This window comes from Acidovorax sp. LjRoot118, from assembly GCF_964253575.1.
Taxonomy (GTDB): domain Bacteria; phylum Pseudomonadota; class Gammaproteobacteria; order Burkholderiales; family Burkholderiaceae_C; genus Acidovorax.
Genome location: NZ_CAXURB020000001.1, coordinates 1,155,428 through 1,381,190, shown reverse-complemented (window position 1 = coordinate 1,381,190; position 225,763 = coordinate 1,155,428). Strand labels below are relative to the sequence as shown.

206 protein-coding genes, 4 tRNA genes, 2 other RNA genes and 1 riboswitch (2 of these 213 cut by a window edge) are annotated in these 225,763 nt (G+C 66.5%); of the genes, 98 read left to right on the top strand and 114 right to left on the bottom strand.

What is annotated here, in order from left to right:
* Positions 1-460: the 3' portion of a DUF2127 domain-containing protein gene (locus ACSQ9E_RS06475; RefSeq protein WP_436217220.1), read on the top strand. 44 nt of this gene lie to the left of the window's left edge; 460 of the gene's 504 nt are visible here — the last part of the coding sequence; the start codon falls outside the window, past its left edge; the stop codon is at positions 458-460.
* A gap of 96 nt (positions 461-556) precedes the next feature.
* On the opposite strand, the gene ssrA is transcribed toward ACSQ9E_RS06475, so the two are convergent.
* From ssrA to ompA, 4 genes are all read right to left on the bottom strand, one after another.
* Positions 557-943, bottom strand: a transfer-messenger RNA (tmRNA) gene (gene ssrA, locus ACSQ9E_RS06470).
* A gap of 12 nt (positions 944-955) precedes the next feature.
* Positions 956-1,621, bottom strand: coding sequence for a phosphoglycolate phosphatase (gph, locus tag ACSQ9E_RS06465; protein ID WP_436220191.1), 666 nt, complete (start codon positions 1,619-1,621; stop codon positions 956-958).
* A 46-nt stretch (positions 1,622-1,667) separates the two neighbouring features.
* Entirely contained in the window at positions 1,668-2,393 is a 726-nt protein-coding gene (gene ubiG / locus ACSQ9E_RS06460; RefSeq protein WP_436217219.1) for a bifunctional 2-polyprenyl-6-hydroxyphenol methylase/3-demethylubiquinol 3-O-methyltransferase UbiG, read from the bottom strand.
* 204 nt (positions 2,394-2,597) lie between these two features.
* Positions 2,598-3,242, bottom strand: a complete 645-nt coding sequence (ompA, locus tag ACSQ9E_RS06455; RefSeq protein WP_427999986.1) for an outer membrane protein OmpA — start codon at positions 3,240-3,242, stop codon at positions 2,598-2,600.
* A gap of 222 nt (positions 3,243-3,464) precedes the next feature.
* Between ompA and gyrA the strand changes: the two genes are divergently transcribed.
* The 16 genes from gyrA to mnhG all read left to right on the top strand — a co-directional run bounded on the left by gyrA (position 3,465) and on the right by mnhG (position 22,279).
* Positions 3,465-6,137: a DNA gyrase subunit A gene (gyrA, locus tag ACSQ9E_RS06450; protein WP_057269518.1), complete on the top strand. Its 2,673-nt coding sequence runs from the start codon at positions 3,465-3,467 to the stop codon at positions 6,135-6,137.
* Between the two features lie 145 nt (positions 6,138-6,282).
* Positions 6,283-7,392 carry a 3-phosphoserine/phosphohydroxythreonine transaminase gene (gene serC / locus ACSQ9E_RS06445; protein WP_057205913.1) on the top strand — a complete coding sequence of 370 codons (1,110 nt, stop codon included), beginning with the start codon at positions 6,283-6,285 and terminating at the stop codon, positions 7,390-7,392.
* A gap of 52 nt (positions 7,393-7,444) precedes the next feature.
* Positions 7,445-8,542 (top strand): prephenate dehydratase, encoded by a 1,098-nt coding sequence (gene pheA, locus ACSQ9E_RS06440; RefSeq protein WP_057205911.1) that lies wholly within the window; start codon positions 7,445-7,447, stop codon positions 8,540-8,542.
* A 99-nt stretch (positions 8,543-8,641) separates the two neighbouring features.
* Positions 8,642-9,526, top strand: a complete 885-nt coding sequence (locus ACSQ9E_RS06435) for a prephenate dehydrogenase (protein ID WP_179681178.1) — start codon at positions 8,642-8,644, stop codon at positions 9,524-9,526.
* Complete coding sequence (locus ACSQ9E_RS06430; RefSeq protein WP_436217218.1) at positions 9,526-11,577, top strand: bifunctional 3-phosphoshikimate 1-carboxyvinyltransferase/cytidylate kinase; 2,052 nt, start codon at positions 9,526-9,528, stop codon at positions 11,575-11,577. Before ACSQ9E_RS06435 ends, ACSQ9E_RS06430 begins: the two co-directional genes overlap by 1 nt.
* A 195-nt stretch (positions 11,578-11,772) precedes the next feature.
* The gene (gene rpsA, locus ACSQ9E_RS06425; protein WP_057205905.1) at positions 11,773-13,458 is read left to right on the top strand and encodes a 30S ribosomal protein S1; all 1,686 of its coding nucleotides are present in this window, start codon (positions 11,773-11,775) and stop codon (positions 13,456-13,458) included.
* A gap of 73 nt (positions 13,459-13,531) precedes the next feature.
* Entirely contained in the window at positions 13,532-13,882 is a 351-nt protein-coding gene (locus ACSQ9E_RS06420; protein ID WP_057206225.1) for an integration host factor subunit beta, read from the top strand.
* 112 nt (positions 13,883-13,994) lie between these two features.
* A complete protein-coding gene (locus tag ACSQ9E_RS06415; RefSeq protein WP_179681181.1) occupies positions 13,995-14,306 on the top strand; it encodes a LapA family protein in 312 nt (103 codons plus the stop codon).
* Positions 14,296-15,450: a lipopolysaccharide assembly protein LapB gene (lapB, locus tag ACSQ9E_RS06410; RefSeq protein ID WP_436217217.1), complete on the top strand. Its 1,155-nt coding sequence runs from the start codon at positions 14,296-14,298 to the stop codon at positions 15,448-15,450. Before ACSQ9E_RS06415 ends, lapB begins: the two co-directional genes overlap by 11 nt.
* Before the next feature lie 77 nt (positions 15,451-15,527).
* A complete protein-coding gene (locus tag ACSQ9E_RS06405; RefSeq protein WP_057269521.1) occupies positions 15,528-15,935 on the top strand; it encodes a ComEA family DNA-binding protein in 408 nt (135 codons plus the stop codon).
* Positions 15,936-16,071: 136 nt separating this feature from the next.
* Entirely contained in the window at positions 16,072-19,053 is a 2,982-nt protein-coding gene (locus ACSQ9E_RS06400; RefSeq protein ID WP_436217216.1) for a monovalent cation/H+ antiporter subunit A, read from the top strand.
* Positions 19,053-19,418: a Na+/H+ antiporter subunit C gene (locus ACSQ9E_RS06395; RefSeq protein WP_057205897.1), complete on the top strand. Its 366-nt coding sequence runs from the start codon at positions 19,053-19,055 to the stop codon at positions 19,416-19,418. The genes ACSQ9E_RS06400 and ACSQ9E_RS06395 overlap by 1 nt, the downstream gene beginning before the upstream one ends.
* A complete protein-coding gene (locus tag ACSQ9E_RS06390) occupies positions 19,415-21,136 on the top strand; it encodes a monovalent cation/H+ antiporter subunit D (RefSeq protein ID WP_436217215.1) in 1,722 nt (573 codons plus the stop codon). The genes ACSQ9E_RS06395 and ACSQ9E_RS06390 overlap by 4 nt, the downstream gene beginning before the upstream one ends.
* Positions 21,136-21,630, top strand: a complete 495-nt coding sequence (locus ACSQ9E_RS06385) for a Na+/H+ antiporter subunit E (RefSeq protein ID WP_057269525.1) — start codon at positions 21,136-21,138, stop codon at positions 21,628-21,630. The genes ACSQ9E_RS06390 and ACSQ9E_RS06385 overlap by 1 nt, the downstream gene beginning before the upstream one ends.
* Entirely contained in the window at positions 21,627-21,905 is a 279-nt protein-coding gene (locus ACSQ9E_RS06380; protein WP_057205891.1) for a K+/H+ antiporter subunit F, read from the top strand. Before ACSQ9E_RS06385 ends, ACSQ9E_RS06380 begins: the two co-directional genes overlap by 4 nt.
* Positions 21,902-22,279 (top strand): monovalent cation/H(+) antiporter subunit G, encoded by a 378-nt coding sequence (gene mnhG, locus ACSQ9E_RS06375; RefSeq protein WP_057205889.1) that lies wholly within the window; start codon positions 21,902-21,904, stop codon positions 22,277-22,279. Before ACSQ9E_RS06380 ends, mnhG begins: the two co-directional genes overlap by 4 nt.
* A 10-nt stretch (positions 22,280-22,289) precedes the next feature.
* Here mnhG and ACSQ9E_RS06370 read toward each other — a convergent pair whose 3' ends face one another.
* From ACSQ9E_RS06370 to ACSQ9E_RS06360, 3 genes are read right to left on the bottom strand one after another with little or no spacing between them, the layout of a single operon-like run.
* The gene (locus ACSQ9E_RS06370; RefSeq protein ID WP_436217214.1) at positions 22,290-25,934 is read right to left on the bottom strand and encodes a hydantoinase B/oxoprolinase family protein; all 3,645 of its coding nucleotides are present in this window, start codon (positions 25,932-25,934) and stop codon (positions 22,290-22,292) included.
* Positions 25,935-25,936: 2 nt separating this feature from the next.
* Complete coding sequence (locus ACSQ9E_RS06365) at positions 25,937-26,941, bottom strand: TRAP transporter substrate-binding protein (protein WP_436217213.1); 1,005 nt, start codon at positions 26,939-26,941, stop codon at positions 25,937-25,939.
* 51 nt (positions 26,942-26,992) lie between these two features.
* Positions 26,993-27,523 (bottom strand): winged helix DNA-binding protein, encoded by a 531-nt coding sequence (locus ACSQ9E_RS06360; protein WP_057205885.1) that lies wholly within the window; start codon positions 27,521-27,523, stop codon positions 26,993-26,995.
* Positions 27,524-27,695: 172 nt separating this feature from the next.
* Between ACSQ9E_RS06360 and ACSQ9E_RS06355 the strand changes: the two genes are divergently transcribed.
* The 5 genes from ACSQ9E_RS06355 (at position 27,696) to ACSQ9E_RS06335 (ending at position 31,915) form a co-directional block, all read left to right on the top strand.
* Positions 27,696-28,673: a TRAP transporter substrate-binding protein gene (locus ACSQ9E_RS06355; protein ID WP_436217212.1), complete on the top strand. Its 978-nt coding sequence runs from the start codon at positions 27,696-27,698 to the stop codon at positions 28,671-28,673.
* A 13-nt stretch (positions 28,674-28,686) separates the two neighbouring features.
* The gene (locus ACSQ9E_RS06350) at positions 28,687-29,196 is read left to right on the top strand and encodes a TRAP transporter small permease (RefSeq protein ID WP_436217211.1); all 510 of its coding nucleotides are present in this window, start codon (positions 28,687-28,689) and stop codon (positions 29,194-29,196) included.
* Positions 29,197-29,214: 18 nt separating this feature from the next.
* Positions 29,215-30,522: a TRAP transporter large permease gene (locus tag ACSQ9E_RS06345; protein ID WP_436217210.1), complete on the top strand. Its 1,308-nt coding sequence runs from the start codon at positions 29,215-29,217 to the stop codon at positions 30,520-30,522.
* Positions 30,523-30,571: 49 nt separating this feature from the next.
* Entirely contained in the window at positions 30,572-30,958 is a 387-nt protein-coding gene (crcB, locus tag ACSQ9E_RS06340) for a fluoride efflux transporter CrcB (RefSeq protein WP_057205875.1), read from the top strand.
* A gap of 93 nt (positions 30,959-31,051) precedes the next feature.
* Complete coding sequence (locus ACSQ9E_RS06335; protein ID WP_436217209.1) at positions 31,052-31,915, top strand: TIGR00730 family Rossman fold protein; 864 nt, start codon at positions 31,052-31,054, stop codon at positions 31,913-31,915.
* 31 nt (positions 31,916-31,946) lie between these two features.
* On the opposite strand, the gene ACSQ9E_RS06330 is transcribed toward ACSQ9E_RS06335, so the two are convergent.
* The 9 genes from ACSQ9E_RS06330 to ACSQ9E_RS06290 all read right to left on the bottom strand — a co-directional run bounded on the left by ACSQ9E_RS06330 (position 31,947) and on the right by ACSQ9E_RS06290 (position 42,981).
* Positions 31,947-33,029, bottom strand: a complete 1,083-nt coding sequence (locus tag ACSQ9E_RS06330; protein WP_436217208.1) for a FecR family protein — start codon at positions 33,027-33,029, stop codon at positions 31,947-31,949.
* A gap of 140 nt (positions 33,030-33,169) precedes the next feature.
* Positions 33,170-34,510 carry a surface lipoprotein assembly modifier gene (locus tag ACSQ9E_RS06325; RefSeq protein ID WP_436217207.1) on the bottom strand — a complete coding sequence of 447 codons (1,341 nt, stop codon included), beginning with the start codon at positions 34,508-34,510 and terminating at the stop codon, positions 33,170-33,172.
* Positions 34,511-34,684: 174 nt separating this feature from the next.
* The gene (locus ACSQ9E_RS06320) at positions 34,685-35,860 is read right to left on the bottom strand and encodes an MFS transporter (protein ID WP_436217206.1); all 1,176 of its coding nucleotides are present in this window, start codon (positions 35,858-35,860) and stop codon (positions 34,685-34,687) included.
* The gene (gene rmuC / locus ACSQ9E_RS06315; protein WP_436217205.1) at positions 35,857-37,641 is read right to left on the bottom strand and encodes a DNA recombination protein RmuC; all 1,785 of its coding nucleotides are present in this window, start codon (positions 37,639-37,641) and stop codon (positions 35,857-35,859) included. Before rmuC ends, ACSQ9E_RS06320 begins: the two co-directional genes overlap by 4 nt.
* Before the next feature lie 76 nt (positions 37,642-37,717).
* Positions 37,718-38,704: a 2-hydroxyacid dehydrogenase gene (locus tag ACSQ9E_RS06310; protein WP_436217204.1), complete on the bottom strand. Its 987-nt coding sequence runs from the start codon at positions 38,702-38,704 to the stop codon at positions 37,718-37,720.
* A gap of 18 nt (positions 38,705-38,722) precedes the next feature.
* The gene (locus tag ACSQ9E_RS06305) at positions 38,723-40,132 is read right to left on the bottom strand and encodes a sodium:proton antiporter (protein ID WP_436217203.1); all 1,410 of its coding nucleotides are present in this window, start codon (positions 40,130-40,132) and stop codon (positions 38,723-38,725) included.
* A 52-nt stretch (positions 40,133-40,184) separates the two neighbouring features.
* Complete coding sequence (gene pncB, locus ACSQ9E_RS06300; protein ID WP_057205858.1) at positions 40,185-41,405, bottom strand: nicotinate phosphoribosyltransferase; 1,221 nt, start codon at positions 41,403-41,405, stop codon at positions 40,185-40,187.
* Positions 41,406-41,542: 137 nt separating this feature from the next.
* Positions 41,543-42,010 carry an acyl-CoA thioesterase gene (locus ACSQ9E_RS06295; RefSeq protein WP_436217202.1) on the bottom strand — a complete coding sequence of 156 codons (468 nt, stop codon included), beginning with the start codon at positions 42,008-42,010 and terminating at the stop codon, positions 41,543-41,545.
* 2 nt (positions 42,011-42,012) lie between these two features.
* Positions 42,013-42,981, bottom strand: a complete 969-nt coding sequence (locus ACSQ9E_RS06290; protein ID WP_436217201.1) for a histone deacetylase family protein — start codon at positions 42,979-42,981, stop codon at positions 42,013-42,015.
* A 200-nt stretch (positions 42,982-43,181) separates the two neighbouring features.
* Between ACSQ9E_RS06290 and ACSQ9E_RS06285 the strand changes: the two genes are divergently transcribed.
* The 3 genes from ACSQ9E_RS06285 to ACSQ9E_RS06275 all read left to right on the top strand — a co-directional run bounded on the left by ACSQ9E_RS06285 (position 43,182) and on the right by ACSQ9E_RS06275 (position 46,113).
* On the top strand, positions 43,182-43,730 hold the full coding sequence (locus ACSQ9E_RS06285; RefSeq protein ID WP_057205851.1) for a phasin family protein: 549 nt from the start codon (positions 43,182-43,184) through the stop codon (positions 43,728-43,730).
* 347 nt (positions 43,731-44,077) lie between these two features.
* Positions 44,078-45,130 (top strand): extracellular solute-binding protein, encoded by a 1,053-nt coding sequence (locus ACSQ9E_RS06280; protein WP_057205850.1) that lies wholly within the window; start codon positions 44,078-44,080, stop codon positions 45,128-45,130.
* 224 nt (positions 45,131-45,354) lie between these two features.
* Complete coding sequence (locus ACSQ9E_RS06275; RefSeq protein ID WP_007857914.1) at positions 45,355-46,113, top strand: 3-hydroxyacyl-CoA dehydrogenase; 759 nt, start codon at positions 45,355-45,357, stop codon at positions 46,111-46,113.
* Positions 46,114-46,189: 76 nt separating this feature from the next.
* Here ACSQ9E_RS06275 and ACSQ9E_RS06270 read toward each other — a convergent pair whose 3' ends face one another.
* Positions 46,190-46,783, bottom strand: a complete 594-nt coding sequence (locus ACSQ9E_RS06270) for an N-acetyltransferase family protein (protein WP_436177395.1) — start codon at positions 46,781-46,783, stop codon at positions 46,190-46,192.
* A 74-nt stretch (positions 46,784-46,857) separates the two neighbouring features.
* Here ACSQ9E_RS06270 and ACSQ9E_RS06265 point away from each other — a divergent pair, with 74 nt between their 5' ends.
* On the top strand, positions 46,858-47,772 hold the full coding sequence (locus tag ACSQ9E_RS06265; RefSeq protein ID WP_436217200.1) for a LysR family transcriptional regulator: 915 nt from the start codon (positions 46,858-46,860) through the stop codon (positions 47,770-47,772).
* A gap of 7 nt (positions 47,773-47,779) precedes the next feature.
* Here the strand turns inward: ACSQ9E_RS06265 and ACSQ9E_RS06260 are convergent, their stop codons facing one another.
* Both ACSQ9E_RS06260 and ACSQ9E_RS06255 read right to left on the bottom strand, forming a co-directional pair.
* Positions 47,780-48,418, bottom strand: coding sequence for a hypothetical protein (locus ACSQ9E_RS06260; RefSeq protein WP_436217199.1), 639 nt, complete (start codon positions 48,416-48,418; stop codon positions 47,780-47,782).
* A gap of 81 nt (positions 48,419-48,499) precedes the next feature.
* Positions 48,500-48,817, bottom strand: a complete 318-nt coding sequence (locus ACSQ9E_RS06255) for an ArsR/SmtB family transcription factor (RefSeq protein WP_436217198.1) — start codon at positions 48,815-48,817, stop codon at positions 48,500-48,502.
* A 329-nt stretch (positions 48,818-49,146) separates the two neighbouring features.
* Between ACSQ9E_RS06255 and ACSQ9E_RS06250 the strand changes: the two genes are divergently transcribed.
* Both ACSQ9E_RS06250 and ACSQ9E_RS06245 read left to right on the top strand, forming a co-directional pair.
* Complete coding sequence (locus ACSQ9E_RS06250; RefSeq protein ID WP_436217197.1) at positions 49,147-50,118, top strand: zinc-dependent alcohol dehydrogenase family protein; 972 nt, start codon at positions 49,147-49,149, stop codon at positions 50,116-50,118.
* A gap of 88 nt (positions 50,119-50,206) precedes the next feature.
* Entirely contained in the window at positions 50,207-50,551 is a 345-nt protein-coding gene (locus ACSQ9E_RS06245) for a nuclear transport factor 2 family protein (RefSeq protein WP_057205835.1), read from the top strand.
* 112 nt (positions 50,552-50,663) lie between these two features.
* Here ACSQ9E_RS06245 and ACSQ9E_RS06240 read toward each other — a convergent pair whose 3' ends face one another.
* On the bottom strand, positions 50,664-51,023 hold the full coding sequence (locus ACSQ9E_RS06240; protein ID WP_436217196.1) for a hypothetical protein: 360 nt from the start codon (positions 51,021-51,023) through the stop codon (positions 50,664-50,666).
* Positions 50,974-51,693 (bottom strand): SOS response-associated peptidase, encoded by a 720-nt coding sequence (locus tag ACSQ9E_RS06235; RefSeq protein WP_436217195.1) that lies wholly within the window; start codon positions 51,691-51,693, stop codon positions 50,974-50,976. Before ACSQ9E_RS06235 ends, ACSQ9E_RS06240 begins: the two co-directional genes overlap by 50 nt.
* A gap of 99 nt (positions 51,694-51,792) precedes the next feature.
* On the opposite strand from ACSQ9E_RS06235, the gene ACSQ9E_RS06230 reads away from it, so the two are divergent.
* Complete coding sequence (locus ACSQ9E_RS06230) at positions 51,793-52,017, top strand: hypothetical protein (RefSeq protein ID WP_436217194.1); 225 nt, start codon at positions 51,793-51,795, stop codon at positions 52,015-52,017.
* Positions 51,995-52,252 (top strand): hypothetical protein, encoded by a 258-nt coding sequence (locus ACSQ9E_RS06225; RefSeq protein ID WP_436217193.1) that lies wholly within the window; start codon positions 51,995-51,997, stop codon positions 52,250-52,252. The genes ACSQ9E_RS06230 and ACSQ9E_RS06225 overlap by 23 nt, the downstream gene beginning before the upstream one ends.
* Before the next feature lie 2 nt (positions 52,253-52,254).
* Here the strand turns inward: ACSQ9E_RS06225 and ACSQ9E_RS06220 are convergent, their stop codons facing one another.
* On the bottom strand, positions 52,255-53,241 hold the full coding sequence (locus ACSQ9E_RS06220; protein WP_436217192.1) for a hypothetical protein: 987 nt from the start codon (positions 53,239-53,241) through the stop codon (positions 52,255-52,257).
* Between the two features lie 90 nt (positions 53,242-53,331).
* On the opposite strand from ACSQ9E_RS06220, the gene ACSQ9E_RS06215 reads away from it, so the two are divergent.
* Positions 53,332-53,625, top strand: a complete 294-nt coding sequence (locus ACSQ9E_RS06215; protein ID WP_436217191.1) for an H-NS histone family protein — start codon at positions 53,332-53,334, stop codon at positions 53,623-53,625.
* Between the two features lie 49 nt (positions 53,626-53,674).
* Here the strand turns inward: ACSQ9E_RS06215 and ACSQ9E_RS06210 are convergent, their stop codons facing one another.
* The 8 genes from ACSQ9E_RS06210 to ACSQ9E_RS06175 form a co-directional block, all read right to left on the bottom strand.
* The gene (locus ACSQ9E_RS06210) at positions 53,675-54,193 is read right to left on the bottom strand and encodes a hypothetical protein (protein ID WP_436217190.1); all 519 of its coding nucleotides are present in this window, start codon (positions 54,191-54,193) and stop codon (positions 53,675-53,677) included.
* 800 nt (positions 54,194-54,993) lie between these two features.
* Positions 54,994-55,584: a hypothetical protein gene (locus ACSQ9E_RS06205; RefSeq protein WP_436217189.1), complete on the bottom strand. Its 591-nt coding sequence runs from the start codon at positions 55,582-55,584 to the stop codon at positions 54,994-54,996.
* Between the two features lie 41 nt (positions 55,585-55,625).
* Positions 55,626-56,102 carry a hypothetical protein gene (locus ACSQ9E_RS06200; protein ID WP_436217188.1) on the bottom strand — a complete coding sequence of 159 codons (477 nt, stop codon included), beginning with the start codon at positions 56,100-56,102 and terminating at the stop codon, positions 55,626-55,628.
* A gap of 328 nt (positions 56,103-56,430) precedes the next feature.
* Positions 56,431-56,871 (bottom strand): hypothetical protein, encoded by a 441-nt coding sequence (locus ACSQ9E_RS06195; protein WP_436217187.1) that lies wholly within the window; start codon positions 56,869-56,871, stop codon positions 56,431-56,433.
* The gene (locus tag ACSQ9E_RS06190; RefSeq protein ID WP_436217186.1) at positions 56,868-57,542 is read right to left on the bottom strand and encodes a hypothetical protein; all 675 of its coding nucleotides are present in this window, start codon (positions 57,540-57,542) and stop codon (positions 56,868-56,870) included. Before ACSQ9E_RS06190 ends, ACSQ9E_RS06195 begins: the two co-directional genes overlap by 4 nt.
* A 217-nt stretch (positions 57,543-57,759) precedes the next feature.
* The gene (locus ACSQ9E_RS06185) at positions 57,760-57,822 is read right to left on the bottom strand and encodes a hypothetical protein (protein WP_436220190.1); all 63 of its coding nucleotides are present in this window, start codon (positions 57,820-57,822) and stop codon (positions 57,760-57,762) included.
* Between the two features lie 51 nt (positions 57,823-57,873).
* Positions 57,874-58,668: a hypothetical protein gene (locus ACSQ9E_RS06180; protein WP_436217185.1), complete on the bottom strand. Its 795-nt coding sequence runs from the start codon at positions 58,666-58,668 to the stop codon at positions 57,874-57,876.
* Positions 58,669-58,785: 117 nt separating this feature from the next.
* Entirely contained in the window at positions 58,786-59,415 is a 630-nt protein-coding gene (locus tag ACSQ9E_RS06175; RefSeq protein WP_436217184.1) for a site-specific integrase, read from the bottom strand.
* Between the two features lie 64 nt (positions 59,416-59,479).
* On the opposite strand from ACSQ9E_RS06175, the gene ACSQ9E_RS06170 reads away from it, so the two are divergent.
* Positions 59,480-60,037, top strand: a complete 558-nt coding sequence (locus ACSQ9E_RS06170; protein ID WP_436217183.1) for a hypothetical protein — start codon at positions 59,480-59,482, stop codon at positions 60,035-60,037.
* Between the two features lie 214 nt (positions 60,038-60,251).
* Here ACSQ9E_RS06170 and ACSQ9E_RS06165 read toward each other — a convergent pair.
* Both ACSQ9E_RS06165 and ACSQ9E_RS06160 read right to left on the bottom strand, forming a co-directional pair.
* Positions 60,252-60,327, bottom strand: a tRNA-Asn gene (locus ACSQ9E_RS06165).
* Between the two features lie 105 nt (positions 60,328-60,432).
* Positions 60,433-60,508: transfer RNA gene (locus ACSQ9E_RS06160), tRNA-Asn, on the bottom strand.
* Positions 60,509-60,713: 205 nt separating this feature from the next.
* Here ACSQ9E_RS06160 and def point away from each other — a divergent pair.
* A complete protein-coding gene (gene def / locus ACSQ9E_RS06155) occupies positions 60,714-61,253 on the top strand; it encodes a peptide deformylase (RefSeq protein WP_436179147.1) in 540 nt (179 codons plus the stop codon).
* Between the two features lie 125 nt (positions 61,254-61,378).
* Here def and ACSQ9E_RS06150 read toward each other — a convergent pair whose 3' ends face one another.
* The gene (locus ACSQ9E_RS06150; protein ID WP_436217182.1) at positions 61,379-61,921 is read right to left on the bottom strand and encodes an N-acetyltransferase family protein; all 543 of its coding nucleotides are present in this window, start codon (positions 61,919-61,921) and stop codon (positions 61,379-61,381) included.
* Positions 61,922-62,007: 86 nt separating this feature from the next.
* Between ACSQ9E_RS06150 and ACSQ9E_RS06145 the strand changes: the two genes are divergently transcribed.
* Both ACSQ9E_RS06145 and ACSQ9E_RS06140 read left to right on the top strand, forming a co-directional pair.
* The gene (locus ACSQ9E_RS06145) at positions 62,008-62,589 is read left to right on the top strand and encodes a helix-turn-helix domain-containing protein (RefSeq protein ID WP_057269546.1); all 582 of its coding nucleotides are present in this window, start codon (positions 62,008-62,010) and stop codon (positions 62,587-62,589) included.
* Positions 62,590-62,705: 116 nt separating this feature from the next.
* Positions 62,706-62,942, top strand: coding sequence for a hypothetical protein (locus ACSQ9E_RS06140; RefSeq protein WP_057205816.1), 237 nt, complete (start codon positions 62,706-62,708; stop codon positions 62,940-62,942).
* A gap of 144 nt (positions 62,943-63,086) precedes the next feature.
* On the opposite strand, the gene ACSQ9E_RS06135 is transcribed toward ACSQ9E_RS06140, so the two are convergent.
* Positions 63,087-63,683 (bottom strand): molybdopterin-dependent oxidoreductase, encoded by a 597-nt coding sequence (locus ACSQ9E_RS06135; protein WP_436217181.1) that lies wholly within the window; start codon positions 63,681-63,683, stop codon positions 63,087-63,089.
* A 166-nt stretch (positions 63,684-63,849) separates the two neighbouring features.
* On the opposite strand from ACSQ9E_RS06135, the gene ACSQ9E_RS06130 reads away from it, so the two are divergent.
* Positions 63,850-64,518 (top strand): lysozyme inhibitor LprI family protein, encoded by a 669-nt coding sequence (locus ACSQ9E_RS06130; RefSeq protein ID WP_436217180.1) that lies wholly within the window; start codon positions 63,850-63,852, stop codon positions 64,516-64,518.
* A gap of 187 nt (positions 64,519-64,705) precedes the next feature.
* Here the strand turns inward: ACSQ9E_RS06130 and ACSQ9E_RS06125 are convergent, their stop codons facing one another.
* Entirely contained in the window at positions 64,706-65,134 is a 429-nt protein-coding gene (locus ACSQ9E_RS06125; protein ID WP_436217179.1) for a hypothetical protein, read from the bottom strand.
* A 185-nt stretch (positions 65,135-65,319) separates the two neighbouring features.
* Between ACSQ9E_RS06125 and aat the strand changes: the two genes are divergently transcribed.
* The 3 genes from aat to ACSQ9E_RS06110 all read left to right on the top strand — a co-directional run bounded on the left by aat (position 65,320) and on the right by ACSQ9E_RS06110 (position 67,801).
* Positions 65,320-66,078 carry a leucyl/phenylalanyl-tRNA--protein transferase gene (gene aat / locus ACSQ9E_RS06120; protein ID WP_436217178.1) on the top strand — a complete coding sequence of 253 codons (759 nt, stop codon included), beginning with the start codon at positions 65,320-65,322 and terminating at the stop codon, positions 66,076-66,078.
* Positions 66,075-66,863 carry an arginyltransferase gene (locus ACSQ9E_RS06115; protein WP_436179153.1) on the top strand — a complete coding sequence of 263 codons (789 nt, stop codon included), beginning with the start codon at positions 66,075-66,077 and terminating at the stop codon, positions 66,861-66,863. Before aat ends, ACSQ9E_RS06115 begins: the two co-directional genes overlap by 4 nt.
* Positions 66,864-66,955: 92 nt before the next feature.
* Positions 66,956-67,801: an IclR family transcriptional regulator gene (locus ACSQ9E_RS06110; protein WP_057205806.1), complete on the top strand. Its 846-nt coding sequence runs from the start codon at positions 66,956-66,958 to the stop codon at positions 67,799-67,801.
* Between the two features lie 221 nt (positions 67,802-68,022).
* Here the strand turns inward: ACSQ9E_RS06110 and ACSQ9E_RS06105 are convergent, their stop codons facing one another.
* The 6 genes from ACSQ9E_RS06105 to ACSQ9E_RS06080 all read right to left on the bottom strand — a co-directional run bounded on the left by ACSQ9E_RS06105 (position 68,023) and on the right by ACSQ9E_RS06080 (position 75,715).
* Positions 68,023-69,102, bottom strand: a complete 1,080-nt coding sequence (locus ACSQ9E_RS06105) for a serine hydrolase (protein ID WP_057205804.1) — start codon at positions 69,100-69,102, stop codon at positions 68,023-68,025.
* 115 nt (positions 69,103-69,217) lie between these two features.
* Positions 69,218-70,756: a 2-isopropylmalate synthase gene (locus tag ACSQ9E_RS06100; RefSeq protein WP_057205802.1), complete on the bottom strand. Its 1,539-nt coding sequence runs from the start codon at positions 70,754-70,756 to the stop codon at positions 69,218-69,220.
* A gap of 216 nt (positions 70,757-70,972) precedes the next feature.
* Positions 70,973-71,806 carry a CDP-diacylglycerol--serine O-phosphatidyltransferase gene (gene pssA, locus ACSQ9E_RS06095; RefSeq protein WP_436217177.1) on the bottom strand — a complete coding sequence of 278 codons (834 nt, stop codon included), beginning with the start codon at positions 71,804-71,806 and terminating at the stop codon, positions 70,973-70,975.
* Positions 71,807-72,082: 276 nt separating this feature from the next.
* A complete protein-coding gene (ilvC, locus tag ACSQ9E_RS06090) occupies positions 72,083-73,099 on the bottom strand; it encodes a ketol-acid reductoisomerase (RefSeq protein ID WP_057205799.1) in 1,017 nt (338 codons plus the stop codon).
* Positions 73,100-73,259: 160 nt separating this feature from the next.
* Positions 73,260-73,751 carry an acetolactate synthase small subunit gene (gene ilvN, locus ACSQ9E_RS06085; RefSeq protein ID WP_007857867.1) on the bottom strand — a complete coding sequence of 164 codons (492 nt, stop codon included), beginning with the start codon at positions 73,749-73,751 and terminating at the stop codon, positions 73,260-73,262.
* Between the two features lie 167 nt (positions 73,752-73,918).
* The gene (locus tag ACSQ9E_RS06080) at positions 73,919-75,715 is read right to left on the bottom strand and encodes an acetolactate synthase 3 catalytic subunit (protein WP_057206217.1); all 1,797 of its coding nucleotides are present in this window, start codon (positions 75,713-75,715) and stop codon (positions 73,919-73,921) included.
* 313 nt (positions 75,716-76,028) lie between these two features.
* On the opposite strand from ACSQ9E_RS06080, the gene ACSQ9E_RS06075 reads away from it, so the two are divergent.
* The 6 genes from ACSQ9E_RS06075 to ACSQ9E_RS06050 all read left to right on the top strand — a co-directional run bounded on the left by ACSQ9E_RS06075 (position 76,029) and on the right by ACSQ9E_RS06050 (position 79,617).
* The gene (locus ACSQ9E_RS06075; RefSeq protein WP_057205797.1) at positions 76,029-76,598 is read left to right on the top strand and encodes an RNA polymerase sigma factor; all 570 of its coding nucleotides are present in this window, start codon (positions 76,029-76,031) and stop codon (positions 76,596-76,598) included.
* The gene (locus tag ACSQ9E_RS06070) at positions 76,595-77,050 is read left to right on the top strand and encodes a DUF3619 family protein (protein ID WP_436217176.1); all 456 of its coding nucleotides are present in this window, start codon (positions 76,595-76,597) and stop codon (positions 77,048-77,050) included. The genes ACSQ9E_RS06075 and ACSQ9E_RS06070 overlap by 4 nt, the downstream gene beginning before the upstream one ends.
* 20 nt (positions 77,051-77,070) lie before the next feature.
* A complete protein-coding gene (locus tag ACSQ9E_RS06065) occupies positions 77,071-77,970 on the top strand; it encodes a DUF3106 domain-containing protein (RefSeq protein ID WP_436217175.1) in 900 nt (299 codons plus the stop codon).
* Positions 77,971-78,002: 32 nt separating this feature from the next.
* Positions 78,003-78,548 carry an RDD family protein gene (locus ACSQ9E_RS06060; protein WP_436217174.1) on the top strand — a complete coding sequence of 182 codons (546 nt, stop codon included), beginning with the start codon at positions 78,003-78,005 and terminating at the stop codon, positions 78,546-78,548.
* A 78-nt stretch (positions 78,549-78,626) separates the two neighbouring features.
* Positions 78,627-79,031 (top strand): diacylglycerol kinase, encoded by a 405-nt coding sequence (locus ACSQ9E_RS06055; protein WP_427999939.1) that lies wholly within the window; start codon positions 78,627-78,629, stop codon positions 79,029-79,031.
* The gene (locus tag ACSQ9E_RS06050) at positions 79,024-79,617 is read left to right on the top strand and encodes a TIGR00730 family Rossman fold protein (RefSeq protein WP_436217173.1); all 594 of its coding nucleotides are present in this window, start codon (positions 79,024-79,026) and stop codon (positions 79,615-79,617) included. Before ACSQ9E_RS06055 ends, ACSQ9E_RS06050 begins: the two co-directional genes overlap by 8 nt.
* Positions 79,618-79,683: 66 nt before the next feature.
* Here ACSQ9E_RS06050 and ACSQ9E_RS06045 read toward each other — a convergent pair whose 3' ends face one another.
* Together ACSQ9E_RS06045 and ACSQ9E_RS06040 are read right to left on the bottom strand one after the other, a co-directional pair.
* The gene (locus ACSQ9E_RS06045; RefSeq protein ID WP_015013651.1) at positions 79,684-80,022 is read right to left on the bottom strand and encodes a P-II family nitrogen regulator; all 339 of its coding nucleotides are present in this window, start codon (positions 80,020-80,022) and stop codon (positions 79,684-79,686) included.
* Between the two features lie 71 nt (positions 80,023-80,093).
* Positions 80,094-81,758: an NAD+ synthase gene (locus ACSQ9E_RS06040; protein WP_436217172.1), complete on the bottom strand. Its 1,665-nt coding sequence runs from the start codon at positions 81,756-81,758 to the stop codon at positions 80,094-80,096.
* Between the two features lie 107 nt (positions 81,759-81,865).
* Between ACSQ9E_RS06040 and ACSQ9E_RS06035 the strand changes: the two genes are divergently transcribed.
* Positions 81,866-83,089 (top strand): GNAT family N-acetyltransferase, encoded by a 1,224-nt coding sequence (locus tag ACSQ9E_RS06035; RefSeq protein WP_436220189.1) that lies wholly within the window; start codon positions 81,866-81,868, stop codon positions 83,087-83,089.
* Between the two features lie 15 nt (positions 83,090-83,104).
* On the opposite strand, the gene ACSQ9E_RS06030 is transcribed toward ACSQ9E_RS06035, so the two are convergent.
* The gene (locus ACSQ9E_RS06030; protein ID WP_436217171.1) at positions 83,105-83,416 is read right to left on the bottom strand and encodes a hypothetical protein; all 312 of its coding nucleotides are present in this window, start codon (positions 83,414-83,416) and stop codon (positions 83,105-83,107) included.
* 73 nt (positions 83,417-83,489) lie between these two features.
* Positions 83,490-84,413, bottom strand: a complete 924-nt coding sequence (locus ACSQ9E_RS06025; protein WP_436217170.1) for a LysR family transcriptional regulator — start codon at positions 84,411-84,413, stop codon at positions 83,490-83,492.
* A gap of 118 nt (positions 84,414-84,531) precedes the next feature.
* On the opposite strand from ACSQ9E_RS06025, the gene ACSQ9E_RS06020 reads away from it, so the two are divergent.
* Positions 84,532-85,419, top strand: a complete 888-nt coding sequence (locus ACSQ9E_RS06020) for an aldo/keto reductase family oxidoreductase (protein WP_436217169.1) — start codon at positions 84,532-84,534, stop codon at positions 85,417-85,419.
* A gap of 183 nt (positions 85,420-85,602) precedes the next feature.
* On the opposite strand, the gene ACSQ9E_RS06015 is transcribed toward ACSQ9E_RS06020, so the two are convergent.
* The 3 genes from ACSQ9E_RS06015 to ACSQ9E_RS06005 all read right to left on the bottom strand — a co-directional run bounded on the left by ACSQ9E_RS06015 (position 85,603) and on the right by ACSQ9E_RS06005 (position 89,868).
* On the bottom strand, positions 85,603-87,351 hold the full coding sequence (locus ACSQ9E_RS06015; RefSeq protein WP_436217168.1) for a methyl-accepting chemotaxis protein: 1,749 nt from the start codon (positions 87,349-87,351) through the stop codon (positions 85,603-85,605).
* A gap of 135 nt (positions 87,352-87,486) precedes the next feature.
* Positions 87,487-89,268, bottom strand: a complete 1,782-nt coding sequence (locus tag ACSQ9E_RS06010) for a methyl-accepting chemotaxis protein (protein WP_436217167.1) — start codon at positions 89,266-89,268, stop codon at positions 87,487-87,489.
* Positions 89,269-89,346: 78 nt separating this feature from the next.
* Positions 89,347-89,868, bottom strand: coding sequence for a chemotaxis protein CheW (locus ACSQ9E_RS06005; RefSeq protein ID WP_436217166.1), 522 nt, complete (start codon positions 89,866-89,868; stop codon positions 89,347-89,349).
* Between the two features lie 298 nt (positions 89,869-90,166).
* Here ACSQ9E_RS06005 and ACSQ9E_RS06000 point away from each other — a divergent pair, with 298 nt between their 5' ends.
* Positions 90,167-90,979 carry an alpha/beta fold hydrolase gene (locus tag ACSQ9E_RS06000; RefSeq protein WP_436217165.1) on the top strand — a complete coding sequence of 271 codons (813 nt, stop codon included), beginning with the start codon at positions 90,167-90,169 and terminating at the stop codon, positions 90,977-90,979.
* Between the two features lie 87 nt (positions 90,980-91,066).
* Here ACSQ9E_RS06000 and ACSQ9E_RS05995 read toward each other — a convergent pair whose 3' ends face one another.
* Positions 91,067-92,890, bottom strand: coding sequence for a methyl-accepting chemotaxis protein (locus ACSQ9E_RS05995; RefSeq protein ID WP_436217164.1), 1,824 nt, complete (start codon positions 92,888-92,890; stop codon positions 91,067-91,069).
* 185 nt (positions 92,891-93,075) lie between these two features.
* Complete coding sequence (ppa, locus tag ACSQ9E_RS05990; RefSeq protein ID WP_305743847.1) at positions 93,076-93,618, bottom strand: inorganic diphosphatase; 543 nt, start codon at positions 93,616-93,618, stop codon at positions 93,076-93,078.
* Positions 93,619-93,904: 286 nt separating this feature from the next.
* On the opposite strand from ppa, the gene ACSQ9E_RS05985 reads away from it, so the two are divergent.
* Positions 93,905-95,980 carry a sodium-translocating pyrophosphatase gene (locus tag ACSQ9E_RS05985; RefSeq protein WP_179681242.1) on the top strand — a complete coding sequence of 692 codons (2,076 nt, stop codon included), beginning with the start codon at positions 93,905-93,907 and terminating at the stop codon, positions 95,978-95,980.
* Positions 95,981-96,038: 58 nt separating this feature from the next.
* Complete coding sequence (locus ACSQ9E_RS05980) at positions 96,039-96,446, top strand: VOC family protein (protein WP_436217163.1); 408 nt, start codon at positions 96,039-96,041, stop codon at positions 96,444-96,446.
* 7 nt (positions 96,447-96,453) lie between these two features.
* Here ACSQ9E_RS05980 and ACSQ9E_RS05975 read toward each other — a convergent pair whose 3' ends face one another.
* The gene (locus ACSQ9E_RS05975) at positions 96,454-97,065 is read right to left on the bottom strand and encodes a TetR/AcrR family transcriptional regulator (RefSeq protein ID WP_436217162.1); all 612 of its coding nucleotides are present in this window, start codon (positions 97,063-97,065) and stop codon (positions 96,454-96,456) included.
* 106 nt (positions 97,066-97,171) lie between these two features.
* Between ACSQ9E_RS05975 and ACSQ9E_RS05970 the strand changes: the two genes are divergently transcribed.
* From ACSQ9E_RS05970 to ACSQ9E_RS05945, 6 genes are all read left to right on the top strand, one after another.
* Positions 97,172-97,993 (top strand): metal-dependent hydrolase, encoded by an 822-nt coding sequence (locus tag ACSQ9E_RS05970; RefSeq protein WP_436217161.1) that lies wholly within the window; start codon positions 97,172-97,174, stop codon positions 97,991-97,993.
* A gap of 20 nt (positions 97,994-98,013) precedes the next feature.
* Positions 98,014-99,465, top strand: coding sequence for a TolC family protein (locus ACSQ9E_RS05965; protein WP_057205765.1), 1,452 nt, complete (start codon positions 98,014-98,016; stop codon positions 99,463-99,465).
* 2 nt (positions 99,466-99,467) lie between these two features.
* Complete coding sequence (locus ACSQ9E_RS05960) at positions 99,468-100,487, top strand: HlyD family secretion protein (protein ID WP_436217160.1); 1,020 nt, start codon at positions 99,468-99,470, stop codon at positions 100,485-100,487.
* A gap of 34 nt (positions 100,488-100,521) precedes the next feature.
* Positions 100,522-101,697 (top strand): ABC transporter permease, encoded by a 1,176-nt coding sequence (locus ACSQ9E_RS05955; RefSeq protein WP_436217159.1) that lies wholly within the window; start codon positions 100,522-100,524, stop codon positions 101,695-101,697.
* Positions 101,697-102,863 carry an ABC transporter permease gene (locus ACSQ9E_RS05950; protein WP_436217158.1) on the top strand — a complete coding sequence of 389 codons (1,167 nt, stop codon included), beginning with the start codon at positions 101,697-101,699 and terminating at the stop codon, positions 102,861-102,863. The genes ACSQ9E_RS05955 and ACSQ9E_RS05950 overlap by 1 nt, the downstream gene beginning before the upstream one ends.
* Before the next feature lie 65 nt (positions 102,864-102,928).
* Complete coding sequence (locus tag ACSQ9E_RS05945; protein WP_436217157.1) at positions 102,929-105,235, top strand: DUF1631 family protein; 2,307 nt, start codon at positions 102,929-102,931, stop codon at positions 105,233-105,235.
* On the opposite strand, the gene ACSQ9E_RS05940 is transcribed toward ACSQ9E_RS05945, so the two are convergent.
* Positions 105,230-106,105, bottom strand: a complete 876-nt coding sequence (locus tag ACSQ9E_RS05940) for a bile acid:sodium symporter family protein (protein WP_436217156.1) — start codon at positions 106,103-106,105, stop codon at positions 105,230-105,232. The two genes, ACSQ9E_RS05945 and ACSQ9E_RS05940, sit on opposite strands and share 6 nt — an antisense overlap.
* A 115-nt stretch (positions 106,106-106,220) precedes the next feature.
* The gene (locus tag ACSQ9E_RS05935) at positions 106,221-106,748 is read right to left on the bottom strand and encodes a DUF962 domain-containing protein (RefSeq protein WP_057205755.1); all 528 of its coding nucleotides are present in this window, start codon (positions 106,746-106,748) and stop codon (positions 106,221-106,223) included.
* 100 nt (positions 106,749-106,848) lie between these two features.
* On the opposite strand from ACSQ9E_RS05935, the gene ACSQ9E_RS05930 reads away from it, so the two are divergent.
* The 8 genes from ACSQ9E_RS05930 (at position 106,849) to ACSQ9E_RS05895 (ending at position 114,140) form a co-directional block, all read left to right on the top strand.
* On the top strand, positions 106,849-107,553 hold the full coding sequence (locus ACSQ9E_RS05930; RefSeq protein WP_057205752.1) for a Crp/Fnr family transcriptional regulator: 705 nt from the start codon (positions 106,849-106,851) through the stop codon (positions 107,551-107,553).
* A 92-nt stretch (positions 107,554-107,645) separates the two neighbouring features.
* Positions 107,646-109,079, top strand: a complete 1,434-nt coding sequence (locus ACSQ9E_RS05925; protein WP_436217155.1) for an aldehyde dehydrogenase family protein — start codon at positions 107,646-107,648, stop codon at positions 109,077-109,079.
* Between the two features lie 51 nt (positions 109,080-109,130).
* Positions 109,131-109,718, top strand: a complete 588-nt coding sequence (locus tag ACSQ9E_RS05920) for a DUF2889 domain-containing protein (RefSeq protein WP_436217154.1) — start codon at positions 109,131-109,133, stop codon at positions 109,716-109,718.
* 61 nt (positions 109,719-109,779) lie between these two features.
* The gene (locus ACSQ9E_RS05915) at positions 109,780-110,541 is read left to right on the top strand and encodes an SDR family oxidoreductase (RefSeq protein ID WP_436217153.1); all 762 of its coding nucleotides are present in this window, start codon (positions 109,780-109,782) and stop codon (positions 110,539-110,541) included.
* Positions 110,542-110,604: 63 nt separating this feature from the next.
* Positions 110,605-111,741: a GTP 3',8-cyclase MoaA gene (gene moaA / locus ACSQ9E_RS05910; protein ID WP_057269672.1), complete on the top strand. Its 1,137-nt coding sequence runs from the start codon at positions 110,605-110,607 to the stop codon at positions 111,739-111,741.
* A 55-nt stretch (positions 111,742-111,796) separates the two neighbouring features.
* On the top strand, positions 111,797-112,438 hold the full coding sequence (mobA, locus tag ACSQ9E_RS05905; RefSeq protein WP_057269571.1) for a molybdenum cofactor guanylyltransferase MobA: 642 nt from the start codon (positions 111,797-111,799) through the stop codon (positions 112,436-112,438).
* Positions 112,435-113,724 carry a molybdopterin molybdotransferase MoeA gene (moeA, locus tag ACSQ9E_RS05900; RefSeq protein WP_436217152.1) on the top strand — a complete coding sequence of 430 codons (1,290 nt, stop codon included), beginning with the start codon at positions 112,435-112,437 and terminating at the stop codon, positions 113,722-113,724. Before mobA ends, moeA begins: the two co-directional genes overlap by 4 nt.
* Before the next feature lie 89 nt (positions 113,725-113,813).
* Positions 113,814-114,140, top strand: coding sequence for a thioredoxin family protein (locus ACSQ9E_RS05895; protein ID WP_057269573.1), 327 nt, complete (start codon positions 113,814-113,816; stop codon positions 114,138-114,140).
* Positions 114,141-114,146: 6 nt separating this feature from the next.
* On the opposite strand, the gene ubiG (ACSQ9E_RS05890) is transcribed toward ACSQ9E_RS05895, so the two are convergent.
* Positions 114,147-114,854 (bottom strand): bifunctional 2-polyprenyl-6-hydroxyphenol methylase/3-demethylubiquinol 3-O-methyltransferase UbiG, encoded by a 708-nt coding sequence (ubiG, locus tag ACSQ9E_RS05890; RefSeq protein ID WP_057269574.1) that lies wholly within the window; start codon positions 114,852-114,854, stop codon positions 114,147-114,149.
* Between the two features lie 47 nt (positions 114,855-114,901).
* A complete protein-coding gene (locus ACSQ9E_RS05885; protein ID WP_057269575.1) occupies positions 114,902-115,282 on the bottom strand; it encodes a thiol-disulfide oxidoreductase DCC family protein in 381 nt (126 codons plus the stop codon).
* A gap of 94 nt (positions 115,283-115,376) precedes the next feature.
* Between ACSQ9E_RS05885 and ACSQ9E_RS05880 the strand changes: the two genes are divergently transcribed.
* A complete protein-coding gene (locus ACSQ9E_RS05880) occupies positions 115,377-115,721 on the top strand; it encodes a metalloregulator ArsR/SmtB family transcription factor (RefSeq protein ID WP_436217151.1) in 345 nt (114 codons plus the stop codon).
* Positions 115,722-115,725: 4 nt separating this feature from the next.
* Here ACSQ9E_RS05880 and ACSQ9E_RS05875 read toward each other — a convergent pair whose 3' ends face one another.
* From ACSQ9E_RS05875 to ACSQ9E_RS05855, 5 genes are all read right to left on the bottom strand, one after another.
* Positions 115,726-116,496 (bottom strand): SDR family oxidoreductase, encoded by a 771-nt coding sequence (locus tag ACSQ9E_RS05875; protein ID WP_057205730.1) that lies wholly within the window; start codon positions 116,494-116,496, stop codon positions 115,726-115,728.
* A 44-nt stretch (positions 116,497-116,540) separates the two neighbouring features.
* On the bottom strand, positions 116,541-117,656 hold the full coding sequence (locus ACSQ9E_RS05870) for an SMP-30/gluconolactonase/LRE family protein (protein ID WP_436217150.1): 1,116 nt from the start codon (positions 117,654-117,656) through the stop codon (positions 116,541-116,543).
* 67 nt (positions 117,657-117,723) lie between these two features.
* Positions 117,724-119,331, bottom strand: a complete 1,608-nt coding sequence (gene garD, locus ACSQ9E_RS05865; protein WP_436217149.1) for a galactarate dehydratase — start codon at positions 119,329-119,331, stop codon at positions 117,724-117,726.
* A gap of 43 nt (positions 119,332-119,374) precedes the next feature.
* Positions 119,375-120,526 carry an L-talarate/galactarate dehydratase gene (locus ACSQ9E_RS05860; RefSeq protein WP_436217148.1) on the bottom strand — a complete coding sequence of 384 codons (1,152 nt, stop codon included), beginning with the start codon at positions 120,524-120,526 and terminating at the stop codon, positions 119,375-119,377.
* 65 nt (positions 120,527-120,591) lie between these two features.
* Complete coding sequence (locus ACSQ9E_RS05855) at positions 120,592-121,551, bottom strand: Bug family tripartite tricarboxylate transporter substrate binding protein (protein ID WP_436217147.1); 960 nt, start codon at positions 121,549-121,551, stop codon at positions 120,592-120,594.
* A gap of 421 nt (positions 121,552-121,972) precedes the next feature.
* Between ACSQ9E_RS05855 and ACSQ9E_RS05850 the strand changes: the two genes are divergently transcribed.
* Positions 121,973-122,986, top strand: a complete 1,014-nt coding sequence (locus tag ACSQ9E_RS05850; protein WP_057269582.1) for a LacI family DNA-binding transcriptional regulator — start codon at positions 121,973-121,975, stop codon at positions 122,984-122,986.
* Here ACSQ9E_RS05850 and ACSQ9E_RS05845 read toward each other — a convergent pair.
* Positions 122,983-124,233: an MFS transporter gene (locus tag ACSQ9E_RS05845; RefSeq protein WP_235516245.1), complete on the bottom strand. Its 1,251-nt coding sequence runs from the start codon at positions 124,231-124,233 to the stop codon at positions 122,983-122,985. The two genes, ACSQ9E_RS05850 and ACSQ9E_RS05845, sit on opposite strands and share 4 nt — an antisense overlap.
* Before the next feature lie 197 nt (positions 124,234-124,430).
* Positions 124,431-124,913 carry a VOC family protein gene (locus tag ACSQ9E_RS05840; RefSeq protein WP_200961171.1) on the bottom strand — a complete coding sequence of 161 codons (483 nt, stop codon included), beginning with the start codon at positions 124,911-124,913 and terminating at the stop codon, positions 124,431-124,433.
* A gap of 243 nt (positions 124,914-125,156) precedes the next feature.
* Here ACSQ9E_RS05840 and ACSQ9E_RS05835 point away from each other — a divergent pair, with 243 nt between their 5' ends.
* From ACSQ9E_RS05835 to ACSQ9E_RS05825, 3 genes are read left to right on the top strand one after another with little or no spacing between them, the layout of a single operon-like run.
* Positions 125,157-125,660 carry a YbhB/YbcL family Raf kinase inhibitor-like protein gene (locus ACSQ9E_RS05835; protein ID WP_436217146.1) on the top strand — a complete coding sequence of 168 codons (504 nt, stop codon included), beginning with the start codon at positions 125,157-125,159 and terminating at the stop codon, positions 125,658-125,660.
* Between the two features lie 11 nt (positions 125,661-125,671).
* Entirely contained in the window at positions 125,672-126,562 is an 891-nt protein-coding gene (locus ACSQ9E_RS05830; protein WP_436217145.1) for a helix-turn-helix transcriptional regulator, read from the top strand.
* Positions 126,563-126,596: 34 nt separating this feature from the next.
* Positions 126,597-127,238: a glutathione S-transferase family protein gene (locus ACSQ9E_RS05825; protein WP_436217144.1), complete on the top strand. Its 642-nt coding sequence runs from the start codon at positions 126,597-126,599 to the stop codon at positions 127,236-127,238.
* A gap of 29 nt (positions 127,239-127,267) precedes the next feature.
* Here the strand turns inward: ACSQ9E_RS05825 and ACSQ9E_RS05820 are convergent, their stop codons facing one another.
* Positions 127,268-128,029 carry an enoyl-CoA hydratase/isomerase family protein gene (locus ACSQ9E_RS05820; protein WP_436217143.1) on the bottom strand — a complete coding sequence of 254 codons (762 nt, stop codon included), beginning with the start codon at positions 128,027-128,029 and terminating at the stop codon, positions 127,268-127,270.
* Between the two features lie 166 nt (positions 128,030-128,195).
* Positions 128,196-129,815 carry an AMP-binding protein gene (locus ACSQ9E_RS05815; protein ID WP_436217142.1) on the bottom strand — a complete coding sequence of 540 codons (1,620 nt, stop codon included), beginning with the start codon at positions 129,813-129,815 and terminating at the stop codon, positions 128,196-128,198.
* Positions 129,816-129,970: 155 nt separating this feature from the next.
* Between ACSQ9E_RS05815 and ACSQ9E_RS05810 the strand changes: the two genes are divergently transcribed.
* On the top strand, positions 129,971-131,383 hold the full coding sequence (locus ACSQ9E_RS05810) for a sigma-54 interaction domain-containing protein (protein WP_436179176.1): 1,413 nt from the start codon (positions 129,971-129,973) through the stop codon (positions 131,381-131,383).
* Positions 131,384-131,395: 12 nt separating this feature from the next.
* Here ACSQ9E_RS05810 and ACSQ9E_RS05805 read toward each other — a convergent pair whose 3' ends face one another.
* The 4 genes from ACSQ9E_RS05805 to ACSQ9E_RS05790 all read right to left on the bottom strand — a co-directional run bounded on the left by ACSQ9E_RS05805 (position 131,396) and on the right by ACSQ9E_RS05790 (position 137,459).
* Positions 131,396-134,545, bottom strand: coding sequence for an efflux RND transporter permease subunit (locus ACSQ9E_RS05805; protein ID WP_436217141.1), 3,150 nt, complete (start codon positions 134,543-134,545; stop codon positions 131,396-131,398).
* Between the two features lie 43 nt (positions 134,546-134,588).
* Positions 134,589-136,004 carry an efflux RND transporter periplasmic adaptor subunit gene (locus ACSQ9E_RS05800; protein ID WP_436217140.1) on the bottom strand — a complete coding sequence of 472 codons (1,416 nt, stop codon included), beginning with the start codon at positions 136,002-136,004 and terminating at the stop codon, positions 134,589-134,591.
* 143 nt (positions 136,005-136,147) lie between these two features.
* Positions 136,148-136,597 carry a ribonuclease HI gene (rnhA, locus tag ACSQ9E_RS05795; protein ID WP_427999908.1) on the bottom strand — a complete coding sequence of 150 codons (450 nt, stop codon included), beginning with the start codon at positions 136,595-136,597 and terminating at the stop codon, positions 136,148-136,150.
* Positions 136,598-136,631: 34 nt separating this feature from the next.
* Positions 136,632-137,459 (bottom strand): class I SAM-dependent methyltransferase, encoded by an 828-nt coding sequence (locus tag ACSQ9E_RS05790; protein WP_436217139.1) that lies wholly within the window; start codon positions 137,457-137,459, stop codon positions 136,632-136,634.
* On the opposite strand from ACSQ9E_RS05790, the gene gloB reads away from it, so the two are divergent.
* Together gloB and ACSQ9E_RS05780 are read left to right on the top strand one after the other, a co-directional pair.
* The gene (gene gloB / locus ACSQ9E_RS05785) at positions 137,458-138,234 is read left to right on the top strand and encodes a hydroxyacylglutathione hydrolase (RefSeq protein WP_057205694.1); all 777 of its coding nucleotides are present in this window, start codon (positions 137,458-137,460) and stop codon (positions 138,232-138,234) included. The genes ACSQ9E_RS05790 and gloB overlap by 2 nt on opposite strands.
* Complete coding sequence (locus ACSQ9E_RS05780; protein WP_057205692.1) at positions 138,231-139,802, top strand: transglycosylase SLT domain-containing protein; 1,572 nt, start codon at positions 138,231-138,233, stop codon at positions 139,800-139,802. Before gloB ends, ACSQ9E_RS05780 begins: the two co-directional genes overlap by 4 nt.
* Before the next feature lie 158 nt (positions 139,803-139,960).
* Here the strand turns inward: ACSQ9E_RS05780 and ACSQ9E_RS05775 are convergent, their stop codons facing one another.
* The 6 genes from ACSQ9E_RS05775 to dnaX form a co-directional block, all read right to left on the bottom strand.
* Positions 139,961-140,113, bottom strand: coding sequence for a DUF3096 domain-containing protein (locus tag ACSQ9E_RS05775; protein ID WP_082604393.1), 153 nt, complete (start codon positions 140,111-140,113; stop codon positions 139,961-139,963).
* A 229-nt stretch (positions 140,114-140,342) separates the two neighbouring features.
* Positions 140,343-141,395 carry an ABC transporter substrate-binding protein gene (locus ACSQ9E_RS05770; RefSeq protein WP_427999907.1) on the bottom strand — a complete coding sequence of 351 codons (1,053 nt, stop codon included), beginning with the start codon at positions 141,393-141,395 and terminating at the stop codon, positions 140,343-140,345.
* A 187-nt stretch (positions 141,396-141,582) separates the two neighbouring features.
* Positions 141,583-142,008 (bottom strand): MAPEG family protein, encoded by a 426-nt coding sequence (locus ACSQ9E_RS05765; protein WP_057205690.1) that lies wholly within the window; start codon positions 142,006-142,008, stop codon positions 141,583-141,585.
* A 103-nt stretch (positions 142,009-142,111) separates the two neighbouring features.
* On the bottom strand, positions 142,112-142,708 hold the full coding sequence (recR, locus tag ACSQ9E_RS05760; RefSeq protein WP_427999906.1) for a recombination mediator RecR: 597 nt from the start codon (positions 142,706-142,708) through the stop codon (positions 142,112-142,114).
* Positions 142,709-142,934: 226 nt separating this feature from the next.
* Positions 142,935-143,267, bottom strand: coding sequence for a YbaB/EbfC family nucleoid-associated protein (locus tag ACSQ9E_RS05755; protein WP_007847962.1), 333 nt, complete (start codon positions 143,265-143,267; stop codon positions 142,935-142,937).
* A gap of 87 nt (positions 143,268-143,354) precedes the next feature.
* Positions 143,355-145,403: a DNA polymerase III subunit gamma/tau gene (dnaX, locus tag ACSQ9E_RS05750; RefSeq protein ID WP_436217138.1), complete on the bottom strand. Its 2,049-nt coding sequence runs from the start codon at positions 145,401-145,403 to the stop codon at positions 143,355-143,357.
* 388 nt (positions 145,404-145,791) lie between these two features.
* Between dnaX and ffs the strand changes: the two genes are divergently transcribed.
* An RNA gene (ffs, locus tag ACSQ9E_RS05745) (signal recognition particle sRNA small type) lies at positions 145,792-145,888 on the top strand.
* Between the two features lie 245 nt (positions 145,889-146,133).
* The gene (locus tag ACSQ9E_RS05740; protein WP_436217137.1) at positions 146,134-146,883 is read left to right on the top strand and encodes a hypothetical protein; all 750 of its coding nucleotides are present in this window, start codon (positions 146,134-146,136) and stop codon (positions 146,881-146,883) included.
* A 51-nt stretch (positions 146,884-146,934) separates the two neighbouring features.
* Here the strand turns inward: ACSQ9E_RS05740 and ACSQ9E_RS05735 are convergent, their stop codons facing one another.
* The 3 genes from ACSQ9E_RS05735 to ACSQ9E_RS05725 are packed head-to-tail and all read right to left on the bottom strand — an operon-like array spanning position 146,935 to position 154,431.
* A complete protein-coding gene (locus ACSQ9E_RS05735) occupies positions 146,935-148,299 on the bottom strand; it encodes a TIGR03862 family flavoprotein (protein ID WP_436217136.1) in 1,365 nt (454 codons plus the stop codon).
* 40 nt (positions 148,300-148,339) lie between these two features.
* Positions 148,340-151,888, bottom strand: a complete 3,549-nt coding sequence (locus ACSQ9E_RS05730; RefSeq protein ID WP_436217135.1) for a UvrD-helicase domain-containing protein — start codon at positions 151,886-151,888, stop codon at positions 148,340-148,342.
* Entirely contained in the window at positions 151,885-154,431 is a 2,547-nt protein-coding gene (locus ACSQ9E_RS05725; protein ID WP_436217134.1) for a PD-(D/E)XK nuclease family protein, read from the bottom strand. The genes ACSQ9E_RS05730 and ACSQ9E_RS05725 overlap by 4 nt, the downstream gene beginning before the upstream one ends.
* Before the next feature lie 109 nt (positions 154,432-154,540).
* On the opposite strand from ACSQ9E_RS05725, the gene trxA reads away from it, so the two are divergent.
* Positions 154,541-154,873, top strand: coding sequence for a thioredoxin TrxA (gene trxA / locus ACSQ9E_RS05720; protein WP_057205675.1), 333 nt, complete (start codon positions 154,541-154,543; stop codon positions 154,871-154,873).
* A gap of 261 nt (positions 154,874-155,134) precedes the next feature.
* Positions 155,135-156,397 (top strand): transcription termination factor Rho, encoded by a 1,263-nt coding sequence (gene rho, locus ACSQ9E_RS05715; protein ID WP_007847642.1) that lies wholly within the window; start codon positions 155,135-155,137, stop codon positions 156,395-156,397.
* A 181-nt stretch (positions 156,398-156,578) separates the two neighbouring features.
* On the opposite strand, the gene ACSQ9E_RS05710 is transcribed toward rho, so the two are convergent.
* Positions 156,579-157,967, bottom strand: a complete 1,389-nt coding sequence (locus ACSQ9E_RS05710) for a CoA transferase (RefSeq protein WP_436217133.1) — start codon at positions 157,965-157,967, stop codon at positions 156,579-156,581.
* A 97-nt stretch (positions 157,968-158,064) separates the two neighbouring features.
* On the opposite strand from ACSQ9E_RS05710, the gene ACSQ9E_RS05705 reads away from it, so the two are divergent.
* The 4 genes from ACSQ9E_RS05705 to ACSQ9E_RS05690 all read left to right on the top strand — a co-directional run bounded on the left by ACSQ9E_RS05705 (position 158,065) and on the right by ACSQ9E_RS05690 (position 162,899).
* On the top strand, positions 158,065-159,243 hold the full coding sequence (locus ACSQ9E_RS05705; protein WP_436217132.1) for a citrate/2-methylcitrate synthase: 1,179 nt from the start codon (positions 158,065-158,067) through the stop codon (positions 159,241-159,243).
* Positions 159,244-159,367: 124 nt separating this feature from the next.
* Entirely contained in the window at positions 159,368-159,652 is a 285-nt protein-coding gene (locus ACSQ9E_RS05700) for a type B 50S ribosomal protein L31 (protein ID WP_057206201.1), read from the top strand.
* 173 nt (positions 159,653-159,825) lie between these two features.
* Positions 159,826-161,535 (top strand): hypothetical protein, encoded by a 1,710-nt coding sequence (locus tag ACSQ9E_RS05695; RefSeq protein WP_057205669.1) that lies wholly within the window; start codon positions 159,826-159,828, stop codon positions 161,533-161,535.
* The gene (locus ACSQ9E_RS05690; RefSeq protein WP_057205667.1) at positions 161,535-162,899 is read left to right on the top strand and encodes an MATE family efflux transporter; all 1,365 of its coding nucleotides are present in this window, start codon (positions 161,535-161,537) and stop codon (positions 162,897-162,899) included. The genes ACSQ9E_RS05695 and ACSQ9E_RS05690 overlap by 1 nt, the downstream gene beginning before the upstream one ends.
* Here ACSQ9E_RS05690 and phoR read toward each other — a convergent pair.
* From phoR to pstS, 7 genes are all read right to left on the bottom strand, one after another.
* Positions 162,856-164,208, bottom strand: a complete 1,353-nt coding sequence (gene phoR / locus ACSQ9E_RS05685) for a phosphate regulon sensor histidine kinase PhoR (protein WP_057269602.1) — start codon at positions 164,206-164,208, stop codon at positions 162,856-162,858. The two genes, ACSQ9E_RS05690 and phoR, sit on opposite strands and share 44 nt — an antisense overlap.
* A gap of 58 nt (positions 164,209-164,266) precedes the next feature.
* On the bottom strand, positions 164,267-164,983 hold the full coding sequence (gene phoB / locus ACSQ9E_RS05680) for a phosphate regulon transcriptional regulator PhoB (RefSeq protein WP_057205663.1): 717 nt from the start codon (positions 164,981-164,983) through the stop codon (positions 164,267-164,269).
* A gap of 15 nt (positions 164,984-164,998) precedes the next feature.
* On the bottom strand, positions 164,999-165,700 hold the full coding sequence (phoU, locus tag ACSQ9E_RS05675; protein ID WP_057205661.1) for a phosphate signaling complex protein PhoU: 702 nt from the start codon (positions 165,698-165,700) through the stop codon (positions 164,999-165,001).
* 10 nt (positions 165,701-165,710) lie between these two features.
* Positions 165,711-166,496 carry a phosphate ABC transporter ATP-binding protein PstB gene (gene pstB, locus ACSQ9E_RS05670; RefSeq protein WP_057205659.1) on the bottom strand — a complete coding sequence of 262 codons (786 nt, stop codon included), beginning with the start codon at positions 166,494-166,496 and terminating at the stop codon, positions 165,711-165,713.
* 26 nt (positions 166,497-166,522) lie between these two features.
* The gene (gene pstA / locus ACSQ9E_RS05665; RefSeq protein WP_436217131.1) at positions 166,523-167,422 is read right to left on the bottom strand and encodes a phosphate ABC transporter permease PstA; all 900 of its coding nucleotides are present in this window, start codon (positions 167,420-167,422) and stop codon (positions 166,523-166,525) included.
* Positions 167,419-168,435, bottom strand: coding sequence for a phosphate ABC transporter permease subunit PstC (gene pstC, locus ACSQ9E_RS05660; protein WP_082604392.1), 1,017 nt, complete (start codon positions 168,433-168,435; stop codon positions 167,419-167,421). The genes pstA and pstC overlap by 4 nt, the downstream gene beginning before the upstream one ends.
* Positions 168,436-168,510: 75 nt before the next feature.
* Positions 168,511-169,551, bottom strand: coding sequence for a phosphate ABC transporter substrate-binding protein PstS (gene pstS, locus ACSQ9E_RS05655; RefSeq protein WP_057205655.1), 1,041 nt, complete (start codon positions 169,549-169,551; stop codon positions 168,511-168,513).
* A 193-nt stretch (positions 169,552-169,744) separates the two neighbouring features.
* Here pstS and ACSQ9E_RS05650 point away from each other — a divergent pair, with 193 nt between their 5' ends.
* The 4 genes from ACSQ9E_RS05650 to ACSQ9E_RS05635 all read left to right on the top strand — a co-directional run bounded on the left by ACSQ9E_RS05650 (position 169,745) and on the right by ACSQ9E_RS05635 (position 173,621).
* A complete protein-coding gene (locus tag ACSQ9E_RS05650; RefSeq protein ID WP_436217130.1) occupies positions 169,745-170,236 on the top strand; it encodes a fasciclin domain-containing protein in 492 nt (163 codons plus the stop codon).
* Between the two features lie 17 nt (positions 170,237-170,253).
* Positions 170,254-171,444, top strand: a complete 1,191-nt coding sequence (locus ACSQ9E_RS05645; protein ID WP_436217129.1) for an ABC transporter substrate-binding protein — start codon at positions 170,254-170,256, stop codon at positions 171,442-171,444.
* Positions 171,445-171,514: 70 nt separating this feature from the next.
* On the top strand, positions 171,515-172,996 hold the full coding sequence (locus ACSQ9E_RS05640) for a Ppx/GppA phosphatase family protein (RefSeq protein ID WP_057205650.1): 1,482 nt from the start codon (positions 171,515-171,517) through the stop codon (positions 172,994-172,996).
* Between the two features lie 52 nt (positions 172,997-173,048).
* The gene (locus ACSQ9E_RS05635; protein WP_436217128.1) at positions 173,049-173,621 is read left to right on the top strand and encodes a hypothetical protein; all 573 of its coding nucleotides are present in this window, start codon (positions 173,049-173,051) and stop codon (positions 173,619-173,621) included.
* 54 nt (positions 173,622-173,675) lie between these two features.
* On the opposite strand, the gene ACSQ9E_RS05630 is transcribed toward ACSQ9E_RS05635, so the two are convergent.
* The 5 genes from ACSQ9E_RS05630 to ACSQ9E_RS05610 all read right to left on the bottom strand — a co-directional run bounded on the left by ACSQ9E_RS05630 (position 173,676) and on the right by ACSQ9E_RS05610 (position 179,201).
* A complete protein-coding gene (locus tag ACSQ9E_RS05630; RefSeq protein WP_057205647.1) occupies positions 173,676-174,140 on the bottom strand; it encodes a SixA phosphatase family protein in 465 nt (154 codons plus the stop codon).
* Positions 174,140-176,203 (bottom strand): polyphosphate kinase 1, encoded by a 2,064-nt coding sequence (gene ppk1, locus ACSQ9E_RS05625; protein ID WP_436180169.1) that lies wholly within the window; start codon positions 176,201-176,203, stop codon positions 174,140-174,142. Before ppk1 ends, ACSQ9E_RS05630 begins: the two co-directional genes overlap by 1 nt.
* A 186-nt stretch (positions 176,204-176,389) precedes the next feature.
* Positions 176,390-177,481, bottom strand: a complete 1,092-nt coding sequence (locus tag ACSQ9E_RS05620; protein WP_436217127.1) for a glycosyltransferase family 4 protein — start codon at positions 177,479-177,481, stop codon at positions 176,390-176,392.
* Positions 177,478-178,356 (bottom strand): UDP-2,3-diacylglucosamine diphosphatase, encoded by an 879-nt coding sequence (locus tag ACSQ9E_RS05615; RefSeq protein ID WP_057205641.1) that lies wholly within the window; start codon positions 178,354-178,356, stop codon positions 177,478-177,480. Before ACSQ9E_RS05615 ends, ACSQ9E_RS05620 begins: the two co-directional genes overlap by 4 nt.
* A complete protein-coding gene (locus ACSQ9E_RS05610; RefSeq protein WP_057205639.1) occupies positions 178,356-179,201 on the bottom strand; it encodes a GNAT family N-acetyltransferase in 846 nt (281 codons plus the stop codon). The genes ACSQ9E_RS05615 and ACSQ9E_RS05610 overlap by 1 nt, the downstream gene beginning before the upstream one ends.
* Before the next feature lie 283 nt (positions 179,202-179,484).
* On the opposite strand from ACSQ9E_RS05610, the gene ACSQ9E_RS05605 reads away from it, so the two are divergent.
* Positions 179,485-181,713 carry an EAL domain-containing protein gene (locus tag ACSQ9E_RS05605; RefSeq protein WP_057205637.1) on the top strand — a complete coding sequence of 743 codons (2,229 nt, stop codon included), beginning with the start codon at positions 179,485-179,487 and terminating at the stop codon, positions 181,711-181,713.
* Between the two features lie 74 nt (positions 181,714-181,787).
* Here ACSQ9E_RS05605 and ACSQ9E_RS05600 read toward each other — a convergent pair whose 3' ends face one another.
* The 4 genes from ACSQ9E_RS05600 to carA form a co-directional block, all read right to left on the bottom strand.
* Complete coding sequence (locus ACSQ9E_RS05600; RefSeq protein WP_436217126.1) at positions 181,788-182,753, bottom strand: helix-turn-helix domain-containing protein; 966 nt, start codon at positions 182,751-182,753, stop codon at positions 181,788-181,790.
* Positions 182,754-182,884: 131 nt separating this feature from the next.
* Positions 182,885-186,133 carry a carbamoyl-phosphate synthase large subunit gene (gene carB / locus ACSQ9E_RS05595; protein ID WP_427999892.1) on the bottom strand — a complete coding sequence of 1,083 codons (3,249 nt, stop codon included), beginning with the start codon at positions 186,131-186,133 and terminating at the stop codon, positions 182,885-182,887.
* A 10-nt stretch (positions 186,134-186,143) separates the two neighbouring features.
* The gene (locus tag ACSQ9E_RS05590; protein ID WP_436217125.1) at positions 186,144-186,560 is read right to left on the bottom strand and encodes a hypothetical protein; all 417 of its coding nucleotides are present in this window, start codon (positions 186,558-186,560) and stop codon (positions 186,144-186,146) included.
* 21 nt (positions 186,561-186,581) lie between these two features.
* A complete protein-coding gene (gene carA / locus ACSQ9E_RS05585; protein WP_436217124.1) occupies positions 186,582-187,754 on the bottom strand; it encodes a glutamine-hydrolyzing carbamoyl-phosphate synthase small subunit in 1,173 nt (390 codons plus the stop codon).
* Between the two features lie 445 nt (positions 187,755-188,199).
* Between carA and ACSQ9E_RS05580 the strand changes: the two genes are divergently transcribed.
* Complete coding sequence (locus ACSQ9E_RS05580; RefSeq protein WP_427999890.1) at positions 188,200-189,006, top strand: hypothetical protein; 807 nt, start codon at positions 188,200-188,202, stop codon at positions 189,004-189,006.
* A gap of 30 nt (positions 189,007-189,036) precedes the next feature.
* Here the strand turns inward: ACSQ9E_RS05580 and ACSQ9E_RS05575 are convergent, their stop codons facing one another.
* From ACSQ9E_RS05575 to rpsB, 16 genes are all read right to left on the bottom strand, one after another.
* The gene (locus ACSQ9E_RS05575; RefSeq protein ID WP_436217123.1) at positions 189,037-189,828 is read right to left on the bottom strand and encodes a TrmH family RNA methyltransferase; all 792 of its coding nucleotides are present in this window, start codon (positions 189,826-189,828) and stop codon (positions 189,037-189,039) included.
* 22 nt (positions 189,829-189,850) lie between these two features.
* On the bottom strand, positions 189,851-190,525 hold the full coding sequence (rnhB, locus tag ACSQ9E_RS05570; protein WP_427999888.1) for a ribonuclease HII: 675 nt from the start codon (positions 190,523-190,525) through the stop codon (positions 189,851-189,853).
* On the bottom strand, positions 190,485-191,654 hold the full coding sequence (gene lpxB, locus ACSQ9E_RS05565) for a lipid-A-disaccharide synthase (protein WP_427999887.1): 1,170 nt from the start codon (positions 191,652-191,654) through the stop codon (positions 190,485-190,487). The genes rnhB and lpxB overlap by 41 nt, the downstream gene beginning before the upstream one ends.
* A gap of 26 nt (positions 191,655-191,680) precedes the next feature.
* Positions 191,681-192,478, bottom strand: a complete 798-nt coding sequence (gene lpxA / locus ACSQ9E_RS05560) for an acyl-ACP--UDP-N-acetylglucosamine O-acyltransferase (RefSeq protein WP_427999886.1) — start codon at positions 192,476-192,478, stop codon at positions 191,681-191,683.
* Between the two features lie 14 nt (positions 192,479-192,492).
* The gene (fabZ, locus tag ACSQ9E_RS05555) at positions 192,493-192,933 is read right to left on the bottom strand and encodes a 3-hydroxyacyl-ACP dehydratase FabZ (protein WP_057205621.1); all 441 of its coding nucleotides are present in this window, start codon (positions 192,931-192,933) and stop codon (positions 192,493-192,495) included.
* Positions 192,934-192,949: 16 nt separating this feature from the next.
* Positions 192,950-193,930 (bottom strand): UDP-3-O-(3-hydroxymyristoyl)glucosamine N-acyltransferase, encoded by a 981-nt coding sequence (lpxD, locus tag ACSQ9E_RS05550; RefSeq protein WP_427999885.1) that lies wholly within the window; start codon positions 193,928-193,930, stop codon positions 192,950-192,952.
* Positions 193,931-193,960: 30 nt separating this feature from the next.
* Positions 193,961-194,485 carry an OmpH family outer membrane protein gene (locus ACSQ9E_RS05545; RefSeq protein WP_179681313.1) on the bottom strand — a complete coding sequence of 175 codons (525 nt, stop codon included), beginning with the start codon at positions 194,483-194,485 and terminating at the stop codon, positions 193,961-193,963.
* Positions 194,485-196,782, bottom strand: coding sequence for an outer membrane protein assembly factor BamA (gene bamA, locus ACSQ9E_RS05540; protein WP_057205615.1), 2,298 nt, complete (start codon positions 196,780-196,782; stop codon positions 194,485-194,487). The genes ACSQ9E_RS05545 and bamA overlap by 1 nt, the downstream gene beginning before the upstream one ends.
* A 45-nt stretch (positions 196,783-196,827) precedes the next feature.
* A complete protein-coding gene (rseP, locus tag ACSQ9E_RS05535; protein WP_057205613.1) occupies positions 196,828-198,189 on the bottom strand; it encodes an RIP metalloprotease RseP in 1,362 nt (453 codons plus the stop codon).
* A 54-nt stretch (positions 198,190-198,243) separates the two neighbouring features.
* A complete protein-coding gene (gene ispC, locus ACSQ9E_RS05530; RefSeq protein WP_057205611.1) occupies positions 198,244-199,422 on the bottom strand; it encodes a 1-deoxy-D-xylulose-5-phosphate reductoisomerase in 1,179 nt (392 codons plus the stop codon).
* On the bottom strand, positions 199,419-200,276 hold the full coding sequence (locus ACSQ9E_RS05525; protein ID WP_057205610.1) for a phosphatidate cytidylyltransferase: 858 nt from the start codon (positions 200,274-200,276) through the stop codon (positions 199,419-199,421). The genes ispC and ACSQ9E_RS05525 overlap by 4 nt, the downstream gene beginning before the upstream one ends.
* Before the next feature lie 9 nt (positions 200,277-200,285).
* Complete coding sequence (gene uppS, locus ACSQ9E_RS05520) at positions 200,286-201,020, bottom strand: polyprenyl diphosphate synthase (RefSeq protein WP_057205608.1); 735 nt, start codon at positions 201,018-201,020, stop codon at positions 200,286-200,288.
* A gap of 21 nt (positions 201,021-201,041) precedes the next feature.
* Positions 201,042-201,602 (bottom strand): ribosome recycling factor, encoded by a 561-nt coding sequence (gene frr / locus ACSQ9E_RS05515; protein WP_057205606.1) that lies wholly within the window; start codon positions 201,600-201,602, stop codon positions 201,042-201,044.
* A 60-nt stretch (positions 201,603-201,662) separates the two neighbouring features.
* Positions 201,663-202,385, bottom strand: a complete 723-nt coding sequence (gene pyrH / locus ACSQ9E_RS05510; RefSeq protein WP_007852283.1) for a UMP kinase — start codon at positions 202,383-202,385, stop codon at positions 201,663-201,665.
* Between the two features lie 56 nt (positions 202,386-202,441).
* Positions 202,442-203,371 carry a translation elongation factor Ts gene (gene tsf / locus ACSQ9E_RS05505; protein ID WP_057205604.1) on the bottom strand — a complete coding sequence of 310 codons (930 nt, stop codon included), beginning with the start codon at positions 203,369-203,371 and terminating at the stop codon, positions 202,442-202,444.
* 106 nt (positions 203,372-203,477) lie between these two features.
* Positions 203,478-204,230: a 30S ribosomal protein S2 gene (gene rpsB / locus ACSQ9E_RS05500; RefSeq protein ID WP_057205602.1), complete on the bottom strand. Its 753-nt coding sequence runs from the start codon at positions 204,228-204,230 to the stop codon at positions 203,478-203,480.
* Positions 204,231-204,398: 168 nt separating this feature from the next.
* Between rpsB and ACSQ9E_RS05495 the strand changes: the two genes are divergently transcribed.
* From ACSQ9E_RS05495 to ACSQ9E_RS05485, 3 genes are read left to right on the top strand one after another with little or no spacing between them, the layout of a single operon-like run.
* Entirely contained in the window at positions 204,399-205,733 is a 1,335-nt protein-coding gene (locus ACSQ9E_RS05495) for an amidase (RefSeq protein ID WP_436217122.1), read from the top strand.
* 49 nt (positions 205,734-205,782) lie between these two features.
* Complete coding sequence (locus ACSQ9E_RS05490) at positions 205,783-207,015, top strand: FAD-dependent oxidoreductase (RefSeq protein ID WP_057205597.1); 1,233 nt, start codon at positions 205,783-205,785, stop codon at positions 207,013-207,015.
* Positions 207,016-207,068: 53 nt separating this feature from the next.
* Positions 207,069-208,589 carry an NAD(P)H-hydrate dehydratase gene (locus ACSQ9E_RS05485; RefSeq protein WP_436217121.1) on the top strand — a complete coding sequence of 507 codons (1,521 nt, stop codon included), beginning with the start codon at positions 207,069-207,071 and terminating at the stop codon, positions 208,587-208,589.
* A gap of 6 nt (positions 208,590-208,595) precedes the next feature.
* Here the strand turns inward: ACSQ9E_RS05485 and ACSQ9E_RS05480 are convergent, their stop codons facing one another.
* Positions 208,596-209,315: a helix-turn-helix domain-containing protein gene (locus ACSQ9E_RS05480; protein WP_235514783.1), complete on the bottom strand. Its 720-nt coding sequence runs from the start codon at positions 209,313-209,315 to the stop codon at positions 208,596-208,598.
* A 41-nt stretch (positions 209,316-209,356) separates the two neighbouring features.
* Between ACSQ9E_RS05480 and ACSQ9E_RS05475 the strand changes: the two genes are divergently transcribed.
* A complete protein-coding gene (locus ACSQ9E_RS05475; protein ID WP_436217120.1) occupies positions 209,357-210,421 on the top strand; it encodes an alpha/beta fold hydrolase in 1,065 nt (354 codons plus the stop codon).
* Here ACSQ9E_RS05475 and ACSQ9E_RS05470 read toward each other — a convergent pair.
* Positions 210,390-211,334, bottom strand: a complete 945-nt coding sequence (locus ACSQ9E_RS05470; RefSeq protein ID WP_436217119.1) for a LysR substrate-binding domain-containing protein — start codon at positions 211,332-211,334, stop codon at positions 210,390-210,392. The genes ACSQ9E_RS05475 and ACSQ9E_RS05470 overlap by 32 nt on opposite strands.
* Positions 211,335-211,457: 123 nt before the next feature.
* Between ACSQ9E_RS05470 and pobA the strand changes: the two genes are divergently transcribed.
* Positions 211,458-212,645 (top strand): 4-hydroxybenzoate 3-monooxygenase, encoded by a 1,188-nt coding sequence (gene pobA / locus ACSQ9E_RS05465; protein ID WP_436217118.1) that lies wholly within the window; start codon positions 211,458-211,460, stop codon positions 212,643-212,645.
* Positions 212,646-212,755: 110 nt separating this feature from the next.
* Here pobA and rnr read toward each other — a convergent pair whose 3' ends face one another.
* Positions 212,756-215,104, bottom strand: a complete 2,349-nt coding sequence (rnr, locus tag ACSQ9E_RS05460; protein WP_057205586.1) for a ribonuclease R — start codon at positions 215,102-215,104, stop codon at positions 212,756-212,758.
* A 19-nt stretch (positions 215,105-215,123) separates the two neighbouring features.
* Between rnr and ACSQ9E_RS05455 the strand changes: the two genes are divergently transcribed.
* Together ACSQ9E_RS05455 and ACSQ9E_RS05450 are read left to right on the top strand one after the other, a co-directional pair.
* Positions 215,124-215,208 (top strand) — tRNA-Leu (locus ACSQ9E_RS05455).
* A 311-nt stretch (positions 215,209-215,519) separates the two neighbouring features.
* Positions 215,520-215,604, top strand: a tRNA-Leu gene (locus tag ACSQ9E_RS05450).
* A 209-nt stretch (positions 215,605-215,813) separates the two neighbouring features.
* Here ACSQ9E_RS05450 and ACSQ9E_RS05445 read toward each other — a convergent pair.
* The gene (locus tag ACSQ9E_RS05445) at positions 215,814-218,597 is read right to left on the bottom strand and encodes a DUF349 domain-containing protein (RefSeq protein WP_436217117.1); all 2,784 of its coding nucleotides are present in this window, start codon (positions 218,595-218,597) and stop codon (positions 215,814-215,816) included.
* A 1,055-nt stretch (positions 218,598-219,652) separates the two neighbouring features.
* Here ACSQ9E_RS05445 and ACSQ9E_RS05440 point away from each other — a divergent pair.
* The 5 genes from ACSQ9E_RS05440 to ACSQ9E_RS05420 form a co-directional block, all read left to right on the top strand.
* A complete protein-coding gene (locus tag ACSQ9E_RS05440; RefSeq protein WP_057205583.1) occupies positions 219,653-220,507 on the top strand; it encodes a lytic transglycosylase domain-containing protein in 855 nt (284 codons plus the stop codon).
* Positions 220,508-220,548: 41 nt separating this feature from the next.
* Positions 220,549-220,700, top strand: a riboswitch (ZMP/ZTP riboswitch).
* 31 nt (positions 220,701-220,731) lie between these two features.
* Positions 220,732-221,976, top strand: a complete 1,245-nt coding sequence (gene glyA / locus ACSQ9E_RS05435; protein WP_436217116.1) for a serine hydroxymethyltransferase — start codon at positions 220,732-220,734, stop codon at positions 221,974-221,976.
* Positions 221,977-221,988: 12 nt separating this feature from the next.
* Positions 221,989-222,438, top strand: coding sequence for a transcriptional regulator NrdR (nrdR, locus tag ACSQ9E_RS05430; protein WP_007856647.1), 450 nt, complete (start codon positions 221,989-221,991; stop codon positions 222,436-222,438).
* Between the two features lie 55 nt (positions 222,439-222,493).
* Positions 222,494-223,381 (top strand): DMT family transporter, encoded by an 888-nt coding sequence (locus ACSQ9E_RS05425; protein ID WP_436217115.1) that lies wholly within the window; start codon positions 222,494-222,496, stop codon positions 223,379-223,381.
* A 69-nt stretch (positions 223,382-223,450) separates the two neighbouring features.
* A protein-coding gene (locus ACSQ9E_RS05420; RefSeq protein WP_436217114.1) for a hypothetical protein crosses the window boundary here: on the top strand, positions 223,451-225,763 show its 5' portion. 15 nt of this gene lie beyond the right edge of the window; the window shows 2,313 of its 2,328 coding nt (coding positions 1-2,313); its start codon is at positions 223,451-223,453; its stop codon lies off the right edge, out of view.

The window sequence follows — 225,763 nt, the reverse complement described above, 5'->3', positions numbered from 1 at the left end:
TGGCGCCCCGCCCCATCGCCAGGCATTGCGCGCCATCGCCGCATTCGAGGCGCTCAAGGGCTTTGCAGCGCTGGCGGCCAGCCTGGGATTCGTGGGCCTGCTGCACCACGACCTGCACCACGTCGTGGCCTCGCTCATCGGCCATATTGGCCTCAAGCCCGGTGACCGCTACCCTGCCATGGTCCTCACCGATATCGACCAACTGCTCAGCGCCGACCTCCGCCCCTTGTTGCTGGCCGCGACGGCCTATGTGCTGGTGCGCTTTACCGAAGCCTATGGCCTGTGGAAGGACCGGTGGTGGGGCGAGTGGCTGGGCGCGCTCTCGGGCGCGCTGTACATCCCGTTTGAGCTGTGGCACTTCGCGCACCACCCGAGCGTGGCTTCGGCCGCCGTGGCGCTGACCAACATGTCGGTCGTGGGATTCCTGGGGCAGCAGCTGTGGCGGCGCCGGCAGGGGTGATCGTGCACCAATCCGCGCCAAATGGCACGAACTTGCAGGCAATGCCCAAGAAAAAAGGCGCTCATCCGATCAGGATGAGCGCCTTTGGTCGATAGGTGGTGGAGCTGGCGGGAATTGAACCCGCGTCCGCAAGCCTTCACCGGGCAGATCTACATGTTTAGCGGTCTGATTTGAGTCTCGCCACCTGTGTCGCGCAGTCGCACGCTACACAGGCCGCCAGTACCCTTAAGTCTCGCCCCAATCCAAGGTACCCGGATCGGAGCCAGCCCATGTAATTATCCTTGCAGCCGGGAGGCTCTGATTGCTCAGAACCCCCTTGCCCAGCCCATCGGCCAACTGTTGCAAGGCTCACTGGCAATTAAGCAGCGAGTGCGAAACGTTCGTCGTTTGCAGTTAGTTTGTTAAATCGAGATTTACGAGCGTGAATCAAGCTCGACATGCACCACACCGGCTCCGAACCCACGTCGAAACCAGGACAGCCCCAGACTTCCTATTTTAGGCCTGTCCCAGCAGTTGCAAGAGCTCGGAGGGAGATTTAATTTCAGCGTGCGCGCCCCAGGCATGCGGCGCCTGCGCGGAGCCCAGGTAGCCGTAGGTAGCTGCGACCGTACCCATACCGGCGGCCAAGCCCGCCACGATGTCGCGCTCGTCGTCGCCCACGTAGATGCATTGGCTGGCATCGATTTTCAAGCGGGCGGCCGCCTCCAGCAGCGGGGCCGGGTGCGGCTTGGCGTGCGGCGTGGTATCGCCGCTGACCACCGCGCCCGCGCTGGCAAACAGCGGCATGGCGCGCGTGAGCGGGTCGGTGAAGCGCATGGCCTTGTTGGTGACCACACCCCAGGCCAGGCCCCGGGCCTGCAGCGCCTGGACCAATGCCGGCACGCCGTCGAACACCTCGGTGAGCACCGTCATGCGCGATTCGTAGTTGGCAAAGAACTCCTCGCGCAGGGCCGCAAACTCCGCATCCTCGGGCTTGAGCCCGAAGGCCTCGCCCAGCATGCCGCGCGCACCGGCACCGGCCATGGGGCGGTAGCGCGCCAAAGGCAAGGATTCCAGGCCCCGGTCGGTGCGCATCTTGTCCGCGGCAGCAGCCAGGTCGGGGGCGCTGTCGATCAGGGTACCGTCCAGATCGAACAGCACGGCGCGGATGTTGTGGAAGATGGGGGTCACAGGGGGAGTCGTCACAGGCAAGGGTTGTCAGGTCGAATCAAGCGGGACGCTGTGTTGCGAACATGTAGTTCACACTGGTGTCGGCACTGAGCCAGTAACGCTTGGTGATCGGGTTGTACTCCAGCCCACGGGTCTGCTGCACGTCCAGGCCGGCAGCACGGCAATGCGATGCCAGTTCGCTCGGGCGGATCATCTTGGCGTACTCGTGCGTGCCGCGTGGCAGCATGTTGAGCACGTACTCGGCCCCGACGATAGCCAGCATGAAGGCCTTGGCATTGCGGTGGATGGTGGAGAAGAACACCCAGCCGCCGGGCTTGACGAGTTCGGAACAGGCCTTGACGACGGATGCCGGGTCGGGTACATGCTCCAGCATCTCCATGCAGGTCACCACGTCGAAGCTGGCGGGCTGCTCCGCAGCGAGCGCCTCCACGCTGATTTCGCGGTACTGCACCCCTTTGGTGCCGGCCTCGAGCGCATGCAACTGGGCCACGCGCAGGGCCTTGCTGGCCAGGTCGATGCCCGTAACGTCGGCCCCTTTGCGGGCCATGGAGTCGGCCAGGATGCCACCGCCGCAGCCCACATCGAGCACGCGCTTGCCACCCAGCCCGCACAGGGAGTGTATCCAGTCCAGGCGCAAGGGGTTGATCTGGTGCAGCGGGCGGAACTCGCTCTCCGGGTCCCACCAGCGGTGGGCCAGGGCGGAAAACTTGGCCAGTTCGGCCGGGTCGGCGTTGAGGGGAATGGTGGTCGTTTCTTCGCTCATGGTGTGCATTGTCAACGATGATGGCTGCCGCAATGACTTCGCGCCAAAGGCCGGGCTCCAGAGAGTTTTCGGACCGCGTCTATATATATGTGCAACGTGCCATGGATTCACCCCAGGGCACTTTGTACCAGTACAAAATTCGAAAAGGTCCAGACGAAAAAAAGCCCCGTTGCCGGGGCTTTCTTGTGCGGAGCAATCGAAAGATTACTGAGCGCGGGTGCCAACCACTTCGATTTCCACGCGGCGGTTCTTGGCGCGGCCTTCAGCGGTCTTGTTGTCAGCCACTGGTTGCTTTTCGCCCTTGCCTTCGGTGTAGACGCGGTTCTTTTCGATGCCCTTGGACACCAGGTAAGCCTTGACGGCTTCGGAACGGCGGACCGACAGCTTCTGGTTGTAAGCATCGGAGCCCACGGAGTCGGTGTGACCCACGGCGATAATGACTTCCAGGTTGATGCCCTTGACCTTGGAGACCAGGTCGTCCAGCTTGGCCTTGCCTTCTGCCTTCAGCACCGACTTGTCGAAGTCGAAGAATGCGTCGGCAGCGTAGGTCACCTTGCTTGCCATGACGGTAGGAGGCGTCGTGGCTGGAGGAGGTGTGACTGCTGGAGGAGGCGTCACGCCAGGCGTAGGAGCAACAGCAGCGGGAGCTGGAGCGACGATAGCGCCATCGCAACCTGGAGCAGCGGTGGCTGGCGTCCAGTTGGCATTGCGCCAGCAGTATTCGTTGGTGCCGTTCTTCCAGACCAGTTGGCCAGAAGCATCTCTCCAGTTGTCAACGGTTTGGGCGCCAGCGGCGGTTGCGAGCGCTGCAGAGGCAAACAACATCGCCACTTTGTTCAGTTTCTTCATGGTTCTCCTCTTGGGGAAAAAGCCGCAGCCTCGCTGCGAATCAGGACGCTTGAGGTGACCATCACCCAAAGCGTTCAAACGATTGTGCCATACGTAACTAGGCAAAAGCGCCCGCACCGCATTGGGGCCCGTAGGACAAAACCGTAATTGCGACGATATGTTGCGGGAGCGCGACACGCTTTCCCCTCTAAAATGATTCTCCTTCGCCGCCACCGCCGTCCTATGACCCAGTTTGCCAAAGAAACCCTGCCCATCAGCCTCGAAGAGGAGATGCGGCGCAGTTACCTCGACTACGCGATGAGCGTGATCGTGGGCCGGGCCCTGCCCGATGCGCGCGATGGACTGAAGCCCGTACACCGGCGCGTGCTGTATGCCATGCACGAGATGGGCAACAACTACAACAGCAAGTACCGCAAGAGTGCCCAGGCGGTCGGCGAAACGATGGGTAAGTACCACCCGCACGGTGACTCGGCCATCTACGACACCATCGTGCGCATGGCCCAGCCCTTCAGCCTGCGCCACCCGTTGATCGATGGCCAGGGCAATTTCGGTTCGGTCGATGGCGACAACGCCGCAGCCATGCGGTACACCGAAATTCGCCTGGACAAGATCGCCCACGAAATGCTGGCCGACATCGACAAGGAGACCGTCGATTTTGGCCCGAACTACGACGGCAGCCTGACAGAGCCGATCGTGCTGCCCAGCAAGCTGCCCAACCTGCTGGTCAATGGTTCGTCGGGCATCGCGGTGGGCATGGCCACCAACATCCCGCCGCACAACCTGAACGAAGTGGTCGACGGCTGCCTGCACATGTTGCGCAACCCCGATGCCACGGTCGATGATCTGATGGAGATCATCCCGGCACCCGACTTCCCCACGGCCGGCATCATCTACGGCATCAACGGCGTGAAGGATGGCTACCGCACCGGCCGCGGCAAGGTGGTGATGCGCGCCAAGTGCCACTTCGAGGACATCGACCGTGGCCAGCGCCAGGCGATCATCGTCGACGAGCTGCCCTACCAGGTCAACAAGAAGACGCTGCAGGAGCGCATGGCCGAGCTGGTGCACGAGAAGAAGATCGAGGGCATCAGCCACATCCAGGACGAGTCCGACAAGTCGGGCATGCGCCTGGTGATCGAACTCAAGCGTGGCGAAGTGCCCGAGGTGGTGCTCAACAACCTGTACAAGCAGACGCAGCTGCAGGACACCTTCGGCATGAACATGGTGGCGCTGATCGACGGCCAGCCCCGCCTGTGCAACCTGCGCGACCTGATCAGCGTCTTTTTGCAGCACCGCCGCGAGGTGGTCACCCGCCGCACGGTGTTCGAGCTGCGCAAGGCGCGCGACCGCGGCCACGTGCTCGAAGGCCTGGCCGTGGCGCTGGCCAACATCGACGACTTCATCGCCATCATCCGCAACGCCCCCACCCCGCCGGTGGCCAAGGCCGAGCTGATGGCCCGCCCCTGGGACAGCAAGCTGGTGCGCGAGATGCTCACCCGCACGCGTGCCGACGGCGGCGTGATCAGTGCCGACGACTACCGCCCCGACTCGCTGGAGAAGGAATTCGGCATGGGCCAGGACGGCCTGTACCGCCTGTCGGAAACGCAGGCCCAGGAAATCCTGCAGATGCGCCTGCAGCGCCTCACCGGCCTGGAGCAGGACAAGATCGTTGCCGAATACAAGGAAGTCATGTCGGTCATCGAAGACCTGCTGGACATCCTGGCCAAGCCCGAGCGCGTCTCGACCATCATTGGCGAAGAGCTCACCTCGATCAAGACGGAGTTCGGCCAGAACAAGCTGGGCGCACGCCGCAGCATCGTCGAGTACAGCGCGCAGGATCTCTCCACCGAGGACCTGATCACCCCCACCGACATGGTGGTGACGCTCAGCCACACGGGCTACATCAAGAGCCAGCCGCTGTCCGAGTACCGCTCGCAAAAGCGCGGCGGGCGCGGCAAGCAGGCCACGGCGACGAAGGAAGACGACTGGATCGACCAGCTCTTCATCGCCAACACGCACGACTACATCCTGTGCTTCTCCAACCGCGGCCGGCTGTACTGGCTCAAGGTTTGGGAAGTGCCTGCGGGCTCGCGCGGCTCGCGCGGCCGCCCCATCGTGAACATGTTCCCGCTGCAAGAGGGCGAAAAAATCAACGTGGTGCTGGCGCTCACGGGTGACATGCGCACCTTCCCGGCCGACCGCTACGTGTTCATGTCGACCAGCATGGGCACCGTGAAGAAGACGGCGCTCGACGAATTCAGCAACCCGCGCAAGGGCGGCATCATTGCCGTCAACCTCGATGACGGCGACTACCTGATCGGCGCCGCACTCACCGATGGCCAGCACGACGTGATGCTGTTCAGCGACGGCGGCAAGGCCGTGCGCTTCGACGAGAACGACGTGCGCCCGCTGGGCCGCCAGGCCCGCGGCGTGCGCGGCATGACGCTGGAAGACGGCCAGAGCGTGATCGCCATGCTCGTGGCCGAGGACGAAACGCAAAGCGTGCTCACCGCCACCGAGAACGGCTACGGCAAGCGCACCAGCATCGTCGAGTACACGCGCCATGGCCGAGGCACCAAGGGGATGATCGCCATCCAGCAGAGCGAGCGCAACGGCAAGGTCGTGGCCGCCACCCTGGTGCATGCCGACGACGAGATCATGCTGATCACCGACAAGGGCGTGCTGGTGCGCACTCGTGTCTCCGAGATCCGGGAACTGGGCCGGGCCACGCAGGGCGTGACTCTGATCGCCATGGACGAAGGCTCCCAGCTCAGCGGCCTGCAGCGCATCGTGGAGAACGACGCCAACGTGATCGATCCCGAGGGTTCGGATGAGGGTGGCGCTGGCACCGAAGGCGATGCGGCGCCAGGCGCCGACGGCACTCCCGAGTCCTGACGACGAACCGCTTGCAGGCTGCGGCACACCGGGGCGCCGGGTGCCGCAGGCCCTACCCATCGGGCAGCAGGCAACAGCAGTGCGGGCCACAGCGGGCAGCAAGCCGCCAGGCCCATCGAACGACAGTCTTATTTTTCGTTTTCAGATGAACCGCCCCTACAACTTCTCCGCCGGCCCCGCCGCCATCCCCGCCGAAGTGCTGCAGCAAGCCGCCTCCGAAATGCTGGACTGGCATGGCAGCGGCATGGGCGTGATGGAGATGAGCCACCGCGGCAAGGAGTTTCTGTCCATCTACCAGCAGGCCGAGGCCGACCTGCGCACGCTGCTGGCCGTGCCGGCGAACTTCAAGATCCTGTTCATGCAGGGCGGCGGCCTGGCCGAGAACGCCATCGTGCCGCTGAACCTCTCGCGCGCCGCCGCAGTGGACTTCGTGGTCACCGGCAGCTGGAGCCAAAAGTCGCAGAAGGAGGCGCGCAAGTACGCCTCCGAGGTCAACATCGCCGCCAGCAGCCAGGACAGCGACTTCACGACCCTGCCCGACCCGGCCACCTGGAACCTGAGCCGCGGCGCCAGCTACCTGCACATCTGCAGCAACGAGACCATCAACGGCATCGAGTTCCACGAGCTGCCCGACCTCAAGGCCCTGGGCTCGGATGCCCCTCTGGTCATCGACTTCTCGTCGCACGTGGCTTCGCGCGGCGTCGACTGGTCGCGCGTGGGCCTGGCCTTCGGCGGCGCGCAGAAGAACCTGGGCCCTGCCGGCCTGACCCTGGTGGTGGTACGCGAAGACCTGCTGGGACACGCCTTGCCCGCCTGCCCGAGCGCCTTCGACTACAAGACCGTGGCGGACAACGAGTCCATGTACAACACCCCGCCCACCTGGGGCATCTACGTGGCGGGCCTGACCTTCCAGTGGCTGCTGCGCCAACGCGAGGGCGAGCTGACCGGCGTGGCCGCGATGGAGCAGCGCAACATCGCCAAGGCCGAGTTGCTCTACAACGCCATCGACGCCTCGCAGCTTTATGTGAACAAGGTGGCCGCCAACTGCCGCTCGCGCATGAACATCCCGTTCTTCCTGCGTGACGAGTCGCGCAACGATGCCTTCCTGGCCGGCGCGCGCGAGCGCGGCCTGCTGCAACTCAAGGGCCACAAGTCCGTGGGCGGCATGCGCGCCAGCGTCTACAACGCCATGCCATTGGCCGGTGTACAGGCGTTGGTGGACTACATGCGAGAATTTGAACAAAAGCGCGCCTGAGCCCCTGCCCCTCCCTCTCATCCGGACGCCAGCCCGAAAAGTTGCCTCTTACATGACCCAACCGCAAGCCTCCCCTGATCTCGCCAGCCTGCGCGTGCAGATCGACTCCATCGACCAGCAATTGCTCACGCTGCTCAACCAGAGGGCCCTGGTGGCCGAACAGGTCGGCGAGGTCAAGAAGCGCGAGGGCACGCCGTTCTTTCGCCCCGACCGCGTGGCCCAGGTCATCGACAAGATCCAGACCGCCAACCCGGGGCCGCTCAAGGGTCCGCACGTGGCCGCCATCTGGCGCGAGATCATGTCGGCCTGCCTGGCGCTCGAATCGCCCCAGCGCGTGGCCGTGCTCGGCCCCGAGGGCACCTTCTGCGAGCAGGCGGCCATCGAGTTCTTCGGTGGTGCGGCCGACCTGATGTACTGCGCCAACTTCGACGAGGTGTTCCACGCCACGGCCGCAGGCAGCGCCCAGTACGGCGTGGTGGGCGTGGAGAACTCCACCGAAGGCGTGGTCACGCGCTCGCTCGACCTGTTCCTGCACACCCCCACCCATGTGGTGGGCGAGGTCAGCCTGCTGGTGCGCCACAACCTGCTGCGCACCAGCAATTCGCTGGACGGCATCGAGGCGGTGCTGGCCCACCCCCAGGCCCTGGCCCAGTGCCAGGCCTGGCTGTCCAAGCACCTGCCGCATGCCGAGCGCCGCCCGGTGTCGAGCAATGCCGAAGGCGCCCGGCTGGCCACGACCAACCCTGCCTGGGCAGCGTTGTCGAGCGAACGCGCTGCCACCCAGTTCGGCCTGCACATCGTCTCGCATGCCATCCAGGACGATGCCTACAACCGCACGCGTTTTGCCATCATCTGCCTGCCGCACACGCTGCAGACCCCGCCGCCCTCGGGCAAGGACTGCACCAGCCTGGTGGTCTCGGTGCCCAACCGGCCGGGCGCCGTGCACGACCTGCTGGTGCCGCTCAAGACCCACGGCGTGTCCATGACGCGCTTCGAATCGCGCCCCGCGCGCACCGGCCAGTGGGAGTATTACTTCTACATCGACCTGGACGGCCACCCCGCCCAGCCCCACCTGGCGCGCGCGCTCGAAGAGCTGCGCAGCCTGTGCGCCTTCTACAAGGTGCTGGGCACCTACCCGGTCGCGCCATGACGCCAGCGCGCACCGCCCGATGCCTGGCCACCGCCCCCCTGGGGACGGCTGCGCTCTCGCGGGGAACAGCCCCGCACCGATACATGCCGGAATCGCACCATGTTTGAACAATTGGGACTCATCGGCTGCGGCCTCATGGGCGGCTCCTTCGCCCTGGCGATGAAAAAGGCCGGCCTGGTCAAGCGCGTGGTCGGCTACAGCAAGTCGCCCTCCACCACCGACCGTGCGCGCCAGATGGGCGTGATCGACGTGGAGGCCCCCTCGGCCCTGCTGGCCGTGGCCGGCGCCGACATCGTGCTGGTGGCCGTGCCCGTCTCCGCCACCGAAGCCACGCTCAAGGCCATCAAGCACCTGGTCACACCCAACATGCTGATCATGGACGTGGGCTCCACCAAGGCCGACGTGGTGCAGGCCGCACGCCGCGCGCTGCGCGACCAGGTGGGCTCGTTCGTGCCCGCCCACCCCATCACGGGCCGCGAGGTCGCGGGCGTGGAGCATGCCGATGCCGAGCTGTACACCGGCCGCCAGGTCATCCTGACCCCCACCGAGAAAACGCTGACCACCCAGCTCAGCCAGGCCGAGACCGTGTGGACTGCGCTGGGTTGCCGCGTGAGCAGCATGTCGCCCGAATCGCACGACGCAGCCTTTGCCGCCGTGAGCCACCTGCCCCACCTGCTGGCCTTTGCCATGATGAACAGCATCACGGGCCAGAACGATGGTGACGACTTCCTGTCGCTGGCCGGCCCCGGTTTTCGCGATTTCACGCGCATTGCCGCCAGCGACCCCAAGGTCTGGCGCGACATCCTGCTGGCCAACCGCGAGGAATTGCTGGCCCAGTCGCGGCTGTTCCAGCAGACCCTGCAGAACATCGAGCAGGCCATGCAGAAGGGCGACGCACAGGCTCTGGAAGACATGATCACCCTGGCCAGCGAGACCCGCGCGCACTGGCGCATGGGCGCGCAGCGCACGAGCAAGGGGCGCTGATGTTCAGCACGCCCTATCTCGACCTGCCGGCCCTGGACGCGGCAGGCGGCGAAGTCCACCTGCCCGGCTCCAAGAGCATCTCCAACCGCGTGCTGCTGCTGGCCGCATTGAGCGCAGGCACCACCACCGTGCACGACCTGCTGGCCTCGGACGACACGCGCGTCATGCTCGATGCCCTGCGCCAGATCGGTTGCACGGTGGACGAGGACGGCAGCAGCACCGTGCGCATCACCGGCCTGGGCGGCGCCACACCCCGCTCACCGGCCAAGCTGTTCATGGGCAATGCCGGCACGGCCATGCGCCCGCTCACCGCCGCGCTGTCGCTGCTGGGCGGCGAGTTCGAGCTGTCGGGCGTGCCGCGCATGCACGAGCGCCCCATCGGCGACCTGGTCGATGCGCTGCGCCAGCTCGGTTGCCGCATCGACTACCTGGGCAATGATGGCTACCCGCCGCTGCGCATTGCGCACGGCCAGGGTGTGCCAGCCCTGGCGCTGGCCGCGCCCATCCGCGTGCGCGGCGACGTGTCCAGCCAGTTCCTCACGGCCCTGCTGATGGCGTTGCCCCTGGCGGCACGCGACCAGGACATCGTGATCGACGTGGTGGGAGAGCTGATCTCCAAGCCCTACATCGCCATCACGCTGCAGCTGCTTGCCCGCTTCGGCATCGAGGTCACGCACCAGGACTGGCAGCGCTTCACCATTGCGGCCGGTAGCCAGTACCGCTCGCCCGGCGACATCCATGTGGAGGCCGACGCCTCCTCGGCCAGCTACTTCATCGCATTGGGCGCCATTGCCGCCGGGCACGAAGGCCTGCCCGAAGGCATCCGCATCCATGGCGTGGGACTCGACTCCATCCAGGGTGACATCCGCTTCGTGGAGGCCGCGCGCGCCATGGGTGCGCAGGTCACTGGCGGTGCCAACTGGCTGCACATCCGCCGGGGCGCGCCCGGCGAGGGCTGGCCCCTGAAGGCCATTGACCTCGATTGCAACCACATTCCCGACGCGGCCATGACATTGGCGGTGATGGCGCTATACGCCGAGGGCACCACCACGCTGACCAACATCGCCAGCTGGCGCGTGAAGGAAACCGACCGCATCGCCGCCATGGCCACCGAGCTGCGCAAGCTCGGCGCCACGGTGGAAGAAGGCGCCGATTTCATCCGCGTGACCCCGCCCGCGCAGCTGGCCGACTGGCAGGCCGCCAGCATCCACACCTACGACGACCACCGCGTGGCCATGTGCTTCTCGCTCGCGGCGTTCAATCCGGCCAGGTTGCCGGTGCGCATCGAAGACCCCAGGTGCGTGGCCAAGACCTTCCCGGACTATTTCGAGGCACTGTTCTCGGTGGCGCATGCGGCCACCGAGCGCACCCCGGTGATCTGCATCGACGGCCCCACCGCCTCGGGCAAGGGCACCGTGGCGGCGGCCGTGGCCCAGCGCCTGGGCTACCGCTTCCTAGACTCGGGCGCCATGTACCGCATCACGGCGCTGGCGGCCATCCGCCAGGGCCTGGCCATCGACGCGGCACACGAAACCCGCATTGCCGACATGGCCAAGACCCTGCCCGTGCACTTCGAGGGTGGGCGCGTGTTGCTCGGCCAGGACGACGTCACCGACGATATCCGCACCGAAGAGGCGGGCATGAACGCCTCGCGCGTATCGTCCCTGCCCGCCGTGCGCGAGGCCCTGGTGGACCTGCAGCACAGCTTTCAGCGCCTGCCGGGCTTGGTGGCGGACGGCCGCGACATGGGCACGGTGATCTTCCCCGAAGCCCCGCTCAAGGTGTATTTGACGGCCAGCGCCGCGTGCCGCGCGGAGCGCCGGTATAAGCAGTTGATTTCAAAGGGATTTTCAGCTAACATAGCCGACCTTCGTGCAGACCTAGAGGCGCGCGATGCGCGGGACAGTTCCCGCAGCGTCGCCCCCTTGAAGCCCGCGCAAGACGCCCTGGTGCTGGACAACTCCGAATTGACGATTGATGAAGCCGTCGATCAGGTGCTTGTCTGGTGGCAGGAGCGGCAGCCTTTCGCAGCCCCGGCCGCGCAGGGCTGACTGGCAGGGCCGCAAGGCGCTGCAAGCCAGGGCGCAAGCCCTGCACGGCCCCAATGGCACCGCTCGCTCACCAGCGCACGGGCCCTGTGGATCAACCACCACCTAACCGCGGCTTTGCCGCAAAAAACCACCGCAAGCAGCTATAAAAACGGAAGCAATGGTGCTCCCGGAATCCTGTTTGTGGCAAGGAAACACATGTCAGAATCTTTTGCCGCCCTTTTTGAAGAATCCCTGCAGCGTACCGAAATGCGCCCAGGCGAAGTGATCACCGCCGAAGTCGTGCGCGTGGAACACAACTTCGTCGTGGTCAACGCCGGCCTCAAGTCCGAAGCCTACGTACCGCTGGAAGAATTCAAGAACGACAAGGGCGAAGTCGAAGTCCAAGTGGGTGACTTCGTGTCGGTGGCCATTGGCTCCATCGAAAACGGCTACGGCGACACCATCCTGTCGCGCGACACCGCCAAGCGCCTGGCTTCGTGGATGAGCCTGGAAAAGGCCCTGGAATCCGGCGAATTCGTCACCGGCACCACCAGCGGCAAGGTCAAGGGCGGCCTGACCGTTCTGGTCAACGGCATCCGCGCGTTCCTGCCCGGTTCGCTGATCGATACGCGTCCTATCAAGGACCTGACGCCTTACGAGAACAAGACCCTGGAATTCAAGGTCATCAAGCTCGACCGCAAGCGCAACAACGTGGTGCTGAGCCGCCGCGCCGTGGTGGAAGCCTCCATGGGCGAAGAGCGCGCCAAGCTGATGGAAACCTTGAAGGAAGGCTCCATCGTTCAAGGTGTGGTCAAGAACATCACCGAATACGGTGCGTTCGTGGACCTGGGCGGCATCGACGGCCTGCTGCACATCACCGACATGGCATGGCGCCGCGTGCGTCACCCATCGGAAGTGGTGACGGCGGGTCAGGAAATCACCGCCAAGATCCTCAAGTTCGACACCGAAAAGAACCGTGTCTCGCTGGGTCTGAAGCAAATGGGCGACGACCCATGGATGGGCGTGAACCGCCGCTACCCCCAGAGCACGCGCCTGTTCGGCAAGATCACGAACATTGCCGACTACGGCGCGTTCGTCGAACTCGAGCCAGGCATCGAAGGCCTGGTGCACGTCTCCGAAATGGACTGGACCAACAAGAACATCGCTCCCGCCAAGCTGGTTTCGCTGGGCGACGAAGTCGAAGTCATGGTTCTGGAAATCGACGAAGACAAGCGCCGCATCAGCCTGGGCATGAAGCAGTGCAAGGCCAACCCATGGCAAGAATTCGCACAGGACACGAAGCGCGGTGACCGCGTCAAGGGTCCGATCAAGTCGATCACCGACTTCGGCGTGTTCGTGGGTCTGGCTGCCGGCATCGACGGCCTGGTTCACCTGTCCGACCTCTCGTGGAACGAACCCGGCGAAGCCGCCGTTCGCAACTACAAGAAGGGCCAGGAAGTGGAAGCCATCGTGCTGGCCGTGGACGTGGACCGCGAACGCATCTCGCTGGGCATCAAGCAGCTCGACGGCGACCCGTTCACTACGTTCGTGACCGTGAACGACAAGGGCCAGACGGTGACCGGCAAGGTCAAGACCGTGGACGCCCGTGGCGCTGAAATCGACCTCGGCGAAGACATCGTGGGCTACCTGCGCGCTTCGGAAATCTCCCGCGACCGCGTGGAAGATGCCCGCAACGTGCTCAAGGAAGGCGACGAAGTCACTGCTGTGGTGGTCAATGTGGATCGCAAGACCCGCAACATCCAGCTGTCGATCAAGCAAAAGGACATGGCCGACGAGCAAGGCGCCATGGCCAACCTGAGCCAGCAATCGAGCCGCGAAAGCGCCGGTACGACCAGCCTGGGCGCCCTGCTGCGCGCCAAGCTGGACAACTCCGACAAGTGATAATCTGACCCCTTGAAGGTCAGTCAGCGGGCGCCTAGTGCGCCCGCTGCTCATTCACCCCTACATTGACGCCATGACCCGCTCTGACCTTGTTGAAGAACTGGCCGCCCGTTTTGGCCAGCTCACCCACCGCGATGCCGAATACGCCGTCAAGACCATTCTTGACGCCGTGGGCGACGCGCTGGTGCGCGGCCATCGCATCGAGATCCGGGGTTTCGGCAGCTTCTCGGTGAACCACCGTCCACCGCGCATGGGCCGCAACCCACGCAGCGGCGAAGCCGTGGCGATTCCGGAAAAGCGCGTGCCCCACTTCAAGCCGGGCAAGGCCCTGCGCGAAGCCGTGGACAAGCGCACGGCGGAAATGGAAGACGACGGTGCGCCCGCCCCGGCAGCCGCGGCCAAGGCCACGGGCACCTCGGGTTGACACGCCGGGCGAACGGATCGCCCACAGGGACGCGCATTCCCCACACGGGTGCGCACCACCCCAGGGACGGCTTCACCGCCGCCGTAGAATCTCCCCACCACCGGGGAGCCCCATGAAATACCTCCTGTGGCTGCTCAAGGCAGCCATTTTTTTTACCCTCTTCGCTTTCGCGCTGAACAACCAGCAGGACGCCACCGTGCACTTCTTCTTCGGCACGCAGTGGCGCGCGCCGCTGGTGCTGGTAGTGCTCACGGCCTTCTCTGCCGGCCTCATCGTGGGCGTGCTGGGCATGGTGCCGCGCTGGTGGAAGCACCGCAGCGTGGCGCGCCAGGCCCTCAAGCAGGCCCCACCCGCCACACCCGCAAAGGCCGCCGTCCCCGCCGAAGCCGCACCTGCCGAGATGCCACCCATCCATGGAATTTGACCTCAGCTGGATTTTGCTGGGCCTGCCGCTGGCCTTCGTGCTCGGCTGGCTGGCATCGCGCTTCGACCTGCGCCAACTGCGCGCCGAGAACCGGCGTGCACCCAAGGCCTACTTCAAGGGCCTGAACTTCCTGCTCAACGAGCAGCAGGACCAGGCCATCGATGCCTTCATCGAGGCCGTGCAGAACGACCCCGACACCTCCGAGCTGCACTTTGCCCTCGGGAACCTGTTTCGCCGCCGCGGCGAGTACGACCGGGCCGTGCGCGTGCACGAGCACCTGCTCTCGCGCGGCGACCTCAGCCGCGCCGACCGTGAGCGCGCCCAGCATGCGCTGGCGCTCGACTTCCTCAAGGCCGGCCTGCTCGACCGGGCCGAAGACGCACTGAACCGCCTGGAGGGCACGCCCTTCGAGGCCCAAGCGCGCCTGGCGCTGCTGGCCATCTACGAGCGCTCGCGCGACTGGCCCCATGCCACCACCATCGCGCGCAAGATGCACGATGCCGACCAGGGCGACTTCAGCACCCGCCAGGCGCATTACCTGTGCGAGCAGGCGGCCACCCTCAGCGGCCAGGCCGACCATGCCGGCGCCCTGGCCCTGCTGGAGCAGGCCGTGGCCGCCGCCCCCGGCGCCGCGCGCGCCCGCATCGACATGGCGCGCCTGCAGCACCTGATGGGCCAGCCTGCGGCCGCGCTGGCCACCCTGAAGGCGCTGGGCGAACACAACCCTGCCGCCCTGCCCCTGGCCGCACCGCTGATGGTCGAGGCCGCAGCCAGCACCGGGCGCAGCACGGAAGCCCAGGCAATGCTGCAGGAGCACTACGACAGCGCGCCATCGCTCGACGTGCTGGAAAGTCTGGTCGCCATCGACACGGCGCAGGGCGCAGGCGAAGGCGCCCGCCAGCGCTATGTGGACCACCTGGACAAGGAAAAATCCCTGGTGGCCGCCGCCAAGTGGCTGGCCGGCGAGAAGCTGGAGCACGAGTCCTTCCACCCGCAGGTCCAGCGCGCGCTGGACCACGCCGTCAAGCCGCTCACGCGCTACCGCTGCGCGGCCTGCGGCTTCGAGGCGCGCCAGCACTTCTGGCAATGCCCGGGCTGCCAGACCTGGGACAGCTACCCGGCTCGGCGCGTGGAAGAACTATAGCGGTGGCACAAGCGACTTGATCCCCGGGCGCCGACCGATATGATGATCGGCACCACAATACCGAGGGAGTCGTATCCATGTTCAAGAAATTCCTGCTCATCATCGCCCTGCTGTTTGCGGGCACCGCATTTGCCGCCGTGGACGTGAACAAGGCCAGCGCGGCCGAACTGGACGGCATCAAGGGCATCGGCCCGGCAATGTCCGAGAAGATCATCAACGAGCGCAAGGCCAGCGAGTTCAAGGACTGGAACGACTTCATCGGCCGCGTCGGCGGCGTGGGCGAGAAGACGGCGGCCAAGTTCTCGGCCGACGGCCTGACCGTCAACGGCAAGCGCTTCAGCGCCGCCGCACAGGCCAAGGCCGACAAGAAGAAGGAAGATGCCAAGGCCAAGGAAAAATCCTCCGCCAAGGACAAGAAGGAGCCCAAGGCCAAGAAGGACAAGGCCGCCGAGCCCGCAGCCCCTGCAGCCAGTACAGCCAAGTAACAGGCAGCGCCCACTTGGCACCCAGTTACAGGCCCGCTTCGGCGGGCTTTTTCATGGGCGTCGCCAGCCCCCGAAGGCGCCGCCTCTCCAGACTTCACAAAGGGACTTTCGAGGCACGCCCTAAAATCATTCGGGCATGCTCCTGATCACCCTCATCCTTCTCCCCTTCATCGGCAGTCTTCTGGCGGCCATCCTGCCCGCCAACGCCCGCAACACCGAGTCCACCCTGGCCGGGCTCATCGCCCTGTTCTGCACGGTGCAGGCGGCGCTGTACTTTCCGCAGATCGCGGGCGGCGAGGTGCTGCGCCAGGAGATCACCTGGCTGCCCGCGCTGGGCCTGAACCTGGTGATACGGCTCGACGGCTTTGCCTGGATGTTCTGCATGCTGGTGCTCGGGGTGGGGTCGCTGGTGGTGCTGTATGCGCGCTACTACATGTCGGCGGCCGACCCGGTGCCGCGCTTCTTCTCGTTCTTCCTGGCCTTCATGGGCGCCATGGTGGGCGTGGTGCTTTCGGGCAACATCATCCAGATCGCGCTGTTCTGGGAGCTGACCAGCCTGTTCTCCTTTTTGCTGATCGGCTACTGGCACCACCGCAAGGATGCGCGGCGCGGCGCGCGCATGGCGCTCACCGTCACCGGTACGGGCGGGCTGTGCATGCTGGCCGGCATGCTGGTGCTGGGCCACATCGTGGGCAGCTACGACTTGGACCACGTGCTGGCCGCAGGCGCACTGATCAAGGCGCACCCGCTGTACCTCACGGCGCTGGTGCTGATCCTGCTGGGCGCCTTCACCAAGAGCGCCCAGTTCCCCTTCCACTTCTGGTTGCCGAACGCCATGGCGGCGCCCACGCCGGTATCGGCCTACCTGCACTCCGCCACCATGGTCAAGGCCGGCGTGTTCCTGCTGGCACGGCTGTGGCCGGCCCTGGCAGGCACGGAGCAGTGGTTCTGGCTGGTCGGCGGTGCGGGCTTGTGCACGCTGCTGGTGGGCGGCTATGCGGCCATGTTCCAGAACGACCTCAAGGGGCTGTTGGCCTATTCCACCATCTCGCACCTGGGGCTCATCACGCTGCTCTTGGGCCTGAACAGCCCGCTGGCCGCCGTGGCGGCGGTGTTCCACATCATGAACCACGCGACCTTCAAGGCCTCGCTGTTCATGGCGGCCGGCATCGTCGACCATGAAAGCGGCACGCGCGACATCCGCCGCCTGTCGGGCCTGGTGCGCATGATGCCCATCACCGGCACGCTGGCCATGGTAGCCAGTGCCGCCATGGCGGGCGTGCCACTGCTCAACGGCTTTCTGTCCAAGGAGATGTTCTTCGCCGAGACGGTGTTCGTGAACACCGTTCCCTGGCTCGAAGTTCTGCTGCCCGTGGCAGCCACCGTGGCCGGCATCTTCAGCGTGGCGTACTCGCTGCGCTTCACGGTCGACGTGTTCTGCGGCCCCCCCGCTACCGACCTGCCCCGCACCCCGCACGAGCCCCCGCACTGGATGCGCGTGCCGGTCGAGTTGCTGGTACTGGCCTGCCTGGTGGTTGGCACCCTGCCTGCCTGGTCCATGGGCGCCGTGCTGCAGGCCGCTGCACGCCCCGTGGTGGGGGGCGAGCTGCCCACCTACAGCCTGGCGGTCTGGCATGGCTTCAACACCCCGTTCGTGATGAGCCTGGTGGCGCTGGCGGGCGGCATTGCGCTGTACCTGCTGCTGCGCTGGCTGCGTGCGCGCGGCGCGCTCGACGCACCACCGCTGATGCGCCACATCAGCGGTCAGCAGTTGTTTGACGGCACCCTGGCGCGGCTTTCGCTGGCCGGGCGCAACGGCCGGCGCCTGCTGGGCACCGGGCGCCTGCAGTGGCAGATGCTGTGGCTGGTGGCAGCGGCCCTGGTGGCCGGCACACTGCCGCTGTGGGTGCGTGGCCTGCCCATCGGTGCGCGCGAGCAACTTCCCCTGTCGCCCGCGTTCGCCGTGCTCTGGTTCCTGGGCTCCATGTGCGCGGTGGCCGCTGCCTGGCAAGCCAAGTACCACCGGTTGGCTGCGCTCACACTGCTGGGCGGCGCGGGCCTGTGCACCTGCCTGACCTTCCTGTGGTTCTCGGCACCGGACCTGGCGCTCACGCAGATCGTGGTGGAGGTGGTGACCACCATCCTCATCCTGCTGGGCCTGCGCTGGCTGCCCCGGCGCGACGAGAGCCTGCGCGTGCCCACGCTGGCGCAGGAGCGCCGCACCCAGCTGCGCCGCTACCGCGACATGACCCTGGCCCTGCTCGCCGGCGGCGGCATGGCGCTGCTGTCGTTTGCCATGATGAGCCGGCCCTTCCCCGAGAGCACCTCCACCTTCTTCCTGGAGCGTGCGCTCACCGATGGCGGCGGCACCAACGTGGTCAACGTGATGCTGGTGGACTTCCGCGGCTTCGACACCTTCGGCGAGATCGTGGTGCTGGGCATCGTGGCCCTCACGGTGTATGCGCTGCTGCGGCGCTTTCGCCCGGCGCGCGAGGTGATGGACCTGCCGCCCCAGCAGCGCGCCGTACCCGCCGACGTGGCCACCGACCTGGCCAACCCGCGCCAGACCATGGACACCGCCGTGGGCTACCTCATGGTGCCCGCCGTGCTGGTGCGCCTGCTGCTGCCATTTGCGACCCTGGTGGCCGTGTACCTCTTCATGCGCGGGCACAACGAGCCCGGCGGCGGCTTCGTGGCCGGGCTGGTCTTCTCGGTAGCGCTGGTGTTGCAGTACATGGTGTCCGGCACCTCGTGGGTCGAAGCCCACCTGCCGCTGTACCCGCGCCGCTGGATCGGCACCGGCCTGCTGATCGCCCTGGCCACAGGCCTGGGCGCGCTGTTCTGGGGCTACCCCTTCCTCACCAGCCACACGGCGCACCTGCACCTGCCGGTGGTGGGCGAGGTGCACGTGGCCAGCGCCTTGTTCTTTGACATCGGCGTGTTCACGCTGGTGGTGGGCTCCACCTTGCTGATCCTCACGGCCATTGCCCACCAGTCGGTGCGCAGCCACCGCTACAACGCCCGCGCTGCCGAGGAAGCGCTGGAGGAGCAGGCCGCCGCCATGGCCGCCGCATCGGTCGCCACCGCCCCCCACAACAACGTCCAAGGAGCCCACTGATGGAACTGATTCTGGCGCTGGCCATCGGCATACTCACCGGCTCGGGCGTGTGGCTGCTGCTGCGCCCGCGCACCTTCCAGGTCATCATGGGGCTGGCGCTGCTGTCGTACGCCGTGAACCTGTTCATCTTTAGCATGGGCCGCCTGGGCCTGGCGATCAACAAGGAGCCGGTCCTGCGGGCCGGCCTGCCGCAGGACCTGGCCCACTACGCCGACCCCATGCCCCAGGCGCTCACGCTCACGGCCATCGTCATCGGCTTTGCCATGACGGCGCTGTTCCTGGTGGTGCTGCTGGCCTCGCGCGGCATGTCGGGCACCGACCATGTGGACGGCACGCGCGCCAAAGACGCGCAGGAGATGCCATGACGGGCGAGCTGACCGCACATGTCACGGCGCTGCTGATGCCGCACCTGATCCTGGCGCCGATCGCGCTACCGCTGCTCACGGCCGGCCTCATGCTGCTGCTGCGCGAAGAGCGCCAGCGCACCAAGGTGGCCATGAACGTGGGCTCCACCTTCCTCGGCCTGGTCATCGCCGTGCTGCTGCTGGTGCAGGCCAAGCAGCCTGGCGTGCAGACCAGCCTGGGGGTGTACCTGCCCGGCAACTGGCCGGCGCCCTTCGGCATCGTGCTGGCGCTCGACCGCCTCTCGGCCATGATGCTGGTGCTGGCCAGCACGGTGGCGCTGGCCACCGTGCTGTTCTCGGTGGCCCGCTGGCACAAGGCGGGGGTGCACTTCCACCCGCTGTTCCAGTTCCAGCTCATGGGGCTGGCGGGTGCCTTCCTCACGGCCGACCTGTTCAACCTGTTCGTGTTCTTCGAGATCATGCTGGCGGCCTCCTACGGGTTGCTGCTGCATGGTTCGGGCCGGCCCCGCGTGTCGGCGGGCCTGCACTACATCGCCATCAACCTCGCGGCCTCGTCGCTGTTCCTGATCGGCGTGTCCATGCTCTACGGCATCACCGGCACGCTGAACATGGCCGACCTGGCGCGCGGCATCGCGGGCATCGACCCGTCCGACCGGGGGTTGCTGCATGCGGCGGCCGGCATCCTGGCCGTGGCCTTCCTCATCAAGGCTGCGGTGTGGCCGCTCAACTTCTGGCTGGTGCCGGCCTACAGCGCGGCAACCGCGCCCGTGGGTGCGCTGTTCGCGCTCATGACCAAGGTGGGCGTGTACAGCATCCTCAGGCTGTGGACGCTGATGTTCAGCAGCGATGCCGGCGACTCGGCCCAGTTCGGCAGCCAGTGGCTCATCGGCGCGGGCCTGGTGACCATGGCCTTTGGCGCCGTCGGCATGCTGGGCTCGCAGCGCCTGGGGCACCTTGCGGGCCACGCGGCCATCCTCTCGTCGGGCACGCTGCTGGCGGCGCTGGGCTTCGGGCAGACCCTGCTCACGGCCGGTCTGCTGTACTACCTGCTGGGCTCCACGCTGGCCGTGAGCGCGCTCTTTTTGCTGACCGATTTGATCGACCGCTGGCGCAACGACGGCTCCAACCTCGCCCCCTACGAGCAGACCGATGACGCCCCCTTCCTCACCCCCGACCTGGTGCCCGCCCAGGGGCTGAACCTGGACGACAAGGAGGAGGTGCTGATCGGACGGGTCATCCCCGCCGCCGTGGCCTTCCTGGGCCTGGCCTTCATGGCCTGCACGCTGGTGATCGCCGGGTTGCCGCCGCTGCCCGGCTTCGTGGGCAAGTTCGCGATGATCCACGCCCTGCTCAACCCGCTGGGCCTGGGACCATCGGGCGGCTTCGTGCTCGGGTCTGCGGGCTGGGCGCTGCTGGCACTGATGGTGGGCACGGGCCTGCTGGCGCTGATTGCACTCACCCGTGCCGGCATACGGCATTTCTGGGCATCGCACGGGCGCGCGTCGCCCAAGCTGCTGGTGCTCGAAGGCCTGCCCATTGCCCTGTTGCTCACGGGTTGCGCGCTGCTGACCTGGCAGGCCGGCGCCGTGATGCGCTACACCCAGGCCACGGCCGATGCCCTGCACGCGCCCAGCACCTATGTGCAGGCCGTGATGTCCGCCAGGCCCATCCCCAACCCGCCCGGCACGGCACCGGGCGCCAACGGAAGGCCGCAGTGATGATCAAGCGCATCCTCCCCGCCCCCCTGCTGTCGCTGGCGCTGCTCGCCTTGTGGCTGCTGCTCAACCGCTCGGTCAGCGCCGGCCACATCGTGCTGGGTGGCGTGCTGGCGCTCGCCATACCGCTGCTCACGGCCGGCCTGCGCCCCCTGCCCGTGCGCATCCGCGCGCCAGGAGCGGCGCTGCGCCTGGCGCTGACCGTCATGGCCGACACTGTGCAATCGAACATCGCCGTCTCCCGGCTGCTGCTGTCGCCCGGCCGCAGGCGCCACCCCTCGGGCTTCGTGCAGATTCCCCTGGAGTTGCGCGATGCCAATGCCCTTGCGGTGCTGGCCGTCATCGTCAGCATCGCCCCGGGTACGGCCTGGGCCGAACTCTCGGTGGACCGCAGCATGCTGATGCTGCACGTGCTGGAGGTGGACGATGAAGCGGCGTTCATTGCCCAGATCAAGCGGCGCTACGAGCACCCCCTCATGGAGATATTCGAATCATGACCCCCATCCTCGACTGGGCGCTCCCCGCCGCCCTCTTCATGCTGGTGCTGGCCATGGGTTGCGCGCTGGCCCGCCTGCTCAAGGGCCCCTCGGCGCAGGACCGGGTGCTGGCGCTGGACTGCATGTACCTCAACGGCATGCTGCTCATGCTGGTGCTGGGCCTCTTGTATGGCAGCAAAAACTACTTCGAGGCGGCACTGCTGCTGGCACTGTTCAGCTTCGTCGGGTCCATGGCCATGGCCAAGTTCCTGCTGCGCGGCGAGGTGATCGAATGACGAATACCGCCGCCCTGCTGCCCCTGTGGCTGGAGATCGTGATCGCCGCGCTGGTGCTGTTGGGCGCGGGCATGGCCCTGCTCGGCGCCACCGGCCTGCTGCGCCTGCCGACCTTCTTCGAGCGCCTGCATGCGCCGTCCATCGCCGCCACCATGGGTTGCTGGTGCATCATGCATGCCACCGTGATCTACTTCTCCGTCGCAGATGGCAGCCTGGCGCTGCATGCGCTGCTGATCGCGGGCTTCGTGGCCGTCACCGTGCCGGTGACCTCGATCTTCCTGATGCGTGCAGCCCTGTTCCGGGCCCGCCAGGCCGGGCAGGACGTGCCGCCCAGCCTGAGCAGCGTCACGCCTGCCGGCCGCAAGGACCTGTAGGCCCCGGCGGTCAGCCCGGGGTTCCGAAGCCTCCACCCCCGGGGGTGTGGATTTCGAACACATCGCCGGGCTGCATCTGCGCTTGGCCAATGTGGTCCAGAGCTTCCACCTTGCCATTGGCCCGCACCACCTTGTTGACGCCCACGGCCCCCGGCGAGCCGCCGGCCATGCCGAAAGCACCGTGGTGGCGGCCATTGGAGAGGATGCTGGCCGTCATGGGCTCCAGGAAGCGCACGCGGCGCACACCGCCGTCACCGCCCGCCCAGCGCCCCGCGCCGCCCGAGCCCTTGCGGATCTCGTAGCCTTCCAGGCGCACGGGGAAGCGGAACTCCAGCACCTCGGGGTCGGTCAGGCGCGAGTTGGTCATGTGGCACTGCACCACGCTCGTGCCGGCAAAGCCGTCCACCAGCGTGCCTGAGGCATCCCATACGCCGCCGGCACCGCTGCCGCCCGAGATGGTCTCGTAGTACTGGTAGCGCTCGCTGCCGAAGGTGAAGTTGTTCATGGTGCACTGCCCCGCCGCCATCAGGCCCAGCGCGCCATAAAGGGCGTTGGTGATGCAGGTGGAGGTCTCCACGTTGCCTGCGACCACCGACGCCGGCGGATTGGGGTTGAGCATGGAGCCCTGCGGGATGATGACCTTGAGCGGCTTCAGACACCCTGCGTTGAGCGGAATGTCGTCCTGCACCAGGGTGCGGAACACGTAGAGCACGGCCGCCATGCACACCGCCGTGGGCGCATTGAAGTTGTGCGTCTGCTGCGCGCTGGTGCCCGTGAAGTCGATCTCGGCGCTGCGGTTCTTGGCATCCACACGCACGGCAACGGTGATTTGCGAGCCATTGTCCAGCGGCAAGGTGAACTGGCCATCCTTCAGGCGCGTGATCACGCGGCGCACCGATTCCTCGGCGTTGTCCTGCACATGGAGCATGTAGGCCTGCACGACATCGAGGCCGAACTCGCTCACCATGCGGCGCAGCTCCTGCTGGCCCTTTTCGTTGGCGGCGATCTGCGCGCGCAGGTCGGCCATGTTCTGCTGGGGGTTGCGCGAAGGGTACTCGCCGCTCTCGAGCAGCGCGATCATCTCGGCCTCGCGCAGCACGCCGCGCTCGACCAGCTTCACATTGTTGATCTGCACGCCCTCTTCCTCAATGCGCGTGGAGAACGGAGGCATGGAGCCCGGCGTGATGCCACCCACGTCCGCATGGTGGCCGCGGCTGCCCACGTAGAAGGTGGGCTCGGCTTCTTCACCGATATAGACCGGCGTGATCACCGTGATGTCGGGCAGGTGCGTGCCGCCGTGGTACGGGTCGTTGAGCACGTACACGTCACCCGGCTGCATGCGGCCGGCGTTGTCGCGGATCACGGTCTTGATGCTCTCACCCATGGAGCCGAGGTGCACCGGCATGTGCGGGGCATTGGCGATCAGGTTGCCCGCCCTGTCGAACAGTGCGCAGCTGAAATCCAGGCGCTCCTTGATGTTGACCGAGTAGGCCGTGTTCTGCAACTGCAGGCCCATCTGCTCGGCGATGTTCATGAACAGGTTGTTGAACACTTCGAGCAGCACCGGGTCCACCGTGGTGCCTACGGCGTGCTGCACGGCACGCGCCACGCGGCGCTCCAGCAGCAGGTGGTCCAGGTCGGTGAGCTGCGCCTCCCAGCCGGGCTCGACGATGGTGGTGGCGTTCTTCTCGGCAATGATGGCCGGGCCGGGGATCACGTCGCCGGGGCGCAGGTCCTCGCGCACCACCAGGGCGGCGTCGTGCCAGGCGGCCACGCCGTCGGTGCCGCCGGTGTACATGCGCACCGTGCTGCGGCGCGGCACCTCGCGCGCGGGCTGCAGGGCATACCGCGGCTCCTCGGGCGCATCGCCGGGCACCACGGCCTCGACCGACACGGCCTCCACCACCAGGCCCTTGCCTTGCATCAGGAAAGCAAAACGCTGGCGGTACGCAGCCTCGAAGCTGGCTGTGATGGCCTCGATGCCGCCAAATGGAACAATCAAAGCAGAGTCGCTGCCCTCATAGCGCACATGCACGCGCCGATGCACCGTGGCAGTGCCGTCGCCGGCCTGCTGCTCCAGTTCGGAGCGCGCGGCCGTGGCCAGGCGCTCCAGCGTGGACTCGATGCCCGCCAGGGCCTCGGGTGCCAGCTTGCACTCCACTGCCTGCTCGCGTATCACGTTCTGGTCCGCCAGACCCATGCCGTAGGCGCTGAGCACGCCCGCCAACGGGTGTACGAACACACGCGTCATGCCCAGCGCATCGGCCACCAGGCAGGCGTGCTGCCCACCCGCCCCGCCAAAGCACTGCAGGGTGTAGCGCGTCACATCGTAGCCGCGCGCCACCGAGATTTTCTTGATCGCATTGGCCATCTGCTGCACGGCGATCTGGATGAAGCCGTGGGCCACATCTTCTGCGGCACGGCCCGTCTGGCCAGACAGGTCGGCGAACTTCTGCACGACCGCGTCGCCATCGAGCGCCTCATTGGCCCCATGGCCGAACACGCGCGGAAAGTGCGCGGGCTGGATCTTGCCGACCATCACGTTGGCATCGGTCACGGCCAGCGGGCCACCACGGCGGTAACTGGCCGGGCCGGGGTTGGCACCGGCACTCTCAGGGCCCACGCGAAAGCGTGCGCCATCGAAGCCGAGGATGGAGCCGCCGCCCGCCGCCACGGTGTGGATGCTCATCATGGGCGCACGCATGCGCACGCCGGCCACCTGGGTCTCGAACTCGCGCTCGAACTCCCCCGCATAGTGGCTCACGTCGGTGGACGTGCCGCCCATGTCGAAGCCGATCACGCGCTGGTGCCCGGCCAGGCCGGCCGTGCGTGCCATGCCCACGATGCCGCCAGCCGGGCCCGAGAGGATGGCGTCCTTGCCCTGGAAGGCATGCGCGTCGGTCAGCCCGCCCGAAGACTGCATGAAGAACAGCGGCACGCCCGGCATCTCGCTGGCCACCTGCTCCACATAGCGGCGCAGGATGGGCGAGAGGTAGGCATCGACCACCGTGGTGTCGCCGCGGCTCACCAGCTTCATCATGGGGCTGGTGGCGTGCGATGCGCTCACCTGCGTGAAGCCGGCTTCGCGCGCCAGGCGGGCGGCGGCTTCTTCGTGTGCGGTGTAGCGGTAGCCGTGCATGAACACCACGGCCGCACTGCGCAGGCCGGCGTCATAGGCGGCCCACAGGCGCTCCTTCAGGTGCGCCTCGTCCAGCGCCTCGATCACCTCGCCATGCGCGCCCATGCGCTCCTGCGCCTCGATCACGCGGGTGTACAAGAGCTCGGGCAGCACGATGTGGCGGTCGAACAGGCGCGGGCGGTTCTGGTAGGCGATGCGCAGCGCATCGCGAAAGCCCTTGGTCGTGATCAGGAGCGTGGGCTCGCCCTTGCGCTCGAGCAGCGCATTGGTGGCCACCGTGGTGCCCATCTTCACGCACTCCACCACCTCGGGCGTCACCGGCTCGCCCGCCTTCAGGCCCAGCAGGTGGCGGATGCCGGCCACGGCCGCGTCCTTGTACTGCTCGGGGTTCTCGGACAGCAGCTTGTGCGTGACCAGACTGCCGTCGGGCCGCTTGCCGACCACATCGGTGAAAGTGCCCCCGCGGTCGATCCAGAACTGCCAGCGTGCGGGGTGGGTGGAGGCGGAAGATGCCATCGTCATGAAGCCTGTGTGTAGAAAGGAATGAACAACCGGGTGGCGTCGTTACCGACGGTGCGCACCCATTCGCGTGAAAAACGTTCGCCCAGGCGGCCGATCTCGCGGCCCAGGTCCAGCGACAGGCGCTCGACGGCCATGCCATGGGACTTGAGGTCGCCCACGGCATTGCGCAGCGCCGCCTCGCTCATGGTCCAGCCCCGGTCCTCGGCCACCTTGGCCGAGTCCAGCAGCCCCTTGCGCGCCGCGGGAGACAGCGCATCCATGGCCTTCTTGCTGGCGAAAACCATGTTCTTTGGAATCCAGGCATTGAGCTCGTAGTAGAACTTGGCGTGCGTCCACACCTGGCTTTCGGCCCCGGTGGCCGACGACGTGATCATGGCTTCGATCTGGCCCGAGGCCAGGGCCTTGGGAATGTCGGCCGTGGCCACATCCACCGGTGTGGCGCCGAGCAGCTCGGCAATGCGCACCGTCGTGGCGTTGTAGGTGCGCATCTTCAGGCCCTGAAAGTCTGATTTGGTGCGCACCGGCTTGACCGAGAACAGGCCCTGCGGCGGCCAGGCCACGGCATACAGCGGCACCAGCCCCTTGGCGGCCAGAGCCGTCTCAATCAGCGGCGCCTGGTACTGCCACAGGCGCCGCGCATCCTTGTAGGTAGACAGCACGAAGGGCACCGAGTCGGCCCCGGCCAGGGGCACGTCCTTGACGATGCCAGCCATCAGCACTTCGCCTGCCTCGGCCTTGCCCGACTGCACCGCCCCGAAGATCTCGGGCAGCTTGACCAGGCTGTTGTTGGAATGCACGGCGATGGCCAGTTCCCCGCCCGAGGCCTTGCCCACGTCCTGTGCGAAAAGTTCCGCATTCTGGGTGTAGAAGGTTTCCGGCTTGTAGCCGGTGGCCAGCTTCCATTGCACCGCGGCGCGCGCACCCACGCCCACCAGACCCAGACAACCGCCCAATACGGTGGCACCTGCGCCACCCAGCCAATCACGTCGCTGCACAGACATACATGCTCCCTTGAAGTGGATGAACATGCACCACCACAGCGCACACGGCCATCACAGGGATGCCGCCGAACGTGCTGCCTGGTCGTACATGCCCGAGAGCACACGCAGCAAACGGGCCAGCTCGCCGATGTCGCGGTTCAGGGCATCGTCGGCATGCAGCGCATCTATCAGGCAGCGCTCGCGGATCTCGCGGTAGCGCTGTACGTAAGCCCGGCCCACATCGGTGGCCGCATAGGTCACCTCCTTGCCGTTCTTCTGCGAGGCCACCACGCCCAGGTTCTGCAGCTTTTTCAAAGCGTAGTTCACCAGGTGTGTGTCTTCCACGTTCATGATGAAGCAGATGTCGGCCAGGCGCTTGTCACGCGCCCGGTGCGTCACATGGTGCAGCACCACCACATCCAGCGGTGTCAGGTCCTTGAGGCCCGCTGCCGACATGCAGTGCACCACCCAGCGGTGGAACGCGTTGCCCGCGACGATGAGCCCGAACTCGAACTCGCTCATTTCCGCGCTCTGCGCAGACACCAGGTGCGCTGACGAGACGATGGGGCCGGAATCGCCCTTGGCCCGGGCCGCAGGTTTCATGGAAAGCGCCTTTGCAGAAGTCGAAACTGGCACGGGATGTGCATGCACTCATTGTAGGCAAGTCACCAATGATTTGTTGGCAATTTGTCAACGTTCAGGCAAACACCTATGCCGTAACGATTTGCTTCCTATACAGTGGCATACCCCCGTTTTCTACCTTGCGGAGCTATCAATGAAGCGTCGAATCCTTCCCCTCACCGCGCTGGCCCTGGCCTGTTCCCTGTTCGTGCCTGCGGCTTTCGCACAGACCAAGTGGGACCTAGCTGCCGCCTACCCGGCCACCAACTTCCACACAGAGAACATGATGCAGTTGGCCAGCGATGTGGACAAGGCCACAGGCGGCAAGCTCAAGATCACCGTGCATGCCAACGCAGCGCTGTTCAAGGCCCCTGAAATCAAGCGCGCCGTGCAAGGCGGCCAGGCACAGATGGGCGAGATTCTGCTGGCCAACTTCCAGAACGAATGGCAACTCTTCGGTGTCGATGGTCTGCCCTTCCTGGCCGACAGCTACGACGAATCCAAGAAGCTCTACGCCGCGCAAAAACCCTTCCTTGAAAAGAAACTGGGCGAGCAGGGCATGACGCTGCTGTACGCCGTGGCATGGCCACCCCAGGGCATCTACACGAAAAAGCCCCTGGCCAGCGCTGCCGACCTGAAGGCCATCAAGTGGCGCGCCTACAGCCCGGCCACCGCGCGCATCGCCGAACTGGTGGGTGCACAGCCAGTCACCGTGCAGGCCGCAGAGTTCTCGCAGGCACTGGCAACCGGTGTGGTCGAATCGACCATGACCTCCGGTGCCACCGGCGTGGACAGCAAGCTCTACGAACACCTCAAGTACTACTACGACACCCAGGCCTGGTTGCCCAAGAACGCCGTGCTGGTGAACAAGAAGGCCTTCGACGCGCTGGACAAGCCTACCCAGGATGCCCTGCGCAAGGCTGGGGCCGATGCCGAGACGCGCGGCTGGGCCGCCAGCGCCAAGGTCAACACGGACACCCTGGCCAAACTCAAGGCCAGCGGCATGGAAGTGCTGCCCCCGGCTGCGCAGCTCAAGTCCGACATGTCCAAGGTGGGCGACACCATGCTCAAGGAGTGGCTGGAAAAGGCCGGGCCTGACGGCAAGGCCCTGATCGACGCGTACCGCAAGTAAGCACGACGCCAACATGCGCCGACTGCTTGATTTCGTGTACGACAGCGGCGCCGCCCTGGCGGCGCTTTTCATGGTTGGATTGCTTGGAATGGTGCTGCTGTCCATCGTCAGCCGCCAGCTGCATTTCCACGTTCCCGGGGCCGATGCCTATGCCGGCTACCTCATGGCCGCTTCGGGCTTTCTGGCACTGGCTCACACGCTCAAGCGGGGCGAGCACATCCGCGTGACCTTGCTGCTCAACGCGCTCAAGGGCAAGGCAAAGAAGGCCTTCGAGATCTGGGCGCTGGCCATCGCCTGCCTGCTGGCGCTGCTGTTTGCCGCGTACAGCTGCAAGCTGGCCTGGCAGTCCCACGAGTTCCACGACATATCCACCAGCAACGATGCCACTCCACTGTGGATCCCCCAGATTGCCATGGCCCTGGGCACCGTGATCCTGGCCATCGCCTTCATCGACGAGCTGGTGCTCGAGATCCTGGACAGGCGCAGCCAGGCATCGCCTGGCGAAGCCCTGCGAAATGAATGACACAAAGCCGCCTCCATCATGAGTGATATCGCCATTACCGGCCTGTTGGTTCTTTCGCTGTTCCTGATCCTGGGCAGCGGGGTCTGGATCGGACTCACGCTGTCCGGCGTGGCCTGGATCGGCATGCAACTGTTCGCCGCACGCCCTGCGGGCGACGCGATGGCCGTGACCATCTGGGGGTCGGCATCGAGCTGGACACTGACTGCCCTGCCCCTTTTCATCTGGATGGGCGAAATCCTGTTCCGTACCCGGCTGTCGCAAGACATGTTCAAGGGCCTTGCGCCCTGGGTCCAGTCGCTGCCGGGCCGTCTGCTGCACACCAACGTGGTGGGCTGCACCATCTTTGCGGCAGTATCCGGCTCCAGCGCCGCCACCTGCGCCACCATCGGCAAGATGACGCTGCCCGAGCTCACGCGACGGGGCTACCCGGAGAAGATGGTCGTAGGCACGCTGGCGGGCGCCAGTACCCTGGGGTTGCTGATCCCGCCATCGATCATCATGATCGTCTACGGCGTATCGGCCGAGGTCTCGATCTCGCAGCTGTTCATCGCGGGGGTATTCCCGGGCATTCTGCTGGCGGCCCTGTTCTCGGGCTACATCATGGTGTGGGCGCTGCGCAATCCCGACCAGGTGCCCGCTGCGGACAAAAAGATGACCTTCATGGAGAAGCTCTCGGAGTCGCGCAGCCTGATTCCGGTGGTGCTGCTGATCGCAGCGGTGCTGGGGTCCATCTACACCGGCTTTGCCACCGCCACCGAAGCCGCCGCCGTGGGCGTGGTCGGCTCGCTGGTGCTCTCTGCGGTACAGGGCTCCATGGGTTGGAGCACCTTCAGGGATTCGCTCATGGGGGCCACGCGGCTGTACTGCATGATCGCGCTGATCCTCGCGGGTGCTGCCTTCCTGACGCTGTCCATGGGCTACATCGGGCTGCCCCGGCACCTGGCCGAATGGATTGCATCCCTGGGCCTGAACAAGGCCCAACTGATCGCGGCGCTGGCCGTGTTCTTCATCATCCTGGGCTGCTTCCTGGACGGCATCTCGATGGTGGTGCTGACCATGGGCGTGCTCATGCCCACGGTACAGGCGGCCGGCATTGACCCCATCTGGTTCGGCATCTTCGTCGTGCTGGTGGTGGAGATGGCTCAGATCACGCCGCCGGTGGGCTTCAACCTGTTCGTGCTGCAGGGCATGACCAATCGCCAGTTACCCTGGATCGCCAAGACGGCCATGCCGATGTTCCTGCTCATGTGCGGAGCCGTGGCGCTGATCTACATCTTCCCGGGCATCGTCACCTGGTTGCCGCAGCAGATGGCAACGACGCGCTGAACGACGCGCAGCGGCACAGGCGTGCCGCTGCCGCTGGTACATTGGCGCCATGCTGCCCATTCTTGCCATCTGTATCGGTGCCAGCCTGGGCGCGCTGGCCCGCTGGCGCCTGGGCCTGTGGCTCACCACAGGCACCTCCCTTCTGCCCTGGGGCACGCTGGCGGCCAACCTGGTGGGCGGCTACCTCATCGGCGTGGCCGTGGCGGTGCTCCAGGCCCTGCCGCAGCTTGATCCGGCCTGGCGCCTGGCCCTGGTCACGGGCTTCCTGGGCGGGCTCACCACGTTCTCCAGCTTTTCGGCCGAGGTGGTGGCCATGCTGATGCAGCAGCGCTATCTGCTGGCACTGGGCACCACAGGCCTGCATGTCGCGGGCTCCCTGGCACTCACGGTGCTGGGCATCCAGAGCGCCACCTGGTTTCTGGCCCAGCGCGCCTGATCCGCCAGGTCTGCCTTGCAGGCGGGTCGGATTTCCTCACAAAAGAGCGACCCTGCACCGGAAACTGCCATGGAACCTCGGCACAATGGCCCCATGGACGCCAATACCCAACTCAACGAGAGCCGCCTGGCCGATGCCTGGGCCGAACTGCAGACCCATGCCTCCCAAGGCAATCCGCTGCATGCCGATGCCTACCGCCTGGCGTTTGCCGACCCCGAATTTTTGTTCCGCCGCGAGACGCGCGGCATCCGCTTCCAGCTGGAGATGCTCAAGCCCGACCTGGGCCAGGCCGCACAGGGCATCGAGAGCACCGTGGTGGTCTATGGCAGCGCCCGCTTCGTTGCCCCCGACGAGGCGGCCGAACAGCTGACCGCAGCCGAGGCCAGCGGCGACGAGGCCCTCATTGCCAAGGCCCGGCAGGCCGTGCGCAATGCGCGCTACTACGACCTGGCGCGCCAGTTCGCCCGCCTGGTGGCCGAACACAGCGAACGCAATGCGCCGGCCGACCGTATCTATGTCTGCACCGGCGGCGGCCCCGGCATCATGGAAGCCGCCAACCGCGGTGCCCACGACGTGGGTGCGCTCAACGTCGGACTGAACATCGCCCTGCCCCACGAGCAGAGCGGCAACCGCTTCATCTCGCCCTCGCTGTGCTACAAGTTCCACTACTTCGCACTGCGCAAGATGCATTTCATGATGCGTGCCAAGGCGCTGGTGGCCTTCCCTGGCGGCTTCGGCACGCTGGACGAGTTGTTCGAGGTGCTGACCCTGGTGCAGACCGGCAAGGCCAAGCCCGTGCCCATCGTGCTCTTCGGCACCGACTACTGGAAGCGCCTGGTCAACTTTGACGTGCTGGTGGAAGAAGGCACGATCTCGGAGCAGGACCTGAAGCTCTTCCACTACACCGATGATCCCCAGGAAGCCTGGGACCTGATCAAGGCGTTCTACAAGATCTGACCTCCCCCTCTCACCACCGAAACGGTATCCATCAGCGTATCGGTGTCGGGGCGGGTGGAGCCGGAGGCAGCAGGATCACGCCAGGCGGCAGCACGAAGATGGGGACGGTGGTCGTCGGCGGTGGCGTCACCGGCCTGGGGGGCGTGGTCGTCGGCGGCGTGGTGGTTCCAGGCGTCGTGCCCCCCCCCGTGGCGGGCGGCGGCGTGGGGACCTGCGTGGTAGGCGGCGGCGGTGGCGGCACCACCCCGGGAGGTGGTATCGGAACCGGCACAGGCGTGGGAGCAGGAACCGGCACGGGCACCGGTGCAGGGGGCGGCACTGGAACGGGGGCCGGTGGTGGTGCAGGAGTTGGTGGGGGTGGTGGCGGTAGTGGCACCACCGGATCGACCGGAGGTGGCACAACCGGAGGCGCTGGTGGTGGCGGAGGCACTGGCGGCGGCGGAATCACGAACACGCTGGTGCGGTGGCCATCGCCACCCAACTGATCGCCCGCCATCTGCGGCAGGGGCAGCGCGGGCAAGGGCAGCAGTGCGCGCGTGTTCGTGTACACCGGCAGCTTCTGGCTGGACAGCACCAGCACCGCCTCGCCGGCCTTCACGCCGACACAGCCAGCCTCGGTACAGACCTCGATTTCGTCCTGTTCGCCAGCCACCGTGAGCTGGCCCTGCGCATTGAAGCCCACCAGGAAGGCCGAGCCCCGGATGCCCACCACGGCCGTGGGCGTGATGACCTTGTAACTACCCGGGTTGCGCTTGCCGATCAGGCCCGTGATCGCTCGCATGCCGCCGCGCAGCAAGGTCACCGCAAAGCCGTCCTGCGCCACGTCGCCACTGTCGGAATACCGGGTCACGGTGAACTGCGAATCCGGGTACAGCGCCACCAGGCCGCCGTCGCTGAAGCGGATCTGGGCCCGCCCCGCACTGCCGGTGAGGAGCACATCGCCAGCGTCCACTTCGGCGCCCTTGGCCACGCCGCTGGTGGCATCGCCCCGGCGCAGGCTGACCTCGCCGGTGGCAAACTGCACCAGGCCGGCCGCAGCCAGGCCCGATGCCGGCCAGGCGGCCACCATGGCCATGAGCAGGGCGATACGGGACAGGCGAGGTTCGGTTTTCATGAAGCACCTCCTTTTTCTTTCTGCTTTACCCGACCCATGAAACTGGCGAGCCATAGGCCAGTGCCGCCGTGCAAGGGCCGCCCCGCCGCAGGGGCGGCGTCCCCCTGGGGGGAAGGCGCGAAGCGACTCAGGGGGGCCATCTAGAACTCGCGCCGAACGGTGACGGACCAGATGCGCCGCCGGTACTCCGACACGGGCAGCGTGGAATCGTTGTGCGTGCCGGTCCACTGCGGCGTGATGCGCCAGGCCGTGGTGGGAACCCATGACACCCCCAGCGAGGCATTCACCTGCCGGTCACGCCGCACCACAGCGAAGAACGGGTCGGCCGCGCCATAGCGGCGCCGCTCCCAGTCGAGGTTGGCGAACAGCGCCCAGTTGCGGGCCAGCGCCAGTTGCCCGCCCGCACGCACGCCCACCAGCCGGTGGCCCAGGTAGTCCACACCGGCCGCGTCGGGCTCCTCGCGCCCGCCGTGCACGCCCGCATAGGCCACGCTGCCTTCGCGGAACACGTGGGCATACGTGGTACCCAGCACCGTACGCTGCACGTCGCGCAGCGGCTGCGTGGGGTAGTGCAGGCGCGCCGACTGCACAAAACTGCCCCACTGCCGAAAGCCATCGAGCCGGTAGATCCACTCGCCCAGCACCCCGCCGATGCTGCGCAGCCGCGTGCCATCCAGCGCATAGTAGGCGCCCTGCCCCTGCACGATCAATTCGTGGCGTTCCGAGCGCCAGGACACACCTGCGCTGGCATCGAACTGGTCGGAATCGAATGCGCCAGCCCCGCCCTCGTTGCGGCGTGGCGTACCCGCCGCCGCGCCGACCAGGGACCAGCGCGCGTCCATCACGTAGCGCCCGCGCACCGCCACCAGCGCCGCCAGGAAATCGGTCGACCGCGCCAGGGCCGAAGGCGCCAGCGTCCATGCCGGCGTGCCCGGCACCGGAGACGGGAGCAGCATCGATGCCGGCCCGGCGTTCACGTTCGAATCGTGGCCCAGCGCCAGCTCGGCATAGCCCTTGAGGCTGGAGCCGCCATCGCTTGCGGCCCGGTCGTAAGAGACCAGGAACTGGTCGATGCTGAGTGCGGCATCCACCGGGATGCCCTGTGCCCGGGCCAGGTCGGACAGGGCCAGCACACCGCGCTGGTCCCCCACGGCATACAGGGCGCGGGCCAGTGCCACCTGCGCGGCCATGTTGTCCGGCTGTGCGGCCACCACGCGCTCCCAGGCCATCACGGCGCGGCTGTACTGGCCTGCGGCATGGGCGGCGCTGCCCATCGCGGCATCGAAGGCGGGGTCGCCCGCGCGGGCCGCCTCCTGCGCATCGAGCAGGTCAAAGGCCTCGCGCGTAGACCCACGTTGCACCAGGGCTGACGCCTGGTCGATCAGCGCGTCGGCCTGCGCCGCCACCACGGGCGCCAGCCACAGCAGGGATGAGAGGGCCAGCGGCCCCGCGCCACAGCGGGCGAGACGAAAAACACCCATGGGAAGTCTCCTCATGCGGGTTGGGCGTCTTGCCCCGAGAGAGCCGCAAGGCCACCAGGCCGGCACCCCAAAGTTGGGCCGGCCATGCAGCTTTTTGCAAACCATGTGAGCAGACGCTACCGAAATCTACTCCGATTTCAGCCGCAAATGCGTTTTTTTACAAAAGCGCCGCCATCAGTGCACCGCCTGCGGCTTGCCCATGTTCCAGGCCAGGCGCGCACCGGCCCCCACAGCGGCGCCCACCACCCAGAACACCCCGCCCACGCCGATCACGGCACCGGCGGTGCCAAACAGCATGGGCATGAGCACGCTCGATGCGTTGATGGCCATGAGGCGCAGGCCCAGCGCCTCGCCATGGCGGTGGGAGGGCGTGATCTGGTGCAGCAGGCTCATCACCATGGGCTGCACCGAACCCAGCGCAAAACCCAGCAGCACCGAGCACACGCCCATGGTGAGCGCGGTGGGCATCACCGGGTACACCGCAAACAGCGCCGCCGTGGCGACCATGGCCACGGCCACCACCACGCGCTCGCGCAGGTGCTCGGCCACCAGGGGCATCAGCACGCGGATGGCGGCGGCTGCAATCGCGAACGCCCCCAGGATGGAGCCGATGACCGATGCCGACAGGCCGCGCTCATGCCCGATCAGCGGCACCACGAAGGTGTGCACGTCCCAGCACGAGGAGAGGATCCAGTTGACGATGAGCAGGCGCCGGAACGGCACCTCGTTCATCAGGTCCCAGGCGCGCTGGGGCGGGCCACCGGCCGCGGCGATCACCGGCGGCAGCTCCACCGTGTCGCGCACCCAGAACCAGGTGGCCAGCGGCAGCAGCGCCATGAGGGCGAATGCGGCGCGGTAGCCCTGGGTGTCGCCAGCGATGACGCCTGCATGGTCGATCATGAGCCCGGCGCAGAACGGCCCGATGAAGTTGGACACTGCCGGCCCGATGGCCAGCCAGCTGAACACCTGCTTGAGCGCCGTGGCATCGTGCGCGGCGCGCCCCACATGGCGCTGCAGCGCAATGGTGGCCGCGCCCGTGGCGCCCCCGGTGGCCAGTGCCGCCAGGCACAGCACGGGGAACACCGGGAACACCAGCGCGGCTGCAGCGCCCGCAGTGGCCACGGCTACAGCATAGCCCACCGGGCGCTTGAGGCCATGGCGGTCGGCATAGCGGCCGGCCGGCAGCGCCAGGAACACCTGGGTGAGCGCGAACAAGGCCAGCAGCACCCCCACGGCGGCGGCGCTGTATCCTTCGCGCAGGGCCAGCAAGGGGGCGGCCAGGCGCATGCCCGCCATGCAGGCGTGCACGCAGATCTGGCCGGCGATCAAGCGGGCCAGCGCCGCGTTCACAGCAGGTCGTCCTGCGCGTCAGCCGCAGACATCGGGGGCCGCAGCTTGGGCACGGCGCCTGCCACGTCGGGTGCAGGCAGGTCCTGCACGTCGCGCAGGCGCTTCTGGATGGCGCGGGTGCGCACACCCACTTCTTCAAAGCGCTTGGCGGCCGAGTCGATGGACTTCTTGGTCGCCTCCACCACGTCGCCGAACTTGGCGAACTCGGTCTTGACCATGCCCAGCAGGCTCCAGACCTCGGACGAGCGCTTTTCGATGGCCAGCGTCTTGAAGCCCATCTGCAGGCTGTTGAGCATGGCCGCCAGGTTGGCCGGGCCGGTGATCATCACACGGCAGTCGTTCTGCAGCGCTTCCACCAGGCCGGGGCGGCGGATGACCTCGGCGAACAGGCCCTCGGTAGGCAGGTAGAGCACGGCGAAGTCGGTGGTGTGCGGGGGCGAGACGTACTTGGCGAAGATCTTCTTCGCCTCAAGCTTGATCGAGGCCTCGAAGGCGTTGCCGGTCGAGGCAATGAGCCCCTTGTCGGCCGCGTCCTGCGCATCCATCAGGCGCTGGTACTGCTCCACCGGGTACTTGGAGTCGATGGGCAGCCACACCGGGTGCTCGTCGCTCTTGCCCGGCAGGCGGATGGCGAACTCCACCAGGTCGTCGCTGCCCGGCACGGTCTTCACGTTGCGCGCGAACTGGTCGGGCGTGAGCACGTTCTCGATGATGGCGCCGAGCTGCATTTCGCCCCAGGTGCCGCGCGACTTCACGTTGGTCATCACGCGCTTGAGGTCGCCCACACTGCCGGCCAGGGTCTGCATCTCGCCCAGGCCCTTGTGCACCTGCTCCAGGCGGTCGCTCACCAGCTTGAAGGATTCGCCCAGGCGCTGCTCCAGCGTGGCGTGCAGTTTTTCGTCCACCGTGCGGCGCATCTCTTCGAGCTTGGTGGAGTTGTCGGCCTGGATGGCAGCCAGGCGCTCGTTGAGCGCATTGCGCAACTGCTCGGCATTGGTCTGGCTGCCCTGCAGCATGCCCGTGAGCTGCTGCGAGACGGCGTCCTGCAGCACCGAGAACTGGTGGCGGATCTGGTTGCCGTTGGCTTCAAGCTGGTCCTTGAGCGCGCCGGACATGGTGCCCAGTTGGCTCTGGATGTCGCCCTTGAGCGAGTCGAGCGTGGTGCGCGTGGCCAGGGTCAGCGCCTCGAAGCGCTCCTGGATGCGCTTTTCGAACAGCACCCCGCTCTCGGCCATGGCTTCGCGCGACTTGACGCTCTCGGCCGCCAGCCCGGCCGTGGTGGTGGTGAGCTCGGTGCGAAAACCGGTGAGCGTGTCCGACAGCTCCTTGCGCGCCACGGCCGAATCGGCCTGACCCTGCGCCAGGTTCGCCAGCAAGGCCTTGCTGCTTTCTTCCAGCCGGCCAGCCACGGACTGCTGCAGCCCGTCGAAGCGCTTGGCCAGTTGCCCCTCGAACACGCCGAACGCGGCCAGCAGCTCGGCGCGGCCATTGCGCGACTCGGTCACGGCCTGGGCCAGGCGCTCGTCCACAGCGTGGCGCACGGTCTCCAGCGTGGCCTGGGTGGTCTGGGTGAAGCCACGCATCTGCTGGGCCAGGGCTTCCATGGCCCCGTCGTTGCGGGCCACGGCCAGTTGCGTGGCCTGGGCCGTCTGCTCCAGCGCCTGCAGGCGGGCGGCCAGCTCGGGCGGCAGATCGATGCGCGGGCGGCGCAGCAGCACGAGCACCAGCAGCAACAGGACAAGGGCCAGCGCGGCCAGCAGGATGAGGGTGTCGGTAGTCAAAAAAGAAGCCTGGCTAGGAGATTGCGCACCGATGCGGTGCGCGGTGGCAGGCGGCTATTGTGTATGCAAAAACGGATCAGCGTGCGCGTAGCACAGGGGTGTTGACAGGGGTCAGCGGTGCCCCGGCTTCGAAGAAGGCGATCAGGTTGTCCGCCGCCAGATTGGCCATGGCACGGCGCGTGGGCACGGTGGCGCTGGCGATGTGCGGGGTGAGCACCACATTGGGCACGGTGAGCAGGTCCGGGTGCACGCCGGGCTCGCCCTCGAAGACGTCGAGCCCCGCTGCTGCGATGCGCTGCTCGCGCAGGGCCACGGCCAGGGCCGCGTCGTCGACGATGCCGCCGCGCGCAATGTTGATCAGCGTGGCCGTGGGCTTCATCAGCGCCAGCTCTGCCGCACCGATGGTGTGGTGCGATGCCGGCGTGTAGGGCACCACCAGCACCACGTGGTCGGCCGTGCGCAGCAACTCTTCCTTGTCCACGTAGCGGGCCCTGCATTCGGCCTCCAGCTCGTCCGACAGGCGCGATCGGTTGTGGTAGACCACGTTCATGCCAAAGCCGTGCGCGCCGCGGCGCGCGATGCCCTGGCCGATGCGGCCCATGCCGATGATGCCGAGCGTGCTGCCGTGGATGTCCGAGCCCGAGAACATGTCGTAGCTCCACTTGGTCCACTGCCCGGCGCGCAGGTAGTGCTCGCTCTCGGTCATGCGGCGTGCGGTGGCCATCAAGAGCGCAAAGCCGAAGTCCGCCGTGGTCTCTGTCAGCACATCGGGCGTGTTGGTGCCCTGCACGCCCGCAGCCGACATGGCCTCCACGTCGAAGTTGTTGTAGCCCACGGCCATGTTGGCCACGACGCGCAGGCGCGGCGCGGCGGCCAGCAGCCCCGCGTCGATGCGCTGGCTGCCGGTGGTGAAGGCGCCGTCCTTGTCGGCCAGGCGCTCGGCCAGCTCGGCCGGGGTCCAGATCACGTCCTCGGGGTTGTCCTGCACCTCGAAGTGCTGGCGCAGGCGCTCGACGATGTCAGGAAAGATCGCGCGGGCGACCAGGATGCGGGGCTTGCTCATGAAAGTTCGATCTCCAGATCAGCGGAACCAGATGAAGGTCATCAGAATGAACAGCGGCACCAGGATGCTGCCCGACCACAGCATGTAGCCGAAGAAGCTGGGCATCTTCACGCCCCGGTCTTCGGCAATCGCCTTGACCATCATGTTGGGCGCGTTGCCGATGTAGGTGTTGGCGCCCATGAACACCGCGCCCGCCGAGATGGCGGCCAGCGTGGGTGCCAGGGTGGTCATGAGCACGGCCGGGTCGCCCCCGGCGGTGTTGAAGAACACCAGGTAGGTGGGCGCGTTGTCCAAAAAGGAGCTGAGCGCCCCCGCAGCCCAGAAGTACATGGCCGGGTCGGGCGAGCCGTCGGGCCGCGTGACGGCCGAGACGATGGCGCCGAACGGGCCGTTGACGCCCGCCTTGAGCATGGCGATCACCGGGATGATGGTCAGGAAGATGCCCGCAAACAGCTTGGCCACCTCCTGCATCGGGCCCCAGCCGAACTGGTTGTCCTCGTGCACCTTGGCGGGGGTCAGCCTGAACGACACCAGCGCCACGATGACCAGGCCGACATCACGCACCAGCCCTGGCAATCCGACCTCGGCGCCGGCAACCGTCCAGGCCACGGGCGACTTCCAGAAGCCGCTCGCCAGCACCAGGGCCACCACCACGCCGAGCAGCACGAAGTTGAGCTTGCCGTCGAAACCGATGGCCCGGCTGTCGGGCGTGGGGTCGGCCGGCAGCAACTCCTCGCGCCGGTGGTAGTACCAGGAATCGAGGGCGTAGAAGATGGCCAGCAGTGCGCCCACCAGGAACAGGGTCTCCGGGAAGATATGGCTGACCGTCCAGAAGAAATCCACGCCCTTGAGGAAGCCCAGGAACAGCGGCGGGTCCCCCAGCGGCGTAAGCGAGCCGCCCGCGTTGGAAACGATGAAGATGAAGAACACCACCACATGCGCCACATGCTTGCGGTTGTCGTTGGCGCGGATCAGCGGGCGGATCAGCAGCATCGACGCACCCGTGGTGCCCATGAAGCTGGCCAGCACCGCGCCGATGGCCAGGATGGCGGTGTTCAGCCCCGGGCTGCCGTGCAGGTTGCCGCGGATGTAGATGCCGCCGGACACCGTGTACAGCGCCGTCAGCAGGATCACGAACGGGATGTACTCGGCCACCAGCGCATGCACCAGGCTGATGCCTGCGGCCGGGGCACCGAACATCACGGCAAACGGCGCCAGAAAGGCCAGCCCCCACGCGGCCGCCACCTTGCCAAAGTGGTGGTGCCAGAAACTGGGCGCCAGCAAGGGCATGAGGGCGATGGACAGCAGCAGGCCGGCAAACGGAACACCCCACAGCACGGACAAGGCGCTGCCATCGATGTCGGCCGCCATGGCCATGCCCGGCAGCGCGGCAAGGCCCGCAAGGGCCAGCCAGCGTGAAATCTTCATACGCATAACTCCATCAACTCAAAAATCGGGGTGCGCCGCTGGCGCAGAGCGGTCAGGCGCTGGCGGGAATGTCGAACACCTGGCGCAGATAGGCCAGGTACTTCTCGTCATCGCACATGCCCTTGCCGGGCGTGTCGGAGAGCTTGGCCACGGGCTGGCCGTTGCACTGCGTCATCTTGATCACCACCTGCAGCGGCTCGTGCTCGGGCGGGCTGCCCAGGTCGTTGGTCAGGTTGGTGCCGATGCCGAAGGCCAGCTGGCAGCGGCCACGGAACTGCTGGTACAGCTCGATGGTGCGCGGCACGGTGAGCGCATCGCTGAAGATCAGCGTCTTGGTCAGCGGATCCACGCGGTTCTTGCGGTAGTGGTCCAGCAGGCGCTCGCCCCAGGCAAACGGGTCGCCGCTGTCGTGGCGCGCGCCATCGAACAGCTTGCAGAAATACAGGTCGAAGTCGCGCAGGAAGGCGCTCATGCCATACACGTCGGACAGGGCGATGCCCAGGTCGCCCCGGTACTCCTTGGCCCACACCTCGAAGCCGAAGACCTGGCTGTCGCGCAGGCGCGGGCCCAGCGCCTGGCAGGCCTGCAGGTACTCATGCGCCATGGTGCCCAGCGGCGTCACGCCCAATTTCATCGCATACAGCACATTGCTGGTGCCGGCGAACTGGCCGGGCCCCACGGGCGCACCGGGCCGGCGGTCGCCCGTGCCCAGACGCGCACACAGCACGCGCAGCACTTCCTCGTGCCAGGCGCGGCTGAAACGCCGGCGCGTGCCGTAATCGGCGATCTTGAGCTCCGACAGGCCATCGGCCTGCAGCTGGGCGATCTTGGTGTCCAGGCGGCGGCGGCCTTCGGGGAAATTGGGCACCTTCTGCGTGTTGCGAAAGTAGACCTCGTTGACGATGGCCAGCACCGGGATCTCGAACAGGATGGTGTGCAGCCAGGGCCCGCGGATGGTGATCTCGATCTCGCCGTTGTGCTGCGGCGTGATGGTGATGTACTTCTCGTTCAGGCGGAACAGCCCGAGAAAGTCCACGAAGTCGCTCTTGATGAAGCGCATGGAGCGCAGGTAGGCCAGCTCGGCGTCCTGGAAATGCAGGCTGCACAGCGAGCGGATCTCGTCGCGGATCTCGTTGGCATACGGCGCCAACTGCACGCCGGGGTTGCGGCACTTGAAGCGGTACTCGACCTGCGCCCCGGGGAATTGGTGCAGCACCACCTGCATCATCGTGAACTTGTACAGGTCGGTGTCGAGCAGGCTGGTGATGATCATTGTCGAAGCGGGCCGTGGCAGATGGCCCAAGGAGCGCCGCCAGTCAGGGGCAGCAAAGCCACAAAGTGTAGGCCATCGGGCGCCTTGCTGCAGGGCATGGCCGCCCGGGGTTTGCGCCTATGGACGGACGGCCTGGATCATCCAGCCACCTGCAGTGCCTGCAACACCTGGCGCAGCGCTTCGGGCACCGGCACCGGGCGGCGCGTTGTGCGGTCCACGTATACGTGGATGAAGTGCCCTGCCGCAGCGCAGAGCGGCTCGCCTTCGGCGAACAGCCCCACCTCGTAGCGCACGCTGGAGCCCCCCAGCCGTGCCACGCGGATGCCCGCCTCCACCGTCTGCGGGAAGGCCAGCGGCGCGAAGTAGTTGCACTGCGTCTCGATCACCAAGCCAATGGTGGTGCCGGCGTGGATGTCGAGCACGCCCTGCTCGATCAGGTGCGCGTTCACCGCCGTGTCGAACCAGCTGTAGTACACGACGTTGTTCACATGGCCGTAGACATCGTTGTCGGCCCAGCGGGTGCTGATGGAGCGGAAGGCGCGGTAGGCGCTGCGCGGCTGCGGTGCGGGCCGCGGGGGGGCGGCGCAAGAAGCGGTATCGGTCATGGTCAAACAGAGGGTTGCAAGAAATTCTGCCAGCGTTGCTGGTACTGGTGGGCCACGCGCCAGGTGGTGAGCTGGGCCTGCACGGTGTCGGCAATGTCCGTGCCGTAGCCCCCCGCCATGGCAAAGGCCACGGGCACGCGGCGCTGCCAGGCCCAGTCGAACACGCGCCGGTCACGCGCCTCCAGCCCGTCGTGGCTGATGTGCAGGCGCCCCAGGCGGTCGCCCACATGCGGGTCGGCCCCGGCCAGGTAGAGCACCAGGCCGGGCGCAAAGCGCTGGTCCAGCGTGTCGAGCGCCTGCTCCAGCGCAGCCAGGTAGTCGTCGTCGCCACAGCCGTCGGGCAGCTCCACGTCCAGGTCGCCCGCTTCCTTGCGGAACGGGAAGTTGCGCGCGCCGTGCAGCGAGAGGGTGAACACCGAGTCGTCGCCCTGGAAGATGCGCGCCGTGCCATTGCCCTGGTGCACATCGAGGTCGATCACGGCCACGCGCAGCGGCAGCGGGTTGGCGCCCATGGCCGAGGCGGCGCGCGCATGCTCGTCCTGCATCAGCCGCGCAGCCACGGCCATGTCGTTGAAGACGCAAAAGCCGCTGCCCTTGTCGGCATAGGCGTGGTGCGTGCCGCCGGCCAGGTTGCCCGCGATGCCCCCGCCCACGCCACCAGCCATGGCCACGCGGCAGGCGGCGATGGTGGCGCCCACCGAGCGGCGCGCGCGCTCGGCCATGGCCGCGCTCCAGGGAAAGCCGATCTCCCGCTGGGCGGGCGCCGGCAAGGTGCCGTTGGCAATGGCGTCGATATAGCCCGGCGCGTGGGCCAGGGCCAGCTCGCTGTCGGTCGCAGGCGGCGCCACCTGCAGCGCCACGCCGGGCAGGTGCGCAGCCACGGCGTCGCGCAACAGGCGGTACTTGGCCATGGGAAAACGGTGCCCCTCGGGCAGCGGCAGCACAAATTGGTCTGCGTAATAGGCATGCATGACGCCATTGTGGCAACGGCGGCGGTGTTGGGGTGTCACCTCTAAATTGCTGCATCGCAACAAAAAGCACTTGCAATCATCCACCAAGTCCCTAAAATTCAACCCATGCTGCACTGCAACATGACTCACCAGGTCAACGACAGCGCAGATTGTCTGTAAACCACCTCGGCCCCCCGGGCCTTATTTTTAGGAGATATGACATGTCGCTGACCGCTGAACAAATTCTGGCATCCCACAAGGCCAACATCGAAACCCTGTTTGGTCTGACCACCAAGGCTTTCGAAGGCGTCGAAAAGCTGGTTGAACTGAACGTGACCGCTTCGCGCGCTGCCCTGTCGGAAGCCTCCACCCACACCCAGGCTTTCCTGGGCGTGAAGGACGCACAAGAACTGCTGGCCCTGCAAGCCGGCCTGTTCCAGCCCCTGGCTGAAAAGACCGCTGCCTACAGCCGTCACCTGTACGATATCTCTTCGGGCACCGCAGCCGAATTCGGCAAGGCTATCGAATCGCAAGCTGCTGACGCTCAAAAGAGCTTCACCAACCTGGTCGACAGCGCTGCCAAGAACGCCCCTGCCGGTTCCGAAACCGCCGTGGCCGTGATGAAGAGCGCCGTCTCTGCTGCCAACAACGCGTTTGAATCGGTGCAAAAGGCCGTCAAGCAAGCGTCGGACGTGGCCGAAGCCAACTTCAACGCCGTGGCCAGCACCGCTGCCAACGCCGCGAAGACCGCTGCTCCCCGCAAGCGCTAAGCCATCCATCGCGTCTGGAGTGCAGACTCTAGGCGCAACGCAGGGATTACCCTGATAATTCAACCCATGGCCCGGAACACAGTTCGGGGCCCCCAGTTGTCTCCTTGGATCCTCTCGAAACCCCCGTTTCCTGGATCCAATTCAAAGCCCGGTTACCCCCGGGCTTTTTTTTGCCTGGGTTGCTCCTCATTTGATAGCATTCAGGCGGCCTGCGATTTCGCTTGCCATGGATGGATCCACGCCCGTGGGGCACGGTATCAAATCCATCCCTCCCCCTTGGTTTTATTAAGAATAATTCGCGTTTGTTTTATCATCGCACCGTCGTTACACCTCGAAAGATGCATTCCATGTCGAAGACCGTGAAAGCCCTGCTGACCGCCTGCGCACTGGCCGCAGCCGCTGGCGCCGTATCTGCCCAGGAGCAGGTGGTGAACCTGTACTCGGCGCGCCACTACTCCACGGACGAAGCGCTGTACACCGGCTTCACCAAGGCCACGGGCATCAAGATCAACCGCGTGGACGCGGACGACGCCGGCATCCTGGCGCGCCTGAAGGCCGAGGGCACCGCCTCCCCCGCCGACGTGATCCTGCTGGTGGATGCTGCGCGCCTGTACAAGGGCGAGGTCGATGGCCTGTTCCAGCCCATCCAGTCCAAGGTGCTGAGCGACGCCATTCCCGCCAATCTGCGCAGCATGCCTGCGGCCGATGGCGGCATTGCCTGGTTCGGCCTGTCCACCCGCGCCCGCGTGATCGTCTACAACAAGGTCAAGGTGCAAAAGGAAGACGTGGACACCTACGAGGAACTGGGCGACCCCAAGAACAAGGGCAAGCTGTGCATCCGCTCGGGCTCGCACCCTTACAACCTGAGCCTGTTCGGCGCCGTGACCGAGCACATGGGCGAGCAAAAGGCCGAGGCCTGGCTCAAGGGCATGGTGGGCAACCTGGCCCGCGCCCCCAAGGGTGGCGACACCGACCAGATCAAGGCCGTGGCATCGGGCGAATGCGATATCGCCGTCACCAACAGCTACTACCTGGCGCGCATGATGCGCTCGGGCAAGCCCGAAGACGTCGCCGTGGTCAACAAGGTGGGCGTGGTGTTCCCCAACCAGCAATCGTGGGGCACGCACCTGAACATCGCCGGCGGCGCCGTGGCCAAGAACGCCAAGAACCGCGACAACGCCATCAAGTTCCTCGAGTACCTGGCCAGCGCCGAAGCGCAGAACTACTTTGCCAATGGCAACAACGAGTGGCCTGCCGCCAAGGGCCTTCACATCGACAACCCGGCGCTCAAGGCCATGACCGGCAATGCCCCGTTCAAGAGCGAGACCATCCCGATCAGCGCCGTGGGCGCCAACGTGACCAAGGTGCAGCAGATGCTGGACCGCGTAGGCTTCCAGTAAGAGCGGCTAAAAAACTCTTCTGGCGTCGTTGCCGCGTCTTGTCGTACTACTCGTACTGCCTGCGACGCAGCGCCTAGCCAGAACCGCTTCGCTGAGTTTTGTTATCCGCTCCGAGCCGATCATGCCGGCTCACAGCACTCTCAGAAAAGCCCGGTAGCACCCGGGCTTTTTTTGCGTTCATAATTGACGTTTACGTTAACGTCAATCTCAGGAGACAGTACATCATGGACATCAAGGGCAAGGTATTCATCGTGACCGGCGGCGCATCGGGCCTGGGCGAAGGCACGGCGCGCATGCTGGCCGCCCAGGGCGGCACCGTGGTCATTGCCGACATGCAGGCCGACAAGGGCGAGGCCGTGGCCAAGGACATCGGCGGCGCCTTCGTGAAGTGCGACGTGAGCAACGAGGCCGACGGCCAGGCCGTGGTGGCCAAGGCCGTGTCGCTGGGCAAGCTGGCCGGCCTGGTGAACTGCGCCGGCATCGCCCCCGCGGAAAAGACCGTGGGCAAGAACGGCGCGCACGCGCTGGCCGTGTTCAGCAAGACCATCACGGTGAATCTGATCGGCAGCTTCAACATGATCCGCCTGGCCGCCGAAGCCATGAGCAAGAACGAGCCCGAAGCCACCGGCGAGCGCGGCGTGCTGATCTCCACCGCCAGCGTGGCAGCCTACGACGGCCAGATCGGCCAGGCCGCCTACGCTGCATCCAAGGGCGGCGTGGTCGGCATGACCCTGCCCATCGCCCGCGACCTGGCGCGCAACGGCATCCGCAACATGACCATCGCCCCCGGCATCTTCGGCACGCCCATGCTGTTCGGCATGCCCCAGGAAGTGCAAGACGCGCTGGCCGCCGGGGTGCCCTTCCCCAGCCGCTTGGGCACGCCGCAGGACTATGCCAAGCTGGTCAAGCACATCCTGGAAAACGACATGCTCAATGGCGAAGTGATCCGCCTGGACGGCGCGATCCGCCTGGCGCCGAAGTAAGCTCTTTGAAGGAACCGACAACGCCCTGGCCTGCGCCAGGGCGTTGTCGTTTACGGAGCCTGCCCAGGCGCCAGCGTCACGCACCGGCCGCAGCCACGCTTGCGGGCAGTGCGCCGTCACCCACACCCAGGGGCCGCTGCATCAGCACCGTATCGAGCCACTGCCCGTGCTTGAAGCCCACCGACCGCAGGGCCCCGATGCGCGTGAAGCCCATGCGCGCATGCAGCGCGATGGAACCCGCATTGCCATCGCCCTGCCCTATGGTGGCCATCATTTGGCGCCAGGGCCCTGCCTCGCAGCGCGCGATGATCGCGGCCAGCAGCGCCGCACCAAGGCCCTGCCCCGCCATGCCCTGCGCCACATAGACCGAGTCCTCCACCGTGTGGCGGTAGGCCGAGCGCGGGCGGTACAGCGTGGCATAGGCATAGCCGGCCACCGCGCCATCTACCTCGGCCACCAGGTAGGGCAGGCCCGCCGCGCGCACAGCGGCAAGGCGGCTGCGCAGCTCGTCCACACCGGGCGGCACCTCCTCGAACGAGGCCAGGCCATGGAGCACATGGTGGGCATAGATCGCCTGGATGGCGGGCAGATCGGCATTAACGGCATCGCGCACATGCGGCGCCGTGACAGAGGAGGAAAGGGGCGAATTAAGCGCAGAAGAAGAATGCATGGCGCCAGTGTGGCGCGCCACAGCCCATAAAAGAAGCTTTTACAGCTTATGCAAAGTATGAGAAATTCTTTGGCATGGAACGCATCAACCTCGACCAGCTGCACGGCTTTGCCACCGCCATCGAACTGGGCAGCTTTTCGGCCGCCGCCCAGCGGCTGGACCTGACCCAACCCGCCGTGAGCCTGCAAGTGCGCCAGCTAGAAAAACGCCTGGGCACCCCGCTGGTGGAGCGCGTGGGCCGCGTGCTGCGCCCCACGGCCGCCGGCGCGGAGCTGCTGGTACACGTGGCCCGCATCGATGCCGCCGTGGCCGACGCTCTGGCCGCCGTGGCCCACCACGCCAGCGGCACCACAGGCCGCGTGCGCCTGGGCACGGGCGCCACGGCCTGCATCTTCTTGCTGCCGCCGGTGCTGGGCGCGCTGCGCCAGCGCTTTGCGGGCCTGGAGATCACCGTGCGCACCGGCAACACCGCCGACATCGTGCAGGCCGTGGAAGACAACACGCTGGACATGGGCCTGGTCACCCAGCCCGCCAGCGGCCGCATGCTCGATGTGACGCCCGTGCTGCAGGACGCATTCGTTGCCATCGCGCCCAAAGGCACCGCCCTGCCCAAGAAGGTGACCGCCGCCGACCTGGCCCGCCACCCCGTGCTGCTGTTCGAGCCCGGCGGCCAGACCCGCCGCATCGCCGACGCCTGGTTCGCCCAGGCAGGCGTGGCCCTGCAGCCCGCCATGTCGCTGGGCAGCGTGGAAGCGATCAAAGAGCTGGTGGCCGCCGGCCTGGGCTGCGCCGTGCTGCCCGGCATGGCCGTGCAGGGCGCGCATGGCAGTGCCGTGGAAGTGCGCCCGCTGTCACCGCCCCTGGCCCGCACCCTGGCCGTGGTGGTGCGCAAGGACAAGCGGTTGCACCGGGGGTTGCGCGAGACGGTGGCGGCGTTGAAGGCCCTCCAACCCGCACGCGGCAAGGTCCGCCAGGGCGACGCCGGATAGGTCTTCGTCAAGGAAAGCCGCGCAGGCTCCTGTCCTTCTTGGCCTGCTCCAGCCGGCGCTGGCGCCCCTCTTTGTCCACGGCGTCCATCTCCTCGTCCAGCAGCACCTGCCAGTCGTAGCCGACCCGCGTCTCCTTCGCCATCGTCAAGCCGATCTGCACCGTGTACAAGCCATTGGGGTTCTGCCGGTCCGGTGAGTAGATCTGGATGGTCAGCTGGTACTGGCCGCAGCGCATGTCCAGCACCACCCCGCCAAAGCCATCCCGCTCACGCACGCACTGCTCGCGGTAGAGCGTGGGCAACAGGTCTCTGTACTTTTCGGCCAGGGTGAAGGCGGCGGTGCGCTCCGGCAGGCTCTTGCTCGCGTAGATGTTGCCGATGGTGTAGGACTTGGGGGTGGTGAGCAGCTCGAGCTTCTCGAACTCGGGCGGGATCTCGGGCTTGTCGACAATGATGACGGCCCGCCCCTGGCTCCAGTAGCCCATGGTGGTCGGCGTCGTTGCGAGGCGGGTGCCCAGGCGGTGGCCGAACAGGTCGCCATCGGTCACAGCGGCAGATGCGGCTGTGCAGACGCTGCCCCCCAAGGCGATGCAGCAGCCCGCCTGCCATGCGGCCCGCCTCCAAGCTGCAAGTCCTTGATGGATCATGGATGTTCTCCTGTGCATCACCGACCGGACCAAATCGTAGCGGTTGCAGCGCCCAGCGGCCACCCACGGCCCCCCCCAAGCTCACAATTCGGCCTTCAACCGGGCAACCACCGCCTTGATCGCGTTCTCGTTGCGTTTGTAGTAGGACCACTTGCCGCTGCGCTTGACGGTGACCAGACCGATGCGCGCAAGGTCTGCCAGGTACTTGGATGTGGTGGAAAAAGCCAGGCCCTGGCCCGCCTGGATGGACGACACGCACACCCCATCCCGCACAGGATCACCCTCGTCCTGGGGCGGAAAGCTGGTGCGCGGCGACTTGAGCTTGCGCAGGATCTCCATGCGCTGCTCGTTGGCCAGGACATCCAGAATCTGTATGAGGGGTAGCTGTTCTTCGTTCATCACTCGGCTGCGGGTTCATGGCTGCTTCGCATGCCATGTGCTGCCATGCCGAAGATGGAAACGACTCTAGCAGCTTGGTGAGGCCAGTGCAGTGCCGAGGGTTCTGAATCCGCCCGCCCTACCAGAGAAGGCACCCACCACGCCCCCGCGCACACGTAGGCCCTCAATGCAACGTGGGCAATTTCGACGCAACGTCATTTCGCAAAACATCGATATGACAATAGGGCCTGTGCGCTGCCGATGAAGCCGTTCAGGCGCTCACCAGCGTGCAGCAGATGGCCGTCACACGCCACCTGCCCCAGCCCAACCCCTTACCGAAGGACAGTGAAATGAAAGCAATCGTTCTGACAAAATTTGGCGGCCCCGACAGCTTCGAGCTGCAGGATGTGCCGGTTCCCGAAGTGGGCATCGGCGAGCTGCTGGTGCGCGTGATGGCCACCGCCATCAACCCGCTCGACTACCAGATTCGCCGAGGCGACTATCCCGACCATGTGCCCCTGCCCGCCATCATCGGCCACGACGTATCGGGAGTGGTCGAAAAGGTGGGCCCCGGGGTGACGGGCTTTGCAGTGGGTGACGAGGTGTTCTACACACCCAAGATCTTTGGCCCCAAAGGGGGCTCGTATGCCCAGTACAACGTGGTTCCCGAAACGCTGGTGACCCACAAGCCGGCGAACCTGTCGCACGAGGAAGCTGCCTCGACCACCCTCGTCGGCGGCACCGCCTGGGAGGCACTGGTCACACGCGCCAAGCTGCACCCAGCCGAGTCTGTGCTGATCCACGGTGGAGCGGGCGGCGTCGGCTCCATCGCTATCCAGCTGGCCAAGGCGATGGGGGCCACCGTGTACACGACCAGCAGGAGCCATGACCTGGAGTTCGTTCGCCAACTGGGCGCAGACCACGCCATCGACTTCACCAGCAAGAACTACACCGAAGAGATCGCCGCCCTGACTGGACGCCAGGGGGTGAACGTGGTGCTCGACACCATCGGCGGGCTGACCCTGAGCCAGTCGCCCCACGTGCTCGCCGACGGCGGCCGGGTCGTGACCCTGGTGGACCTGGCCACGCCCCAGAACCTTGTCGCCGCATGGGGCGTGAACGCCGAGTACCACTTTGTCTTCACCCGCCAGAACCGGGGCAAGCTGCAGGCACTGAAGACGCTGCTGGAAAGCGGGCGCATCCGCCCGGTCATTGGCGCCAGGTTCTCGCTGGCGCAAATCCCGCAAGCCCACACCGCCCTGGAGCGAGGCGAGGTCGATGGCCAACCCATCCGCGGAAAAGTAGTGATTTCGGTTGCCTGATCCAGGCAGGTATGCCCTGGCAGGCCCACCCTGCCAGGGCTCAACCCAATCGACCAACCCATCTATCTGCATACAAGGAAACCGCTTCATGTCGACCACCGCACAAGTTCTTGACAGCCACGAAGCCGCTCTGGGCGAGCAGAACGCCGCCAAGGTATCAACCCACTACGCACCGGACGCCGTGGTCATCGCCAACGGCAACACCTACCATGGCCCCGAAGCAATTGCATCGATGTATGCCAAGTTGATCCATGCACTGCCCGACGCAGCCTGGCGCACCAACGTGGCTGTGGTCCACGAAGACCTGGCCTATGTGGAATGGGCGTGCGAGTCTGCCGTGTCGAAGGTGGAGTTCGGAACGGACACGTTCATCGTGGCCGATGGCTTGATCACGCGGCAGACGGCGAGCTTTTCGGTCATCGACAACAACTGACCGGATTGCGGTCTGTCTGTCGCAAAGCCCGGCAGCACCTGCTCGAAAACTCTTTGGTTCGCCCGACGACCTGACGATCAGACACGACGCATCGGGACGACGGAGCGGCAGATCACGCCAAAAGGCCAGACAACACGCGGGCCGGTACTTGGCTGTCCCATTGCGGAGTCGGGGACACCTCATCTATTCCAATGTCAAACACACCGTCATCGAACCTCACTCCGCAGGCCTCCATGGCTGCTTTATGTGCCGCGTGAAAGGCATCGAAGCGTTTGCCGTCCACATCCGCAAAGTTGTGGTCATCGGGGCAGCCCAGGTCGTCCCAGCACTCCATTTCAAAGCGCGTGTCCATGGCCTGCTCAAGGGTCACGCCCATTCTCTCCAGCGTGGCCATGGCGGCTGCCTTCGCTCGCTCCAGGGTCTCAGGCGAACAGTTGAGGTGTGGTGCGTAGATCGAGATCGTGTATGTCATGGTAGGGCTCTCCTTTGAGGTGTTCGACCGGTGGTGGTGTGAGCAGTCGCTGTGCTTGCTGGACCGTTCCGAACAGCCATGCGCCAACGTCCCGGGCCTCGATGGAAATGACACTGCGCTTGTCCTGGTGCGCCCGTGGTCGTCGGGTCGTCGGGTCCAACTTTGGCTTGTGCATGCGCGACATCACCGGGTGGTCATCCGCGTTCACCGTGAGCATGGAATAGCTCTCGAAGGGCTGCCCCGTTGCTCGATCAATCCACGTGTTCCATAGGCCCGCCAGCGCCCACGGTCGACCATCAACCCGATGGAATCGCCACCACACATTCGCGCCGGTCTCCCAGCATGGCTCATCGAAGCTCACCGCAGGGATCAGGCACCTCTGACCGCGCAGCCACGGATGGCGATAGCTCGGCTTGGACACCAACTCCTCCGACCTGGCGTTGCTGGTTGGAAAGTCCACCCGGTGGGTCGCGGAGAAGGCGGGGATGAGCCCCCATTGGCCAATGACCAGCTCAACGGGCCTGGCGCTACCCCCAGGTGATCGCCTCACGAACGGGCCCACGTATTGGGGGTGTAAAACCTCCTCCCACCAGCGATACGGGTTGCGGTTGCCTATGTGCCAATCACGCTCAATATCGCGTTCGTGGGGTGGGATGTACCGGGTGCACATGGCGTAACACTGTACATATTTACAGTGTTTTCAGCTACAGTCATCCCCATGCGGGTCAAGGTCATGTTGGTACGGGAAGAAGGTCAGTTGCATGTGCCTGTGAGGCGCAGGGGATACGGCGACCTATGGCTCAAGCACGAGAAGTCGGTGGGCGAGGACAAGACCTATGAGGTGCTGGAGGCCCTGGGGTCAGGGTTCCCCAGGCTGTACGAGCCCCGAGTGACCTACATCACGGCCAACATGATCCGCTTCATCGGCTACGAGCGCGTAGACAAGGTTTGGTACATGCAGGAGTGGCACTGTGAAATCGACCGATCCAAATAGGCTGCTGTGGGTCGGCGGTGCTGACGAGAACATCCCACGGGGCCACCCTACCCTGCTCCGTGTGCCCGCCAAAAATGGCGTGGTGGTGGATGACCGCGTGCTGCAGTTGCCATTCGATCACTACGAGGTGCTGCGCCACGGGGAGTGGTGCACTGTGATGGTCATCGCAACCGGGGAGGTGGTGTATCAGGGTGAGGGGCGCGCCGAGGTGGTGGTGTCTCGGGCGCCGTTCTAATGCTACTTGTCGTTTTTACCCACCACCTTACCGCCGATCCATGGTGGCTTACGCAAATGAACCTTAAAATTATTGAAATGATACTGCCTGGATATTCTTGATGTGTATATAGAAGTTATCTTCAAAGCAGCTATATAGTAGCGCCACAAGTCCGCAATCAAAGGCGATTCAATCTCTTGATGGCGCCACTTCATCATGCGACTCTCAGATGGAAAGACCCTGAGGGCGGCTCTAACATCGGACCAGTCGTTCTGGGCAGGCGTAATTTTCAGCAATACACGAAGATCGTGCGTCAAAGGATAATCAACCCCTTCCTGGGATAGATACACCTTCATAGCTTTCTCACATGCCTGGACAAGCTCCCAAACCACCAATGAAGTGGACTCATGATTGAGTGAGCACATATCAGAGGCCGCCTTGCTCAAATGGCGTAAAATTGACCCGGCCATTGCCCTTTGGGCTCCCTCTGGAAATTCAGCGGTTATCAAATCATTAGAAATAGAGCGCACCATAGAGGCCACATCCGATACGTCTTTGCGCAGTTTATCTAATTGATGAGTCTTGAGCACTTCAGTTGAAGGCCCATTTATTATCCACAGCAACACATTCTCCCCGGGCAGAATATCTTTGGCAAAGGTTAGCCATAGAGTATCATCACCCTGGGGTTCAACAAGCGTGAGTGGTATTTGAAGCAGATACATCGCTTCGAAATGCTTTACAGCACCAAAAACTTCGCGCTTGGGGTGGACTTGCGCCTCTCCATATCTAGCAATAAACCACTTTTGAACAGTGATAAAGATAGCTGCAAACCAGGGCTGCACCATATAATTTTCTTTGGTGCCTTCGCTTACCTCAATAACTAGGTCTTCCGCGATGTGCTGGGCCACCTTCATAGGTCTTTCGCTGACGGCCAGCCCGGCTCTTGCTGAAATTTCATCCAGCTCTGGAAGAATTTTGCGAAGAAACTTATCTAAGGATTCTTGTGGCATCATGTCCTCGTGCGTGGTGTGCAAAACAAGCTATCTCACTGCAGCAATCACCTTAAAGTGATCAACCTATTTTCAACTCTAGGATCGCAGATGTCCAACTACAAAGCACTCATCGCCCGCAAAGCCGAACTTGACCGACTCATTGAGGAGACCCGCAAGGCCGAAGTCTCCGGAGCTGTCGCCGAAGCACGCGCACTCATAGCTGAGTTCGGACTGACTTCCGAGGATGTGTTCGGCGGCGCCAAATCCAGGAAGGCGTCTGCTGCCAAGGGCACGAAGGTTGAGGCGAAATACCGCGATCCCGCCACGGGTGCAACTTGGACGGGTCGGGGCCGTGCACCTGTGTGGATTGCTGACAAAGACCGCTCTGCATTTGCCATCTGACTTGGGAATGCAGCACTCCTCCAACGGGTCACATCGGCGAGACGCTTAATCAGCCCAACGAAGTCAGCGCGGCCGCGAGAAATGCTTGGAGAAGAAATGCCAGGAATGCCCCGCCCTGACATCTAACCCACACCATCTGTTTGATCACCGATCGAGCCGCATTCCGGTGGCTGATGCCATGTTCGGTCAGATTGCGTACGACGCTCCTTCTCATGCTGGTAGGCACCACTTCAAGAACTTCATGCACCACCCTTCGTAGGTCCGGCGTTAAATCAAGCTGCAGGCCAAGTTGGGAGGCTTTCCCCCTGAGATCTGCGTGTGTGCTCTCAAAATGCTGACTGCGCTTAACGGCCTCTTCCATAGCCGCCGTTTCGGTAATCACCCCAGCACGAGCCACAAGCGCATGCATCTTCGCCCACAGTCCGCAGAAGCTGGAGAGAACCAACAGAAGGCCACAGCCTAGGAATCCGCGCGTGCTGAGCAAGGGGATCAGCTTGTCGCTATTGGCTATGAGAAAGGTCGCGGTTGCGGTGGTGCCGACAAGAAGCCACGTGGAGAACGTCTCCATCGGCTCGCAAGCCTTCACAAACCCCTGTAGATCGACGAAATTATTTCGTTTTCTGCAGCTCTTCGAATTGCCGCACTTTGCTGCAAAAGCTCATCAGCCGCATCGCCACTCATCATGCCCACTCCTGAAGCTGTGTGAGCGAACTATAGGCCGATGGGCCTAACGAGAGTTCACCTAATTGCGGCTTGGAGGTGTCACAGGACATAGCCACCATCGATGCACCCGACATCAATCCGGGCGCCATCTATCGTCTTGATGTGCACCGCCCAGTCAACATCGCATCAAGGCCCGCAATGAGCCCCACATGGCGACCATCAATGCTTACGATCATCAAGCCATAGCCGACAGTTCGCAGACCCGAGCAGTCCGCTGAGCCTCGCCCCGCAACAACTTCGCAGAAGAACCCGCCGAACCACACCGACCCGCGATGCCAGCAGCCATCAACAGCTGATGTGCGCCTCATCGCAGCGTCCTATGACCAGCATGATCCGCCGCCCCAAAGCAAAAAGGCCACCCCGCGAAGGGTAGCCTTTTACTGCCATTGAATGGCTCCTCGACCTGGGCTCGAACCAGGGACCTACGGATTAACAGTCCAGGTCACTCGCCGGGGTGCTCCTTCGTAAGTTGAAGATTCGTAAACGGTTTTCGTAAGCCCTCGCGGCCGCCATTCCTGAGCCGATCCTATGCCGACCCTGGCCGCTATGCGTGGCGCTCTCCGGTCAGAAAACCCGATCTGGATCAATGAGTTAGGCGCATCCCGGCCGAGCGTTTCCCGATTATGGCGTTGTGAAACTGCCCTTTTACTCCTCACCGTGTTGCGAACTCCAGTGTGCTTTCAAATACGCTGTACGTTGCTGTAGGGACTGAATGACGTTCCGTACGCTTATTTGGTAGCGATATGCGGTCCCTTCATCTGGATCTAGATCGCTGTTTTTCGCTGCTTCATTCCTCAATCGATGAAGTTCATCTATGAAAACTCTCGTATCTGGCGGCACAAACTCCTTAAGTGCTTCAAGGCAATTTCGAAGATTCGCTGGCTTCTTTGTTTCAATACCAAGTTCATCTAACATTTTAGCTATTGCGTCTTCCAAATCCGACCATGCATCCAGGATCATAGCCAGGGGGCGCTCATCGGCTGGCGGGACAAACTTCTTACCCAAATAAGATTCAAGGCTATTTGCATGAGCATCACCTGGTAAAATAGCATTTACTTTAGCGGCAATTTTCTTCGTGTCCTCAGCGAAAACTGCCTCAATGCCAGCGCCTTTCAGGGATTTAACCTTTTCAAGCAAAACCACGACTTGCTTTCGAAACATGAATGCAATGGCGAAGGCAGCTACAGGCCACGCAAGAGATTTAACCATGCTTGCATAAAATTCAAGATCATTCACAATTACACCTTACGTAATGCTGATGCGTTTTAAACCAATCACTATTCGTCGATTTTGAACCCCAATTGCTGAGCAAATCGATAGTACATCCCAATCGTAACCATATCTACAGCCAAATACGACTTCGCTGGCTCACCATCAACAGTTTTGCTTAAAGATTCTTCTGTCGTAATTTTCGGCAAAGGAGTTTTAGATGAATCAACGATATACTTCACATATTTCTTCATCTCCTCTGTCAAATCTTTTCCCCCGCCTTCATGAGCGAGGAGATTACGCATTTTATTGAGTTTATCCACACCTACCCAAATCCAATCCTCAACGTTTCCACTTGGCGTGATAGCTCGTGCTACAGCCAATCGCTGACTGAATGTCAAGCGCGACCCATCTAAAGCTTGAGCATTAGCCAAATTCTTCTTCAAATATGCGCGCACCAGCTCCTCAAAAATTAGATGTGCCTTCAATATTGAATACGTGGGATCTCCAATTTTCGGAGTTATCAAATCCAGATATCCATTCATGTGCGCACGATTAGGCGATACCATTTGACACTCCGCTCCTTTTGTATTTCGTCAGCTCCGCTTGGAAGCCCAGGAAGTCTGCATGAATTGCCGAAATAATGCCATACTTATGTCGTTGACGTTTGAGACATCCACAAGAATATCCCAGAGGCCACTTCTCACATCACGCCGCGATCCTCAACTTCACCGGCGCCCTCAGCATCACCGACGCACTGTTCGCGGCCTCCTGCAGAGTCTTCTTGCTTAGGTGGGTGTACCGCTAGGTCACAGACGGATCGGAGTGCCCCAATAGGTCCTGCACCACAAGCAGGAATCGACCGCTGTTCTGCTAGTTTCTGTCGGTCTTTTGGAGTGCGTGTTCAACTGCCGTGACATCCTTTTGCGTTTCGGCGCGTAGCGCAATACTTGAAGAAACTTGCGTAATTAAATTTCTGTATTGCTGCCGTTTTTCAGCCTGAGTGAAATTTCCGCGCTCAATCAGATCCAATGCCTGATCAACAATATCATTCCCAATTGGCTTCTGCTTGAACAGTGCAATTATTGTTGGCGCATGCATCACCAGAATTCCTATTGCCAACCACCCCCATAGCGGAGCGTCCGAAATATTAATTGCCTCCATGTTTCTCAAGCTTGGTTGGAAAACCCTTGCCAAAAATGAAAGCACCCCCCCAAATACCACACCGAGCCCCGTCCGCGCAGGATACTTTGCAAAAACAACATCGAGCGCACGTTCAATCACTCGCGTCAACCAATCAGCTTTATCAGTCATGACCGAGCTCCCTCGACGTTACCTTCTATAGTTAACTGAGACTGACTTGAATAATCTGATAGCAGCGTCTTCCTGGGTCCGCCGCCATCGTCGGTAAAATCCATATTATCTGCATTCACCAGCATGAACTTTATTATCTCCCGGGCTTCAGACCGCTGCGTCCCAAAATATCCCATTCGAACACGAAACTCAATCACCGCCTCCCGCACCATTATCAATACTAAAAAGACTATGCATACTAAGGCTATGGGCAAAATTTGCAAGTCCGGATACAAAATATGGCATACAGCACTTAATCCCGCAGTAACGGACAGCGCAAGTTTCGGAAATGAGTTGAGCTTACGAAGGTAAGCCAGATAGGTTAAAGATATGGCAGCATTATTCTTCTTCAGCACACCGGACGGCAATCTGCGCTTAAGAAGCTCTATCCTCAAAATCATTACATACTTAGAGCGATCTAAGAGCGCGCCGATTGCGCCGATGACTGCCCCTAGAATAACCCCAAGAGCTATTCTGGAGTCCTGGCTTACCTGCGTTATCAACGTAGCAAATGATAAAAATACAGACAAAGTCGCTACAACAGCCACCAGTCGTGGCTTGCTCAAAGCCACTTTTATGTATTCATATAGCTTTGCGGTAAACTTGTCGTTTTCGCCCCCCTCTTCAGACATAAGCTCTCCTTATAAAATACGAAGATAAGTTTGCATGTACTTTTAGCATAGGTGTAGATTTGTTACAACGGGAATTTGGCAGTCAGAGGAAATCGGAATCCCCCAGGCTGCCTCTTCCACTACGCCGCGATGTTCAACTTCACCGATGCCCTCAGCATCACCGCACTGTTGGCGGCCTCCTGCAGCGCCCGAGAGTCCAGATGAGCGTATCGCTGGGTCACCGAGGATTGGAGTGCCCGAGGATCTGCTGCACCTCGTACAAGGACCTACCGCTGTTCACCAAGAACGACGCGAACTGATGGCGCAGGTCATGGATGCGCAGGTACTGCACTCACTGGGCGGCCGAGACCTCTTTTGGAGGCTGGCGGTACACCACGGTGATATGCGGGACGATGCGCACGCCGGGTTGCTTCGCTAGAAAGCCATGTAGAAAACTGGTGAGACTCTTTTCGCTGAGTGCCATAACCGATGGCTCAGATGCCAGCGCTTGGCCCTGCTTCTCGGCTCTTTTGGACGCGTCCTGCATCATGCGGATGATCACCCCTTTGTCGTCCGTGAGGAGCCCGCCATTGAGAACTCGGTGACGAAGGTTTGTGATGCCGGGTGCCACCAAAAGCGTCGGCCGATTCACGTGAATTTCGAGGCCCTTGTCTGTCGCTCGAAGCTCGTACTTATCAGGCCGCAGGTCGAAGCCGAACGAGTATTCCGCTGTGTATGTCACAGCCACAGTGCTAGCCGACTTGAGGCCGAGGATGGATGCCTCCACGATCTGGGTGCTGCCTTCTTCACGTGTGATCGATGCGGCTATCAGCTTGGCCTGTTCCGTCAGCGCTTGCTTGCCCACCGTGAGAAAGGTGGTGTACTTCGTGAACCCCAAGAGCTCATTGGTCTTGGTAGTAATCTCACCCTGCAACTGACCAATCTTGGACCGTGCTTCGTCTACTTGCGACTTGGCATACCAGTTGGCGCCAACGAGAGCGACGGTCGCGCCTGCAGCAAAAATCAGAGCAGTGCGCGTGAGTGATCGAATGAACGGCATGTTGTTTGAATGGTCAGCTTGATAGGTGTCCCCGCTCATGTCGAGCAGTGGCAGTGCCGAGCCAAGTCCCTCCCTGGTTGCGATCAAGTCTAGCCTGCAATGCTCAGTTTGGGCATTGATTTATGTCCCACCTCTCGTCCATGGGTTGCTTTGAATTTGGGCCTCCAGCACGTCCACAAAGAACGCACCAGAGGCCCCCAATCGCTAAGCCGCGAGCTTCAACTTCACCGGCGCCTTCATCCTCAGCGACGCACTGTTCGCGGCCTCCTGCAGCGCCCTAGAGTCAAGGTGTGCATACCGCTGGGTCACCGAGGGATCGGAGTGCCCGAGGATCTGCTGCACCTCGTACAGGGACCGCCCGCTGTTCACCAGGAACGACGCGAACTGATGGCGCAGGTCATGGATGCGCAGGTCCGGCAATCCGGCTTTGTTCCTGAGCCTGGTCCACACCTTCATGATCGTTGTGTAGGGCTTCCCACTCTGCTGGTTGATGAACAGGTTGGCGAACTTCCCTTCGGTACACAGCTGATCCAGCACCTCCAGCGCGGAGTCATTCAGGGGCACAGACCGCATCCGCTTGGACTTGGAATGCTCCGCTGAAATCCGCCACACCCGCTGTCCCCGATCGATCTGCCCCCACTTGGCCTGCAGGGCTTCGTTGAGGCGCGCCCCGGTGCTCAGCAGGAACAACGCGATGTGGCACACCATCCTGTTGTCATCGGTCCGCAGAACACCCAACAGGCGCTGCAGCTCGTCCTCGTTCAGGTGGCGCTCGATCTTGTTGTTCTCATTGAACAGTGGCACACCAGCCTGCATCTGGCGCGATGTCTCCATGAAATGAATTGCCAGTGTGCTTCGGCCTTTGTCCACTGCGTGATCTGATTTAAAGTCGCAAGCCATGAAAACGAGACATACCCTGCTGGCCTGCATTGCGGTGCTGCTTTCCGCTGGTAGCGCCACTGCTGCCGATCCCTTCACCGTGTTTGGCCTGCCGCTGGGCAGCAAGGTGGCGCAGTTACCTATCTGCCCGTTCAATACCGACTTGGCCAAGACGAATTGCTGGGTGGGCAAGCCTTTCGTGACCAGGGAGGGGGGACGGATGGGCATGGTGCACCTGGCCAAGAAGGACAAGCTACCGAGCTGGGCCGAGCATTCCAGTTTCAACTTCACCGTGACGAAGGGCTTGGTGCTGGAAGACATCACGGTGGAGACCCGCGACGCCTCCCGGTTGAACGAGATCGTCCAGTCCATTGGCGCCCGGTTCGGCGCTCCTCAAAAGACCTCCATGAAACCGGGACAAGGCGTAGCCACTTGGTCCGCGCCAGAGGTTCGGATCAGGATGCAGTGCGATACCAAGTGCTGGGTTAGCTTTCTTACCCCGGATGCCCAAGCCAAGAGCGACAAGGAGATCGAGGCCAGCAAGGCAGCGAATGCAGCACGGCCTGTGTCGCCTTAGAGGCGACCAGCAACGACAGCAGCCCGGGCGCCCAGAGCGGCAACATGCCGGCATGCGCAAGGACGGATCAGAGCCAATCCCATCCGTCAAATTCAGCACCGACATCGATGCCTGCAGCCGTCCACCCAAGATGGCAGCATCGAGGTGCGCGATGATGTGCGACCCCAAAGCAAAAAGGCCACCCCGCAAAGGGTAGCCTTTTACTGCCAATGAATGGCTCCTCGACCTGGGCTCGAACCAGGGACCTACGGATTAACAGTCCGGCGCTCTACCAACTGAGCTATCGAGGAATGATTGGTACTGACACTTGCACTATCTACTGACCAGCCAGCCTGCTCATCGGCTGACTAAGTGAAAGGCCCCGCGTACACATGCAGGGCCTGGCACTGAATTTTTGGCTCCTCGACCTGGGCTCGAACCAGGGACCTACGGATTAACAGTCCGGCGCTCTACCAACTGAGCTATCGAGGAACATCAAGACTTAGATTATATACACAAAACTTGGGCGTTTTCCACTCGGCGCGATGATCTTGGCCATCGGGCTGTGTTCCGCGCGGAACATGCACGGGTGGCAAGGGGCTCGCGGGCCCTGTCGCTGCGGGGTTGGCGGCCTTGCGGCATGATGTGGCCGGCCTCGATGACAGCAAGCATTCATCCACTCATTGCTTCCAGCCCCATGACCATACACACCATCCTGAAGATGGGCGACCCGCGCCTGCTGCGCGTGGCCCAGCCCGTGACCGCGTTCGATACGGACGAGCTGCACCTCTTGGTGCGCGACATGCTGGAGACCATGCAGTCCGTGAACGGCGCGGGACTGGCGGCGCCGCAGATCGGGGTGGATCTGCAGTTGGTGATCTTCGGCTCGAACGACCGCAACCCGCGCTACCCGAGCCGCCCCATCGTGCCGCCCACGGTGCTGATCAACCCGGTGATCACGCCGCTGGGCGATGAGGAAGAAGAGGACTGGGAGGGCTGCCTGTCGGTGCCGGGCCTGCGGGGCAAGGTGCCGCGCTGGTCGCGCATTCGCTATACGGGGTTCGATCTGTATGGCGACCCGATTGATCGCACGGTGGATGGCTTCCATGCCCGGGTGGTGCAGCACGAGTGCGACCACCTGATCGGCAAGCTGTACCCGATGCGGGTGCGGGACTTTACGCAGTTTGGGTACACGGAAATACTCTTCCCCGAAATCAGCGCCCAAGAAGACGACTGATACGGCTTTTCATTCGACCGGCTAACGTCGTTGGGGAGCCTTGCCGTGCTACAGCACTGTCTGCGGCTCCCCGCCTAGTTATCCGGCCGACTGCAAAACCGTATGGGTCGTCGGACAGAGGCCAGTCAAACGGCCTTCTTTACTGCTCCGTCGGGATCCGTGCGTGCATCGAGCTTAAGCTGCAAAAAGGCCAGGTCCAGCCACTTGCCGAACTTGGTGCCCACTTCGGGCAACAGGCCCACCTGGGTGAAGCCCAGGCGCTCGTGCAACTGGATTGATGCGGTGTTGCCGGCCTCGATGCCGGCGACCATGACGTGCTTGCCGATGGCGCGGGCGCGTTCGATGAGGGCCTGCATCAGCCGCTTGCCCAGGCCCGCGCCGCGGGCGTTCTGGTGCACGTACACCGAATGTTCGACGGTGTGGCGGTAGCCGTCGAAGGCGCGCCAGTCGCCGAACGAGGCGTAGCCGGCCACGGCGCCCTGATCATCGATGGCGACGAGCACGGGGTAGCCCAGGCGCTGGCGGTCGGCCAGCCAGGCGGTGCGGTTGGCGGCGTCCACCAGGGTTTCGTTCCAGATGGCGGTGGTGTTGGCCACGGCGTCGTTGTAGATGGCGAGGATGCCTTCGATGTCGCCCGCATGGGCATCGCGTATCTGTAGGGTGGTCATGGCTGTCAGGGATTGCAAGGTTCTCCATCCACTATGATGGACGAATAACGTATTTTGGTGGATTATTGTCCACCATGATGAAACACATGTCCACCAAAGTAGATAGCGTAGTCGATAGCCTGAGCCAGCGCATTGGCGCGCGCGTGCGCATTGAGCGCGAGGGCCGGGGCTGGTCGCTGACCGACTTGGCGGCGCACTCGGGTGTGTCTCGGGCCATGGTGCACAAGCTGGAGCGGGGCGAATCGAGCCCCACGGCGACCTTGCTGGCGCGGTTGTCGGGAGCGTTCGGGCTGAGCATGTCGCAGCTGATCGCCCGCGCCGAGGCCAAGGAGGGCCGGCTGCTGCGCCGGGCCGACCAGCCGGTGTGGACTGACCCGCAGACCCGCTATGTGCGCACGCATGTGTCGCCCCCTTCCGACCTGCCGCTGGACCTGGTGCAGGTGGTGCTGCCTGCGGGCGCGCGGGTGCCCATGCCTGCAGCGGCCTATACGGCGAAGCGGCAGCTGATCTGGGTGCTGGCCGGTTCGCTGGTTTTCATGGAGGGCGACACCCGGCATGCGATGGACGCGGGCGACTGCCTGGAACTGGGGCCGCCTGCGGACTGCGTGTTCAGCAACGAGACCGCCGCGGACTGTACCTATGCGGTGGTGCTGCTGCGCAGCAACTGAACCACCTACGGCCAAAGCGTTGGCAGGACGGCGAGCACCGGCGCAGCCGACAGGGTCCTACAAGCCGCCATGCGTGGCGCGCCTAGCATCAAGGCTTAAATCCCCAGGAGCACGCCATGCCCAGCAACACCCCCAAGCCCGGCTACAACCAGTATGGTTTGAAAGATGAAAGCGGCACGCCCGGCCCGGCGTACGCCAACCGGCCCGGCGGAGAGCAGCCTGGGGTGGGGCCGGTGGATGCGGTAGACCCATCGGGCCATCGACTGGGCGCCATTGAAGAGCATCCGAACCCCAAACCGGCATCGCGGCAGGGCACCGGCGTGACAGGCGAGACCGACGACAAGACGCGCTAAGAAACGGCTGACAAAACTCTTCTGGCGTCGTTGCTGCGTCTTGCCGGACGACTCCCAATGCTTGCCTGCGCCAGTTGCAGCTGAGAAGGGATGCGATGACACCTATAGAGGACTTTGTCGAGGCCTCGGCATCAAAGTCCAGGCTCAGGCTTTCACGTCGATGTGGTACAGGCCCCAGGGGCACAGTGCAAAGCGCTCCTTCACGGGCTTGTCCTTGAAGGGGGCCACATTGTCGGCGTCGTACACGGCCCACTGCGGCCCCAGGCCGCCGAGCGCCATGGGCTGGCCGTCGATGCGGGTGGCGACGATCATGCGGTACTGCGCTGCGTCGGCCAGGCTGATGGCAACGTTGTAGCCATCCACCGCGCGCAGGCCCAGTTGCACGTTGCTGCCGCGTGGCACGCCAGCGGCCTCGAGCACCGTGACCAGCAACGGGCCTTCGAGAGTGTGGGGCTTGCCGTCGTATTCGAGCGTGGGTTTGATGGTCACCGCGGGCAGGCGCTGCAACGCGGCCGCGTCGAACGCGAAGGCCTTGCTGAACTGTATGCTGTGCTTGCCCATCATCTGGTCGATGACGGGGTCGAGCGCGCCGCGGTTGGTCTTGCCGACGGCGCCGCTCACCGTCAGCAGAACGGGTTGCGCATTGCCGGCTTTGTTGCCGGGGGCTGCGATGGCATTGGCAGCCGGCAGCATCACCCCTGCCAGGCCGACGCTGGCGACAAAATCACGCTTGTTGATCATGATGGTTTTCTCCGAATGGTTGGTTGTTGGTATGGATCGCTGGTGCGGGGCCGTAGCGTGCGTTTGGCATGCGCTGGTGTCAAGCGGCAATTGGCCTGGCGGGGTCGTATGATTTCTGCCAGCCGCACGATTCGCGCGCAAACTCTCACCGAGCAGGAACCCCGCCATGCCGACCACCCTTGTCCAGCCCTTGTTGCGCCTTGCCCTGGCGACACTGTTCGCAGCCCTGGCGCCGTTGGCCAGCGCTGCCAGTTTCGATTGCGCCAAGGCCCGCTCGGCCATGGAAAAGCTGATCTGCTCGGATGCCCCGCTCTCTGCGCTGGACGAGCAACTCAACACCGCGTTCAAGGAGGCCATCACGCGCTCCAAAGCACGGCCGCAGCTGGTGCAGTGGCAGCGCGAATGGCTCCAATCCTATGAGGTCACGCAGTGCAAAAACGCCCGCTGCCTGGGCCAGGAGTTCGCAGGCCGCATTGCCCTGCTACAGAGCGTTGCGCCCGCCACCGCAGCAAGCGCCAAGTGGAATGGCGCATACACCCGCTACCTCCAGGGCAAGCCCGACAAGGACAGCGCCAGCCTGGCCATCGTCGGCCTGCAGGACGGCAAGGCCTACCTGGCGGGCGATGCCGTCTGGTATGGCCCCAACGCCGCCAACGGGCAGGTGAACGTGGGCGAGATACGGGGCGTGGGCACCCTGCGCAACGGGCTGCTGGCGTACGACGGTGATGGCTGCACGGCGACGCTGGCGCTGCAGCGCGGTGGACTGGCCGTAAAGGAAGATGACGGCTGCGGCGGCATGCACGTGACCTTTGTGGGCGAGTACCGGCGCAAGTAGCGCCCGCGCCGGCCAGGCGGTCTAAGGACCCTCCGCATAAACCTCGCGGATCGGTGGTAGTGCGGATCGGGATGGGCCGCAAGGCGTCTTCTTGCAGTCAATAGCAGGGCTATTGGCAAGAGAAGCAACGCAGCGGACCGCCCGAGTCCGCGCTGCCAACGGCCGCAGGGATTTGTGCAGAGGGTCCCTATAGGCTTATTTCCACGTGGTCGATCTTCCACCCGTCCTCGTTAACCAGGCGCACCTTTTGGCTCTCTGGCGATGTGGAAGTGCTGCCGCACACGTCCGTCTGCCGGTAGGTGAGCTCGGCCACTTTGCCAGACACGCTCTGCCCAGCCAGCTCGATCTTCTTGCACCGCGCGAGTGTCTGGGACATGTCCAGATAGACGCGTGCTACATCGTCGCGCGTCTTTCCCATCATCTTCATCATCGCGGGAATCTTCTGCTCTACATCGGCGCGCTTCCTGGCGGAATAGAAATGGGCTTCTTCCTCCAGGGTGGCAATGCCGCTGGCCGACTTCTGGTAGTAGCGCTCATAGAAAACGTCGGGTGCCTCCTGCTTCTGGCAGCCTGCAAGCACGATGAGCAGCAATGCCAATCCATATCCACGGCGCATGGGATCCCCTCTCCTGTCTTGTGATCGCGGCATTGTGCAGGCCGCTGGCACCGGATGGCACATGCCACGGCGATGCAGCAGGAAATTTGTCGCCTGCAGCCGACATAGCGCACACGGCCCGCGCCACGATGGAACCGGATGTTGCCGCACAATCCAACAAACCACCCTTCGCAACCCCTGCCCCAATGCCCGCCCAACTCCCCTGGCTGGAACCCCATGACCCCTTCCCTCACCCGGCCAGTGCCTGGGGCCCCCGCGATCCGGCGCCGGGCCTGCTGGCCGCCGGTGGAGCGCTGGACGTGGAGCACCTGCGGGCGGCCTATGGGCAGGGCACCTTCCCCTGGTTCAGCGAGGGCCAGCCCATTCTGTGGTGGGCGCCCGACCCGCGCATGGTGCTGCCGGTGGCCGAGTTCCGGCTGCACCGCTCGCTGCGCAAGACATTGCAGAAGTTTGCTGCCGCCAGCAGCCACTGCGAGGTGCGCGTGGACACGGCCTTTGGCCAGGTGATACGCGCCTGCTCGTCCACCCCGCGCGAGGGGCAGGCGGGCACCTGGATCGTGCCGGACATGGTGCGCGCCTACGAGGCGCTGCACGCAGCGGGCTCGGCCCACAGCGTGGAGACCTGGGTCGATGGCAAGTTGGTGGGCGGGCTGTACTGCGTGGCGCTGGGGCGCGCGGTGTTTGGCGAGTCGATGTTTGCGCATGCGACCGATGCCTCGAAGATCTCGCTGGCGGCGCTGGTGGCACTTTGCCGTGTGCAGGGCGTGGCGCTGATCGACTGCCAGCAGAACACGCGCCACCTGGCGTCGCTGGGGGCGCGCGAGATCCCGCGCAACCAGTTCCTGCGCAAGATCGCCGTGGCGCAAGACCTGCCGGGCGGCGCGTGGACTTTCGAGCCCGTATACTGGAATCAACTGCTGGCCCACCCCACGCCCATGGCATGACGCAACTCAACGACCTGCCGCTGCAGACCCTGCAGTTCTATGCGACAGCGCCCTACCCGTGCAGCTACCTGCCGGACAGGCAGGCGCGGTCGCAGGTCGCCACGCCCAGCCACCTGATCCAGAGCGATGTGTACTCGGGCCTGGTGGCCACTGGCTTTCGGCGCAGCGGCATGTTCACCTACCGCCCCTATTGCGATGGCTGCCAGGCCTGCACTCCGCTGCGCGTGCGCGCCAGCGAGTTTCGCCCCGACCGCAGCCAGCGCCGCTCGGCGGTGCAGCACGGTGCGCTGCAGGCGCGCGTACTGCGCCTGTGCTTCGTGCCCGAGCACTACCAGCTGTACCTGCGCTACCAGAACGGCCGGCACGCGGGTGGCGGCATGGACCAGGACAGCATCGACCAGTACACCCAGTTTTTGCTGCAAAGCCGGGTCAACTCGCGGCTGGTGGAGTTCCGCGAGGTGGATGCCGCCACCGGCGAGCCCGGCGCGCTGAAGATGGTGTCCATCCTAGACGTGCTCAACGACGGCCTGTCGGCCGTATACACCTTCTACGAGCCCGAGGCGCGCGCCAGCTACGGCACCTACAACGTGGTCTGGCAGATCGAGCAGGCGCGTGCCATGGGCCTGCCCTATGTGTACCTGGGCTACTGGATCGCCGCGAGCCCGAAGATGAACTACAAGGCGCGCTTTCTGCCGCACGAGATCCGCCAGGACAATGTGTGGCAGCGCGTGGACCGCAGCAGTCACGCAGGTGGCACCCCGGGCGGGGCCGCCCAGGGCACCTGATGGTGCCATTGCATTTCACAAGGTAAGATGCAGCGATCAGAGGATGTTGTGGATATCCCTTACTCCACACCGTTCCCGCATTCCTGCAGCCCATGAAAAAAATCGACCCTGGTATCCCGATCAAACCCAGCGTCCAGGTACTGGAGCGCATGTTCACGCTGATCGACGTGCTCGCATCGCGTGAGGACGCCATCTCGCTCAAGGAAATCAGCGAGAAGACGGGTCTGCATCCCTCCACCACGCACCGCATCCTGAACGACCTGACCATCGGCCGCTTTGTGGACCGGCCCGAGTCGGGCAGCTACCGGCTGGGCATGCGCCTGCTGGAGCTCGGTAACCTGGTGAAGGCGCGCCTGAGCGTGCGCGATGCGGCGCTGGCCCCCATGCGCAACCTGCACAAGCTGATCCAGCAGCCGGTGAACCTGAGCATGCGCCAGGGCGACGAGATCGTGTATGTGGAGCGCGCCTACAGCGAGCGCTCGGGCATGCAGGTGGTGCGCGCCATCGGCGGCCGTGCGCCGCTGCACCTGACCTCCACCGGCAAGCTCTTCCTGGCGCTGGACGACCCGCAGCGCGTGCGCGCCTATGCCACCCGCACCGGGCTGGCCGGCCACACCCGCAACAGCATCACCCAGTTGCCCGTGCTGGAGCGCGAGCTGGCCAAGGCGCGCCAGTACGGCATTGCCCGCGACAACGAGGAGCTGGAACTGGGCGTGCGCTGCATGGCCGCCGGCGTGTACGACGACCAGGCCAAGCTGGTGGCCGGCCTGTCCATCTCGGCCCCGGCCGACCGGCTGGACGAGGGCTGGATGGCCAAGCTGCAGGCCACGGCGCAGGAGATCTCGCTGGCGCTGGGTTACGTGCAGGCCAAGGCGCCTACGCCCGCCCTGTCCTCATCGCTGCACGGCAGCGACATGGCGCACACGCCCGCCGACTGAAAGGTGCGGCCGGCAAGGCCGACCATCAGGTACAAAAAACAAAACCCCGGGGCTCGCGCCACCGGGGTTTTGTTTTTGTCTACTACCTACACGCCCACAGGGTTGGCAAAAGCCTTCCTGCGGATTTGCATTCGACCGGATAACCAGGCGGGGAGCCGCAGACAGTGCTGTAGCACGGCAAGGCTCCCCAACGACGTTAGCCGGTTGAAGGCAAAGCCGTATCAGCCGTTGGTGTTGCCGTGGACGACAGTCTTCACGGGGCTGATGGCGGCGGGCATGGATTCGACCCAGTGGCGCACGCGCTCGGCGTCACCCAGGCGGCTGAACTTGCCGGCCGAGTCCAGGAACACCATGATGACCTTGCGGCCAGCGAACTGGGCCTGCATCACCAGGCAGCGCCCGGCTTCGGAGATGTAGCCTGTCTTTTGCAGGCCGATGTCCCAGGTGGGGTTCTTCACCAGGCCGTTGGTGTTGTTGAATTGCAGGGTGCGCGCGCCCAGGGCCAGCTCGTAGCCGGGCGAGGTGGACAGCTCGCGCATCACCGGGTCGCCGTGGGCCACGTTGACCAGCGTGGCCAGGTCGCGGGCGCTGCTCTGGTTGCGGCTGGACAGGCCCGTGGGCTCGACGTACTTGGTGTCGGTCATGCCCAGCAGGCGCGCCTTCGCGTTCATCTGCGCCACGAACACGTCCAGCCCACCGGGGAAGGTGCGGCCCAGGGCGTGGGCGGCGCGGTTCTCGCTGGACATCAGGGCCAGGTGCAGCATTTCGCCACGGGTCATGGTGGAACCGACGGTCAGGCGCGAGCGGCTGCCTTTTTCGGTGTCCACGTCGTCCTGGGTGATGGTCAACTGCTCATCCATGGGCAGCTTGGCCTGGGAGATGATCAGGCCGGTCATGAGCTTGGTGAGCGATGCGATCGGCAGAACGGCGTGGTCGTTCTTGCTGAGCAGCACTTCATGGGTGTCCTGGTCGATCACCAGGGCCACGCTGGACTTGAGGTCCAGGGGGTCATTGACTTCGTGCAGGCCGGCCAGTTGGCCAAACGATGGCTTGGCGGGGATGAAGGCCACGCGGGTGGCGGCCCTGGAGGTCTTGGCCGAGACGCGCACCGGCTTGGCGGCAACGGCGGCCTTGCGCGGGCCGGCGGACTTCTTGGCGGTGGCGGATGCCACCTGCTTCTTGGCGGGCGCCTTCTTGCGCTCGTTGGCATGTGCCATGGGCGACGCAAGCGCCGCACTCACAACAACAAAGCCCAGAAGCTGGAAAAAACGGTTCATTGCGGTGCTGCGGCCATGGTGCATCAAAGTGCTCCAAAGGGTAAGAAGTGTGGGCCAGTGTACAGAATCAAAAAAAGTCGCGCAAGATCAAGACCTTGCGCGACTTTCCAAGAAAGTGAATGAATTATAAATTCAACACTTATCCCTGTGCAGCCACCCGGTCAGCTTTACTTTGTAATTTGTTCAACGCGCTGAGGTAGGCCTTGGCTGACGCGACCACGATATCGGGGTCAGCGCCCACTCCGTTGACCACGCGGCCGCTGTTCTGCAGGCGCACGGTGACCTCGCCCTGGCTCTCGGTGGAGCCGCTGATGGCGTTGACGGAATACAACACCATCTCGGCACCGCTCTTGACGTGGGACTCGATGGCCTTCAAGGATGCATCCACCGGGCCATTGCCTTCGGACTCGCCGCGCACTTCGTGGCCGTCCACCGTGAAGACAATGCGCGCACGGGGGTGCTCGCCGGTTTCGCTCTGCTGGAACAGCGAGACAAAGCCGTACTGCTCCTTCTCGGCGGTCACGCTCTCGTCGCTGACCAGGGCCAGGATGTCCTCGTCGAAGATCTCGCTCTTGCGGTCGGCCAGCTCCTTGAAGCGGGTGAAGGCGCTGTTGACCTCGGTCTCGCTCTCCAGGCTCACGCCCAGCTCCTGCAGGCGCTGCTTGAAGGCGTTGCGGCCGCTGAGCTTGCCCAGCACGATCTTGTTGGCGCTCCAGCCCACGTCTTCGGCGCGCATGATCTCGTAGGTATCGCGCGCCTTGAGCACGCCGTCCTGGTGGATGCCACTGGCGTGGGCGAAGGCGTTGGCGCCGACCACAGCCTTGTTGGGCTGCACCACGAAGCCGGTGGTCTGGCTGACCATGCGGCTGGCGGCCACGATGTGCTTGGCGTCGATGTTCAGGTCCAGGTCGAAGTAGTCGCGGCGCGTCTTGATGGCCATGACGACTTCTTCGAGCGAGCAGTTGCCGGCGCGCTCACCCAGGCCGTTGATGGTGCACTCGACCTGGCGGGCGCCGCCGATCTTCACGCCGGCCAGGGAGTTGGCCACGGCCATCCCCAGGTCGTTGTGGCAGTGCACGGACCAGATGGCCTTGTCGCTGTTGGGAATGCGCTCGCGCAGCGTCTTGATGAAGTTGCCGTACAGCTCGGGGATGGCGTAGCCCACGGTGTCGGGCACGTTGATGGTGGTGGCACCCTCGGCGATCACCGCTTCGAGCACGCGGCACAGGAAGTCCGGGTCGCTGCGGTAGCCGTCTTCAGGGCTGAACTCGATGTCGGCCACCAGGTTGCGGGCAAAGCGCACCGACTGGCGCGCCTGCTCGAGCACCTGCTCGGGCGTCATGCGCAGCTTCTTTTCCATGTGCAGCGCCGAGGTGGCGATGAAGGTGTGGATGCGAGCGCTGTTGGCACCCTTGAGCGCTTCGGCCGCGCGCGAGATGTCGCGGTCGTTGGCGCGCGAGAGCGAGCAGATGGTCGAGTCCTTGATGGCGTGGGCAATGGCCTGCACGGCCTCGAAGTCGCCGTTGGAGCTGGCCGCAAAACCCGCTTCGATCACGTCCACCTTCAGGCGCTCGAGCTGGCGTGCGATGCGCAGCTTTTCGTCCTTGGTCATGGAGGCGCCGGGCGATTGCTCGCCGTCGCGCAAGGTGGTGTCGAAAATGATGAGTTTGTCGGCCATGGGGTTCTCCTGGTATTGATGGTGGGGTGGTCCGCAACGCTGAATTCTGGCGCCCAAAGCAAAAGGCCCGTTGCGGGTGCATACGGGCCTTTGTGGAAAACGTGTGCGCGTGCGCCTACCGTCTCCGCCCGTGGGGAGCTAGCAGTAGGATTGCAATGGCCAACGTGTTCATGCCGTGCAATGTAGCACAAGTGCAGCCAATGCGGCGCGCTGCCGTCATTTGTGCAGGCCGCGCTCGTCGGGTTCGTCGGTGGAGGTGCTGATCACGCTGCTGTGCTGCCCCTTGGCCTTGCGCCAGGCGTACACGCCGTAGCCGCTCAGGCCATACAGCACGAACACGCTGAACAGCATGATGGGCGGCGAGATGTTGATGACGGCGATGCCCAGCGCGATCAGCACGATCACGACGAAGGGCACGCTCTTTTTCATCTGGATGTCCTTGAAGCTGTAGAACGGCACGTTGGTCACCATGGTGAGGCCGGCGTACAGCGTGAAGGCGAACATGATCCAGGTGACCTGGTTCCAGGTGAGCCAGGTGTCCATGCCGCGTTGCACCCCGAGCTCGGTCATGAGCCAGATGAAGCCAGCCACCAGCGCAGCGGCTGCAGGCGACGGCAGGCCCTGGAAGTAGCGCTTGTCCACCACGCCCGTGTTCACGTTGAAGCGTGCCAGGCGCAGCGCGGCGCAGGCGCAGTAGACGAAGGCCGCGATCCAGCCCCAGCGGCCCAGACCCTTGAGCGACCATTCGTAGGCGATGAGCGCGGGTGCGGCGCCAAAGGACACCATGTCCGACAGCGAATCCATCTGCTCACCGAAGGCGCTTTGCGTGTTGGTCATGCGGGCCACGCGCCCATCCAGGCTATCGAGCACCATGGCGCAGAACACGCCCACGGCCGCCAGGTCGAAGCGCCCGTTCATGGCCATCACGACGGAATAGAAGCCCCCGAACAACGCCGCCAGCGTGAACAGGTTGGGCAGGATGTAGATGCCCTTGCGCCGCTTGCGCACCATCACACCAGAACCGTCGGCGGAATCCTTGCCGTCATGCATCGAAAAAATCTCCATCGCCAGACCGGCCGGCGTGAACAGCTACCCAATTTATAGTATTCGGCACCTGCGCCGCACGGCGCATGGCACCCCCTCCGAGAGAACCGAAGGCGCAGTGTAGCTGCACCGGCAGGCACCCGGGCCATGTACCTGTTAACAATTGATTACGCAAGGCCATGCGGCCCGCCGCAGGCAACATGCCCAGCCCCACCCGGCAACGAAAAAGGCCACCGAAGTGGCCTTTGGGATCGTGTACGCAGGGCGCAGTGGATCGCGAGATCAGTTGCGGGTCTGGTCGACCAGCTTGTTCTTGGCAATCCAGGGCATCATGGCGCGCAGCTTGCCGCCCACCACTTCGATGCTGTGATCGGCGGTGTTGCGGCGGCGGGCGGTCATGCTCGGGTAGTTCAGGCGGCCTTCCTGGATGAACATCTTGGCGTACTCGCCGCTCTGGATCCGCTTCAAGGCATTGCGCATGGCAAGGCGCGACTGCTCGTTGATGACTTCAGGGCCGGTCACGTACTCGCCGTACTCGGCGTTGTTCGAGATCGAGTAGTTCATGTTGGCAATGCCGCCTTCGTAGATCAGGTCCACGATGAGCTTGAGCTCGTGCAGGCATTCGAAGTAGGCCATTTCAGGGGCGTAGCCGGCTTCGACCAGGGTTTCGTAACCCATCTTGATCAACTCGACGGCACCGCCGCACAGCACGGCCTGTTCGCCGAACAGGTCGGTCTCGGTTTCTTCCTTGAAGTTGGTCTCGATGATGCCGGCCTTGCCGCCACCATTGGCCATGGCGTACGACAAGGCCAGGTCACGGGCCTTGCCGGACTTGTCCTGGTGCACGGCCACCAGGTGGGGCACGCCGCCGCCCTGGGTGTAGGTGTTGCGCACGGTGTGGCCAGGGGCCTTGGGGGCGACCATCCACACATCGAGGTCGGCGCGGGGCACGACCTGGTTGTAGTGCACGTTGAAGCCGTGGGCAAACGCCAGCGAAGCGCCTTGCTTGATGTTGGGGGCCACATTGTTGGTGTAGACCTCGCCGATCTGCTCGTCGGGCAGCAGGATCATGACCACGTCGGCGGCCTTGACCGCGTCGTTGACTTCCATCACGTTCAGGCCGGCCTTGCCGACCTTGTCCCACGAGGCGCCGCCCTTGCGCAGGCCGACCACGACCTTCACGCCGCTGTCGTTCAGGTTCTGTGCGTGGGCGTGGCCCTGCGAGCCGTAGCCGATGATGGCAACGGTCTTGCCCTTGATCAGGCTCAGGTCACAGTCTTTGTCGTAGAAAACTTTCATGGGTCGCTCCGGTTGAAATACGTTGTTTGGGTTGAAAAATAAACAGTCGATTGTCTTACATCGGATTTGGATTCGACCGGATGGCTAGGCGGGGAGCCGCAGACAGTGCTTTGGCACGGCAAGGCTGCCCAACGACGCTAGCCGGTCGAAGGCAAATCCGTTACACGCGCAGGATTCGCTCGCCGCGGCCGATGCCGCTGGCGCCGGTTCGCACGGTTTCCAGGATGGCGGTGCGGTCGATGGCCTGCAGGAAGGCGTCGTTCTTGGACTGGTCACCGGTGAGCTCGATGGTGTAGCTCTTTTCGGTCACGTCGATGATGCGGCCGCGGAAGATATCGGCCATGCGCTTCATCTCTTCGCGCTCCTTGCCCACGGCGCGCACCTTCACCATCATGAGCTCGCGCTCGGTGTAGGCACCCTCGGTGAGGTCGACCACCTTGACCACTTCGATGAGGCGGTTCAGGTGCTTGGTGATCTGTTCGATCACGTCGTCGGAGCCCGTGGTCTGGATCGTCATGCGCGAGAGCGATGGATCCTCGGTGGGCGCCACGGTGAGCGATTCGATGTTGTAGCCACGGGCAGAGAACAGGCCCACGACGCGCGACAGCGCACCGGGTTCGTTCTCCAGCAAAACGGCAATGATGTGTTTCATGGTGAAGACATTCCTCTTTTCGCTGCCCTCCCCTGCGCACGGTAATGCGCAGGCTCGGCAGGCAATAGATTCGTCGAAGTGAAGCTATCGGACTGATAGCAGGAGATTGGCCTGCGGCAACAACATGGCCGTTGCTGCAGGCCGCAGCGGGAGCCGAAGGCCTGTGTTTACAGGTCTTCGGAGCCCAGCAGCATTTCGGTGATGCCCTTGCCGGCCTGCACCATCGGGAACACGTTCTCGGTGGGGTCGGTACGGAAGTCCATGAACACCGTGCGGTCCTTGAGCTTGCGTGCTTCGCGCAGCGCAGGCTCGACGTCCTTGGGGTGCTCGATCAGCATGCCGACGTGGCCATAGGCCTCGGCCAGCTTCACGAAGTTGGGCAGCGCGTCCATGTAGCTGTGGCTGTAGCGGCCGGAGTATTCGATTTCCTGCCACTGGCGCACCATGCCCAGGTAGCGGTTGTTCAACGAGCAGATCTTGATCGGCGTGTTGTACTGCAGGCAGGTCGACAGCTCCTGGATGTTCATCTGCACCGAGCCTTCGCCGGTGATGCAGAACACCTCGGCTTGCGGCTTGGCCAGCTTGATGCCCATGGCGTAGGGAATGCCCACGCCCATGGTGCCCAGGCCGCCGGAATTGATCCAGCGGCGCGGCTCGTCGAAGCGGTAGTACTGGGCTGCCCACATCTGGTGCTGGCCCACGTCGGACGTGATGTAGGTGTCCACGTCCTTGGTCATGTTCCACAGCGTTTCCACCACGTACTGGGGCTTGATGACGTCGGGACTGCCCATGCTGTACTTCAGGCAGTCGCGCTTGCGCCAGCCTTCGATGGTGTCCCACCAGGCGGCCAGGGCACCGGCGTCGGGGCGGGTGCTGCTCTCGCGGACCATGGAGATCAGCTCGGTGAGCACGTCCTTCACGTCGCCGACGATCGGGATGTCGACCTTCACGCGCTTGGAGATGCTCGACGGGTCGATGTCGACGTGGATGATCTTGCGGTCGTTCTGCGCGAAGTGCTTGGGGTTGCCGATCACGCGGTCGTCGAAGCGCGCGCCCACGGCCAGCAGCACGTCGCAGTTCTGCATCGCGTTGTTGGCTTCGATGGTGCCGTGCATGCCCAGCATGCCCAGGAACTTGCGGTCCGACGCGGGGTAGGCTCCGAGGCCCATCAGCGTGTTGGTGACCGGGTAGCCCAGCATGTCCACCAGCGTGCGCAGCTCGTTGGTGGCATTGCCCAGCAGCACGCCGCCGCCGGTGTAGATATAGGGGCGCTTGGCGGCCAGCAGCAGCTGCAGCGCCTTGCGGATCTGGCCGCTGTGGCCCTTGCGCACGGGGTTGTACGAGCGCATTTCCACGCTCTGCGGGTAGCCGGTGTAGGCCGCCTTCTTGAAGGACACGTCCTTCGGGATATCGACCACCACAGGGCCCGGGCGGCCGGTGCGGGCGATGTGGAAGGCCTTCTTGAGCGTGATGGCCAGGTCGCGCGGGTCCTTGACCAGGAAGTTGTGCTTGACGATGGGGCGCGTGATGCCGACGGTGTCGCATTCCTGGAAGGCGTCGAGCCCGATGGCGGGCGTGGGCACCTGGCCGGAGATGATCACCATGGGGATCGAATCCATGTACGCCGTGGCGATGCCGGTGACGGCATTGGTCAGGCCGGGGCCCGAGGTGACGAGGGCGACGCCGACTTCACCCGTGGCGCGGGCATAGCCGTCGGCGGCGTGCACAGCCGCCTGCTCGTGGCGCACCAGCACGTGCTGGATGGTGTCCTGCTTGTACAGCGCGTCGTAGATGTACAGAACCGCGCCGCCGGGGTAGCCCCAGATGAACTGGACGTTCTCTGCCTGGAGCGACTTGATGAGGATCTCGGCACCCATGAGGTCCTGAGAGCCGGAAGCGGAGGGGGTGTTGTTGCCCTGCGAAGCAGCGGCTGCCGAAGTGAGCTCGGCCTTGGAGATTTCCATGATCAACCTTTGTGAATTTCTCTGACGAAAAACCTTGGGTGCCCCTTGCATGGACTCTTGTGGAGCCAGCTTGGAACTTGAGGCCAAGGACATGGGCGGGATGATTGCCGCGCCGGACCGTGACCCGTTTGCCTTTTGAATTGCAGCCGCGATTATCGCACTGCAACACGTGCAAATGCATGCTGCGTCTAAAAAAACACCAGAGGATGCGATAATCGGCGGCTGGGCTCCTCTCAGGAGGGGCTCTGCACCTGTTGTTGGGGCGCCGCACTGGCGCATACCCTGCAGCATCCCATTCCCGGGCTGACCCGTCTTGGCAACCGAACAAGAACTCTCCGATTTCCTCAAAAGCGTAGAAAAGCGTGCCTTCAAGCGCTCGGTCTACCACGTCCGCAATGAGGAAGCGGCCCTGGACATCGTGCAGGACAGCATGCTCAAGCTGGCCGAACACTATGGGGACAAGCCGGCGGCCGAGCTGCCCATGCTCTTTCAGCGCATCCTCTCCAACTGCACCCTGGACTGGTTTCGGCGCCAGAAGACACGCAATGCACTGTTTTCGAGCATGAGCGACTTCGAAGGGCCCGGCGAAGATGGCATGGATTTTGATCTGCTGGAGGCGTACTCCGGCCCCGACGACGGAGACAAGGCCGAAAGTGCCGAAGACCTGACCCGAAGGGCCCAGACCTTCCACCAGATAGAGGCCGAGATAGAAGAATTGCCAGCACGTCAACGGGAAGCCTTCCTCATGCGTTACTGGGAAGAAATGGATGTATCAGAAACGGCAGCCGCCATGGGTTGTTCGGAAGGCAGTGTGAAAACGCACTGTTTTCGTGCCATACAAACCCTGAGCAAGGCACTGAAAGCCAAAGGAATAGAACTGTGAACACCACCCCGACACTCTCCCAGGAAGCTGCAGCAGAACGTTTTGCCCGCCGCGTATCGGCGCGGCTGACGGATGGCTCGCAGGATCTGCCCTATGACATCTCGGAGCGCCTGCGCGCATCGCGCATGCAGGCACTGGCCCGGCGCAAGGTGCTGGCCCCCGTGCGCGCACCCGCCAGGGCAGCCGCTCCGGTGGTGCTGGCCGGCGGCGCCTCGGCCGCCCTCGGCGGCGGTGGCAGCGAGGGCAACAGCTGGTGGAACGCCCTGGTGTCCGCCGTGCCGCTGATCGCATTGGTGGTGGGCCTGTTCTTCATCAGCACGGTGCAGGACGAGTTTGGCGCCAACGAGATCGCCGAGGTGGATGCCGCCCTGCTGACCGACGAGCTGCCTCCAGAAGCCTACTCCGACCCGGGATTTGTCCAGTTCCTCAAGACGGCAGCGCAGAATCACTGATTTGGCCCACTGCCCGATGCATGCATAAAGGACTTCCCGACACCCCCCCACCACTGCCAGCCATCGTGCTGGCTTTGGCGCTTCTGGGCGCGCTGACCGCCTTCGCCGTGACGGTCGTGCAGCAGGTGGGCATGGCACCCGCTACCTTGCTGCCCTCGGCCGCCACACGCCCCACCCCTGCAGCGGCGACGGCCCTGCGCCCCGCAGGCGGAGCCACCGCCCTGCCCTCCGAAGGCCTGGCCGAAGTGTCTGCAGGCCCGGGCTGGGAAACACTGAACACCCGGCAAAAGCTTGCGCTCTACCCCTTGGCCGAACGCTGGTCGCTGATCAGCGAGGTGCAAAAGCGCCGCTGGCTGGCGTTGGCGGTAAATTTCCCCGAGCTGCCCGAAGAGGAGCAGGCCAAGCTGCACAGCCGCATGACCGAATGGGCCAGCCTGAGCGCGCAGCAGCGCAGCCAGGCCCGCCTGAACTACGCCAGCACCAACCGCCTGGCCGGGGACAACAAGCTCGCCCAGTGGGAGGCCTACCAGGCCCTGACCGCCGAGGAGCGCGACCTGCTGGCCGCCACGGCCCCACCCAAGCCCCGGGGCGCAGCGACCGCGCTGCACCCGGTATCCCCACGCAAACTGGTGCAGGTGCCCGCCGCCACGCAGGCCAACCCCCTGCGCCCCAATGCGCCCAAGATCCCGCCGGTGACCGACCATGGCCCGCGCCTGGCCATGCCGGTCCCCGCCGCAATGCCCGCTTCGGAGGCCTCGGCCTCTGGCCCCGCCAGCCCCGTGGTGGTGGAAACAGCCCCCGTGGTCGTGCCCACCGCCGTGCCGGCCGCGCTGCCACCTCTGGCGCCCGCGGGCTCCGACCCGGCAGCGCCCGCAGCACCGCCCAGCGCCGACAATTCCGGCCTGTACCCCAACAACTGACGGCGTCAGCCGTGCCGATCGCGCAGCCCGGAATGCCCGCCTCCCCCACCCCCAGCACGCCGCAGGCAGACATCGCCCCCCAGGCCACGGCACCCGCCACCACCCCCAGCCTCATGCGCCGCATGGCCTGCTGGCTGTACGAGGGCATGCTGATGTTCGGCGTGGTCTTCATCGCCGGCTACCTGTTCGGCACCTTGAGCCAGACCCGCAATGCCATGGACAACCGCCATGCGCTGCAGGCCTTTCTGTTCGTGGTGTTCGGCATCTACTTCACCTGGTTCTGGGCCAAGGGCCAGACCCTGGCCATGAAGACCTGGAACATCCGCGTGGTGGACCGTGCCGGCCGCCCCATCAGCCAGCCGCGCGCCCTGCTGCGCTACGTGCTCAGCTGGCTGTGGTTCTTGCCGCCGCTGGCTGCCGTGTCTCCCTTCGCGCTCTCGGGCGGCGAAACCACGGTCCTGGTCATCGGCTGGGTGGCCGTCTGGGCCATTCTGGCGCGCTTCCATCCACAGCAGCAGTTCTGGCACGATGCACTGGCCGGCACCCGGCTGGTGCATTTCGAGCACAGCAAGAAGTAAGCACCTCGGTGCGGGCTTCTTTGAGCAGGTTCTTAAGCCCACCGTCATAACACTGCGCGAGAATCCCGGTTTTTCCTTATGTCCACACCCCAGCCCACCGCCCCCGCCAATCCCCAGAAAGCCCGCACGGGCCTGAACCGCATCTGGCATGCGGCCGGTTACTCGTTCGAAGGCCTGCGCGCCGGCTGGGGTGAAAAGGCCTTTCGCCAAGAGGCCGTCGCCGCCATCGTGCTGTTGCCGGCTTCGCTGTGGCTGGGGCGCAGCTGGGTGGAAGTGGCCCTCTTGGCCGGCTCGGTGGTGATCGTGATGATCGTCGAGCTGCTCAACACCGGCATCGAGACCGCCATCGACCGCATCGGGCCAGAATGGCACGACCTGTCCAAGCGCGCCAAGGACATGGGCAGTGCCGCCGTGCTGCTGGCGCTGCTGCTGTGCGCGGGCATCTGGGCAGGGGCCATTTTTCAAAGGATCGCGCATGGCTGAACCGGCTTTTTCCATCTGCGTGTACTGCGGTTCGCGCCCCGGCGAGAACGAAGCCTATGCCGAAGCGGCCACGGCCGTGGGCACATGGATCGGCGCGCATGGCGGGCAACTGGTCTATGGCGGCGGGCGCAGCGGCCTCATGGGCACGGTGGCGGAGGCCACGCGCCAGGCCGGTGGCCGCGTGGTGGGCGTCATTCCCCAGGCGCTGGTGGACAAGGAACTGGCCAACCGCCAGTGCGACGAATTGCACATCGTGCAGACCATGCACGAGCGCAAGGCCATGATGGCCGAGCGCAGCGATGCCTTCATCGCCATGCCCGGCGGCATCGGCACCTTCGAGGAGCTGTTCGAGGTCTGGACCTGGCGCCAGCTCGGCTACCACGACAAGCCCTTGGGCCTGCTCAACGTGGCCGGCTACTACGACGGCCTGCTGGCCTTTTTGAACCACAGCGTGGCCAGCGGCTTCATGGGCGAATGGCAGATGGGGCTGCTGCACGCCGCCAGCGACACCCCCACCCTGCTGCAGACCTTGGTGGAACAGGCCGGCAACAACGCTCGCCAGATTCCGCTGCGATCAGTGATCTAAGCCATGCGGCCGCGCATTGCGCGTGGCCAGCCGATTTGCGGGCGGTGCACGGCCCGCAAATCGGCATCACACCGCAGCGTCGTCCAGGTCGCCGGTGCGGATGCGTACCGTGCGCTCCACAGCGGTCACAAAGATTTTGCCGTCACCGATCTTGCCGGTGCGCGCGACGTTGACGATGGCGTCCACGCAGCGGTCCACGTCCTCGCTCTTGACGACGACCTCGACCTTCACCTTGGGCAGAAAGTCCACCACGTACTCGGCACCGCGGTACAGCTCGGTGTGGCCCTTCTGGCGGCCGAAGCCCTTGACCTCGGTGACGGTCAGGCCCGTCACGCCGCATTCGGCCAGGGCTTCTCGGACTTCTTCGAGCTTGAAAGGCTTGATGACGGCGGTGATCATTTTCATGGCGGGTCTCCTGGAGATGAAAAAAAGGGAACGGGCTGCTCGTGGCCTGGGCTCAGGCCATCAGAACTGCATCAAGCGCGAAAGCTGTTGGTGATAGGGTAACGCCAATCCTTGCCGAAGCTGCGGCGCGTGACGCGAATCCCTACGGGCGCCTGCTGGCGCTTGTATTCGTTGATCTTGATGAGCCGGGTCACGCGCTCCACGTCGGCGCGCGCAAAGCCGGCGGCGATGATGGACTCGATGGGCTCGTCGTTCTCCATGTAGCGCGAGACGATGGCGTCCAGCACGTCGTAGGGCGGCAGGCTGTCCTGGTCCTTCTGGTCCGGGCGCAGCTCGGCGCTCGGCGGGCGGGTGATGATGCGCTCGGGGATGGGGCTGGCGCCCGTGCCATATGGGTCGTGGGCATTGCGCCAGCGGCACAGCGCGAACACGGTGGTCTTGGCCACGTCCTTGATGACGGCAAAACCGCCGGCCATGTCGCCGTAGAGCGTGCAGTAGCCAGTGGACATTTCGCTCTTGTTGCCCGTGGTCAGCACGATGGAGCCGAATTTGTTGGACAGCGCCATGAGCAGCGTGCCGCGGATGCGCGCCTGCAGGTTCTCCTCGGTCGTATCTTCGGCCAGGCCCGCGAAGTCGCTGGCCAGCGCGGCCTTGAAGGCCTCGAACTGGGGTTGGATGGAAATCTCGTCATAGCGCACGCCCATGCGGGCCGCCATGTCGCGCGCATCGATCCAGCTGATGTCGGCCGTGTAGGGCGAGGGCATCATCACCGCACGCACCTTGTCTGCGCCCAGCGCATCCACGGCGATCGCCAGCACCAGGGCCGAGTCGATGCCGCCCGACAGGCCCAGCAGCACGCTGGGGAAGCGGTTCTTGCCCACATAGTCGCGCACGCCCATCACCAGCGCGTCCCACAGGTCGGCCTCTGCACTGCGCAGCGGGGCGATGTCGCCTTGGAATGCCGGCGGCGTGGTGCCGTTGCCAGCCTCCACCTGCACGGTGAACAGCGCTTCCGCGAAGCCCGGCGCACGCGCAACCACAGCGCCATCGGCACCCAGGGCGAAGGACCGGCCCTCGAACACCACCTCGTCCTGCCCGCCTACCAAATGGGCGTAGACCAGGGGCAGCCCCGTCTCGCGCACGCGCTCGCGCATGGTGTCCTCGCGCTCGGCGCTCTTGCCCAGGTGGAAGGGCGAGGCATTGATCACCGCCAGCAGCTGCGCACCGGCAGCAGCCGCGTCACGCGCGGGCGCGGCGAACCAGGCGTCCTCACAGACCAGCAGGCCCACACGCACGCCAGCCACCTCGAACACGCAGGGCGCCTGGCCTGCAACGAAGTAGCGCCGCTCGTCGAACACCTGGTAGTTGGGCAGCTCGCGCTTGGCATAGGTCTGCTCCACCACGCCATCGCGCAGCACGCTGGCGGCGTTGAAACAGGCACTGAAAGCCGGGGCATCGGCACGCACGGCTTGCGGATGCCCGAGCACGATGGCCAGGCCTTTCAACCCCGCAGTCTCACGGGCCACGGTTTTCACGGCATCATCGCAGGCGGCGATGAAGGCCGGGCGCAGGAACAGGTCCTCCGCCGCGTAGCCGCAGATCGCCAATTCGGGCGTGAGCAGCAACTGCGCACCCTGGGCATGGGCGTCCCGCGCTGCGGCAATGATCTTTAGTGCATTGCCGGGCATGTCGCCCACCACAAAATTGAGCTGCGCTGTGCAAATGGAGAGCGTCATGGAACTGGAGAAGGCCCTTGGGGCCAGGTTGAAGACAACCGCCAATGCAGGCCCGCAACCCGCCGCAGACCGCCATCTGGCAGTGCAATGCAGGCCGCTGGGCACACATGGCTGAGCAATTGCACATTATCGCCCGCGTGCTGGCCTCCCCGCAGGAGGTGGACGCCAATGCCTGGAACGGCCTGCTGGCTTTGCAGAGCCACCCCACGCCCTTTTTGCGCCACGAATACCTCACGGCGCTGCACGATAGCGGCAGCGCCACGCCCCAACGCGGCTGGACGCCGCGCTTCATGACGCTGTGGGGCGGCGAGGACACACTGCTGGCCGCCTGCCCGCTGTACCTCAAAAGCCACTCGTACGGCGAATACGTCTTCGACTGGGCCTGGGCCAGCGCCTACGAACAGCACGGCGTGCCCTACTACCCCAAGGCCACCATCGCCGTGCCCTTCACCCCCGTGCCCGGCACCCGCCTGATGGCGCGCGACGAAGAGAGCCGCGCCCTGCTCGTGCAGGCCGTCTGCCAGTGGTGCGAGAGCCAGGGCGTGTCGTCGGTGCATGTGCTGTTCGCCAGCAGTGACGACATCAAGACCAGCGCCGACGAAGGCCTGATGCTGCGCCACACGGTCCAGTTCCATTGGAAGAATGAATCGCCGACGGCAACCGCGTCACCCGCATCCCTGGATGGCAACAACCCGCCACCGACCCGCTACGCCAGCTTCGACGACTTTCTCGCCAGCCTGGCCCAGGACAAGCGCAAGAAGATCCGCCAAGAGCGCAGACGGGTGGCCGAGGCGGGCGTCACATTCCGCTGGTCACGCGGCGCCGACATCAGCCCCGCGGACTGGGACTTCTTCTACCGCTGCTACGAGCGCACTTACCTGGAGCACGGCAACCCGCCCTACCTCACGCGCGACTTCTTCGCCCGCATGGCGCAGACCATGCCCGAGGCCTGGCTGCTGTTCATCGCGGAGAAGGATGGCCACCCGATCGCCAGCAGCCTGATCGCGCTGGGTGACTACGGCACGGAGGGGCTCGTGGCCTATGGCCGCTACTGGGGTGCGCTCGAGCGTGTGGACTGCCTGCACTTCGAGGCCTGCTATTACCAGCCGCTGCAGTGGTGCATTGAACACGGCGCCCAGCGCTTCGAGGGCGGCGCCCAGGGCGAGCACAAGATGGCCCGCGCCCTGCTGCCCGTGCAGGCCAGCAGTGCCCACTGGATTGCGCACCCGGCCTTTGCCGAAGCGGTGGAGCGCTTTCTTGAACGTGAAGGCCAGGGGGTGGAAGGCTATCTGGAGGAACTGCAGGGGCGCAGTCCGTTCAGGCAGGGGTGAGGTATCTGGCGGATATCAATTGGCGTCGCTGCCCGGGTCAGCATGGTGCGCACCATCGGCATGCCCGTCCGGTTCGGCGGCATCGTGCGCTCCCACACCTGCGACCGAGCCCACCGCCAAAGACCCGAAAAACCAGCCCAGCAATCCGAGCCCCGTACTGAGACCAAACATCACAGCACCTGAAGCAGTGAGCGACCAGTCATGGACATGCGGGCCGCAGACCATGGCCCCGCCTATCGCGCCAAGCGCCAAACCGCCCCACAGTCCGCGCTCGCGGTAGCGTCGCAGCAAATCAGAGCCGGCGCGCGGGTTGAGCTGGGCTTGCATGGTTGTCCTTGTCACAGCGTTGAGAGGGTTTATCCACGATCCGCGTTGACCAGTCAACATATCGCCAGCCCACTCACGGGTTGGCGACCGCGCCATCTGCGCCCTGCCCCCGCACAAAATCCACAAACGCCCGCAGCGGCGCCGGCAGGTACCGCCGCCCGGAATAGTAGAGAAACGGCCCTGAAAAAGGCCGCGCCCAGTCTTCGAGCACCGGCACCAGCGCCCCGCTGTCGATGTGCGGCTGCAGCCAGCCTTCGAACATGTGGATGATGCCGCAGCCCGCGAGCGCGGCCTCCACCGCCAAGTCCACACCGCCCGAGATGCGCACGATCAAGGGGCCGGAGGGATCCACGACGACCACTTCGCCACCGCGCTCGAACTCCCAGGCGGGCATGGTGCCGCTGGCAAAGCGGCCGCGCAGGCAGGCGTGCTGCATGAGCTCGCGCGGGTGTTCGGGCCGGCCGCGTGCGGCAAGGTAGGCGGGCGAGACGGCGGTGGCCATGCGCTGCCAGCGAGGGCCGATGGGGAGGGCGATCATGTCCTGCTCCAGCCGCTCGTCGTAGCGGATGCCGGCGTCGCAGCCCTCGGCGAGGATGTCGACAAAGCCCTCTTCCACCACCACGTCCAGACGGATGTCGGGGTAGGCTGCGAGGAACGGTGGCACGATGGCCGGCAGCACCAGGCGTGCGGCGCTGGCGGGCACGTTCAGGCGCAGGGTGCCGGCGGGCCGGTCGCGAAAGCCATTGACCACATCGAGCGCGGCAGCCACCTCGCCGAGCGCCGGGCCCAGGCGTTCGAGCAGGCGCGCCCCGGCCTCGGTGGGCGTCACGCTGCGCGTGGTGCGGTGCAGCAGGCGCACACCCAGCCGTGCTTCGATCCGGCGCACGGCCTCGCTCAGGCTCGATGCGCCGACACCGCCCAGGCGCGCCGCCTCGCGGAAACCGCCGCCGCGTGCCACGGCGACAAAGGCGGCCAGATCACCCAACTGCTCGGCCATGGACAGGATCCCTTGATGGATTGTTCGCTGTGCCGCACAACCTGTGCGCACTCAACCGGCTTATCGTACACAGGCTGCGTGCCTACAGTCGATGCATCTCCATTGAAAGGACTCTCCCATGACAGCAATCGACAAGGCCGGCAGCTTCCGGCTCGGCCACCGCGACGTGAAGCGCCTGGGCTACGGCGCCATGCAACTGGCCGGCCCCGGCGTGTTCGGCCCGCCCAAGGACCGCGTCGCCGCCGTAGCCGTGCTGCGCGCTGCCGTGGAAAGCGGCGTGGACCACATCGACACCAGCGACTTCTACGGCCCGCACGTGACCAACCAGATCATCAAGGAGGCGCTGCACCCCTACCGGGACGGCCTGACCATCGTGACCAAGGTGGGTGCGCGGCGCGGCGACGATGCCTCGTGGCTGCCCGCGTTCTCGGCCGCAGAGCTTACGCAGGCGGTGCACGACAACCTGCGCAACCTGGGCCTCGACGTGCTGGACGTGGTGAACCTGCGTGCCATGTTCAGCGTGCACGGCCCGGCCGAGGGTTCGCTGGAGGAACCATTGACTGCGCTGGCCGAGCTGCAGCGCCAGGGCTTGATACGCCACATTGGCCTGAGCAACGTGACGGCGTGCCAGGTGCAGGACGGGCGCAGGATCACCCCGATTGCCTGCGTGCAGAACATGTACAACCTGGCCCATCGCGAAGACGAGGCCCTGCTCACACAACTGGCCGCCGCAGGCACGGCCTATGTGCCCTTCTTCCCGCTAGGCGGTTTCACGCCGCTGCAGTCGGGCGTGCTGTCAGACGTGGCCGCTGACCTCGGCGCCACGCCCATGCAGGTGGCGCTGGCCTGGCTGCTGCAGCGCTCACCCAATATTCTGCTGATTCCGGGTACCTCGTCCGTCGCCCACCTGGAGCAGAACCTGGCGGCGGCGCAACTGCAATTGCCTCCCGAGGCAGTGGCACGGCTGAACACCCTGGAACAGCCGGACACCACACCAGTGCACTGAATCAGCCGTTGATTCTTGAGCACGATGGGGCTTGAGCCCCATCAAATGCACCACAACGATTCAACCAGCCACCCAAAAAGCACCAAACAAGGGCATCTCACAACCATTTTGCTATCGCGCGCCAAAAACGCATCACTTTGGTGCAATCGCCGCTCCTGCCAAGCGCAGAACCTGCACGCCGTCTCAGAAGCTTTCCCACTCATCATCGGACGCCGCCTTGGCGGTCGCCCCCGCTGCAGGTGCAGTCGGTTTGGCAGTGGTTTTTGCCACGCTGGGTGCCGGTGCCGCAAGCTTGCGCGGCGCCACGCTGGCGACCGGTTTGCGAGCGGCAGGTGGCGACACCGGGGGAGAAGGGCGCGGGCGAGGCGCGGTGGCGGCCTGGGCCGCTGGCACACCTGCCGACAGCTTGAACACCTCTACCGCGCCCACCAGAGCCTGGGCCTGGTGGCTCAGGCTACCGGCGGCGGCGGCCATTTCTTCGACCAGGGCGGCGTTCTGCTGCGTGACCTGGTCCATCTGCGTGACGGCATCGCCGACCTGGGAGACACCCTGGCTCTGCTCGGTGCTGGCAGCGCTGATCTCGCCCATGATGTCGGTCACACGGCGGATCGAGGCCACCACCTCGGTCATGGTGGCGCCCGCCTTGTCGACCAGCGCGGTGCCCTGCTCGACCCGCTCCACGCTCGCATGGATCAGGCTCTTGATCTCCTTGGCCGCGTCTGCGCTGCGCCCGGCCAGGCTGCGCACCTCGCTGGCCACCACGGCAAAGCCCCGGCCCTGCTCGCCCGCACGGGCGGCTTCCACGGCCGCATTGAGCGCCAGGATGTTGGTCTGGAAGGCAATGCCGTCGATCACGCCGATGATGTCGGAAATCTTCTTGCTGCTGTCGTTGATGCCTTTCATGGTCGCCACCACTTCCGACACCACGTCGCCACCCTGCACGGCCACGGTGGAGGCGCTCATGGCCAACTGGTTGGCCTGGCGCGCGTTGTCGGCGTTCTGCCGCACGGTGGAGCTCAGTTCCTCCATGGAGGCGGCCGTTTGCTGCAGAGCACTGGCCTGCTCCTCGGTGCGGATGGACAGATCGTGGTTGCCCGAGGCGATTTCGGCGCTGGCCGAGGCCACGCCCTGCGCATTGCCACGCACCCCCGATACCACCTGGGCCAGGTTGTCACGCATGGCGGTCAGGCCGGTGAGCAGGCGCGCGATCTCATCACGCCCCTGTACCGGGATGGCCACCGTGAGATCGCCGCGGGACACGGCATCGGTGATGTCCACCGCATTGCCCAGCGAACGCGAGATCTGGCGGATCATCGAGCCGCCCACCAGCACCGCCAGCAGCACGCCCAGCACCACGGCGCCCACGGCCAGGGCGCGGATGGTCTGGTAGCTGGCTGCGGCACGGTCGTACTCCATCTTGGCCTGGTCGAGCTGCACCTGCATGAGCAGGCCCAGCACCTCCTGCAGCGGGTCCATCGCCGGGTACAGGTCCTTGGCGGCAAAGGTGGTGAGGGCGGGTATGTCGCCCGCACGGAACAGACCCGCCAGGGCCTCGGTGGCGGCATCCGCCTTGGCCTGCAAGGGCTTGAAGCGGTCCACCAGGATCTTTTCCTCGGGCGCCAGCTTCGTCGCCAGGTAGGCGCTCCAGTTGGTGTCGATGGCCTTGCGCGCATCGGCCACCGACTGCAGGCCCTGCGCGGCGGTCATGCCGCCGTCGCGCACCTTGTGCGCTGCATCGACCACGTTGACCGCGTACATGTCGGCCACGATCTTGATCTGCTTGAGGGGCACCACCCGGTCGTCATACACCGATTTGAGCCCGGCGTTGGACTGCCCCATGCCCAGCAGACCGGCACCGCCGACCAGCAGCACAAGGCAGCACAACACAGCCAGAAGCCCCGCCAGGCGGGTGGAAATCTTGAACCGATTCATGGCCAGTCTCCTGAAGTAACGATCTGTAAACACAGAATCGCAAGATCCAGGCCAGCACACACCTCGTTCAAGGCCTCTTTGCCCTCCCGGCGTGTCACCGCATGAGGGGTGCCTTACACCAACAGCAACGGGGAATCAGAAGCTCTCCCACTCATCATCCCCACCCCCGGCCGCCTTGGCCGGCGCCTTGGGTGCCGCTGCCGCCGCAGGGCTTGCCGCCGCGGTGGCCTTGGGCGCCGCCAGCCGGCTGGCCGCCGGGGCCTTGGCCGCTGGCCTGGAGGTTACGGCCGCGCGCGCTGCCGGTGCCGCCATGGCCACCGGCTTGCGCACCGCTGGGGCTGCTGCAGGGGCCGCGCTGCGCTGGCTGCCTGCGCCGTCGCCCGCCAGCCTGAACACCGCCACCGCGTTCACCAGCTCGCCCGCCTGGCTGTTCAGGCTGCTCGCCGCTGCGGCCATCTCCTCCACCAGCGCTGCGTTCTGCTGGGTGGCCTGGTCCATCTGGGTGACTGCTTCTCCCACTTGGCCCACCCCTGCGCTTTGCTCGCTGCTGGCGGCGCTGATCTCGCCCATGATGTCCGTCACGCGCCGGATGGCTGCCACCACTTCGGTCATGGTGGCCCCGGCCTTGTCCACCAGTTGCGTGCCTTGCTCCACGCGTTCGACGCTGGCGGTGATCAGGCTCTTGATTTCCTTGGCCGCTTCGGCGCTGCGCCCGGCCAGGCTGCGCACTTCGCTGGCCACCACGGCAAAGCCCCGGCCTTGTTCGCCCGCCCGGGCGGCTTCCACCGCTGCATTCAGGGCCAGGATGTTGGTCTGGAAGGCGATGCCGTCGATGACGCTGATGATGTCGGCGATCTTGCTGCTGCTGGCGTTGATGCCTTTCATGGTCTCTACCACTTCGGCCACCACGTCGCCGCCTTGCACGGCCACGGTGGAGGCGCTCAGCGCCAGCTGGTTGGCCTGGCGTGCGTTGTCTGCGTTCTGGCGCACGGTGGAGCCAAGCTCTTCCATCGAGGCGGCCGTCTCTTCCAGTGCCGAGGCCTGCTGCTCGGTGCGCGCCGACAGGTCGTTGTTGCCCGAGGCAATCTGGGCGCTGGCCGAGGCCACGCTTTCGGCGTTGCCGCGCACCGTGGTCACGGTATTCGCCAGGCTTTGCTGCATGCGCTGCAGGGCACTGAGCAGGTGGCCGGTTTCATCGCGGGATTGCACGACGATGTCGCCACTGAGATCGCCGGCGGCGACGCGGTCGGCGGCCTGCACCGCCTGGGCCAGGGGGCGGGTGATGGAGCGGATGAGCCACACCGCCGCCAAGACTGCCAGCAGGATCGCGAACGCGGCTGCAGCCCACATCACGAAACGCGCATTGAGGTAGATCGAAGCGGCGCTGGCGCTAGCGGCCCTGGCACCAGCGCCGTTCAATGCCGCGAGTTTCTTCAGGGTATCAATCGACTCCATGTACCACTTGCGCGATTCGCCCTGCAAAAACGCAAAAGCCTGCTCGCTCTCGTTCTTGCGCGACAGCTCCAGCAGCTTCACGGCAGACTCGCCATAACCCTTGCGCGCCTGGACATAGGTTTCATACAGCTTGCGTTCCGCATCGCTGGCGATCAAGCCTTCGTAGGTGGCCTCTGTCGCCTTGATCTCGGCGCGCATACCCTCCATCGCTTTTTCCACCTGAGCCTTGGCCGAAGGGTCCTGGGTGGTCAGATGCCGGAATTCATTGAGCCGCGCTTCTGCCAGCTGGGCGTCGAGGCGATTCACCAACTCGACACTGGGCAGCCAATTTTCGGTGATGTCCGACGTACTGCCATAAATCGCGGTCAGTTGCGACAGCGCTGTGGCGATGACTGCGAGCAACAGCAGTACAAGGGCGCCAAAGGTGCCCGCCATGCGAGTCGATATCTTGAGATTGTTCATGGTGTCGTTTCCAGAAAATACCTGACTGGTCCACAGCGCACCAGTCCACTGCCGACTTCTGCGCCGCCTGCCTTTGTATCAGGTCGCCGCAGCCTTCACCAGCCCGATGTCGGCACTGCACAGCAGCGCCTCGATGTCCATCAGGATCAGCATGCGCTCACCCACGCTGGCAATGCCGGTGACAAAGGCCGGGTCCAGGTTGCCCTGGGGCTCGAACTGCGGCACGGGTTTGATGAGTTCCGGGGTCAGGGTGACCACGTCGGCCACGGCATCCACCACGGCACCGACCAGCAAGGACCCCAGGTCCAGGATGATGACCACCGTGAAATCGGTGTAGCTCGCCTCGGGGCAGTGCAGCTTCATGCGCAGGTCCAGGATGGGCACGATGCGCCCGCGCAGGTCGATCACCCCCTTGATGAAATCCGGCGAATGGGCCAGGCGGGTGGGCTGCTCGTACGAGCGGATCTCCTGCACCCGAAGGATGTCGATGCCGTACTCCTCCGCACCGAGGCGAAAGCTGAGGTACTCCCGCGCACGGCCGGGAGGCGGGGCATTGCGGGAAGAGATTTCAGGCGAGGCTTCAGCAAGGGGTTGGTTCATGGCGGGTGTTTTCGGGATGGAAAAGCATGCACCCGGTTGAGGGATTGCAAGCACTCCCAAAAGCATAGCAGCAAAAAGTTACATTTCATAACAAAAACACGGCCAGATGCCGACTGCTGCAAGGCCAGTCCCCGCCTCATTGGAGAGCTACCTCCACTCCCGGCGAGGGTTCCGGCTCAAAAAAATGTTACCGTTACCCGGGCTGTCGAATGGCACGCCGCTGCACAGCTGGCGCCCCTGCCGCCGCACCGCCCCTGACGCCGCCGGGCAGTTGCCTCGTGCCCCATGGAATGACCTGATGACGCTGTTCACCAAAAAAGAGAAGAACCCCCACCACATGCCTGCCCCCGGCCTGCCCTTGCTGGCGCTGGAGCTGCGCGCGCCCTGGGAATTCGGGGCGGTGCTGCCTGCCTGGCCGGTACTGCAGCGCGCCCCCCGGGGCGATGGGCATACCGTGATCGTCTTCCCCGGGCTCACAGCCGGTGACGCCACCACGGCACCGTTGCGCCGCTACCTGGAGTCACGCAGCTACGACACCATGGGCTGGGGCCAGGGGCTGAACCTGGGCCCGCGCGAAGGCGTGCTGGACAACGCCAAGCAGCAGTTGCAGCAGGCTGCGCAGCGCAGTGGCGGCAAGGTGAGCCTGGTGGGCTGGAGCCTGGGCGGCATCTATGCCCGCGAGCTGGCCAAGGAACTGCCCGACCTGGTGCGCTGCGTGGTGACGCTGGGCACGCCCTTTGCCGGGCCCCACACCTCCACCAATGCCTGGCGCATCTACCAGTTCGCCAGCGGCCGCAGCATCGAGCGCGAGACCGAGAACTACAACCTGCCCGAGGCCCCGCCCGTGCCCACCACCAGCATCTACTCGCGCAGCGATGGCGTGGTGGCCTGGCGCGGCAGCCTGCAGGCCCCCTCCCCGCACAACCCGCACACCGAGAACATCGAGGTGGTGGCCAGCCATTTCGGCATTGGCCTGAACCCGAGCGCCTGGTGGGTGGTGGCCGACCGGCTGGCCCAGCCGCAGGGGCCGGGAGCCGCGTGGCAGGCCTTCAAACGCCCTGCCCTGCCGGGGCTGCAGCTGGTGTTTCCGGATCCACACCGACCACGCTGAATGCGGTCAGCACCAGTTCAGGAGTGACAAACCCGCCGACTGCGGGTTGAAAGAGCAGGCGGCCCAGGGACAGCCTGCGGCCTTCAATCAGAAGCTCTCCCACTCATCATCCCCACCCCCGGCTGCCTTGGCCGGCGCCTTGGGTGCCGCTACCGCCGCAGGGCTTGCCGCCGCGGTGGCCTTGGCCGCCGCCAGCCGGCTGGCCGCAGGTGCCTTGGTCGCTGGCCTGGACGTGACTGCCGCGCGCACAGCCGGCGCTGGCATGCCCACTGGCTTGCGCACCGCTGGCGCAGGGGCAGGTGCCGGTGCGCGGTAGCTGCCCGCGCCGCTGCCGTCACCCGCCAGCCTGAACACCGCCACCGCGTTCACCAGCTCGCCCGCCTGGCTGTTCAGGCTGCTCGCTGCTGCGGCCATCTCTTCCACCAGCGCTGCGTTCTGCTGGGTGGCCTGGTCCATCTGCGTGACCGCTTCTCCCACCTGGCCTACCCCTGCGCTTTGTTCGCTGCTGGCCGCGCTGATCTCGCCCATGATGTCGGTCACCCGCCGGATGGCTGCGACCACTTCGGTCATGGTGGTCCCGGCCTTGTCCACCAGCAGCGTGCCTTGCTCCACGCGCTCCACGCTGGCGGTGATCAGGCCCTTGATTTCCTTGGCCGCTTCGGCGCTGCGCCCGGCCAGGCTGCGCACTTCGCTGGCCACCACGGCAAAGCCCCGGCCTTGCTCTCCGGCCCGGGCGGCTTCCACCGCTGCATTCAGGGCCAGGATGTTGGTCTGGAAGGCGATGCCGTCGATGACGCTGATGATGTCGGCGATCTTGCTGCTGCTGGCGTTGATGCCTTTCATGGTCTCGACCACTTCGGCCACCACGTCGCCACCCTGTACGGCCACGGTGGAGGCACTCAGTGCCAGCTGGTTGGCCTGGCGTGCGTTGTCTGCGTTCTGGCGCACGGTGGAACCGAGCTCTTCCATCGAGGCAGCCGTCTCTTCCAGTGCCGAGGCCTGCTGCTCGGTGCGCGCCGACAGGTCGTTGTTGCCCGAGGCGATCTGCGCGCTCGCCGAGGCCACGCTTTCGGCGTTGCCGCGCACACCGGTGACCACGCGGGCCAGGTTGGCGCGCATGTCCTCCAGCGCCGACAGCAACTGGCCCATTTCATCCTTGCCATGGGCCGGCATGGCCGCCGTGAGATCGCCTTCGGCAATGGCGCGCGCAGCGCTCACGGCCTGGCCCGCAGGGCGCGTGACCGAGCGCGTGATGGACACGCCCAGCACGACCGCAAGCGCCACGCAGGCGGCCAGCGTGCCCAGCACCCAGATCCGGGCTGCCTGGAAGACCGACTGCACCTCCTCCTGCTCCTTGTCGGCCATGGCGGAGTTGATCTTCTGCAATTGGCCCAGGGTTTCGGCGGCGGCCACGAAGGCGGTTTCGGATTCACCGGCAAACAGCCCGGACAGGGCCTCGGAGCTCAGTTCCATGGTTTCACTGGAGCTGAAGTCCACCCCCTTGGCGACCTCCACCAGGTTGGCCTGGAGCTTGTAGTAGGCGACCTTGCGCGTGCGAAAGGTCTGGAAGGCCTCGCGCTCCTCACCGGCAGTGACCAGCGGTTCGTACTGCGCCTCCACACGCTCCAGGTCTTTGGCACGCGCGTTCATCTGCTCGGCAAAGGCCTGGACTTCGGCGGTGCTGCGCGCCGTGATCATGCCGGCCTCGGAGCGCCGCATGCGGTTCATCAACACCCTGAGCTCGCCCGTGTAGCCCACGCTGGGCAGCAGGTTGCTGGCGATCTCCTGCGCGTTGTGGTGGATGCGTGACAGCTGGAACAGCGAGACCGCCCCCAGCAGGGCCGTGAGCAGCACCAGGGCAAAGAACCCGATCCCCAGCTTGAGCCCGATACGCACGTCGGAAATCTTCATATCACCCCTTGGCCACGGCCATTCGTGCCAGGGCGGGCGCAGGATTGCGCACCGACACCCTGGCTTTGCGCAGTCTAGCAACGGCCGGGGCACTGCACAGTGCGGGGTTTCCATGAAAAAAGCATGCAGCCCGCGAGGGCATGCATGCTTTTGGGTCAGCGGGCCGCCGGCAAGGCAGCCGGTGCTCAGGCCTGGCTGTTCTTGGCCTTGAAGCTGGCGATGCCGTCCATGATTTCCTTCTTGGCGGCGTCCAGGCCTTCCCAGCCCAGCACCTTGACCCACTTGCCGGCTTCCAGGTCCTTGTAGTGCTCGAAGAAGTGGCTGATGGCCTTCAGGCGCATCGGGTTCACGTCTTCCACCTTCTGCCAGTGGGTGTAGATGGGCAGCACCTTGTCGGTGGGCACGGCCAGCACCTTGCCGTCCACGCCGGCTTCGTCTTCCATCATCAGGATGCCGATGGGGCGGCAGGGCACAACCACGCCTGGGAACAGCGGGTAGGGGGTGATCACCAGCACGTCCACCGGGTCGCCGTCGCCCGACAGCGTCTGCGGCACGTAGCCGTAGTTGGTGGGGTAGTGCATGGCCGTGGTCATGAAGCGGTCCACGAAGATCGCGCCCGATTCCTTGTCCACTTCGTACTTGATCGGGTCGGCGTTCATCGGGATCTCGATGACGACGTTGAAGGAGTCGGGGGCGTTCTTGCCAGGAGGTACGTGGTTCAGGGACATGTCTGTGGAGTGTGGTTTGAAACGATAACCCGCGAGCCCGGTCAGGACCAAGAGGGACCAAGAGCGTCGGGATTAACCCTGATTTTAGGCGCATGCCCCTTTCTGCCCGCTTGCAAACCGGCGTTTGCCTGTAAATTGGGTCCGTTGGCCAATCGACTCCTTGAGAACCTGCTCCCGATTTTGAGCAGATTCTTCCCACAGGAGCACGAGGAAGCAACGCAGCGGAAGCACCACCGACCTGCGTTGTGTTTCCTTCCGTGCAACTGAAAAAACCAAGGAGAAATGCATGGCTGACAACTCAGCGCTGACGTCCCCTCTGATACTGGCAGTGGTTTGCGGATTGATTGCGGTGGCCTACGGCATCTGGGCCCGGGGCTGGATTCTTGCCAAGGATGCGGGCAACGCGCGCATGCAGGAGATTGCCGCCGCCATACAGGCAGGCGCAGCGGCCTACCTGGCACGCCAGTACAAGACCATCGCCATCGTCGGCGTGGTGCTGGCCATTCTCATCGGCGCCTTTCTGGACCTGACCTCCGCGCTCGGCTTCGTGCTGGGGGCCTTTCTCTCGGGCGCCTGCGGTTTCATCGGCATGAACGTTTCGGTGCGCGCCAACGTGCGCACCGCGCAGGCGGCCACGCAAGGCATCGGCCCCGCGCTGGACGTCGCGTTTCGCGGCGGCGCCATCACCGGCATGCTGGTGGTAGGCCTGGGCCTCTTGGGCGTCACGGGCTTTTACTGGGCGCTGTCGCGGGGCATCACCTCGGGGCCCATGCTGGCCGAGGCGCTCAACCCGCTGATCGGCTTTGCCTTCGGCTCCTCGCTGATCTCGATCTTTGCGCGCCTGGGCGGCGGCATTTTCACCAAGGGTGCCGACGTGGGAGCCGACCTGGTGGGCAAGGTGGAGGCCGGCATCCCCGAGGACGACCCGCGCAACCCCGCCGTGATCGCCGACAACGTGGGCGACAACGTGGGTGACTGCGCCGGCATGGCGGCCGACCTGTTCGAGACCTACGCCGTGACGCTGATCGCCACCATGGTGCTCGGCGCGCTGATGGTCGTGGCCGCCCCGGTCAACGCTGCGGTGTACCCGCTGGCGCTGGGCGCCGTGTCCATCGTGGCATCGATCATCGGCTGCTTCTTCGTGAAGGCATCGCCGGGCATGAAGAACGTGATGCCCGCCCTGTACAAGGGCCTGGCGATCGCGGGCATTCTGTCGCTGATCGCGTTCTACTTCGTCACCATGTGGATCATGCCGGACAACGCCATCCGCGCCAGCGGCAGCCAGATGCGCCTGTTCGGCGCCTGCGCCACGGGGCTGGTGCTCACGGCCGCGCTGGTCTGGATCACCGAGTTCTACACCGGCACGCAGTACTCGCCCGTGCAGCACATCGCACAGGCCTCCACCACCGGCCACGGCACCAACATCATCGCCGGCCTGGGGGTCTCGATGCGCTCCACCGCCTGGCCGGTGCTCTTCGTCTGCCTGGCCATCCTGGCGTCCTACCAGCTCGCCGGGCTCTACGGCATTGCCGTGGCGGCCACGTCCATGCTCAGCATGGCGGGCATCGTGGTGGCCCTGGACGCCTACGGCCCTATCACCGACAACGCCGGCGGCATTGCCGAGATGGCCGAGCTGCCCAGCAGCGTGCGCGACGTCACCGACCCGCTGGACGCCGTGGGCAACACCACCAAGGCCGTGACCAAGGGCTATGCCATCGGTTCGGCGGGCCTGGCTGCGCTGGTGCTGTTTGCCGACTACACACACAAGCTGGAAAGCTACGGCAAGGCCATCAGTTTCGACCTGTCGGACCCGCTGGTCATCGTTGGCCTGTTCATCGGCGGGCTGATCCCCTACCTGTTCGGCGCCATGGCCATGGAGGCCGTGGGCCGCGCGGCCGGCGCGGTGGTGGTGGAGGTGCGCCGCCAATTCAGCACCATCCCCGGCATCATGGACGGCACCGGCAAGCCCGAGTACGGCAAGGCCGTGGACATGCTGACCACCGCCGCCATCAAGGAGATGGTGATTCCCAGCCTGCTGCCGGTAGTGGTGCCCATCGTGGTGGGCCTGCTCCTGGGGCCCAAGGCGCTCGGCGGCCTGCTCATGGGCACCATCGTCACCGGGCTGTTCGTCGCCATCTCCATGTGCACGGGCGGCGGCGCCTGGGACAATGCCAAGAAGTACATCGAGGACGGCCACCACGGCGGCAAGGGCAGCGAGGCGCACAAGGCCGCCGTGACCGGCGACACCGTGGGCGACCCCTACAAGGACACGGCCGGCCCGGCCATCAACCCGCTGATCAAGATCATCAACATCGTGGCGCTGCTGATCGTGCCGCTGGTGGTGCGATTCCACGGGAGCTGATACGCTGCGGCATCCGCCATGCAGCCACGGCCCGCTTCGGCGGGCCTTTTCTTTTTCCATGCCATCCCACCGCACTGCCATGCCCATCACCGTGCAATCGCTGGACCATGTGGTCCTGACCGTCGCCAGCATCCCGGCCACCATCGCCTTCTACGAACGCGTGCTGGGCATGGTGGCGCGCGAGTTCAAGCCGGGGCGCTACGCACTGCATTTCGGCCAACAGAAGATCAACCTGCACGAGGTGGGTACCGTGGTGGACCCGAACGTGCGCCATGCCACGGCAGGCTCGGGCGACCTGTGCTTTCTCACGCACACGCCGCTCGACGAAGTCCTTGTGCATCTGGCCGCCGAGGGCGTGGCCGTGGTGCAGGGGCCCGTGGGCGCCACGGGCGCACAGCACCGCCTGCGCTCGGTCTATATCTACGATCCGGACGAGAACCTGGTCGAGATCGCCAACGAGGTCTGAGAAGCGCTCAGAACTCCGCCGAGATCGCCGCGCGCAGCAGCATCGCGGCCGGCTCCACCAGTTCCTGCAGGTCGTTGGCGCGCCCCTGCTCGATGGACTGCAGCACCATCTCGTTGATGCCGCCCACCACGGCCATGGCCATCATGGGCTGGAGCGGGGCCTTGCGCAGGCGCTCGCCCGGGCGGTTGTTCACCACGTCGAGCATCAGGTCGGCCAGTTGCTGGTTGGCGCGGCGGCGCGCTGCCAGCCCCGGCGCGCCCAGGCCCAGCATCTCCACGAAGAGCGTGCGCAGCAGCACCGGGTTGCGCTCGAGCACACCGAAGTAGGCACCCATGGCCTGCTCCACCTGGGCCTGCCAGTCGCTGTGCGGATCAATGGCATTGCGCAGCACCGTAATGGCGTTGCCGCTGGCGACCTCGTACAGCGCGATCAGGCACTCGGCCTTGTCGGCGAAGTTCTCGTAGAAGGTGCGGCGCGAGACGCTGGCCTCGCGCACGATGTCGGCGATGGTGGTGTCGGCATAGCCGCGCACGGCCACGGCGTGCGCCATGCCCTCCAGCAGGCGGGAGCGGTGCACGGTGGATGTGGATGGGCTGGCGGCGGTCGTGGCTTCGGTCATGGCGCGGTGAGACTCCGAGAAGGTACTTGACAGTACCACACTCACCACGCATGATATACAACTGGTACCAAACAGTACCAAAACCTTTCATCCCTTGGAGCCCGCCATGACCGAACTTGTCGTCCGCCGCCTGCTCATCGACCTGGAGGCCCCTTTTGCGCGGCACTGGTGCGGTGGTGACGCCTTTCGCACGGCGCTCTTCAATGCGCTGTCCATGAGCTTCCCCGTGGGCGAGCAGTTCTTCATCGACGCGGTGCGCAATGGCCACAAGGCCCTGCCCGCCGACCGGCAGGCGCTGTACGCCGACGAGGTGCGCGGCTTCATCGGGCAGGAGGCCACGCACCGGCGCATCCACGCGCTGTTCAACGGCCACCTCGACATGCAGGGCCTGGTCAACACCTGGGGCCCGCGCGCGGCCGAGCGCATGAAGCTCTTCGAGGGCGCCGACCCGCGCCACCCGCTGGCCGTGACCGCCGCCAACGAGCACTTCACCGCCTTGCTGGCCGAGTGGCTGCTGGGCCACCCAGAGGTCCTCGCGGGCGCCGACCCGCGCCTTGCCACGATGTGGCAATGGCACTGCGCCGAAGAGGCCGAGCACAAGAGCACGGCTTTCGACATCTACCAGGCGCTGGACGGCGACCATGCCTGGCGCATCACCTGGTTCCGGCGCATCACCCTGGTGTTCCTGGGCGACGTGCTGCGCCAGACCGTGGGCAACCTGCGCCGCGATGGCACGCTGTGGCGCTGGCGCACCTGGGCCAGCGCGGCGCGCACCCTGTTCGGCCAAGGAGGCCTGGTGCGCGAGACCTGGCGTCCCTGGCGCGACTACCTGCGGCGCGATTTCCACCCCAGCCAGCAGGGCAGCGACCTCTCCGAGCGCTGGCTGGCAGACCACCGCGAGGCCTACATCCCCGTGGGCGCACGCTGAGCACGAACACCCCTTAGACCATGACCCAGAGCCCCTCTCACCGGCCGCATGCGGCGGCCGGCCAGCCCCTCCCTTTCCTGCGTATTTCCACACTGCGGGCCGCCGCCCTGCTGGCCGCACTCGCCATGCAGCTGCCGGCCCAGGCCGAACCCATGGCCTTCCAGGCCGCACTGGAGCAGCTCACGGCACGCTCCGACCAGCTCGCCGCATCGCGCAACGCGGTGGAAAGCGCCCAACTGCGCCGCCAGGCCCTGGCACGGCTGGGCGGCCCGGTGGTCTCGCTCAGCGGCGCCGCGTACGCCTACAACGCCAACCTGGACCTGGACCTCAACCCCGTGAACCAGGCCCTGCCCGGCGTGCTGCAGCAGCTGCCGCCGCAACTGGCGGGCTCGCTGGCCCAGTTGCCGCACCTGCCGGCCAGCTACACCTTGAACCGCCACAAGACGGACACCAGCACCTCGGTCTCGGGCATCTGGCCGATCTACATGGGCGGTGCCGGCGATGCCGCGCGCGGGCTGGTGGAGGCGCAGGCCGCCGAGGTACAGGCCGATGCCGACAAGACCGGCCACGAGGTCGCCACCGTGCTGGTGCAGCGCTATTTCGGGGCCCAGCTCGCCGAGCATGCCGCCCGGCTGCGCGAATCGGCCCTGGCCACCATAGAGCAGCACGACGCCGCCGCGCAGAAGATGCTGGACGCCGGCGTGATCGCCCGCGTGGAGCGCCTGCAGGCCCGTGCCGCGCTGGAGGAGGCGCGCCGCAACGCGCGCAAGGCCCGCGACGATGCCGATCTGGCCGCCACCGCCCTGACCCGCACGGTGAAGGCCAGCGAGCGCGTGACCCCCACCAGCCCGCTCTTCGTGCTCGGCCAGCCGGTGGAGCCCCTGCCCCACTTCGTCGATGCCGCGCTACAGCGCCACCCGGGCCTGGCCAAGGTGGCCGCCAAGAAGGGCCAGGCCGAGCAACTGCATGCGGCGCAGGAGGCTTTGCGCAAGCCGCAGGTCTTCGCCTTCGGCCAGCGTCAGCTCAAGAGCGGCAGGGATGCCGACTGGGTGGCCGGCATCGGCGTGCGCTTCACGCTGTGGGACTCCATCGACCGCGATGCGCTGGCCGCGTCGTCCTCGCGCCAGATCGAGCAGGCAGAGCGCAGCGGCGCCCAGGCGCAGAACGACATTGCCCTGCTGGTGGAAAAGCGCTGGCAGGCGCTGGAGCAGGCGCGGCGCGCCTATTTCGGCATGCAGCCAGGACTGGAGGTGGCCGACGAGGTGCTGCGCCTGCGCACCTCGGGCCTGCGGGCAGGCACCAGCACCACGCTGGACCTGATCGACGCCCAGGTCAACCAGGCCAAGGCGCAGACCGAACGGGCCCAGGCCGCCCACGACTACGTGAAGGCCCTGGCCGAGCTGCTCGAAAGCTCCGGCCTCTCCGATGAATTTGGCAAATACATGGCACGTGCCGATGTGAAGGTGGAATGAACATGAGCGACAGCAACAAGAACAACGGCAAGGGCAGCAGGAAAGCTGCGGTGCTGGGCGCCGTGGCCCTGGTGGCCGTGGGCGGCTTCGTCGGTTTCGGGCTGTGGAAGGCCTCGCAGCCGGCACCCGAGGTGTTCCAGGGGCAGATGGAGGCCCGCGAGGCCGACATCGCGCCCAAGGTCACGGCGCGCATCGCGCAGATCCTGGTCAAGGAAGGCGACCAGATCGCCGTGGGCGCCCCGCTGATCCGCATGGACAGCCCTGAGGTGCAGGCCAAGCTGGCGCAAGCCACCGCCGCGCAGGAAGCGGCCCAGGCCGTGGCCGACAAGGCCGCGCACGGCGCCCGCCCGCAGGAGGTGGAGATGGCCCGCCTGGCCTGGCAGCGCGCCGTGACGGCGGCCGACCTGGCCGAATCGTCCTACCGCCGCGTGGACGGCCTGGCCCGCGAAGGCCTGGTGGCCGCACAGAAGCGCGACGAGGCCGAGGCCAACCACAAGGCCGCGCGCGACCAGGCCCTGGCCGCCAAGGCCCAGTACGAGCTGGCCCGTGCCGGCGCCCGGCCCGAGGACCGATCCGCCGCCAGCGCCCAGGCGCGCCAGGTGGCCGGCGTGGTCGCCGAGGTCAAGGCCGCCCAGGCAGAGACCGAGCTCAAGAGCCCCGTGGCAGGCGAAGTGGCCAAGGTGCTGGCCCGCACGGGCGAGCTGTCGCCCCAGGGCGTGGCCGTGGTCACGGTGGTGGACCTGGCCGACCAGTGGGTGGTGCTGAACGTGCGGGAAGACCGCCTGCAGCGCTTTGCCATCGGCCAGGAGTTCGAGGCCACGCTGCCCGCCCTGGGTCGTGCAGGCAGCGCCGGCAAGCCCGTGCGCTTCAAGGTCTACCACACAGCCGCCCTGCCCGACTTCGCCACCTGGCGCGCCACGCGCGCCGGCCAGGGATTCGACGTGCGCACCTTCGAAGTGCGCGCCCGCCCGGCCTCTCCCATCGAAGGCGCCCGCCCCGGCATGACGGTGCTGGTGCAATGAGCTGGCGCGCAACGCCCTGCCCCTTGACCACGCCATGAATCCCCTGGTCCACAGCTTTCGCCGCGAGGCGCGGCGCCTGCTTGCCAGCCCCTGGGACCTGGCCATGGTCACCTGGGTGCCGCTGCTGGCCGTGCTGCTCATGGGCTGGATCTTCTCGGCCGGCCTGCCACGCCACTTGCCCGTGGGCGTGCTGGACGACGACCACTCGGCCCTGTCGCGCCAGGTGGTGCGCATGCTCGACGCCACGCCCGGCCTGCAGGTGGTGCAGCACTACGCCAACTCGGCCGAGGCCGAGCGCGCGCTGCGCAGCGTGGAGGTGTATGCCGTGGTCACCCTCCCGCGCGACTTCGCGCGCACCGTGAAGGAGGGCCGCACGGCCCAGGTCACGCTGCTGCACAACGCGCAGCTGGGCACGCATTCGGGCGTGCTGCAACGCGACGTGCGCGCCGTGGTGGGCACGCTGTCGGCCGGCATCGAGATGGCGGCGCGCAACAAGCGCGGCGAACCGGCGCAAGCCGTGCGCGTGAACATGGAGCCCATCCACACGCAATTGCTGGCGCTGTTCAACGTGTCCACCAACTACGAGCAGTTTCTGGGCGCGGCGCTGATCCCGGCGCTGCTGCACATCCTGGCCATGACGGCCGGCGCCTGGGCCGTGGGCCGCGAGTTGCGCGACCGCACGCTGGGCGAATGGCTGGGTGCGGGCGGTGGGGTGCTGCGCACGGGTGCGGCCCTGGTGGGCAAGCTCGCCCTGCCCTGGGCCTCGCTGACGCTGGTGGCGCTGCTGGCGCTGACGGGCATCACCTGGGGGCGCGGCTGGCACCCGCCGGGCAACCTGGCCTGGGTGGCAGCGGGGCTGGCACTGCTGATGGCCGTGTCGCTGGCCGCTGGTGCGGCGCTGGCAGGCATCACGCGCTCGCTGCGCACGGCCCTCTCGGGCGCGGGCTTCTTCGCGGCACCGGCGTTTGCTTTCAGCGGCGTGGCCTTTCCGCTGGCGGGCATGCCGGCCAGCGCACGCGCGTGGGCCGAGGCCATGCCCTACACCCACTACATCCGCCTGCAAATCGAGCAGTTGCAGATGGGCGCACCGCTGCGCACCAGTGTTTCCACCGTGGCGGCGCTGATGGTGGCCACTGCCGTGCTGCTGCTGGCGTGCACGCTGGCCCTGCAACTGGCACGCAAGAACCCAGAGAGCTGGGGAGCACGGTGATGGACAAACGGTACGAAACCTCTGCCGAATCCTCGACCCTCTGGAGCGCCTGGCTGCAGGCCCTGGCCACCATCAGCCGCGACAAGGGCGTGCTGCTGCTGCTCGTGGCCGCGCCCGTGCTCTATGGCTTCTTCTACCCCTGGTTCTATGCCGACGAGGTGCTCACCCGTGTGCCCGTGGCCGTGGTGGACATGGACCGCAGCAGCCTGTCGCGCCAGATCACGCGCTTTGCCGAGGCCGACCCGCGCATCGAGGTGCGTCTGGTGACCGCCAGCGAGCGCGAGGCGCAGGAAGCGCTGTGGCGCGGCGAGGTGGAAGGCTATGCGCTGATCCCCGCCAACCTCAAGCGCAGCGTGGTGCGCGGCGAGGAGGCCCTGGTTCGCGTCGAAGGCAACGGCGCCTATGCGCTGCTCAACAAGGCCGTGCAGTACGGCTTTGCCGAGGCCGTGGGCACCGTGTCCGCCGGCATCGAGATGCGCAAGCTGCAGGCCGCGGGCCAGAGCGCGCAGCAGGCCGCCGCCAGCCGCAACCCGGTGCAGTTGCAGATGGTGGCGCTGTTCAACCCGACCGAGGGCTATGGCAGCTTCGTCGTGCCCGCCGTGGCCCTGCTGATCCTGCAGCAGACGCTGCTCATGGGCGCGGCCATGCTCACCGGCACCTGGGTGGAGGCCGGCCGGCACCGCGCCCGCGCCCGCACCTGGCTGGGCCGGCTGCTGGCGCTGTGCACGCTGGGCTGGGTCAGCGGCCTGTTCTACTTCGGCTGGATCTTTGTGCTGCACGACTACCCGCGCGGCGGCAACCCGCTGGGGGCGCTGGCGCTGCTGGCCTGCTATGTGCCCGCCATCGCGGCCCTGGGCGCGCTGATCGGCCTGTGGGTGGGCAACCGCGAGCGCGCACTGCAGGTACTGCTGTTCACCACCCTGCCGATCGCCTTCGTGGCCGGCTTCTCGTGGCCCGTGGAGGCCCTGCCCGAGCCGCTGCAGTGGCTGCGCTGGCTGCTGCCCAGCACCTCGGGCGTGCAGGCCTCGCTGCGCCTGAACCAGCTGGGCGCGCCCCTCGCGGCGGCCTTGCCCCAGCTGTGTGCGCTGGTGGCGCTATCTGCAGGGTGCACGGTGGCGCTGCTGGCTTGGACAAGGCCCCGGCCAGTACCCGGCCCTTCTGCCTGAGGAACTTCATCACCCGGGCTGCAACCCCGCGTACCATCACAGGCATTCCGGTACTCCCAGAGAAGATGGCCTTGAAACACTCCGCACCGCCTGACCATGCTCCCCGCGATGGCAACGCCTCGCACTACCAGCGCATCGTCGATGGCGTGCTGGCGGATTCCAGGCACCTGATGGAGCGCGTCGCCGAGGCCACGCGCATGTCCCTGCAACTGCGCCAGGACCAGGCCCGCACGCCGGGCGAGCACCAGGGCATGCTCGAAGCGCAGCAGCAGTTGATGCGGCTCACCTCCGTGATGGGCGAGCGCTATCCTGGCGCGCTGCGCAAGGCACTCGAACAGCAGACCGCTGCGCCGGGGGAGGAAAAACCCTCGCGCTCACTGTTCACCATCCATTTCGACCAGCTCGAACTGATGGACGAGTCGCAGATCACCGAAAGCGTCGAGCGCGCCCGCGCCAGGCAGGTGCTGACTTCTGCCGTGGAGGGGCCGCTGGCCGACCTCGACGCCCTGGTGTGCGCAGCCCAGGGCCTGCCCAGGGTGCAGCCCGAGCACAACCCCCTGCGCCCGGAAGTCTTCCTGCAGGCACTGCAGGCCGTGGTGTCGCAGATGCAGGCCACCGCGCAGGTGCGCAACGACTGGATGGCGCACATGGCCAAGGCCCTGGGCACGGAGCTCAAGGGCCTCTACCTCGCACAGATCGATCTGCTCAAGCAAGGCGGTGTGCGGCCCGTGGGCTACGCCATGCGCCAGGCCGACGGCGAGTATGTGTACGTCGCGCCGGGCAACGGCGCAGCAGCCCCCGGGTTCGGTGACGAAACAGACATGTCCGTACCCGCAGGCTCCGGCGACCCGCTGCTGACGCTCGACCGGCTGCGCCGCCTGCTGCTCGGCGAGTTCAGCGAGCAACCCGCGCCGCAGCAGTCCCCGGCGGCCGCGCCGGACGATGAACCCTTCGCCGAACGTTTTGCACGCGAGTTCGACAGCCCGGTACAGCTTCCGCAGATCGACCCGCCCGCCACGGATTTCGCCATGACCGTGCCCGCCGCCTTCGAGGCGCTGCAGGAGATGAACCAGGTCGGCCAGATGATGGAGCGCCTGGGCAGCCAGCGCGCCCAGCCGGGCGACGGAGCAGGGCAGAGGCGCGCCGCGGGGCTTGGAGACGCCCTGGGCATGGAGGTGGTCGCGCTGATGGTGGACAACATCGCGCGCGACAGCCGGCTGCTGTGGCCTGTGCAGCAGTTCGTGCGCGCCCTGGAACCCGCCCTGATGCAGCTGGCGGTGGCCGACCCCCGATTCTTCAGCAACAAGGAGCACCCCGCGCGCCGCCTGCTGCAGGACATCACCGACCACAGCATGGCCTTCAACGGGGCCGAGGCACCCGGCTTCAAGCGATTCATGCGCTCCCTCATGGACATTGCCGGCCCGCTGGCCTCGGCCACCATCGAAGGGGCAGATGACTTCGAGCAGGTCCGCCAGCAGTTGCACGCGCAATGGGCAGACGGCGAGCAGGTGCGCGAACAGGAGCGCCTGCGCGCCATCGAGGCGCTGGAGCACGCGGAGCAGCGCCACCTACTGGCGGCCAGGTTGTCCGGCGAGATCCGCTTGCTGCCGCAGATCGACAGCATCCCCGGCGAGATTGCCCACTTCCTGCTCGGCCCCTGGGCCCAGGTCATGGCCCAGGCGCGCCTGACCGACAGGACCGGCAGCGCCGACCCGGGCCGCTACCAGGAGCTGGTGGGCGCCCTGGTCTGGAGCGCGCAGCCCGAACTGACCCGCACGAACACCGGTGAGCTCGCGCGCCTGATCCCCCAACTGCTGCCTCGCCTGCGCGAGGGCCTCGCATTGATCGACTACCCTGCTGACAGGACCGAAGCCGTCTTCGCGCAGTTGATGCAATTGCACCAGCAGGCCTTCCAGGGCGGGCCCAAGCCTGCCGCTTCGCCCGCCGAAACGGAGCCTTCGGAACAAGCAACCCCGACCATGGACGAGGAGCCGTGGCTTGCGCCATCGGAAGCCCAGGATTCCGGCTTCATGGGCGACTTGCAGCCGTCCCAGCCCGGGGCCCTGGAGCCCCCGCCCGCACCCACGCCGGTGGATGGGCCCACCCGGCCTGCGCTGGCCGTCGGCAGTTGGGTGAACCTGCTGGTGGCAGGCCAGTGGGAGCGCACCCAGCTGTCCTGGGTCGGCTCGCAGGGCACCTTCTTCCTCTTCACCAACGCCTCCGGGCGCACCCAATCGATGACGCTGCGGCTGCTCGACCGGTGCATCCAGCAAGGCAGCCTGCAGGTGCTCAGCCAGCAGCCCGTGGTGGATGTCGCCCTGGACGCCGTGGCGCAGGCCGCCATGCGCAACAGCGTGGAAAGCAGGTTATGAGCCCGGGGTGTTCTGCCCCGGCCTGCGCAGCACCAGCATGCCGAACAGCGGCGCCATGATGTACATGCTGACCGAGTAGATGGCGGCTGGCAGCGCGAGCTGGAAGTTGTTGAGCACCGACAGCGCGATGAAGATCGCCAGCGTGGAGTTGTGGATGCCGATCTCGAAGCCGATGGCCGTGGCCATGGACTTGTCCATGCCCAGAGCGCGCGGCAGGAAGTAGCCCGCGCAGAGGCTCAGGGCATTGAACAGCAGCACGGCCGGGCCGATGTCGGCAAACGAGGACGACAGCGCCGCCCATTCCTTGGCAATGGCAATCAGCGCGAACGACGCGAGCACCACGGCGCTGAAGAGCTTCATCGGCTTTTCCATGCGCGCGCTGAAGGCCGGGGCGCGCCGGTGCACCCACATGCCCACGACCACAGGGATGAGCACGATCACGATCACCTCCAGCACCTTGCCGAACTGCAGCGGCACCACCTGGCCCGTTTTGGCGAAGGTGGCGATGGCCCAGTTGGTGATGAGCGGCAGGCTCACGATGGACAGCACCGTGTTGATGGCCGTGAGCGAGATGTTCATCGCCACGTTGCCGCCGAACAGGTGGCTGAACAGATTGGCCGACACGCCGCCCGGCGATGCCGCCAGCAGCATCAGCCCCACGGCATACAGCGGCGGCACGCCCAGCAGCACGATGAGGCCGTAGCAGGCCGCCGGCAGCACCAGCACCTGCAGCACCAGGGCCAGCAGCACAGCGCGCGGGTACTGCAGCAGGCGCTTGAAGTCCGCCACGGTGAGCGACAGGCCCAGGCCGAACATGACGAGGCCCAGCGCAATGAACAGCAGCGTGGGCAGGATGGAAATGAAACTCATGGTGCGCTCACGCGGCCAGGGGCTGGCCGCGCTCCTGTGGCAAAGCCCACGGCACCGCCAAGCGGTGCCGTGGGCAAAAGTCGATGAACGAGGAGAGAGGGGGAGATGCGCCGGTTCAGGCCGCTGCAGTCGGGCCCGTGCGCAGGCGCACCGGGCCGCTGCGCTGCTCGATGGCGTGCTGCACTTCCTTGCGCAGGCCCATCAGAAAGCCCAACTCGGCCACCACGAAGAGCGGCCCCACGATCAGGCCTGCCAGGTCGTCCACGAAGGCGGGCTTGCGGCCCTCGTAGTAGTGGCCCACGAACTGGATCACCCAGCCCACGGCGAACAGGCCCAGGCCCGTGGCCAGCCACAGCGTGGTGCCTTGCAGCGCCAGCCATTGGCCGCCGGCCAGCATGGCGGCCTGCAGCGCGGCCATCACCAGGCCAAAGCGCGTATCGAGCCGGAAGTAGAAGACACTGGCCGCGATGGCTGCCACCAGCGCCGGCCCCACAGGCACACCACCCAGCAGCCAGACGGGGCGCGAGAGCAGGATCACCACGGCGAACATGATCATCGGCACCCCCACGAAATGGGTGTGGATGTTGCGCGGGTCGCGGTGGTAGTCGGCGTACTGGGCCAGGTGGTCGATCAGGGTTTTCATGGGTGTCTCCTGGTTGTTGTTGTAAGCAGCATCCATACTCGTGCGGCGCCCGCCCCCCGTCTGTCGGGGAGCCGACACAAACCCAGCCTTACCCGACTGCATGACCGACCCCGCCGCCTACCTTCCCGTGCTCCAGTCCGGCCGCTGGTTTGCCCACCTGCCGCCCGACTTCGCCCAGCCCCTGCTGGCCATGGCCCACCTGCGCCAGCTGGCGCCGGGCGAGGTGCTCTTTCTGCGCGGCGATGCGCCCTGCGGGCTGTATGCCGTGGTGCGCGGCGCGATCAGCATTTCGGGCACGGGCGGGCGGGCCGACGAAGCGCGCGCCGCCATGCTCACGCGGCTGGAGCCCCCGCACTGGTTCGGCGAGATCTCGGTGTTCGACAATTCGGCCCGCACGCACGATGCCCACGCGGCCGAAGCCAGCACCCTGCTGCAGATACCGCACGACCCTCTGCAGGCCTGGCTCACCGCCCACCCTCAGCACTGGCATGCGCTGGCCCTCTTGCTCACCGACAAGCTGCGCACCGCCTTCGTGGCCATCGAAGAACTGGCCCTGCTGCCTGCCGGCCAGCGCCTGGCGCGCCGCCTGGTGATGATGGCCGAGGGCTACGGCCAGTGGACGGCCGAGGGCCAGTCGCGCCGGGTGATCGGCATATCCCAGGAGCAGCTGTCGCTGATGCTGGCCATTTCGCGCCAGACCACCAATCAGATCCTCAAGGACCTGGAGGGCCGCGCCCTGGTGCGCGTGCACCGCGGCGAGGTGGAGATCCTGGACCTGGCGGCCCTGCGCGCCACTTGCTACTGAATCAATAGCGCCCAGCACACACGGGTTATCACCCAAGTGCATTTGGGAGCAAAATACTAAGAACACTTTGCATTTCCGGGCAAAATGGCGGCATGCAACTGAACTACATCGCCAACGCCTCTGTTCCGTCCTCGTCGGGCCGCACGCTTGCCGTGATCGACCCGTCCGACGGCCAGCCCTTCGACGAGATCCAGCGCAGCAACGCCGATGACATCGACGCGGCGGTGCATGCGGCGCGCCAGTGCTACAACGCAGTGTGGCAGCGCATGGCACCGGCCGACCGGGGCCGCCTGCTGCAGCGCCTGTCGGCCAAGGTGCTCGAGCATGCCGACGAGCTCACGGCGCTGGAGCAGCGCGACTGCGGCAAGCCCACCAAGCAGGCCCGCGCCGACACGCTGGCGCTGGCGCGCTACTTCGAGTTCTATGCCGGTGCCTGCGACAAGCTGCATGGCGAGACCCTGCCCTACCTGGACGGCTACAGCGTGCTCACCTGGCGCGAGCCGCATGGGGTGACGGGCCATGTGATCCCCTGGAACTACCCGATGCAGATCTTTGGCCGCAGCGTGGGCGGTGCCCTGGCGGCCGGCAACGTCTGCGTGGTCAAGCCGGCCGAGGACGCCTGCCTGTCGCTGATCCGCGTGGCGCAGCTCGCGGCCGAGGTGGGCTTCCCCTCGGGGGCCCTGAACATCGTCACCGGCTACGGCCATGAGGTGGGCGACGCGCTGGCGCGCCACCCCGGCATCGACCACATCAGCTTCACCGGCAGCCCCAAGATCGGCACACTGATCCAGCAGGTGGCGGCCGAGCGCCACTGCCCGGTGACGCTGGAGCTCGGCGGCAAGAGCCCGCAGATCATCTTTGCCGATGCCGACCTGGACGCCGCCGTGCCCGTGGTGATCAACGCCATCGTGCAGAACGCGGGCCAGACCTGCAGCGCCGGCTCGCGCGTGCTGATCGACTCGCTGATCTACGAGCCCCTGCTCGAACGCCTGGGCAAGGCCTTTGAAGGCCTGCGCGTGGGCCCTGCGGCCATGGACCTCGACGTAGGCCCGCTGATCCGCCAGACCCAGCAGCAGCGCGTGTGGGACTTTTTGTCCGACGCGCAGGTGGCCGGCATCCCCATGGTGGCCCAGGGCGTGGTGGTGGACGAATCGCCCGAAGGCGGCTTCTACCAAGCCCCCACCCTGCTGCGCGACGTGCCGGTGCAGCACCGCCTGGCGCAGGAGGAAGTGTTCGGCCCGGTGCTCTCGGCCATGGCCTTCCAGGACGAGGACCATGCGGTGGAACTGGCCAATGCCACGCAGTTCGGCCTGGTGGCCGGCATCTGGACACGCGACGGCTCGCGCCAGTTCCGCATGGCCAAGCGTGTGCACAGCGGCCAGGTGTTCATCAACAACTACGGCGCCGGCGGCGGCGTGGAGCTGCCCTTCGGCGGCGTGAAGTCCAGCGGCTATGGCCGCGAAAAGGGCTTCGAGGCGCTGTACGGCTTCACCACCCTCAAGACCGTGGCGATCAAGCACGGTTGATTGCGGCGCTCGCCGACCTGGCGGGCACCGATTTGCGCAAGACCTCTTTCCATGCCCCTGAGTCCCCCCGCCCCCCGCACCGCCCGCCATGTCCGGCGCGTGACCTACCAGGGCTATGAACGCGATGACGGCCTGTGGGACATCGAAGGCGAGCTGCACGATAGCAAGGCCTACGATGCCCCCGTGCACCGTGGCGAGGGCGTGCGCCGCGCGGGCGAGCCCATCCACCACATGCTACTGCGCGTCACGGTGGACCGCCAGCTCGTGGTGCAGGCCATCGACGTGGCGATGGATGCCCACCCGCTCAAGGACTGCCCGCTGGCCCAGGCCGCGCTGCAGCAGATGGTGGGCTGCAGCATGACCCGCGGCTGGCGCCAGGCCATCCAGAAGCACCTGGGTGGCGTGGCCAGCTGCACCCACCTGCGCGAGCTGCTGTTCAACCTGGCCACCGCCGCCTTCCAGTCCGTCACCGCCGTGTTCGCACCGCCTGCCAATGGCGACCCGCCGCGCCACCTGAACCAGTGCACGGGCTGGGCCTGCGACGGCAACGGCGTGAAGGAGCACTTTCCGCAGTTCTACGGCCGCGTGCCCGCTGCAATCAGCAAACCCGACACGGCGGCACCGCCCGCCGAACGCTGACCACAGCAGTTCCACACCTTTTTTTTTACCGCCCCATTTTCCAAAGACAGGGAGACACTCCATGCGTGCACAGAACAAGTCCGTCATCGTCACCGGCGCCGGCAACGGCATTGGCGAGGGCATCGCCAAGCGCCTGGCGGCCGAGGGCGCCAAGCTCATCGTCAACGACATCAACGAAGCCGGCGGCCAGCGCGTGGTGGCCGAGATCACCGCGGCCGGCGGCACGGCCGCCTTCTTCAAGGCCGACGTGACCAATTCGGCCCAGGTCAAGGCCCTGGTGGATGAAGCCGTGCGCCTGTATGGCCAGCTCGACGTGATGGTCAACAACGCCGGCTGGACGCACCGCAACCGCCCCATGCTGGATGTGAGCGAGGACGAGTTCGACAAGGTCTATGCCATCAACATGAAGAGCATCTACCTCTCGGCCATCCACGCCGTGCCGGTGCTGCGCAAGGTGGGCGGCGGCAGCATCATCAACATTGCCTCCACGGCCGGCCTGCGCCCACGCCCAGGCCTGACCTGGTACAACGGATCCAAGGGCGCCGTGATCATCACCAGCAAGTCCATGGCGGCCGAGCTCGGCCCCGACAACATCCGCGTGAACTGCATCAACCCCGTGTTCAACCCCGACACCGGCCTGGCCGCCGAGTTCGCGGGCGGCCCGGTGGACGATGCGCGCCGCGCCAAGTTCCTGGCCACCATCCCGCTGGGGCGCTTTTCCACCGCGCTCGACGTGGCCAACGCCGCGCTCTACCTTGCCAGTGATGAAGCGTCCTTCATCAATGGCGTGTGCATCGAGGTAGACGGCGGCCGCTGCGTCTAAGCCCCCACAAGGGCAAGTTGGGAGGCCGCATCCCCAATGCAGCAACTGCGGCAAAATGCCCCCATGGCCGAACGTGTGATCCCCCTGGTGGACCAGCGCAGCGCCGCCCTCCGGGCGGTGGTGCCGCTGCATGCACAAGCTCCAACGGGGCATCTGGTGGACACACGCGGGCGTCCCTTGCGCGACCTGCGCATCAGCGTGACGGACCGCTGCAACTTCCGCTGCAGCTACTGCATGCCCAAGGAGGTGTTCGACAAGGACTACCCCTACCTGCCCCACAGCGCGTTGCTCAGCTTCGAGGAGATCACGCGCCTGGCCCGGCTGTTCCTGGCCCACGGCGTGCGCAAGATACGCCTCACGGGGGGCGAGCCCCTGCTGCGCAAGAACCTCGAAGCCCTGGTGGCGCAACTGGCCGCGCTGCGCACGGTGGATGGCACGCCCCCCGACCTCACGCTCACCACCAACGGGTCGCTGCTGGTGCGCAAGGCCCGAGCGCTCAAGGACGCGGGCCTGAACCGCGTGACCGTGAGCCTCGACGGCCTGGACGACACGGTGTTCCGGCGCATGAACGACGTGGACTTTCCGGTGGCCGACGTGCTCGCAGGCATCGAGGCGGCCCATGCGGCGGGCCTGTCGCACATCAAGGTCAACATGGTCGTCAAGCGCGGCACCAACGACCACGAGATCCTGCCCATGGCGCGGCACTTTCGCGGCACGGGCACCACGCTGCGCTTCATCGAGTACATGGATGTGGGGGCCACCAACGGCTGGCGCATGGACGAAGTGCTGCCTTCGGCCGAACTCATCGAGCGCCTGCGCGCCCACCTGCCGCTGGTGCCGCTCGATCCCGCCAGCCCCGGCGAGACCGCCGAGCGCTGGGGCTATGCCGATGCCAGCGGCCGGCACGACCCAGCGCTGGGCGAGATCGGCGTCATCAGCAGCGTGACCCAGGCCTTTTGCCACGACTGCAACCGCGCACGCCTGTCCACCGAAGGCCAGCTGTACCTGTGCCTGTTCGCCACCCAGGGCCATGACCTGCGCAGCTTGCTGCGCGGCGGCGCGAGCGACGAGGCCATCGCCTCGGCCATCGCCCCCATCTGGCAAAACCGCAGCGACCGCTACTCGGAGCTGCGCAGCAGCCTGCCTGCGGATGCCACGCCCGGGCCGCGCCGGGTGGAGATGAGCTATATCGGCGGGTGATGCAGGCGCTGCTGCCCTTTCTTTTTCTTCAACGCACACCGGGCCACCCCTCTCCATGATCGACATCCAGGACATCACCGGCCTCGTGCTGGCCGGGGGCCGCGGCTCCCGCATGGGCGGGGTCGACAAGGGCCTGCAGGGCTTTCGCGGCATGCCGCTGGCGCTGCACACGCTGATGCGGCTGCAGATGCAGACCGGCGCCACCATGGTCAACGCCAACCGCAACCTGGCAGCCTACGAATCATTCGGCGCGCCGGTGTGGCCCGACGTGCTGGCTGACTATGCCGGCCCACTGGCCGGCTTCATGACCGGGCTGGAGCGCTGCGAAACCCCGTGGATGCTGACCGTGCCCTGCGACACCCCCCTGTTCCCGCTGGACCTGGCGGCGCGCCTGGCCGCAGCGGCCGACGAAGCGGGTGCCGACATCGCCATGGCCGCCGCCCCCGAGGACGATGGCAGCGGCCAGCTGGCCGTGCGCCCCCAGCCCGTGTTCTGCCTGCTGCGCGTGGACCTGCTCGAAAGCCTGGTGGCCTTCACCCAGGCCGGCGGCCGCAAGATCGATGCGTGGACCGGCCAGCATGCCTGCGCCATCGTGCCTTTCAACGCGCCGGGCGACGACCCGCAGGCCTTCTTCAACGCCAACACCCTGGCCGAGCTGCACGCGCTGGAGGCCGGCACACCATCCGACCGCCCATGAAGACCCTTGCCCAGATTGCCGCCGAACTGCAGGGCTACGATCCCAAGGCCCTGAGCGTTGCCGATGCCAATGCCTTCCTCGCGCGCCTGGTGCAGCCGGTGCAGGGCACCGAAACCATTGGCATCTTCGATGCGCTGGGGCGCGTGCTGGCCAGCGACGTCGTCTCGCCTGTGAGCGTGCCGCCGCACGACAACTCGGCCATGGATGGCTATGCGCTGGCCGGCACCCAACTCGTGCCGGGCCAGCCGCTCACGCTGCGCCCCGTGGGCACGGCCCTGGCCGGCAAGGCCTGGGCAGGCACGGTGGCCACGGGCGAGTGCGTGAAGATCATGACCGGGGCCATCATGCCGCCGGGCCTCGATACGGTGGTGCCGCAGGAGTTCACCACCACCGGCGCGGACGGCTCCATAACCATCGCCGCCGATGTGCTGCGCCTGGGCGACAACCGCCGCTTCAAAGGTGAGGACCTGATGCAGGGCAGCGTGGCATTGGCGCAGGGCGAGCTGCTCACGCCGGCCGCACTGGGCCTGGTGGCCAGCCTGGGCCTGCCCACCGTCACGGTGCACCGCCGCCTGCGCGTAGCCTACTTTTCCACCGGCGACGAGATCCTGAGCCTGGGCGAGCCCCCGCGCGAAGGGGCGGTGTACGACAGCAACCGCTACACCGTGTTCGGCCTGCTCACGCGCCTGGGCGTGGAGGTGATCGACCTCGGTGTGGTGCGCGACGAGCCCGCCCTGCTGGAGGCGGCCTTTCGCCAGGCGGCGCAGCAGGCCGATGCCATCGTCACCAGCGGCGGCGTGAGCGTGGGCGAGGCCGACCACACGCGCACCATGATGAAACAACTGGGCGACGTGGCCTTCTGGCGCATCGCCATGCGCCCCGGCCGCCCCATGGCCGTGGGGCTTTTGGCCAGTGGTACGCCAGACGGCCGCAGCGCCGTGCTGTTCGGCCTGCCCGGCAACCCGGTGGCGGTGATGGTCACCTTCCTGGCCTTCGTGCGCCCGGCCCTGCTGCGCATGATGGGCAGCACCCATGCGCCCGCCCCCCTCATGCGCGCCACCAGCACCGAGGCCCTGCGCAAGAAACCCGGCCGCACCGAGTACCAGCGCGGCACCGTGAGCACGGCCCCCGATGGCAGCCTGCAGGTCTGCACCACCGGCAACCAGGGCTCGGGCGTGCTCAGCTCCATGGTGCAGGCCAACGGCCTCATCGTGCTGCACCACGGCCAGGGCGACGTGGCCGTGGGCGAACCCGTGGACGTCATGGTCTTTGACGGCGTGATCTGACACGCAGGTGCGGCATGGACTTCCCAACGCCTGCGGCAACGCGGACTACGCTGCACTGAACACCCCCCTCTCATGGAAACGAGATCGCCATGCCTTACGCAGCCCAACACCTTGCACAGCCCCCTTCGCGCGATGAAGTGGACCAATTGGCCGGCGCCACCGTCGTCGAGTTCGGCACGCCCTGGTGCGGCCACTGCCAGCGCGCCCAGCCCCTGATCGAAGGGGCCTTGAAGGACCGTGCCGATGTGGCCCACGTCAAGGTCGAGGACGGCCCCGGCCAGCGCCTGGGCCGCACCTTCGGCGTGAAGCTCTGGCCCACCCTGGTCTTCCTCAAGGACGGCAAGGAAGTGGACCGCCTGGTGCGTCCGCAGCAGGCCGCCGATGTGCAACAGGCGCTGCAGGCCGTTGCAGGTTGACTCCCTTCAACCCTGCTTCTTCGTTGCCAGCAGGTAGCCCACGCGCAGCGCGCGGTGCAGCCTGAACGCCCGGGTGAAGGGGTTGTAGCCCAGCCCCCGCGAGTCCTTGAGCGTGAGGCCCGCCGCCTTCGCATCGGCCACCAGCTCGTGCGGGCGGATGAACTTGCGCCAGTCGTGCGTGCCCACGGGCAACAGCCGCAGCACGCGCTCCGCACCGAACACCGCGATCAGCCACGCAAAGGGCGTGCGGTTGATCGTGGAGAAGAACACCCAGCCACCGGGCTTGACCAGCCGCGCACAGGCCTCGATCACCAGGCGCGGGTCGGGCACGTGCTCCAGCATCTCCATGCAGGTCACCACGTCGTAGCTGCCGGGCTGCTCTGCCGCCAGTTCCTCGGCCGACACGGCGCGGTAGGCCACACTCGCCCCGGTCTTGCGGGCATGCAGCGTGGCCACCTTGAGCGGCTTGTCCGCCAGGTCGATGCCCAGCACATCGGCACCGCGCCGGGCCATGGACTCGGCCAGGATGCCACCGCCGCAGCCCACATCGAGCACACGCTTGCCCTGGAGTGATGACACCGCATCGTCGATCCACTGCAAACGCAGTGGGTTGATCTCGTGCAGCGGGCGGAATTCCGACTCGGGATCCCACCAGCGGTCGGCCAGTTGCTGGAATTTGGCGAGTTCAGCGGCGTCGAAATTGGTGTGGACCATGGTGTTGCTCCTTTGAAAATGGGGAAGATCGATCGGCTCAGCGCCTGTTACCAGTGGCCCTTGGCTCGGTTCCAGCGGTAGAGCCGGCGCGCAAAGGCGTTGTAGAAGAGGTCGGTGATACGGCGCAGGCCCCACCAGCGCAGCGGCGCGGCCAACCAGCCCCAGCGCGGCAAACGCCGCAGGGCGGCGGCCAGGGCATCGGCACCCACCTGCATGCGCCCCTGCCCGTCGGCCAGGTGCAGGCGCTCGCGCACGGCTTCGAGGTCCAGGCCCAGCGCATCGAGCACCTCGGGGTGCTGGTGCACGTCCACCAATTGCACACCCCCATCGGCGGCCAGCCGCTCCCGCATGGCACAGATGCCGGCATCGCACACGGGGCAGGCGCTGTTGTAGTACACGGTGGCAGTGGGGTTCGGGGTGTTGCTCATGGCCGTTTCCTTTGCAGCCATCATAGCAATATTTAGTTAAATACCTAAATATTTAATTAAATAAGTCACGACACGGCTTCGCTAGAATGTGCGCATGGAAAAGATCTTCGAAGCACTTGCGTCCACCCCCCGGCGCAAGATCCTGGCCTACCTGTCCGAGACCGAGTTGTCTGCGGGCGAGATCGCTGCGCGCTTCGAGATGAGCAAGCCCTCGCTCTCGCAGCACCTCAAGGTGCTGGAAAACGCCGGCCTCGTCACCTCGGAAAAGCGCGGCCAGTTCGTCTTCTACAGCCTGCAGCGCGACAACCTGGCACACACCCTCACGGGCTTCATGCAGAGCGTATGCCCCGTGTCCAAGGGGCTCAAGAAGGAAAGCCGCGCCCTGGCCCAGAGCAAGGCCAAGGCAGCGGGCGCCAAGCCCAAGCCGGCGGCCGAATGAGGCCTCAACCGCGCCCTGCGAAAGGCATGTTCGATGCCATCACGGTCATGTTGAGCACGTTGGCGGAGAGCGGCAGGCCGGCCATGTAGCTCACAGCCTCGGCCACGTGCTTGACGTCCATCATGGGCTCGGTGGCCATGGTGCCGTTGGCCTGGCGCACGCCCTCGCCCTTGGTCATGCGGGCCGACAGGTCGGTCAGCGCATTGCCGATGTCGATCTGGCAGCCCACGATGTTGAAGGGACGCCCGTCGAGTGCCAGGCACTTGGTGAGGCCCAGCACGGCGTGCTTGCTGGCCGTGTAGGGGCTGCTGAAGGGCCGTGGCGTGTGGGCCGATATCGAGCCGTTGTTGATGATGCGCCCGCCCTGGGGCGACTGGCGGCGCATGAGGCCGAAGGCCGCCCGCGCGCACAGGAACACGCCGGTGATGTTGGTGTCCACCACATCCAGCCACTTCTCCACGGGCAGCTCGTCCATGGGCACGGCGGGCGCGCCGATGCCGGCATTGTTGAACAGCACATCGAGCCGGCCGCCCTCCTTCTCGACCGCCTGGAACAGCGCATCGACGCTGGCGGGGTCGCGCACGTCGGACGTGACGGCCAGGGCCTTGCCGCCCAGAGCATGTACTTCCGAAACAAGCGAATCGAGCAACTCGGCACGGCGACCGGTGGCCACGACGAAGAAACCGTCGTGCGCGAGCGCCTTGGCAACGGCACGGCCGATGCCGCTGCCGGCGCCGGTGACGAGAGCGACTTTCTGGGCGGGAAGAGAGGACACGCAAATACTCCTGGTGAGATAGAAACGATGGCGAGAGTACGACCTTACACCGCGCCGTGCGACTCCACGTACAAGGCGTACAGCGAATGGCTGCTGGTCATGTACAGCCGGTTGCGCTTGGGCCCGCCAAAGGCCAGGTTGGCGCAGCGCTCGGGCAGGCGGATGAAGCCGATGGGCTTGCCCTCGGGGTTGAAGACCTTCACACCGTCCATCTCGTCGGAGCGGGCCGTGGGCAGGTGCGCCTTCATGCCGCCGCCGATGTCGGTAGGCTCGGCCGCCAGCGCGCCGGTGTGGCCCCAGCCGCACCACAGGTTGCCGTCGCGGTCCACCTTGAAGCCGTCGAAGGCACCAGGGCCGGCGGCATCGATCAGCTTGGTCTTGTTGGAGACGCTGGCGCCATCGGCCGACACGTCGTAGGCCCAGATGCTGCGGTTGGGCGTGCCCTTCCACTCCACCACGTAGAGCTTCTTCTCGTCGGGCGAGAACGCCAGGCCGTTGGGGTTCACCAGGTCGGTGATCACGGCCGTGAGCTTGCCGTCGGGCGCTATGCGGTAGACGTTGGTCGTGGCCTGCTCGGGCGTGGCGCGCGAGCCCTCCCATTCGCCGCCGATGCCGAAGGTGGGGTCGGTGAACCAGACGCTGTCGTCCGACTTGACGACGATGTCGTTGGGCGCATTCAGGCGCTTGCCCTCGAAGCGGTCGGCCAGCACGGTGGTGCGGCCATCCTTCTCGGTGCGTGTCACCCGGCGCGTCACCGAATGCTCGCAGCTGATGAGCCGGCCCTGGCGGTCGCACACATTGCCGTTGGCGTAGTTGACGTTGGTCTTGTGCACCGAGAACTGCCCGGTCTTCTCGTCGTACTTCATCAGCCGGTTGTTCGGGATGTCGCTGAGCAGCAGGTAGCCGCCCTCGGGGAAGTAGGCCGGCCCCTCGGCCCAGCGCATGCCCGTGCCCAGCTGCTCCACCGTGCTGCTGTAGATGCGGTACTTGGCAAAGCTCGGGTCCAGGATGAACACCGAGGGGTCGGGGTAGCGCTGGTTGGGTTTGAAGTCGAAGGCCTGCGCGCCGGCCAGGCCGCTCAGGGCGGCTACACCAGTGCCGGCCGCCGTTTTCAGAAATTTGCGGCGAGCGGGCAGCATGCCTTGTGGATGGGTCGTCATCTCTCTTGTCTCCTGTTGTGGTTTTGAATGAAAGAAAGCGGAACGCGGCCGATCCTCGGCCGCGGAATCAGGTGACCGGTGCGGGGTTGAAGAGCACCAGCGCGTTGTGCAGCTTCCACTGCTCGGCCCAGGTCTTCTTGCGGCCGCTGGCCACGTCGAGCATGAGCTGGAACATCTCCCAGCCCACGTCGGCAATCGTCTTCTCGCCGGTCGCAATGGTTCCGGCGTTGATGTCCATCAGGTCGTGCCAGCGGCGTGCCAGGTCGTCGCGCGTGGCCACCTTGATGACGGGCACCTGGGCCAGGCCGTAAGGCGTGCCACGGCCGGTGGTGAACACGTGCAGGTTCATGCCCGCAGCGAGCTGCAAGGTGCCGCAGATGAAGTCGCTGGCCGGCGTGGCGGCGTAGATCAGGCCGCGCTGCCGGAGCTTTTCGCCCGGCGCGATAACGCCCGAGATCGGCGAGCTACCCGACTTGACGATGGAGCCCATGGCCTTTTCCACGATGTTGGACAGGCCGCCCTTCTTGTTGCCTGGCGTGGTGTTGGCGCTGCGGTCCACGCGCCCGCGCTGCAGGTAGGCGTCGTACCAGGCCATCTCGCGGATCATGGCCTCGGCCACTTCGGGAGTGGAGGCACGGGAGGTGAGCTGGTCGATGCCGTCGCGCACCTCAGTCGTTTCCGAGAACATCACCGTGGCGCCCGCGCGAACCAGCAGGTCGGTGCAGTAGCCCACGGCCGGGTTGGCCGTGACGCCCGAGAACGCGTCGCTGCCGCCGCACTGCACGCCCACCACGAGTTCGCTGGCGGGCACGGTCTCGCGGCGGCGCGCGTTCAGGCGCTCCAGGTGCAGCTCGGCCTGGCGCAGGATGGAGTCGACCATGGACATGAAGCCCACGTGCGCATCGTCCTGCAGGCACACCACGTCAAGTGGTGTTTCGGCGCTCGTACCCGTATCGGCCACGTTGCGCTCGTCCACCAGGGGAATGCTGCCGGGCGGCAGCAGGCGCTCGGGCTGCAGCTTCTCGCAGCCCAGGCTGACCACCATCACCTCGCCGCCGAAGTTGGGGTTGAGCGAGATGTTGCGCAGCGTGCGAATGGGGATGATGGCGTCGGGCGCGTCGATGGCCACGCCGCAGCCGTAGCTGTGCTCCAGCGCTACCACGTCGTCCACGTTCGGAAAGCGCGGCAGCAGTTCGGCCTTGATGCGCTGCACGGCGAAGTCGGTCACACCGGCCACGCACTGCACGGTCTGTGTGATGGCCAGGATGTTGCGCGTGCCCACCGAGCCATCGGCATTGCGGTAGCCCTCGAAGGTGTAACCTTCCAGGGGTGGCTGCGGATCGGGCTTGACCGTGGCGATGGGCAGGCCTTCGAGCTCGCGCGCCTCGGGCATGCGCAGCAGGCGCTCGTGTACCCAGGTGCCCGCGGGGATGGGTTTCAGGGCATAGCCGATGGGCACGTTGTAGCGGCGCACCTCGCCGCCTTCGGCAATGTCCACCAGCGCCACCTTGTGCGCCTGCGGCACCTTGTCCACCAGGGTCAGGCCCGAGGGGAACACCGTGCCCGCGGGCAACCCCCCGTCGTTGGCGACGATGGCGACGTTGTCGCGCTCGTCCATCTTGATGTGCAGGGGCGGCCGCGCCGGGGTCGTGGAGGATGCGGTGCTATCGGTCATGGGGTTTTCTCGGTGCTGTTTTTCTCAATCTACCGCAGGCGCATCAGGGGCGCTGTCCGACTTCTGCCGTCTCGCGCGTCCAGGTACGCGCCTGCTCGCTCAGGCTCAGGCCCAGGCCGGGGCGCGTGGGCACAAGCATGCGGCCGTCCTTGATCTCCAGGCGTTCATTGAACAGCGGCTCCAGCCAGTCGAAATGCTCTACCCAGGGCTCGGTGGCGTACACAGCGGCCAGGTGCACGTGCAGTTCCATCGCGAAATGCGGGCCCAGGCTCAGGCCCGCGTGCTCGGCCTGCGATGCGATCTTGAGGAAGGGCGTGATGCCGCCCACGCGCGGCGCGTCGGGCATCAGGTAGTCGGCCGCGCGGTGGCGGATCAGCTCGCCATGCTCGGCGGCACTGGTCAGCATCTCACCGGTGGCAATCGGCGTGTCGAAGGTGGCGGCCAGTGCGGCGTGGCCTTCGAAGTCGTAGGCGTCGAGCGGCTCCTCGATCCATACCAGGTTGAATTCTTCGAAGATGCGGCACATGCGCTGGGCCGTGGGGCGGTCCCACTGCTGGTTGACGTCCACCATCAGCGGTACCTGCTCGCCCAGGTGCTTGCGCACGGTCTCCACGCGCGTGATGTCCAGCGCCCGGTCGGGCTGGCCGACCTTGAGCTTGATGCCGCCGATGCCGCGCTCGATGGAGGCGCCTGCGTTCACCACCAGTTGGTCGATGGGTGTGTGCAGAAAGCCGCCGGAGGTGTTGTAGCACTGCACCGAGTCGCGCTGCGAGCCCAGGAGCTTGGACAGCGACAACCCCGCACGGCGGGCCTTGAGGTCGTACAGCGCCACATCGAAGGCACCGATGGCCTGGGTGGACATGCCGCTGCGCCCCACCGAGGCACCGGCCCAGCACAGCTTGGTCCACAGGCGCGAGATGTCGCTCGGATCCTCGCCGATCAGTGCGGGCGCGATTTCCTTGGCGTGTGCAAACTGCCCCGGCCCGCCCGCGCGCTTGGAATAGCTCATCCCCAGGCCCTTGTGGCCGTCCCGGGTTTCGATCTCGGCAAACAGCATCGCGATCTCGGTCATCGGCTTCTGGCGGCCGGTCAGCACCTTGGCGTCGCTGATCGGGTTGGCCAGCGGCAGGTAGCACGAGGAAACACGGACCCAGGCGATGGAGTCGCCAGCGGCGGAGGGGGTGGAGGCAGTCATGGGCAGGAACTGGGGGATAACAGGAAAACAGGAGCCCCAAGGCTGCGCCTTGGGGCTGTGGCGCATCAGTCGATGGAGATCTTTCCGGTCTCGATCACCGTCTTCCAGCGCGCGTATTCCTTCTTCTGGAAGTCAGCGAACTGGGCCGGCGTGTTGACCACCATCTCAAAGCCGATGCCGACGAACTGGTCCTTCACCTTCGGGTCGTTCAGCGCCTCGGCAAACGCGGCATGGGCCTTTTCGCGCACGGCGGGCGGCAGGCCCTTGGGCGCGACGATGGCCTGCCAGGAGGTGACCTCGACGTTCTTCACGCCGGCTTCGGTCAGGGTGGGCACATCGGGCAGCACGGGCGAGCGCGCGGCGCTGGTAACGGCCAGGGCGCGCATCTTGCCGCCCTTGATGTACTGCACCACCGAGTTGACGTTCTGGAACGAGGCATCCACTTGCCCGCCCATGATGTCGGTGTGCGCCGGGGCGCCACCCTTGTAGGGCACATGGATGGCGGTGGTACCCGTCTGCTGCCAGAACAGCTCGGCCGTCAGGTGGTCGCTGGAGCCGTTGCCCGCCGAGGCAAAGGTCAGCTTGCCGGGGTTGGCCTTGAGGCTGGCGATCACGTCGGCCACCGTCTTGAACGGCGAATTGGTGGGCACGACGAGCACGTTGGGCGACTGCACGGCCACGGTGATCAGGTCGAAATCCTTGAGCGCGTCGTATTGCATGCCCTTGAGCAGGTGTGGCGTGATGACCAGCGGACCGAGCGACGTGACCAGGAAGGTGTAGCCATCAGCCGGAGCACGCTTGACGAAGGTGGCGCCGATGGTGCCCGTAGCCCCGGCCTTGTTCTCCACCAGGAAGGACTGCTTGAACTTGTTGGTGAGCAGCGGGCCCACGGCGCGTGCCACCTGGTCGGTGGAGCCACCGGGCGGGAACGGCACGACCAGCGTCACCGACTTGTCGGGCCAGGTCTGCGCGTGTGATGCCAGGGCCGCCAGGCCGATGCACAGGGCGGTGAGTGTCTTCTTCATGCGTTGTCTCCTTCTTTATGAAAATGGTCCCGATGGCCTGCCCGCGCAGTTGCTGCGGCCTTGGGTGGAACGGTCTGACGGCGCAGTCCAAAATGACAACGTTGTCATTTCACTGCCAGAGCAGCATGGTTAGCGATTTTTGTATGTTGGTTTGTCGCACCCACCAGCTGCTGATTACCGCAGTCCGGCGCAAATGATATCGTTGTCATTTTGAGCCGTCAACCAGATTCAGACCAGGGTTTGCCCGAAGAAGACAGGCCTGCCAGGGCCACAAACCACTGCCCGCACGCCCCATCGGCTCGGCCAGCGAGAGCCCCTACCCGTCGTCATCGCACTACGCGCCACCTTGCCAGTGCCGGGCATCCCCGGATTTTTGGTAGGGTATGGCCCCACTCACCGCTCCCTTGTCATCGCCCGCCCCATGAACATCCCCTCCCCTCACAAGCCCGTCACCCTGCACGACGTGGCCAAGGTCGCGGGCGTGTCGCTCATCACTGCGTCGCGCGCGCTGGGCAACCCGGGCGTGGTGTCGGACAAGACCATCGCCAAGGTGCGCGAAGCCGTGGAGGCCACGGGCTACATCCCCAACCTGCTGGCGGGGGGACTCAAGTCCAAGCGCAGCCGCATGGTGGCGGCCATCGTGCCGGCGCTGTCGGTATCGCAGTTCTTGCCCACCGTGCAGACCCTCACCTCGGCGCTGGCTGCGGGCGGCTACCAGGTCATCGTGGGGCAGACCAACTACGACGCCGAGCGCGAAGAGGCCGTGCTCAACACCATGATCAGCCGCCAGCCCGACGGCATCGTGATGACCGGCCTGGTGCAGTCGCAAAAGGCACGCGACCGGCTCAGGCGATCCGGCATACCCGTGGTGGAAACCTGGGACCTGAGCGACCGGCCGGTGGACATGGTGATCGGTTTTTCGCACCTCAAGGTGGGTGGTGCCGTGGCCGGCTACTTCCTCTCGCGCGGATGGCACAAGGTGGGCATCGCCACCGGCAGCGACCACCGCGCCATGCTGCGGCGCGAAGGCTTTCTGGCCACCCTGGGACGTGACGACGTACCCACCGCCGTGGTGCCCGCCCCCAGCAGCCTGGCCCTGGGCCGCCGCGCGCTGGCAGAGTTGCTGGACAAGGAACCGGGCCTGCAAGCCGTGTGCTGCAGCTCAGACACCCTGGCCCACGGCGTGCTGGTGGAGGCCCAGGCACGCGGCCTGCGCGTGCCCGAGGATCTGGCCGTGGTGGGCTTCGGCAACGCCGAGTTCGGCGCGCACATGCTGCCGTCGATCAGCACCGTGCATGTGGATGGCCCCGAGATCGGCCGCCTGGCCGCGCAGCTCATCATGGCCCGCTGCAATGGCGAGGCGGTGGCGCAGCCCATCGTGGACCTGGGGTTTCGGCTGATCGAGCGGCGCTCCACGTCGGTGGACGCGGCTTAGCCGCCCGCGCTGCGCCCCAGGCGCACGCCAGCCAGCAAGGCCAGCGCCACGCAGGTGGCTCCCGCCCCCACAAGAAAGGCCGTGCCGATGCCGAACCAGTGCGTCGCCATGCCCACCACCGGCCCCGTCACGCCCAGCGCAATGTCGGCAAAGGCGATGAAGTTGCCCACCGCACGGCCGCGCTGCTCAGGCGGCACCGAGCGCGTGGCCAGCACGCCCATGGCCGGGAACACGAGCGAGAAGCCCAGGCCGGTGAGCGTGGCGCCCAGCACGGCCATGGCAGGGCTGACCGCCTGCCAGATCAACACCTGGCCCACGGCCTCGAAGGCCAGCGAACACACGGCGACAGCCGTGGCACCCAGGCGGTCCGGCAGACCCGAGCCCACCAGGCGCACGAGGATGTAGGCCGCGCTGAAACCCAGCAGCGCCGTGCCCGCATGGGCCCAGCCGTGGGCCGCGTAGTTGAGGGTGAGGAACGCAGCCATGGCTGCATACGGCACGGTGGCCAGCGCCAGCACCAGGCCCGGCCGCCAGATGAGGCCCAGCACGCGGTGGAACGGCACGCGCTGCTGCCCGCCCGAGGCGGGCACGGCCGGCAGCCGCAGCGCAATGGCCCAGGCCAGCAGCGGTGTGATCAGCGCGAGCACGCCCACGCCGGCAAAGCCGAAGGATGGCTGCACCGCCAGCCCCAGCGGTGCGCCCAGGCCGAGCGCGGCATAGATGGCAATGCCCACCCAGGACATGACGGAGCCCGTGCGCGCCGACCCCACGCGCGCAATGCCCCAGCTCATGAGGCCGGTGAGGAACAGGCTTTCACCGAGGCCCGCCACCAGCCGGCCGAGGATCAGCACGGCCAGGCTGGTTGCAGCGCCCAAAGGCAGCACACTGGCCAGCACATACGCCAGCCCCGAGCAGGCCGTGAGCGGCAGGCCCAGCAACACGGCAAAACGCGGCCCGCGCTGGTCGCAAAGCGTGCCCGCCTGGTGGCGCGTGAGCAAGGTGGCCAGCGACTGCAGGCCGATGGCCCAGCCCACGGTGGCCGCGCCAAAGCCCAAGTGGTCGCGCACCTCCAGCGCCAGGGCGCCGAGCGGAATGCTGATGGACAGAAAACCGAGGAAGACCGCCAGCACCACCGGTGCCAGCGCCGCGAACAAGGCAGGCGCAGGTGCAGAAACGGACCCGAGCGGGCGAACTACGGAAGAAGCGGAGGGGGATGGAGAAGAAGAATGCGAAATGCGTGACGTCATGGAGAGCGCGCCTTTAAAACGCCGAGACACGCCCTTACTGGGCTCCTCTCGACAAAGGACGCGTTGGATGACGGTAACGCTTACGACAGGCTGGCTGGCAGCTGCGGGGCGGATTATGGCGTGGTGTTTCGCTGCCCGTCAACCGCACCGGAGAAAAATATTTCCCGATGCTCCGGCGGACCTGCACGCGGCCAGGCTCAGCCGCGAACGGCCTTTTCTATCGCTGCGACATCGATCTTTCTCATGGGCATCATGGCCTGGAAGGCACGCTTGGCCACCTCCCCACCCTGGGCCATGGCATCGGTCAGCACACGCGGGGTGATCTGCCAGTTGATGCCCCAGCGGTCCTTGCACCAGCCGCACTGGCTCTCCTGCCCGCCGTTGCCGACGATGGCGTTCCACAGGCGGTCGGTCTCGGCCTGGTCGTCGGTGGCGATCTGGAACGAGAAGGCCTCGCTGTGCTTGAACTGCGGGCCGCCGTTCAGGCCGATGCAGGGGATGCCGGCGACGGTGAATTCCACCGTCAGCACATTGCCCTTCTTGCCGCCGCCCGGGAAATCCGATGGTGCCTGGTGCACAGCGGTCACCTTGCTGTCCGGGAAGGTCTGGGCGTAGAAGTTGGCAGCGGCCTCGGCTTCGCTGTCGTACCAGATGCAGACGGTGTTCTTGGGCATGGGCATGCGGTGTCTCCTGAGATGGATGGGTGTAAGCAGGAACACGAAGCAAAGCAGCCCCTGCGCGGATCGAACGCCGGCCAGTGTGTCGCGTTCGGTGCCAACCCGCAAGGCAGTGCCTGTAGGACGCCACCGCGACACTGCGCGTCTTTGCATTTGATCGGATTGGCACAGAATGCGATTGGCGCCGCACCCTTTGAAAGTACCCCGGAACCTAGACTTTGCGCACACCAACCACCGGGAATCGACATGCCTTTCAACACCGCCACCCCATTCACCGTGCACAGCCCCGACATGGCCGACGGCCGCGTGGCCCGCGCGCAATTCGCCAGCGCCATGGGCGGCCCGGGCGACAACCTGTCGCCGCAGATCGAGTGGCAGGGCGCGCCGGCCAGCGCGCAGAGCTTCATCGTCACCCTGTACGACCCCGACGCACCCACCGGCTCGGGCTGGTGGCACTGGGCCGTGGCCAACCTGCCGGCCAGCACCCGCGCCTTGCCGCGCGGCGCCGGGGTGGCAGGCACCGGTGCCCTGCCACCAGGCGCCGTGGAGATCAACACCGACATGGGCGTGCCCGGCTATGTGGGCCCCCTGCCCCCGCCCGGCGGAACGCACCGCTACGTGGTCACCGTGACCGCGCTCGATGTGCCCCGGCTGGACCTGCCGCCCACGGCCACGCCAGCACTGCTGGCCTTCATGGCCGGCGCCCACACGGTGGGCAAGGCCAGCTTCACCGCCATGGGATCACGCTGAGCGCGGTATCGATGAACCACAGCCCCATGCGCCCACGCCACGCCCCACCCGACGGCGCCGCCCCGGCCCGCAGCATCCACGCACTGCCCGGCGTGGGCATGGCGGCCCATGTGCTGCAGGGGCGCGGGCTGGAGATACTGCGCATGCGCATGGACCAGCCTGCGCTGATCCTGGTCGACCAGGGCACCAAGACCGTGCGCGCCGAGCGCGGCGCCACGGCACGCGCCATGCCAGGGCAGGCCATCGTGATCGACGGCCAGCAGACGGTGGACTTCACCAACGCCGTGCCCCGCGGTGTGGACCACTACGAGGCCCGCTGGCTGCTGTTCGACACCGCCCTGCTCGAAGACCCCTACTACCTGGCCCGTGCTGCGCAGGCCGAGTGCTCCGGCAGCGCGAGCGCATCGGTGCGCCGGGTGCCCCAGGTGGCACCAACGCTGGCCAGCGCGTTCGAGCGCGCCGCGCAATCCCTGGCGCCCGACCAAGCCCTGCCCGCCTCCGTCGCGCGCCAGCGCGTGCTGGAGGTGCTGCACTGGCTGCTGGAGCAGCACGGCATCGCCCTGCACGCCCCACCAGCGAACCCCGGTGTATCGGTCAGGGTGCGCGCGCTGATCGCGGGCCGGCTCGACGCCGACTGGACCGCCGGCCGCATCGCCAGCGAACTGGCCGTGTCCGAAGCCACGCTGCGCCGCCTGGTGGCCGAAGGCGCATCGCTCACCCAATTGCTCGTGGACGTGCGCATGGCCACCGCGCTCACGCTGCTGCAGGCCACGGCGCAACCGGTATCGTCCATCGCGCTGTCGGTGGGTTATGAATCACCCTCGCGCTTTGCCGTGCGGTTTCGCCAGCGCTTCGGCTTTGCCCCCACGGCCGTGCGCGGCCATGAGCGCGGGGCCCACTGATCCCTTTTCCAAACCACCAACCAACCACTACCCCATGCTCAAAATCCACCACCTCGGCCACTCCCAATCCGAACGCATCGTCTGGCTCTGCGAAGAACTGGGCCTGCCCTACGAACTGGTGCACTACACGCGCGACGCCGTCACGCGCCTCTCGCCGCCCGAACTCAAGGCCTTGCACCCGCTGGGCGCCGCGCCGGTCATCGAAGACGGCGACCTGCTGCTGGCAGAGTCGGCCGCCATCGTCGAATACATCATCGCCAGGCACGGCGGCGGCCGCCTCAAGCTCTCGCCGGAGCATGCCGACTACGCGGCGTTCCTGTACTGGTTCCACTTCTCCAACGGCAACCTGATGCCCGTGCTGGGCCGCATGATGGTGGTCAACCGCGCCCAGTTGCCGGCAGACCACCCGGTGCAGCAGAACGCACAGGTGCGCCTGGACCGGGTGCTGGCGCTGGTGGAAGCACGCCTGAGCGAAGTGCCCTATTTCGCAGGCCAGGAGTTCACGGCTGCGGATGTGATGGGCGTGTTCTCGCTCACCACCATGAGGCTGTTCCAGCCACTGGACCTAACGCCGTACCCGAACATCCGCGCCTACCTGCAGCGCATCGGGGCGCGGCCGGCGTACCAACGCGCGATGGCCAAGGGGGATCCGGATCTGGTGCCGTTGCTGGGCTGACAGCGCGGTTCAACGGCGCTTGCGCAACGTCACAACCGCCCCTTCGCAAACACGTCGATCCGCTGTGCCGTATCCGGATCCGCAAAGCAGGCATTCGCCGCCTTGCTCTCCGCCACCAGCGCCTCTTCGATCCGCGGCCCCAGGCCCGATGTCAGCACGCGCTTGAGCCGTGCAGTGGCACCGGCCGAGCGGGTGGCCACTTCGGCGGCCAGGGCCATGGCGGCGGACAGCATCTGGTCGGCCGGTACCACGCGGTTGACGAGGCCCAGTGCCTTGAGGTCTGCAGCGCTCTGGCGCTCGCCCAGCACGATGAGTTCCATGGTGCGCTGGTGGCCCAGGATCTGGGGCAGAAGGTGCGTAACGCCGCCGGTGACGAAGTGGCCCAGCGCCATTTCGGGGAAGAAGCAGACCAGCGTGTCGGCCGCCACGACCAGGTCGCAGTTGAGCACCCATTCGAAGCCGCCGCCCACGGCATAACCATGCACGGCGCCGATGACGAGCTTGGTGCCGAACATGATGTCGCGCGTGATCTGCTGGATGCGCTCGCAGTGCTCGGCGATGGCGGCGGGGGTTTCGGACTGTTCGGCGAATTCCTTGAGGTCGTCGCCCGCGCAGAAGGCGCGGCCGGCACCGGTGAAAACGATGCACTGCGTGGCGGGCTCGTTCTGAGCGGCCTGCAGTGCGGCGTGCAGGTCCACCAGCAGGGTGCCGCTGATGGCGTTCAGGCGCTCGGGGCGCTGCAGGGTGACGACACTGACGGCGCCTTCGATGGTGTGGGTGGCAAAGCTCATGGTTGGTCTCTCTTTCTCTCTTCGGTGGTGGCGACTCACAAAGCTCTTCTGGCGTTGTTGCTGCGTCTTGCCGTACTAGTCGTACTAGTCGTACTGTCTGCGACGCAGCGCCTAGCCAGAACCGCTTCGCTGAGCTTTGTGAGCCGCTTGGGGAACGTTGATGGGGTCAAGGATGAGGTAAGCGTACGGAGTCTGCTTCGCGGTCCCACGTCCCCGGCGCAATGCCTTCGGCCTGCAGGCGGAATTTCTCGACCTTGTCGGTGGGGGTCTTGGGCAGGGCGGGCAGCAGGCGCAGGTAGCGCGGCACCATGAAGCGGGCCATGTGCTGGCTGCAATGCGCGTCCAGGGCAGCGGGGGCCAGGCTGACACCAGGGCGCAGCACCACGCAGGCCATGACCTCCTCTTCGGTCATGTCGCTGGGCACGCCGAACACGGCGCATTCGAGCACGTCGGGGTGGGTCTCGATCCCCATCTCGACCTCGGCGGCGGAGATGTTTTCACCGCGGCGGCGCACGATGTCCTTGGTGCGGCCGACGAAGTACATGTATCCCTCTTCGTCCTGGCGCAGCAGGTCGCCGGTGTGGAACCACAGGTTCTTGAAGGCGGCGAGCGTGGCCTCGGGCATGCCGTAGTAGCCCTGCATGAGCAGGCCCGGCTGCTCGGGGCGCAGGAGCAGTTCGCCGGGCTGGCCGGGCGGCACGGCAAAGCCCTGCGGGTCCACCAGCCGGGTGGTGAAGGCACCGGCGGCCACCTTGCCGCACGAGCCCATGCGCCGTGGTGCGTGCAGCGGCTGGTACATGACGCCGCCGGCCTCGGTGGAGCCGTACAGCTCCACCAGGCGGCAGCCGAAGCGCTCTTCGAACTGCGGGGCGAACGCGGGCAGGGGCACGCCCCAGCCCAGGCGGGCGCGATGCTCGCGGTCGCGCTGGGTGGGGGGTTGCTTCCACAGCATGGTGACCGTGGCGCCCATGAAGTCGAACACGGTGGCCTGCAGGGCGCGCACCTCGTCCCAGTAGCGCGATACGCTGAAACGCTCGCCGATGGCGGCCACGCCGCGCAGCAGCAGTGCGGGCACGATGGTCATGACGGTGGCATCCAGGTGGAACATCGGGTAGGGGCAATACAGCACGTCGTCGGCGCGCAGCTCGAGCCCCTCTATGAACAGCTGCGCCTGCGCGAGCACGAAGCGATGCCCAATCATGGCCGCCTTGGATCGGCCCGTGGTGCCCGAGGTGTAGAGCAGCAGGCACAGTGCATCGAAAGCGACTTCGGGGCGCGGCAGGGTGTGCTCTGTGGGCTCCACGCTGCGCAGCAGGCTGTAGGGTAGGCAGCCTGCGGCACCGGCACCATCGGTGGTCCCCACCACGAAGACCTGGGTGGCCGTGGCCAGCTGGCCCTGCACCTCGGCCCACTGGGCATGCAGCGTGGCGTGCACCACCGCCATGCGGCTTTCCACCAGGTTGACCGCATCGGCCAGCACCGGGCCGCGAAACGAGGTGTTGACCGGCGCGGCCACCGAGCCCAGCTTGGTCAGGGCGAACCAGAGCACGGCCATCTCGATGCAGTTGGGCAGCATGAGGCTGACATGGTGGCCCGCGCGTACGCCCTGGGCATGCAGGCCGGCTGCCAGGCGATCGCTCTCCTCGTCGATCTGGCGGTAGGTCCATTCACCCGACGCCATGCGGATGAAGGGCTGGTGTGGCACCTCAGCAGCCGCGCGGCGCAGCTCGGCGCCAAGCGATGGGGCGAAGGGATCGTGGGTAGCGGAGGAAGGGGCGTTGACCATGGCTGTTGCAGGATAGAAAGGCCCTGCTCACAGGGCAAGCTCCGTGCCACACGCTGCAGCCTGGGTTTGCCTGCAAGCGCCTCGCATCGACGTGGCGGCGAGCGATATGATTTGCAACGACCGTTCAATAGTTGAACGTTTCATATTGCAACGCCATGCCCACCAAGCGACCGCCTGCCCCCGTCCCTGCCGCCACCAGCCCCGACGACCTGCTGGAACGCCAGGGCCAACTCATCGAAGAGCTGCAGACCCTGGTGAACCATGTGCCCTATGGGCTGATGGTGCTGGAACCCGGCGGCGTGGTGCGCCACCTCAATGCCGAGGCGGCGCGCCAACTGCGGCTGCCGCGCCACCTGGCACAGGGGCGCACGCTGGGCTCGCTGCTGGACTTCGACACCATGGTGGAGCAGGTGTTCCTGACGGGTGAGGGCTACACCGACCGCGAGCGCGTGATCTCCACCCCCCGCTTTCAGCTGCATGTGCTGGACACGGCGGTGCCCGTGAAGGCGGCGGACGGGCGCGTGCTGTCGGTGGTCAACACCTTTCGCGAGATCAGTGGCGTGCACCGCCTGGCGGACCGGATGGCGGGCAGCCAGGCGCGCCATACTTTCGACAGCATGATCGGGCAGAGCCCGGCGCTGCGGGCCACCATCGCCGCGGCGCGCAAGGCGGCGGCCGGCCAGGCCAACGTGCTGCTGTGCGGCGAGAGCGGCACGGGCAAGGAGGTGCTGGCCCAGGCGATTCACAACGCGAGTGCGCGGCGCGAGGGCCCCTTCATCGCGGTGAACTGCGCGGCACTGCCGCGCGACCTGATCGAAAGCGAGCTGTTCGGCCATGCGCCGGGTGCCTTCACCGGGGCGCAGCGCGAGGGGCGGCCGGGCAAGTTCGAGGCGGCCAGTGGCGGCACGATTTTTCTGGACGAGGTGTCGGAGTTGCCGCTCGACGTGCAGGCCAAGCTCTTGCGTGTGCTGCAAGAGCGCGAGGTGGTGCGCCTGGGCAGCACGCGCGCCGTGCGCGTGGATGCGCGCGTGGTCACGGCCAGCAACCGCGACCTGCATGCCATGGTGGCGCGCAAGGAGTTTCGCGAAGACCTGTACTACCGCTGCCATGTGATTGCGCTGACCCTGCCCCCGCTGCGCGAGCGCCCGGCCGACGTGGCGCTGCTGGCCACACATTTCCTGGCGCGCTACGGCGCGGCGCTGGGCAAGCCCGTGCATGCGCTGCCACCCGCCGTGCTGGCCGCGCTGCTGCAGCACCCCTGGCCGGGCAATGTGCGCGAGCTGGAGAACGCGATGGAGCGGCTGGTGAACCTGAGCGAGGGCGGCACGCTCGATGCCAGCGTGCTGGGCCTGGTGCCGGCGCCACCGGTCGCGCAGACCCCTGCGGATCCAGGCCCCAACACCGAGGTGCGCAGCCTGCGCGCGGCGGAGCGCGAGACCATCGTGCACGCGCTCAAGGCCCACCGCTTCAACGTGACCCGTGCGGCCCAGGCCCTGGGCATTGCCAAGCCCACGCTGTATGCCAAGCTGCGCTTGCACGGCATCCCACTGGAGCGGCCGCTGTCGTAGTCAGCGCCCGGTCTACTTCGCCACGTAATCGTGCGGGGTGTGCAGCGGCTCAACAGGCTCTTCGGCCGCCACGGCCGTGTTGGCGCCGGGCACCGCCTTGCGGGCGAACAGGGTGTACATGGTGGGCACGACGAAGATGGTGAGCAGCGTGCCCAGCGACATGCCGCCCACGATCACCCAGCCGATCTGCGAGCGCGTTTCGGCACCGGCGCCCGAGGCCAGGGCCAGGGGGATGGCGCCGAGCACCATGGCGCCCGTGGTCATGAGGATGGGGCGCAGGCGCTGGGCCGAGGCCTTGACGAGCGCATCCACCATCTCCAGGCCCTGCTCGCGCAGCTGGTTGGTGAACTCCACGATCAAAATCCCGTGCTTGGTGATCAGCCCCACCAGCGTGATCAGCCCGATCTGCGAGTACACGTTGAGCGAGCCCCCGCTCCACTTGAGCGCCAGCAACGCGCCGATCATGGACAGCGGCACCGAGACCATGATCACCAACGGGTCGATGAAGCTCTCGAACTGCGCGGCCAGCACCAGGAAGATGAACACCAGCGCCAGCAGGAAGACGATGCCCAGGGCCCCCTGCGAGCTGCGGAACTCGCGCGAAGTGCCGTTGAGGTCGGTGGTGTAGCCGGGCTTGAGCACCTTGGCGGCCGTGCTGTCCATGAAGGTCAGGGCCTCGCCCAGCGAATACTCGGGCGACAGGTTGGCGGTGATGGTGGCCGAGCGGCGCTGGCCGAAGTGGTTGAGCTCGCGCGGGCTCACACTCTCCTTGACGTTGACCAGGCTGGAGAGCGGGATCATCGCGTCGTTGCGGCCGCGCACGTAGATGCTGTCGATGTTCTCGGGCGTGGTGCGGCCGCTGGCCTGGGTCTGCACGATCACGTCGTACTGCTCGGAGTCGCGCTTGTAGCGCGTGACGGTGCGCCCGCCCAGCATGGTTTCGATGGCCTTGGCCACCACGTCCACGCTCACGCCCAGGTCGGCGGCGCGGTCGCGGTTGACGGCGATGCGCAGCTCGGGCTTGTTCAGGCGCAGGTCCACATCGGGGGAGACGATGCCGGGGTTCTTGGCGATCTCGGCCATCATGGCATTGGCCACGGCGTTGAGGTTCTCGTAGCTGTCCGAGGTCTGGATCACGTAGGTGAGCGGGCGCGCGCGAAACGGCTGGCCCAGCGAAGGCGGCGTGATCAAAAAGGCGTTGACGCCTGGCAGGCCGACCACCTTGGGCTGCAGCTCGCGCACCATGTTGAGCGTGCTGCGCGAGCGGTTCTCCCAGTCCACCGTGCGGTAGATCACGCTGCCCTGCGCCACCGTGGGGTTGCCGATGTTGGCGAAGATGCGGTCGAACTCGGGGTAGTCACGGCCCACCTTTTCGAGCTCCAGCGCATAGCGGTTGGTGTAGTCGAGCGTGGCGCCATCGGGCGCGGTGACGTTGACCAGGATGGTGCCGCGGTCTTCCAGCGGCGAGAGCTCCTGGCGCATGCCGGGGTAGACCAGCACCAGCGCGGCGCCGCTGACCGCCATGGCCAGGATCACCAGCCAGCGTGCCTGGAACAGCAGGCCGCGCACGCCACCCTTCAGGCCACCCCAGCGCGCGGTGACGATCCAGCGCAGCAGGCGGCCATAGGCGTCCGAGAGGGCCGTGAGCCAGCGCTCCATGGAGCGGTCGAACCAGTTGGGCGTGGGGTTGTGCTTGAGCAGCAGCGAGCACATCATGGGCGACAGCGTGAGCGCCACGAAGCCCGAGACCACCACGGCACCGGCCAGCGCCAGCGCGAACTCGACAAACAGCCGGCCCGTGCGGCCAGGCGTGAAGGCCAGCGGCGCATACACGGCCACCAGGGTCAGCGTCATGGCGACGATGGCAAAGCCGATTTCGCGCGCGCCCTTGATGGCGGCCGAGAACGGATCGAGCCCCTCCTCGATGTGCCGGTAGATGTTCTCCAGCATCACGATGGCATCGTCCACCACCAGGCCGATGGCCAGCACCAGCGCCAGCAAGGTGAGGGTGTTGATCGAAAAGCCGGCCAGCGACATCAACGCAAAGCTGCCGACCAGGCTCACCGGGATGGTGACGATGGGGATGATGGAAGCGCGCGCCGTGCGAAGGAAGACGAAGATCACCAGCGCCACCAGCACGATGGCTTCGATGATGGTGGTGTAGACGCTCTTCACCGAGCGGTCGATGAACAGCGAGTTGTCGTTGGCGATGTCGATGGCGATGTCCGGCGGCAGGTCGGCCTTGAGCGTGGGCAGCATGGCGCGCACGCCGGCCGACAGCTCCAGCGGGTTGGCCGTGGCCTGGCGGATCACGCCCAGGGAGATGGCCTCGCGCCCATTCAGACGCACGCGGCTGCGGTCGCTGGCGGCGCCCTCCTCCACCCGCGCCACGTCGCGGATGCGCACCGGAAAGCCGTTGACGGTGCGGATCACCACGCTTGCGAACTGCGCCGGGCTGGCCAGGTCGGTCTGCGAGGTGACGCTGAACTCGCGCTGCTGCGACTCGATGCGGCCGGCGGGCAGCTCCAGGTTGTTGCGGCGGATGGCGTCTTCCACGTCCTGCGTGGTCAGGCGGTAGCCGGCCATGCGCTCGGGGTCCAGCCACACACGCATGGCGTAGCGGCGCTCGCCGTAGATGGGCACGTCGGCCACGCCGGTCACGGTCTGCAGGCGCGGCTTGACGATGCGGTTGAGCAGGTCGTTGATCTCCAGCGGCGTGCGCGTGTCGCTGCTGAAGGCCAGCCACATCACGGGCGAGGCGTCGGCCTCGACCTTGGCGATCACGGGCTCGTCCACCGCGTCAGGCAAGCGGTTGCGCACGCGGGCGGTGCGGTCGCGCACCTCGGCAGCGGCGTTGTCGGCGTCTTTCTCCAGGCGAAAGCGCACGCTGATCTGGCTTTGCTCGGCGCGGCTGATGGAGGTGATGACGTCCACCGCGTCGATGCCGGCGATCGAGTCTTCGAGCGGCTTGGTGACCTGCGATTCGATCACCTCGGCCGAGGCCCCCGCGTAGCGCACGCTGACCGTGACCACAGGCTCGTCGATCTTGGGGTATTCACGCACCGACAGGCGTGTGAAGCTCACCGCCCCGACCAGCAACACCAAAAGCGACAGCACGGTGGCCAGCACCGGCCGGCGGATCGAGAGTTCAGCGAGTTGCATGGCAGTACGTCAGCAGGGTGCGGTGAAGGGGGCTGCAGGCCGCTCAGGCGGGCTTGCCCGGCACCATGGGTGCCGAGCGGCCCGAAGAGGTGCCTGCCACCTGGCAGGGGTTGGGGCCGGGCAGTGGCTCCACCAGGGCGGCGACCGGCGCCGCAGCGGGTGCCGGTGCAGTGACGGGGGCCGCAGTTGCGGGCTTGCCCACGGAAAGTGCGGCGGACGCCGGCGCATCGGCCATGGGGGCAGCCTCCGAAGCCGCACTCGACGTTGCGCGTGCCGGCCCGGCGGCAGCGCCTTTGCCTTTGCCAGCCTCCGGCTGGCCCAGCACCACCACGCGCACGGCGGTACCGTCGCGCTGGATACGCTGCTGCCCTGCGGTGACGACCAGGTCGTCGGCGGCCAGGCCGTCCACCACCTCCACCAGGCCAGGGGCGCGCGCCCCCAGCGTCACGGCGGTGCGCTGGGCCACGCGGGTGCCGGGCTCCTTGCCTTCGATCACCTTGTAGACGAAGGCGTTACTGCCCTCGGGCACGATGGCCTCCTCAGGGACCACGCGGGCGTTGGCACGTTCGGAGAACACCGTGGTCACGCGCGCGAACATGCCGGGGCGCAACTGCAGGCGGCGGTTGTCGATGCAGCCACGCACGGCCACGGCACGGCCATCGGCGTCGATCTGCGGGTTGATGGCCTGGACCACGGCGGCGTAACGCACGCCGGGCAGCGCGTCGAACACCACGCGCGCCGTCTGGCCGGTGCGCACCTTGCCCTGCAGGCGCTCGGGCAGGCGGAAGTCCACGTACACCGCGTCCAGGTCTTCCACGTTGACGATGTCGGCGCCGTCCTTGAGGTAGTCGCCCACGTTCACGCCGCGGATGCCGGCAATGCCGTCGAACGGCGCCAGGATGCGCAGCCGCGAGGCCGTGGCCTGCGACAGCGAGAGCTTGGCCTGGGCGACTTCGAGGTTGGCGGCGCTCTCGTCGACCGAGCGCTGGCTGATGAAGCCCTGCGCCACCAGCTCCTGGTTGCGCTTGTGGTTGGCCTGGGCGATGGACAGCTCGGCCTGGCTTTGCTGCACCTGGGCTCGGGGCAACTGGTCGTCAAACTGCACCAGCACCTGGCCCTGGCGCACGCGCTGGCCGTCGGTGAAATTGAGCTGGGTGATGCGCCCGCTGACCTCGGGGCGCAGCACCACGCTGCGGCGCGAGCGCAGGCTGCCCACGGCCTCGGCATCGTCGCGCAGCGCCATCTGGCGCACGGGCGCGGCCTCCACCGCCACCACCCGGCCCGCGCCGCCCTGCCCGCCCGGCCCCCGCGCGCCAGCCGAGGGGCCATTGCCCCCCGCAGGTGCAGACGCGCTGTCCGTCTTGGGCGGCGCGGCATGGCGCTGAAGCCACCATGCGGCCCCCGATGCGGCAGCGATGCCGACGACAGCAACAACGATGTAACGGGTTTTGGACGCCATGGATCAGCAGCAGTGAGATCGGTGAAGCCCGGGCGCGGGCAATCTGCCAATGTATCAGTGTGTATCCAAACCTGCAGCCCCCGGCTACTTCAGGGGTGGGGGATTGGAGACAGTCAACCGCCGCCCCAGTCTTCCGCGTGGTCTCAGCTGCGGCCCAGCGCCTTGTCCACGCCCTTGTTGGCCAGTTGGTCGGCGCGCTCGTTGCCGGGGTCGCCCGAGTGGCCCTTGACCCAGCGCCAGTCGATGCGGTGCCCGCCGCTGGCGACCAGGGCGTCCAGGCGCTGCCACAGCTCCACGTTCTTCACCGGGGCCTTGCTGGCGGTGCGCCAGCCGCGGGCCTTCCAGCCGTGGATCCACTCGGTGATGCCCTTGCGCACGTACTCGCTGTCCAGGTACAGGGTGACGGCGCAGGGGCGCTTGAGGGCAGCAAGCGCCTCGATCACGGCCAGCAGCTCCATGCGGTTGTTGGTAGTGCCCAGCTCGCCGCCAAACAGCTCCTTCTCCGATGTGCCTGCGCGCAGCAGCACGCCCCAGCCACCAGGGCCGGGGTTGCCCTTGCAGGCACCGTCGGTGTAAATCACGACCTCGTTCAAAATGGATTCCTGTTCTTCTTCATGTTCATGGTCATCAGCGCCGGTGCGTAGCGCCCGGTGGCGAGGGGGTGCGGTGCGCCACGGGCACGGCGGCTGCGTTGCGCTGGCGCGCGGTGCGCCACGCGGGCTCCAGCAGGCGCATGCCGTGCACGCGCTTGACGGCCACCAGAAAGTACCCGGCGCCGAAAATCGGCCACCACTTCTCGCCCAGCGGGTCCAGCCAGCCAAAGCGCTCGATCCACTGGCTGCTGCGCACCGCAGGACAATAACAGCCAAACTGGGCCGATTCGACCTCGAAGCTCAACAACCGCAACCAGTCGCGCAGGCGGCGGTAGCCGATGAACTCGCCCACGTCGGGCAGGTAGAGCGAGCCGCGGCCAAAGCGGCCGTACAGCCGCGCACGCCGCTGGCGCAGGCCCCACAGGCTCATGGGGTTCAGGCCGCTGATGACCACGCGCCCTTCGGGCACGAGCACGCGCGCCACCTCGCGCAGGGCGGCGTGGGGGTCGATGCTCAGCTCCAGCGTGTGGGGCAGCACCACCAGGTCGAGGCTGGCCTCGGCAAATGGCAGGGCCACCGGCTCAGCCAGCAGCGCGATGGCCTGGCGGGGCGTACCATCCTCGCGCAGGCCGGGCTCGGCGGCCAGGCCACCCTCGCCCACGGCCTCCTGCCCCAGCGCCAGCCATTGGTACGGCATGCGGTTGGCACGCAGGCCGTCCAGCAGGGGCATACCCAGCTGCACGGCGTGGTAGCCGAAGAGGTCCGCAACCGCCTCATCCAGGCGGGCTTGCTCCCAGGCCAGCAGGTAACGGCCGGGCGGGGAATCGAACCAGTGGTGCAAACCTATAATTTGATCGCTCATGAACCTGCTACCGCTGCCCGCCTTTGCCGACAACTACATCTGGATGCTGCACGACGCACGCCAGGCCATTGTGGTCGACCCGGGAGATCCCGCACCGGTACAGAAGGCTTTGCACGACCTGGGACTGCGATTGCAGGCCATTCTAGTCACGCACCACCACAACGATCACGTCGGCGGGGTGGACGTGCTGCGCGAGGCCACGGGTGCCACCGTTTACGGCCCGGCCCGCGAGAAAGTCCCCGAGCCGCTGGTGCGCCTGGCCGCTGGCGACAAGGTGGACGTGGCCGGCCTGCACTTCACGGTGCTGGACGTGCCGGGCCACACGGCCGGGCACATCGCCTACTACGGTGCGGACATGGGGGGCACGCCGGTACTGTTCTGCGGCGACACGCTGTTTTCGGGCGGTTGCGGGCGCCTGTTCGAGGGCACACCGGCGCAGATGCTCGACTCGCTCGACCAGCTGGCGGCCCTGCCCGGCAACACCAGGGTGTGTTGTGCGCACGAATACACACTCTCGAACCTTAAATTCGCGCGTGCCGTGGAACCCGGCAACCAGGATCTGGTCCACTACCTCGGCTGGTGCGAAGCACAGCGGGCGCAAGGCCTGCCCACCCTGCCATCGAACATTGCGCAAGAGCGCGGTATCAACCCCTTCCTGCGCGTGCGCGAAGCCGAGGTGCGCGAAGCAGCACAGCGGTTCGACCTGCAGGCAGATCAACACGACGCAGTGGCCGTCCTGGCGGCACTGCGCCAATGGAAAAACGAGTTTCGATGAAAATTGTGCACATCGCGTGCCTGGCCGGCATGCTCTGGCTGACCGGCTGCGCCACCACCGGAACCGACACCACCGTGGCGGGCGGCGCGTCCGACGGCCCTGCCACCCCCACCAACAACAAGGCGCCTGCGCGCCCCGCGCACACGCCGCTCATCCCGAACGGGCCGCTGCAGCCCATCATGGCGGTGAACACCTTCAACGGCGGCGGCGTGGCATCGCTCTCGGCCCCGGCCGACCTGTGGGACCGCATACGGCGCGGCTTTGCCATGCCCGACCTGCAGCACGAGCTGGTGCAGGACCGCGAGCAGTGGTATGCCACGCGGCCCGACTACATCCAGCGCATGACGGAGCGCTCGAGCAAGTACCTGTTCCACATCGTCGAAGAACTGGAACGCCGGGGTATGCCGACCGAGCTGGCGCTGCTGCCCTACATCGAGAGCGCGTTCAACCCGCAGGCGGTGTCGAGCGCCAAGGCGGCGGGCATGTGGCAGTTCATGCCGGCCACGGGCAACTATTTCGACCTCAAGCAGAACGCCTTTCGCGATGACCGGCGCGACGTGCTGGCATCGACCCGCGCGGCGCTCGACTACCTGCAGAAGCTGCACGGCATGTTCGGCGACTGGCACCTGGCCCTGGCCGCCTACAACTGGGGCGAGGGCAGCGTGGGCCGCGCCATTGCGCGCAACCAGAAGGCGGGCCTGGGCACCAGTTACACCGACCTGAACATGCCGGCCGAGACCCGGCTGTATGTGCCCAAGCTGCAGGCGGTGAAGAACATCGTGGCCAACCCCGATGCCTTCAAGGCCGAGCTGCCGCTGATCGAGAACCACCCCTACTTCCAGACGGTGGACATCACCCACGACATCGACGTGGCGCTGGTGGCCACGCTCTCGGGCATCCGCGAGGACGATTTCCGCGCGCTCAACCCCTCGTACAAGCGCCCCGTGATCCTGGCGGCCGGCACACCCCAGATCCTGTTGCCCTGGGACAATGCCAAGGTCTTCCAGCGCAACCTGGAAGCGCGCCGCGAAGGCCAGTACGCCAGCTGGACGGTATGGTCCGTGCCCACCACCATGACGGTGGCCGACGCCGCCCAACGCACCGGCATGAGCGAGGCCGACCTGCGCGCCATGAACAACATCCCGCCGCGCATGCTGATCAAGGCCGGCTCGGCACTGATGGTGCCGCGCTCGGTGACCACGCGCGAGGACGTCTCATCGCACCTGGCGGACAACGGCCAACTGGCATTCGCCCCCGAAATCGTCACCCGCCGCACCACGGTGCGCGCCCGCAAGGGCGAAACCGTGGCCAGCGTGGCCAAGCGCTACAACCTGAGCACCAGCAACGTGGCCGACTGGAACGACGTCAAGGCCAGCGCCGCCTTCAAGCTGGGCCAGCAGATCGTGGTCTACCTGCCGGTGCGCGCCGCGGTGGCAGCTGCCACCCAGGTGCGATCCTCGAACGTGCGCAACGTGGTCCAGGCCCGCGGCAAGCAAAGCGCAGCCAAGGCCCCGGCCTCAGCCCCCGCCAAGCGCGGCGGCACGCCATCGAAGGTCAAGAAGCGTTGAGCCCCAAGGGTCTACTGCGCTTTGAGCAGCAGCTCAGACCCCACTCTCAAGAGCTGCTGAAAAAGCTTCCTGGCTAGGCGCTCCGTCGCAGACAGTACTGAAAGTACGGCAAGACGGAGCAACGACGCCAGGGAGGTTTTCTCAGCGGCTCACCCCCCTCAGAGCTTGAGGGAATGCATGCCCATCAGTCCCAGTACGCCCATGACGATGAGGTAGATGGCCACGATAGTGCTGAGCAGGCGCGGCATGACGAGGATGAGGATGCCCGCGATCAGGGAGACGAGCGGGCCGATGCTGAGGGAGAATGCCATGGAGAAATCCTTGGTGGGTAGGTAGGAAGTTGGTGTGCCGAGCCTACGGCAAACCGGATGCCGGCCAATGTAAGCCATCTTCCCGTCCCGAAAGCGCAGAAGGCGCTTGATGCGCAGGCAGTCTCATACGGATTTGCATTCAATCGTATAACTAGGCGGGAAGCCGCAGACAGTGCTGTAGCACGGCAAGGCGGACCAACGAAGTTAGACGGTTGAAGGCAAATCCGTATCAGACGTTGTACTTCTGCCGCGCCTTGCGCACCCACTCGTTGCTGAAGGTGCGGGCCAGGTCGACCTTCACGTCGGCCACCTCGGGGCCGGTGCGGCCCAGCACGCGCAGCGCGGTGGCGGGCCCGTCGTCGGGCATCAGGCCGTTGGGCGAGAAGGTCTCGCGCACACGGCTGAAGGCGGCCAGGTACAGCCCGCGGTCGCCCAGCAGGTAACTGGGCGGTACCACCTTGATCAGGTCGGCCGGCGCGGCCGTCTGCAGCCACTTGAGCGCATGCACGATGCCATTGGTCAGCGCCTGCACCTGGGCCGCCTGCTTTTGCACGAAGGCCTGGGGCGCATACAGGCAACCGGCCGGCATGTTGCCGCCAAACAGCTCCTGTGAGCCCTTCAGGGTGCGCATGTCGCCCACGATGTGCACGTCCATCTTCTGCTCCAGCAGCGTCATGATGGGATCTGCATGGCACAGCGCCTGCACCTGGCCCGTGCGCAGCGCCGCCACGGCCGGCGCGCCCGAGCCCACCCCCACGAAGGTCACGTCGCGCTCGCGCATGCCGGCGCGCGCCAGCAGGTGGATGGCCATGAGGTGCGTGGACGACCCCAGGGCCGAGACACCGATGCGCCGGCCCGCGAGGTCAGGGAGTGCCTCGTAGCGCGGCAAGGCCTTGCGCGAAACGCCCATGGCGATCTGCGGCGCGCGGCCATGCACTGCCATGGCGCGCAGGTAGCTGCCACGCACCTGCTGGCGGATGGTGTATTCGTAAGCCCCCGACCCCACGTCGGCCGCCCCTTGCAACACGGCCTGCAGTGCCATGGCGCCACCGGCAAAGTCGGAGACCACCACCTGCAGCCCTTCGCTCTCAAAATAGCCCAGCAGATCGGCCAACGCCAGCGGCAGGTGGTAAAGCACGCTTTGCCCCCCGACAGCCACCGTGACGCGACCCAACCCCGGCGCGGCGGCCTGTTGCGACAGCACGGCTGGCGCAAACACCGCAGCCGCCGAGAGGGCGGATACGGCACCAAAAGCGCGGCGGCTGAGCAAGGCACTGGGCATGGAAAAATGAAAGGCGAAGAGGCCATTGTTGCACTGCAACAATCGTGCCTCAGCATAGCCCGGCAGGCATCAGGGACTACCCCTGAGGACTAATACGTAGGTGACAGTGGATTGGGCCCCGCGAGGGGCCAAAATGTGGGCCGCGAGGGCCCGGCCGCAGGCGGAAAACGCCCGCCAGCCCTGGCGATCAGCGGTATCCCATGAACAGGATGCCGATGTTGACGAGCAAGGCACCCGACCACAGCGCACTGCGCACGGTGGGCATGTCCGCCACATACATCATGATGTAAAAAATGCGCAGAAACACCCACAGCAGGGCTGCCAGGTCCAGCAGTGTCTGGCCTGCGCCGAGCTGGTGCGCAATGATCACCGCGCCGATGAAGAACGGCAGCGCCTCGAAGCTGTTGGTCTGCGCTGCATTGGCGCGTGCCTGCCAGCCTGTCTGCCGGGCCAGCCAGGCCCGTGGGTCGCTGTTGTCGAAACCGCCCTGCCCGCGCGATTTTCCCAGCCCCCCGCTCTTGGCCAGGTAGGAGCACACCATGGGCAGCAGCGCAGCCACCAGCACACACCAGTAGGCCGCCGTGAACCGGGCCATGTGCATGGAGGAGTTCATTCTTGTTGCACTTTCTTCTTGCTATTGCCTGCCAGCCTTGACTGGAAAGCCATTGAATCGATAGGAGGGCACGGATTCTAAGCGGCCCTGCACCCAAGCCACTTCAGCGCCGGTCCACGAGCGCATGGGCGATGGTGCCCAGGTCCACGTATTCCAGCTCGCTGCCCACCGGCACGCCGCGAGCCAGCCGCGTGACGTGCAGGCCCCGGGCCTTGAGCGCCTCGCTGATCACATGCGCGGTCGCCTCGCCCTCGGCATTGAAATTGGTCGCCAGGATCACCTCCTGCACCGTGCCGTCGCTGGCCCGGTCCATGAGCTTGTGCAGGCCGATCTCCTTGGGGCCGATGCCGTCGAGCGGACTGAGCCGCCCCATCAGCACGAAGTACAGCCCCTTGAAGGCCCCCGTGCGCTCCAGCGCCGACTGGTCCGCAGGCGTCTCCACCACGCACAGCCGCGTGGCATCGCGCTCCGGGTCCAGGCAGGTGCTGCACACATCGGCCTCGGTGAAGGTATGGCAGCGGCTGCAGTGGTGAACCGACACAGCCGCATCGTGCAGCGCCCGTGACAAGGCCTGCGCCCCCTCGCGGTCATGCTGCAGCAGATGGAACGCCATGCGCGAAGCCGACTTCACCCCCACCCCCGGCAGCCGCTTGAGCGCCTGGATCAAAACATCAAGGGAGTTCGTGGAAGAAGAAGCCATAGGCCCAGTGTACGCAGCGAAAAGCCGGTTTCAAAAAAATGCCCAGGCGCAAGCAAGCGAAGCGAGCAACGCGCCGCCCCCCGGCTTCACACCCCGCCCTGACAGGCGTAGCGAGCGGGATAAGCTGCTAGGCGGACGGAGCACAGGAACCGGAACGTACTTGAAGTACGTGAGGATTCCGAGCACCGCCCAACGACGCAGATTGCCCGCTCGGTAGCCAGCTAACTTAGAAAGGGAGTTTCATGCCGCCGGGGAGGCCTGGCATTCCGGCCGTGAGCTTGCCCATCTTCTCACTGGAAGTCTCCTCCGCCTTGCGCACCGCCGCATTGAATGCAGCCGCCACCAGGTCTTCGAGCATGTCCTTGTCTTCGGCCAGCAGGCTCGGATCGATGGTGATGCGCTTGACGTCGTGCTTGCAGGTCATGAGCACCTTCACGAGGCCGGCGCCGGATTCGCCCTCGACCTCGATGAAGGCCAGTTCGTCCTGCGCCTTCTTCAGGTTGTCCTGCATGGCCTGGGCTTGCTTCATCAGGCCGGCGAGTTGTCCTTTGTTGAACATGGTGGTGGTCCTTGGGTTGGAGGTTGTAGGTTGGAGGTTGGAGGTTGTCTGTCTATCGATCTGTCGGCATCGGTTGCTGCAAACGCCTCACGCAGGCTTGATGCTGCCCGGCACGATTTTCGCGCCATGGTCGCGCAGCAGCGTCTGCACATAGGGGTCGTTCATCACGATCTCTTCGGCCACGCGCTGGCGCTCGGCAGCGGCAGCGGCGTTGCGGCGCGCGGGGCTGTCGATCACCACGCCCACCTCGACGGTGATCTGGGTGGCATGGCCGGCATTTTCCAGCGCGGCGCGCAGGCGCTCGCGCGCCGTGGGCTGGTTGAGCGACTCGCGCTCCACGCGCAGCAGCCAGTGGCCACCATCACGTGCCACCAGCTGCGACTGCAGCGCCAGCTCGCGCACCAGCGCGGTGATCACTTCGGCGGCCACCAGGGACTGTACGGTGGTGTACCAGACCTCGCCCTCTTCGGTCGGCGTATAGCGGGCCGAGGCAGGCAGCGATGCCGCCGAAGGCGAATGCGCCGTGGGCTGCAGGCGCACGCCAGGCTCTGCGGACATGCTGCGCACGGGGATGGACATCACGTCGGCCGCCGGGCGCTCGGCCACGGCCGTGGCGGGTGACGATGACCTGGCGTGCTCGCCGCCATCGCGCTCATCGCCAGACCCGCCGTGCTGCCGGTCGAAATCGTCGAGCGTGCGCACCGGCAATGGCGTGGACTGGGGCGCCGCGGCCACGGGCGCAGGTGCGGGCACGGGAACCTCCGGTGCAGCGACGACCTTGGCAGCCGCAGGCTCTGCGGCCAACGGAGCGGCGACATGGGCGGCGGCGGCCACCGGGACAGGGGCAGTGGCAACCACCGCGGGTGGCTGCACGACAGCCACGACCGGGGCCGGAGCCGGAGCCGGAGCCGGAGCCGGAGCCGGAGCCGGAGCCGCCGGCAAAGGTGCAGCAACCGGGGCGTGAACAGGGGCCGAAGCCGCCGGTTCAGGCCGCGTCAGAGTTTTTTTTTCCGCCGGGCCGTCGCCGGCCGGGGGTTTGAAGGCCAACAGGCGCAGCAGCACCATGGTCAGGGCTGCGTATTCGTCGGGCGCCAGGCCCAGCTCGCTGCGGCCGTGCAGGCACATGCTGTACAGCAGTTGCGTCTCATCAGGCGGCATGGCAGCCGACAGGCGGGCGGTCTCGGCGGCCTCGGGGTCGTCGGCATCGACGGCAACCACCATCTGCGGCACGGCCTGGAACACGGCCATGCGCTGCAGCACGGCGCTCATCTCTTCGAGCGTGGAGGCGGCAGACAGGCCGTTCAGGCGCAGCACATCGGCGGTTTCCACCACCGTCTTGCCGTCGCCCAAAGCCAGGGCTTCGATGAGGCGGAACACGTAGGAGCGGTCCACCGCGCCCAGCATCTGGCGCACGCCGGATTCCTGCAACTGGCCGCTGCCGAAGGCAATCGCCTGGTCGGTGAGCGAAAGCGCGTCGCGCATGGAGCCGCGCGCGGCGCGCGAGAGCAGGCGCAGCGCCTGGGGCTCGGCGGGCACGTTCTCGGCGGCGAGCACCTGGGTCAGGTGGCTGAGCACCGTCTCGGGCGCCATGGGGCGCAGGTTGAACTGCAGGCAGCGGCTGAGCACGGTGACCGGCACCTTCTGCGGGTCGGTCGTGGCGAGCACGAACTTCAGGTACTCGGGCGGCTCCTCCAGCGTCTTGAGCATGGCGTTGAACGCCGTGTTGGTGAGCATGTGCACTTCGTCGATCATGAAGACCTTGAAGCGCCCCTGCACCGGCTTGTACACGGCCTGTTCGAGCAGGCTCTGCACCTCGTCCACGCCGCGGTTGGAGGCAGCGTCGAGCTCGGTGTAGTCCACGAAACGGCCGCTGTCGATGTCGGTGCAGGCCTGGCACACGCCGCAGGGCGTGGCGGTGATGCCGCCCGTGCCGTCCGGCCCCTGGCAGTTGAGCGACTTGGCCAGGATGCGCGACACCGTGGTCTTGCCCACCCCCCGCGTGCCCGTGAACAGGTAGGCATGGTGCAGGCGCTGCTGGGTGAGCGCATTGGTGAGCGCCTGTACCACGTGCTCCTGCCCCACCATTTCGGTGAAATTGCGGGGGCGGTACTTGCGGGCGAGCACGAGATAGGACATGGCTTGATTCTAAGGGGGTCTGCGGATGCCCCTGCACAGCGCTCGCCACCACCGGAGACGGCTTTCACCCCCCCAAAAGGCGCCGCTGGCAACCCGGGGAAAACGGATCTGGGGAGGCCCTGCTGTCGATGGTGCTGCAGAGCAAGGGGGCGACTGTTCGCGATGCCCTGGGTGCCGGTGTGTCCGGGGTAGGCCGGGCAATGTCCATGGCCTTGCAGGGATTGCCATCTGTGCCATGCATCGGCGTCACCATCTGGGGGCTGGTGGGGCCCCAACCTTCATTGCTTGGCAGCGCCGTGTGGCACGAGCATCCAAATAACCCGTCGCGGCAAGGACAAACTGGCCATCGAAGCCGGCCACCTGCCGCGCACCCGCTACAATAGCCAGTGACGGGCCTCCCCGCATGGTAAAGCGGCCAAACGGGTCAGGTGGGGAACCAAGCAGCCCTAACTGTGGAGTCAGTGCCGGGGGTAAGGCTCGTCAACTTCTTCCTTCTTTTTTGCGCCCTGCGCAAAAATGCCTTCTTGGTCGCGCACGCATTGGCGCGCGACGCGCCACAACCGATTGCCATCCCTCCTGAGGTCCCGCCCAAGGTTCTTTTGAACAGGCGCGCAGACCTTGTCGGTGATGTCCGACACAGTTTCGCGGCATTCGGAGCTTCCCCTCGCCGATGGAGAGGCGCACACTTTGCAGCATCGCCTAGTCCATCTTTTTTCTATCGGGTGCTGCCATGTCTACCGCCATGACCGTGCAAGTATTCACCGCCCGCAGCCAAGCAACCGGGCATCCCGATGGCTATGCCATTGCAATGGCAACAGGGCATGTGGTCCACCGCAGAAGCAGGGATCTCTGCACCGCAGGCCTGTTGTGGCTCACCACCGGGGTGGCCACGGCGGCGGGAGTGAACTTCGCCGACGAAGCCATGGTCAGCCTGCGCGAAAAGACCACCAGGCCCTCCTCGTTCTATGAGATCAACAGCGTGGTGCTGCCGGACTTTGGCGACTATTCGGCACGCATCAATGCGCTGCCAGGCAGCCCGGGCTACCAGTTCAACAGCACCCAGTCCATCGACCTCACTGGCTGGCTCATCACACGCGAGTCGTACGGCAAGTTCGGGCTTTCATTGGGCATGAGCGCGCCGGCGGCCGGTGCCGTGCCGCTGGCATCGGATGCACCCAACCCTGCAAGCGTGGACTTCGGCGTGCGCTGGCGTTCGCAGCGTGAGAGCGGGCCACAGTTCGACGTATCGGCCTGGGCACGGACTTCGCAGCTGGCGCCTTCATCCGATGCATTGACCATGATCCGGGACGCGCAGCAACCCCTGTATGGCACGCGCCTCGAAATGCAATGGGAATCGTCAAAGACCCGGGGCCTCGTGCCCGAATTCGGCGCGGTCGGCGTGCAATTGCAGGGCGGATCGCGCCTGCTGCTGCGCGCCAGGAAGGGCGGGCCGATGCTGTATTACCGGTCCAGATTCTGAGAACCTGCATCTGTGCAGTGGCGCCGGGCCCTGTGCTCCCTGGCAAGCCCTTCAAGCGCCAGCGCGCAGGAACTTCAGCACACCCTGTCCCGCCCGTACGCCGCTGGCCATGCTGGCCGTAAGCAGGTAGCCACCCGTCGGAGCCTCCCAATCCAGCATTTCGCCGGCGCAGAACACACCCGGCGCGCGGGTGGCCATGAGGTCGCCGTCAAGTGCCTCGAAAGCGACGCCACCGGCGGTGCTGATGGCTTCGTCCAGCGGCCGGGTGGCCACCACCGTCACGGGCAGCGCCTTGATGGCATGGGCCAGTGCCACGGGGTCGGCCATGCCGTCCTTGCCCAGGTGCTCGTAGAGGATGCCGGCCTTGATGCCATCGAGCCCCAGGCGGCTTTTGAGGTGGCTGGACAGCGAGCGTGAGCCGCGCGGGTGGCGCACCTCCACCAGCACGCGCTCGGGCGTGTGGTCAGGCAGCAGGTCGAGGTGGAAGGTGGCGTGGCCATGGGCCTCGATCTCATCGCGCAGCAGCTGCGAGACAGCGTAGACCAGGCTGCCCTCCACGCCCGTGGCGGTGGCCACGAACTCGCCTCGGCGGCTGAAGCTGCGCCCTTCGCTGTCGATGAAGCCGATGGCCACGGTCTTGAACGGCTGGCCGCCGAAGCGCTCGGTGAAGTGCGGTGTCCAGCCCACGGCGGGCGTGGGCGCGCGGCCGATCAGCTCGCGAAAGAAATCACGCCGCGTCTCGCCAGCGGGCACATCGCCACGCACCACGTCGAAACCGCAGTTGGCCGGGCGCAGCGGCGCAACGGCCACGCCGCGTGCAGCCAGCAGCGGCACCCAGGCGCCATCGGACCCCAGGCGCGCCCAGCTGCCGCCGCCCAGGGCCAGCACGGTGGCGCGCGCGGTCACGGCCAGCTCGCCAGCGGGCGTGGCAAAGCGCAGTGCACCGCCCTGCCCCTCATTGGCCCAACCCAGCCAGCGGTGGCGCATATGGAACTGCACGCCCTGGCTGCGCAGGCGCTGCAGCCAGGCGCGCAGCAGCGGCGCGGCCTTCATGTCGGCCGGGAAGACCCGACCCGAGGTGCCGACGAAGGTTTCCACACCCAGGCCCTGCGCCCAGTCGCGCACCGCCGGCCCGCCGAAGGCGGTGATCAGCGGCTCGACCTGCTTCTCGCGGCCCACAAAGCGGGTGGCAAAGCTCTCGTGCGGCTCGGAGTGCGTGAGGTTGAGCCCACCCTTGCCCGCCAAGAGAAACTTGCGGCCCACCGAGGGCATGGCATCGAACAGGTGCACGGCCACACCGGCCTGCGCGAGCACCTCGGCCGCCATGAGGCCCGCCGGGCCGCCGCCGACGATGGCGACGTCACAGGCCAGGCCAGGGGTGGCAGCGTCCTGCGCGATGGGGGTGCTTGCATTCATGGTGAGGGGCTTTCGGAAATCGGGAGAACAACAGCGGGGATCAGAACAGCGAGCCCTGCGGGGAATCGTCCGTGCCGGGCGGTGCCGGGCGCGGCTTTCGGGACAAAGAAGAAGGAGAAGAAGCGGGGGCTGCCGGGGCCATGGCCACGGGCACAGCGGGGGCGAGAGTATGCCCCACGGCGGCCGCCCCATCCACTGCGCCGGAATCCGAGGGCAGCACCACCATGCGCCCGTCCCCGGTCAGGAAGGCCGCGTGCACGGGCTCGCCTGGCATCAGCGCACGCACGGCCTCGCGGTAGCGCTGCAGTTGCGCCATCAGGCCGGGCTGGCGCTCGGGCTGGGCGGCGCTCTTGTAGTCGAGCACCCACCATCCCGGCGCAGGGCCTGGGCCTTGGTGCCCCACCGGCCGACGCACCAGCCGGTCGAGCCGCAGGCTCTGGCCCTGGTGGTTGAGGGGGGCCTCGTTCATGGCGCTGTCCATCTCGGCAGGGTTCCAGGCCCAGGCGCCCTCGCCCGCCAGGATGCGCTGGGCCAGTTGCGCGGCGCGCGCGGCGGCGGCAGCGGTGATCTCGTGGTCCTGCGCCAGGCGGGCCAGGCGCGCCGGCGGCCAGCCGTGGGTGCGCAGACCGGCCAGCGGCATGCCCGCCACGCCGGCCTGCTCCAGCAACTGGTGCATGGCGTCGCCCAGGCGGGATTCGGGGGTGGACTGCGCAGGCGCCAAGGCGCCGGGGCTGGCGGCGCCTTGGGCCGTGCCGAACCCCTCGACGAGGCCCGCACCCGACTCACCCTTGCGGCCCTGCCCCAGTTCGGGCGGCAGCACGGGCAACTCAGGCACCACAAAGTGGGCAGCCGCTTCGCCGCCGGCCGCCACTGCCAGGGCATCGACCCCTTCCTCCTCTGGCAAGACGGCATCGTCCACCAGCGTGGCCAGGCGGTTCCACCAGCTGCCAAGGGATGCGCTGGCGGGCTGCACGGACGACAGGGCCAGGCAGTGCTTGGCCCGCGTCATGGCCACGTAGAGCATGTTGAGTTCTTCGCGCTGGCGCGCCTGCTGCTCCACGGCGAGGGCATCGACCGCGCTGGGCGGCGGGCTCGATTCGCTGGCCAGGAAGACAAAGCCCGTGGGCACCGGCTGCTCGCCAGGCCAGTCCACCAGCACGCCCATGGTCTCGGCTTTCTGGGGTCGGGTGTCGGTGTCGAGCAGCAGCACGCACTGCGCCTCCAGCCCCTTGGCGCCGTGCACCGTGAGCAGGCGGATGGCCTGCGCATCCACCCGGCCGGGCGCACGCACGCCGCCCTTCTTCATGGCGCGCACGAAGGCATAGGGCGTGAGGTAGCGCCCGCCATCGTGCTGCAGCGCGGCGGCCAGCAGCGCGCGCAGGTTGGCCTGCACCGCTGCGCGCTGGGTGGCCGGCGCCGCCGCCGCAAAGCGGGCCAGCACGTCGCCATGGGCATAAATGGCGTGCAGCGCATCGTGCGGGGGCAAGCTGTCCACCCAGCCCTTGTACTGCGCAAGCACGGGGCCGGCGGCTGCGGCCGGCGTGGCATCCACCAGTTCAGGCCGCTGCAGCAGTTCGAACCAGCTCAGGCCGGCATGCTCTGGCTGGCGGCGCAGCAGGGCCAGCGCCACCAGCGCATCGTCACCCAACCCGAACAGCGGCGACCTGAGCGCGCGCGCCAGCGACAGGTCGTGCCCGGTGGAGACCAGGGCATCGAGCAGGGCCACCATGTCCTGCACCTCGGGCGCGTCGAACAGGTCGGCCTTTTCGGGCTGCACGCAGGGCAGGTGCAGGGCACGCAGCGCGTCCTGCATGGAGGCGAGGCGATCGCGCTTGCGCGCCAGCACCAGCACCTCCCTGGGCGGCACGCCCTGGGCGATCTGCTGCGCGACCCAGCGCGCGGCCTGCTCGCATTCGCGCATGCGCTGGGTTTCCTCGGCCTCGTGGCGCGGCTCGGTCAGGCTGTCGCGCCAGGCCAAAAGGCCGCCGCCCGCAGAGCCACTGGTTTCCAGAGGCTCGATGGCCGGCAGGCGCAGCAGTTCGCCGGGGTCGGTCGATTCGGTCGTGTGCTTGCGAAAACCACGGGTCTCGCCCTGCGCCTGCGCCGTGCCCAGGGCATCGTTCACGGCGGCGATCACACCCGTGGCGTTGCGGCGCGTGTGGTCGCAGCTGAGCAGGTCGCCCGAGAGGCCGTTGCGCACGAAGGCCTGCGCCGCCAGGAACACCTGCGGCTCGGCCCGGCGAAAGCGGTAGATGCTCTGCTTGGGGTCGCCCACGATGAACACGCTGGGCGCGGCGGAACCGCCGCCCGAGCCCGCGTAGCCCGAGAGCCAGGCGTGCAGCGCCTGCCACTGCAGCGGGTTGGTGTCCTGGAACTCATCGACCAGCAGGTGGCGTATGCGTGCATCGAGCCGCTCCTGTACCCAGCCGCTGAGCACAGGGTCGGCGAGCATCACCAGGGCCGTGCGCTCCACGTCGTTCATGTCCACCCAGCCATGCTGGTTCTTGACGGCGGCGAACTCTTTGATCAGGCAACGCGCCAGCCGCGCCATGCGCTGCTGGTGCAGCCAGGCGTCATGCTGGCGGCGCGCCAGCAGCAGGCGCTGCAGCTCGGGCTCGGCCTCCTGCGCGGTGGCGAATTTCTCCAGGTTTTTCGACAGCCGGTCTTCCTTGGCCACGAACAGGGCCTTGCGCAGCAGGTCCAGGCGCAGGTCCAGGTCATCGCAGGCAAAGGCATCGACGATGGCATCGGCCGCCTTCTGCGGCGTTTTGGCAGACTCCACCCCCAGGGCCTGGGCCCGGTCGAGCCAGCGGCGGCGCACGAGGTCGCCGCGCAGCGCATCGGCAGGGTTGTCCATGCCGGCCAGCTCGGGGCAGTGCTCCGTGAACGGGGGCACCGAGGCATCGACCACACCGGCCTCGTCGGCCAGATCGAATTCCACGCGCTTGGACAAGGCTGCCGCGAGCGCCTTGTGCGTCTGCGAACGCCCGTGGCGGAACACCGCCGCCTCGTAGTCGGCGCGCAGGCCGGCGTGGCTATCCACCGCGTGCAAAAAGGGCTGCCACACCTCGCGCACGGCCTCGGCATCGTCCTCCAGCAGCTCGAAATTGGCGGGCAGGCCCTGCGCCTGCAGCAGCGCCAGCGGCGCCGTGCCCAGCAGCGCGGCAAACCAGCTGTGGAAGGTGCGGATCTGCACCGGCCGGCCGCTGGCCAGGACCTGCCGGTACAGCCCGCTCAGCGCCTCGCGCTGCTCCAGGGCCCGCTCGGGGCGGATGCCACGGGCCACCAGTTCCCCCGTGAGCTGGTCCAGCGGTGCATCGGCGAACTGCTCCAGCCATTCCTGCAGGCGCTGGCGCATTTCGCCCGCGGCCTTCTTGGTGAAGGTGATGGCCAGGATCTCGTGCGGCGCGGCGCCGTCGAGCAGCGCGCGCAGCATGCGCGAGACCAGCATCCAGGTCTTGCCCGCACCGGCACAGGCCTCGACCGCCACGCTGCGCGCCGGGTCGCAGGCAATGGCATAGAAGGCCTCGCGCGAAACGCCCTGGCCGTTGTGTTCGTAGGCGGCGCCCTTCATTCCAAGATTCGTCATGCCCAGAAATCCTTGCGGCACAGGCCGCGCGCCGCGCAGTACTCGCACACCATGCCCTCGCCCAGTGCGGGCATAGGGTCGCCTGCGGCGATGCGTTCGAAGTCGTGCTGTATGCCCTCCACCAGCAGGTCGCGCAGGGCCACCACCTCCTCCTGCTCGTGCATCTGCGTCTCGCCACGCTCGCCCACGTTCACATAGGCGGCGCGCAGGGTGTCGTGGCTCAGCAGCGCGGCGTAGAAGGCCAGCTGTGTGTCTTCAGCCCCGGCACCGATGCGCTGGCGCGTGACGGAGTCGCTCTCGGTCTTGTAGTCGATCACCAGGGTGGTCACCTCGCCGGCACCCGACACCCCATCGATGCGGTCAATGGTGCCCACGAGCTCCATGCCCCCCAAAGGCTGCGTGGTCCTGAGCTCGGCCTGGCGAAAGCCCGCGCCCAGCTGCTCGTGCTGTGCCAGCCAGCGCAGGTAGCCATCGCGCACCTGCGGCCAACCCGCAGCAAAGGGCAGAAAGTCGCCACCTGTGAGACCCTGGCGCGCCGTGACGGCCTGGGCCGATTCGTCGAGCCGGTGCGTGCGCCCAGGGCCCGCATCGAGCGGTGCCTGCAACAGGCCTTCGTGAAAATGCTGCAGCACCTCGTGCAGCCAGTTGCCGAAATCGCGCTTGTCCACTTCGCTGCCCAGCTCCTCCGCATCCTGCAGGCCCAGCTGGCGCAGCGCGAAGAAGCGGTAGGGGCAATGGCGCAGGTCCGAATACGCGGTGGACGACAGCTTGTGCACCGGCAATGCCTGGCCGCTGGGCAGCGGCCGGGCCGTGGGCGCACTGGCCACGCTGCGCGCAAGGCGCAGGTCCTCGCCCGCGTGTGCTGCGCCGTCGAGGTGCAGCGCCAGCACCAGGGCACTGGCCAGCAGGGGCTCGCCGCCCTCGTCGCCCGTGCGCCACAGCACGTCCACCACGGGGGTCTGCAGCGCGCTGCGCCAGGCCAGGCGTTGCGCGGCCTCCAGCGAATCGCGGGTGGGCAGGCCCCAGGCCTCGCGCTGGGCCTGCGTCCATTCGCCCGGCGGCTCCGGGGCAGGCTGCAGGCGCTTTTCATCGCAGCCCGGCAACACCAGCGCGGCAAAGGGCCGGGCCAGCAGTTGCGGCAGCGGCAGGATCACGACCGGCGCGCCGGGCGGCGGCGGCGGCACGAAGCGCGCGGCCTCCAGCACCTCGTCGGCCCAGCGGGTGAACTCGGCCAGCGCCATGCGCCGGCCCACGCCGTCCCAGGCTTCGAGTTCGGCCTGCAGGCCCTCGGGCAGGCGCAACACGGCAAGCACGCGCTCGCCCGCCTCATCGGCCTCAAGCACGGCCCACTGACCCGTGGCTTCGAGCAGGCCGCGCAGGGCGGCAAGCCACTGCACCAGCGGGCGCGCCGCACGCAGGCCGGCGCGCCAGGCCTCGGTCTGCGCCACGGTCGCGGCCAGTGCCGGGTGGGTGCTCCAGTCGCGCTCGGCCACTGCACCCCAGCGCGCCAGCGATGCCTTGCGCAGTGCTTTTTCCAGCGGGTTGAGGGTGCCTGCCTCCCACGCCGGCACCTGCTTGAGCCAGGCAAGCACGGCGTCGGCGTCGGCATCCCAGGCGCAGGCTTTCAAGGCGGCCATGAGCTGCGCGGCCGCGCGCGTGGTCGACAGCGTCCAGCCGCTCTCGTCGCGCACGTCCACGCCGCTGCTGCCCAGGTGGGCGCGCACGCGGCGGGTCAGCGCCCGGTCGGTCGCGGCCAGCACCACGGGCACGCGGCCGGCGGCCAGGTGCGCCAGAACGCAGGCGGCGGCGCACTGCGCTTCGTCCTCGGCATCCGTTGCGGCATGCAGGGCGATCTGCCCTTGCACCGCGCCATCCCCTTCGGGCGCATACAGGGGCAGCAGCAGCGCTCGCTCGCCCCAGTGGGCCAGCAGCGCGGCCGCCATGGGCTCGGCCTGGAAACCTTCGAACACCACCAGCGCATCGGTGGCGGCCCGCACGCCAGGCTCGAACAGCACATCCGTCGCGTAACGCGAGGCCAGCGCCCATTCAAGCGCAATGCGCGCCACCACGGCCTCGAAGCGCAGCGCGCTGCCTTCGTCCGCCGGCGGCAGCAGGCTGCGCGCCTGCACTCCCCAGGCATCGCGCTGTGCGGGCGGTACGGCCGCCACGGCCAGGGCCAGTTGGGCGGCGGCCTCCTGCAGCGGCGTGGCCAGCACGTCGCGCTGGGCCGACAGGCCGGCCTGGTCCAGCAATGTGCGCGCGGTGAGCGTGTCGCGCGCCACGTCGCCCGCCAGGTCCTGCCCCTCTGGCACGAAAACCGCGAGCTGGTGGGCCCAGTTGCGAGTGGTTTCGAAGCGCGGCACGAAGCTGTCCGGGTGCCGGCGCGCCCACAGGCGCTGGCCCCAGGGCATGAGCTGCGCATAGGGAACCAGCACCACGGTGCGGGCCGGGTGCGCGCCGTGCTGGGCGAGGTGCCGGGCGACCTCGCCCAGCACCCGCGCCCAGCAAGGCGCCGCCTGATCGGTTTTAGCTATGACAGTCATAGCATCGGAGGGCCCGGCCACACCGGTGAACGTGGGATTGGTTTCTGTCACAATGACCCAACTTTATACGTACCCCGGTCCCAACCCGCCCAGCTACAAGGAATACGCCATGGCCAGCGAACTCATCAAGCACCTCACCGACGCCAGCTTTGAAGCCGACGTACTGCAGTCCACCACCCCCGTGCTGGTGGACTACTGGGCCGAATGGTGCGGCCCCTGCAAGGACATCGCCCCCCACCTCGACGACCTGGCCAAGGCCTATGAAGGCAAGCTGCAGATCGCCAAGCTGAACATCGACGAGAACCGCGAGACGCCTGCCAAGTTCGGCATCCGCGGCATCCCCACGCTGATGTTCTTCAAGGACGGCCAGCTGTCGGCCACCAAGATCGGCTCCATGCGCAAGGAGCAGTTGACGGCCTTCGTCGACCAGCAATTGGCATAACGCCACTGCTGGTGGTGGCACTCCGGGCCGGGGTGCCACCACCCCGCATTTCACCGCCGCTTGCATCTCTTCACATGCCCGAGGGCAGCGGCCTGGCCTTCCCGGATTTTTTCCTGTCATAATTCCAGCAGATCACCGGCTTGCACGCATTGGCAACCGGTTCGAGAGATCCCCAGGCACGCCGTGACTGCCATCAGCAGACCACCGGCGAACAGCCCACCTCCCCCGAGACACCTACCTACTCCGCCAAGGAGTCATTCCATGCACTTAAACGAACTCAAGGCACTGCACGTGTCTGAAGTCCTGAAGCAGGCCGAAGAACTCGAAATCGAAAACACGGGCCGGATGCGCAAGCAGGAGCTGATGTTTGCCATCATCAAGAAGCGCGCCAAGGCCGGAGAGCAGGTGTTTGCGGATGGGGTGCTGGAAATCCTGCCCGACGGCTTCGGCTTCCTGCGCAGCCCGGACACGAGCTTCACCGCCAGCACGGACGACATCTACATCTCCCCCAGCCAGGTGCGCCGCTTCAACCTGCACACGGGCGACATGATCGAAGGCGAAGTGCGCACCCCGAAGGACGGTGAGCGCTACTTTGCCCTGACCAAGCTCGACAAGGTCAACGACGGCCCGCCGGAGCAGAACAAGCACAAGGTGATGTTCGAGAACCTGACGCCCCTGTTCCCCAAGGAACAGATGCGCCTGGAACGCGACGTCAAGAGCGAGGAGAACATCACCGGCCGCATCATCGACATCATCGCGCCTATCGGCCGCGGCCAGCGCGCCCTGATCGTGGCCCCGCCCAAGAGCGGCAAGACGGTGATGATGCAGCACATCGCCCACGCCATCACGGCCAACAACCCCGACGTGCACCTGATGGTGCTGCTGGTGGACGAACGCCCTGAAGAAGTGACCGAAATGCAGCGCACGGTCAAGGGCGAGATCATCGCCTCCACCTTCGACGAGCCCGCCGCGCGCCACGTGCACGTGGCCGAGATGGTGATCGAGCGCGCCAAGCGCCTGGTCGAGCTCAAGAAGGACGTGGTCATTCTGCTGGACTCCATCACCCGCCTGGCCCGCGCCTACAACAACGTCGTGCCCTCCAGCGGCAAGGTGCTGTCGGGCGGTGTGGACGCTGCCGCGCTGCAGCGCCCCAAGCGCTTCTTCGGCGCCGCCCGCAAGGTCGAGGAAGGTGGCTCGCTGACCATCATTGCCACCGCGCTGGTCGACACCGGCAGCCGCATGGACGAAGTGATCTTTGAAGAATTCAAGGGCACGGGCAACTGCGAAATCCACCTGAACCGCCGCCTGTACGAAAAGCGCGTGTTCCCCGCCATCGAGCTCAACAAGAGCGGCACGCGCCGCGAAGAGCTGCTCCTGGTGCCCGAGATCCTGCAGAAGACCCGCATCCTGCGCCAGTTCATGTACAACATGGACGAGATCGAGTCCATGGAGCTCATGATCAAGAACATGAAGGCCACGAAAACCAATGTCGACTTCTTCGACATGATGCGCCGGGGAGGCTGATACGGATTGACCTTCGACCGGCTAACGTCGTTGGGTCGCCTTGCCGTGCCAAAGCACTGTCTGCGGCTCCCCGCCTAGTTATCCGGCCGAATGCCAACCCGTACAAGTCTGCCTTTTGGCACCACGGATACAACGCCCCGCAGGCCCCAGAGCCTGCGGGGCGTTGTTGCTTGAGGGCCATCTACCAGCGCGCCTGCGCAGAGCCCAGGGCCAGCGCCGGCCGGTCCCAATGCATGACAGCGCCCTGCACCTGCAGCGGTGGCAGCACCCGCCGGGCTGAGCCCCAGGAGGTGGGCTCCAGCGCGTCATTCCAATCATCTTGCTGCTCGGGCGCCAGAGGCTCCACGGGGCCCCTCTCGGCGGACACCAACCAGTGCGCTGTGCGCGCCAGGGACAGCCGCGCCGTGCAGCCCGCGCCGGTGGCCCTGCGGCGCGCCAGCCCACGCACGGCAGCCGCCGCCATCAGGTAGCCCGTGGCGTGGTCGATGGCCTGCACGGGCAGCGGCACGGGCCGGTCCTGGCCCGAGAGACGCATGCCCGCCTCGGCGATGCCTGTGCTCATCTGCACCAGGCTGTCGAAGCCGCGCCGGCCCTGCCAGGGGCCGCTCCAGCCATAGGCATTGAGCGATACGTCCACCAGGCCCAGGTTGAGCTCGCGCCGCCTTTGCTCGCCAAGCCCCAGGTGCTCCAGCGCGCCGGGCCGCAGGCCATGCACCAGCACATCGGCCTGGCGCAGCAATCCTTCGAACACCAACAAGTCGGAGGCGACCCGCAGGTCCAGCCGCGCACAGCGCTTGCCCAGCACCACCTCGGGCACGGTGACGGGCTCCTCCCAGCCAGGGGGGTCGATGCGCAGCACATCCGCGCCGAAGCCCGCCATGAAACGCGTGGCCGTGGGGCCGGCAAGGATGCGCGTCAGATCGAGCACCCGCACACCGCGCAGGGGGCGCGCTGGATCGATGCGCCAGTCGGGCTCGGCCACCGGGTTTCCAATACTCCAATGCACCAGGGGTTCGGCCTGCACCGCCAGGCCCTGTGGGTGGGCATTCCAGTCTGCCACGCTGCGCATGGCGGCTGCGCAACCGCCCCGCTCCACCACTGCGGCCTCCAGTGCGTCGGCATCCCAGCCGGCCACGGCGCGCGCAACGACCTCCCTGTCGGCCTCCACACCCAGCACGGCCAAGGCCGCATCGCGGTGGTGCGGCGCATTCGTGTGCAGCCGCACCCAGCCATCGGCCGCGCGGTAGTCCCCGGCCACGGCATCCCATACCGGCGGCAGGGACCAGCCCTGCGGGCGCAGCGACATCCCGAACCAGAAGGACGCGAGGCGCCGGTCCACCTGTACGGCAGGCCCATCGCTGGCAGCCTGTGCGATGAACTCGGCCACGGCCAGCCCCGCCACACCCACCGAGGCGGCGGCCAGGTCCGTGACCGGAAACACCGAGGGCAGATCGCCCCGGCCTGCGATGGACAGGTGGTGCAGCGACGCTGCCGGGCCATCCAGCGCTGCCCATGCTTCGCAAGCCAGCGCCAAGGCGCCCGTGGGAACTGGAATCGTGTGGGCAGACATAGGAAAACCTCCTTGAAAGAGGCTTCCCAGAATAGACTGGCAGCATTTATTGTCAATATTGATTTATATTTTCAACATCATTTTTTTGCAATACGCCGTGTCCAGTTATCTCTCCGCCGCCGAAACCGCCGAACGCCTGGGTGTCTCGCGCGCCACGCTGTACGCCTACGTGAGCCGCGGCCTGCTTCATGCCCACCCCGGCCCCACGCCGCGCGAGAGCCGCTATGCGCTGGCCGACGTGGACATGCTGGCGGGCCAGCGCAAGCGCGGGCGCAAGCCGAGGGAGGTGGCCAAGGCCACGCTCAGCTGGGGGCTGCCGGTGCTCGAATCGGCAATCACCTTGATCGAGGACGGCCGGCTGTACCTGCGCGGTGCCAGCATCGAAGGCCTGGCGCAGACCAGCAGCGTGGAGGCCGTGGCCGCCCGGCTCTGGCAGTGCCCGGAATCCGCAGCCTTTGGCGCCATGCCACCCGTGGCCTCAGCCATGCTGGCCAGCGTGCAGCCCCACCTGGCCAGCCGCGGGCCGCAGGAGGCTCTGCTGCCGCTGTTCACAATCGCCAGCGACGACGCACCCACGGCCCAGTGGCAGGCCGCGCCCGAGCGCCTGGCCGAGGGCTGCGGTGCCCTGGTGCGCCAGCTGGCCGCCTGCCTGCTGGGCACTGCGCCCAGCGCCGAACCGATCCACCTGCAATGCGCCCGGGCCTGGCAGCTCAATGGCGAGGGCGCCGATCTGGTGCGCATGGCGCTGGTGCTGTGCGCCGACCACGAGCTCAATGCCTCAAGCTTCACCGCGCGCTGCGTGGCCTCTACCGGCGCCAGCCTGCGCGCGGCCGTGGTGGCCGGACTGGCAGCACTGACCGGCGCACGCCACGGCGGAGCCACGGCCCGGGTGGAGGCCCTGTGGGACGAATTGGGCGATTCTTCGCCCGCCGCAGGCCTGCGCCAGCGGCTGGCCCGCGGCGAGGCCCTGCCCGGCTTTGGCCACCACCTGTACCCCGAAGGCGACGTGCGCGCACGGCTGCTGCTGGCGCGCATCCTGCCCGCGCGGCCCACATGGGCGCCCTGGATCAGCGAAGCCCAAGCCCTGGTGGGCCAACCCCCGTCGCTGGACTTTGCACTGGTGGCCGTGCGCCGCCACCTGGCCCTGCCGCAGGGTGCCGCCTACGGGCTGTTTGCCCTGGGCCGATCCCTGGGCTGGATAGCACATGCGCTGGAGCAGCGCAGCGGCGACGGCCTGATACGCCCTCGGGCTGCCTACACGGGCCCACGGCCCTGAGTTTGGAAGTTGGGGCGCTCGGGTTATAATGGAGGGCTTTTTCTGCGGAAAGTACGCTGGATGCTCCACGGCGCAAAGGTTGCTCCGGGTCCAGCACGGCTCCCGCACTTGACAAGGATTGATCATGAAAGAAGGCATTCACCCCAACTACCGCGAAGTTCTGTTCGTGGACCTGTCCAACGGTTTCAAGTTCGTCACCCGCTCGTGCGTGAACACCAAGGAAATGGGCAAGACCGAAGACGGCCGTGAGCTGCCCCTGTTCAAGCTCGACACCTCCAGCGAATCGCACCCCTTCTACACGGGCACGCAAAAGTCCGTGGACAACATGGGCGGCCGCGTGGAACGTTTCCGCAACCGTTTCGGCAAGACCACGTCGACGACCGCTGCGCCTGCTGCTGCCGACAAGTAATCTGCACGCAATGCGCCAAGAGGCAGCCCGGGCAACCGTGCTGCCTTTTTTCTTGGGCGCGCCGTGCCCTGTGACCGGGGTTACCAGATTTACCCTGACCACCACAGCCTGCTGACGGAACCCGGGCGCTTATCCCTTATTCTTGGCGGCTCCCCAAAGCCACTGACCACCGCGTGAACCCACCGACCCCAGCCATCGTTACCCAGAATGCCGTGCGGCCACTGCCGCGCTGGGCCCTGATGCTGCTGTGCATTGCCTACGTGGTCCCCGGCTTCGTCGGGCGCGCGCCCTGGAAGAGCGCCGACATTACCGCCTACGGCTACATGCTGGAGCTGGCGCAAGGGCGCACCGACTGGCTCAACCCGCTGCTGGGCGGCATGGCGCCCGAAACCGAAGGCCTGCTGCCCTACTGGATCGGGGCGCTGGCCATCCAGTGGGCGCCGTCCTGGCTGTCGCCCGAGATGGCAGTTCGCCTTCCGTTTGCCGCCCTGCTGGCGCTCACGCTCATGGCCACCTGGTATGGCGTGTACTACCTGGCGCGCAGCCCGGGTGCACAGCCCGTGGCCTTTGCCTTCGGCGGCGAGGCCCCCCCGCTCGACTACGCGCGTGCCATTGCCGATGGCGCCCTGCTCGCCCTGATCGCCTGCCTGGGCCTGGCCCAGCTCTCGCACGAGGTGACCAGCTACCTGGTGCAGCTCAGTTGCACCTCCTTCCTGTTCTTCGCCTTTGCGGCGCTGCCCTACCACGCCGGCAAGGCGCTGGGCGCCATGCTGGTGGGCGCCTTCGGCCTCACGCTCGCCGGGGCACCCGCGCTCACGGTGCTGCTAGGTGCCAGCGGCGTGCTGCTGGCCTTGCGTCTGCCCGACAAGGACGAGCGCCAGTGCAAGTCCTGGGCGGTGGCCACGGCGCTGGTCATCGTGGCAGCCGCCGCGCTGGCCTGGCAGCTCGACCTGTGGCGCTGGCGCATCGTGGGCACCGAGGAAGGCGGCAAGGAATGGGCGAGCCTGGCCCGGTTGCTGGTCTGGTTCGGCTGGCCCGCCTGGCCCCTGGCGCTGTGGACACTGTGGCGCTGGCGCAAGCAGATCGCCAGCCGCCAGTGGCACCGCCACCTGCTGCTGCCGCTGTGGTTCACGGCCATCTCCATCGGCGCCACCATCACCACCCAGCCGGCCGACCGTGCGCTGCTGCTGGGCCTGCCCGCACTGGCGGCACTGGCGGCCTTCGCCCTGCCCACGCTCAGCCGCAGCATGGGAGCGCTGATCGACTGGTTCACGCTGCTGTTCTTCAGCGTCTCGGCGCTGGCCATCTGGGTGATCTGGATCGCCATGCAGACCGGCGTGCCCGCCAAGCCGGCCGCCAACGTGGCCAAGCTGGCGCCCGGCTTCGTGCCCGAGTTTTCGCTGCTGGCCCTGGTGGTGGCGCTCGCGGCCTCGGTGGGCTGGTGCGCGCTGGTGTGGTGGCGCGCCTCGCGCAACCGCGCACCGATCTGGAAGAGCCTGGTGCTGCCCGCCAGCGGCGCCGCGCTGAGTTGGCTGCTGCTCATGAGCCTGTGGCTGCCGCTCCTGGACTTCGCGCGCAGCTACGTGCCGCAGATGCGCGCCATCAACGCCGTCGTGGGCGAGAACCCGGGCTGCGTGCAGACCGTGGGCCTGAGCCGCGCCCAGGTGGCCGCCCTGCAGTATCACGCCGGCTTCACGCTGCGCCCGGCCAGCCTGTCGGTGAGCGGCTGCGAGTGGCTGGTCTCGGACATCGCCTCCTGGCCCGCACCCGCATCCACGGTGGACGGGCTGCAATGGGAACGCGTGGCCACGGTGGTGCGCCCCACCGACAAGACCGATTTCCTGCTCGTGTTCCGGCGCATCGAAACCGAAACCAAAAACTGATGAGCGAGCTGTCGACCATTTCCCGCCACGCCGTGACGGTGCTGGCCGGGCAACTGGCGGTGATGGCCTTCGGCGTGGCCGACACCATCGTCGCGGGCCGCTACAGCGAAGCATCTCTGGCTGCGCTGTCGGTGGGCTCGGCCATCTTCATCAGTGTCTACGTGGCGCTGATCGGGGTGCTCAGCGCCCTGCTGCCGGTATGGGCCGAGCAGCGCGGCGCAGGGCACCAGCGGCAGCTGGGCGCCTCGCTGCGCCAGTCGCTGTACCTGTGTGCCGTGGCCAGCGCCCTGGGCATGGCGGTGCTGCTCTCGCCCGGCGCCGTGCTGCGCTGGACCGAGGTGCCAGATGCGCTGCGCAGCGAGGTCGAAAACTACTTGGCCGTGCTCGCGCTGGCACTGCCGCCAGCCCTGCTGTTTCGCGTCTACAGCACGCTCAACCAGGCCCTCGGGCGCCCGCAGCTGGTCACCTGGCTGCAGGTGGGCTCGCTGTTCATCAAGGTGCCGCTGTCCATCTGGTTCACCTTTGGCGGCGCGGGCCTGCCCGCGCAGGGCGCCGTGGGCTGCGCCTGGGCCACGCTGGTGGTCAACTGCAGCATGCTCGCCCTGGCGGTGTGGCTGCTGCGCACGCAGTCGTTGTATGAGCCGCTGGCCATCTGGAAGCCGCTGGAGCGCCCGCACTGGCCCACCATCGCAGGCTTTGCGCGCCTGGGTGTGCCGGCCGGCCTGGCGGTGATGGTGGAGGTGACCTCGTTCACGCTGATGGCCCTGTTCATAGCGCGCCAGGGCACGATTGCCTCGGCCGCGCACCAGATCGCGTCCAACCTCGCAGCCGTGCTGTACATGGTGCCGCTGTCGCTGTCCATTGCCACCAGTGCGCGCGTGAGCTACTGGCTGGGCGCAGGCGAGCCGCAGCGCGCACGCCAGGTGGCACTGCTGGGCGTGCGCCTGGCCTGCGCCATCGGCCTGGGCCTGGCGGCGCTGATGTTCCTGGCGCGCAACCACCTGGGTGCGCTGTACTCATCGAACGCACTGGTGGTGGCGGTGACGGGCGGGCTGCTGGCCTGGGTGGCGGCCTACCATGTGGCCGACGCGCTGCAGACCCTGTGCGTGTTCGTGCTGCGCTGCTACCGCATCACGGTGGCGCCGCTGGTGGTGTACTGCACGCTGCTGTGGGGCGCCGGCCTGGGCGGCGGCTACCTGCTGGCCTACCAGGGCCTGGGGCCCTGGGGCGCGGTGGCCACACCGGCCACCTTCTGGGCCGCCAGCGCCGCAGCCCTGGTCGTGACGGCCGCCTTGTTCGCAGCCATGCTCTGGCGCGCGATCAGGCTGCCAGCGCCTGCGGCACTGGCGCGCGCAGCCGGCTGACCGGAAAGGTGACGCAGAAGGTCGAGCCCTTGCCCAGGGTGCTCTGGATGCTGAGCGTGGCGCCATGGCGCTGCAGCACATGCTTGACGATGGCCAGGCCCAGGCCCGTGCCACCGGTTTCGCGCGAGCGGCTGCGGTCCACCCGGTAAAAGCGCTCGGTCAGCCGCGGAATGTGCTCGGGCGCGATGCCCGGGCCCGTGTCCTTGACCGAGAACGCGGCCGAGCCATCGTCCTTGCGCACCCAGCTCACCGTGATCGTGCCGCCTGCAGGCGTGTAGCGCACGGCGTTGTTGATGATGTTGGACAGCGCGCTCTGCAGTTCCGCCGGCACACCGGCGATATCTCCCTGGGCCCGCAGTTCCTGCGCCGATGGGAAGATGAGCGTGTGGTGGCGCTGCTGGGTCTGCGTGAGCAGGGCCGACAGGGCACGGCTTTCCTCCTCGCAGCGCTGCACCAGGCCCTGCACGGGCATCCACTCGGCCATGCCGGGCGGCGGGCTGCCCTCCAGCCGCGACAGCGTGAGCAGGTCCTGCACCACGCTCTGCATGCGTGCGGCCTGCTGGGACATCATGCCCAGATAACGGGCGCGCTCGTCCTGCGCCAGCGGCAGGGTCTGCAGCGTCTCGACGAAGCCCATGAGCACCGTGAGCGGCGTGCGGATCTCGTGCGAGACGTTGGCCACGAAGTCACGGCGCATGGCCTCGGCCTGCTCCAGCGCGGTCACATCGCGCGACAGCAGCAGCGTGCGGCCGTCGCCATAGGGGTGCAGCTGCACCGAGATGCGCACCGGGCGCGACGAGGTGCTGAAACGCCCTTCCAGCACCACATCGTGCGTGAAATCCTGGGTGGTGTAGTAGGCGGTGAAATCGGGGTCGCGCACCAGATTGCCGATCGACTGCATGACATCGCGCTGCGCGTCGAAGCCGAACTGGCTTGCCGCCATCTGGTTGCACCACTCGATGTGGCCCTGCGCATCCAGCAGCACCACGCCGTTGGGCGTGGCCTGCAGCGCGGCCAGGATCTCCTGCAGGCGGTTCTGGCTGCTCTGCACCTCCTGGGCCTGCAGGCGCAGCAGGCGCCGCGAGCGGTCGGCCGCCTCGCCCCACATGCCGCGCATGACCGGCGCGTTCGACAGGTCGCCCGTGCGCAGCCAGTGCAGCACGCGCGCGCCGCGCAGCAGGTCCCACACGAACCAGGCCCAGGCCGCTATCGCCGCTCCCAGGGCCGCCCCCCAGGGCCCACCCTGCCACCAACCGAGTCCGCCACCGGCGATTTGCCAGAGCAGAAAATACGTGAATCGCCAGAGCATGCGGATTGCAAAGCCTTCTCAGAAAACCGAGGGCGCCACCGTGGCGCCCTGTGACCCGTCAGGCTTGCAGCTGCTGCACCTGGGGTTGCGATTGCGCCGTGAGCCGGTAGCCGGCACCGCGCACCGTTTCCACCATCACCGATGCGGCGCCCAGCGCTTCGCGCAGGCGCTTGACGTGCACGTCCACTGTACGCTCTTCGATGAAGACATGGTCGCCCCAGACCTTGTCCAGCAGCTGCGAGCGGCTGTGCACGCGCTCGGCATGCTTCATGAGGTAATGCAGCAGCTTGAACTCGGTGGGGCCGACCTTGAGCTGTTGGCCCTGAAACGTTACCCGGTAGGTGCCCGCGTCCAACGCCAATTCGCCGATGGTCACGCTGTCGCTGACCTGCTCGGGCGCGCGGCGGCGCAGCACGGCACGGATGCGCGCCAGCAGTTCCTGCGTGGAGAACGGCTTGGTGATGTAGTCGTCGGCACCGGCGTCCAGGCCCGCCACCTTGTCCGGCTCGTCGCCGCGGGCCGTGAGCATGAGGATGGGGATGGGCTTGGTGCGCGCATCGGCACGCCACTTGCGCGCCAGCGACAGGCCACTCTGGCCAGGCAGCATCCAGTCGAGCAGGATGACGTCGGGCAGCACGGCATCGAGCTCGCGCTGGGCCGATTCGCCATCTTCGGCCCAGAAGGGCTGGAATCCGTTGTGCCGCAGGTTGACCGCGATCAGCTCGGCGATCGCAGGTTCGTCTTCGACGATCAGAACACGGGGTAGCTTTCTCATACAGCGTTCACGGGCCTACAGTACGGCCGATTCGATCTCATCGAGGGCCGTGTGGCGCACGTCCTTGCCCTTGACCAGGTAGATGATGAGTTCGGCCACATTCTTCGAATGGTCGCCGATGCGCTCGATGGCCTTGGCCAGGAACAGAAGGTCCAGGCTCGGGGAGATGGTGCGGGGGTCTTCCATCATGTAGGTGACCAGCTTGCGCACGAAGCCATCGAACTCCTTGTCGATCAGGTCATCCTCCTTGAGGATGGACACGGCCATCGTGGTGTCCAGGCGGGCGAAGGCATCGAGCGCCTTGCGCAGCAGGCCCGAGGCCAGCTCGGCGGCCACACGCAGGTCGCTCGACGGCAGCGAGCGCGCGGCGCCGCTCTCGATGATGGAGCGCACCATGCGCGCCATCTTGTTGGCCTCGTCGCCCATGCGCTCCAGGTTGGCGGTGGCCTTGGAGAAGGCCATCAGCAGACGCAGGTCGCGTGCGGTGGGCTGTCGGCGGGCGATGATGGAGGACAGCTCGTGGTCGATCTCCACTTCCATGGCGTTCACGCGCACTTCGATGGCGGCGACCTGTTCCACGGCCTCCAGGCTGAACTGCGACAGGGCGTACACGGCCTGGCGGATCTGCGACTCCACGAGACCGCCCATTTCCATGACGCGGGCGGAGACGCTGTTGAGTTCTGAGTCGAACTGCGACGAAAGGTGCTTGTCGGGCATTGCTGTCTCCTTAGCCGAAACGGCCGGTAATGTAGTCTTCGGTTTCCTTGCGCTGCGGCTTGAAGAACATCTGTTCCGTCTCGCCGAACTCCACCAGGTCGCCCAGGTACATGTAGGCGGTGTAGTCGCTGCAGCGCGCGGCCTGCTGCATGTTGTGGGTCACGATGACCACTGTGTAGTCGTTCTTGAGCTCGGCGATCAGCTCTTCCACCTTGGCGGTCGAGATCGGGTCCAGGGCCGAGCAGGGCTCATCGAGCAGCAGCACTTCTGGCTTGATGGCAATGCCGCGGGCAATGCACAGGCGCTGCTGCTGGCCGCCCGAAAGGCTGGAACCGCTCTGGTTGAGCTTGTCCTTGACCTCGTTCCACAATGCGGCCTTGCGCAGCGCCCATTCCACACGGTCGTCCATGTCGGTGGCGTTCAGGCTCTCGAAGAGCTTCACGCCGAAGGCGATGTTGTCGTAGATCGACATCGGGAACGGCGTGGGCTTCTGGAACACCATGCCGACCTTGGCGCGCACCAGGGCCACGTCCTGCTTGCTCTTGAGCAGGTTCTCCCCGTCCAGCACGATCTGGCCTTCGGCGCGTTGCTCTGGGTAAAGCTCGAACATGCGGTTGAAGGTACGCAGCAGCGTGGATTTGCCACAGCCCGAGGGACCGATGAAGGCCGTGACCTTGTTCTCGGGGATGTCGAGGTTGATAGCCTTCAGGGCATGGAACTTGCCGTAGTAGAAGTTCAGGTCGCGCACCGTGATCTTGGACTTGTTGGGCGCGTCGTTCTTGAGAATAGCGGACATGAGGGTGTCTTTCTTGCTGCTGGGGCTTACTTTTGGCGGGTCAGGACCCGCGCCAGGATGTTCAGGCCGAGAACTGCGACGGTGATCAGGAAGACGCCGGCCCAGGCCAGTTGCTGCCAGTTCTCGTAGGGGCTCATGGCGAACTTGAAGATGGTCACCGGCAGGCTGGCCATGGGCTTGGCCAGGTCGCCGTTCCAGAACTGGTTGTTCAGCGCAGTGAACAGCAGCGGAGCGGTTTCACCGGCGATGCGGGCCACGGCCAGCAGCACACCGGTGATCACACCGGCGCGGGCAGCGCGCAGCGTCACCATCAGGATCACCTTCCACTTGGGCGTGCCCAGGGCGTAGGCGGCCTCGCGCAGGCTGGCAGGCACCAGGATGAGCATGTTCTCGGTGGTGCGGATGACCACCGGTATCACGATCAGCGCCAGCGCCAGGATGCCGGCATAGGCCGAAAAGCTCTTGAAGCGCGCCACCACCACGGCATACACGAACAGGCCGATGACGATGCTGGGCGCCGACAGCAGGATGTCGTTGACGAAGCGCGTGACCGAAGCCAGCAGGCTCTTGGTCTCGTACTCGGCCAGGTAGATGCCGGCCATGATGCCGATGGGCGTACCCACGAAGGTGGCCAGCAGCACCATCACGAACGAGCCGTAGATGGCATTGGAAATGCCGCCCGCTTCGTTCGGCGGTGGCGTCATCTGGGTGAACAGGGCGATGTTCAAGCCCCCCACGCCCAGGCGCACGGTTTCCCACAGAATCCAGACCAGCCAGAACACGCCGAACGCCATGGCGGCGAGCGACAGGACGAGCGCGATCTGGTTGACGCGCTTGCGGCTGTTGTAGCGCGCTTGGCGCTGCTGGTCGAGCTCGGCCGCCGAGATCAGGCGCTGCGAGGTGCTGGTGCTGGTGCTGGTGCTCATGTGCGAGCTCCTTCGTTCTTTTGCAGGCGGGACAGCAGGATCTTGGACAGCGTCAGCACCACGAAGGTGATGAAGAACAGGACCAGGCCCAGGTAGATCAGCGAAGCCTGGTGCAGGCCCTCGCCGGCTTCGGCGAACTCGTTGGCCAGCGCCGAGGTGATGCTGTTGGCCGCCTCGAACATCGACAGCGAGGACAGCTGGTTCATGTTGCCGATGACGAAGGTCACGGCCATGGTCTCACCCAGCGCCCGGCCCAGGCCCAGCATGATGCCGCCGAGCACGCCGGTCTTGGTGTAGGGCAGAACCACCTTCCACATCACTTCCCAGGTCGTGGAGCCCAGGCCGTAGGCCGACTCCTTGAGCAGGGCGGGCGTGACTTCGAACACGTCGCGCATCACCGAGGCGATGAACGGAATGATCATGATGGCCAGGATGATGCCGGCCGACAGGATGCCGATGCCCACCGGGGGGCCCGACACGAAGGCACCCAGGTAGGGCACGCCCGCGAACAGCGCCTGAAGCGGCTGCTGCACATAGGTCGAGAGGATGGGGCCGAACACCATCAGGCCCCACATGCCGTAGACGATGGAGGGGACGGCCGCCAGCAGCTCGATGGCGGTGCCCAGGGGGCGCTTGAGCCATGCAGGCGACAGCTCGGTCAGGAACAGTGCGATGCCGAAGCTGACGGGCACCGCAATGACGAGGGCGATGATGGACGTGGTCACCGTGCCATAGATCATGACCAGGCCGCCGTACTCGTCCTGAACCGGATCCCACACGCTGCTGGTGAGGAAACCGAGGCCGTACTTGGCAATGGAGGGCCAGGCGCCCACGACCAGGGAGCCCAGGATACCGACCAGCAGCAGCAAGGTCAGAATGGCGGCGCCGCGCGCCAGCCAGCCGAACAGCCGGTCGGCCAGCATGCCGGAGATCAGGGGGCGGGAGGGAGGTGGAGGCATGTTTTTGGTGCGCAGAGGGGCCGTCTCGAGGGACGGATTGTCGCGGACCGGCATCGTAGTGGACACGTTGGTAGCCTTGGATTCAGTGAAGTGAAATCGAAAGGCCGGCGTGTCGCCGGCCCTGTGAGATTACTTGAAAGCTACCGCTTTGCCAGAGGTGTCCTTGATGTCACCCCACGACTTGAGGATGATGGCCTTCACGCTGTCGGGCATGGGCACGTAGTCCAGGTCCATCGCGGTCTTGTCGCCCTGGGCATAGGCCCAGTCGAAGAACTTGAGTGCGGTGGTGGCCTGGGCAGGCTTGTCCTGCGATTTCTGCATCAGCACGAAGGTCGCGCCGGTGATGGGCCACGAATCCTTGCCAGGCTGGTTGGTCAGGATCTGGTAGAAGCTCTTGGCCCATTCAGCGCCAGCAGCAGCGGCCTTGAAGGCCGTGTCGTCAGGAGAGACGTAGGCGCCATCGGCGTTCTGCATCTGCACATAGGTCATCTTGTTCTGCTTGACGTAGGCGTACTCCACATAACCGATGGAGTTGGGCAGGCGGCCCACAAAAGCGGCCACGCCTTCGTTGCCCTTGCCGCCGGCACCCGTGGGCCAGTTCACGGCCGTGCCTTCACCGACCTTGGACTTCCACTCGGCGTTGACCTTGCTCAGGTAGTTCGTGAAGATGAAGCTGGTGCCCGAGCCATCGGCGCGGCGCACGGGGGCAATGGCAGCGTCTGGCAGGGCCAGGCTGGGGTTCAGCGCCTTGATGGCGGCGTCGTTCCACTTGGTGATCTTGCCCAGGTAGATGTCACCCAGCACTTGGCCACTCAGGCGGATCTGGCCGGGAGCGATACCCTTGATGTTGACCACCGGCACCACACCACCGATCACGGTGGGGAACTGCACCAGGCCCTTTTTGGCCAGGTCTTCGTCCTTCAGGGGCGCATCCGAGGCACCGAAGTCGACCGTCTTGGCTTCGATCTGGCGCAGACCGGCACCCGAACCCACCGACTGGTAGTTGATCTTGATGTTGGTGGCCTTGTTGTAATCGGCCGCCCACTTGGAATACAGAGGCGCCGGAAAGCTGGCACCTGCACCGGTGGCTTCCTGCTGCGCCATGGCTTGAGAGAACGCACCAGCAGCGACGACACCAGCAACAAGAACCCGAATCGCGGACATTTTCATGAAGACACCTCTTGGATGAGTGAGTAGGGATGAGGCGACTCTAGGGTCCGTATATGACATTGTCGTGACACACAGGCCGGTTGTCACACATCTCTTCTCCATGGAGGACCGCCCTCTTGTGTCATCCAGTTGTCACGGGAGCTGCTTAGTCTCCCGCCACCGAGATGAATCGGCTATCTACCTGGAGAATCACATGTTCCGCCGTTACGCACTGCAATCCGCTCTCGCCCTTGCTGCCGCCGCCACCCTGGCCGCCTGCTCCAGCATGGGCTCTGCCCCCGCAACCCTCGACGGCACGATTGCAAAGACGCCTTCGCTGAGCACCTTCAGCAAGCTGGCCGTGCAGGCCGGCCTGACCGACACGCTCAAGGCCGCCGGCCCCTACACCGTGTTCGCTCCCTCGGACGACGCCTTCAAGGCCGTGCCCGCCAAGACCCTGGCAGAACTGCAGGCCAATCCCGCCCAGCTCAAGGCCGTGCTCAACCACCACATCGTGGCAGGCCGCGTGACCGCCGCCGAGGCCAAGGCCGGCAATGCCAAGACCCTGAATGGATCGAACGTGGCTCTGGCCCGTGCTGGCGCTTTCGTCACGGTGGACGAAGCCATGGTGACGCAGGCCGACGTGATCGCCACCAACGGTGTCGTACACGTGGTCGACACCGTGCTGATGCCCCCCAAGAAGTAACCGGCCAGCCGCACGACATGACCCGCACACCCCGCCCTGGCCAGACCGGCGTCCTGCGCCGCCACTGGCTGCAAGGGGTGGCGGCCATGGGCCTGACAGGCAATGTCTGGGCCCAGGGGACGGAACCATCCGCCAAAAAAGCGGATGCCGACCGCCCCCATGTGGTGGCGCAGGTGGCGGACCTGTCTGCGGACCAGCAGGATGTGAGCCGCGACTTCCTCGTTGGCTCGCGCACCGCCTGGCAGGAGATCAATGCCAAGGGCGGCGTGCATGGCCGCCCCGTGCAGCACCAGACGCTGGAGACCGACGGCACCCCCGCGAGCCTGCAGTCCGCCTGGCAGAGCGCGCAGCGCCAGGCCAGTTGCATCGCCCTGTCGGGCTGCGTGGGCAACACAGCGGCCAGCGGGCTCATCGCCCTGCAAGCCAAGTCGCCCGGCGATGCCGCACTGCCCTTCGTGGCGCCCTGGCTGCATGACACGGCAGGCATCTCCACGGCCAGCGGAGCCAGCGACACCGTGTTCGACGTGTTCGCGGGGCACGAAGCCCAGATCACCCACGCCATCAAGAACCTGGCCAGCATGGGCGTACAGACGGTGGGCGTGGCCTATGCCAGCGCGGCCGTGCGGCGCCAGTCCGAGGCCATGGTGGCCCATGCGGCCCAATCGATGTCGCTTAAGGTGCAGACCATTTCGCCACCAGGCGGCGCCGCAAAGGCCGGCACCGGAGCGCGCGTGGACCAGACCATCATCCTGTTCATCGGTGGCACGCCCGAGCTTTTTTCGTTCCTGGACCAGCTCGCGCTGCCCCAGGGCCGCCAGTGCTATGTCGTGGCCCTGGCCGACGTGAACCTGCAGGTGCTGGCCCAGATGGGCCCCACGGCCGCCAAGGCCTCGGTCATCGTCACCCAGGCCGTGCCCATGGTGAACGCCAGCCTGCCCGTGGTGCGCAGCTACCGCGACGCCCTGGCGCGCTTCTACGACGAACCCCCCTCCCCCCTGGGCCTGGCCGGCTACATCGCCGCGCGCTACACCGCCGAGGTGATGGGCGGCATCACCGGCCCGGTCACCCGCGCCAGCATGCTGGCCGCCCTGCAAAAGCGCGCCGCCGTGAACATCGGCGGCTATGCCATCGGCTACCAGGGGCGCCAGCGCACCAATGCCTATGTGACGCAGAGCATGCTCACCACGAACGGGCGCATCATTGGCTGAACTCACTCTTGCGCGCCGGCCCGGGTGCTATGCTGGGCCGAAAGGAAAAACGCGCACCCCGCGCACCACCATGCACAACGGAACACTGCTCGCAGCTGTGGATCTGGGATCCAACAGCTTTCGCCTTGAAATCGGCCGCTACGAGCACGGCCATGTCCAGCGCGTCGAATACCTCAAGGAAACCGTGCGCCAGGGCAACGGCCTGGACGAGAACCGCAACCTCACCCCCGAGGCCATGCAGCGCGGCTGGGATTGCCTGGCACGCTTCGGCGAGCGCCTGGCGGGCTTTTCGCGCACGCAGGTGCGCGCTGTGGCCACCCAGACCTTGCGCGAAGCGCGCAACCGCGAAGAATTCATCACCCGTGGCAGCCAGGTGCTGGGCTACCCCATCGACGTGGTCTCGGGCCCCGAAGAGGCCCGCCTGATCTACCAGGGCGTGGCACGCCTGCTGCCGCAATCCGACGAGCGCCGCCTGGTGGTGGACATCGGCGGGCGCTCCACCGAACTCATCCTGGGCCAGCAGTTCACACCGCATGCTGTCGCCTCCTTTCGCGTAGGCAGCGTGGCCTGGTCCTCGCGCTACTTTGCCGGCGGCCTGTTCACGCCCCAGGCTTTCATGGCCGCCGAGATCGCCGCCAAGGCCGTGCTCGACGAAGCCCTGGCCACCTTCCGCCCCGATGGCTGGGACGTGGCCTACGGGTCCTCGGGTACGGCCGGCGCGGTCGGTGACATCCTCACCGCCGCAGGTGGGCCCGAAGGCCTGATTACGCGGGAAGGCCTCGACTGGCTCCATGAACGCCTGCTGCGCGCGCAGAGCGCCGACCGTGTGCGGCTCGATGGTTTGAAGGACGAGCGCCGCGCCGTGATCGGCGGCGGCATCAGCGTGCTGCGCGCCGTGTTCGATCTGCTGCACATCGAGCAGATGCAGGTGGCCCAGGGCGCGCTGCGCCAGGGCGCGCTGTACGACCTGCTGGACCGCGAGCAGCCCGGCACCGACCTGCGCAGCACCACGGTCAACGGCCTCATGCAGCGCTTTGGCGTGGACATGGAGCATGCCGAGCGCGTGGCCCGCATCGCCTGCCAGCTGTTCGACCAGGCGGCCCCGGCCGGCAGCGAGCGCGCCTCGCGCAAGCTCGACTGGGCGGCGCGCCTGCACGAGATCGGCTGCCGCATCTCGCACAGCGACTACCACCGCCACGGCGCCTACATCCTGGACAACACCGACGCCGCCGGCTTTGCCATGCCCGAGCTGCACCGCCTGGGCATCCTGGTGCTCGGCCAGCGCGGCAAGGTGCGCAAGCTGGTGGAGGTGGACCTCACCGATGCGGGCTTTGCACTGCAGCTGCTGTGCCTGCGGCTGGCCGTGGCCCTGTGCCATGCGCGCCGCGACCCGGACACCGAAGGCCTGCAGCTGCAGGTCAAGGGCAACCGCTTTGCGCTGGCGGCGCGCCGCGGCTGGGCAGCCGGCTACCCGCAATCGGCCCACCTGCTGCGCGAGGAAATGCTGGCTTGGCAGAAGACCCCATGGGAGCTGGTGGCAGAGCTGCCGTGACGTGAAAAGAAAAACGGTATAAACTGTTTATACCGTTTTATTTTTTGAAGTCATGACCACCACCGCACCAGCAACCACCCCCATCGTTCCCACCGCAGCAGCCACCCCGGCCGTGGCCTCCGCCGCCAAGGCACCCGCCGCCGTGAAAAGCACCGCCGCTTCCAAGCCCGCCAAGGTAGCCAAGGCGCCCGAAAAGGCGGCGGCCGCCAAGCCTGCCGCCCCCAAGGCAGCCGCCAAGGCCCCCGCGGCCAAGCCTGCAGCCACCGCAAAGCCCGCAGCCAAGGCCGCCGCCAAGCCCAAGACTGTAGCGCCCGCCGTGAGCAAGCCTGCGACCAAGCCCGCAGCAGCCGTGGTACCCGCCAAGGAAACCAAGGCCAAGAAGCCCAAGCTCGTGCGCGACAGCTTCACTATCCCCAAGGACGAGTACGCTGTGGTCGAGACGCTCAAGCAGCGTGCCGCCGCCCTGGCCCAGCCCGCCAAGAAGAGCGAACTGCTGCGCGCCGGCCTCAAGCTGCTGGCCGGCCTGTCCGACACCGCCCTGCGCAGCGCGCTGCAGGCCGTGCCTTCGATCAAGACCGGCCGCCCGAAGGCCGAGGCCCCTGCCGCCAAGAACGGCCGCAAGTAAAAAAGCGGCCCGAGGGCCGCTGTGTGGTAGCAACTGAAGGTGCTGCCGTCAGTGTCAGACGAACTCCGGCGACTGCACGGCCATCAGCACCGTCTGGCTTTCGTCCATGCGTTGGCGCTGGCGCAGCCACCACACGGCGCCCTTGCGCACCGCGCATTCGGGCGCCTGCATGCCCAGCAACTGCGCAATGGTCTGGCCCAGCACGGGCTGGTGGCCCACGATCAGCACGGCACCGCGCGCCCGCGGCCACTGCGCCAGCTCCAGGAGCTCTTCCGTAGTGCCGCCGGGCAGCAGCTCGGCACGCATCTTGAACTTTCGGCCCAGCGCGTCGGCTGTCTGCTCGGTGCGCCGGGATGGGCTGGCCAGCACGCGCAGGCCCTCGGGCAACTGGCGGTCCAGCCAGGCGGCCATGCGCGCCGCCTGCTTTTCGCCCCGTGGCGTGAGCGCGCGGGTCAGGTCGTCCGAGCCGTCCTGGGCCTCTTCGGCCTCGGCATGGCGCCACAGGATCAAATCCATCATCACGTTCCTTGCTGCTCCACCCGCGCCACCGGCGCAGGCGGTCCGTAGCGCACCATGAGCGCCGCCTGCGCGCCCTGCCCGTCTTCGGGATGGGGCGCCCTGGCATAGGTGCCGTCGGGGTTGAGCGTCCATGCATCGCGGTCATCGTGCAGGTAGGCCACCAGGCATTCGTCGACGATCTGGCGGCGCAGGCGAGGCTCGGTCACGGGCCAGGCCAGCTCCACGCGGCGCATCATGTTGCGGTTCATCCAGTCGGCACTCGACAGGTACAGGTCTTCCTCGGCGCCAGCGCGGAAGTAGAAGACCCGCGTGTGCTCCAGAAAGCGCCCGATCACCGAGCGCACGCGGATGTTGTCGGTCACGCCAGGCACCTGGGCCGCGAGCATGCAGGCGCCGCGCACGATCAGGTCGATGCTGGCACCGCGCTGGCCCGCCAGGATCAGGGCACGGATCAGCGCCTCGTCCGTCAGCGCGTTCATCTTGGCGACGATGCGCGCATCTTCGCCACGGCTGGCGGCCAGGCCCACCTGCTCGATCTTCTCGATCATGCGGCGCTGCAGGTGAAAGGGCGCGAGCAGCAGCTTGCGCAACTTGGGCGGCCGGTTCTGGCTGGCCAGGTGGTTGAACACGCCGTCCATGTCGGCCGTGGTGTCCTCGTCGGCCGTGAGGTAGCTCAGGTCGGTGTACAGGCGCGCGGTGCGCACGTTGTAGTTGCCGGTCGACAGGTGGCCATAGCGGCGCAGCTGGCGCCCCTCGCGGCGCGTCACCAGCAGCATCTTGGCGTGGGTCTTGAGGCCCACCACGCCGTACACCACCTGCGCACCGATGGATTCGAGCGCTTCGGCCCAGTTGATGTTGGCCTCTTCATCGAAGCGTGCCTTGAGTTCCACCACCGCCATGACCTCCTTGCCGCGGCGCACGGCCTCGGTGAGCAGGTCCATGAGCTCGGAGTCGGCACCCGTGCGGTAGATGGTCTGCTTGATGACCAGCACCTGGGGGTCGTTCACCGCCTCGCGCAGAAAGGCCAGCAGCCCGTCGAAGCTCTCGAACGGCTGGTGCATGAGCACGTCGCGCTTTTGCAACTGCTCCATGATCGAGATCCCCGGCACCAACTGGCGCGGCCAGGCCGAGCGCCAAGCGGGGAACAGCAGCGCGGGATCGTTCACCAGGTCCACCAGTTGCGTCAGGCGCACCAGGTTCACGGGGCCGTGCACGCGGTACAGAGCAGGCTCTGGCAGGTCGAACTGTTCGAGCAGAAAGCGCGAGAGGAACTGCGAGCACCCGGCCGAAACCTCCAGCCGCACGGCCTGGCCGTAGTGGCGGTGCTGCAGGCCCTGGCGCAGGGCGGTGCGCAGGTTGCGCACGTCTTCCTCGTCGAGCGCCAGATCGGAGTGGCGCGTGACGCGAAACTGCGAGAACTCGGTGACCTCGCGCCCGGGAAACAGGTCCGCCAGGTGCGCGCGGATGATGCTCGACAGGCTCACGAACAGCGATTCGCCTTTGGCGGCCAGGCGCGGCGGCATGCGCACCAGGCGCGGCAGCGCGCGCGGCACCTTGACGATGGCCACCTCGTTCTTGCGGCCGAAAGCATCGTGCCCGTGCAGCCGCACGATGAAGTTGAGCGACTTGTTGGCCACCTGCGGAAACGGGTGGGCGGGATCGAGCCCCACGGGAATCAGCAGCGGGCGCACCTCGCGCATGAAGTACTCATGCACCCAGGTCCGTTGCGCGGACGAGCGGTCCCCGTGCGAGACGATGCGGATGCCGTGCCGGGCGAACTCCGGCACCAGGGAGTCGTTGTACAGCGAGTACTGGCGCGCCACCAGGTCATGGGCCTTGGACGCCAGCGCCACGAAAGAGGCTGCGGTATAGACCCCCTTGCCCTCGCCGCTCTTGGCAGCGGTCAGGTGCGCGGCGGCGCGCACCTCGAAGAACTCATCGAGGTTGGACGAGACGATGCACAGGTAGCGCAGGCGCTCCAGCAGCGGAACGTCGGTGCGCACCGCCCAGTCGAAGACACGCTCATTGAAACCCAGGATGCTGTGGTCCCGGTCCAGGAACATGGGAGCCCCGGGCACGGCAGCAGGTACCACCGCTGCGGGCGGGGGCGGGGGCGCGGGCTCGGTTGCCGCAGCGGGGGCGGCATCCTGGCGGTCATCGGGGCTGTCACATTGCGGAATCACGGGTTTTCTGGAGGAGAAGGATGGCATGGACACTCGAAAGCCACGGGAGGCAAGTGCCTGCAGTATTTAACGGCCAGATGACAGTGATGTGACAGTTTTTGTGACAGAAACCGCATCGTCATCTCCGCGCGGGCGGGCTGGAACCAGGAATTGCTGGAACAGCCGGGCTGCATGCGCCCAGGTGAACTCCAGTGCCCGGTTGCGCGCCTCGTGGCGCGGCACGGCCAGCGCGTTCTGGGCGGCGGCCATCAGGTCGGTGTCCAGCACGCCGCCGCGTGCCTGCCCACCGGCATGGGCGCCCAGCACCTCCATCGGGCCGTCCTCGAAGTAGGCGGCCGCGGGCGTGCCGCAGGCCATGGCCTCCAGCATCACCAGGCCAAAGGTCTCCGAGCGGCTGGGAAACACGAACACGTCGGCCGCCGCGTATACGCCCGCCAGGGTGGCGCGGTCCAGAATGCCCAGCCAGCGCGCCTGCGGGTAGCGCGCCCTGAGCCGCTCTTCCAGCGGGCCCACGCCGCAGATCACTTTGCTGCCCGGCATGTCCAGCTGCAGGAAGGCCTCGATGTTCTTCTCGTACGAGACGCGCCCCACGTACAGGGCCACCGGGTGGGCCAGCGCGCCCACCAGCGGGTGCGGCGTGGCCTCGCCCTGGTAGGGGAAGGCCGTGGTGTCCACCCCGTGCGTCCATTGCCTGAGGTTGCGAAAGCCTCGCCGTTCCAGCATCTTCAAAACCCCCACCGTGGGCACCATCACACCCGACGAGGGGCGGTGAAAATGCCGGAACAGCGCATAGCCCAGCGAGAGCGGAATCCGCAAAGCCGCTTGCAGGATCTCGGGAAAGCGGGTGTGGAAGGCGGTGGTGAAGGCCAGCTTCCTGCGCAGGCAGTAGCGGCGCCCGGCCCAACCGATGGGGCCTTCGGTCGCCAGGTGGATGGCGTCGGGCTGCAGTTCGTCCAGGATGCGCTCTATCTCGCGCCCGGGCCGGATGGCCAGGTCGATCCCCGGGTAGCCCGGGCAGGGGCGCGTCTTGAACATGCCCGGCTGGATCACGTGCACCTGGTGCCCGGCACTCTCCATGTGGCGCACCAGCTCCACCAGCGTGGTGACCACGCCATTGATCTGCGGGGCCCAGGCGTCGGACAACAAGGCGATTTTCATACGGCCATCTCGCTGCTGCGGGTTTGCGTGCTGGTCTGGTGGCCGGGCACGGTGTGCCACTGGACCAGCTCCAGGCGGCCATCCATGTGCTCGACCAGCGCGGTGTGGCTTTCCACCCAGTCGCCGTCGTTGCAGTACAGGGTGCCGTCGATCTCGCGCATCTCGGCGCGGTGGATATGGCCGCACACCACGCCATCGTGGCCACGGCGGCGGGCCTCGGCGGCCACGGCCACCTCGAAGTCCGTCACGTAGTTCAGTGCCGTCTTGACCTTGCCCTTGAGGTAGGCCGAGAGCGACCAGTACGGCAGCCCCATGCGTGCGCGCAGGGTGTTCAGGTGCCGGTTGAGCTTGAGCGTGAACTCATACAGGTTGTCACCCACGTAAGCCAGCCACTTGGCACACTGGATCACGCCGTCGAAGTAGTCGCCATGCGTCACCCACAGGGTGCGGCCATCGGCCGTGGTGTGCACCGTGTCCTCGGCCACCTCGATGCCGCCGAACGAATGGCCGACGAAGGCGCGGGCGAATTCATCGTGGTTGCCGGGCACGAACACCACGCGGCAGCCCTTGCGCGCCCGGCGCAGCAGCTTTTGCACCACATCGTTGTGGGCCTGAGGCCAGAACCAGCGGCGCCGCAGCTGCCAGCCGTCCACGATGTCGCCCACCAGGTAAAGGTGATCGCTCGGGTGGTGCTTGAGAAAGTCGAGCAGGCCTTCGGCCTGGCAGCCGGGCGTGCCCAGGTGCAGGTCGGAGATGAACACCGCGCGCAGGTGGCGGTGGCCGGGTGGATGCGCGTCGTCGGCGTCGGCAGCAGTGTCCTGCCCACCTCCCACGTGCGCAGTCCAGTCGCCGAGCGCGTCGAACGCGGCGCGCATCAGGCCCCCAGGAAGTGCTTGCGGTAGCGGGGATGCAGGTCTGCCAGGCGCATCAGCATGGGCAGGTCTGCGGTGTTGAAGTCCGGGTCCCATGCAGGGGCGCCCAGCACCCGCGCACCCAGGCGCAGGTAGCCCTTGATCAGGGCCGGTGGTTCCACGAAGACCGAGCCATCGAGCTTCTCGATGGGCAGCGGCAGGCGCGGCAGCACGTGGTATTCGATGGGGGCCAGGTGCGTCTGGCGCACCTGGTTCCAGATGCTGGCGGCCGCATCGCCGCTGATCACGCCGTTGTGCAGCATGGGGATGCTGGCGCAGCCGATCATGGTGTCGAGCTGGTTGCGCACCATGAAGTCGGCCAGCGCGCTCCACAGCGCCATGATCACGCCGCCATGGCGGTGCTCGGGGTGCACGCAGCTGCGGCCCAGTTCCACCATGCGCGGGCGCAGGGTGCGCAGGCGGGTCAGGTCGAATTCGGTGTCGCTGTAGGTGCTGCCCACGCGGCGTGCCTGGGCGGGGGTCAGAACCCGGTAGGTGCCAATCACCTGCTGGGTGGCCGTGTCCCGCACCAGCAGGTGCTCACAGTAGTCGTCGAACAGGTCCACGTCGTGGCCGGGAACGGGGGTCGTCAATCGAGCGCCCATCTCCTCGGCAAACACGTCGTACCTGAGTTTCTGCGCCTGGCGGACCTCGTCGAGGTGCCGTGCCCACGAGACCTCCACAGCGCCACGCACCGGGGTGCCAGCCACTGCTGCGACCGCGCCCACTGCAGCGCCAGGGCGGTGGATTGCCCCTCTGGACGGAGCAGCAGGGAGCAGCGGCAGGGCGGGGTTGGGCAAATCGCTCATGGTCAACTCCTTCGTACAGGGCGGCCCCATGGCCGCTGGTGCCCCGGATCACCGGGTGGTGTGCTTCAATGCGATGGAGTTTGAAAGCCGCAGGTGACGCCTGCATGTCCGTGCGATGTCAACGCCGTGACAGAGGGGCACGGCATGCCGGTGGGTGACCGAAGCCCCCCCTTGCGGCACAGGCAGGGGCCGGTTACCGAGCGGTTACCGCTGTAAGCCTGGGCTGCTACACTTTGGAACATTTTTTTGGGGCATCGCGCCTCTCCCTCCGGGTCCGGCCGCCATGTCCTTGCTGTCCATTGCCCCAGAACGCCTGCCGTCTGGGGACTCTTCCGACGCGTCTTTGGAGCGCACGCTGCGCGAGCAGCAGATGCTGCTGGAGAGCGCGGGCGTGGGCATCGTGTTCATCCGCCAGCGCGTGGTGGTGCGCTGCAACCAGCGCTATGCCGAGATCTTCGGCTACGAGTCGGCGCAGCGCCTGGCGGGCCTGAGCAGCGAGGCCTTCTACCCCGACCGCGATGCCTTCCGTGCACTGGGGCGCGAAGCCTACCCCGTGCTTGCCAAGGGCCAGGCCTACCGCGTGGAACGCCAGATGCGCCGGCGCAACGGGCGGCTGTTCTGGGGCAGCCTCACGGGCCGGCTGATCAACCCGGCCGACACCAGCGAGGGGTCGATCTGGATCCTCGACGATATCGACGAGCACAAACAGGCCCAGGCCCTGCTGAGCGCTGCTGTGCGCGAAAAGCAGGTGCTGTTCGACCAGGCCATGGTGGGCATCGTGTTCCTGCGCGACCGGCACCTGACCCGCTGCAACCGCCACTTCGAGCACATGCTGGGCTATGGCCCCGGCGAACTGGCGGGCAGCCCGTCGCGCCGCTGGTATGCCAGCGACGAGGACTGGGAGGAAGTCGGCCACCGCTGCTACCCGGTGCTCGCGGCCGGCCAGTCGTACGAGGGCGAAGTGGTGCTGTGCCGCAGGGACGGCACACCGCTCACCTGCGAGGTGCGCGCCAAGTTCATCGACCCCGACGACCCGGACCAGGGATCGATCTGGATCACCATGGACATCTCCGAGCGCAAGCAGGCCCAGGAGGCGCTGGCACGCGTGCACGAGGAGCTGGAGCAGCAGGTTCAGGACCGCACGCGCGAACTGCGCGACACGGTGGACAACCTGCACCGCGAGATCAGCGACCGCAAGGCCGACCAGGACCGTATCTACTGGCTGGCCCACTACGACCCGCTGACCGGCCTGCCTAACCGCGCCCTGCTGTCCGAGCGGGCCCAGGAGGCGATCCGCGTGGCACAGGAGGGCCATACGCCGCTGGCGCTGATCTTCCTGGACCTGGACCATTTCAAGCACGTCAACGATTCGCTGGGCCACCGCGTAGGCGATGCCCTGCTGGTGGAGATCGCCAAGCGCCTGCGCGCCGTGGTGCGCGACAAGGACACCGTTTCGCGCCTGGGCGGCGACGAGTTCATCCTGCTGCTGCCGGGCGCCAACGCCCATGGCGCCGCGCGCGTGGCCGGCAAGCTGCAGGAGGCCTCGCGCCAGCACTACCAGATCGACCACCACGAGCTGACCATGGCGCCGTCCATGGGCATCGCCCTGTTCCCGCAGGACGGCAGCGATTTCGACACACTGACCCAGTCGGCCGACGTGGCCATGTACCGCGCCAAGCTCGACGGGCGCAACACCTTCCGCTTCTTCACGCCCGAGATGCAGGCCCAGTCGGTGCGCGCCCTGCAGATCGAGAATGCTCTGCGCCGAGCGCTCGAGCGTGGGCAACTGCACCTGCACTACCAGCCCCAGATCCACCTGGCCACGGGCCAGGTGCACAGCGTGGAGGCCCTGCTGCGCTGGGACCACCCGCAGATGGGCAGCATCACGCCCACCGAATTCATCCCCATCGCCGAGGACAGCGGCCAGATCCTTCAGATCGGCGAGTGGGTGTTGCGCACCGCGCTCACGCAGCTCAAGGACTGGCACGAGAACGGCTTTCCCGCGCTGACCATGGCGGTCAACCTGTCGGCCATCCAGTTCCGCCAGCCGCAGCTGCCCGAACTGGTGAGCCGCATCCTCACCATCTTCGAGCTGCCCCCCGACTGCCTGGAGCTGGAGCTGACCGAGGGCGTGGCGGTGGACGACCCGCATTCGGCCGTGGCCACCATGGACAGCCTGCATTCGCGCGGGGTGCGCATGTCCATGGACGACTTCGGCACCGGCTACTCATCCCTGAGCCAGCTCAAGCGCTTTCAGATCTTCAAGCTCAAGATCGACCAATCCTTCGTGCGCGACCTGGGCGATGACGGCAACGACCGCGCCATCGTCAGCGCCATCATCCGCATGGCCCAGGCCCTGGGCATGCGCACCACGGCCGAGGGTGTGGAGACACCGGAACAACTGGCCTTCCTGCGCGAGCAGGGCTGCGACGAGGCCCAGGGCTACCTGTTCAGCCGGCCGCTGCCGGCCGACGAGCTGGAACTGTTCCTGCGCCAGTACATGCCCGCGTGAGACGCCCCCTGCCGCGCTTGGGGCAGGTCAGAATGAAGGGCGCAGACACTTGGCCGGGTGCATGCAAGTCCGCATCAACCGCCACGCCGCCACTGCGCGGGCGGCACCCCCATGGCCTGCTGAAAAACGCGCGCAAAGTGCGATGCATCGGCAAAGCCGCAGCGCCGCCCGATCTCGGCCACCGCCACATGCGCCAGATGGGGCCGGCGCAGCAGCTGCGCCGCGCGCACCAGGCGCAACTGCAGCAGCGTGCCCGCGAAGGTGCCGCCCTGCGCCGCAAACGCGCGGTGCAGCGTGCGCAGGGAGACGCCAGCCTCCTGCGCAAGGGCCTGGGCCGAGACACCGGGCTGGTCGATGCGCCCCCGCAGCAGTGCGCACAGGTGGGCATGCAGGCCCTGGCCCGCTGGGGCCGCCGGCGCCGCAGGCGGCTCCAGCGCAGCACACAGCAAGGCACCCAGGTGGTCCGACAGCAGCGCGGGCGGCAAGGCCTGGGCCGAGGCCGGGTCGCGCGCTAGCTGCACGGCCAGGGCTCCGAGGCTCTGGCCCCAGCCCTGGTCGCGCCAGGCCACGCGGGGCCCTCGCACCTCGGCCTGGGCCAGCCATTGGCCCACCCAGGCGCGCGGCAGCTGCAGCGAGACGCAGTTCACCCCTTCGGAAAAGTGCAGCTCGTAAGGCCGGGCCGAGTCCACCAGCACCATGTCGCCCGGGCGCAGGTGGGCCACCTGTCCGTCCTGGCGCACATGCCACGCGCTCTCGGCCTGGGCGATCAGGTAGAACGGCAGGTTGCGGCTGCGTGCAATGCCCGCTGGCGTGCGGTACACGTCCTGCGTGGAGGCGCGTACCTGGTTGACCGACAGGGCCTGCACCGCCAGGCTCTGCAGCACCCCGCCAAACACAGGGGCCTCGCGCGAGCTGCAGCCCATCTCCAGAAAGGCCTCGCAGATGGCGCCCACCCAGTAGTCCAGGCGCGCCGCGGGCGCGACCCCATCGGTCGTCCACTGGCGCAAGGGCGACGTGGCAGGAGCATGGACTGCGGGCATGGCGCCAATCTAACGGCAAGCGCCACGGGCAGGCAACAGGGCTTGCCCGCCCCCGCTGCGCCATGAAAAAGCCCCGTGGAGGCAGCCAGGGCTGCGCTTCACGGGGCCTTGGGGCCGTTGCCGGCGCCGGATCAGGCGGCAGCCAACTGCGCGTGCAGCTCCTGCACCGAGTACACGTCCAGGTTGTCCAGGTACTTCATGCCTTCCACGGCCGCTTCGGCGCCGAAGATGGTGGTGAAGGTGGTCACCCGGGCCAGCAGCGACGAGGTGCGGATGGCGCGTGAATCGGCGATCGCGTTGCGGCGCTCTTCCACGGTGTTGATGACCATCACGATCTCGTTGTTCTTGATCATGTCCACGATGTGCGGGCGGCCTTCGGTCACCTTGTTGACCACCTTGACCGGCACGCCGGCCGCTTCGATGGCCGCTGCCGTGCCCTTGGTGGCCACGAGCTCGAAGCCCAGGGCCACGAGCTGGCGTGCGATGTCGACGGCGCGCGGCTTGTCGGCATTCTTCACGGTGAGGAACACCTTGCCCGAGGTGGGCAGCTTGGTGCCCGCGCCGAGCTGGCTCTTCACGAAGGCTTCGCCGAAGGTCTTGCCCACGCCCATGACTTCGCCGGTGGACTTCATCTCGGGGCCGAGGATGGTGTCCACGCCGGGGAACTTCACGAAGGGGAACACGGCCTCCTTCACGCTGAAGTACGGCGGCGTCACTTCCTTGGTGATGCCCTGCGAGGCCAGCGTCTGGCCGGCCATGCAGCGCGCGGCCACCTTGGCCAGCTGGATGCCGGTGGCCTTGCTCACGAAGGGCACCGTGCGCGAGGCGCGGGGGTTCACTTCGAGCACATAGATCACGTCCTTGCCGTCGACTTCCTGGATGGCGAACTGCACGTTCATCAGGCCCACCACGCTCAGGCCTTCGGCCATGGCGGCGGTCTGGCGCTTGATCTCGTCGATGGTCGGCTGCGACAGGTAGTACGGGGGCAGCGAGCAAGCGGAGTCGCCGCTGTGCACGCCGGCCTGCTCGATGTGTTCCATCACGCCGCCGATGAAGGTGACGCCTGCGGAGTCGCGCACGCAGTCCACGTCGCACTCGATGGCGTTGCTCAGGAACCGGTCCAGCAGCACGGGCGAGTCGTTGCTCACCTTGACGGCTTCGCGCATGTAGCGCTCCAGGTCGCGCTGCTCGTGCACGATTTCCATCGCACGGCCACCCAGCACGTAGCTGGGGCGCACCACCAGGGGGTAGCCCAGGGCGGCAGCCTTTTCCAGGGCCTCGGGTTCGGTGCGGGCCGTGGCGTTGGGCGGCTGGCGCAGGCCCAGTTGACCCAACAGCTTCTGGAAGCGCTCGCGGTCTTCGGCAGCATCGATCATGTCGGGGCTGGTGCCGATGATCGGCACGCCTTCGGCTTCCAGGCCCAGGGCCAGCTTCAGGGGCGTCTGGCCGCCGTACTGCACGATCACGCCGACCGGCTTTTCCTTGTCCACGATCTCCAGCACGTCTTCGAGCGTCACGGGTTCGAAGTACAGGCGGTCGGAGGTGTCGTAGTCGGTGGAGACAGTCTCGGGATTGCAGTTGACCATGATGGTCTCGTAGCCGTCCTCGCGCATCGCCAGCGCCGCGTGCACGCAGCAGTAGTCGAACTCGATGCCCTGGCCGATGCGGTTGGGGCCACCGCCGAGCACCATGATCTTCTTGTTGTTTGTCGGCTCGGCTTCGCACTCGTCCTCGTACGTGGAGTACAGGTAGGCGGTGTTGGTGGCGAACTCGGCCGCGCAGGTGTCCACGCGCTTGTACACGGGGCGCACATTGAGCGCACGGCGCGCTTCGCGCACGGCCTTCTCGGTGGTCTTGAGCAGCTTGGCCAGGCGGCGGTCGGAGAAGCCCTTTTGCTTGAGCGTGCGCAGCGTGGGCGCGTCCAGCGCCGCCAGGGCGCCCTCGCCCTTTTCAGCGGCCAGCTTGTCGATGTCCAGTTCGATCTTCACGATCTGCTCGATCTGCACCAGGAACCAGCGGTCGATCTTGGTCAGCTCGAACACTTCGTCCACCGACAGGCCCATGGCGAAGGCGTCGCCCACATACCAGATGCGCTCGGGGCCGGGCTCGCCCAGCTCCTTTTCGAGCACTTCGCGGTCCTGGGTCTTCTCGTTCATGCCGTCCACGCCGACTTCCAGGCCACGCAGGGCCTTCTGGAAGGATTCCTGGAAGGTGCGGCCCATGGCCATCACTTCACCCACGGACTTCATCTGCGTGGTCAGGCGGCTGTCGGCGGTCGGGAACTTCTCGAACGCGAAACGCGGGATCTTGGTGACCACGTAGTCGATGGACGGTTCGAACGAGGCCGGCGTGACGCCGCCCGTGATCTCGTTGCGCAGCTCGTCGAGCGTGTAGCCCACGGCCAGCTTGGCAGCGACCTTGGCGATGGGGAAACCCGTGGCCTTGGAGGCCAGTGCCGAGGAGCGCGAAACGCGCGGGTTCATCTCGATCACGACCATGCGGCCGTCTTCGGGGTTGATCGAGAACTGCACGTTGGAGCCGCCCGTGTCCACACCGATCTCGCGCAGCACCGCCAGCGAGGCGTTGCGCATGATCTGGTATTCCTTGTCGGTCAGCGTCTGCGCGGGGGCCACGGTGATGGAGTCGCCGGTGTGCACGCCCATCGGGTCCAGGTTCTCGATGGAGCAGATGATGATGCAGTTGTCCGCCTTGTCGCGCACCACTTCCATCTCGTACTCCTTCCAGCCGAGCAGCGACTCTTCGATCAGCAGCTCGTTGGTGGGCGAGGCTTCCAGGCCGCGCTTGCAGATGGTCTCGAACTCTTCGGGGTTGTAGGCGATGCCGCCACCCGTGCCGCCCAGCGTGAAGCTGGGGCGGATCACGGTGGGGAAACCCACCTGCTTTTGCACGCCCCAGGCCTCTTCCATGCTGTGGGCGATGCCAGAGCGCGCCGAGCCCAGGCCGATCTTGGTCATCGCGTCCTTGAACTTCAGGCGGTCTTCGGCCTTGTCGATGGCCTCGGGCGTGGCGCCGATGAGCTCGACCTTGTACTTGTCGAGCACGCCGTGGTGCCACAGGTCGAGCGCGCAGTTGAGCGCCGTCTGGCCACCCATGGTGGGCAGGATGGCGTCGGGGCGCTCCTTGGCGATGATCTTCTCGACCGTCTGCCAGGTGATGGGCTCGATGTAGGTCACGTCGGCCGTGGCCGGGTCGGTCATGATCGTCGCGGGGTTGCTGTTGATCAGGATGACCTTGTAGCCCTCTTCGCGCAGGGCCTTGCAGGCCTGCACGCCGGAGTAGTCGAACTCGCAGGCCTGGCCGATGATGATCGGGCCAGCGCCGATGATGAGAATGCTTTTGATGTCTGTACGTTTTGGCATGTTGCGTCGATCAGTCGATCGTGGGTTCGGCTGCCTGGGGGCTGGTGGGCGCAGTGGCGGGGGCTGCGGCGTCGCGCCGCACCTTCAGCCTGGCGATGAGCGCCTGCGCGCGCTCGGGCGGCAGGTTCTTCTGCATCAGCTGCAGCAGGCCATCGCCCTGCACCAGGGGAAGCAGCACTTCGGTCTCTGCGTCATAAAACGTCACGTCCCACTCGGCCATGGCTTCGGCAAAGGTTTCGTCGTCCCAGGTCTTGCCCTTGGCCACCAGCGTGACCAGCGGCATCGCCTTGTTCTCGACGAAGGACTTCTTGTAGGGCTTTTGCGACCAGCGTTCGGTGAACCATTCGCGGTGCGGCGACGGCAGGGTCAGCACACGCTTGTGGATGGCTTTTTCGAGCGAGGCGGCGGGGAAGCTGAAGAGTTTCATGGCGCGATTCCTTCGTTGTGCTTACTGGGTGCGCGCGCTGCGCATCGCGTCGGTGAAGCGGTCGAACAGGTAGGCGATGTCGTGCGGGCCGGGCGATGCCTCAGGGTGGCCCTGGAAGCAGAACGCCGGCTTGTCCTTGTGCACCAGGCCCTGCAGCGTGCCGTCGAACAGGCTCACGTGCGTGGCGCGCAGGTTGGCGGGCAGCGAATCCATCTCCACCGCAAAACCGTGGTTCTGGCTGGTGATGCTCACGCGGCCGGTATCCAGGTCCTTCACCGGGTGGTTGGCACCGTGGTGGCTGTGCGTCATCTTGAAGGTCTTGGCGCCAGCGGCCAGGGCCATGATCTGGTGGCCCAGGCAGATGCCGAAGGTGGGCAGGCCGCTCTCGACAATGGTGCGCGTGGCCTCGATGGCGTAGTCGCAAGGCTGTGGGTCGCCAGGGCCGTTGGAGAGGAACACGCCATCGGGCTTCATGGCCAGCACGTCGGCTGCGGGCGTCTGCGCCGGCACCACGGTGACCTTGCAGCCGCGCTGCGCGAGCATGCGCAGGATGTTCTTCTTCACGCCGTAGTCGTAGGCCACCACATGGAACTGCGGTGCCTCGAGCGTGCCGTAGCCCTTGCCCAGCACCCACTCGGTCTCGGTCCACTCGTAGGCAGCCTGGGTCGACACCACCTTGGCCAGGTCCAGCCCGGCCATGTTGGGGGCGGCCTTGGCAGCGGCCAGGGCCTGGTCGATCAGCGCCTGCGTCACTTCCTGGCCTTCGGCCAGGCCGACGATGGCGCCGTTCTGGGCGCCCTTTTCGCGCAGCAGGCGGGTGAGCTTGCGGGTATCGATGTTGGAGATGGCCACGGTGCGCTCGCGCACGAGGTACTGGGACAGCGTCTCGGTGGAGCGGAAGTTGCTGGCAATGAGCGGCAGATCCTTGATGATCAGGCCTGCGGCATGGACCTTGTCGGCTTCGATATCCTCGGGGCTGACGCCGTAGTTGCCGATGTGCGGATACGTCAGGGTGACGATCTGCTGGCAGTAGCTCGGGTCGGTAAGGATTTCCTGGTAGCCGGTGATGGAGGTGTTGAACACCACTTCGCCGACGGTGGTGCCGGTGGCACCGATCGAATTGCCGATAAAGACCGTGCCGTCTGCGAGCGCCAGGATGGCGGGCGGGAAGGTTCCCTTGAGAGACAAAAGCACTGGGTTCTCCGAATGGTTACGGTCGCCCGGAGTCGCAGGAAGTGATCCTGGGACTGCTGTTTGTGGGAGGTTTGCTTTGAGTGCGGCCGGGCGACGTGTTTGCGGGAAAGCCTCCAATTGTAGCCTGAGAGGCCCATCTTTCCGTGCCAGCCCGGTACATTCCCCTCCACTGCCGCTGCTGAAGTGCTCCGCGGCCACGGCGGCACGGCGGCGTGCCCTTTCTCGTTCGCTATTGTTTGTATAGCAAACTTGATTGTAACAAGCAGCGACGATTCCAGCGCCTTGTGACAGAGCAGGACCCGCCTCGGACTGCTACCACCCCACCGCCGCGGCGCAACCGAGAAGCTTTTCACGAACCGACACAACTTCGCGCCGCAGCAGGCAGGACCGGCCAGGGCCCTCCTATAGACTTTGCCGCACCGTAGACACCACAAAGAGAGATGGGATGACCAAGAAGACTTCGATTGCATGGGCATGCGCACTGTTGTCCACCCTGGCCGGCGCGCAGGACCTGGCGGCCTACCCGCAAGTATTCTCGGGCCCGCAAGGTCTGGAGGTGGTGCTGGCACCGACCACGGACGGCAAGGCCGCGCTGATGCGCGTGAGCGGCTTCAACAGCCCCATCGACAAGGTGATCTTCCTGGGCAAGCAGGAGCAGCGCGGTAGCGGCACCGAGGCCTATGTGACCACGCTCGATGGCCGGGACTGGGGCTTGGTGCAGAAGCAGACCAACCGCTACGGCAGTGGCGAGCGCTATGTCACCTACCTGCCGGGCCGCCAGGGCGCGGTGGACCTGTCGTTCGACGAGAAGAAGAGCAAGGCCTTGAACGTAGCCGAGCTCAAGAGCGCCTATGCGCGCCAGCAAAAGGACGGCGTGCAGGAAAAGCTGGCCCGCTTCGACCGCGACAAACACCTGGCGTCGGCACAGACGGACCTGGCCAGCACCGACACCTCGGCCAGCTCCGCCTGCGGCAGCCCAGTGAAGACGGCGGTGGACTGGAAGTCCATCGACGACGACAAGCTCAAGAAGCTCAGCATCGCCAGTTTCTGCGGAGAGGTAGCTTCGCAGATGGACAGCATGTGCAAGAGCAATGCGAGCTTCAAGGCCAAGGCCGCGTCGCTGGGCCAGATCCAGTGCCAGTTCGGCGCAGAGATGAAGTTGCGCGTGGAAGGTCAGAAGCTGGTGTTCACCACCCACCAGGATGCTTCCAACCAGGGTGACTTCATCCAGCAGTTTCTGCGGAACCAGTAATTCACGGCTTTGGCCTTGCGAGGCGGTGGTTCAGCGCCCCGCCTGCAGCGCACACTGCGCCGCACTCGCATGCAGGCAGATGGCAGCGGCCGCGCCCACATTGAGCGACTCCTCCCCGCCCGGCTGGGCGATGCGGATGTGCTGGCTGGCGCGCTCCTGCAGCACGGTGCTCACGCCCTGCCCTTCGTGCCCCATGACCCAGGCGCAGGGCCAGGGCAGATCGGCGCGGTGCAGGTAGTCGCCCTGGTGCGAGCTGGTGACCAGCATCGGCAGATCCAGGTCGGCAAGGTCCTCGGGCGCGAGGCCCTCGACCAGGTCGAGCGCAAAATGCGCGCCCATGCCCGCACGCAGAACCTTGGGCGACCACAGCGCAGCACTGCCCTTGAGCGCCAGCACCTGCCTAAATCCGAAGGCCGAGGCACTGCGCAAAATGGAGCCGACGTTGCCCGCATCCTGCACGCGATCGAGCACCACGGCGGCCACGCCTTGCCGGGGTTCCCGGCCCTCGGGCAGGTCGAGCACGAAGCCCATCTTTGCCGGCGACTCCAGCCCGCTGATGTCGGCAAACAGGGCGTCGGCCAGCACCACGACCTTGGGCGCGGCCTTGCCCCACTCGGGCTGGGCCGTGGGCCACAGCGATTCGGCGAACACCGCCACGGCCGGTGCCACGCCGCGCTCCAGCGCCGCGCGGCACAGGTGGTCGCCTTCGAGCCAGACGCGGCCCTGCTTGCGGTAGGCGCCATTGTCCTGCGCCAGGCGGCGCAGTTCCTTGACCCAGGCGTTGTCGCGCGAATGGATGGCAGTGACGGAAGAAGAGGTCATGGAACGGCAGTGCCGCAGCGCGTCACGCGCCGATGCCCTGGGAAACGGAGAGAGATGATGAGGAGGACTGCACCAGCACCTGAGCCACCGGGGCGAACGAGCGCCGGTGGTGGATGCAGGCGCCATGGGCACGCAGGGCTTCCATGTGCACCACGGTGCCATAGCCCTTGTGGGCCGAGAAGCCGTAGTGCGGAAAATGCTCGTGCACCTCCTTGCACCAGCGGTCGCGGTGGACCTTGGCAAGGATGGAGGCGGCCGAGATGGACTTCACCAGCGCATCGCCCTTGACGATGGCCTCGGACGGCACGTCGAGCCGGGGCAACTGGTTGCCGTCCACCAGCACGCGCACGGGCTTGAGGCGCAGGCCCATCACGGCACGGCGCATGGCCAGCAGCGTGGCCTGCAGGATGTTCAGCTGGTCGATCTCTTCCACACTGGCCTCGGCGATGGCAAAGCACAGCGCCTTGGCACGGATCTCGTCGAACAGGGCCTCGCGGCGCAGCGCCGTGAGCTTCTTGGAATCGTCCAGCCCGGCGATGGGGCGCAGGTCATCGAGGATCACGGCGGCAGCCACCACAGGCCCGGCCAGCGGACCGCGGCCGGCCTCGTCCACGCCGGCCACCAGACCGGGCGGATGCCAGTCCAGGCTCACCTGTTCAAACAGCAGCGGTGGTGGCAAGGATTTTCTCGATCGCATCGGCAGCCAGTTGGGAAGTGTCGCGCCGCAGGCTCGCGTGCAGCGCGGAAAAGCGCTGTTCCAAAGCCGTGATGGTAGCGGGATGCTGCACTTTTGCGTCAAACCATTGCAAGGTGGCGTCGCACAGCGCCTGCGGCGTGGCCGCGCCCTGGATCAGCTCGGGCACCACGAATTCGCCGCACAGGATGTTCGGCAGCCCCACCCAGGGCTGCAGCTGCTTGCGCTTCATGAGCCACCAGCTCAAGGGGTGCATGTGGTAGCCAATGACCATGGGGCGCTTGAACAGCGCTGCCTCCAGCGTGGCCGTGCCGCTGGCGATCAGCGTCACATCGCAGGCGGCCAGCACGGTGTGCGACTGGCCGGTGACGATCTGCAGCACATCGGCCACACCGTGTGCACGCGCAGCCTCTTCGATGCGCGGTTGCAGCGCGGGCACGGCAGGCACCACCATGCGCAGGTTCGGGCGCGCCTTGCGCAGCAAGGCGGCCGCCGCGAAGAACGCGGGCGCGATGTACTGCACCTCGGCCGAGCGGCTGCCGGGCAGGATGGCCAGCACCTCATCGGCATCAGACAGGCCCAGGCGAGCGCGCGCAGCACGGCGGTCGGGCACCTCGGGGATCACGCTGGCCAGGGGGTGGCCGACGTAGGTGGCGGCAATGCCGTTCTTGGCCAGCAACTCCGGCTCGAACGGGAAGATGCACAGCACATGGCCTGCACTTCTGCGAATCTTCTCGATGCGGTCGGCGCGCCATGCCCAGATGGAGGGGCACACGAAGTGCACGGTGGGAATGCCGGCAGCACGCAGGTCGGCCTCCAGCGCCAGGTTGAAGTCGGGCGCATCCACGCCGATGAAGATGTCGGGCCGGTCCGCCAGCAGGCGGGTGCGCAGCGCTTTGCGGATGCCCAGCAGCTCCCGCAGGCGGCGCAGCACCTCCATGCTGTAGCCGTGCACGGCCAGCTTGTCGCTGGGCCACCAGGCCGCAAAGCCGCGTTTGGCCATCTGCGGCCCGCCGATGCCGTGCGCCGTGGCGGCAGGCCAGCGGGCCTGCACACCGTCGAGCAGCAGGCCGGCCAGCAGGTCGCCCGAGGCCTCGCCTGCGACCATCGCCACGCGGGGCGCCTTGTCCATCATTCGGCAGTCTCTTGGGTGAGGGATCAGCGCGCGATGCCGTGGGCGGCGCTGTCGAGGAAAGCATCCAACAGCGCCACGTCACCGGCCGCCTCGGGCATGTCACCAGGCAGGGCAAGAATCTGCTTGCGTGCTTCGTCCAGGGTCAGCCCCTGGCGGTACAGCAGCTTGTGCATCTCGCGGATAGCGGCAATGCGCTGGGCCGAAAAATCGCGCCGGCGCAAGCCCACCAGGTTCACGCCGCGCACGGCCAGCGGGTTGCCGTCCACCACCATGTAGGGCGGCACGTCCTTGCTGACGTGGCTGGAGAAACCGACCATGGTGTGCGCGCCGATGCGCATGCGCTGCAGCACGCCCGTGAGGCCGCCTACGGTGGCCCAGTCGCCCACCTCCACGTGGCCGGCCAGCGTGGTGTTGTTGGCCAGGGTGGTCTGGTGGCCAATGGCACAGTCGTGCGCCACATGCACATAGGCCATGATCCAGTTGTCGTCGCCCACCGTGGTCTCGCCGCGGTCCTGCACCGTGCCGGTGTTCAGCGTGCAGAACTCGCGGATGGTGTTGCGGCTGCCGATCACCAGGCGCGTGGCTTCGCCAGCGTACTTCTTGTCCTGCGGGGCCGCGCCCAGCGAAGCGAACTGGAAGATGCGGTTGTCCTGCCCGATGGTGGTGTGGCCCTCGATGACGCAGTGCGCGCCCACCGTGGTGCCGGCACCGATCACCACGTTCGGGCCGACCACGGCATAGGGGCCCACCTGCACCGACGGGGCCAGGCGGGCGCCATCGGCGACGACGGCGGTGGGATGGATATTGCTCACGTTCGACAACCGGCGAAAAGAGGTCAGTTGACGCTGCGCATGGTGCACATGAGTTCGGCCTCGCAGGCCACTTCTTCACCCACGCTGGCCACGCCCTTGAACTTCCAGATGCCGCCGCGCACGCGGTCGATGGTGATCGACAGGATGAGCTGGTCGCCAGGCTCCACGGGGCGCTTGAAGCGCGCGCCATCGATGCCCACGAAGTAGTAGATGTTGTTCTCATCGGGCACCTTGCCCATGGCGTCGAACGCCAGCAGCCCGGCGGCCTGGGCCAGGGCTTCGAGGATCAGCACGCCGGGCATCACGGGACGCCCCGGGAAGTGCCCCATGAAGTATGGCTCGTTGAAGGTGACGTTCTTGATCGCCTTGATGCGGGTGTTGCTCTCCAGCTCCAGCACCTTGTCCACCAGCAGGAACGGGTAGCGGTGCGGCAGTTGCTTGAGAATCGCGTGAATATCCATCATCGAGTTGTTCTTCCGTTCATGCTGCCTTGAGAGCCTGCTCGAGCGCCTTGATGCGATCGCGCAAGCTGTGCAGTTGTTTCAGTGTTGCAGCGTTTTTTTCCCACCGCGCATTGTCGTCGATGGGGAACATGCCGGTGTACTGGCCCGGCCGCGTCAGCGAGCGGGTGACCACCGTGGCCGCTGATATGTGCACATTGTCCGCCAGCGTGAGGTGGCCCAGGACAATGGCACCCCCACCCACGGTGCAGTGCGCGCCGATGGTCGCGCTGCCGGCCACGCCGACGCAGCCGGCCATGGCCGAGTGCTTGCCGATGCGCACGTTGTGGCCGATCTGGATCAGGTTGTCGAGCTTGACGCCGTCCTCGATGACGGTGTCGTCCAGCGCCCCGCGATCAATGCAGGTATTGGCCCCGATCTCCACATCGTCACCGATGCGCACCGCGCCCAGTTGCTCGATCTTGACCCACTGGCCCTTCTCGGGCGCAAAGCCGAAGCCGTCGGCACCGATCACCACACCCGCATGGACGATGCAGCGCTCGCCGATGCGGCAGTCCTCACCGACCGTGACGCGGGACTTGAGCACCGTGCCCGCGCCGATGTGCGCACCCCGTTCGACCACGCACAGCGGGCCGATGGTGGCGCTGGGATGCACCCGCGCCGACGCATCGACCACGGCGCTGGCATGCACACCGCCCTGCCCTGCGGGTGCCGTGTGCTGGCGCCACAGCTGCGTGGCGCGGGCGAAGTAGACATAGGGGTTGTCCGCCACGATGCAGGCGCCGCGTGCCACGGCAGCCTCGCGCATGGCAGGCGCCACAATGACACAGGCCGCCCGGGAGGCGGCCAGTTGCTGCTGGTAGCGGGGGTTGCTCAGGAAACTGAGGTCACCCGGCCCCGCAACCTCCAGGGGCGCGATGCGGGAGATGGGGGTGTCACCCGTCCCTCCCTCCAGCGAGCCACCCAGCGCATCGACGATGTGCCTGAGAAGCAAGCTCACGCGCCACCTGCCGGGTTGCGCTGCCGGTGCTTACTTGGCGGCAGGCGCGGCATTGAGCGCCTTGATCACCTTGTCGGTGATGTCGTGCTTGGGGTTGATGTACGCGGCTTCCTGCAGGATCACGTCGTACTTCTCGGCCTCGGCCACCTGCTTGACGACCTTGTTGGCACGGTCCACAACGGCAGCGAGCTCTTCGTTGCGGCGGGCGCTCAGATCTTCCTGGAACTCGCGGCGCTTGCGCTGGAAGTCGCGGTCCTGGTCCACCAGCTGGCGCTGGCGGGTATTGCGCTGGCTTTCGGCCAGGGTCGGGGCTTCGCGTTCGAACTTCTCGGAGGCGGTCTTCAGGGAGTTGCCCATGTCCACCAGCTCTTTTTCGCGGCGAGCAAATTCCTGCTCGAGCTTGGCCTGGGACGCCTTGGAGGTGTTGGCTTCGCGGAAGATGCGGTCGATGTTGACCAGGCCAGCCTTGAACGATTCTTGCGCCTGTACGGGCGCGGCCATGGCAAACGTGCCGAACAGCAGGGCCAAGGCGAAATGGCGGGAAAGGGATTTCATTAGAAAGACGTTCCAATCTGGAATTGCAGTTTCTGGATTCTATCGCCAGCAAACTTGCGTACCGGTTGTGCAAAGGCCAGGCGCAGCGGGCCCAGCGGGGAAATCCAGCTCAGGCCCAGCCCCACGGAGGCTCGCATGTCGCTGGCGGTTACTTTTTCATGCTCGCCATACACATTGCCTACATCCATGAAGGTGAAGACGCGCAGCGTACGGTCGTTGCCCGCACCCGGGAAGGGTGCGATCAGCTCGGCATTGAGGGTGACCTTCTTCGGGCCACCCAGGGAGGAGCCCGTCACGTCGCGCGGGCCCAGGGTGCCCTGGTCGAAACCACGCACCGAACCCAGGCCACCCGAGTAGAAGTTCTTGAACACCGGGAACGGCCGGCCGTTCATGCCCTTGCCGATGCCCAACTCGCCGTTGAAGGCCAGCGTGAAGCGCTTGTTGAGCGGCACGTACTGCTGGTACTGGTAGTTGGCGCGCACGTAGCGTGCATCGCCCGCCACCGACCACTCGGAGTTCACGCGCTGGTAGCGGCCCGAGTTGGGGGCCAGCGCGCTGTCGCGGTCATCGCGCGACCAGCCGATGGTCAGCGGAATCGAGGTGCTCTTGTAGCCGAAATTGTCGGCATAGGCCAGGTAGGTGGCCGGGATGTTGGTGCCGGGCTTGATGGTGGTCTGCTCCAGGCCACCACCGAAGAACACCGTGTCCGTCTCGCTGAAGGGCACGCCAAAGCGCATAGATCCACCGGTGGTCACCAGCTGGTAGTTGCCGCCCTGGTCCTCGTACGGCTTGTCGGTGCGGTAGTACAGGTCCACCGTGCGCGAGATGCCTTCATCGGTGAAGTACGGGTTGGTGGTGCTGAACACCAAGGTGCGGCGGTATTTGCTGGTATTGACGTCCACGCCCAGGTAGTTGCCCGAGCCGAAGAAGTTCTCCTGCTTGATGCCGAAGGACAGGGCCACCTTCTCGGCACTGGAGAAGCCCACGCCCATCTGCAGCGAACCCGTGGGCTTTTCGGCCACGTTGATCACCAGGTCCACCTGGTCGGGCGAGCCGGGCACTTCCTGCGTCTCGACGTTGACTTCGGTGAAGAAGCCCAGGCGGTCCACGCGGTCGCGCGACAGGCGGATGCGTTCGCCGTCGTACCAGGAGGCTTCGTACTGGCGGAACTCGCGGCGGATCACTTCGTCACGGGTGCGGTTGTTGCCGCTCACGTTGATGCGGCGCACATAGGCGCGTCGCGAGGGCTCGACCTGCAGCACCAGGGCCACGCGGTTGTTCTCGCGGTCGATCTCGGGCACGGCCTCCACGCGCGCAAAGGCAAAGCCGAAGCGACCGAAGTACTCGGAGAAGGCCTTGGTGGTTTCGGTCACCTGGTCAGCGTTGTAGGGCTCGCCTGCACGGATGGTGATCAGCGACTTGAACTCGTCCTCGCGCTCCAGGTAGTTGCCTTCGAGCTTGACGCCCGAGACCACGTAGCGCTCGCCTTCGAACACGTTCACGGTGATCGAGATGCCCTGCTTGTCCGGCGAGATGGCGACCTGCGTGGACTCCACACGGAACTCCAGGTAGCCGCGCTGCAGGTAGTAGGTGCGCAGGGTTTCCAGGTCGGCATTGAGCTTGGCGCGCGAGTAGCGGTCGGACTTGGTGTACCAGCTGAGCCAGCCACCCGTGTCCTGGTCGAACAGGCCCTTGAGCGTGGATTCGCTGAAGGCCTTGTTGCCCACCAGGCGCACTTCGTTGATGCGCGCGGGCTCGCCCTCGACCACCGAGAACGTGAGGTTCACGCGGTTGCGCTCGATGGGCGTCACCGTGGTCACGACTTCGGCGCCATACAGGCTCTTGTTGATGTACTGGCGCTTGAGCTCCTGCTCGGCGCGGTCGGTCAGCGCCTTGTCGTAGGGGCGGCCTTCGGTCAGGCCCACTTCGCGCATGCTCTTCTTGAGCGCATCCTTGTCGAACTCGCGGGTGCCCGCGAAATCCACGTCGGCAATGGTGGGGCGCTCTTCGACCACCACCACCAGCACGTTGCCCGAGGCTTCCAGGCGCACGTCCTTGAACAGGCCCAGGCCGAACAGCGCGCGGATGGCCGCAGCGCCCTTCTCGTCGTTGTAGTCATCGCCCACACGCAGGGGCATGGAGGCGAAGATGGTGCCGGGCTCCACGCGCTGCAGGCCCTCCACGCGGATGTCCTGCACCTTGAAGGGCTCCAGTGCCCACGCCGCGTTGGCGACAAAGACCATGGCTGCAATGGCCGATGCGGTACGCACGCCCAGGCGATTGATTGGATTTTTCATGAATGAAGCTGGAGCCGCTCTTGCAAGGCAAGGGCGGAAAAATGGTTAGCCAAAAAGCCGGGTGATATCGTTGAACAGGGCAATGGACATCATGAGGAGCAGCACTGCGACACCGCCGCGCTGCAGCCGCTCCAGCCATGCGTCCGACACTTGCTTGCCCGTCACGCCCTCCCAAAGATAATACATCAGGTGCCCACCGTCCAAAACAGGCAGCGGCAGCAGGTTCAGCACACCCAGGCTCACGCTGATCAGCGCCAGGAACACCAGATACTGCGTGAGGCCCAGGCTGGCCGAGCGGCCGGCATAGTCCGCAATGGTCAGCGGCCCGCTGAGGTTCTTGAGGGAAGCCTCGCCGATCACCATGCGGCCCATCATCTTCAGGGTGAGCAGCGAAACGTCCCAGGTCTTCACCACACCGGTCCAGAAACCCTCGAGCACGCCGTATTCAACGGTTACAAATTCGGGGGGCGCACCAACGTAGGCGCCGATGCGGCCCACCGTGGCACCGAGCTCGGGCTGGGCATCGGGCAGCACGTCCAGCGTGAGCGAATTGCCCGCACGGTTGATCAGCCAGGGCTGCGACAACGGCTCCGTGCCGCGCATGGACTGGCGGATCAGCTCGCGCAGCTGCTGGCCATCGACCACCTCGGCGGCACCGATCCTGAGCACCACGTCGCCCTGCTGCAGGCCCGAGCGCTCTGCCGCGCCCTTGGCCACCACCTCACCCAGCACCGGCCGGGTCCAGGGCCCCAGGATGCCGATCTTGCGGAACAGCTGGGCATCGGCCTCGCGGGAGTCGATTTTCGACATGTCCAGCACCAGCTCGCGGTGCGCACCGTTCTGCGGCTGCACGTCCAGGCGCACGGATTCGCCCTCCAGCGCGCCACGGGTCAGCAGCCAGCGCAGGTCTTCGAACGAGCGCACGGGCTCCAGCTCGTCCGACCCCAGGGCGGCGCGCTGCACCAGTTCGCCGCCACGCAGGCCGGCCGCCTGTGCCACCGAGCCGGCCACGGGGCTGGCCAGTACAGCCTTGGGCTCCTCCACGCCGTTCCAGTTGACGATGGAGTACAGCAGCACCGCCAGCAACAGGTTGGCGATGGGACCCGCCGCCACAATGGCCGCGCGCGAGCGCAGGGGCTGGGTGTTGAAGGCCAGGTGGCGCTCTTCGGGCGGCACGGGCGCCTCGCGCTCATCGAGCATGCGCACATAGCCACCCAAGGGGAAGGCGCCGAGCACGAACTCCGTCGGCGAGCCCTTGGGCCGCCAGGTGAACAGCGGCTTGCCAAAGCCCACCGAAAAGCGCAGCACCTTGACGCCGCAGGCCACGGCCACACGGTAGTGGCCGTACTCGTGCACGGCAATCAGCAGCCCCAGGGCAACGACAAAGGCAACAAGGGTCAGCAACATGGAAGGCTCCGTGGGTCAACAGGGACAGCAGCGGCGGCCATCGGATGGGGTCGGTCAGGCGGCCAGCAGGCCGGCGGCCTGCTCTGCCGCCCTGCGCGACTGGGCGTCCAGATCGAGCAGCGCTGCCAGCGAATCCGGCTTGGAGGGGGAAACCGCGTCCAAAGTTGCAAGATTGACGGCATGGATATGGTCGAAACGCAATCTGCCCGACAGAAACCGCCCCACCGCCACCTCGTTGGCGGCATTGAGCACGGCCGTCGTGCCCTCGGCGGCCTTGAGCGCCTGCCAGGACAGGTGCAGACCGGGGAAGCGGATGGCATCGGCATCCTCGAAGGCCAGCGCGCTCAGGGCCGAGAAGTCGAGCCGGCTGGCACCGCTGGCAATGCGCTCGGGCCAGGCCAGGCCCACGGCGATCGGCACGCGCATGTCGGGCGTGCCCAGCTGGGCCAGGATGGAGGAATCGTTGAACTGCACCATGGAATGGATGATCTGCTGCGGATGGATCACCACCTTGATCTGGTCGGGCGCCAGGTCGAACAGCCAGCGTGCCTCGATCACTTCGAGCGCCTTGTTCATCATGGTGGCCGAATCGACCGAGATTTTGCGCCCCATCGAGAAATTGGGGTGGGCGCAGGCCTGGTCGGGCGTGATCTGCGAAAGCGTGGCCGGGTCGCGCTGGCGGAAGGGCCCGCCGGACGCGGTCAGCAAAATGCTGTCCACCCGGTCCGGCCAGGTGGCAGGGTCTTCGGGCAGGCACTGGAAGATGGCCGAGTGCTCGCTGTCGATGGGCAGCAGGGTGGCCCCGCCCTCCTTGACCGTCTGCATGAACAGACCGCCGCCCACCACCAGGGCCTCCTTGTTGGCCAGCAGCAGGCGCTTGCCCGCGCGCGCAGCGGCCAGGCAGGGCGCCAGGCCGGCCGCGCCCACAATGGCGGCCATGACCGCATCCACATCGGGGTGCGAGGCAATGGTTTCGAGCGCGTCGGCCTCGTACAGCACACGGGTGGCCAGGCCATTCTGGCGCAGCTTGTCCTCCAGCGCACGGGCATGGGGCGCGCTGGCCATGACCGCAAAGCGGGGGGTGAACTGCGCGCATTGCGCCAGCATCAGGTCGACCTGCGTGGCCGCGCTCAGTGCAAAGATCTCGAAGCGTTCAGGGTGGCGCGCCACCACGTCCAGGGTACTGGTCCCGATGGAGCCGGTGGAGCCAAGAACGGTAAGCCGTTGTTTCATAAAGGGGTCGTCAGGCTCGTGAGCATCATGGCCAGGGGAAGGGTGGGCAGCAGGGCATCCACGCGGTCGAGCACGCCGCCGTGGCCAGGCAGCAGGCCACTGCTGTCCTTGACGCCGGCGCTGCGCTTGATGAGCGATTCCACCAGGTCACCGGAAACACTCATCGCCGTCATGAACAGGGCCGCCACCACCAGCAGCCACCAGCCCTGGCGGGCCATGCGGCTGTAGAAACTGAGCACCTCGGCCTGCCAGTGGGCATCGGCCGCCACCCAGGCGAACGAAAGCACCAGCACGCCCGCCAGGCCGCCCCACACACCTTCCCAGCTCTTGCCGGGGCTGATGGCGGGGGCCAGCTTGCCCTTGGTGAAGCGCAGGCCGAAGGCGCGGCCCGCAAAATAGGCAAAGATGTCGGCCACCCACACGAGGACCAGCACCGACAGCAGGAAGTTGATGCCCACGTGGCGCGCCTGCACCACCGCCAGCCAGGCCAGCCACAGGGCAAGCACGCCGGCCACCAGGCGCACCGCCGCCGGGATGCGTGGCCAGCCGGGCACACCCGCGCGCAGCAGCCAAGCAGTGCCCAGCACCCACAGGGCCCCGCCCACGATCCACAGCACCGTCAGCGGCTGGGTGAGCCAGCCCAGCGCCCACGAGCCCAGGCACAGCGCCATGCAGGCGGCGCCCACGGCGAGCGAGCCCGCCTGGCCAAAGCCGCACAGCCGGCCCCACTCCCACGCGCCGGCGGCCATGAGCACCAGCACCACCACGGTAAAGGGCAGGGGCGAGCCGTAGAACAGCGCTGGCAACAGGATGGCCAGAAGGACAAGGGCAGTGATGACGCGCTGTTGGAGCATGGGGCCTTTTCAGCCCGGCATCGGATCGGGATGCGCGGACAGGGTGATCTGTTCTGAGGTTTTGCCGAAGCGGCGCTCCCGCGCACTGTAAGCCGCAATGGCTTCGTCCAGTGCGGATTCGTCGAAATCCGGCCACAGCCGGTCACTGAAGACCAGCTCCGAATACGCGATCTGCCACAGCAGGAAGTTGCTGATGCGCATCTCGCCACCGGTGCGCACGACAAGGTCCGGGTCGGGCACGTGGGACATGCCCATGGCCGCATTCAGGCTGGCTTCGGTGATCGGCTCGCCCTTGGCAGCCAGGGCCGCCGCTGCCTGGGCAATGTCCCAGCGCCCGCCATAGTTGAAGCAGACGTTGAGCACCAGGCGCGTGTTGTGGGCCGTGGCGGCCTCGGCCTGGGCCAGGCCACCCTGCACCTTGGGCGACAGGCCCGTGCGCTCGCCCACGAAGTACAGGCGCACGCCGTCCTTCATGAGCTGGGGCACCTCGCGCGCCAGCGCCATGGCCAGCAGCTCCATGAGGCCGGAGACCTCATCGGCCGGCCGGTTCCAGTTTTCGGACGAGAAGGCGAAGACGGTGAGCACACCCACGCCGCGCTGCACGCAGGCGCGTGCGCAGCGGCGCAATGAATCAACCCCTTGCTTGTGGCCAGCCAGGCGCGGCAGGAAGCGGCGCGTGGCCCAGCGGCCGTTGCCATCCATGACGATGGCAATGTGGTGTGGCACCACCGGAGATACTGGCATGCGAATGTTCGAGCCTCTGGCTCAAACCGCCATGATTTCCTGTTCCTTGGCCGCCACCAGCGCATCGATCTCCAGGATGTGGCGGTCGGTGAACTTTTGCACGTCGGCTTCGGCGCGCTTTTGGTCGTCTTCGGAAGCCAGCTTGTCCTTGACCAGCTTCTTGACCGCCTCGTTGGCGTCACGGCGCAGGTTGCGCACGGCGATCTTGGCGCTCTCACCTTCGGTGCGGGCCAGCTTGGTCATTTCCTTGCGGCGCTCTTCGCTCATGGGCGGCATGGGCACGCGGATCAGGTCGCCCATGGAAGCGGGGTTCAGGCCCAGGTCACTTTCGCGGATGGCCTTTTCGATCTTGGCGCCCATGCCCTTTTCCCAGGGCTGCACGCTGATGGTGCGCGAGTCGATCAGCGCCACGTTGGCCACCTGGGAGAGGGGCACGAAGGAGCCGTAGTACTCGACCTGCACGGAGTCGAGCAGCGAGGGGTTGGCGCGACCCGTGCGGATCTTCTGCAGGTTGTTCTTGAAGGCCGAGATGGACTGGTCCATCTTGGTTTCAGCGTTTTTCTTGATGTCGGCAATCGTCATGTTTTTCTCCTCGGGGCAGACCAGAGACGGGCAGGCGCGCAGCCCACCCGTGCATCGTCATCAGGCGTAAACCAGCGTACCCTCGTCCTCGCCCATCACCACGCGCTTGAGCGCGCCGTGCTTGATGATCGAGAACACCCGCACCGGCAGCTTCTGGTCGCGGCACAGGGCAAAAGCAGTCGCATCCATGATGCCCAGGTTGCGGGACATGGCCTCGTCGAAGCTGAGCTTCGTGTAGCGCGTGGCCGTGGGATCCTTCTGGGGGTCGGCAGTATAAACGCCGTCCACCTTGGTGGCCTTGAGCACCAGCTCGGCACCGATCTCGGCACCGCGCAGGGCCGCAGCCGTGTCGGTGGTGAAGAAGGGGTTGCCCGTGCCGGCCGCGAAGACCACCACCTTGCCCTCTTCAAGGTACTGCAGCGCCTTGGGGCGCACGTAGGGCTCGACCACCTGCTCGATGGCAATGGCGGACATCACGCGGGCGATCAGGCCCTGCTTGTCCATGGCATCGGCCAGGGCCAGCGCGTTCATCACGGTGGCCAGCATGCCCATGTAGTCGGCGGTGGCCCGGTCCATGCCGACCGAGCCGCCCGCGACACCACGGAAGATATTGCCGCCACCGATCACCACCGCCACCTGCACACCCAGGCGGGTGACCTCGGCGATCTCCTCCACCATGCGCACGATGGTGGCGCGGTTGATGCCGAAGGCGTCATCCCCCATCAGCGCCTCACCAGACAGCTTGAGCAGGATGCGCTTGTGGGCTGGTGCAGCGTTGGACATGGGAAACTTCTCCGGTAGGTGGTGCAGGGCTTGGGTGGGGTTGTTGCAGGGAGCGATCAGGCAGCGGCCTTGGCGGCAGCCACCTGGGCGGCCACTTCGGCGGCGAAGTCGTCAACCTTCTTCTCGATGCCTTCGCCCACCACGTACAGGGTGAAGCCCTTGACGGTGGTGTTGGTGGCCTTGAGCATCTGCTCGACGGTTTGCTTGCCGTCCGCAGCCTTCACGAAGACCTGGTTGAACAGCGAGACTTCCTTGAGGAACTTCTGCACGCCGCCTTCGATGCGCTTGGTCACGATTTCGTCGGACTGCACGGGCTTGCCTTCGGCTTCGGCCTTGGCCTTGTCTTCAGCCGCCTTGGCAGCAGCCACCGAGCGCTCTTTCTCGATCAGGTCGGCAGGCACGTCGGCACTGGTCAGGGCCACAGGCTTCATGGCGGCGATGTGCATGGCCACGTCCTTGGCAGCCACTTCGTCGCCCTCGAACTCGACGACCACACCGATGCGCGAGCCGTGCAGGTACGAAGCCAGCTTGCTGGTGCCGCCGAAATGCTTGAAGCGGCGGAACGACATGTTCTCGCCGATCTTGCCGATCAGGCCCTTGCGCACGTCTTCCAGCGTGGGGCCGAAGCTGTCTTGCTCGTAGGGCAGTGCACCCAGGGCCGCCACGTCGGCAGGGTTGTGCTTGGCCACCAGTTCGGCAGCGGCCTTGGCCAGTGCCATGAAGCTGTCGTTCTTGCTCACGAAGTCGGTTTCGCTGTTCACTTCGATCAGGCCACCGGTGGTGCCGTCGATGAAGCTGGCGACCACGCCTTCGGCGGTGATGCGCGAAGCGGCCTTGCCAGCCTTGGTACCCAGCTTGACGCGCAGCAGTTCTTCGGCCTTGGCCATGTCGCCTTCGGCTTCGGTCAGCGCCTTCTTGCACTCCATCATCGGTGCATCGGTCTTGCCACGCAGTTCGGCGACCATGCTTGCGGTAATTGCAGCCATCTTTATTCCTTCGGTGTTCAGTTCAATCGATTCAGATTCGGGCTAAAAAAAAGGGGGCTAACCAGGAGCCCCGCTTTTGTTCGCGACGGATCGCGCAGCCGGGCTATCAGGCGGCGGCTTCTTGCACTTCCACGAATTCGTCGCTGCTCTCGGACGTAGCGGCCTTCACGACTTCGTTCACGGCATTGGCACGGCCTTCGATGATCGCGTCGGCGATACCGCGGGCGTACAGCATCACGGCCTTGGCCGAGTCGTCGTTGCCGGGGATCACGTAGTCGATGCCTTCGGGCGAGTGGTTGGTGTCAACCACGCCGATCAGCGGGATACCGAGCTTCTTGGCTTCGGCCACAGCGATCTTATGGAAGCCCACGTCGATGATGAAGATGGCGTCTGGCAGCGCAGCCATGTCCTGGATGCCGCCGATGTCCTTTTCGAGCTTCTCGATCTCACGGGTAAACGTGAGCTGCTCCTTCTTGCTCAGGCTGTCCAGGCCGGTTTCCAGCTGGGCCTTCATGTCCTTCAAGCGCTTGATCGAGGTCTTCACGGTCTTGAAGTTCGTCAGCATGCCGCCCAGCCAGCGCTGGTCAACGAAAGGAACACCGGCGCGCAGGGCTTCGGTGGACAGGATTTCGCGGGCCTGGCGCTTCGTGCCGACCATCAGGATCGTGCCGCGGTTGGCAGCCAGTTGCTTGGCGAACTTCTGTGCCTCCTGGAACAGTGGCAGCGACTTTTCCAGGTTGATGATGTGGATCTTGTTGCGATGGCCGAAGATGTAGGGGGCCATCTTGGGGTTCCAGAAGCGGGTTTGGTGACCGAAGTGGACACCGGCTTCCAGCATTTCGCGCATGGTAACGGACATAAGAATACTCCAAAGGTTAGGTCTAAAATCAGCCCCAATATTTGCAACGCCGTGTTTCCCACGACCGCTGCAACACCTTGACAGGGCTGGTTTGCGATTGGTTTTGCTACAAGCCCCACGCACAAAGCGCTACTGCTCCCAGCAAAACCCAAGGATTCTAGCACACCCATGCTCCCCGACCTTCTTGCCACCCGCTCGGCCCTGCGGGCCGGCACCAGCACCCCGGCCGCCGAACTCGAAAGTTGCATCGCGGCAGCAGAGGCGCCGGCCAATACCCACACTTTCCTGCAAACCCATTTCGACACCGCACGCACCGCCGTGGTGCAGCCGGGCATGGCGCAAAGGCCCCTGGCCGGGCTGGCGGTTTCGGTCAAGGACCTGTTCGACATCGCGGGCCAGCCGACGGCAGCCGGCTCCACGGCACTCGCCGACAGCCCCCCGGCGCAGCAGGACAGCCCGGCCGTGGCACGGCTGCGCGCCGCCGGCGCGAGCCTCATCGGCCGCACGAACATGGTCGAATTCGCCTTTTCCGGCGTGGGTGTGAACCCCCACTTCGGCACCCCGGCCGCCTGGGATGCGCGCTTTGGCGCGCTGCCCGGAGAGGCGCGCGTGCCCGGCGGATCCTCCTCCGGCGCGGCCGTCTCGGTGGCCACCGGCGCAGCCTTCGTGGGCCTGGGCTCGGATACGGGCGGATCCATCCGCATCCCGGCCGCGCTCAACGGCATCGTGGGTTTCAAGAACACGCAGCGCCTGGTGCCCACCTCGGGCGCCGTGCCGCTGTCCACCACACTGGACACGGCCTGCGCCATGACGCGCAGCGTGGGCGATGCCATCGTGGTGCACGAACTGCTGTCGGCCACGCGCGTCACGCGCAGCCCCGCCCCATTGGCCGGCTACCGCCTGGCCGTGCCCACCACCCTGTTCCTGGACGGCCTGGACGCCACGGTGGCCCAGGCCTTCGAGCGCACGCTCGCCACCCTGCGCCGCGCGGGCGCGCGCATCGACACCATCGCCCTGCCCGAGTCGGCCCAACAGCCCGCGTACGGTTTCTCGCCGCCCGAGGCCTATGCCTGGCACCGCGAGTTGCTGGCCGCCAAGGGCAGCCAGTACGACCCCCGGGTGCGCGCCCGTATCGAAAAAGGCGCCACGCTCACCGCCTGGGAATACCTGGCCCTCATCGACGCCCGCCACCACTGGCAGCGGCGCATGCACGCCGCCATCGATGGCTACGACGCCCTGCTCTCGCCCACGGTGCCCATCACTGCCCCCACCATCGCCAGCGTGGCGCCGGGCGCAGAGCGCGACGAGGAGTTCTTTCGCGTGAACACCCTGCTGCTGCGCAACACCAGCCTGGTGAACCTGCTGGACGGCTGCGCGTTGTCGCTGCCCTGCCACGTTCGAGGGGAACTCCCGGTCGGCCTGATGGTCTGGCATGGGGCGCTGCGCGACGACGGCGTGCTCAACGCCGGTCTGCGCATTGAAGCAGCACTGCAAGAAAAATAACAATTGCCGTTTGCTGCAAAGCAGCAAACGCAACCCATACTCCCCATTCATGAAGATTGCCATCGTGGGCGCCGGCATCATCGGCGTCACCACCGCATACGAACTGGCCCGCGACGGCCATGAGGTCACCGTGTTCGAGCAGCGCAACGCCGCTGCCGAAGATGCCAGCTTTGCCACCGCCGGCCTGCTGGCCCCCCTGCTGACGACGCCCTGGTCGCTGCCGGGCATGGCCCCGGCCGCGCGGCTCATGGGCGCGCAATCGACCGTGCGCCTGGCGCAGGGCTTCGGCCGTGCCGACGTGTCCTGGCTGTGGCACTGGAAGCGCCTGGCCAAGCGCGGCCCTGGCCCGGCCACCGCACTTGAGCGCCTGGCCCAGTACAGCCTGGCACGCACGCTGGAGATCGCCACCGAACACGAGCTCGACTTCGAGACCAGCCCCGGCCGCCTGCTGCTGCTGCGCACCGAACAGGACCGCGCCCACCTGCAGCCTGCGCTGCAATGCCTGCGCGACGCGGGCGTGGCCGTGCAGGAGATCGATGCCGCCGCCGCCCAGAAACTCGAACCCGGGCTGTCGCCCGAAACACCGCTGGCCGGTGCCATCTCGCTGCCCGGCGCTGCTGCAGGCAACTGCCGGCTGTTCGCACAGCTGCTGCGCCAGGGCACACAGGCAGGGGGCGTGCAGTTTGCCTTTGGCACGCGCGTGGACCGTCTGGCGACCAACCCCATGGGCGTGCTGGTGCAGGGCGAAGCCACGCCGCGCCGTTTCGACGCCGTGGTGCTGTGCGCCGGCATGGCCTCGGCCGCCCTGCTGCCGGCCCTCGGCCTGCCGCTGCCGATGACGGCCGTGTACGGCTACTCCGTCAGCGCGCCGCTGCGCGAAGACACCCACGCCCCGCAGGCCAGCGTGGTCGACGTGCAGCAGCAGATCAGCATCACCCGCCTGGGGCTGCGTGTGCGCGTGGCTGGCGGGGCCGAGCTGGGCAGCGCCGACGCAGAGCACCACGCCCCCACCGTCGCGCGCCTGTACCGCACGCTCAACGACTGGTTCCCTGGCGGCGCACAGCTCTCGGGCGGCGTGCAGACCTGGCGCGGCGCACGCACCCTGCTGCCCGATGGCGCACCCGTGATCGGCGCCAGCGGCATACCCGGCCTGTGGCTCAACACCGGCCACGGCACGGGCGGTTTTGCCCTGGCCAGCGGCAGCGCGCGCGCCATCGCCGACCTGGTGGCCCAGCGCAGCCCCGAGATCAACCTCGACGGACTGGGCTTGCGGCGGTTTTGAGCCTGCGGGGAACAGGTCGGCGCACAATGCAGCGGCCACATTGCCCGCCTGCCATGCACCGCATCACCCCCCACCAGCCTCACGCCCTGCACCACACTGCCGCCACGCGCCGCATCGAGCGCGCGGCCGCCGACAGCCTGCCGCCCCACACGCTGATGCGGCGCGCCGGCCAGGCCGTGGCGCAGCTGGCCCAGGCCCTGGCACCCCACGCGCGCACGGTGTGGATTGCCTGCGGCGCGGGCAACAACGGTGGCGATGGACTGGAGGCCGCCATGCACCTGCGGCGCAGCGGCCGCCGCGTGGTGGTGACCTGGCTGGGCACGCCCGAGACCGCCCCGCCCGATGCGCGCCAGTCGTGGGAGCGCGCCCTGGCCGCAGACGTGGAATGGGCCGACACTGCCCCCGACACCCTGACCGAGGCAGACCTGTGCATCGACGCCCTGCTCGGTATCGGCATCACGGCACCCGCCCACGGCAGCGCAGCGCGCCCGCCCAACGAACGCCTGCTGGCCTGCCTGCGGCAGCTGCAGGCCAGCCCCGCCCCGGTACTGTCGGTGGACCTGCCCTCGGGCCTGGACGCGGACACGGGTCAATTCGGCGCAGGCCTGGCACCCGAAACGCTCCTGCACCATGCCGCCTCACCACGGCATACGTTGAGCCTGCTCACACTCAAGCCCGGGCTGTTCACCGCTGCAGGACGCGATGCGGCCGGCAGCGTCTGGCTCGACGACCTGGGTGTGGCACCCGGGCACGAGCCACCCAATGCCTGGCTCTGCGGCCCGCCACTGCCCGAGCCACGCCAGCACGCCAGCCATAAGGGCAGCCATGGCGACGTGGCCGTGATCGGTGGTGAAGGCCTGGCCCAGCGCGGCATGGGCATGGCCGGTGCCGCCCTGCTGGCAGCCTCGGCCGCACTGCACCAGGGCGCGGGCCGCGTGCTGGTGGCCCCGCTGGACGCCGGCCATCTGGAGGTGGACACGGGCCAGCCGGAGTTGATGCTGCGCCGCTTCGGCGCGCTGGACCTCGCGGCACTCACCGTGGTGTGCGGCTGCGGCGGCGGCGAGGCCGTCGCCAGCGTGCTGCGCGAGGTGATCACGCGCGCCGCACGCCTGGTGCTGGACGCCGACGCCCTGAACGCCATCGCCCTCGATGCCGCACTGCACGCCCTGGTGGTGGCGCGCGGCCAGCACGGCCAGCCCACCGTGCTCACGCCGCACCCCCTGGAGGCCGCGCGCCTGCTCGGCCTCACCACCGCCGAAGTACAGGCCGACCGGCTGAATGCCGCCCAGCAACTGGCCGCACAGTTCAACTGCGTGGCCGTGCTCAAAGGTTCGGGCACGGTGATCAGCGCGGCCGACCGCGTGCCCGCCATCAACCCCACGGGCAATGGCCTGCTGGCCACCGCCGGCACCGGCGACGTGCTGGCCGGCATGGTGGGCGCCCGCCTGGCCGCCGGCGCCAGCGCGCTGCGCGCCGCGAGCGAGGCCGTCTACGCCCATGGCCTGGCTGCGGACCACTGGCCCGAGGGCCTGGCCCTGACGGCCAGCGCACTGGCACGGCGGATCGGCCGCTGACCACCACTACGGCACCAGCACCACCTCCTTCAAGGGCTTGAGCACGCTCGACGGCGTCATGCCGAAGGTCTGGCGGAACATGCGGCTGAAATGTGCCGAGTCGGAAAACGCGCCATGCAGGGCCGCGTCCGTCAGGCGCGGGCTGGTCGCGAGCCCCGCCATGGCCAGGCGCACCTGCGACCAGACCCGGTAGCTGCGCAGGCTGACACCCATCTCGGCGCGGAACAGGTGGTTGAAGCGCGAGGCCGACAGCTGCACGCCCGCCGCCAGTCCGTCGCGCAAAAGCCGCTGATCCCCCGGGGTGCGCAGGGCCTGCAGGCTGCGCAGCACGCGCGCATCGAGCGGTGCCGCCGGTGCCCACGGCAGCCGCAGCAGGGCGTGCAGGTCGAAATGGCGCAGGTACCCATCCATGGCGCTGCGCGCACCCACAGGGATGGCCACATCCAGGATCACGGGCCCTCGCCGATCGAACTGGCGGCGCAGGCCACGCGCCTCGCGCGAATCGGGCTCCAGGTACATCAGCGCCACCTGCTCGCCGCAGGGGTCCAGCAGATGCTCCACCCCCGCATCGACCAGCGCGCTGTGGCAGGACTCGACGACGCCAGGCCCCAGGTGCAGCGCAAAGCGGCCCGAGAGGCCGACCAGCAGCACCGGCGCCGCATGGCAATGCCAACCCGTGGGCGGCAGGTCGCCGACATACAGGGCCCGGTCCGGGCCCAAGGTCAAGGTGTTGTGCGCAGGCATAGCCCAAACATGCAAGTTTTCAAATGGCACTCCCGGTAGCCTTCAACGGCAATCCATCCCACAACGGAGACCTGTTCTTGAAGCGCATCCTCATTTCTACCGCAGCGGCACTGGCACTGGTCACCACCGCGCTTTACTACGGCACCCCCACCCTGTTCAAGCAGCCGCTGCTGGACCTCAATCGCCAGCTCTCGGGCCTCTCGGCCAAGACCGTCCGCATCGCGGGTCACGATGTGCACTACCTGGACAGCGGCCCCACCCAGCCCGACACCGCACAAGGCCACGACGGCCTGCCCATCATCCTGCTGCATGGCATTTTTGCAGAGAAGGACCACTGGGCAGACTTTGCGCGCCCGATCACCGCCACGCGCCGCGTGATCGCCCCCGACCTGCCAGGCTTTGGCGAAAGCACGCGCGACGAGGCCCAGCCCTATGACTACGCAGCCCACACCAGGCGCCTGCGGGAGCTGATGGATGCCTGGGGCATAGCCAAGGCCCACCTGGCGGGTAACTCGATGGGCGGCACCATTGCCGCGCTGCTGGCGCTGGAACACCCGGACCGCGTGGCCAGCGTGGCCTTCGTCGGCGCACCGCATGGCCTGCGCTCGCCGCAACCGAGCCGCATGGACCGGCTCATCGACGCCGGGCAGCGCCCGCTGGTAGCGCACGATGCCGCAGCGTTCAAGGCCATGATGGCGCTGGTGTTCGAAAAGCGCCCCTTCCTGCCCTACCCCATCCTGCACGCTAGCGAGCAGGACGCGCTGCGCAACGCGGCATCCAACACACGGCTGTGGGACGCGCAGCTCAAGGACCGCTACTTGCTGGAGCAACGGCTGGCGACCGGCCTGCCGCAGCCCACACTGGCCCTCTGGGGCGAGCAGGACCGGGTGTTCGACATCTCGGGCAGCCAGGCGCTGCACACCCTGCTGCCAGGCGCGCACATCGAGCGCCTGCCGGGCATCGGGCACCTGCCCATGATGGAGGCCCCGGGCGATACGGCACGGCGGTACACGGAGTTCCTGACGCGGCAGGCACCGGCTGGCGCCTCCCACGCGCTCACGGATGCACACTCCTGGCCTGCCCGATGACGGCATCGCTGGCGCCACCAGTCAGCACCCGCGAGAACGACTGGCACATGCCCGCAAAGGTGTCGGCCGCGCCCGTGAGCAAGGCATCGGAGCGGTAGATCAGGCAGTTGTCGAAGCTGGGAGGATGCTCGTCAATGGCGAGGGCCACCAAGCCATCGCCCAGCAACTGGTTGACCGCCATGGCGGCAGGCACCATGGCAAGCCAGTTGGTCCCACCCAGCAAGGGCGCGAGGTGCGAGAAGGACTCGCAGGTCGCGGCCACACGTGGGAGAGGCAGCCCTTGCTCCGCATGAAAGCGCAGCACGGTTCCCCCAGGTCCGCCCGGTGGCCCGAGCAGCACCCACTCCTGCCCCTGCAGGGCTTTGAGCGTTCGTGCATCCGCGAGGGGATGGCCGCGCCGCGCAATCACCACCAGCGCGCTGCGAAACAGCCGGCGCACCTCGAAGCCCGTGGCCACCCCGACATCGGGCACTGCGGTCACCGCCAGCTGGATGCGCGCCTGCTGCAGCTCAGGCAGCAACTGCTCATAAAAGCCGCTGAACAAACGCAGCTGCACCGCCGGAAAGCGGCGATGGAACTCCGGCACCACCAGGGGGAGCAGCACGGCAGCCGGCGTGGGACCCAGGCCGATATCCAGGTTGCCTGTCTCGGCACCGAGCGCATGCAGCGCATCCTCTTCGGCCTGGTACGCCTCGCGCGCGATCAGCCGGGCGCGGGGCAACAGGCGCTCGCCCTGCTCCGTCAGGACGACACCCTGCACGGACCTGCGCAGCAACGGAACGCCCAGCGCGGTCTCCAGCGCCTTCAGGCTCATCGTCAACCCGGCCTGGGACATGCCAAGCCGGCGCGATGCAGCCCGAAAGCCGCCGCACTCGACCACGGCCAAAAAGGCCTTCAACTGCTGCAGCGTCATGGGCTCATTGATAAGTAATCGTGATCACTATAAGCATTAACGGGCTTACGCCCAGCGCCCATTGCCTCTAGATTCGTGAGTGAAGTGCATGCACATTGCCCCCAACCCCTTGGAAAGCCAATCATGAAAACACAAGTTGCCATCATTGGCGGCGGCCCCGCAGGGCTGCTGCTGTCCCACCTGCTGCACCAGGCGGGGGTGGACAGCGTGGTGCTGGAGCACCGCAGCCGCGCCCAGGTTCAGTCGCGCATCCGCGCTGGCGTGCTGGAGCAGGGCACGGTCGACCTGCTGCGCAGTTGCGGCTTGGGCGATCGCATGGACCGCGAGGGCCATCCCCACGACGGAATGCAGGTGGCCTGGGCGGGCCAGGAAAGTTTTTTCATCGACGTACGCAAGCACCTGGGCAAGCGCTTCATGGCCTACGGGCAAACACAGATCCATGAGGATCTGCATGCTGCCTGCGACGCCCGCTCTGCCCGCGTCGTCCATGAGGCGCTAGACGTCACGCTGCATGGTGTGGAGAGCGCAAGCCCGCACGTCACCTTCGTGCATGCGGGGCAGGTGCAGCGGCTGGACTGCCAGTTCATCGCGGGCTGCGACGGGTTCCACGGCGTCTCGCGCCAGGCCATCCCGGCGAACGTTCTGCGCGAATTCGAAAAGGTCTATCCCTTTGGCTGGCTGGGCATCCTCTCGGAGACACCGCCGCTCCCCGACATCGTCTACGCCAACCATCCACGCGGGTTTGCGCTGGCATCCATGCGCAGCCCCACATTGAGCCGCTACTACCTCCAAGTGCCATTGGACACGCGCATCGAAGACTGGCCGGACGAACGCTTCTGGCAGGAACTCAAGGCGCGCTATCCACGCGAAATCGCGGACCGCATCGTCACCGGCCCATCGATTGAAAAATCGATCGCGCCCCTGCGCAGCTATGTCGCCGAGCCCATGCGGCACGGCCAGCTGTTTCTGGCGGGCGATGCGGCGCACATCGTTCCGCCCACCGGCGCCAAGGGACTCAACCTGGCCGTATCGGATGTGTTCTACCTCTCGCGGGCGCTGGCCGATTTCTACGGCACGGGCTCACCGTTCTTGCTGGACGGCTACAGCGACATGGCCTTGCGCCGCGTCTGGGCATCGGTGCGCACCTCCTGGTACCTCACCAACCTGCTGCATCGGTTTCCCGACAGCACGGCCTTCGACCAACGGGCCCAGGAGCACGAACTGGAATACCTGCGCAGCAGCCCTTCGGCCCAGCTTGCACTGGCAGAGCAGTATGCCGGCCTGCCGTTCGAGGCACCTGGCGGTGCCTGAACAGGCAACGCCGAAGCGCCAGGCGCCCGAAGGCATACGCCTTCCCGGCGCCCACATGTCAGACAGGCAGGCAGGAAGGCGCAGCGCCCCCAGGGCCGCGAAATGGGTGCTCAGCCGCGGCGCGGCTTGCGCCCCTTGCCACCGGCCTTGCCGCCTGCGGCCTTCTTCACCGACGCCTTGAGCTCCTGGATGGGCGAGCGTGCAGCACGCTCGCGCGTGAGCGAGGCCATCTCGGTGGCGGACGCCTCAGGTGCCTTGGCCTTGGAGCGCCCACCACCGGCACGGCCAGCGTTGGCACCGCCCTTGCGTGGGCCCTTGCCGGAGCCGCCAGGGCCGTCCTGCGACACGCCCTTGTCCTTGAGCGCGCGGCCCACCAGCTCCTCGCCCTCGCGCACCAGGCGGAAGTCGATCTTGCGGCCATCGAGGTCCACGCGGCTGACCTGCACGCGCACCCGCGCGCCGATGGCGTAGCGGATGCCGGTGCGCTCGCCGCGCAGCTCCTGGCGCGCCTCGTCGAACTTGTAGTACTCGCCACCGAGCTCGGTGATGTGCACCAGGCCTTCGACGTACATGGCGTCCAGCGTGACGAAAATGCCGAAGCTCGTCGCCGCACTGACCACGCCGCTGTACTCCTCGCCCAGATGCTCGCGCATGTACTTGCACTTGAGCCAGGCTTCCACGTCGCGGCTGGCCTCATCGGCACGGCGCTCGTTGGCGCTGCAGTGCAGGCCAGCGGCCTCCCAGGCCTGGACTTCGCGGCTCGGCGGCTTGACGTCCTTGCGCGGCTTGGTGCCCGGCGCCGCCACGCGGGACGCCAGGCGCTTGGCCAGCTTGGCATGGGCTTCGCCCGGCGTAGGCAGCGAGGGCAGCTTGTACTGCGTCTTGGCCAGGATGGCCTTGATCACGCGGTGCACCAGCAGATCGGGGTAGCGCCGGATGGGGCTGGTGAAGTGGGTGTAGGCCTCGAACGCCAGGCCGAAGTGGCCACTGTTGACTGGCGTGTAGATGGCCTGCTGCATGGACCGCAGCAGCATGGTGTGGATCTGCTGGGCGTCGGGCCGGTCCTTGGTGGCCTCGGCGATGGCCTGGAATTCCGAGGGCTTGGGATCGTCGCCGATGGTCATGCCCACGGCCATGGCCTTGAGGTAGTTGCGCAGGATCTCCTGCTTCTCGGGCGTGGGGCCTTCGTGCACGCGGAACAGCCCGGGCTGGCCGCCCTGGGCGATGAAGTCGGCGCTGCAGACGTTGGCGGCCAGCATGGCCTCCTCGATGAGCTTGTGCGCATCGTTGCGGGTGCGCGGCACGATCTTCTCGATGCGGCCGTTCTCGTCGCAGATGATCTGCGTCTCGGTGGTCTCGAAGTCCACCGCGCCGCGCTGGCGGCGCGCGATCAGCAGCGCACGGTACACGTCATGCAGGTTCAGCAGGTCGGGCACGCGCTCCTTGCGCTTGCTGGCCTCGGGCCCGCGCGTGTTGGCCAGGATGGCTGCCACCTCGGTGTACGTGAAGCGCGCATGGCTGTGCATCACCGCCGGGTAGAACTGGTAGGCATGCACCTCGCCCTTGGCGTTGACCAGCATGTCGCAGACCATGCACAGGCGCTCGACATCGGGGTTGAGCGAGCACAGGCCGTTGGAGAGCTTCTCGGGCAGCATGGGGATCACGCGGCGCGGGAAGTACACGCTGGTGGCGCGGTCGTAGGCATCGATATCGATGGCGCTGCCGGTCTCCACATAGTTGCTCACATCGGCAATGGCCACCAAAAGGCGCCAGCCCTTGCCACGGCCCACGCGGGCCGGTTCGCAGTACACGGCATCGTCGAAGTCGCGCGCGTCCTCGCCATCGATGGTGACCAGGGGTACGTCGGTCAGGTCCACGCGGCGCTTCTTGTCCTGCGGGCGCACCTTGTCGGGCAGCTCCTTGGCCTGGGCCAGGCACTCGGCCGAGAACTCGTGCGGCACGCCGTACTTGCGCACGGCGATCTCGATCTCCATGCCCGGGTCGTCCACCTCGCCGAGCACCTCGGTGATGCGGCCCACGGGCTGGCCGAACAGGGCCGGCGGTTCGGTCAGCTCGACCACGACTACCTGGCCAGGCTTGGCGGCGCCGGTGGCGCCCTTGGGGATCAGAACGTCCTGGCCGTAGCGCTTGTCTTCAGGGGCCACCAGCCACACGCCACTTTCCTGCAGCAGGCGGCCGATGATGGGCTGCGGCGGGCGCTCGATGATCTCGACCACGCGGCCTTCGGGACGGCCGCGGCGGTCCTGGCGCACGATGCGCACGCGCACGCGGTCCTTGTGCAGCACGGCGCGCATTTCATTGGGGGGGATGTAGATGTCGCCTTCGCCATCGTCACGGATGACAAAACCATGGCCATCACGGTGCCCCTGCACGCTTCCTTCAATTTCGTCCGACAAATGCGCGGACTGCGCGCCGGGGGTGGTTTTCTTGATATACAATCTGAGTCTTTCCTGAAATGCCCAGGTGGCGGAATTGGTAGACGCACTAGTTTCAGGTACTAGCGAGTAACATCGTGGAGGTTCGAGTCCTCTCCTGGGCACCAAGTTTAACGATAACCAGTGATGGTTTTCAAAATATCGAAGCCGCTGTACCCACAGCGGCTTTTTTATTTGTCGCGCCCGCCCTGCCCCATGGCCGCGACACCTGGCAGACCCGGGGTGCGGCACACGCGTACAGGCAGCACACACGCCCATTGCAGCCTGCCCGATATCCAACGGCAGCCTGCGGACATGCCGGCGGCTGCCATCGGACCCTCGGCACAAAGAATGTGCTCGCCGCACACAATTTTCAAAAAAGTTGGCAAACTCGCTGGCAAACCCAAAAAACGTTCTATAATTCAAAGCTGATCTGAAAGCCCAGGTGGCGGAATTGGTAGACGCACTAGTTTCAGGTACTAGCGAGTAACATCGTGGAGGTTCGAGTCCTCTCCTGGGCACCAAACAAAGAAAAAGCCGTTGCATTCGCAACGGCTTTTTTGTTTTTGCGGCTGCATCCACAGCAGCCCCCTCGGCCCGTGCGCCCAGGCACCGGCACGCTCCCTACACACACCCACCTCACCAAAGACAAAGCGCCTTCGCATCCATGCCCAGGGGCATGCACGCAAAGGCGCTTCGAAGGCTGCGCCGGGCATAGGCCCGGGCTTGCCCCTTACTTGCGCAGCAGGTTCTTCAGCACGTTCTGCAGGCGGCGGGCCGTGGCGCCATCGCTCGGGCTGGCCAGCACGCGGGCCGCATCCTGGCCCCAGGTCTGCTCGGGCGCAGGGTCGTTGCGGCGCGTGAGCAACTGCAACTGCAGCAGGCGGCGTGCGGAGATGTGCTCGGCCGGGGTAGGCACCTCGGCCGCCATTTCCAGGCGCAGCAGGGCCTCGGCTGCATCGCCCTTGGGCGCGGCAGACAGCGCCTGCGTCCAGGACGTGCGCACGGCCGGCGTCACGCGGCCACCCAGGTCCTGCGTGCTCGGCACCTGTGCCGCATCGCGCTTTTCCCAGGCCGCGAGCAGCTGCGTGAGCGCCTCGCCATGGGCCTGCGCAGCCAGCTTCTTCAGGGCCATCTGGGCGTGCTCCATGGCGTCGCGCTGGGCACGGAAGGCCGTATCGCCCAGGCGCGGGCCACGGTCTTCGTAGGCCGGGCGGTCGCCGAAGCGGCCACCACGGTCACCGCCGCGGTCTGCACCCCGGTCACCAGGACGGCCATCGCGCGGGCCGCCACGGCCTGCTTCGCCACGGCCGCCATCGCGGCGCTCACCAGGGCGCGTACCGCGGCCGGGGGCTGCGGGCGCATCCTTCTTCATGCCGGGGCGGTCGTCGCCACGCACGGCCACCACGGGGCGGGCAGGCTTGGGCGGCGCCACGGGGGCTGCGGCAGGGGCTGCCGCTTCGCCGTCCGCGCCGGCATCCGCCGCAGGCGCTTCGCCGTCACCGAGCACTGCGGCGGCTTCGTCGGCCTGCGCAACCGATGCGGCAGCGCTTTGCTCGCTCTTGTGCGCCGAGGCAGCCGCCTCGGCGGCCTGGGCCTGGCCGCGCAGCGCGGCCTCCAGGGCCTGCACGGCGGCGCGGATCTGCTGCGCATCGCCCGTGGCGTTGGCGGCTTCCAGGGCCTTGGAGGCATCCAGCACCACGCGGTCGTGCGCGCTCAGCTCGGTCACGGCCTTTTCACGGTCGGCCGACTTGCGGTTGAAGGCTTCGTCGATGGGCTTGCGGAATGCGTCCCACAGCTTCTGCTCGTGCTTGCGATCCAGCGGCACGGTCTGTGCCTCGGCCTGCCAGCGCTGCTGCAGCGACTTGATGGCGTCGATGCGCAACGCGGGCGCGGCGCCCAGGGCCACGGCCTCGTCGATCATTGCGTGGCGGCGGGCCAGGCTTTCCTTTTGCGCGGCCTCCAGCGGCGCGGCGGCGCCAGCGATGGCCTGCTTCCACAGCGGCTGCAGTTCGGCAAAGATCTTCTCGCCCACGTGGCCACCTTCGCGCCAGCGGTCGCCGAACTGGTACAGGGCGCGGTTGATGGCCTTCCAGTCGCCTGAAGTGGCGTGTTCCTGCGTCCAGGCCTTGACCTCCTCGATCAGGGCCAGGCGCTGGGCCTTGTGCTCGGCGGCGTCAGCGCGGATCTTGTCGAGCCAGGCTTCCACGACCTTGTGCGCGGCATTGCAGGCCTCGTCAAATTTCTTCCACAGGCCGTGGTTGGGCGCACCGCCCTGATCGGCCTGCTTCCACTGCTCGCGCAGGGCGCGCAGGGTTTCCTGCATCTTGCGGCCACCCAGGGCCTGGCCCTCGGGGCGGTTGAGCAGGGCTTCGGCCTTGGCCACGAGGTCCTCGCGCACCTGGTCGGCGCCCCAGCGCTGCCAGCCCTCGAGTTCGCCGGCGGCGACCAGGGCGGTGTGCACCTGCTGCTCCAGCGCGGCATCGATGTGCTTGCCATGGTTCTTGAGCACGGCGCGCAGCGCGGCGGCGGCGCCGGCACTGGCCTTGCCATGGCCTTCGGCGGTTTCCTTCTCAAGCACCACCAGCGCATCGCGCACGGCCTGCACGGCCTTGTCGCGCACTTCGGGGTCGACCTTGGGCTTGCTCGGTGCGCGGGCGGGCTTGGCAGCGGCGCCTGCCGCAGCAGCCGCTGCGGCGGCCTCGGTGGGCAGGCCACGGGCGGCACGCAGCTCATCGGCCCACACCGGCACAGGTGGCAGCGGGGCATTGGCGTCTTCAGCAGCGGCAGCGGCCTGGGCCACGGCGGGCTGGAAGGCATCCCACACCACCAGCAACTGGGTGCGCGAGGCATCCAGCAGCGGCGGGAAGCGCGCTTCCACGCTGGCCCAGCTGGCGTCGCTGGTCAGCTCCTGGGCCTGCTCCTGCCAGCGGGCGACGTCGGCGCGCAGCAGTTCCAGCGCGCCATGAGCGTCGCGCCAGGGCTTGGTGGAGAGCACTTCGATGCGCTGCGCGAGCAGCACGGCGGCTTCGCGCTGCACCTGCACGCGGTGCTGCAGGTCTTCGATGACCTTCACACGATCAGCCACCTGCACCTTGAGCAGGGACAGCGGCTCGCGCGACAGCGGCGCGCCGGCCTTGGCCGCGTCGCGCTGCCATGCCAGGGCATCGGCGATGTTGAGCTTGGGTGCGGACAGCAGCGCCTGGGCCTTCTCCGCCCACTCGGCGGCGATCACTTCCTGGCCCTTGGCGCGGCGGATCTCGTCGAGGCGCTCGCGCACGGCACGGGCAGCGCCCTTGTCGCGGCCGCTCAGCTCCTTGAACACTTCCTGCAGCTGCTCTGGCGCTGGCTGCGTGGCCAGCCAGTCGCGGATGCGGGAGGCGCGCTCGCCCGAGGTGGCGGCAGAGAAGGCGCCGCCGGTCAGTGCATCCAGGGGATGCGCCTCTTGGGTTTTGGCCGGGGCCGGATTCACTTCAGGTGCGTCGGACATTTTGCTGCGGGAAAAAAATGGAAACATGGATCCAATGGATTGCGAACGGCCATCCCCGCTCAGGCTGGATGCGCGAGGCCACCAAGGCTCGCGCCAGCCAGAGCAGGTACATGGCAGAAAACGGGCTATTTTCACCGGGTTCGTGCAGGCGGGCCACAGGAAGCCCTGGCAAGGAAACCCTCGGGGATATCCTGTCCAGAGCCACCCGGTGTGCGGGCTTCTGCACCCTGCATTGCAGGGTTGCGGTGTCTCCCAGGGGCCTGTGCCCGCTTTGGGAATTGCCCCCATTATCTATATATATGCGCCAAGGGCCCATTCAATGCCTTGAGGCAGTTCAATACAGGCCCATCCGGGCCCGCGGTGCCATGCGCCAAGCACCCCGCTTCCGCATGAAGCCGCACGCTCAAGCACCTGGGAACCCGACGCAAGCGACAGCCCAGAAACAAGAAAGCCCGGGGGACTTTCCGAAGTGGACAGTCTCCCGGGCTTGACGGCTGACACAACGGTCTTTGCCATCGTTTCGCAAGGCGGAGATGAAGGTCCACCGTGCGAGGAGGCAAGGTATTGCCTCCAGGGGGTGCCGTGGAAGTTTCATCTGCTGCACCGCGGCACTGAATGCCCATCGGCGGGAGAGTTCGCTTCGTCTGGCGATGCCTGAAATCAACAGGCAGATGAACCTTACCAAAGTCGGCTGCCGGGCTCAACCCGGTTTTGCAATGGTGCGGTAAAAGCCGATTGAATTTGACACATGGCCGTCACCGGGCTGTGCTCGGCCGGGCAACCGCTTCGGGTGGAAAAAGGCAAAACCCTGTGTTTTCTACCAGATTTTTCATGCTTTTTTAATCTAACGATTGAATTTGTTAGTATTGACTAGGTATTTGGTGACCTCCTAGAATCCGCCAGCCTCAAAAATGGCTAGTAAAAACCCCAACCCGCTGCCGAACCCGGCTAAGTCAACTCACGGCCCCTCTTGCTTTTTGCAGGCCTGAAATTGATGGCGTACCAATCCAGGTGATACGCCTGATCCTGCCAACCACCCGTGCTGGCAGGGCCTCAGGGAAGCGCCCCAGAAAGGAAGAGCTATGACAGCGTCAGGAAAAATAGTCTCCGGCATGCGAACCTTCGCAGCCGACGTGACCGAAGGTTTTCTTGAAATCACCCACAGCAGCTTCGCCCTCATCGGGCTGACCGTTGCATTCGTCGTTATCGCATTGACCGCCCGGCCCGACCTGCGCCAGGCCGGAGAAGAAAAGCTCATGAACTGGCTGCAGGCGCGCCAGGTCGCCGTGCTGGGCATGCCCATCGAGCCCGAGGCGAGCGAGCGCGCCACCGCTGGCAACCCCAAGGACCTGCCCAAGGAGCAGGCTGCCGTGGCGTTCTGGCTGAGCAAGAAGTACCGCGTGGCCCCCGAGCCGCTGAGCGTGCTGGTGGCAGAGGCTTATGAACTCGGCGCCCGCAACAAGCTCGACCCGACCCTGATCCTGGCCATCATGGCCATCGAGTCGAATTTCAACCCGTTTGCGCAAAGCTCGGTGGGTGCCCAGGGCCTGATGCAGGTGATGACCACCGTGCACACCGAGAAGTACCAGAACTTCGGCGGCCACTTCGCGGCCTTCGACCCGGTGACCAACCTGCGCGTGGGCGTGAAGGTGCTGCAGGAATGCATCGCCCGCGCCGGTTCGCTCGAAGGCGGCCTGCGCTACTACGTGGGTGCGGCCAACCTGCCCGACGACGGCGGCTACACCGCCAAGGTCCTGGCCGAGCATTTCCGCCTGCGCCAGGTGGCCGGTGGCCGCGCCATGCCGACCAACCCGCCCGCCACCCTGTCCACGCAGGCGCCGGTGCAATCGATCCCCGCGTCGGTCAAGCTGCCAGCCCCTGCTTCGCCGGCCAACAACGGCAGCGACAAGGTCGCACTGCTCTCCCAGCCCTCCTGAGAGCTGTGCTGCTGGAGCAGTGCCGCCGCCTGGGATACACTACGCGGGTACGCAACTGGCGATAGGCGCAGCCCCGCAACCGGGCTGCCGCTGACGTGGAAACCGACAAGGGCTTGCCCCTTGTGAACCACTGGGGAGCGTGCCGCACGGGTCTCATGCCCGCCGCGTTCAGCCGTTCGCCTGGGCAGCCCTTGTTTCAAGGGACACAAGTTCATAGGACTGCCATGTACCAACGCAATATTCTTGTCGAACAAGCCGACCCCGAAATCTTTGCCGCCATCACGGCCGAGAACGCCCGCCAAGAGCACCACATCGAGCTGATCGCCAGCGAGAACTATGCATCCCCCGCCGTGATGTGGGCCCAGGGCACCCAGCTGACCAACAAGTACGCCGAAGGCTACCCCGGCAAGCGCTACTACGGTGGCTGCGAGCATGTGGACGTGGCCGAGCAGTTGGCCATCGACCGCGTCAAGAAGATCTTCGGCGCCGATGCCGCCAACGTGCAGCCGCATTGCGGCGCCTCGGCCAACGAGGCCGTGTTCCTGGCCTTCCTCAAGCCCGGCGACACCATCATGGGCATGAGCCTGGCCGAAGGCGGCCACCTGACGCACGGCATGCCGCTTAACATGTCGGGCAAGTGGTTCAACGTGGTCTCCTATGGCCTGGACGCCAATGAAGTGCTGGACTACGACGCCATGGAGAAGAAGGCGCACGAAACCAAGCCCAAGCTCATCATCGCGGGTGCCTCGGCCTACAGCCTGCACATCGACTTTGCACGCTTTGCCAAGGTGGCCAAGGACGTGGGCGCGATCTTCATGGTCGACATGGCCCACTACGCCGGCCTGATCGCCGCGGGCGTGTATCCCAACCCCGTGCCCCATGCCGACGTGGTCACCAGCACCACGCACAAGAGCCTGCGCGGCCCGCGTGGCGGCATCATCCTGATGAAGGCCGAGCACGAGAAGGCCATCAACAGCGCCATCTTCCCCGGCCTGCAGGGCGGCCCGCTGATGCACGTGATCGCGGCCAAGGCCGTGGCCTTCAAGGAAGCGCTGCAGCCCGACTTCAAGACCTACCAGGAACAGGTGATCAAGAATGCCCAGGTCGTGGCCGAAACGCTGACCGCCCGCGGCCTGCGCATCGTCTCCGGCGGCACGCAAAGCCACGTGATGCTGGTCGACCTGCGCGCCAAGGGCATCACCGGCAAGGAAGCAGAGGCCGTGCTGGGCGCAGCCCACATGACGATCAACAAGAACGCCATCCCTAACGACCCTGAAAAGCCGATGGTGACCAGCGGCGTGCGCATCGGCACCCCCGCCATGACCACGCGCGGCTTCAAGGAAGAAGAAGCGCGCATCACCGCCAACCTGATCGCCGATGTGCTGGACAACCCGCGCGACGAGGTCAACATCGCCGCCGTGCGCGCCAAGGTCAACGCGCTGACGGCACGTTTCCCGGTCTACGGCTGATCCGCCCCCGCCATGAAGTGTCCCTTCTGCAGCCACCAGGAAACGCAGGTCGTCGAAACCCGGGTGTCTGAAGAAGGTGACTTCATCCGCCGCAGGCGCCAGTGCGGCGCCTGCGACAAGCGCTTTACCACCTACGAGCGGCCGGAAGTGAACTTTCCGGCCATCGTCAAGAAGGACGGTCGGCGCATCGAGTACGAACGTGGCAAGCTGCTCGGCTCGTTCAACCTGGCGCTGCGCAAGCGCCCGGTGAGTACCACGCAGATCGACAGCGCCATCGAGCGCATCGAGGAAAAGCTGCTCAACCTGGGCCAGCGCGAAGTGCTCTCCAGCCGCATCGGCGAACTGGTGATGCGCGAGCTCAAGAAGCTCGACAAGATCGCCTACATCCGCTTTGCCAGCGTGTACCGCAGCTTCGAGGACATCGACGACTTCCGCGCCATGGTCGACGAGGTGCGCAAGTAGCACCTGCGGTGCTCGGTCGCCAGCAGACTTTGCGCGGCTGGCCGACAATGCACGGGTGAAGACCCGCCATTTCCTGCAGCTCGTGCTGCTGTCTGCCCTGTGGGGCGCCTCCTTCCTTTTCATCCGCGTCGCGAGCCCCGTGCTCGGGCCCAATGTCATGGCCGCCTTGCGCATCGGCCTGGCCACGCTCACGCTGATCTTCATCATGCGCGTGGCCGGCGAGCGCTGGCCCTGGCGCCACTGGCGTGAGCTGGTCGGGCTGGGCGCCCTCACGGTGGCCATCCCCTTCCTGCTGTACTCCTGGGCCGCGCTGTACCTGCCCGCGGGCTACAGCTCGCTGCTCAACACCATGGCCGTGCCGTTCAGCGTGATCGCTGCCGCCTGGCTCAAGGAAGACACGCTGAGCGCACGCAAGTGGATCGGTTGCCTCTGCGGTTTCGCGGGCGTGGCACTCATCGTGCAGCTGGGCCCGGTCACTCCCACACCAGCGCTCATCATTGCCGCCCTGGCCTGCATGACGGCATCGGCCTGCTACGGCGTGTCCACCCCGTGGATGAAGCGCGCCACCACGCGCATGCCCCCACTGGCGATTGCGGCCGGCATCCACGGCACAGCCCTGGTCATGCTGCTGCCCGGCGCGGCCTGGAGCCTGCCCGAGGCGCAGTTCACGCCCACCGCGCTGGCCGCCGTGGCCGTCATGGGCATCGTCACCTCGGGCCTGGCCTACTGGCTCAACCTGCGCGTGCTCAGCCAGGTCTCGCCCGTGGCGGCCATGAGCAGCGCCTTCATGATCCCGCTGTTCGGCGTGGCCTGGGGCCACCTGTTCCTGGGCGAAGCCCTGGGCCCGGGCATGCTCTGGGGCGGCATGCTGGTGCTGGTGGCCACGGGCCTGGTGACCGGGTTCAACCCGCTGCGCTGGCTGGGCGCAGGATCGCGCTCGTAGGAGATCGCCTACAGGCCTGTTCGCCCAGGTCCGGGGCGGCGATGGGCGCAGGCTGCCGACAATGAGGACATGGACCCTCAGCCTCAGCCGCAGCCGACAGTCGCCACATCTCTTCCCACCCACCGCGCCCCGCTGCAGCCCGAGCAGCCCCCACCCCAGCACACCTGGCAGTTTTTTCGCGCCGGCGGCGTGGACCAGGTCATCATCCAGAGCGGCGCGGACATCGCCCACCTCGCAGAACTCGACCAGAAGCTCTGGGTGGCCCTGGCCTGCCCCACGCGCGGCATCGAGTTCGATGAACGCACGCTGGACCTGATCGATACCGACAAGGACGGCCGCATCCGCCCGCCCGAACTGCTGGCCGCCTGCGCCTGGGCCTGCGCGCAGTTGCGCAGCCCGGACGAGCTGGCCCGCCCCGGCGATAGGCTGGAGATCAGCGCCATCGACGACCGCACCGAAGAAGGCGCCGCGCTGGCCGCAGAGGCCCGGCGCCTGCTGGCCATGGCCGGCCGGCCCGAGGCCACGGAGATCGCGCTGGCCGACGTACTCACACGCAGCGAACAGTTGAGCACCCTGCGCTTCAATGGCGACGGCATCATCACGGTGGACACCGCAGGCAAGGACGACACCGTGGCGCGCGAGGCCATCGCGCACATCATCACCACGCACGGCAGCATTCCTCCCACCACCGACAAGCAGTTGCCCGGCATCGACCGCCAACGCGCCGAGGCCTTATTTGCAGAGCTGAACAAGCTCAGGGCCTGGGCCGACCAAGCGCGCGGCGCCACCACCGGCCTGGCCCTGGGGGAGCGCACGATGGCCGCCACCGAGGCCATGAATGCCGTGGCCGCCAAGGTGGAGGACTTCTTTGCCCGAACCCGCCTGGCGGCCTATGACCCGCGCGCCGCCACGGCGCTGAACCCCTCGCTCGACGAATACAGCGCCATGGCCAGCCAGGACCTGGGCCTGGCCTCGCCGGCCATCACCACCCTGCCCCTGGCCCCCATCACCCCCGGTGGCGCACTGCCCCTCAGGCACGGAGTGAACCCGGCCTGGGCCAGGGCCCTGCGCAACTTTCGCGAGCGCACGGTGGAGCCCCTGCTGGCGCGCAGCAACGCCGAAAGCCTCACGCAGGACGAGTGGCAGCTGATCCAGAGGGCTCTGGCGCCCTGCCAGCAATGGCTGGCTGACCGCCCCGCCACCCGCCTCGATGTGCTGGACGAGGAGGTACGCGAGGCCCTCTTGGCAAGTGATGCCGAGCAGCGCGTGATGGCCCTGATCGACGAAGACGAGGCCGAACAGGCCCACAACGAGCAGGCGCAGGGGCTGGAGAAGCTCTTGCGCTTCAAGCGCGACCTGCTGGAGCTGCTCAACAATTTCGTCTCGTTCTCGGCCTTCTACCAGCGCCGGGGCGCGATCTTCCAGGCCGGTACCCTGTACCTGGATGCGCGCAGTTGCGACCTGGTGGTGCAGGTGTCCGACGCCGCGCGCCACGCCAAACTGGCCGGCCTGGCCAAGACCTACCTGGCGTACTGCGACTGCACGCGCAAGGGCCAGAAGATAGGCATCGTCGCGGCATTCACCGCCGGCGACGTGGACTTCCTTTTCGTGGGCCGCAACGGCGTGTTCTACGACCGCGACGGCCACGACTGGGACGCCACCATCACCCGCATCATCGAGAACCCCACGAGCATCCGCCAGGCATTCTTCTCGCCGTACAAGAAGTTCGTGCGCATGATTGAAGAACAGGTGGCCAAGCGCGCATCGGCCAGCGATGCGCGTGCACAGAAGTCATTGGGCACGGCCGCCAGCACCTTGGCCAGCAGCGATCTCAAGACCGTCGGCACCAACGCCAGCAGCGTGACCGTGCCCGGTACCCCGCGCCGCACCGATGTCGGAACGGTGGCCGCCATCGGCGTGGCGCTGGGCAGCATCAGCGCGGTGCTGGTGGGCATCTTCGGCAAGTTCGTGGACCTGGGGGTCTGGATCCCGCTGGCCCTGATCGGCATCGTGCTGGCGATCTCGGGGCCGAGCATGCTGATTGCCTGGCTCAAGCTGCGCCAGCGCAGCCTGGGGCCCATCCTCGACGCCAGCGGCTGGGCGATCAACGGGCGCATGCGGGTGAACACCCGGTTGGGCGGGTCCTTGTCGCAAGTGGCTAAGGTGCCGGCCAATGCACGGCGCATGCTCGATGATCCGTTTGCGGAGTCCAAAAGCCCTGTGTGGGTGGGGCTGGGGGTTCTGGTTGCCGTGGTCGTGGTGGGGTTTGTGGCGTGGCGGGCGCATTGGCTGGATCGGTGGGTGCCGCAGGTGACGGTGACGCCTCCGGTCGCTGCACCGGCAGCTGGGGCCAGTGATGCGACGCCGGCTGCTTCGGTGGCT

Coding starts and splice junctions, on each gene's coding strand:
- ubiG (WP_436217219.1), bottom strand. CDS start 2,393: ATGAGCGAAGAAACGACCACCATTCCCCTCAACGCCGACCCGGCCGAA.
- ompA (WP_427999986.1), bottom strand. CDS start 3,242: ATGAAGAAACTGAACAAAGTGGCGATGTTGTTTGCCTCTGCAGCGCTC.
- gyrA (WP_057269518.1), top strand. CDS start 3,465: ATGACCCAGTTTGCCAAAGAAACCCTGCCCATCAGCCTCGAAGAGGAG.
- serC (WP_057205913.1), top strand. CDS start 6,283: ATGAACCGCCCCTACAACTTCTCCGCCGGCCCCGCCGCCATCCCCGCC.
- pheA (WP_057205911.1), top strand. CDS start 7,445: ATGACCCAACCGCAAGCCTCCCCTGATCTCGCCAGCCTGCGCGTGCAG.
- ACSQ9E_RS06435 (WP_179681178.1), top strand. CDS start 8,642: ATGTTTGAACAATTGGGACTCATCGGCTGCGGCCTCATGGGCGGCTCC.
- ACSQ9E_RS06430 (WP_436217218.1), top strand. CDS start 9,526: ATGTTCAGCACGCCCTATCTCGACCTGCCGGCCCTGGACGCGGCAGGC.
- rpsA (WP_057205905.1), top strand. CDS start 11,773: ATGTCAGAATCTTTTGCCGCCCTTTTTGAAGAATCCCTGCAGCGTACC.
- ACSQ9E_RS06420 (WP_057206225.1), top strand. CDS start 13,532: ATGACCCGCTCTGACCTTGTTGAAGAACTGGCCGCCCGTTTTGGCCAG.
- ACSQ9E_RS06415 (WP_179681181.1), top strand. CDS start 13,995: ATGAAATACCTCCTGTGGCTGCTCAAGGCAGCCATTTTTTTTACCCTC.
- lapB (WP_436217217.1), top strand. CDS start 14,296: ATGGAATTTGACCTCAGCTGGATTTTGCTGGGCCTGCCGCTGGCCTTC.
- ACSQ9E_RS06405 (WP_057269521.1), top strand. CDS start 15,528: ATGTTCAAGAAATTCCTGCTCATCATCGCCCTGCTGTTTGCGGGCACC.
- ACSQ9E_RS06400 (WP_436217216.1), top strand. CDS start 16,072: ATGCTCCTGATCACCCTCATCCTTCTCCCCTTCATCGGCAGTCTTCTG.
- ACSQ9E_RS06395 (WP_057205897.1), top strand. CDS start 19,053: ATGGAACTGATTCTGGCGCTGGCCATCGGCATACTCACCGGCTCGGGC.
- ACSQ9E_RS06390 (WP_436217215.1), top strand. CDS start 19,415: ATGACGGGCGAGCTGACCGCACATGTCACGGCGCTGCTGATGCCGCAC.
- ACSQ9E_RS06385 (WP_057269525.1), top strand. CDS start 21,136: ATGATCAAGCGCATCCTCCCCGCCCCCCTGCTGTCGCTGGCGCTGCTC.
- ACSQ9E_RS06380 (WP_057205891.1), top strand. CDS start 21,627: ATGACCCCCATCCTCGACTGGGCGCTCCCCGCCGCCCTCTTCATGCTG.
- mnhG (WP_057205889.1), top strand. CDS start 21,902: ATGACGAATACCGCCGCCCTGCTGCCCCTGTGGCTGGAGATCGTGATC.
- ACSQ9E_RS06370 (WP_436217214.1), bottom strand. CDS start 25,934: ATGGCATCTTCCGCCTCCACCCACCCCGCACGCTGGCAGTTCTGGATC.
- ACSQ9E_RS06365 (WP_436217213.1), bottom strand. CDS start 26,941: ATGTCTGTGCAGCGACGTGATTGGCTGGGTGGCGCAGGTGCCACCGTA.
- ACSQ9E_RS06360 (WP_057205885.1), bottom strand. CDS start 27,523: ATGAAACCTGCGGCCCGGGCCAAGGGCGATTCCGGCCCCATCGTCTCG.
- ACSQ9E_RS06355 (WP_436217212.1), top strand. CDS start 27,696: ATGAAGCGTCGAATCCTTCCCCTCACCGCGCTGGCCCTGGCCTGTTCC.
- ACSQ9E_RS06350 (WP_436217211.1), top strand. CDS start 28,687: ATGCGCCGACTGCTTGATTTCGTGTACGACAGCGGCGCCGCCCTGGCG.
- ACSQ9E_RS06345 (WP_436217210.1), top strand. CDS start 29,215: ATGAGTGATATCGCCATTACCGGCCTGTTGGTTCTTTCGCTGTTCCTG.
- crcB (WP_057205875.1), top strand. CDS start 30,572: ATGCTGCCCATTCTTGCCATCTGTATCGGTGCCAGCCTGGGCGCGCTG.
- ACSQ9E_RS06335 (WP_436217209.1), top strand. CDS start 31,052: ATGGACGCCAATACCCAACTCAACGAGAGCCGCCTGGCCGATGCCTGG.
- ACSQ9E_RS06330 (WP_436217208.1), bottom strand. CDS start 33,029: ATGAAAACCGAACCTCGCCTGTCCCGTATCGCCCTGCTCATGGCCATG.
- ACSQ9E_RS06325 (WP_436217207.1), bottom strand. CDS start 34,510: ATGGGTGTTTTTCGTCTCGCCCGCTGTGGCGCGGGGCCGCTGGCCCTC.
- ACSQ9E_RS06310 (WP_436217204.1), bottom strand. CDS start 38,704: ATGAGCAAGCCCCGCATCCTGGTCGCCCGCGCGATCTTTCCTGACATC.
- ACSQ9E_RS06305 (WP_436217203.1), bottom strand. CDS start 40,132: ATGAAGATTTCACGCTGGCTGGCCCTTGCGGGCCTTGCCGCGCTGCCG.
- pncB (WP_057205858.1), bottom strand. CDS start 41,405: ATGATCATCACCAGCCTGCTCGACACCGACCTGTACAAGTTCACGATG.
- ACSQ9E_RS06295 (WP_436217202.1), bottom strand. CDS start 42,010: ATGACCGATACCGCTTCTTGCGCCGCCCCCCCGCGGCCCGCACCGCAG.
- ACSQ9E_RS06290 (WP_436217201.1), bottom strand. CDS start 42,981: ATGCATGCCTATTACGCAGACCAATTTGTGCTGCCGCTGCCCGAGGGG.
- ACSQ9E_RS06285 (WP_057205851.1), top strand. CDS start 43,182: ATGTCGCTGACCGCTGAACAAATTCTGGCATCCCACAAGGCCAACATC.
- ACSQ9E_RS06280 (WP_057205850.1), top strand. CDS start 44,078: ATGTCGAAGACCGTGAAAGCCCTGCTGACCGCCTGCGCACTGGCCGCA.
- ACSQ9E_RS06275 (WP_007857914.1), top strand. CDS start 45,355: ATGGACATCAAGGGCAAGGTATTCATCGTGACCGGCGGCGCATCGGGC.
- ACSQ9E_RS06270 (WP_436177395.1), bottom strand. CDS start 46,783: ATGCATTCTTCTTCTGCGCTTAATTCGCCCCTTTCCTCCTCTGTCACG.
- ACSQ9E_RS06265 (WP_436217200.1), top strand. CDS start 46,858: ATGGAACGCATCAACCTCGACCAGCTGCACGGCTTTGCCACCGCCATC.
- ACSQ9E_RS06260 (WP_436217199.1), bottom strand. CDS start 48,418: ATGATCCATCAAGGACTTGCAGCTTGGAGGCGGGCCGCATGGCAGGCG.
- ACSQ9E_RS06255 (WP_436217198.1), bottom strand. CDS start 48,817: ATGAACGAAGAACAGCTACCCCTCATACAGATTCTGGATGTCCTGGCC.
- ACSQ9E_RS06250 (WP_436217197.1), top strand. CDS start 49,147: ATGAAAGCAATCGTTCTGACAAAATTTGGCGGCCCCGACAGCTTCGAG.
- ACSQ9E_RS06245 (WP_057205835.1), top strand. CDS start 50,207: ATGTCGACCACCGCACAAGTTCTTGACAGCCACGAAGCCGCTCTGGGC.
- ACSQ9E_RS06240 (WP_436217196.1), bottom strand. CDS start 51,023: ATGACATACACGATCTCGATCTACGCACCACACCTCAACTGTTCGCCT.
- ACSQ9E_RS06235 (WP_436217195.1), bottom strand. CDS start 51,693: ATGTGCACCCGGTACATCCCACCCCACGAACGCGATATTGAGCGTGAT.
- ACSQ9E_RS06220 (WP_436217192.1), bottom strand. CDS start 53,241: ATGCCACAAGAATCCTTAGATAAGTTTCTTCGCAAAATTCTTCCAGAG.
- ACSQ9E_RS06215 (WP_436217191.1), top strand. CDS start 53,332: ATGTCCAACTACAAAGCACTCATCGCCCGCAAAGCCGAACTTGACCGA.
- ACSQ9E_RS06210 (WP_436217190.1), bottom strand. CDS start 54,193: ATGGAGACGTTCTCCACGTGGCTTCTTGTCGGCACCACCGCAACCGCG.
- ACSQ9E_RS06200 (WP_436217188.1), bottom strand. CDS start 56,102: ATGAATGGATATCTGGATTTGATAACTCCGAAAATTGGAGATCCCACG.
- ACSQ9E_RS06195 (WP_436217187.1), bottom strand. CDS start 56,871: ATGACTGATAAAGCTGATTGGTTGACGCGAGTGATTGAACGTGCGCTC.
- ACSQ9E_RS06190 (WP_436217186.1), bottom strand. CDS start 57,542: ATGTCTGAAGAGGGGGGCGAAAACGACAAGTTTACCGCAAAGCTATAT.
- ACSQ9E_RS06175 (WP_436217184.1), bottom strand. CDS start 59,415: ATGGAGACATCGCGCCAGATGCAGGCTGGTGTGCCACTGTTCAATGAG.
- ACSQ9E_RS06170 (WP_436217183.1), top strand. CDS start 59,480: ATGAAAACGAGACATACCCTGCTGGCCTGCATTGCGGTGCTGCTTTCC.
- def (WP_436179147.1), top strand. CDS start 60,714: ATGACCATACACACCATCCTGAAGATGGGCGACCCGCGCCTGCTGCGC.
- ACSQ9E_RS06150 (WP_436217182.1), bottom strand. CDS start 61,921: ATGACCACCCTACAGATACGCGATGCCCATGCGGGCGACATCGAAGGC.
- ACSQ9E_RS06145 (WP_057269546.1), top strand. CDS start 62,008: ATGTCCACCAAAGTAGATAGCGTAGTCGATAGCCTGAGCCAGCGCATT.
- ACSQ9E_RS06140 (WP_057205816.1), top strand. CDS start 62,706: ATGCCCAGCAACACCCCCAAGCCCGGCTACAACCAGTATGGTTTGAAA.
- ACSQ9E_RS06135 (WP_436217181.1), bottom strand. CDS start 63,683: ATGATCAACAAGCGTGATTTTGTCGCCAGCGTCGGCCTGGCAGGGGTG.
- ACSQ9E_RS06130 (WP_436217180.1), top strand. CDS start 63,850: ATGCCGACCACCCTTGTCCAGCCCTTGTTGCGCCTTGCCCTGGCGACA.
- ACSQ9E_RS06125 (WP_436217179.1), bottom strand. CDS start 65,134: ATGCGCCGTGGATATGGATTGGCATTGCTGCTCATCGTGCTTGCAGGC.
- aat (WP_436217178.1), top strand. CDS start 65,320: ATGCCCGCCCAACTCCCCTGGCTGGAACCCCATGACCCCTTCCCTCAC.
- ACSQ9E_RS06115 (WP_436179153.1), top strand. CDS start 66,075: ATGACGCAACTCAACGACCTGCCGCTGCAGACCCTGCAGTTCTATGCG.
- ACSQ9E_RS06110 (WP_057205806.1), top strand. CDS start 66,956: ATGAAAAAAATCGACCCTGGTATCCCGATCAAACCCAGCGTCCAGGTA.
- ACSQ9E_RS06105 (WP_057205804.1), bottom strand. CDS start 69,102: ATGCACCATGGCCGCAGCACCGCAATGAACCGTTTTTTCCAGCTTCTG.
- ACSQ9E_RS06100 (WP_057205802.1), bottom strand. CDS start 70,756: ATGGCCGACAAACTCATCATTTTCGACACCACCTTGCGCGACGGCGAG.
- pssA (WP_436217177.1), bottom strand. CDS start 71,806: ATGCATGACGGCAAGGATTCCGCCGACGGTTCTGGTGTGATGGTGCGC.
- ilvC (WP_057205799.1), bottom strand. CDS start 73,099: ATGAAAGTTTTCTACGACAAAGACTGTGACCTGAGCCTGATCAAGGGC.
- ilvN (WP_007857867.1), bottom strand. CDS start 73,751: ATGAAACACATCATTGCCGTTTTGCTGGAGAACGAACCCGGTGCGCTG.
- ACSQ9E_RS06080 (WP_057206217.1), bottom strand. CDS start 75,715: ATGGAAATCTCCAAGGCCGAGCTCACTTCGGCAGCCGCTGCTTCGCAG.
- ACSQ9E_RS06065 (WP_436217175.1), top strand. CDS start 77,071: ATGCATAAAGGACTTCCCGACACCCCCCCACCACTGCCAGCCATCGTG.
- ACSQ9E_RS06060 (WP_436217174.1), top strand. CDS start 78,003: ATGCCCGCCTCCCCCACCCCCAGCACGCCGCAGGCAGACATCGCCCCC.
- ACSQ9E_RS06055 (WP_427999939.1), top strand. CDS start 78,627: ATGTCCACACCCCAGCCCACCGCCCCCGCCAATCCCCAGAAAGCCCGC.
- ACSQ9E_RS06050 (WP_436217173.1), top strand. CDS start 79,024: ATGGCTGAACCGGCTTTTTCCATCTGCGTGTACTGCGGTTCGCGCCCC.
- ACSQ9E_RS06045 (WP_015013651.1), bottom strand. CDS start 80,022: ATGAAAATGATCACCGCCGTCATCAAGCCTTTCAAGCTCGAAGAAGTC.
- ACSQ9E_RS06040 (WP_436217172.1), bottom strand. CDS start 81,758: ATGACGCTCTCCATTTGCACAGCGCAGCTCAATTTTGTGGTGGGCGAC.
- ACSQ9E_RS06035 (WP_436220189.1), top strand. CDS start 81,866: ATGGCTGAGCAATTGCACATTATCGCCCGCGTGCTGGCCTCCCCGCAG.
- ACSQ9E_RS06030 (WP_436217171.1), bottom strand. CDS start 83,416: ATGCAAGCCCAGCTCAACCCGCGCGCCGGCTCTGATTTGCTGCGACGC.
- ACSQ9E_RS06025 (WP_436217170.1), bottom strand. CDS start 84,413: ATGGCCGAGCAGTTGGGTGATCTGGCCGCCTTTGTCGCCGTGGCACGC.
- ACSQ9E_RS06020 (WP_436217169.1), top strand. CDS start 84,532: ATGACAGCAATCGACAAGGCCGGCAGCTTCCGGCTCGGCCACCGCGAC.
- ACSQ9E_RS06015 (WP_436217168.1), bottom strand. CDS start 87,351: ATGAATCGGTTCAAGATTTCCACCCGCCTGGCGGGGCTTCTGGCTGTG.
- ACSQ9E_RS06010 (WP_436217167.1), bottom strand. CDS start 89,268: ATGAACAATCTCAAGATATCGACTCGCATGGCGGGCACCTTTGGCGCC.
- ACSQ9E_RS06005 (WP_436217166.1), bottom strand. CDS start 89,868: ATGAACCAACCCCTTGCTGAAGCCTCGCCTGAAATCTCTTCCCGCAAT.
- ACSQ9E_RS06000 (WP_436217165.1), top strand. CDS start 90,167: ATGACGCTGTTCACCAAAAAAGAGAAGAACCCCCACCACATGCCTGCC.
- ACSQ9E_RS05995 (WP_436217164.1), bottom strand. CDS start 92,890: ATGAAGATTTCCGACGTGCGTATCGGGCTCAAGCTGGGGATCGGGTTC.
- ppa (WP_305743847.1), bottom strand. CDS start 93,618: ATGTCCCTGAACCACGTACCTCCTGGCAAGAACGCCCCCGACTCCTTC.
- ACSQ9E_RS05985 (WP_179681242.1), top strand. CDS start 93,905: ATGGCTGACAACTCAGCGCTGACGTCCCCTCTGATACTGGCAGTGGTT.
- ACSQ9E_RS05980 (WP_436217163.1), top strand. CDS start 96,039: ATGCCATCCCACCGCACTGCCATGCCCATCACCGTGCAATCGCTGGAC.
- ACSQ9E_RS05975 (WP_436217162.1), bottom strand. CDS start 97,065: ATGACCGAAGCCACGACCGCCGCCAGCCCATCCACATCCACCGTGCAC.
- ACSQ9E_RS05970 (WP_436217161.1), top strand. CDS start 97,172: ATGACCGAACTTGTCGTCCGCCGCCTGCTCATCGACCTGGAGGCCCCT.
- ACSQ9E_RS05965 (WP_057205765.1), top strand. CDS start 98,014: ATGACCCAGAGCCCCTCTCACCGGCCGCATGCGGCGGCCGGCCAGCCC.
- ACSQ9E_RS05960 (WP_436217160.1), top strand. CDS start 99,468: ATGAGCGACAGCAACAAGAACAACGGCAAGGGCAGCAGGAAAGCTGCG.
- ACSQ9E_RS05955 (WP_436217159.1), top strand. CDS start 100,522: ATGAATCCCCTGGTCCACAGCTTTCGCCGCGAGGCGCGGCGCCTGCTT.
- ACSQ9E_RS05950 (WP_436217158.1), top strand. CDS start 101,697: ATGGACAAACGGTACGAAACCTCTGCCGAATCCTCGACCCTCTGGAGC.
- ACSQ9E_RS05945 (WP_436217157.1), top strand. CDS start 102,929: ATGGCCTTGAAACACTCCGCACCGCCTGACCATGCTCCCCGCGATGGC.
- ACSQ9E_RS05940 (WP_436217156.1), bottom strand. CDS start 106,105: ATGAGTTTCATTTCCATCCTGCCCACGCTGCTGTTCATTGCGCTGGGC.
- ACSQ9E_RS05935 (WP_057205755.1), bottom strand. CDS start 106,748: ATGAAAACCCTGATCGACCACCTGGCCCAGTACGCCGACTACCACCGC.
- ACSQ9E_RS05930 (WP_057205752.1), top strand. CDS start 106,849: ATGACCGACCCCGCCGCCTACCTTCCCGTGCTCCAGTCCGGCCGCTGG.
- ACSQ9E_RS05925 (WP_436217155.1), top strand. CDS start 107,646: ATGCAACTGAACTACATCGCCAACGCCTCTGTTCCGTCCTCGTCGGGC.
- ACSQ9E_RS05920 (WP_436217154.1), top strand. CDS start 109,131: ATGCCCCTGAGTCCCCCCGCCCCCCGCACCGCCCGCCATGTCCGGCGC.
- ACSQ9E_RS05915 (WP_436217153.1), top strand. CDS start 109,780: ATGCGTGCACAGAACAAGTCCGTCATCGTCACCGGCGCCGGCAACGGC.
- moaA (WP_057269672.1), top strand. CDS start 110,605: ATGGCCGAACGTGTGATCCCCCTGGTGGACCAGCGCAGCGCCGCCCTC.
- mobA (WP_057269571.1), top strand. CDS start 111,797: ATGATCGACATCCAGGACATCACCGGCCTCGTGCTGGCCGGGGGCCGC.
- moeA (WP_436217152.1), top strand. CDS start 112,435: ATGAAGACCCTTGCCCAGATTGCCGCCGAACTGCAGGGCTACGATCCC.
- ACSQ9E_RS05895 (WP_057269573.1), top strand. CDS start 113,814: ATGCCTTACGCAGCCCAACACCTTGCACAGCCCCCTTCGCGCGATGAA.
- ubiG (WP_057269574.1), bottom strand. CDS start 114,854: ATGGTCCACACCAATTTCGACGCCGCTGAACTCGCCAAATTCCAGCAA.
- ACSQ9E_RS05885 (WP_057269575.1), bottom strand. CDS start 115,282: ATGAGCAACACCCCGAACCCCACTGCCACCGTGTACTACAACAGCGCC.
- ACSQ9E_RS05880 (WP_436217151.1), top strand. CDS start 115,377: ATGGAAAAGATCTTCGAAGCACTTGCGTCCACCCCCCGGCGCAAGATC.
- ACSQ9E_RS05870 (WP_436217150.1), bottom strand. CDS start 117,656: ATGACGACCCATCCACAAGGCATGCTGCCCGCTCGCCGCAAATTTCTG.
- garD (WP_436217149.1), bottom strand. CDS start 119,331: ATGACCGATAGCACCGCATCCTCCACGACCCCGGCGCGGCCGCCCCTG.
- ACSQ9E_RS05860 (WP_436217148.1), bottom strand. CDS start 120,526: ATGACTGCCTCCACCCCCTCCGCCGCTGGCGACTCCATCGCCTGGGTC.
- ACSQ9E_RS05855 (WP_436217147.1), bottom strand. CDS start 121,551: ATGAAGAAGACACTCACCGCCCTGTGCATCGGCCTGGCGGCCCTGGCA.
- ACSQ9E_RS05850 (WP_057269582.1), top strand. CDS start 121,973: ATGAACATCCCCTCCCCTCACAAGCCCGTCACCCTGCACGACGTGGCC.
- ACSQ9E_RS05845 (WP_235516245.1), bottom strand. CDS start 124,233: ATGACGTCACGCATTTCGCATTCTTCTTCTCCATCCCCCTCCGCTTCT.
- ACSQ9E_RS05840 (WP_200961171.1), bottom strand. CDS start 124,913: ATGCCCATGCCCAAGAACACCGTCTGCATCTGGTACGACAGCGAAGCC.
- ACSQ9E_RS05835 (WP_436217146.1), top strand. CDS start 125,157: ATGCCTTTCAACACCGCCACCCCATTCACCGTGCACAGCCCCGACATG.
- ACSQ9E_RS05830 (WP_436217145.1), top strand. CDS start 125,672: ATGAACCACAGCCCCATGCGCCCACGCCACGCCCCACCCGACGGCGCC.
- ACSQ9E_RS05825 (WP_436217144.1), top strand. CDS start 126,597: ATGCTCAAAATCCACCACCTCGGCCACTCCCAATCCGAACGCATCGTC.
- ACSQ9E_RS05820 (WP_436217143.1), bottom strand. CDS start 128,029: ATGAGCTTTGCCACCCACACCATCGAAGGCGCCGTCAGTGTCGTCACC.
- ACSQ9E_RS05815 (WP_436217142.1), bottom strand. CDS start 129,815: ATGGTCAACGCCCCTTCCTCCGCTACCCACGATCCCTTCGCCCCATCG.
- ACSQ9E_RS05810 (WP_436179176.1), top strand. CDS start 129,971: ATGCCCACCAAGCGACCGCCTGCCCCCGTCCCTGCCGCCACCAGCCCC.
- ACSQ9E_RS05805 (WP_436217141.1), bottom strand. CDS start 134,545: ATGCAACTCGCTGAACTCTCGATCCGCCGGCCGGTGCTGGCCACCGTG.
- ACSQ9E_RS05800 (WP_436217140.1), bottom strand. CDS start 136,004: ATGGCGTCCAAAACCCGTTACATCGTTGTTGCTGTCGTCGGCATCGCT.
- gloB (WP_057205694.1), top strand. CDS start 137,458: ATGAACCTGCTACCGCTGCCCGCCTTTGCCGACAACTACATCTGGATG.
- ACSQ9E_RS05790 (WP_436217139.1), bottom strand. CDS start 137,459: ATGAGCGATCAAATTATAGGTTTGCACCACTGGTTCGATTCCCCGCCC.
- ACSQ9E_RS05780 (WP_057205692.1), top strand. CDS start 138,231: ATGAAAATTGTGCACATCGCGTGCCTGGCCGGCATGCTCTGGCTGACC.
- ACSQ9E_RS05775 (WP_082604393.1), bottom strand. CDS start 140,113: ATGGCATTCTCCCTCAGCATCGGCCCGCTCGTCTCCCTGATCGCGGGC.
- ACSQ9E_RS05770 (WP_427999907.1), bottom strand. CDS start 141,395: ATGCCCAGTGCCTTGCTCAGCCGCCGCGCTTTTGGTGCCGTATCCGCC.
- ACSQ9E_RS05765 (WP_057205690.1), bottom strand. CDS start 142,008: ATGAACTCCTCCATGCACATGGCCCGGTTCACGGCGGCCTACTGGTGT.
- recR (WP_427999906.1), bottom strand. CDS start 142,708: ATGGCTTCTTCTTCCACGAACTCCCTTGATGTTTTGATCCAGGCGCTC.
- ACSQ9E_RS05755 (WP_007847962.1), bottom strand. CDS start 143,267: ATGTTCAACAAAGGACAACTCGCCGGCCTGATGAAGCAAGCCCAGGCC.
- dnaX (WP_436217138.1), bottom strand. CDS start 145,403: ATGTCCTATCTCGTGCTCGCCCGCAAGTACCGCCCCCGCAATTTCACC.
- ACSQ9E_RS05740 (WP_436217137.1), top strand. CDS start 146,134: ATGTCTACCGCCATGACCGTGCAAGTATTCACCGCCCGCAGCCAAGCA.
- ACSQ9E_RS05735 (WP_436217136.1), bottom strand. CDS start 148,299: ATGAATGCAAGCACCCCCATCGCGCAGGACGCTGCCACCCCTGGCCTG.
- ACSQ9E_RS05730 (WP_436217135.1), bottom strand. CDS start 151,888: ATGACGAATCTTGGAATGAAGGGCGCCGCCTACGAACACAACGGCCAG.
- ACSQ9E_RS05725 (WP_436217134.1), bottom strand. CDS start 154,431: ATGACTGTCATAGCTAAAACCGATCAGGCGGCGCCTTGCTGGGCGCGG.
- trxA (WP_057205675.1), top strand. CDS start 154,541: ATGGCCAGCGAACTCATCAAGCACCTCACCGACGCCAGCTTTGAAGCC.
- rho (WP_007847642.1), top strand. CDS start 155,135: ATGCACTTAAACGAACTCAAGGCACTGCACGTGTCTGAAGTCCTGAAG.
- ACSQ9E_RS05710 (WP_436217133.1), bottom strand. CDS start 157,967: ATGTCTGCCCACACGATTCCAGTTCCCACGGGCGCCTTGGCGCTGGCT.
- ACSQ9E_RS05700 (WP_057206201.1), top strand. CDS start 159,368: ATGAAAGAAGGCATTCACCCCAACTACCGCGAAGTTCTGTTCGTGGAC.
- ACSQ9E_RS05690 (WP_057205667.1), top strand. CDS start 161,535: ATGAGCGAGCTGTCGACCATTTCCCGCCACGCCGTGACGGTGCTGGCC.
- phoR (WP_057269602.1), bottom strand. CDS start 164,208: ATGCTCTGGCGATTCACGTATTTTCTGCTCTGGCAAATCGCCGGTGGC.
- phoB (WP_057205663.1), bottom strand. CDS start 164,983: ATGAGAAAGCTACCCCGTGTTCTGATCGTCGAAGACGAACCTGCGATC.
- phoU (WP_057205661.1), bottom strand. CDS start 165,700: ATGCCCGACAAGCACCTTTCGTCGCAGTTCGACTCAGAACTCAACAGC.
- pstB (WP_057205659.1), bottom strand. CDS start 166,496: ATGTCCGCTATTCTCAAGAACGACGCGCCCAACAAGTCCAAGATCACG.
- pstA (WP_436217131.1), bottom strand. CDS start 167,422: ATGAGCACCAGCACCAGCACCAGCACCTCGCAGCGCCTGATCTCGGCG.
- pstC (WP_082604392.1), bottom strand. CDS start 168,435: ATGCCGGTCCGCGACAATCCGTCCCTCGAGACGGCCCCTCTGCGCACC.
- pstS (WP_057205655.1), bottom strand. CDS start 169,551: ATGAAAATGTCCGCGATTCGGGTTCTTGTTGCTGGTGTCGTCGCTGCT.
- ACSQ9E_RS05650 (WP_436217130.1), top strand. CDS start 169,745: ATGTTCCGCCGTTACGCACTGCAATCCGCTCTCGCCCTTGCTGCCGCC.
- ACSQ9E_RS05645 (WP_436217129.1), top strand. CDS start 170,254: ATGACCCGCACACCCCGCCCTGGCCAGACCGGCGTCCTGCGCCGCCAC.
- ACSQ9E_RS05640 (WP_057205650.1), top strand. CDS start 171,515: ATGCACAACGGAACACTGCTCGCAGCTGTGGATCTGGGATCCAACAGC.
- ACSQ9E_RS05635 (WP_436217128.1), top strand. CDS start 173,049: ATGACCACCACCGCACCAGCAACCACCCCCATCGTTCCCACCGCAGCA.
- ACSQ9E_RS05630 (WP_057205647.1), bottom strand. CDS start 174,140: ATGATGGATTTGATCCTGTGGCGCCATGCCGAGGCCGAAGAGGCCCAG.
- ppk1 (WP_436180169.1), bottom strand. CDS start 176,203: ATGTTCCTGGACCGGGACCACAGCATCCTGGGTTTCAATGAGCGTGTC.
- ACSQ9E_RS05620 (WP_436217127.1), bottom strand. CDS start 177,481: ATGAAAATCGCCTTGTTGTCCGACGCCTGGGCCCCGCAGATCAATGGC.
- ACSQ9E_RS05615 (WP_057205641.1), bottom strand. CDS start 178,356: ATGCGCGCCGCGTTCGACGCGCTCGGCGACTGGACTGCGCACGTGGGA.
- ACSQ9E_RS05610 (WP_057205639.1), bottom strand. CDS start 179,201: ATGAGCGATTTGCCCAACCCCGCCCTGCCGCTGCTCCCTGCTGCTCCG.
- ACSQ9E_RS05605 (WP_057205637.1), top strand. CDS start 179,485: ATGTCCTTGCTGTCCATTGCCCCAGAACGCCTGCCGTCTGGGGACTCT.
- ACSQ9E_RS05600 (WP_436217126.1), bottom strand. CDS start 182,753: ATGCCCGCAGTCCATGCTCCTGCCACGTCGCCCTTGCGCCAGTGGACG.
- carB (WP_427999892.1), bottom strand. CDS start 186,133: ATGCCAAAACGTACAGACATCAAAAGCATTCTCATCATCGGCGCTGGC.
- ACSQ9E_RS05590 (WP_436217125.1), bottom strand. CDS start 186,560: ATGAAACTCTTCAGCTTCCCCGCCGCCTCGCTCGAAAAAGCCATCCAC.
- ACSQ9E_RS05580 (WP_427999890.1), top strand. CDS start 188,200: ATGACCAAGAAGACTTCGATTGCATGGGCATGCGCACTGTTGTCCACC.
- ACSQ9E_RS05575 (WP_436217123.1), bottom strand. CDS start 189,828: ATGACCTCTTCTTCCGTCACTGCCATCCATTCGCGCGACAACGCCTGG.
- rnhB (WP_427999888.1), bottom strand. CDS start 190,525: ATGCGATCGAGAAAATCCTTGCCACCACCGCTGCTGTTTGAACAGGTG.
- lpxB (WP_427999887.1), bottom strand. CDS start 191,654: ATGGACAAGGCGCCCCGCGTGGCGATGGTCGCAGGCGAGGCCTCGGGC.
- fabZ (WP_057205621.1), bottom strand. CDS start 192,933: ATGATGGATATTCACGCGATTCTCAAGCAACTGCCGCACCGCTACCCG.
- ACSQ9E_RS05545 (WP_179681313.1), bottom strand. CDS start 194,485: ATGAAATCCCTTTCCCGCCATTTCGCCTTGGCCCTGCTGTTCGGCACG.
- bamA (WP_057205615.1), bottom strand. CDS start 196,782: ATGAAAAATCCAATCAATCGCCTGGGCGTGCGTACCGCATCGGCCATT.
- rseP (WP_057205613.1), bottom strand. CDS start 198,189: ATGTTGCTGACCCTTGTTGCCTTTGTCGTTGCCCTGGGGCTGCTGATT.
- ispC (WP_057205611.1), bottom strand. CDS start 199,422: ATGAAACAACGGCTTACCGTTCTTGGCTCCACCGGCTCCATCGGGACC.
- ACSQ9E_RS05525 (WP_057205610.1), bottom strand. CDS start 200,276: ATGCTCCAACAGCGCGTCATCACTGCCCTTGTCCTTCTGGCCATCCTG.
- uppS (WP_057205608.1), bottom strand. CDS start 201,020: ATGCCAGTATCTCCGGTGGTGCCACACCACATTGCCATCGTCATGGAT.
- frr (WP_057205606.1), bottom strand. CDS start 201,602: ATGACGATTGCCGACATCAAGAAAAACGCTGAAACCAAGATGGACCAG.
- pyrH (WP_007852283.1), bottom strand. CDS start 202,385: ATGTCCAACGCTGCACCAGCCCACAAGCGCATCCTGCTCAAGCTGTCT.
- tsf (WP_057205604.1), bottom strand. CDS start 203,371: ATGGCTGCAATTACCGCAAGCATGGTCGCCGAACTGCGTGGCAAGACC.
- rpsB (WP_057205602.1), bottom strand. CDS start 204,230: ATGTCCGTTACCATGCGCGAAATGCTGGAAGCCGGTGTCCACTTCGGT.
- ACSQ9E_RS05495 (WP_436217122.1), top strand. CDS start 204,399: ATGCTCCCCGACCTTCTTGCCACCCGCTCGGCCCTGCGGGCCGGCACC.
- ACSQ9E_RS05490 (WP_057205597.1), top strand. CDS start 205,783: ATGAAGATTGCCATCGTGGGCGCCGGCATCATCGGCGTCACCACCGCA.
- ACSQ9E_RS05485 (WP_436217121.1), top strand. CDS start 207,069: ATGCACCGCATCACCCCCCACCAGCCTCACGCCCTGCACCACACTGCC.
- ACSQ9E_RS05475 (WP_436217120.1), top strand. CDS start 209,357: ATGGCACTCCCGGTAGCCTTCAACGGCAATCCATCCCACAACGGAGAC.
- ACSQ9E_RS05470 (WP_436217119.1), bottom strand. CDS start 211,334: ATGACGCTGCAGCAGTTGAAGGCCTTTTTGGCCGTGGTCGAGTGCGGC.
- pobA (WP_436217118.1), top strand. CDS start 211,458: ATGAAAACACAAGTTGCCATCATTGGCGGCGGCCCCGCAGGGCTGCTG.
- ACSQ9E_RS05445 (WP_436217117.1), bottom strand. CDS start 218,597: ATGTTTCCATTTTTTTCCCGCAGCAAAATGTCCGACGCACCTGAAGTG.
- ACSQ9E_RS05440 (WP_057205583.1), top strand. CDS start 219,653: ATGACAGCGTCAGGAAAAATAGTCTCCGGCATGCGAACCTTCGCAGCC.
- glyA (WP_436217116.1), top strand. CDS start 220,732: ATGTACCAACGCAATATTCTTGTCGAACAAGCCGACCCCGAAATCTTT.
- nrdR (WP_007856647.1), top strand. CDS start 221,989: ATGAAGTGTCCCTTCTGCAGCCACCAGGAAACGCAGGTCGTCGAAACC.